This window comes from Ruegeria sp. HKCCSP351 (assembly GCF_017872535.1).
Taxonomy (GTDB): domain Bacteria; phylum Pseudomonadota; class Alphaproteobacteria; order Rhodobacterales; family Rhodobacteraceae; genus Ruegeria.
The window spans coordinates 341,118-512,026 of record NZ_JAEDOV010000003.1; the positions used below are offsets into that span (position 1 = coordinate 341,118).

Genomic DNA, 170,909 nt, shown 5'->3' on the forward strand with positions numbered 1-170,909 from the left:
TGCGGTAGTCGAGAAAGATCGAGTTCTGCAAGCGACCGTCTTCACCGTAGATATATTCCTCGTTCAGGGCCCAGCCGATACCTTGCGCTGCACCGCCCTGATACTGGCCTTCGACATAGGTCGGATGGATCGCCTTGCCCGCGTCCTGAATGACCGTGTAGCGGGTCACACTGGTCTTACCGGTTTCCGGGTCAACTTCGGCATCCACGATGTGGGTGCCAAAGGACACGCCAGCACCTTCGGGGGTTGCCTCGAAATGGCCCGAGATCGGACCACCGGTGCGGCCCATATCGGCGGTGATATCGGCCAGCGGCATCGGATCGAAATCGCCTGCATTCGGGCCTGAGGGCACCGCACTGCCGTCTTCCCATTTCACCGCATCAACCGGTATGCCCCATTTGGCCGCGGCCCGTTCGCACAGTTTCTCGACCGCGTGTCTCGCAGCCTTGATTGTCGCCAGCCCTGACGCATAGGTCACGCGAGAGCCATGGCTTACGTCATTGTAGCCCAGTGTAGCCGTATCGGCGATGGTCACCCGGATGTTTTCATACGGGATGCCCAGAACCTCGGCCGCCATCAGGGCCATCGACGCGCGCGAGCCACCGATATCAGGCGTTCCGACCATCACCTGAGCCGAACCATCCTCGGATAAGGCAAGCGAAACGCTGGTCTCGCCACCATGGTTAAACCAGAAGCCACAGGAAATACCGCGCCCCTGCCCCGGCTTCAGCGGAGCTGAATAATGAGGATGCGCCTTGGCTGCCTCCAGCGTTTCGACAAGACCGATGCGCTCGTAGGTCGGTCCATAGCTGGCTTTCGTGCCCTCATGCGCGGCGTTCTTCAGGCGCACCTCAACGGGGTCGAGACCCAGCTTGTTGCACAACTCGTCAATCACCGACTCGACTGCAAAGGCGCCCATTGGTGCACCCGGCGCGCGATACGCTGCCTGCTTTGGGCGGTTGGACATAACGTCATAGCCGATCTGCTTGACGTTGGTCAGGTTGTACGGCGCAAAGGCACACATGGCTGTCATGTCGCCCGGCGCACCGGGAAAGGCCCCGCCCTGCAAGCGGAAAACACCCTGGGCCGCCGAGATCGTGCCGTCTTTCTTCATGCCGATCTTGACGTCCATCGAGGCAGACGAAGTCGGACCAGTGGCCCGGAACACCTCGGACCGGGTCATCACAAGCTTGACCGGGCGATTGGCCTTACGGCTGAGCGCTAGTGCGACGGGTTCGATGAAAACGGTTGTCTTACCGCCAAACCCTCCGCCAATCTCAGACGCAGTGACGCGCAACTGCGAGGTTTCAATTCCCAGAAGCGCGGCACAGGTTTTCTGCGCAATCCAATGCCCTTGTGTCGTGCACCACAACTCACCCTTGCCGTCATTACCCAATATGGCCAGACAGGCGTGTGGTTCGATATAACCCTGATGCGTCGCTTCGGTGACGAAACTGTCTTCGATGACCAGATCCGCTTCGGCAAATCCGGCCTCGACATCGCCGTGACCACTTTCATGATAGCGGACAACGTTCGGGTGCATTCCTTCCGGCACGGAATAATCCGCTGCCCCTTCGCGGATCACAGGCGCATCCGGTGCCATCGCCTTATCCACATCGGTGACGTGGGGCAGAACTTCGTACTCGACCTCGATCAGCTTGAGCGCGTCACGCGCCGCCAATGCCGAAGTCGCAGCGACCGCTGCAACCGCGTGCCCGTCATATAGCGCTTTCTCACCGGCCATAACGTTTTCCAGAACGTTGTAGAATTCACCTTCCAGACCGGGCTTAAACGGCACTTCAGCAAAGTCGGCGCGCGTCACAACAGCTTTGACATCCTTGTGCGCCTCGGCTTTCGACGTGTCGATTTTCACGATCCGCGCATGAGCATGAGGTGAGCGCACGATCGCGCCATGCAGCATTCCTGGGGCGTAGGCATCCGCTCCGAATTTGGCGCGACCTGTCACCTTGTCCAGACCGTCGGGACGGTTGGGGCGGGTGCCGACAAAAATGAAGTCTGATTTCCGATCGTCTAGAGCCATTACGACGCCTCCCGCATCTCAGCCGCCGTATCCATCACGGCGCGAATGATCTTGTCATATCCAGTACAGCGGCAGAGGTTGCCTGCCAGCCAATACCGCGTCTCTTCCTCGGTCGGGTTCGGGTTTTTCTCCAGCAGAGACTTGGCCGCCACCAGAATGCCCGGCGTGCAGATGCCGCATTGCAGGGCAGCGTATTCGATCATCTTTTTTTGCAGCGGATGCAGAATATCACCGTCGGCAATGCCTTCGACAGTTTCGATCTGCTTACCTTCGGCCTCGACACCCAGCATCAGACATGAACAGACCAGACGGCCATCAACGGTGACCGAGCACGCGCCGCAATCGCCGGTGCCACAGCCCTCTTTCGCGCCTGTCAGGTTCAGCTTGTCGCGCAGACAATCCAGCAGGGTTTCACGCGGGTCACACAGGTATTCGACCGCATCGCCATTCACGGTGGTGGTTACGTGGAGCTTTTTCATGCGTTTTCTCCCTTCGCGCGGGCATAGGCAATTTTCGCGGCGCGCTTTGCCAGAACGCCTGCGACCTCGGTACGGAACGCGATCGTGCCGCGCTTGTCGTCAATCGGGTTACAGGCGGCAGAGGCGGCGGCGGCCAGCGCATCCATGGACGCATCATCCAGCGTGCTGCCGATAATGGCCTTGGCACAGTCTTCGACCAGCAGAACGGTCGGGGCCACTGCGCCCAGCGATACGCGGGCCTCGGTGATGGTGTCGCCGTCAAGACGCAGGTTCACACCAACGCCAACCACCGCGATGTCCATTTCGGTGCGGGGAATAAACCGCAGATAGGCATCGCCGCCGTTTTCACCACGCGCAGGGATATTGAGCGCCGAGATCAGTTCACCTTTGGCCAGCGAGGTTTTGCCGGGGCCGGTCGGAATATCCTCGACCGCGACTTCGCGAGTGCCGTCCCGGCCGGTCACGGTGACGGTCACACCAGCTGCGACCATGGCGGGCACGGAATCAGCCGCAGGTGAGCCGTTACACAGGTTACCAGTCGGTGTTGCACGCCCCTGCACCTGTGTTGATCCGATCAGGTCCATCGCCTCGACCACACCGGGCCAGTCACGACCCAACTCGGGATGCTCGCTCATTTCGGCACCGGTTGCGGCAATTCCCAACGTCCAGCTTCCATCAGCGTTGCGGGTGATGTCGCGTACACCGTTGATTTTCTTGATGTCGATCAGCGTATCAGGCGTCACCAACTCCGAGCGCAGCTGCACCAATACGTCGGTGCCGCCCGCCAGAAAGCGCGTGATGCCCGTCGCATTTGCGGCCAGAGCCGAAGCCTCGGCAAAGCTGGCGGGGCTGTGATAATCCATAATGCTACCTCGCACCTGTTGGTCAGGGATATCTGGGTTCGGGGCGACGTTAATTCACCACCCACCTGACGTCCATGGGCCGAGCGACCAAATTTCACCGTCCAAAGGTCGCTTTCTGACCATGCTTACAGATCGAGCTCGATCACACCATCCGGCTCCGCAGCGCGGCTTTGGCACAGAATCATGGCCCCTTGGCGCTGCTTTTTGGACAGCACGAAATCCCGATGCTCGACCTCGCCCGAAAGGACGCCACATTTGCACACACCACAGATACCATCGGCGCATTTCACATCCACGTGAAAACCCGCTTCGTTCAGAACCTGCGCGGCATCCTTGTCTGAGGGCACCAGCAGCGTCTTCCCTGAATGCGCGAGTTTCAGGGTAAATGGATGATTTTCGTATTCCGGGGTTTCCGGGACCGAGAAATATTCAAGATGTCGCGCCTCTTCGGGGAAACCCTGATGTTCTGCGGCCTGCATGACCCCATCCATGTACCGATCAGGCCCACACGTATAGACGTGCCATCCCTGTTGATACCCCGACAGGATTGCATCCAGATCAGCACGCGTGCCTTCATCCGAGAAATGGTGATGTACGCGATCCGCCCAGGGCATGGCGGCCAGATCATCCAGATACCCCGCCCCGCCCCGTGTGCTGGCCGAATAGTGCAACTCGAAATCCATGCCCAATGCGTGCAGGCGATGAGCAAATGCGATCATCGGAGTGATACCGATACCACCCCCCATCAAAAAGGTTTTGGACGCCTCTTCATCCAGTTCGAAATGGTTGATCGGTTTCGAGATGAAAACCTTGCGCCCTTCGCTGAAAATTCGGTGCAGCAAGGCCGAGCCACCCCGCCCTGCATCCTCGCGCAGAACACCGATCTGATAGGTTCCCCGTTCCGACGGGTCGCCGGACATGGAGTATTGGCGCAGGAACTCTGGCGCGACAAGCACATCCAGATGCGCACCTGCGGACCATTCAGGAAGCGGCGCACCGTCAAGGGAGGAAAACTCATACTTTGTGACATCCGAGGTCATCTTGTCGACCTTGGTCACAGCGACCCGCATCACCGGCGCGTCACCTGCGACCTGATAGCGATGAATGATCGACATATCCCCCGCAGCTTTACGCGCCTTGTACTCTTCGGCTGTCACCAAAGCCTCATAGGCGGCAATTCCTGCCTCGCGATCCATTGCAAACGGATAGGGCCAGGGGTGCGGGGCCAGATAGGCGGGGTAGACCGCCAATGTCTGATCCTCGTATCTAAGGTCCAGTTCCTTTTGCAGATCGCGCCGGTTCAAAGGGTGTGTAGTTGGCCGATACGCCCCGTCGGGCTGCAACTCGATATCCCACCACCATTTCTTGGTGTCGTTCAAACCACCATTGCCAACCGCATCATCCAGCTTGGCCAATACCGGTGCCGCCGAGGGGATGTTCATCGCAGCCCAGCGAAATGGGCGCTCCTTGAAGATACCCTCTAGGTTCCAGGGGCAGGTCTTCATGCACCGCCCGCACATCGCGCCGCCCGGAGTGGTCACGCGATAGGTCGCGCATTTCTGGCTGTCGGATTTCCAGATTTCATAGCCGTTGAACATCAGCTTTGGCCCAGCCGTGATCGCGCCCGATGGGCATTCGCGCGCGCATTTGTTGCAAGATTCGCAAAAGCTTTGCAGACCGAAATCAATGGGCCTGTCATGCGTGATCGGCATATCCGTGGTCACCACGCCTGATTTCAGGCGCGGTCCCAGATAAGGGTTCAGGATCACTTCGCCGATCCGGCTGACCTCGCCCAGACCGGACAGCAACAAAAGCGGAGGTTGCAGAACCTCGCCATCCATCACCGTGTGCGCCTTGGCCTTGTAGCCCAGATTGCGGATCTGCTGTGCAATCACGCCACCCAGCAAAGAAAACCTTAGATAGGCGCGCATCGATTGGGCGACGCTGATCCAGTCATCACCGCTGGCACCCTCCATCGTCTCATATCCCTGATCGATGATCATGCTGACGGCCTGATCATGCGGTGGTACGATTTCTTCGCCTGTCGCGTCATGGGAATACCAGGCCCATTCTGGGCACCGGCTGAGACCCACCGCATCGACCCCAAGAAAATAGGTCGCAGCCTTGATGTTTGCTGCGTTGCGTTGCGCGTCAGATGGCTTGGTCGCGTCAGCACTTTCACCGTCCTGCAACAGTACAAACGCACCCAAAGCACGGCGTTGGGCAAAGCTGGGTGCGGCCTTGCGCACGTAGTACCCGCCTTTCGCGGCGTCCTGCAATGGCTTCCCCATGTCGCCGAACTGGGCGCGGGCGAACATGTCGGCGCGCTTGGGAACGCGGGCAACGTTCTCTTCGTCGATATAGGTTGTCGGGGTGTCGACCCGTTTGAGCTTTTCGAAGGGATGGGCCCCGTCCACATAGCGCCGTTTGGCATAGGCGTCACGGTTGAGGGCGTTCTTGGCAAACCCCGTTCCCAACCACCATGCTGGCCCCTGCGTCTGAAACCAAGGCTGATCGGCCATAGGCTTCAGCGGTTTTTCATGGGCGATCGGCATGTCAGTCGTCACAGCGGCCAAACCAAAGCGCTTGCCCAGCCAGGGCACGACGACCGCTCCATCTTCGACCGAAGCCAACCCGGCGGCCACCGCCAGCTTGCCCAAATCAACGTCGGTCGACATCATGCTGTGCGCCCGCGCGTCAAAGCCCAAAAGGCGGATGTAATTGGCGATGACCACCGCGTTCTCGGTCGCCAGCAGACAGGCACGATGATCCTGCGAGCCGACAATCCAATCAGCGCCGGGTTCGAACGGGTCGGGATTGCGGTTGTGTTCGTAAAGAAAGACAATGCTGTGCCGATGGCTGTCGATCGGCTTGGGCGCGGCCTCCATACTGTCTTTCAGATCAGCCATGATGACGTCGATCCCGGATGCCAGCGTTTTGGTCTGACGTGTGCGCAACGCGTGGGCAAGCCGGTCGATATCGGGATTGCGGCGGGCCTCGGGCAACAGGGCGTCAGATGGCAGCGGTCCGCACCCCAGCATCGACGCATCGTTGAAATAGCCGAACGCTTTAATGTGGTTGGCCCGGTCCTGCGGATTCGATGGAACCTCAGATGCAACCGGGTTCACCATTCCGTCGCGGATGGCGTCCATCATCGCCTGAAACTCACGCATCGCATTGACGATGCTGTCAGGGTGTTCCGGTCGGTGGAAACTCAGCTCGGCCATAGGGGGCACAAGTGACAGATCCGGCATGTCTTCTTGTCGGGCCAAACGCTCCAGCGGGTAGCCGCCCATATGAACGGGCCGGTTTCTGTCCGAGAAAAAGCGGATTCCCATCGCATATCTCCTGTTGATGTCCGTCCCGTACCCCGCCATGGACAGCAAATCCACTCATGGCTAATCATAAATAGTATGAGCAAATTCGATTTCATTGACCTCGACGGCAAGGTTCTACGCACTTTTTTGACGATACTCGAGGAAAGCTCGGTCTCGAAAGCCGCAGATCGGCTGGGGGTTACGCAATCGGCCATCAGCCACACGCTGGCCAAGCTCCGGCTGGTGCTGGGCGATCCGTTGTTTGTCCGGTCCGGTCAGGGCCTGACCCCGACCGAGCGCGCCTTGTCCCTGAAGGAGCCCGCGCAAAAGGTGCTGGACGGAATGCGGGCGCTGACCGACGGCCGACCGTTCGACCCATTGTCGGAACAGATCAACATCCGCATCGCCACCAATGACATGCCACGCGAGCTGATCTTTCCACAGCTGCTGCGTGACACCCGCGCCGAAGGCGTGCGCCTGCGGTTGGAATTCATCCCATCGGGTGTACCCGACCCCGAATTGTTGCGCAGCGACCGGTGCCACTTGATGCTGACCCCGCTACCGCCCGATGGACCAGATATTTTCCAGAAGAGACTGATCGAAAGCCCGCTGATGGTGTTCTACGACGCCACGCAACGCACGCCCCCGGACAGTTGGGAAGACTATTGCCACAGCGACCATGTCGAGGTGCGATTTGCCGATGGCCGAAACGCGCGCGCCGTCATGCGTGGCGTCGATCAAAGCCAGATCAGGCCAGCGGTGGTGACCCTGCCGCATTTCAACGCGATCCCGGCCTTTGTGCAGGGCAGCGACCTGATCTCGACAGATACGGCACTGATGAAACAGGGGCCGTTGGCCGTGCTTGATTGCGCACCGTTACCTTTCGCCTGCCCGCCTGTGTCCATCTATATGGTCTGGCATCAAAGATCGACCAATGACCCCGCCCACCGCTGGTTACGCGGCCGGTTAGAAGCCATCGCAGCGTCCCTTCAGACCTGAGATAGCCGTCAGCTACGCATGACCGGGGCCAGGTTTGGCTACGGGGCGCGGTCACGAGTATTCAACAAAACTGATTGGTCAAACCGCAATTCATTCGCCATCCTGAAACCAAATCAAAACGGAGACGTCAGATGGAGAAAGTAGCACTTATAACAGCAGGCGGCAGCGGCATGGGCGCGGATTCCGCTCGGCGGCTGGCCGCCGACGGTTTCAAGGTCGGGATACTGTCATCCTCGGGCAAGGGCGAAGCGTTGGCGCATGAGTTGGGAGGCGTCGGTGTAACCGGCTCGAACCAGTCTACGGTGGATCTGCAAAAGCTTGTTGATGCGGCCATGGCCCATTGGGGGCGCATTGACGTCCTGGTCAATTCCGCCGGCCACGGCCCCCGTGCCCCGATCCTTGAATTGACGGACGAGGATTGGCACACCGGCATGGACGTCTACTTTATGAACGTGGTCCGCCCCACGCGGCTTGTGACACCGATCATGCAGGCGCAGGGCGGTGGATCGATCATCAATATCTCGACCTTCGCCGCGTTCGAACCTGACCCGGTTTTCCCGACCTCAGGCGTGTTTCGCGCCGGGCTGGCCGCCTTCACCAAACTGTTCTCGGACAAATACGCTGCCGAAAACATCCGCATCAACAACATCCTGCCCGGTTTCATCGACAGCCTGCCCGAAAAAGAAGAATTCCGCGCACGCATTCCCATAGGGCGCTATGGGCGCAGTTATGACGAGGTCGCTTCGGTCGTGGCCCTGCTGGCATCCGAAGGCGGTGGCTACATCACCGGGCAGAATATCCGGGTTGATGGTGGCATCACCCGCTCGGTCTGAATTTCAGAACCGCGCCTTTATCAGATGCGTCAGCGCCGCGCCGGATTCAAAAAAGGCGCGGCGCATGCGCGTCCAGCTTTCGCGATGCTCATGCACCGCAGGAACGGGCAAAAGCGAAGGCTCAGCTGCAATAAGACTTTCGGCCATCATTCGACCGAACACCGTGCCAGGGCCGATACCACGGCCGGAATACCCGTGCGCGGCCAAGGCATTGGGGCCTATCTGCGTGATTTTCGGGATATGGTCCGAGGTCATGGCAATCCGACCGTGCCAACCCTGTTCAAACGGCTGATCGGCAAGCTGAGGATAAAGCTCAGCCAGTTTGCGTCGGACCCATCCGGTATGCGCGCTGCGGCCTGCATTCCCCAGATCGCCCATGCCGCCAATGATCATCCGCCCCGCTTGATCCAGCCGGAAGGACGTCATGATCAGCCCTGTATCCCAACACCCTTCTGCCTGCGGCAGGATGCTGGCGCGCAGATTATGCGACAGCGGGGTTGTTGCGTATTGAAAGTAATAAACGGGAACATAGGCGGGTGCAGTATCCGGCAATCCAAGGTGATAGGCGTTGGTTGCCTGAATGACGGACTTGGCCCTTACAGTCCCGCCCGGTGTGGTCAACACCCATTGCCCACCTTCGTGCCGAAGGGTCTGCACTGGACTTTGTTCATGGATCTGCGCCCCGGCCTGAGACGCGGCACGCGCCAATCCCATGACATAAGCCAAGGGTTGTATGGTTCCTGCGCGAGGGTCGAACAACGCCCCATGGAAAGCATCGCTACCGGTCCGGTCACGGGCCTGATCCACCGACAGCAGCGCTACCGGCGCGCCGGACCCGCTTAGCTGCGCGTGGCGCGTTTGCAGGTTCTTCAGCCCCGCGGCGGAATGCGCGCAATGCAGGGTTCCGTTGCGAATGGGCTCACATGCGATGCCGTGTTCTTCGATCAGGGAAAAAACGTCTGACGGTGCTTTACCCAACAAATCAATCAGCCGATCGCCTGCCTCTGCACCGATATGCGCGCGAATGTCATCCGGTGGCAGCCACAGCCCGGCATTGACCAGACCGACATTGCGCCCCGACCCGCCAAACCCGATCTTCTGCGCTTCAAGCAAACAGACCGAAGCGCCGGTACGGGCTGCCGTCAAGGCAGCTGAACACCCGGTATATCCGCCACCTATGATGGCCAGATCAACCGTTGTATCGCTGCTCAGCGGCAGAGCTGTGACTGCTTCGGTACATGTAGTCCGCCACAGGGTTTGTTCGGGATCGTTCACGTCAGACCTCTGAGTCTTTTCGGCGGATCATCATACCGCTGCACGTCCTTTGCAAGTGGGCAACTGCGGTCGGGTCAGCAACGAAAAAACCCCGCAAGCACGGGCCTGCGAGGTCCAAAAGAAGCGAATAGTCCGTCAGGGATGATGACATCAGGCAAGAGGCCGCCCGGATACCTTCAGACGTCGAGCGACCGTGCAATCAGCTCTTTCATAACCTCGTTGGTGCCGCCGTAAATCATCTGCACGCGCGCGTCTGCGTAGAGGCGGGCAATTGGATATTCCATCATAAAACCGTAGCCGCCGAACAGCTGCAGGCATTCGTGCATGATTTCGTTCTGCACCTCCGAGCCCCAGTATTTGGCCATCGAGGCGGTTGCCGCGTCCAGTTCGCCTGCCTCCAGCTTACCGATACAGTCATTGACGAAACTGCGCAGAACCTCGGCCTTGGTCTTGCATTCTGCAAGCTTGAAACGCGTGTTCTGGAAATCCATTACCCGCTGACCGAACGCTTTGCGCTCCTGCACGTACTTTACCGTTTCGGCAATGGCAAAATCGATCGAACCCAACGCCATGATCGCGATATTCAGCCGTTCCCATGGCAGTTGCTTCATCAGCTGATAAAACCCCTGACCTTCCTCAGCCCCCAGCAGGTTCGTCATCGGAACTTTGACATCTTCGAAAAACAGTTCGGCCGTGTCGTTGCCCTTCATCCCCAGTTTCTTGAGGTTGCGCCCCCTGCGAAACCCCTCGGCCCCCTCGGTTTCGACCACGATCAATGACACACCCCGCGCGCCCTCGGACTTGTCAGTCTTGGCGGCCACGATGATCAGATCAGCCGTCTGGCCATTCGTGATGAAAATTTTCGAGCCATTCAGCCGGTAGGAGTTTCCGTCTTTCTCGGCTGTTGTGCGCACAGCCTGAACATCCGAGCCGGTGCTGGGTTCCGTCATGGCAAGTGCGCCGACCATTTCGCCCGAAGCCAGTTTGGGCAGCCATTTCCGTTTCTGATCTTCGCTGCCATAGGCGGTAAGATAATGGGTCACGATCGACTGAATACCATAGCCCCAGCCAGCGTCGCCCCGTGCGCCCTGTTCGTACGCGGTGATGGCGTCAAAGCCCATACCGCCGCCGACACCGCCATATTCTTCGGGGATTGCACCAGCCATCAGGCCGGTTTCACCCGCTTTGCGCCAGAAGTCGCGATCAACGGCCCCGTTTTCAACCCAGGTTTCGATATTCGGTGACAGTTCGTCATCCATGAACCGGCCAGCCATATCTGCAAACATGCGGTGTTCGTCGGTGACCCATGCTGCGGTCGAAGTGAAAAGTGACATCAAAGGCTCTCCAAACTGTCTTTCGCAAAAGCCTAGCGGTCCGCCCGATTCCCGCCAATCCATGTGACGCGGCGTTCCGACTTCGAACAACGCAACGTTTCTATGCTAGGTAACTTAAGAGAACCTGTTTGTTTCTTAGGAAATTAAGTCAGCGCCAATGCCAGCAATTGCTGTGCCGCATCCCTGGCGTCTTCCGCAGGATCACAATTCTTGAGCAAAACCGCAGACACGATTGCCCCTTCCTGCAACAACACGATCTGGCTGGCGAGTTTCTGAGGATCACGCGCACCAGCCTGTTCGGCGACGGACGTGAAATGCTCCAGCAACAGCTGTTTATGTTCGGCTGCCTGCACATGGATCGGATGATCTGTTTCCTGATATTCAGCCCCGGCCTTGATGAACATGCAGCCTCGGAACCCATCTTCCTCGAACCATTCCTTCAAGGCATCAAAGCTAGCGATGAGTTGCCCGGCCGGTGTTTCTGCCATCTCTTCGATGCGCCGATAGAACCACTCGCGAAAATTCTCATCCCGCAGACGCAGAGCGGCTACAATCAGGTCTTCTTTAGTGCGGAAATGTTTGTACATCGACGTTTTCGAAACGCCCGTTTCCGCCACCAGCTTGTCCATGCCGGTCGCGTGAAACCCGTCGCGGTAAAAAACCTTCAGGGCTTTGCTGACAAGTTCATCCCGTTTGTTTGGACGCATGATTCGGCTCCATGGTGTACCGTTCTGTACATATTGCCCCGAAACATGAAGTACAACCGGCCTCACACAAAGCATTGTTTTCATTAGAACTCACGACTCGCCCTGAACCGCGCGAAAAATTTTCTGCTTTCCCCCTTGCAAAAGTTAACAGATCGGTACACTTTATTGCAAAGTTAACCGATCAGTACACCAGAGGATTTGACCGATGAAACGTCGCGCCAGCATTTTCCCCCCTCAGTACGTTCCATTTCTTCTGACACTGGCCATTCTTGCCGCTTCTCTGACCTGAAAGCCCCCTGCACCATGTCTCGACCCCCTCTTCCCCCGTTCACGTTGGAAACTGCCACGCAAAAAGTGCGCATGGCAGAGAATGCCTGGAACAGCCGCGATCCCGACCGCGTCACCCCCGCATACACAGATGACAGTCAGTGGCGGAACCGGGCGGAATTTCTGTCAGGGCATGACGAAATTCACGCCTTCCTAAGCCGTAAATGGCACAAGGAACTGGAGTATCGGCTGATCAAGGAACTCTGGGCCTTTACCGGTAATCGCATCGCTGTGCGTTACGCTTACGAGTGGCACGACGATAGCGGTCAGTGGTTCCGGTCATATGGCAACGAGAATTGGGAATTTGCCGAAGACGGACGCATGTCGCATCGGCATGCCTCGCTGAACGATCACCCCATAGCCGAAAGCGACCGCTTGTTTCATTGGCCATTGGGTGAACGCCCCGATGACCATCTCGGGCTTTCTGATCTGGGTCTTTGAAAGGACTTACCGTGCCGCGTGCGTTTTCCGAACTGACCTTCACCCCCACCGTCCGTGCCCATCAGGAGCGGATGGGATCGGCAAAAACCTATGCCAAATTCATTGAAGGTGGCCCGCAACAGGGCCATCTGATCGGCGAGCCGGAAAATCAGTTCATACAGGCGCGTGACGGGTTTTATCAATCCTCGGTGTCTGAAACAGGCTGGCCATATGTACAGTATCGCGGCGGGCCGATTGGGTTTCTGAAAGTACTGGGGCCGCAAACCATCGGATATGCCGATTTTTCGGGCAACAAACAGTATATCTCGCGCGGGAATCTGGACGGCAACGATCGGGTCGCGATGATCCTGATGGATTATGCCAATCAACGCCGTTTGAAGATCCTGGGGCGTGTCGAGTTCACGGAAGGTCAAGCAGCGGCAGCCAGCTTGTATCCAGAAGGTTCCGAGGCCCCTGCAGAACGGGCTGCAATCATACGTGTTGAGGCGCTTGACTGGAACTGCCCGCGCCACATCACATCGCGTTTCACCGAAGCCGAACTGCGCCCGCATCTGAACAGTCTGGGCCAGCAAATGGCGCAGTTGCAGGCCGAAAATGAAAGGCTGAAACAAGAGCTATCAAAGCTCTCGTGACGCGCAAGACACCGCAAATATTGTTAAGTAAAAACAGGGAATAAGCCAATGGTTCGTTCGGTCTTTCAGCTTTCTGCGGCCTGCCTTGCCGGAGCAGCACTGATCCTTATGATCATGATGTTCGGTTTTTTTGCCTCACCCAGCGCCGTCCGAACGTCACCACCTTCTGTGTTCAGCACCATCCTGTTCAACCATTTGCAGCAATAGCAATGCCGCGCGTTCAACCGCGACTGGCCTGAACCATCGCTTCGATACCGGCTGCACAAAAATCGATCAGGCGTTCCACCTCTGACACTCCGCCGCCGTGCGACAGGGCCCCGACCCGCCAGCCACTGTTGAGATGCGCCAGCATTGCCGAAACTGAATAGACCTGGCCGCTGGCCAGCAGCGCAGGGTCAACATCCGGATAAAGCGCAGCGATTTCGTCGATAAAAAGCCGGGCGGTCGGGTCGAAACACTCAGCCGCGATATCGCGCCAGCGGGGATCGACCGAGACATGCGCCACAAGGCGCCCATACGCCATCCATCCCGAACCGCCTGTTTCTGCCAGTTCCACGTAAGGCCGGATAAAACTGTCCAGAATGCTGCGCAATGTCAGCGGGCCCGCTTTTCTTGCCTTGGCCAGCGCATCGGTTCTGATTTGTGCCAGCTTGCCCGCACGACGTTCGATCGCTCGAAAAAACAGCTCCTCCTTGCTGCCGCCGTGGTGATGAACAAGGCCAACCTGAACGCCTGCAAGCGCAGCGATATCGCGGATTGACGCGCCTTCGAATCCGCGTTCGGCAAAGACGGATTCGGCCGCATTCATGATCCGCGCTTTGGTTTCCAAAGACCGCTTGGACGGTGCCCTTTGTCTTGGTTTTTCTACGTTTTTCAGCGTCATGAAATTCATCTTGCCTTATTTTGGACGATCGTTCAATTTAAACCTCACGAACTTTGGGAGGGTTCATGACAGAAACGCGCGACGCATTCGCCCTGATCGGGGCGGGGCCAATGGGTTTGGCCGCGGCCAAGGTGCTGAAAGAACAAGGGATCGCATTTCAGGGGTTTGAATTGCATTCGGATGTGGGCGGTCTGTGGGACATCGATGCCCCAAGATCAACCATGTACGAGTCGGCGCACCTGATCTCGTCCAAGCGCATGACCGAATTTGCGGATTTCCCCATGGATGACGCGGTTGCCGAGTACCCCTCGCACCGGGCGATGCGTGACTATTTCCGCGCATTTGCAGATCGTTTTGAGTTGCGTGATAATTTCAAGTTCAACGCGGAAGTCACTCAGATCACTCCGCTGGGCAATCCGGGTGACGGTTGGCGCGTGAGCTGGCGGGATGAGGATGGCGACCATCAGGCCGAGTATGCCGGCGTACTCATTGCGAACGGCACCCTGTCGGAACCGAATGTACCCAGCTTTCCGGGTACGTTTGACGGCGAGTTGATCCATGCCTCGCAATATCGGTACCCAAGCCAATTCGACGGCAAGCGTGTGCTGGTCGTGGGCGCAGGCAATTCCGGCTGCGACATCGCAGTCGACGCCATCCATCACGCGAAACGCTGCGATCTGTCGATGCGGCGCGGGTATTATTTTGTCCCGAAATATGTCTTTGGCAAACCCGCTGACACAATGGGCGGAAAGATCCGTCTGCCGATGTGGCTGAAGCGTAAGGTCGACAGCCTGATCCTTGGCTGGTTTGTCGGTGATCCGCAGAAATACGGCTTTCCCAAACCGGATTACAAGCTGTACGAAAGTCACCCCGTGGTGAATTCACTGGTTCTGTATCACGCAGGTCATGGCGATCTGAGCATTCGCCCGGATATCGACCGGCTGGAAGGCCACACCGTTCATTTCAAGGATGGCTCCTGCGACGACTATGACATGATCCTCGCCGCGACCGGATACAAACTGCACTACCCGTTTATCGACAAGGACCTGCTGAACTGGCGCGGCGATGCCCCGCATCTGTATCTGAACACGATACATCCCGAACGGGACGATCTGTTCGTGCTGGGCATGGTCGAGGCCACGGGCCTGGGCTGGCAAGGCAGGCACGAGCAGGCCGAGATGGTGGCGCGCTACATCAAGGGGCTTCGACACGGCTGCCCCGTGGCAGCCGATCTGCACGAAGAAAAGCAAAAAGACTATACGCGCGCCACCGGAGGTATGAACTATATCGACCTGCCCCGCATGGCCTATTACGTGGACAAGAATACCTACAGAAAGGCTGTCACCGGCTGGATCGACCGGCTGCGGAAGGCCGCCGCATGATTGGTATTGACCAGATCACACTGAATTTCAGTCCGGCGTCTCTGACGCTGTTGAATGCTATTCTGGCAATCGTGATGTTCTCGATTGCCATCGACCTGACGCCTCGGGATTTTGACCGGTTAAGGCGCGCACCCAAACCTGTGATTGTCGGATTGTTTTCACAACTCGTCGTCCTGCCAGCACTGACCTTTGTGATGGTGTGGATTGCAGCACCGCAACCATCAATTGCGCTTGGCCTGATCCTTGTGGCGGCTTGCCCAGGGGGCAATATCTCGAACTTCATTACCCACCGCGCGGGCGGAAATGCAGCGCTTTCGGTGTCGATGACAGCCTTCGCCACCATCTGTGCGATCTTTATGACACCTTTCAATATTGCGCTTTGGGGCGGGCTTTACCAACCAACCCGCGCAATCCTGCAACAGACCCAGATCGACCCAATGCAGATCGCGATCCTGGTCGGTCTGATGCTGATCCTGCCGTTGGTTCTGGGAATTACGCTGAATCAACGCCTCCCCGCCTTGACGGCACGTTTACGCGCACCGCTGCAACTTCTGTCGATGGGTATCTTTGCTGGGTTTATCGTACTTGCTCTGGCTGCCAACTGGGGGTTTTTCCTTGGGTTTGCCGGGGCTGTTGCCGGGCTTGTGATCCTTCACAACGCCCTGGCGCTGGGGGGCGGTTGGGTTGTGGCCACTCTGACCCGGCTGTCCCCCTTTGATCGCCGCGCCATCACCATTGAGACAGGAATTCAGAACTCCGGACTTGGGCTCGTCCTGATCTTTGCATTCTTCAACGGTCTGGGCGGCATGGCCGTGGTCGCTGCATTCTGGGGAGTATGGCACGCTATCTCGGGCCTGGCTTTGGCGTCGGTCATGGCGCGAACCGAGGCTGCGCGATGACCCGCATCCTGATAACCGGCGCTGCCGGGATGGTCGGGCAAGCGCTGTTACCCGAACTTGTGGGGCACAAGGTCTTTGCAACCGATTTGAAACGCCCGGATAACCTGCCGGAAGACGTCTCATTTTTGACCATGGATGTTACAACCGACGCTCCTGCACGTGTGATTGGCAATGTGAAACCGGATGTGATCGTGCATCTGGCTTCTGTCGTGACGCCGCCACCGAAGATGGGGCGCGCGACAGCCTATGCTGTCGATGTCGAAGGCACGCGCAATGTGGTGAATGCCGCTATCGCAAACGGGGTGCGCAGATTGGTCGTTACGTCTTCCGGTGCCGCTTATGGATATCATGCAGACAGTCCTGTGCCGTTGCGCGAAGACGACCCATTGCGCGGCAACCCCGAGTTTCCCTATTCAGATCACAAGCGTCAGGTCGAAGAGATTTTGGCCGAAGCCCGCAGTACCGCCCCGGATCTTGAGCAGGTTGTTCTGCGCGTTGGAACGGTTCTGGGGGCTGGAACCGAAAACCAGATCACCGCCCTGTTTCGCAAACCCCGTTTGCTGGCGGTGTCCGGCAGCGAAAGCCCGTTTGTCTTTATCTGGACCCAGGATCTGGCACGCATCCTTCAGCGCGCAGCAACCGACGGGCCAGCCGGGATATACAACGTCGCCGGTGACGGAACGATGGGCGTGACCGACTTGGCCTACGCTATGGGAAAACCGGTTCTGCGTCTGCCCGCATGGGTGCTGAAAGCGGCCCTAGCCCTGGCGCGCCCACTGGGTTTATCTCGCTATGGGCCGGAACAGGTACGGTTCCTTCAATATCGGCCAGTTCTGGATAATTCCGCCCTGAAATCTGAATTCGGCTATGTGCCCGAAAAATCCAGCGCCGAGGTTTTTGCGCTCTGGCAACGGCAGGCCGGGTTATGAAGACCGCGGTCATCTCTGGCGGTGCGGGCGGTTTGGGACAAGCTTTGAGCCGTGCACTGCAAGCCCATGGGTGGCGGGTGGTGCTGTTGGACCTTGATGTGTCCGGTCTGCAAACAGAACCGAACCAACTGCCAATTGCTTGTGATCTGACTGACCCCGAACAGCTTGCCAACGCGGCTCAAAGGGCGATCACGTCAAGCGACAGTATTGATCTGGTCATCTACAACGCCGGGATTACTCAAATTCGGGGGTTTGATCAGGCTGACGCGGCCAGTCACCGTGCATTGTTCGAAGTCAACTATTTCGCAGCCGTTGAAATGGCCCGCGTATTCTTGCAGCCTCTCCGCGCGTCAAAGGGAACGCATCTGGCTATCTCGTCGGTGGCTGGTTTCGCTCCGCTCTGCCATCGCACGGCTTATGCTGCCTCGAAACACGCGCTTGAGGGTTTTTTCAAATCGCTTCGATCCGAAGAAAAGCCACATGGCGTTCAGGTTCAGATTGCAGCGCCGTCTTTTGTGGCCACCAACCCCGGCAACGCAATGGAGCAACCCGATGGAACCGCGCGCCCCGGATCGGCCAAGGACGGAATGGACGAAATGAGCCCCGAGAGTGCCGCCATGGCGATCCTGCGCGGACTGGACAAATCGCAGCCCATGATCCCGGTCGGTCGCGTTGCACACATATCGTGGTGGCTCAACCGACTGTCACCACGCCTGTATCAGCGCTTAATGGAGCGTAACATGCGCGGGCCGGGATCGTAGAATTTTGCCGCGACCCCCTTGACCTTCCTGTCACTGGAACCCCCATCTGGAGGGCAGAAAACCACTTGGGATGAGTCGCATGGCGCAAGAAGCACTGACGGAACTGAAAATCACCGGCATGGGATGCGCATCCTGTGTGGGCCGTGTCGAGGCTGCACTGCGTGATGTGTCTGGTGTTGATGCGGCCTCGGTCAATTTCGCGACCAAAACAGCGCAGGTGGCATTTGACGGGCCGGTCTCGGCACTGACAGCGGCGCTGGATGCAGCTGGCTATCCGGCTGAAACAAGTCATGCAGATCTGAGCATCGAGGGCATGAACTGCGCATCCTGCGTTGGCAAGATCGAGCGCGCGTTGGCATCCACCGCTGGTGTGATCGAAGCACAGGTCAATCTGGCAACTCGAACGGCCACGGTAACTTATGCTATAGCGGCAACTACACCCGAGGCGCTGGCTCAGGTTGTTACCGAAATTGGATACCCCGCGCGTATCCAAGGCGTTGCGGAACCAGAAAGCCGGGAAAACGATGAAATTCAGCGGCTGGTCCGTTCCACAATACTGGCAGCGGCACTAGCCCTGCCCGTATTCATTCTTGAGATGGGCGGGCACATGATCCCCGTCTTCCACCATTGGATACAGGCGACCATTGGAACGCAGACGAGCCATCTGATTCAGTTTGCCCTGACCTCGGCTTTGCTGATCGGACCGGGCCGAGTGTTTTACCGCAAAGGTATCCCGTCGCTGTTGCAGGGCACGCCGGACATGAACGCGTTGGTAGCGCTTGGGACCGGCGCGGCTTATCTGTACTCGGTCACGGCCACATTCGCGCCCGGCCTGCTGCCGCAAGGTACAGCCAATGTCTATTTCGAAGCGGCCGCGGTGATCGTGGTTCTGATCCTTCTCGGCCGGCTGATGGAGGCGCGTGCCAAAGGCAAAACAGGGGCTGCGATCCGAAAACTGGTGGGTCTGCAACCAAAAACCGCGCGGGTCGAACTGGACGGACAGATACAGGACCGGCCAATCGCCGAAATCGTTGTCGGAGATATCCTGCACATCCGCCCCGGCGAGCGTGTGCCGGTAGATGCCGAAGTGCTTGAAGGCACCTCTTACGTCGATGAAAGCATGATCACGGGCGAACCAGTGCCTGTTGGCAAGTCGGCAGGCGCGCCTGTTGTCGGTGGTACTGTCAATGGCACCGGCGCATTACGGGTAAGCGCCACCCGCGTCGGCGGCGACACGGCTCTGGCACAGATCATTCGTATGGTGCAGCAGGCGCAGGGCGCGAAGCTGCCGATCCAGGGCCTGGTGGATCGGATCACCTATCGCTTTGTTCCTGCGGTCATCGCTGTTGCGGTGATCACTGTCGCGCTCTGGCTGATCTTCGGCCCCAGCCCGGCCCTTCCCCTGGCGCTTGTCGCGGGTGTTTCAGTTCTGATCATCGCCTGCCCCTGCGCCATGGGGCTGGCGACCCCAACTTCGATCATGGTGGGTACCGGACGTGCGGCAGAACTGGGGGTGTTGTTCCGCAAGGGTGATGCGTTGCAACAGCTTCAGCAGGCGCGCGTCATCGCGTTGGACAAGACCGGAACCCTGACGCTGGGACGCCCCGAACTGGACAGCGTGACAACGGCGAAGGGGTTTGACCGGGAGGAGGTTCTGCGACTGGCCGCAGCCCTTGAGGCGCGGTCGGAACACCCGATCGCATCCGCCATCACCCGCGCGGGGCCCGCGACACTGCCAGAGGCATCGGATGTCCGTTCGCTTACCGGGCTTGGCCTGCAAGGGTTGGTCGAAGGCCGCGACGTGTTGATCGGGTCGCACCGACTGATGCAGCAGCGTGGGATCACCCTTGGAGCCCTGGCGGATGAGGCCGAAGCCCGTGCCGCCCAAGGGGCAACCCCTCTGTTCGTCGCTCTGGATGGGCAGACGGCGGCCACGTTGTCCGTTTCCGACCCGATCAAGCCCGGCACAGTGGAGGGGCTGCAACGGTTGCACCAGATGGGTTTGACCGTGGCCATGATCACCGGTGACAACGCGCGCACGGCGCAGGCTCTGGCCGACCGGCTGGGGATTGATCATGTCACTGCCGAGGTACTTCCCGATGGCAAGGTAGACGCAATCACGGCCTTGCGGGACCGGTTCGGAGTGCTGGCCTTTGTCGGTGACGGGATCAACGACGCCCCCGCTCTGGCGGCGGCTGATATCGGCATCGCCATCGGAACCGGCACGGATGTAGCCATCGAAACAGCCGACGTTGTCCTCATGTCTGGTGATCTGCGTGGCGTCGCAAATGCGACCGAGATCAGTCGCCGGACAATGAAGAATATTCGCCAGAATTTGGGCTGGGCCTTTGGATACAATGTCCTTCTGATACCGGTGGCTGCCGGTGCGCTGTACCCGTTTGGCGGCTATCTGCTGTCCCCTGCACTGGCAGCTGGCGCAATGGCACTGTCGAGCGTTTTTGTGGTCTCAAACGCGCTGCGCCTGCGCCGTATTCGCGCCAGCGTGCCGGAAACATCAGGCAAGGCCACCAAAGAGGTGCACGCATGAACATCGGAGATGTTTCCGCCCGCACCGGCCTGCCCGCCAAGACGATCCGGTATTATGAGGACATCAACCTGATCAAACCGATGCGCGACGACAATGGCTATCGCCGGTTTCGCGACCAGGACGTACATAAGCTGAATTTTCTGGGCCGCGCCCGGGCGCTTGGGTTCACCATCGAGGATTGCCGGACCCTGCTGGCGCTCTACGAAGATGAAACCCGTGCCAGTGCCGACGTGAAACAAGTTGCACGCGACCATCTTGTTCAGATCGAAACCAAGATTGCAGACCTGAACGCCATGCGCGATACGCTAAGCCACCTGATCGACGCCTGCGCCGGGGACGACCGGCCCGATTGCCCAATCCTGCGGGATCTGGGTGGGAAAGGCTGACTTGGGGTTGCCCTTTGGGCGCAGCTTTGCTTTGTCTTCGCCAGAGATTTTGGTCAGGCCTGTTTCGCGGAAGCCGACCGAACAGCGGAGAGGATCACAAAATGGCAAAAGTCGCGTTCCTTGGCCTTGGTGTCATGGGCTATCCCATGGCCGGACATCTGCAAGCCGCAGGCCATGACGTCACCGTTTACAACCGTACGACCACCAAGGCCGAGGCCTGGGTCGCGCAGCATGGCGGCGCGATGGCAGCCACTCCGAAAGACGCCGTAAAGGATGCTGAGTTTGTCATGGCCTGCGTCGGCAATGACGACGACTTGCGCATGGTTTGCACCGGTGAGGATGGCGCGTTTCAGGGAATGTCCAACGGGGCCATTTTTGTTGACCACACGACGGTTTCAGCAAAGGTCACACGCGAGCTTTACGCTGCTGGCCTATCTCAGGGTATCGCTTTTGTGGACGCCCCGGTTTCGGGCGGTCAGGCAGGCGCTGAAAACGGCGTTCTCTCAATTATGTGTGGCGGCGACCAGACAGCTTATGATGCGGCTGAGCCGGTTATGAACGTCTATTCCAAAATCTGCCGTCGCCTCGGAGCCAGCGGCGCGGGCCAGATGACCAAGATGTGCAACCAGATCGCGATTGCCGGTCTGGTTCAGGGTCTCAGTGAAGCATTGCACTTTGCCGAAAAAGCGGGCTTAGACGGAAAGGCTGTTGTTGAGGTGATCAGCCAGGGTGCGGCAGGCAGCTGGCAGATGGCAAACCGGTATGAAACCATGCTGAATGATCAATTCGAACATGGCTTTGCTGTCGACTGGATGCGCAAGGATCTGGGGATTTGTCTGGATACCGCCAATGAGACCGGTGCGTCTCTGCCGGTGACCGCTCTGGTCGATCAGTTCTACAAGGACGTGCAGAAACTGGGCGGCGGGCGATGGGATACCTCATCGCTGTTCAAACGTTTGCGTGCCTTGGATTGAGGGGTCAGGGGGCTGTCTGCCCCCTCTTGTCCCTTTGGGCCAATTCACCCCCGAGGATATTTTCGGCCAGATGAAGAGGGTCCCGGATGAGCGGGACGGAGAAAGACATGAGCGACTTGGTGAACTTCTGGGCGGACGCGCTGCGCCAAAACTGGGGGCTGGACGCACGGTTGACCCGGCTGGATGGCGAATATGATCTGAACTTTCTGGCGCAGGCCACAAATGGCCAAGACTATGTGCTGAAAGTCATGCGCGCGGGGTGCGAAGCGGGTCTGGTAGATCTTCAGATCGAAGCGCTTGCGCATATCGCCTCGGAAGCACCGGGGTTGCCGTTTCCCAAGGTATTCCCGTCGTTGAACGGCGCGACGCTGCCGGAAATTTCCGATTCCGATGGGAAGTTACGGCTGGTGTGGTTGCTGGAACGCCTGCCTGGACGCTGTTATGCAAAAGCGAACCCGAAATCCGAAGAACTGATCCTGAAATTGGGTCGTGTTCTGGGCGCAACGGATCGCGCGCTGGAGGGGTTTCAACATGAAGCTTTGCACCGCCCCGATTTCAAATGGGACCTGACGCAAGCGGGTTGGATCAGTGACAAGCTGGGTGCCATCAGCGATCCCACACGTCAGGCGTTGCTTCGGGATATCTGCAACGGGTTCGTGGCGATCGCGGATAGGCTGGGGCGCCTGCCGCAACAGGCCATTCACAACGACGCCAATGACTATAACATCCTGGTTGAAGGCGAATTGGGTGAGCGGAAGCAGGTTTCCGGCCTGATTGATCTGGGTGACATGTGTGCAGCACCGCGCGTCTGCGATCTTGCAATCGCCGGAGCCTATGTCGTTTTGGATCATGCCAGACCCGAGCGGGCATTAACTGCTCTCGTGCGGGGATACCATGCCGCAAACCGGCTGCAAGCCGAGGAGATCGACCTGATCTGGCCTCTGCTGCGGATGCGACTGGCAGTATCTGTCCTCAACTCAACCCTGATGGCGGTCGAAAACCCGGACGACCCATATGTGACAATCTCGCAGGCACCGGCGTGGCGGTTTCTTGAGAATGCATCCGTCAATGGCGGACTGATGTCTGCGCGTCTTCGGGCTGCGTGCGGGCTGCCGGTCGTGGACGGCGCAGAACGCATCCATGCGTATCTGCAAGAACATCGCGGACGGTTTTCCCAGATGTTCGATCAGGACCTAAACGATACTCCGATGGGTTCATTGTCAGTCGAGAATTGCGTGTGGCCTCAGAACCCTTTCCACATGCCATTGGCCGAGGCCGCACGTGTTGGCGAAGAATACGGTGAGGGGCTGTGGCTGGGCTATTACAACGAACCTCGCCTGATCTATGCCGAACCGGGGTTTCGCAAAGGGCCTTGGAAAGCCTCAGATCGGCGAACAGTGCATCTGGCGGTGGATGTGTTTGCACCCGCCGGGACGGTGCTGCACGCGCCAATGAGCGGGCGGGTCGAGGTGATCGAGAACCGAGATCGACACCTCGATTACGGCGGGGTGATTATCCTGCACCATGAAACTCCCGAGGGCGAACCGTTCTATACACTCTACGGTCATCTGGACCCGGAATGCTGTGACCGGTTGAAACCCGGTGATCCGGTGGCACAGGGGGCGGCGTTCGCCCGGTTGGGCGACGCCAGCCAGAATGGCGGATGGGCCCCGCATGTGCATTTCCAGCTGGCGCTGACAACCAATGGCATGGAGGCGGATTGGCCCGGTGTCGGCGACCCGGATGAGATGGAGCTATGGCACGCGGTCTGCCCGAACCCGGCGGCCTTACTGAACCTGCCGGATGACAAGGTGCTTTACCAACCCACCGACAAGCAGGCGATCCTGCAAGGCCGCCGCGATCACTTTGGCGGCAACCTGTCACTGACTTATGATGACCCTGTCATGCTGGTACGCGGGTGGAAACATCACCTGATTGACGAATGGGGCCGCCCCTATCTGGACGCCTATAACAACGTCCCGCACGTAGGTCATGCGCATCCGCGTATTCAGGCCGTGGCAGCGGACCAGTTGAAGCGGATGAACTCGAATACACGGTACCTGCATCCGGCACAGACAGCTTTTGCCGACAAGATCCTGTCTAAACTGCCCGATCACTTCGAGGTCTGTTTCTTCGTCAATTCCGGAACTGAAGCCAACGAACTGGCCCTGCGGCTTGCCCGCGCCCATACCGGGGCCAAAGGGATCGTGACGCCAGACCATGGCTATCACGGCAATACGAATGCGGCTGTGGCGATCTCGGCCTACAAGTTCAACAAACCGGGCGGCATCGGGAAAGCCGACTGGGTTGAACTGGTTGAGGTTGCTGATGACTATCGCGGGTCATTCAAGCGTGACGATGCGGATCGGGCGCAGAAATTTGCTGATCTTGTGGACCCGGCCATTGCGGCTTTGCAGGACCGGGGTCAGGGTCTGGCCGGGTTCATCGCCGAAACTTTCCCGTCTGTCGGTGGACAGATTATTCCGCCCAAGGGCTACCTGCCTGCGGTTTATGAAAAAATCCGCGCCGCCGGGGGTGTCTGCATTGCAGATGAGGTACAGACCGGTCTGGGTCGCCTGGGTGAATATTACTTTGGCTTTGAGCATCAAGGCGCGCTTCCCGATATCGTGGTGATGGGTAAACCCATTGGTAACGGGCACCCTCTGGGCGTTTTGGTTACGACGCGGGCGATTGCCGACAGCTTTAACAACGGGATCGAGTTCTTCTCGACCTTTGGCGGATCGACTCTGTCTTGCCGGATCGGCAAGGAAGTATTGGACATCGTCGATGACGAAGGCCTGCAGGACAATGCCCGCCTGATGGGTGAGCGCCTGATGGCGGGGCTGCGCCGGATCGAAGGCGACTTTGGTTGCGTTGGCGACGTGCGGGGTATGGGACTGTTTCTGGGTGTTGAGCTGATCAATCCTGACGGAAGCGAAGGCAGCGAAATTTGCAGCTATGTCAAAAACCGGATGCGCGATCACCGTATTCTGATCGGCAGCGAGGGACCAAAGGACAACATTCTGAAAATCCGCCCCCCGCTGACGATTGAGGCCGAGGATGTGGACATGATCCTGTGGGCCCTAAGGGACGTGCTGTCCGAGATCGGTGACTTCACCCCTGCCCCGGTTTGCGATCACGACCATCACCACGCGGGATGTGGGTGCTGCTGAAGGATAAACCCCGGTGCATTGCCGGGGTTTGACCGACCCGCAAGCACAGTCAATGCAAAACGGCAGAGAGGGTATCGTGGCCTGTTGTCGGAACCCCATTTCCCGTTGTCATACGCCGGAGCGTCAGGCCCAGTTCCTCCGACAAGGATGCCAGAGCAGGCGCAAAATCCGGGCGCACGATCAGTGACGCCATCATCATCGCGTCTTCGCGTGCCCCTTCGGATGCGGCGGCAACCATTTGGGCAAAACAATTCTCATCCGCGCCCAGACATGCACAACCCATACCGTGCCTGATTAACGGGCGTCGACAGTGCGTTGCGCAAAGAGAACACAGACGATCCAGCGTCAGCATGGCGGCACGCCCATAATCTGATCCCAGCGCTATGCAAAAATCGCTCGCAACTTCAGCGCGACCACTTTCGCCCTGGCTCCACATCCGCAGATACATCACCGCACCCGCTTCGACTGGATCAAGGTCCGCCAGACGGCCGACCGCGGCACCGCCGCGCATTGAATGCGCGCTCATTTCGTCAGGATCAGTTTACCTGCTCGGGTGATGCGCAGGGTATACAATTGGTCGCCCAACTCGATATGGGCCAGGTGGCCACCCTTGGTCAAATCCTCGGCCTTGTGCGCAGGCAGCATCGAGACAGCATAACCTTGGGTTGGGGTCGGGTTCTGTACGTTCATCGGGGCGTCTCCAGAGCGAGTGGGTATGGTGCCATACCTGTTGCGTTTCGTTTTATCTGGCTGACCCGAGAGGGCTGGCTTCCTGTTTCTGACATTAAATCTGATTATTTTAGTAAGGAATGTCAAGCGCTGTTTCAAATCAGGCGTCATTGAGCCGATTGCGCCCCTGAAAACGACGAGATAAGACTTGAGACAGGTATTGAAAGGCAAGCAAAACGTGACCGCAGCAGTTGTTTTTGATCTGGATGGAACGTTGGTCGACAGCGTCGGGGACCTGGCAGCAGCGGCCAATAAAACGCTGAATGGCGTCGGTCACGATCCTGTACCCGTTGATGTGATCAGAGGGTTTGTTGGCAATGGCCTTCCCAAACTGGTCGAGCGTTTGATGCGACACTGTGATTTGCCCATGGACCGCCACACGGAACTGACGCAACAGACACTGAAACACTACAATGCGGCGGTCAGTGCAACGACAATGCCTTATCCCGGGGTTCTGGAGGCCCTGGAAACACTGAAACAGATGGGGTGCGTTCTTGGTATCTGCACCAACAAACCCGAAGCACCCGCACGTCACGTGCTGGAGGCGCTCAACCTATCCCGGTTCTTCGACGTTGTTTTCGGCGGTGATACATTGCCAATTCGCAAACCGGATCCGGGCCACCTGCTGGAAAGCTTCAAAGCACTTGGGACCTCGGACACACGCTTGTATGTCGGCGACAGCGAGGTCGACGCAGAAACAGCTGTAAACGCCAAGATACCGTTTCTGCTGTTCACGGAAGGGTACCGCAAAACCCCGGTGGCCAATATACCGCACACCGTTGCTTACAGTGCGTCTGAAACACTGCCGACACTCGTGGCCAAATTGATCCAAAACTAAGTACGTTCACACGATGTCAGTTTTCAAACGAGTGATTTGGGCCTTCGCGACCCCCTAAAAGTTAAGAGGGGCCGGCCGAGGGGGTGTGACCAGCCCCTCATCGGGGAAAGTATATACCGTGTTTGTGTGTGGTAAGTACGGTAGGTCATGTTTACCCCTGATCGGCAGTTTGCGAAATTGGGGGATTCCCGTAGTTCGGCGAAAATAACTTAAAAACTGGGAAAAACAGCAAATCAGGCCACCCAATTTACCTGTGATAATTTGCTTATAAGATAGCCTGACGGTTCGAACATTCGGTTCGCTGGTTGAATGGGTATAGGGTAACCCATGGAAAAACAGGACAGAAATCAGAGAGCGGCGCGTCTGCAAATCCTGCAGGGCATTCTGCCTGTTGACCGCGCGCGCCTTCCGGCGGAAATGCTGGCTGGTCTGAGTTTTGCCTGCCTCGCGATCCCTGAAGTCATGGGTTACACCAAAATCGCCGGCACTCCGGTCATGTCCGGGCTGTATACGATCCTGATTCCCATGGCTCTGTTTGCGCTGTTCGGATCGTCCCGACACCTTGTTGTCGGCGCCGATTCGGCAACAGCGGCAATCACCGCCTCGGGGCTGGCGGGCTTGGCGGTGTCTGGAACTTCCGAGTATCTGGCACTGGCGTCCTTGCTGGCGCTTATGGCTGGCATGCTTTTGATTGCTGCGCGTGTCATCGGGCTGGGGTTTCTTGCCGATTTTCTGTCCAGAACGGTTTTGGTCGGCTTTCTGACCGGCGTGGGCATTCAGGTTGCAACGGGTCAAATCCCTGGATTGTTGGGGATCGAATCCGCTGGGCACGGAACACTTGCCAGGTTAAAGGACCTCTATCTCAACATATCCAACGTCAACTGGCCGACCGTGATCGTCTCATCAGCCGTGTTGGGCACCGTCTTAGGTTGCGCAAGGTTGTCACACAAGATTCCTGGGCCATTGGTCGCCATAGTCGGGGTAGTCCTGTGCAGTTGGGCCTTTTCATTCGACACTTCCGGAATTTCAGTATTGGGAGAGATTTCCGGCGGCTTGCCCTCGTTCTCGATCCCGGACGTGCAGTGGAACTGGGTCCTGTTCAAACAACTGCTACCCACGGCCCTGTCCATCTTCGTAGTTATTCTGGCACAAAGCGCCGCCACATCACGGGCATACGCCTCAAAATATAACGAGACGTTCAATGAGAATACCGATCTGATCGGACTGGGTCTTGCGAATTTCGGAGCGGCCTTCACGGGGACATTCGTGGTCAATGGCAGCCCAACAAAGACCGAGATGGTCGCCAGCGCCGGAGGGCGCAGCCAGGTGGCCCAACTAACAACAGTGGCAATAGTCCTGTTGGTTATCCTGTTCCTGACCAAGCCTTTAGCCTTTCTGCCCACAGCAGCATTGTCGGCCATCGTTTTCCTGATCGGTCTCAAGCTGATCGACCTGCATGGAATGACAACAATTTACAGGCAGGCCCGGTCTGAATTCTGGGTTGCCACGGCAACCGCCACCGTGGTCGTTCTGGTTGGGGTCGAGCAAGGCGTCGTTTTTGCCATGGTCTTGTCTTTGGTCGACCACACGCGCCGGGGATACCACCCAAAGAATTCGGTCGTATTGCGCACCGGGTCCGGTGGCTGGCGTTCAAAGGGGTTGGAAGCACCAAACCAGTTCGAGCCCGGTCTGGTAATCTATCGGTTTTCCCACGGTATGTACTACGCGAACATGCAAATATTTACAGAAGAAGTCACAACAATCGTTCAGAACGCAGACGGAAAACTGACATGGTTCTGCATCGACGCCTCGGCAATTGATGTTGTCGATTTCACAGCCGGGTTCACTTTGCGCAATATAATCAGCTTCCTACGAACCAAGGAGATACGGCTGGTTTTCACGCTGGTCGAGCCAGATGTGAAAGCCGAGCTGGATCGCTACGGTGTCACCGAACTGGTTGGCGAAACTGCGTTCTATGAAAACGGCAAGGCTCTGCTGGATGCATATCACACGCGCCCAAGTCCCATGTGACATAGTCACCGGTAGTTTCGCGCCTTGGACATCTTCCCGATCCCCGGATTGAAAGAGTTGGTTGGATCACAGCATTTGTAATGCGCTGCCAAATCGGGTTTGGCTTTGTACAGGTGGCCCACATTGTGTTCGGCAGGATATTCCGCACCGCGCTGGTCAAAAAGGGTCAGCATTGCCGCCTTCAGCGCCTTCGGGTCAGCCCCTTTTTTGACGATATAGTCCTGATGCATGACATGGCACATGAAGTGCCCGTAATAGAGTTTATGAACCAGTTGGTCTTCGATCTCGGGTGGCAACCGTTCAAGCCAGTCCTGATCATTGCGGCGCAGCGCCACGTCGAGCGCGATAATATCTTCTACATCGCTTGCATGGATCGCCATGTAGCGCACGGCTGCGCCTGCCGCCGCGAAACGGTGAAGCCCCGCGATCTTGGTCTCGCGTCTGTCGCATTCAAAGAAATCCGCATCTCGGTCTTTGCAAAAGTCGGGCAACCATTCAGCGGCCTCGGCGATACCCTCTTCCTTCATCTTCAGGGTCAAATGGTGTTCATACCTGTCGCGGAATGCGACCATCCTTCTGGGAAGAACGCGCGGCCAGAATGCCACGGCCATCTGCATGAAACGATCGGTGAAATTTTGCAGGAACGGAATACGACGCAATCGCGCATCAACCGCGCCCTTGATTGCAAAGAACATCGGCAGGCGATCAGTGCCAAATTTGTCGATCATTACGACGGTGTCCTTGCCGTAGCGCGCCGTGATGTCAAACACCTCGCGCTGCATGTATTCGGCCGAGACAGGAAGCGATTTGAACTCGGACAGGACATACCGACGCAAGACGGTCAGATCATCAGGGCTGTTTGTCCCGATGTAGAACACCCTTTCATCTTTGTTCTTCGGGAAAGTATCAAGCCGAACGGCGAAAACGGCCAGCTTCCCCGCCGAGCCGGCAGATTCGAAAAGCCTTGCTTTGTCCGCGTTGAACCGCGCGGGTGTTTCCGCATCCACATCCCGCACAATCTGCGCGTAATCGCTGGACGAAGCGCGTTTGTTTGTGGCACCCGGATCGCGTTCGAATTTACCTGCATCGAGGTTGGCAAGTATCTCTTCAGGCGTTTCGCCCAGATCGATGCCGAGGTGGTTGACCAGTTCCAAATCGCCATGTTCGGTGATCTGAGCATAGACGGATAGTTCCGTGTAAACTGGTCCGCGCTCGACCAAAGACCCGCCGGAATTGTTGCACACCCCACCCACGATCGACGCGCCGATACAGGATGACCCGATCACCGAATGCGGTTCTCGCCCCAGCGGGGCCAGCAGTTTCTCAAGCGCGAACAGCGTGGCCCCCGGAAAGCTGATGATTTGTTCTCCGCCATTAAGCGGCACCAACGCGTCCATCCGGCGCGTATTAATCAGAACCACGTCACGGTCATAAGTGCCGGACGGCGTAGACCCTTCGGTCAATCCGGTATTTGCGGCCTGCATAATGACGATCTTGTCGGCCGCCACGCAGGCTTGCAGGACCTTCCATTGCTCCAGTAGTGTCCCAGGCTGAATGACGCACAGCGCCTCACCCTCGCCCGAGCGGAAACCACGCCGAAACCGCTCGGTTGCACGTTCGCCGGTCAGGACATGTCGCGACCCGACGATGGCACGGAAGTGTTTGATCAGATCCTCATTGGTCATGTTGCGGCCTTAAGGAAGTTAAGTGTTGCGAAAGCGAATATTCTTGCGGCTGAGCTGGTCAACACTGGTTGCGCCCATCAGCTTCATGTCGCGCTCGATCTCGGCGCGCATCAGCCCAAGGGCCCGTTCGACCCCAGCCTGCCCCGCGGCAGCCAGAGGATACAAGTAGTGCCGACCAATACCCACTGCCTTGGCCCCGATCGACAGCGCCTTGAGCACATGGGTGCCACGCTGAATGCCACTGTCCATCATCACGTCCAGCTTGTCGCCAACGGCATCGACAATCTCGGCAAGTTGATCGAACGGCGTGCGCGATCCGTCCAGTTGGCGGCCACCGTGATTCGACAGGATGATGCCGGTGCAACCGACCTCAGCCGCGCGTTTGGCATCTTCGACGGTCATGATCCCCTTCAGACAGAACTGACCATCCCAGTCGCGCACCATCTGCGCCACGTCATCCCAGTTCATCGACGGATCGAGCATATCAGTGAAATACCCGCCGATCGAACTGGGCCCACCGCCCATATCCACATGTTCCTCCAGCTGAGGCAGCCGGAACTTTTCATGGGTGACATAGTTGATTCCCCACATCGGCTTGATCGCAAACTGTATCATGCCGCCCAGCGTCAACCGGAAAGGGATCGAGAACCCCGTGCGCAGATCACGCTCGCGGTTGCCGCCGGTGATGCTGTCGACGGTCAGCATCATGACCTCGACACCCGCCTCTTTGGCGCGCTGCATCATGGCGGCGTTCAACCCGCGATCCTTGTGAAAGTAGAATTGATAGACCTGCGGGTTATTGTGTTTCCGGCGCAGCTCCTCCAGCGACACGGTCCCCAGAGAGGATACGCCGAACATGGTGCCGTATTTCTCTGCCGCTGCCGCGACGGCGCGCTCACCCTGATGGTGGAACAGGCGCTGCAGCGCGGTGGGCGAGCAATAGACCGGCATGTCCAACTTTTGCCCCATGACGGTGACGGACATGTCCACGTTCTTCACCCCACGCAGCACCGATGGCAACAAGTCACAGCGGTCAAACGCGCTGGTATTTTGCCGGTACGTCACCTCATCATCCGCGCCACCGTCAATGTAGTTGAAGATCGGCCCCGGCAGCCGCTGCTTAGCCAGCCGCCGGAAATCATGGAAGTTGTGACATTGGCTCAGACGCATGACCAAAACCCCTTAATAAGCGACTGACGGCAGCCAGGTGGCCAGTGTCGGCCAGAGGAAAACCAGCGCGAGTCCGGTCAATTGCAGCAGGACAAAGGGAATGATGCCCTTGTAGATATGCGTCAGTTTAATCTCGGGTGGGCAAACACCTTTAAGATAGAACAAGGCAAAGCCAACGGGCGGCGTCAGGAAGCTGGTTTGCAGCGTCACAGCAACAAGGATCACGAACCACACCAGCGCCGGTTCGTCCAGCACTCCAAAGCCGGGAATGTCGACGCCCAGACCGTTCACGATGGGACGCATCAGCGGCAGTACAATCAGTGTGATCTCGATCCAGTCCAGTACGAAGCCCAGCAGGAAGACGATGAACAGGATGAACAGGATGGTGCCGTTCGCACCAAATCCGGTGGACTGCACCACATGTTCGATCAACTCGTCGCCACCCAGCTCGCGCAGGACATAGGAAAACACAGTCGCGCCGAGGAAGATCGCAAAGATATACGCAGTGGTGTTGAAGGTCGAAACAAGCACGTTCCAAAGCTTGGCGAAGGTCAGCTTGCGATAACCAAGCGCCAGCAGCGTCGCACCCAGCGCGCCAATGCCGGACGCTTCGGTCGGCGTGGTCAGACCGGCGAAGATCGAACCCAAAACGGCAAGGATCAGCATCAGCGTCGGAATGACGGCGATCATAACGTCTTTGACTGCGGCCCAGTCGGGGGCTTTTGCGCCTTCGGGCACGGGGGCTGCGTCGCGTTTCACCAGTGCAAGGACGAAGATATAGGCCAGGTAAAGCATGCCGATGATCACACCGGGAAAGACAGCCGCCATGAACAAATCGCCCACAGAAAGAGCCATCTGGTCGGCCATGATCACCAGCATGATCGACGGCGGGATCAGGATGCCCAGCGTCCCTGACGCCGACACGACACCCGCCGCCAACGTCGGCTGGTATTTCTGCTGCATCATCGACGGCAGCGACAGCACGCCCAGCAGAACAACAGAGGCACCAATGATGCCGGTCGAGGCCGCCAGAATGATCCCGATCAGGGTCACGGTGATGGCCAGACCTCCGCGCACCGTCCCGAACAGGCGCTGCATCGAGGACATCAAACGCTCGGCCACACCGGATTCGTCCAGCATCAGCCCCATGAAGATGAACATCGGCAGGGCAACCAGAACCGCGTTGGACATGGTCGCGTAGACCCGGTTCACCACCGCGCCCAAGGTCAGGTAATCAAGCCCGGTAAATGTACTCTCCAACCCTGTCCAAAGCATCAGATCGTTGTCGAACAGATAGGCCAGACCGCAATAAGCTACGCCGACACCGGCCAGAACCCAGGCCACCGGGTAACCGGTGAACAAAAGCGCGATGAAGGTAAGGAACATCGCGATGACCAGCTTTTCCTCGGTCGTCTCGACCAGGAAGGTCAGGCCAACGCAGACGGCGGCGAATACCGCCAGCACCAGAAGAATACGGCGCAGCGGAGCGCCTTCACGTTCCGAGGCCGGCCCGTGGATCAGCGCGTGCCCGTCGTGGATCAACCGTGCCAACGCGGCCAGCGCCAACAGTACAAAGCTGATCGGAATGATAGCCTTGAAGGCCCAACGCGCAGGCAGGCCAGTTGGGCTGTCTGAACGTTCGCTGACGCGGAAGCTTTCGTAGAAATAGTCATACCCCTGATCGACCATCAGATAGATGAACGGGGTCAGCAGGGTCAGGATGCCGATGACTTCAATTATCCGCTGCGCGCGGCGCGAAAGCTGCATATGCAGGACGTCCACACGCACATGGCTGTCGGTGATCAAGGCATACGAGATGCCGATCATCGTGACGATTCCATAGAAATGCCACTGGATCTCATCCAGCTTGGGATAGTTCTGGCTGAACAGGTAACGCAGCGAGACCTGTGCAAAGATCGCGCCCATCAGCAGGACATTGGCCCACATGACCACATGACCCACCGCCTTGACCCCGGCGTCGATCGCAACGGCGACTTTCTGGCGGTCGGATTCGGGGTGTTCCAGGATGCCTTGATAGGCTTCGACCGGATCGTTGAGGTTGTTTTGGGTGGTCATGGTCATTCCTCGCTCAGCAACCCGGAATATGGGCAGTGAAAGGTTAGAAAGTCCGAAGATCGAAAAGCAGGGGCCGGAGCGGCGGATCGGGCCGCCCCGGTAAAGTCAGTGAGGGAGGGATTACTGACGTGGGAGGAAGGCGTTTGTCTTCCAGAGGTTATAGCCGTCACGGAACTCGTTCATGTCGGCCAAAACCTGTGCAAAAAAGGCATCATTGGCGGCCTCTTCTGCGGCAACCTCTTCCCAGGTCGCGCGGAAGGTATCCAGCATCTCAGGCGACCACTGCTTGATGGAAACACCGTTGTTCTCAATGTTGTCGATCAGGGCCGCGTGCTGGATGGCTTCGCCTTCGGCAAAGCTGTCCGCCATCGAAGCCTTGCAGGCGTTTTCGATGATCGCTTTGTGCTGGTCACTGGTCTCTGCCCAGACGTCCTTGTTGATCAGCAGTTCAAACACGGTCGCCTGCTGATGCCAGCCGGGGAAGTAATTGAACTTGACCAGCTTGTGGAAGCCCAGACGCGCGTCGATGGCAGGCATCGAAAACTCGGTCGCGTCAATCGCGCCTTTTTCCAAAGCGGGGAAGATCTCACCTCCTGGCAGCAGCGAGGTCGCCACACCCAGTTTCTGCATAACCTTGCCGCCCAGACCAAAGAAACGCATCTTCAACCCGTTCAGGTCTTCGGGCGAATTGATCTCGGTCGCGAACCAGCCCGAAGTTTCCGGCGCAATGATGGCGCAAGGCAGAACTTTTACGTTGTAGCCAGCCTGATCGTACATCTCCTGATACAGGGTCATGCCGTTGCCATAATAAAGCCATGCCATGTATTCGCCCGCCTCGGGGCCAAAAGGAACGGCCGAAAACAGCGGTGCGGCGGGGATTTTACCTGCCCAGTATCCAGCCGTGGTGTAGCCCGAGTTGATCTTCCCGGTGGATACGGCATCCAGAATTTCGAAGGGCGGCACCAGTTTTCCCGGCTCGTACACCTTCATCTTCAGCGTGCCGCCCGACATCAACTCCAGTTGATCAGCCACGCGAGGGATCGGCGAACCCAGGCCCGGCAGTTCGGTCGAAAAGGCAATCGGTGTTTTCAACAGCAGCTTGTCCGCCGCGACCGCGGGTGCCGCCAGCAGGCTGGCGGCCACAGCCAGGCTTGTCAGGGTCTTCTTCATGAAATCTCCTCCAGGGTTGGTCGGGTTTTCTCCGATCAGTGGCGCAGGCTCTTCCAGCGCCGCTCCGGTGGTAAACTAACTTTACCAATCAAAACCAGTCAATAACTTTATTTACCATTGGTGCCATCCGAAACTGGAAGCTCGCCTTCGACGAGCCCTGCAAAATCCCGATTCGACTGCCTACAAAACCAACAGATTTTCCAAAAATCATTCAGAAACAGACACGTAATTCACGTTCGGGAAGAACAGCCGCGCGCTTGAAATCTGAACGGATATGGTTATCTTTATTTACCAGTTATTCTGGTTATTTCAGCGTCACACGGGGCAGCATCTCATGAACACCACTGCGATTTTTGAACCGGTTGGACACGAATCGCTGGCTGATGCGGTGGTTTCACAGGTCGAGGACCTGATCGCTTCGGGCATCCTGAAACAGGGTCGGAAACTGCCCTCCGAGCGTGATCTGGCCGAGATGTTGCGCGTGTCGCGCCCGAAGCTGCGCGAGGCCCTTCAGGTGCTGGAAGAACGCGGTCTGGTCACAACGCAACACGGTGAGGGGACATTCGTCGCGGCCCTGACCGGACAAGCCATGATGCCCGCGCTTCTTGCTTTGTACGAACGCCATGAACCGGCTTTTTTCGACTATCTGGAGTATCGCCGCGAGCAGGAAGGGTTTGCGGCCCGCCTTGCCGCACGTCGCGCAACCAAGGCAGACAAGGAAAGGATTTCAGAAATCCTTGATGAAAACGAGCGCGCTTGGAAGGCGAATGATGCCAAGGCTTCGCAAGAAGCAGACTTTGCGTTGCATTCAGCGATTGTGGATGCCAGTCAGAATGCAACGTTGATTCATATCATGGCGTCGATTTACGAACTCACCCGCAAAGGCGTTTTCTACAATCGCGACTTCCTGCGAACAATTGATGGGACCGGCGAGAAGTTGTTGCAACAGCATCTCGAACTGGGACGCGCGGTAATCGAAGGCGACGAAACACGCGCCGAAAAAGCAGCGACGGGTCACATCGATTTTGTCGAAGAATCGTTCAGATTGGGGATCGAACAAAGACGGCGCGAAGCCATGGCCGAAAAGCGTCGAATAATGTCGCGGTAAGCACGGTGTCGTCCTGTTAGTTCAACGGAGGCCTGACACGACCGGTTTGTCAGCAACCGGACTCAGGTCACCACGCGGCCTACCGAAAACCTGATGTCAGATATCTTGACCGGGCGGTTCCAAAAGACCGCCGGGTTCTAACAAAGCCCTTTCTGACAGCCATGGGTTAAGTTCTAACGCTTCGGCAAGGGCAGCGCGCGCGTCGTCAAGGCGCTTCAAACCCAACAATGACAAGGCACGCCCGCTCAGCGCACCTATATGGTTCGGCGACAACTCGATCGTGACATTCAGATCCTGCAAGGCAGCAGCGAAGTCTTGTCTGAGATAGTTCACAAACGCGCGCTGATTGTAGCCTTCGGCGTAGTTCGGGCAGTAATCGACTAGTTGGTCAAGCTCGTCCAACGCGCCCAGTAAATCCCAGGCCTCTCGCCGCGCCATTCCCCGGTCCAGCAAGCCTTGCGCACGCGCATCTGGTGCGTCGGTCCAAAGCTCCCACATCTGGTTGGAAATGGCGCGCGCATCACTTTGCGATTCTGCCTTCTGAACCTGATTGATTAGCGCATCCACACTTTCCGAATGATCCGGGGCGGCCGGGCAGGACTGAGCGTGCGCCGTGCAGGACAAGGCAACAACAGCAAGAGCAGCGAGGAAAGCGTGTGTCATGCACCAAGGATGGCTCGTATTCCTGATCCGTCAAGCCTGATGCTCGAACCCACCTAAACTGCCGGTTTCCTTAACCGCCTCCATCGCCACAAAGGTCGAAGTGCTGGCGACATGCGGCAAGGATGAAATCTTTTCAGCCAGAACACGGCGATACTCCGACATCGTGGCCGTGCGAACCTTCAACAAATAGTCGAAGTTCGAGGCAATCATATGGGCTTGCTCGACCTCGGCAGTTTTTCGGACTGCCGCGTTGAACTCGGCCAGTGCCTTTTCGCGGGTATCGGCTAGGCGCACCTCGACAAAGGCAACGTGGTCCAGCCCCAATCTGATCGGATCCAGCATCGCCCGGTATCCTTTGATCACTCCGCTTGCTTCAAGCCGTTTCAGGCGCGCCTGTGTCGGTGATTTAGATAAACCGATATCGCGCGCAAGATCGGCGACCGAAATGCGCCCATCCTCGGCCAGAATTCTCAGAATCGACCGGTCAAACCGGTCCAGGTCAGGAAAGTTCATTTGCGCTGCTCTCTGGCGAAATTTCAGGTGTTCCGCCTTCAATTATCGTAAACTCAGGCGATTGTCCTGACTTTTCGTAGGTATATTGGCACAAAGACCGGAGGACCCATGTCTCATACCCTGCGTACATTAATCGACACCTCAACCTATGCTGACCAGTCGGCGATCCTTGAAACCCTGATCTCTCAGGCCAGCCTGAGCGTTACGGACCGCAGCGCCATCAGCGCAGCTGCCGCGCAGCTTGTGCGCGACATCCGCTCCAGTACGTCTCCGGGGTTGATGGAGGTATTTCTTGCCGAATACGGCCTGTCCACCGACGAAGGCGTCGCCCTGATGTGCCTGGCCGAAGCGCTGTTGCGCGTGCCGGATGCAGACACGATTGACGCGTTGATTGAAGACAAGATCGCCCCTTCGGATTGGGGTAAGCATCTTGGGCACTCGTCTTCATCCTTGGTGAACGCCTCAACATGGGCGCTGATGCTGACGGGCAAGGTTCTGGACGAAGGCAAGACCTCGCCCGTTGGTGCCCTGCGCGGGGCCATCAAGCGATTGGGTGAACCCGTGATCCGTACCGCTGTGTCGCGGGCGATGAAGGAAATGGGGCGGCAATTCGTGTTGGGTGAATCCATTCACGCCGCGATGGAACGCGCGCGCGGGATGGAAAGCAAGGGGTATACCTACTCCTACGACATGCTGGGAGAAGCAGCCCGGACCGAAGGGGATGCCGCGCGATATCACCTGTCGTATTCACGCGCCATTTCGGCCATCGCTGAGGCCTGTACCCATGATGATATCCGCGCCAACCCCGGCATTTCGGTCAAGTTGTCTGCCCTGCACCCCCGCTATGAACTGGCACAAGAAAAGCGGGTGATGGATGAACTGGTTCCGCGCCTGCGGGCGCTGGCCCTTTTGGCTAAGGCCGCCGGCATGGGGTTGAACGTCGACGCCGAAGAGGCGGATCGCCTGTCTTTGTCATTGCAGGTGATTGACGCGGTGATGTCCGATCCGGCTCTGGCTGGCTGGGATGGGTTCGGCATCGTGGTTCAGGCTTATGGGCCACGCGCTTCGCTGGTTCTGGACACGCTCTATGACATGGCTGAACGCCACGATCGCAAGCTGATGGTGCGTCTGGTCAAAGGCGCATATTGGGATACCGAGATCAAACGCGCGCAGGTCGAAGGCGTGGATGGCTTTCCCGTCTTCACGCACAAGGCGGTCACCGATGTGTCCTATATCGCCAATGCGCGCAAGTTGCTGGGCATGACAAACCGGATCTATCCGCAATTCGCCACCCACAACGCCCATACAGTCAGCGCCATATTGCACATGGCCGAAGGTCAGCCTTTTGAATTCCAGCGCCTGCATGGTATGGGTGAGACATTGCATCAGCTTGTGATGAACAGGCAGAAAACGCGTTGTCGCATCTACGCACCGGTTGGTGCGCATCGTGACCTGCTGGCCTACCTTGTGCGGCGTCTGCTGGAAAACGGGGCAAACTCATCATTCGTCAACCAGATTGTCGACGAAAACGTCCCGCCGGAAGTGGTTGCCTCGGATCCGTTTGTTACGGTGCTGACACCGCCGCCCCCACTGCCCACCGGGCCCGAACTGTTCAAGCCGGAACGCCCCAATTCCAAAGGTTTCGATCTACACCACACCCCGACGCTGGACAAGATTGATGCAGCGCGGGATCAGTTCCGTGCGTATCACTGGTATGCACAGCCGTTGCTGGCTGACGCTGCCAAACCCCAGGCGGATGAGCAGATAATCAACCCGGCGAATCCTGCCGACAAGCCGGGCGCGGTCGCCTCGGCAAGTGAAGCAGATGTGGAACTGTCGCTGGCTTCGGCAAAGCCGTGGCAGGCCCCGGCAGTCGAACGTGCCCGCATCCTGAACTCTGCCGCCGATCTTTATGAAACGCATTACGGCGAGTTATTCGCCCTGCTGGCGCGCGAGGCTGGCAAGTCGCTGCCTGACGCCGTGGCGGAACTGCGTGAGGCGGTGGATTTCCTGCGTTACTACGCCGCCAACATACCTGATGCCGAGCCCGCTGGAGTATTCACCTGCATCAGCCCGTGGAACTTCCCGCTGGCGATCTTCTCAGGGCAAATATCGGCAGCTTTGGCAACCGGGAACGCCGTTTTGGCCAAGCCTGCGCCGCAGACACCCCTGATCGCGCACCGCGCCATTCAATTGCTGCATGAGGCTGGTGTGCCGCGCCACGCGCTGCAATTGCTGCCGGGTGGTCCGACCGTGGGCGCGGCGCTGACATCGGATGCGCGCGTCTCGGGCGTGGCCTTCACCGGCTCGACAACGACCGCTCTCAGAATCCGGTCGGCAATGGCTGGGTCCATGCGCCCCGGCACGCCGCTGATTGCGGAAACTGGTGGCCTGAACGCCATGATCGTTGACAGCACCGCACTTCCCGAACAGGCCGTGCAATCGATCATTGAAAGCGCTTTTCAGTCCGCAGGCCAGCGGTGTTCCGCACTGCGATGCCTGTACCTTCAAGAGGATATCGCAAATGACGTCCTGACCATGCTCAAAGGGGCAATGGATGCCCTGCGCATCGGTGATCCGTGGCTGATCTCTACCGATTGCGGCCCGGTGATCGACGCGCAGGCCCGGCAGGTAATCGCTGATCACGTCGCCACGGCACGGGCCGAAGGGCGTGTTCTGAAAGAGCTGCCGCTACCGCCCGAAGGTATCTTTGTTGCCCCCACGTTGATCGAAATCTCGGGCATTGCCGCGCTGGAGCGCGAAATATTTGGCCCCGTATTGCACGTGGCAAGGTTCAAAGCGCAGGAGATCGACAAGGTCATCGCGGATATCAACGCAACCGGATACGGGCTGACCTTTGGCCTGCAAACCCGGATCGACGACCGGGTGCAGCATGTGACTGAAGCTATCCATGCCGGAAACATCTATGTAAACCGCAATCAGATTGGTGCCATCGTTGGCTCCCAACCTTTTGGCGGTGAAGGGCTGTCAGGCACCGGCCCGAAGGCGGGCGGCCCGAATTACATGGCCAGGTTCTGTGCACCTGATCGGCAAACCACGACAGAAACCTGGGAGCATTTGGCAGACCTACCTGCCCCTCAAGGCCAGCCTGCCCCAATCCAAACCCGTTCTCTGCCCGGCCCAACCGGAGAATCGAACCGGCTGAGCGAATATCCCCGCCCACCACTTCTGTGCATGGGGCCGGGGGAAACGGCGGCGCGCGCGCAGGCTGAAGCCGTACAGGCACTGGGTGGCACGGCCATTCAGGCAGCCGGAATGCTTGACCTTCACCGGTTGGAGAACCTGACCGGTATCTCTGGTGTTCTTTGGTGGGGCGATGCTGAAACCGCGCAGCAGATCGAACTGCATCTGGCCCGTCGGGACGGCCCCATTCTTCCCCTGATTCCGGGCAGACCCGACCGCGCGCGTGTGCTGGGTGAGCGCCATGTGTGTGTCGATACGACCGCAGCTGGCGGAAACGCTGCGTTGTTGGGAGGTGCGGCATAAGCTTGCCTTGACGCTGGGCGCGTAAAAGCCCAGCGTCACCTCATGTTTCCGATACGTGACCATAACCCCTCGGGGCGCACGCCTTATGTTGTCTACGTCTTATTGGCGGCCAACATCCTGATCTTCCTCAGCTATGTGGGGATCATGAATGATGCGCCACTTATCAACCGGCTGTTCTTCGACTACGCCATCATCCCGGCGCGGGTCAGCGATGGGGTTGGTCTGGAAACCTTTGTGACATCCATGTTCCTGCATGGAGGTTGGATGCATCTGGCCGGGAACATGCTGTTCTTATGGATATTCGGCGACAATCTGGAAGACGAAATGGGCCATCTGCCCTTTTTGCTGTTCTACCTGGTCGCAGGTATCGGCGCAGGTCTGATCCATGTGGTTACAGGGCCGGACTCTCAGGTGCCTACCGTCGGCGCCTCGGGCGCGATTGCGGGTGTCATGGGGGGATACCTACTGCTGTTTCCCAAGGCGCGTGTGGATATTCTGCTGATCCTGGTTGTCTATTTCAGGGTCTTTACCATCCCCGCCTTCATCATGCTGGGCGTATGGCTGGCGATTCAGTTCTTTGGCAGCGTCACCAGCAACCCGGACGAAGGCGGTATCGCCTACTGGGCCCATACCGGCGGGTTTGCCGTGGGGTTGATCCTATGCGTACCATTGTGGCTGCGGCGCGGTGGAGTGCAATTCTGGAACCGCACGCACGGGCACCCGCCCCACCCAGAGACAAAGTACAAGCTGTCGCAGTCTCGTATACCGCGCGTTCCGCGTCGATAAAGCTGGGCTAAGGGGCGATCAGCCCCGGATGACTTTGGAGAATTGATCAAAGATCGGTTCATTCGAACAGATCACTTCACCATCTTCCAGCGCGTTGCCTTCAGGGTTCAGGGCCTGCACGAAACCGCCCGCCTCTTTCACGATGATGATACCGGCGGCGATATCCCAGGCGTTCAGGCGACGCTCCCAGAAACCTTCGTACCGGCCCGCAGCCACATATGCCATGTCAAGCGCCGCAGCACCCCAACGGCGCACACCGGCGCAGGCGGGCATCAGACGCGCCAGATCCTGCAGGGTTGCAGGCAGGTCAGAACGACCCCCAAAGGGCAGACCGGTTGCAAAGATCGATTCAATCATGCGGTGACGCCCCGACACACGAATTCGGGTGTCGTTCATCCATGCACCCTCGCCTTTTTCAGCAAAGAACATCTCGTCCTTGGCAGCATCATAGATCACGCCGGCAACGATCTTGCCCTTATGTTCCAGTGCAATCGAAATTGCCCAATGCGGCAGGCCATGCAGAAAATTGGTGGTACCGTCCAGCGGATCTACGATCCAGCGGCGGGTCGGGTCTTCTCCGTCGATGGAACCGCCCTCTTCGGCCAGCCAGCCATAGGTCGGGCGTGCGCCCAGCAATTCGTCCTTCAGGATGGCCTCGGCCGCGATATCGGCCTTGGAAACAAAATCGCCCGCACCCTTCATCGACACCTGCAGATTCTCGACTTCACGAAAGTCCTTGACCAAAGAACGCCCCGCCTTACGCGCGGCCTTGATCATGATGTTGAGATTTGCACTGCCAACCATTGTAATAGGGCTCCTGTCCGGTCAAGCCGCGCGTATACTGCCGCAAGGCTTCCTTGCCAAGAGGAATGATCGCATAACAGACCCGCAGAAAACGCCTCTACCGGGATTGCAGCTTGCGCGCCTCTTCGCGGGCCAGTTTCACCAGTTCCTGAACATAGGGCTTGTCCAGATCTTCTGATCGGACCGCTGCATAAAGGCGACGCGTGATCCCCTCTTTGGTCAGGGGCCGGGTCACATAGTCCGAGTTGTATTTGACCTCGCGCACGACCCAATCCGGCAAAACCGAGATGCCCCGGTTTGATGCCACCAGAAGCAGGATGACAGCTGTCAATTCCACCTGCCTGATCGAGGCGGGTTCGACGCGTGCAGGGATCAACAATTGGCTGAACACATCCAGACGTGTGCGCTCCACCGGGTAGGTTATCAGGGTCTGACCTCGGAAATCCTCAGCCTCGATATAGGCTTTTTCCGCCAGTGGATGGGCTGATGCAGCGACAAAGACGGGATTGTAGTCAAACAGCTCCACAAACTCGACACCCGGCAGATCTTCAGGATCGGATGAGACCACCAGATCAACCTCTTCCTTCTGCAAGGCAGGCAGGGCATCAAAGGCCAGACCGGGTCGGATATCGACATCCACGTCGCCCCAGGATTTCCTGAAGGATTCAAGAACCGGAAACAGCCATTCGAAACACGCGTGGCATTCGATGGCGATATGCATTCGCCCGGTGCGCCCATCCCGCAGCGACGAAAACTCATTTTGTGCCGCCTCGACCTGCGGCAGGATCTGCTCGGCCAACCGCAGCAGGCGCAAACCGGCGGCTGACAGCTTCATCGGCTTTGAACGTCGCAGAAACAGCTCGACCCCGGCCTGATCCTCCAACCCTTTGATCTGATGACTCAATGCGGATTGAGTGATGTTCAACTGGTCGGCAGCGCGTGCCAACCCACCGCATTCATGGATCGCCTTGATGGTACGCAGGTGCCGGAATTCAATGTGCATCTCAAGTAACGTTCATGTTGTTGTTGAATAATATGAGTTTGTCTCACAATGTCCGTCATGGCACAAGATAGTCAGTTGATCCAGTGAGGCAGCCATGTCCAAACCCGAAATTTCATTCGAGTTCTTTCCGCCCAAAACTCTGGAGGCTTCATTCCGCCTTTGGGATACGGTTCAGACATTGGCGCCACTGGAGCCCCGTTTTGTATCCGTCACCTACGGTGCAGGCGGTACGACCCGGGAACTGACGCGCGACGCGGTCGCAACCCTGCATAAATTCTCTGGCCTGAACGTCGCTGCGCATCTGACCTGTGTTGACGCTTCGCGGCAGGAAACGCTGGAAATCGCCGACACATTCGCACGTGCGGGCGTGCAGGACATCGTGGCCCTGCGGGGCGACCCGCCGAAAGGGCATGATCGGTTCGTACCGCACCCCGAAGGCTTTAACAGTTCGATTGAGTTGATTGAGGCGCTGGCTGAAACCGAAATGTTCAGCATCCGTGTCGGTGCCTATCCTGACAAGCACCCTGAAGCCGCGGACATGTCAGCAGACGTGGATTGGCTGAAGGCCAAACTTGACGCGGGCGCTGACGAAGCGCTGACGCAATTCTTTTTCGAGGCCGAAACCTTCTTCCGTTTCCGCGATGCCTGCGCCAAGGCGGGTATCGACAAACCGATCGTTCCGGGCATTCTGCCTATTGAAAACTGGGCAGGTGCGCGCAAGTTCGCCAGAAGTTGCGGCACGCATATTCCCGATTGGGTCGAACACGCCTTTGAAAAGGCCGTGCGCGACGGGCGTGAGGATCTGCTGGCAACTGCGATCTGCACCGAGTTGTGCTCGGACCTGATCGAAGGTGGTGTGGACAAGCTGCATTTCTATACCCTCAACCGCCCGGAATTGACGCGCGATGTGTGCTTTGCCCTTGGGATTACGCCACAGGTCGATCTGCAAAAAGTCGCCTGACAACTGAAAAATCCAATGATTCGCCAGGGTTACAAATTTTCCCGGGCGTTTTCCTTTTCTTATGCGTGACCTGTTTCACAGTCGTATCCGTGAATTCACGCCTTTGCGGAACAATGGAATCTTCGCATCGCGATTGTTGTCAGCTTCCCTCTCAATCAACCGTGAAATTTGACAAAACCATGCCCTCGGCAACACTAGGGGTGTGTAGTTTTTAATGAGTGTTTTGAGTATGGAACCTGTCGATAAGGTCAGGGCACGCATGGATGCCCTGGCAGATCTGGGCCTGAACCCGTCTGCCAATTCCAGTGAAATACGAGAGGCGTGGCGTCACATCGCCTTTCACACGCATCCTGATCACAAGGAAGGCGACAGTTCCGGGTTTTCACGCGCCAAGGCAGCCTATGATTTTCTGCGCAAAGAAGGGCTGGCGACAAAGGGCGGTGCCACAGCTGGCCCGCCACAACCACGTCGGGCACGGTTGAAGAAACGAATCATCGAGCTTCCGCAAGAGGATGTTGCCGCATGCGAGGCGATGCTGAATCCCGGGCAGGCGCTGTCGCATATGAACGCTCAGACTGGTATTCAACCCAAATGCGGCAGCGGTGTTGCTGACCATGTCCCCGACGCGGTCGGATGCTATGGGCGGCACCTGACTTACTTTGTCACGACACCGGTCAATCAGGGCGCAAATCGTGTGGCTTTGCCAACGACCGTTCTGACCAGTGCGCGGCACACCACAGCGGAAATCCTGAGCTTTCAATCCAGCGACACGGGCGCCGGGGAAGTTGTCATTCCCGATACGATCCGCGAACGCAAGTTTCCAGGTGCCAAGAGCGTCAGGATCCGGTTTGACGCGGATCAGGCGATACGGGATCAATTCTGGCTTGCAGGCTGAACGAAAAAGCCCGGCTGGTTAAGCCGGGCTTTGTGCATTTGCGGCCAGGTCAGTTTTTCACCGGACCTTCCGAGGTAAATTTCGGGATCACGCTGGTCGAGGCGTCAGACGGCTCGATACCCGGCCAGTTGCCTTCAGCAAGGTTGATGTTGCCCGGAATGTCTTCTTCGAAGAACCCGACGACCACATCCGTGATATTGAGGTACAGCTTATCGTCAACGATCCGCCACAAGTTCGGGTTTGCCGGAACCTTGCCACCGCGCGACACGCCATAGGCGCAGTGCCCATCATATTGTGGGGCATAATAGGCCGGGTTTTCCAGAAACTTGTCGCGGTTTTCCTCGGACGAGAATGCCCATGTTGCACCATTGTATTCGGCAGTGATGCTGGCATTGCCACGCACGCCTTCTTGCTGTGGTTGACCTACGGGGACCTGATCCAGGCTGCGATAGGCGACAACATCATACCCCGAGACGGCAAACCCCGTGCCGTCAATATATTGCGGCCCGGCAAATGCCGGAACGGCCAGGGCCATGGCCGCAGCAAAGGTCAAAGCAAAGCGTTTCATGTAGTTTATCCTTTTCGTACCAGCGGTATTGGTGACGCCGTGATGGCAGGTCTGGCAAAACAATATGCGATTCCCATTCTGTTCGTAGCCCTCCTCGCGCCGCTGTGACCCCTCTCGAGCAAACGTGAGAGTTTGGTCGCGGAATATTACAAATTTAGCCGGAAAAGCTGGGTTGGACTCGGCGGATTGCAACACTACCTGTAAGACTGCACCGAACGCGGCCCGGACAAAGGCATGAAAGGCAAGAAATGAGCGACCAATCTTCGTATACCCCACCTGCAGTCTGGACATGGGACAGTGAAAGTGGCGGACAGTTCGCCAACATTAACCGACCTATTGCCGGCGCAACCCATGAAAAGGACTTGCCGGTTGGGCGCCACCCTTTGCAGTTGTATTCCCTTGCCACGCCCAACGGTGTCAAAGTCACCGTAATGCTGGAAGAGTTGCTGGCATTGGGTCACGAAGGCGCTGAATACAACGCCTGGCTGATCAACATCGGCGATGGCGACCAGTTCGGTTCAGGGTTTGTCGAAGCCAACCCAAACTCGAAAATCCCAGCCCTTTGGGATCACTCTGGCTACAAGCCGGTTCGGGTGTTTGAAAGTGCCTCGATCCTGTTTCATCTGGCTGAGAAGTTCGGAGAGTTTCTGCCTGCGTCCGGGCCGGAACGGACCGAAGTCATGAACTGGCTATTCTGGCAAATGGGCAGCGCCCCTTATCTTGGTGGCGGGTTTGGCCATTTCTACGCTTACGCGCCTGAAAAGTGGGAATACCCGATCAACCGCTTTGCGATGGAGGCAAAACGCCAGTTGGACGTTCTGGACAGGGAACTGGCGAACAAGACCTATATCGCGGGCGAGGAATACACGATTGCCGACATGGCGATCTGGCCGTGGTACGGTCAACTGGTTCTGGGCCGACTGTACAGCGCGGCAGAGTTCCTTGACGCAGAATCCTACAAGAACGTGGTGCGCTGGGCCAAGGCGATAGACGCGCGGCCTGCGGTTCAGCGTGGCCGTATGGTCAACCGCGCCTTTGGCGAGCCGCACACGCAGCTTCACGAGCGTCACGACGCCAGCGATTTCGAAACACGTACGCAGGACAAGCTGGAAGCTGCTGCGGAATAGCAGCGTCCCATCCTAGTGGCACGCGGCGCAATATGCGCCGCGTGTTTGCGTTTTGGTCGTTACTTCAGAATTGGCGGTTTCGCGGGATTGCTGCCCGGAACCTCGCGCACCTGATCTGCAACCTGCGGTTCGGGCAGGTCAAAGCGAAGCCCGGTCTTCGCCAGCAGCGCGGCAGCGACGTCATCTGTGGCAAAGAACCCGACATCCATCGCCCCCGCCTCGATCCCGGAAAACGTCAGCGCCTCCGAAGCTGCTTTGGCCAGGGCCGGCTCGGCCCCTTCGATTGCACCGACAAACCCCAGCAAATGACCCTGAGCGCCCGCCTCGGATTTCGTGGCGACCAGATAGGCTGCACTGGCAAGCCCGCCAGCAGTTGCCAGCTTTGCATCAAGGGCGGTCAACAGGCTGTCCGGCAAACCGGCGGGAGGCATGAACTCGGCCAGCTTTTCCTCGACCTCTTCCGGGCCATGCTGCAACGTTTCGGCCAGCCAGCCCAAGGCCTCGGCAGGCACCAGCATGGATGATGGCGCAGTTTCCAGGTTCAGGCCCAGCCCGATACCCTGACCCGCCAGCATCCCCGACAATACGCGCCCCGACAGCGCAACATAAGGCACGGGCCGCCCGGCAAACCGCGCCAATCGTTCCTCGCGGTCGAAAGCCAACACAAAGCGCCCATCGGCCACATCGAACACTTCGGGCGAGATGTTTTCGCCCACCGCTTCCTCGGTCAGCATCAAAAACAGCTCACTATCTGCAAGCCGTTCAAAAAACCGCAGACGGGCAGCGTCGTTCTGCGGATCTGCCAGCATCGCGGCATGCGCCGTGTCCAACGCTGTGGTTTCAGTCATTCAGCACCTCTTGGACCCGCGCGCGCAGAACCGGCAGCAGTTCTGCCTCGAACCACGGGTTTTTCTTTACCCATGCCGTATTCCGCCAGGACGGATGAGGCAAGGCAAACACCCGCGGCGCATGGTCCTGCCAGTTCCGAACGGTATCTGTCACCGACCCGCGCACTCCCAGATGATATTTATGCGCATGACCACCGACCAACACCGTCAACGGCACCTGCCCCAGTTCCTGCATCACCCTGTCATGCCAGGTATTGCCGCATATCGCGGGCGGAGGAAGGTCCGCACCGCGGGCATCATAACCAGGGAAACAGAATGCCATGGGCACAATCGACACAAGGTCACGATCATAAAAAACAGGTTCATCGACCCCAAGCCAGTGGCGCAGCCTGTCGCCTGACGGGTCTGTAAAGGGCCGTCCTGACTCGTGCACGCGCGCACCCGGTGCCTGCCCCGCGACCAGGATGGGTGTTCCGCGCCGAAACCAGACCACCGGGCGGGGTTCATGGGCAGTTTTGGTTTGCGCAAAGGACGCGGCGCACAGGCGACACGCGCGGATTTCGCCATCTAAATCTTTCATCTGGTTGCGAAACCTCCCAAAGCTGTTTTGCAAAGATCAGGCCTGAAACCACATAATATAGGTGCAGCAGATTACCAGAAGTGCAGCGGAATTGCCGACAACCGATCAGTTGTTTGCGGGTTCGGCAGCAACGCATTGAACATTTGTTTCATAATTCGACATAATGTAGCCAACATGGATCGGTAAAAACCATCCTTTCTAACCGCCAAAAACGCGGCAACACAACGGAAACGAGCAGCAGGCTGCGAATGCTGGAATTCGACAATGTCAGCAAATCCTTCTGGACCGGGACGCGCCGTAAGGTGATCCTGGACAGGGTCTCATTCCGTGTCGAACTGGGCACGTCGCTGGGCGTTCTGGCCCCGAATGGTACTGGCAAAACCACACTGATCAACATGATGGCCGGGCTGGAAAAGCCCGACGAGGGTGTAATCCGCCGCGAATGCCGGGTCTCGTTTCCAATGGGATTCACCGGGGGTGTGACCGGCAAGTTGTCAGCGCTTGAGAACGCGCGATACATCGCCAAGATTTACGGCATGGACCCGGACTATGTTGAGGCGTATTGCAAATGGCTCTGCGGCTTGGGTGAATATTTCGAACAGCCGCTGTCCACCTATTCGTCGGGGATGCGGTCGCGATTCACGTTTTCTTTGATGCTTGCGCTGGATTTCGACATGTATCTTGTCGATGAAGGGATGCCAGCATCTACAGATGTTGAATTCAACGAAAAGGCAGGGGCGATCCTGAAGGAAAGGTTGCGCACTACGACATTGGTGATCGTGTCGCACAGCCCGACTGTATTGGAAAAATTCGCGCAGCAGGCCGCCGTTCTGCTGGACGGGCAATTGTACATGTTTGACTCCTTGGAAGAGGCAAAGCAGCTATATGACTACGAAACCCAAGGTTAGAAAGTACAACTGGCGCAGCAATCGCCCGGTGGACGATTCGGCCGAGGCGCGTGCGGATGCAATCTCGCGCATACGAGGCGCGACGCAAGGCCAGGCACCGGCGGCCGAGGCCAAGCCAGGCACGCAAATTGACGACATCAAGCGCGAAGGTCTGACAGGTCGCCAGTTGCGCATTGCGCGAAAACTGGCGCAGAAACACGGACTGGCAGCAACATCGGACTATGATGCGGTGCGCTTGCTGCGCAAGAAAGGCATTGATCCGTTTCAGCGCACGAACCTTCTTGATCTTGCCGCGGCAAAGCCCTCGGCACAGGGCGACAGCTCGAAGGTCAAAGACAAGATCAGCATTCAGTTGCCGCAATCCATAGGCGCAAGCACGCCAAACCTTCCGGGACCCGAGCTCAGCCCGGCTGAGCGGCGCAACCTTGAAATCGGTCAGATTCAGAAGGACATCGCGCGTCGACGCAGGCGTAAGCTGTTTGGCCTTTTCGCGCGTCTGGCCGCCTTTGTGTTCCTACCGACCTTTGTTGTGGGGTTCTATTTCTATCGCATCGCCACCCCGATGTATGCCAGCGATTCCGAGTTTCTGATCCTGCAAGCCGATGGCGGGCCGGGTTCCATCGGCGGGCTGCTTGCCGGGACGCAATTCGCCACCACACAGGATTCAATCTCGGTTCAGTCTTTCCTGGAATCGAAAGAGGCTTTGTTGCTGCTGGATCGGGACGCAGGGTTTTCTGATGTCTTCAAGCAGGAATCGATTGATCCGATTCAAAGGCTATCACCCGACGCCACGCTGGAAGACGCATACAAGCTGTTCAAACGCATGATCACCATCGGGTATGACCCAACCGAAGGGGTCATTCGGATGGAAGTTGTTGCACCAGATGCACAGACATCGACCGAGTTCTCGGAGCGTTTGATCTCTTACGCCGAAGCCCGGGTGAATGCCCTGTCCGGCAAGAAGCGCGAAGACCAGATGCGCGACGCATTGGAAAGCTTTGAAGCGGCGCAGGAGGCGCGGCGGCAGGCGCAGGAGGAATTGATCGAACTTCAGCTTCAAGGGGCAGTGCTGGACCCCGAGAATGTCATTGCCAGCCTGCGCGCACGCATCAACGAGATCGAGATATTGGTGCAGGACAAAGAGCTTGAACTTGCCGCCCTGCAAGACAACCTGCGCCCGAACAAAGCCAAGGTCGACGGCGTCAAGGCTGACATTGCCCGGCTTGAAAAGGTGCTGGAACAACTGAATGCCGAGATGCAGGATGCTTCCGATGGCGAAAATTCGCTGGCGCGGTTGAGTGTGCGCATCCAGATCGCTCAGGCGGATCTGGCGGCGCGGGACATGATGCTGCAAACGGCAATGCAGCAAATGGAATCGACCCGATCCGAAGCCAACCGACAGGTGCGTTACCTGACCGTCTCGGTGAACCCGATACCCAGTCAGGAACCCAGCTATCCGCGCAAGTTCGAAAATACGATTTTGGCATTCCTGTTGTTTGCTGGTATCTACCTCATGATCTCGCTTACCGCGTCGGTCCTTCGTGAACAGGTATCCTCATAAGACTCATGAAACATGTAAAAATCTCCGACCTGACAGTCGGCAACGACCTTCCGCTGACTATCATTGCGGGCCCCTGCCAGCTTGAAACGGCAGACCACGCACAAATGATTGCGGGCAAGATGAAAGAGGCCTGCGATGCAGCCGGTGCGCAATATGTCTTCAAGGCGTCTTATGACAAGGCAAACCGGACCTCACTGTCCGGCAAGCGCGGCATGGGCATTGATGCCGGGTTGCAGGTTCTGGATAGCATCCGCAAGACAATGGGCATTCCGGTCCTGACCGATGTTCATACCGAAGCGCAGTGCGCCATAGCTGCCGAGGCGGTAGACGTCCTGCAAATCCCGGCGTTCTTGTGCCGCCAGACGGATATGCTGCTGGCTGCGGGCAATACCGGCGCAGTGGTCAATGTGAAAAAGGGTCAGTTTCTTGCGCCGTGGGAGATGCCCAATATCGTGTCCAAGATCGAAAGCACGGGGAATCATAATATCCTGCTGACCGAACGTGGCACTTCGTTCGGCTATAACACACTGGTGGCTGATATGCGGTCCCTGCCGCAAATGGCCCAGACCGGGTATCCAGTAGTGATGGATGCGACCCATTCCGTGCAGCAACCGGGCGGAAAAGGTGGCTCCTCGGGCGGGCAACGCGAATTTGCTCCGGTCATGGCGCGCGCCGCCGTGTCGCTGGGTATTGGCGCGGTGTTCATTGAAACACACCAGGATCCGGACAATGCTCCTTCGGACGGGCCCAACATGATTCCGTTGTATCAGATGCCCCAACTCATTGACACTTTGATGCGCTTTGATGCGCTGGCCAAAGCTGATCCTATTCAGATTTAACGACTGAGACTTGTTATGACCAAACCAATTCCCGAGGTAACACCAAACACCTGGAGCTTTCTGCGTGACGCGATGATCAAACCCACCGGGTTTCGCGAATATGACGCCCGCTGGAAATATCCGGAAGAGATCAACCTGCCGGGCATGACGGCGCTTGGCCTTGGACTGGGTACTCAAATGCGCAGGCGCGGGATCGAGCCCGTGATCGCCGTGGGAAACGATTATCGTGACTATTCACTGGCGATCAAAAACGCCCTGATCCTGGGACTGATGCAGGCCGGTATCCGCGTGAATGACATTGGCCCTGCGCTTAGCCCGATGGCCTATTTCGCACAGTTTCATCTGGATGTACCGGCCGTGGCGATGGTTACGGCCAGCCACAATCCAAACGGCTGGACCGGTGTAAAAATGGGCTTTGACCGTCCTTTGACACACGGCCCCGATGAGATGTCTGAATTGCGCGACATCGTTCTGAACGGCGAAGGTCAGACGCATGAGGGTGGATCCTGGGAATTCGTCGAGGGCGTGAAAGAAGCGTACATCGACGACCTCGTCGGCGATTTCAAAGTGTCCCGCCCGCTAAAGGTTGTCTGCGCAACCGGAAACGGCACCGCTTCGGCCTTTGCGCCCGAAATCTTCGAACGGATGGGGGTTGAGGTCGTCCCCAGCCATAACCGGCTGGATTACACCTTCCCAAACTACAACCCGAACCCCGAAGCGATGGAAATGCTGCATGACATGGCGGCAACGGTAAAATCCAGCGGTGCCGATCTGGCACTTGGGTTTGATGGTGACGGTGATCGCTGCGGCGTCGTCGATGATGAAGGCGAAGAGATCTTTGCCGACAAGGTGGGTGTGATCATGGCCCGCGATCTGGCCAAGCTGCACCCCGGATCAACCTTTGTCGCTGATGTGAAATCCACCGGCCTGTTTGCCAGCGATCCCGAGTTGCAGGCCCTTGGCGTCAAAGCAGATTACTGGAAAACTGGCCACAGCCACATGAAACGGCGCGTCAAGGAAATCGGTGCGCTGGCTGGGTTCGAAAAGTCAGGTCACTACTTTTTAGCCGAACCGGTGGGGCGCGGTTATGACTGCGGAATGCGCGTCGCGGTCGAGATCTGCAAACTGATGGACCGCAACCCGGATCAAAGCATGTCCGACCTGCGCAAGGCGCTGCCCAAGACCTGGTCGACGCCCACGATGTCACCTTATGCAGCAGATACCGAAAAATACGATATCCTGCAGCGTCTGGTCGACAAGCTGGTTGCCAAAAGCGAGGCTAATGAGACTTTCGCTGGTCGTACGATCAAGGAGGTCGTTACGGTGAACGGCGCACGTGTCATTCTGGACAATGGCAGCTGGGGGCTGGTGCGGGCTTCATCCAACACACCCAATCTGGTGGTCGTGTGTGAAAGCAGCGAAAGCGAAGCTGAGATGCGTGCGATCTTTGCCGATATTGATGCGGTGATCCGAACCGAACCCGGTGTTGGAGATTACGATCAAACCATCTGAAGAAAACTGCTTGGGGCATATCTGATTGTCCCAAGCGCAACACTTGCTCAGTTTCCGCCAAACAGTTTGAGCAGCCCTTTCTTCGCCTCTTCTTCCAGCTTGTTCTTGAGCGCATCTTCGATCTGATCGCTGTCCGTGATGGTGGTATCCAGCTCGTTTCCAACCTTCTCGAAAACTTTCTGTTTTGCGTCGTTTTCCAGCTCTTTGACCTTCACATCTGCCGCTGCTTCGATGACCTTGGTCAGGTCCGGCTTGATTGATGGGTTGCTCCACGGGCCAACGATGCGCACAGGCACCGAGATGCCCTGCCCCGAATTGGCACGCAAAGCTACGGGTGTGAACAGATAATCGATATTGCGCGCACCCAGACCCACGACCCCCTGACCATCGGCGCGGAAATTCTTAAGCGACATAAGCAGATCGTTATTCGTCAATACACCCTGATCGATGGTGAAGTTGGCCGACAGGCTGTTGAACACCGTTGTTCCGCCAGATCCGGTCCCCTGCCCCATAAGTCGATCCAGATCGAAACCGGATATTACCCCCGTCCCGACATCCAGATTTCCCTTACCGCTGAGAGACCGCATGATCTGATCCTCAGACCGACCGACACCCAGAAACTCAATGGTTCCCGCCGCGGTTCCCGACAGGCGTTCGACACCGGCCAGTGTCGACAACGCCTGTTTCAGATCAATCTCACTTGCCGTCACCTTGCCGCCCACGGACAGGCCATTGCGATTGTTGGCAACCACCTGTCCGTTCAACTGACCCGAAAACAACGTCGCCGGATGCATCGCAAGAACCGCCCGCGCGCGATCCAGTGTCAGTGTCAGGTCACTTTTCCCAAACGTCATGCCGGGAACGGCGATTGAGTTGGCCGTCAGGCGAATATTGCCATTTGCCAAAGCCAGAGCGGATGCGTCGATTGGGTCTTTTGACCAGCCTTCTTGCACTGGTGAGGCAGGTTGAGACGCGCCACCCGGCCCGGAGCTGGTTTCGGCTATCTTCGACAGGTCCAGATCGCCCGCATCCAGGCGTGCGACGATCTGAGGAGGATCAGAAATGGTGATATCCGCCTCTCCGACAAACCGGTTGCCATCCAACTGCGCTGTCATGTTCCGCAGGGAAATCCGACCGTCCCGCGTATAGGTCATTCGCGCAGAGATATCGGCAACGTTACCCAATCCCGACGGCACAACCACACCAGCCTGACCGAAGGCCGCCAGCATCTTTTCCGTATCTCGGGTGATGATCTTTGTGGTCCCGTCCATTTCTCCGGCCAGATTGACTTGGCCGTCAAATCCGATCTTGCCGCCCGGCGCAGCCAGAGCCAATTCAAGCGCGGTTACGGATCCCGCGGCAAAAGCTGGCAAGTCCGGGATCTTCAGATCGACCTGAACAGCACCTCCGGGTACAGGCATTGATGCCTCCATTACCATCGGTGCAGTGACCTGCGGCCAACTGGCCGACAAGGTTACATCCGGAAAATCCATCTGCGTGGCACCATCTTCCACATAAATCAACCGCGCGTTCGTAAGCTGCAACTCTTCCAAAGTTACGACCGACGATGCGCCGCCCGGAACCGTCCCCGCAGACGGTGTGGCAGTGGCGGTGGTCACAGGCGCGCTCAGCTCCCAGTTTCCGCGCCCTTGCGAACGCTCCAGCCGCAGCACCGGGTTTTCCGCGAAAACGCGTTTGATCCGCAGATCCCCATTCAAAAGCGCAGCAGCATCCACGCCCACGGCAAGGCTATCAGCGCTCAGCATCGGCTCTGGCCCGGCCCAACTGGCGTTCCCAAAACGCACCGGCCCGGTTTCCATCCCAAGCACCGGCCAGAACGACAGGCGCACATCGCCGCTCAATGTCAGTTCGCGCCCGGTCTGGGCTTTGACCTGCTCGGCCAAAATCGCGCCAAGCTTGTCTCCGGGCATCAGCAATAGCGCGCCGATCACCAGCCCAAACACCGCCACGACAATAAACAGGATGCGTATCAGCCATTTCATGGTCTGCTCTCCGCCTTTTGGCTTGTCTTTGCCGCGATCATTAAAATCACACGTCACATTTGCAAGGGGAAGCTTTCCCCACTATACGCCGCGCCATGACAACGAACCCGCCAAACCTCCGCCCTGACCTGGCTCCGGCTGCCCGGATCACCGAGACACCCCGTTCGAACCAGCCGACGATCGGCATGGTTTCGCTGGGCTGTCCAAAAGCTTTGGTCGACAGCGAACGCATTCTGACCCGGCTTCGTGCTGAAGGATACGGCATTTCTCCGGATTATGCGGGGGCCGATGCCGTTATTGTGAACACTTGCGGGTTCCTCGACAGCGCCAAGGCAGAATCGCTGGATGCGATCGGAGAGGCGCTGGTTGAAAACGGCAAGGTTATCGTCACCGGCTGCCTGGGGGCCGAACCGGATTACATCCGTGAACACCACCCCCGCATCATGGCGGTCACCGGTCCGCATCAGTACGAGCAGGTTCTGGATGCGGTTCACGTCGCCGTTCCCCCTGACCCTGACCCGTTCGTCGATCTGCTGCCCGCCAGCAGTGTGCGACTGACCCCCCGCCACTACAGCTATCTGAAGATTTCCGAGGGCTGTAACCACAAATGCAAGTTCTGCATCATCCCCGATATGCGAGGAAAACTGGCCAGCCGTCCGGCCCATGCGGTTCTGCGCGAGGCGGAAAAGCTGGTCGATAGCGGCGTGCGCGAACTGTTGGTAATCTCACAGGACACGTCTGCCTATGGGCTGGACCGGAAATACGATGTGAACCCGTGGAAAGACCGCCATGTGCGCAGCCACATCACCGATCTGGCCCGTGAACTGGGTCAGTTGGATGCTTGGGTGCGGCTGCACTATGTCTATCCCTATCCTCATGTGCGCGAGTTGATCTCCCTGATGGCGGATGCCGGGTCCAACATACTGCCGTATCTGGATATCCCGTTCCAGCACGCCCACCCGGATGTTCTGAAACGGATGGCCCGCCCCGCCGCAGCGGCCAAAACTCTGGACGAGATTCAGGCCTGGCGCGCAATCTGCCCCGATATCACCCTGCGCTCGACCTTTATCGTTGGCTATCCGGGTGAATCCGAGGCCGAATTCCAAACCCTGCTGGACTGGATGGACGAGGCGCAACTGGATCGTGTCGGCTGTTTCCAATACGAAAACGTGGACGGTGCGCGCTCAAACGACCTGCCCGATCACGTCCCGGCCGAAATCAAGCAAGAGCGGTGGGATCGCTTCATGGAAAAGGCCCAGGCCATTTCAGAAGCCAAGTTGCAGGCGAAGGTCGGACAAACGCTTCAAGTAATCGTCGACGAAGTGGATGACGAAGCCGCCACCTGCCGCACCAAGTCGGACGCACCCGAGATCGACGGCAACCTGTTCATTGACGAAGGTTTCGAAGGCCTCAAACCCGGTGATATCGTCACGGTCGAAGTGGACGAGGCGGGGGAATACGATCTGTGGGGGAAACCCGTTTAACGCCAATAGCCTGCCCCACAAAGTTCTCGGGTGAATAGCTACGGGTAATGCGCAGGTAGAAAAAAACCGCCATGAATGGCGGCGGTATTTCCTGAAAAGGTGCAGGCGGTCCGAAACCAGACCGCCTGCGATAAGCTTACTGAGAAACCGGGTTGCAGACGGTTTGACCTGCTTCGGTTGTTGCCAGTTCATAGCCTGCCGAGCAGCTGGCCGAACCATACTTGTCATAGTCAGGCTGTACGTAAACAGGTGTTGGTTCTTCCTGCTGCGCACAAGCAGTCAGGACCAGGGCAAATGCGCCAACGGCTGCAAGTTTCAGTTTCATGTCCGTCAATCCTCTATTACTTTTCTGATATTGCCCAGCTTTTCGGGGCCGCCACCAGAATACGGGTTGAACGGCAATCTGGCAACAGCATCAATCACATCATTGTGAGACAGAGCGATTCCATGCCAGTTGGAAACCCAAATAACGATCCTCACGGCATTATTGCTACCTTTTTGTCTGCATCGTCTTAAACTGTTTAACGTTTCAGCCAAAGACGGAGAAGCCACATGCCTGACACGCCAGTTATCGCCCAGAAAACTCCTTTTCCAGTCGAGGTTGTCGAAGGCAAAACCTATTTCTGGTGCGCATGTGGAAAGTCGAACCGGCAACCCTTTTGCGATGGATCACATAAGGGCAGCGGGCTCGACCCTGTGAAATACACAGCTGAAACCAACAAGAAGGTCTTCTTTTGCGGCTGCAAACATAGTGCAAACCCGCCGTTGTGTGATGGAACCCACAAAGACCTTAAATCAGACCTTTAATCTGTTCAGCGTCTCTGAATTTGCGCAAAAATCCGGGGCCACATCCGCCGGACTCTGTCGCTGAGCCAGCCAGTTGGCGCATTGCGTATCACAGCCTGAGGCCCGGCAGCGCGTGACCAATTCGGCGTATCCTTCGGGCGACAGCCGCCCTTCGGCCATGGCTTCGCTCAGTGAAATTCCCATGCTTCGGGAAACAGAACGCGTCAACCAAAAGTGCTTTTCGACCTCGCCCAAGATGTCCCGAGGCATCACGCGTCCTCCGCTTGCAACGACTTGAGAGCTGTGAATCGCTCGCGATTCGGGCACGTGCATGGGGCTTGATCAATCTGTTCGCGTTGCTCCAACCATTCCGGGCAGTTTCTGGCCCACGCACAGCCACGGCATTGCTGCACGATCTCGGCCCAATCCTCATGTTTGAGGTGACCATCCCGATAGGCTGCGGCCAGGTCGGTTCCTGTGACCTCGCCCATCCGCAGTACGAGGCGAAGATGGGCCATGATTTCACCGAGTCGTGGCATGGCGAACCTGACAGTTAAGGCATTAGTTTGTGCAACAATTCCTGGTTACGGCAATATTCCGGTGTCCGCCCGGCGGTCGCCATTTTCTTGAGCAGGTCCTGACAATGATCCGGGTTCGGACAGTCAGTACATCGCAGAACTGCCTCGGAAATCTGGTCGACAGATACTTTGCCACCAATGGCTGCTTCCTCAAGATCGATGTCCAGCATTCTGGCCATATCGTCCACCAATCCGGCATGAAGCCGCAAGGACTCTCGGGTGGGCATACTGTATCCTTTCCCTTTCGCGCTTTGCGAAATCGTAGCGCATCCGGGGCGTCAGACTTTGACACAGGTCAAGATTGGATGCCGATGTGATCCAGATAGGCCCGAGTTGCATCCTGAACACGGCGAAAGCGGTCCCCGCCCAGCTTTTTGCCTCCGTACCAGCGGGTGACGATGATCACGTGCTTGTCCAGCCCTGCACGTTCGATCATCCGCAGGATTACCATACCAGCGCCGCTCTCCCCATCATCAGCCTTCAGCGCGCCGGTCGGCAAAGAGGCGGCCCAGGTGTTATGTGTGGCCTTGGCATAGGATTTATCGGACTTCAGTTGGTCCAAAACCGCGTCAACGTCCGCGCGTGACGCCACAGGCGCGCCAGATACCGCATATTTCGACCCGCGATCCGTCAAAATCACGCCAAGGCGCACAAGATCGGTCATTGCGTCAGTCCCAGTTGCATCGCGGTTTCAAGCACGATGTGAACGCGCTGCGCGTTTGGCGGGTGGGTGCCCAGAAACCTGTCGCCGGGATCCGGAATCCGATCAAAGAACTTTGCCCCGATCAGCGGGTTGTAGCCCGCATTATGCGTAATGATCGTGCCCATCTCGTCAGCTTCAAGCTCAAAAGCCTTTACATAAGCCTGAACACCAACTTGCGCACCCACTTTCTGAGCCTCTTCTATATCGGCGGCGTCGCCCCCGCGCAGCTTCTCGGCCTTTCCGAACTCGGTGGCGCTTGCGCTGGCATTTTCGCTTTGCCGTGCGATGTGCCCCAGCACGTGATGGGCCGCCTCATGCCCCATGACAAAAGCCAGTTCATCTGCGTTTTGCGCGGAACGGATCATCGCAAGGGTAAAAATGATGGTGGGTTGCCGCTGGTCGTCCAACGTCTGAAACGCATTGGCTGGCGCACGTGGGTTCAGATCAACGAGAATCCGGAAATCGCATCTCTGAGGTCTTGATTGCTTCAAGCACTGGCTACGGGCCTCGGCCCCGATGTTCTGACTGACTTCGCGAAAGGTCTGGGCAACATCCTCAGAACCCGGCCCTTCACCTAGCCAATCCGCAGCAGGTTGCACGCGCAATCCACCTTCCGCACAGGCCGCAAGAAGCAGGGGAAGCACCAAAACAAAGCGTCTGCGCATGTTACATCCTTCGGCTCGGTCTGACCGTGATTTCAACATAGTACGTGCCGCTCGGCGTGACCACACAAGGCTTTGAAACGAACGTCTTGCATTGCGCGTCGACGGCTTGCACTCTGTCCTTATGTTTTCGATTGAGCATGAATTCGACTCGACGGTCATAACGCTTGTGGACGAAGGTGAAAAACCTTTGCAGGAAGATGTTGTGATCAACAATTTCGCCGAATGCGTCACGCTGGAACAGTTTGATCCGCGAACCGAACAGGTGCAAAAGATCACCTTGTCGCCGGAACAGGTCCGCGATCTGGCCGCAGCGCTGGACCTGCCCGAGGGAGTTTACCAGATCCGTGAAACGGGATCTTGGGGCGCATAGACAAAAACCTTGCTGCGCGAAGTTTGCCCTTGCTTGAGTGACAGTGTCGAAGGCGCGACGCCAAGACATTTCGCAAGAATTACCTGAACCGCATGGTTGGCTTTACCACTGTCAGGCGGTGCCGTGACAAATACCCTGATCTGCCCGTCTTCCACAACCACCCGGTCGCGTGGAGCCTTGGGAGTTACTTTCAGATGAAACGTTGTCCCGGCGTGCGCCTGCGCGCTGAGATCCGGCAGATCACGTAGTTTGGATTTCGCCATTGTCGCCCCTTCCCTCAATAGTCTTGCATGATGGGCGGTGGAATGAAATTGATCCACGCGATCCGTCGCCGCGCCCTTGAAACCCTCGGCATGCCGACCAAGATACAGAGACGTGATGTAAAGGAAGTTAACATATGTCCATGAAAAACCCCGCTGCTCTGGAGTTTTTGCAGGCGCGCCGGTCCCGACCTGCCAAGACACTGGTTGCCCCGGCCCCGACACCGGACGAGTTGCGCCCCTTGTTGATCGCAGCTGCACGCAGCCCCGATCACGGAAAACTGGAACCCTGGCGATTTATCGTTCTGGAACAAGGGGCCATGGCAAGACTGGCAACCCTGACCGAAACCTGCGGGCAAAGGCTGAAGAAAAGTCCGGAAGATATTGCAAAAGCACGCAGCCAATTTGACATGGGACATCTGGCCGTAGCGGTGATCGAAGTACAAAAACCGTCCGAAAAAATACCTGCAATCGAACAAACCTATTCTGCGGGCGCGGTCTGTCTTGCCTTGCTGAATGCCGCGCTGGCCGCAGGCTGGGGTGCAAACTGGCTATCGGGTTGGCAAACCCATGACCACGACTTCTGCGTCGACGCCTTTGGACTTGCTGACAACGAACGCGTAGCCGGGCTGATACATATCGCCACCGAAGGAACAGCCCCACCCGAGCGCCCGCGGCCCGATGTGGCGGCCATAACGGAATGGATCACAGAATGATCATCCTGAACGCCTTCTTCAGCGCGCTAAGCCAGATCGGAGATCCCAAGTTCCGCGCCGTTCTGCTGCGCGGTGTAGGTTTGACCATCCTGTTGCTGGGTCTTGCCTGTGCGGGTGCGATCAGTTTGATCAACTGGTTGTCGGGCAGTGAAATCTCTCTGCCGTTCGTCGGCGCAGTGCCATGGCTGAACGACGTTCTGAACTATTCAGGTATCGTTCTCGTCCTGATCCTGCCTGTTTTCCTGATGGTGCCGGTGGCGTCAGCCATCACATCGATCTTTCTGGACGAAGTGGCACAAGCGGTCGAGGACAAGCATTTTCCGGCCTTGCCACCTGCACGACGCATCCCTGTGTCAGAGGCCCTGATGGACGGCCTCAGCTTTCTTGGCGTGCTGATTGTCGCAAACCTGCTGGCGCTGATCCTTTATGCGATCTTCACCCCGTTTGCGCCCTTCATCTTCTGGGCCATGAACGGGTTCCTGTTGGGGCGGGAATACTTCACGCTGGCTGCAATGCGCCGGATCGGGCGGGATGGCGCGCGCCAATTGCGCGCCAGGCATTCGACCACGATCTGGGTCGCTGGAACGCTGATGGCCATCCCGCTGTCGATACCGCTGTTGAATCTGGTGATCCCGATCCTTGGCGCGGCGACATTCACCCATATTTTTCATGCTGTGTCAGGCCAAAAGGTCTGACACAGATTAGCGCGGCTCCAGTTGGTTCAACCAGTCGAAGTCCCGCACTGAAATTGCACCAGATATGATGATCCCGGCAATGATAACCCACAAAACCACTGCAATGGCGGTGGTGATCCACATCTTGGCCTTCAGATGATGGACTTCCGGCGCGCCCGCATGGGTGCCCGGAACGATATCGTTCAGGTCACCCTGAGTTTTGATGCGAATGGGCAGAACCACAAGCAACGTCATGAACCAGATGACGGCGAACAGCACCAGTGCAGCGGTAATGGTCACTTCAGGCCCTCCCGGTTTTGCGGATCATACCTGTTCCAGCTCGACCAGGCAGCCGTTGAAGTCTTTAGGATGCAGGAACAGCACCGGTTTGCCATGCGCGCCGATCTTGGGTTCACCCGACCCCAGAACACGGGCACCGGTCGCTTTTAAATGATCACGGGCGGCGATGATGTCTTCGACCTCATAGCATACGTGATGAATACCACCTGCCGGGTTCTTTTCCAGAAACCCGTTGATAGGGCTGTCGTCGCCCAGCGGGTACAAAAGTTCGATCTTGGTGTTGGGCAGTTCGATGAACACAACCGTGACGCCATGATCCGGTTCGTCCTGCGGCGCGCCAACCTTGGCGCCCAGCGCATTGCGGTATTGCTCGGATGCCGCCTCAAGGTCGGGTACGGCGATGGCAACGTGGTTCAGACGTCCAATCATGTCTCACTCCTGATGTCCTGCGTTGCGTGGGTTATGGGGGCTGCTCTGCGAAAGAACAAGTGCGCCAAATCGCGCGTTAACGTCGTGTTAGCCAGAAGTTCCTAGCGTGAAGCATCTGCTGGATAGGAGAGCTGCCATGGACGATTCGGGCCTCATTGCCACCACCGCCGCCACGCCCACCGCAACGCGGCCTTTGCTGGGGCAGACAATTCTGGTTGTTGAAGACAGCCGATATGCCTGCGATGCGATCCGCCTGATGTGCCTGCATAGCGGCGCACGTATCCGACGCGCTGACTGCCTGAAATCGGCACGGCGACACCTGCAGATCTATCGCCCTTCGGTCATTCTGGTCGATATGGGCCTGCCCGACGGGTCCGGAGCTGACCTGATCGCCGAACTGGCCGACGCTTCACCACGGATCAGCGTAATCATGGGCCTGTCGGGCGATGACGCTACCGAAGGTCTGGCGTACGCAGCCGGGGCGGATGGATTTCTGTCCAAGCCGATAAAATCATTGTCTTATTTTCAGAAGTCCATCCTGGAGCGCCTGCCCGAAGATCGACGCCCAAGCGGGCTCCACTCGGTTCGAGATGAAGTCATCCGCCCCGACCCGATGGCCTATCAGGACGACATGGCGCACATCGCCGATGTCCTTACCGGGCCCAACGATCATCGCACATGGGATTATGCCGCCCAGTTCCTGCAAGGGGTCGCACGGGAAGCCGATGACAGACCCTTGGCAGAAGCCGCCCGAAAGCTGGCGCTGTCACGAGCGAACGGTGCACCAATCACGGCGCAGGCAGCGCAGGTCGCCGGCATGGTGCAGAACCGTTTGGAACAAAGAAAGGCGATTTGACGTGATTGCAGCCTACTTCATCACCGCGACGCTTCTGTGCATCTGGGCCTATCGCCAAACACGGCAGACTGCGCGCTCTATTCGGGTCAACCGGGGCGATCTGAACAACCCGCTGGACTGACCCGCGAGTATTCGCTGGCATCAAAATGAAACCGCCCGCTTGATGCGGGCGGCTCTCGTTCAGTCCTGCGGAATAAGGCGCAAGCCCAGTTCCATCAGCTGATCTGACGTCGGGTCCGACGGCGCATGCATCATCAGGTCTTCGGCCCGCTGGTTCATCGGGAACATCATGACCTCGCGGATATTGGCCTCATCCGCCAGCAACATCACGATCCGGTCGATTCCAGCAGCGCATCCACCGTGTGGCGGCGCACCGTAGTGGAAGGCATTGAACAGGGCCCCAAAGCGGGATTTCACTTCGTCCTCGCCATAGCCCGCCAGTTCAAAGGCTTTCAACATGATCTCCGGCTTGTGGTTCCGGATCGCGCCCGAGACCAGCTCATACCCGTTGCAGGCTAGATCGTATTGATAACCACGTACGTCCAGCGGATTGCCCTGCAGCGCGTCCATGCCGCCTTGCGGCATCGAAAACGGGTTGTGCTCAAAGTCGATCGCGCCGGTTTCTTCGTCTTGTTCGTAGATCGGGAAATCAACGATCCAGGCAAAGGCAAAGCGGTCTTTCTCGGTCAGACCAAGCTCATCCCCGATCACGTCGCGCGCCTTGCCTGCAACCTTTTCAAAAGCCTTCGGCTTGCCGCCCAGGAAAAACGCCGCATCGCCGACACCCAGACCCAATTGCTGGCGGATTGCCTCGGTGCGCTCGGGACCGATGTTCTTGGCCAGCGGACCTGCGGCTTCCATCCCTTCACCCTGATCGCGCCAGAAGATGTAGCCCATCCCCGGCAGACCCTCTTTCTGGGCAAAGGTGTTCATGCGGTCACAGAATTTGCGGCTGCCGCCGGTTGGTGCGGGGATGGCGCGGATTTCGGTGCCGTCCTGCTCCAACAGCTTTGCAAAAATCGCAAAGCCAGACCCGCGGAAATGATCAGAGACCACTTGCATTTTGATAGGGTTCCGCAGGTCGGGCTTGTCCGTGCCGTACCACAGCGCCGAATCCTTGTAGGAAATCTGGGGCCACTCCTGATCGACCTTGAGGCCACCGCCGAACTCTTCGAACACGCCGGTCAGAACGGGTTGGATCGTGTCGAACACGTCCTGCTGCTCGACAAAGGACATCTCGAGGTCAAGCTGGTAGAAATCGGTCGGCGAGCGGTCGGCGCGCGGGTCTTCGTCACGAAAGCAGGGCGCAATCTGGAAATACTTGTCGAAACCCGACACCATGATCAGCTGCTTGAACTGCTGCGGGGCTTGCGGCAACGCGTAGAACTTGCCCGGATGCAGACGCGACGGCACCAGAAAGTCGCGCGCGCCTTCGGGCGAGGATGCGGTGATGATCGGCGTCTGATACTCGCGGAACCCCTGATCCCACATACGCTTGCGCATGGAGGCCACAACGTCCGACCGCAGGGTCATGTTTTGCTGCATCGCCTCGCGTCGCAGGTCGAGGTAACGATAACGCAGGCGGGTTTCCTCGGGGTATTCCTGATCACCGAACACCATCAGCGGCAGTTCCTCGGCGGCCCCCAGAACTTCCAGTTCGCGCACGTAAACCTCAATCTCGCCGGTGGGCAGTTTCGGGTTCACCAGTTCGGCGGCACGCGCCTTGACGGTTCCGTCGATGCGGATGCACCATTCCGAGCGCACTTTCTCAAGCTCGGCAAAAGCCGCGCTGTCGCCGTCGCACAGAACTTGTGTCACACCGAAATGGTCGCGCAGGTCGATGAACAGGACGCCCCCGTGGTCTCGGACCCGATGCACCCAACCGGACAGGCGAACGGTTTCCCCGACATTAGCGGCGGTCAGTGCGGCGCAGGTGTGGCTGCGATAGGCGTGCATGGATCATATCCCTTCGGGCGCAGAATTCGTCGCGCCGATACACCCTGTCAGGCCCGGAAAGTCAAGGCGGGTCGCCCTGTCAAAACGGCCTTTGCACGTTGCCTGAGTAGAAATAGACACCCAGCCCGACCGCAAAGATGATATTGCCCGCAATCGCGTGCAGCAGCACCGCGTAGAAGAACGAACCGCGCTGCCTGTAGGCCCAAGTAAACAGCAGCCCGCCCGCAAATGTCATGAGGGCGACAATCCAGCTCCAATACATCAGATGCGCGAACGAGAAGATGGCAGCGTTCAGCACATATGCCGCGCGCCCTTCTGGCAGGATCGCGTGATAGCGACGGAAGAACAGTGGGCGGAACAGAAGTTCCTGTGGCAGTGCAGACAAAACAGGATAACCGATCCAGATAAACGCCAGCATCTCAGGGCGGTGTACTGGCAGAAAAAACGCGGCGTCGGGGCGTGTCACCTGAATCAGCCCGAAGCAAAACACGGACATGAAAGCGGTAAACAGCACAACTTCGCGAAGTGACCAGTTGGCCCAATCGTACCGCAGCTCGGCCCATTGAAAGCCCGGTGTCCAATGCAGCAGCATGATCCCCAACCCGGTCAAGGCAAACAGTGCCGGAAGCATCCAGTTCGGTGGAAACAAAACCGCGATGATCAGCGGCAGAACAATATAGAACAGGCCGAACTCAACCCTTAACCGCGGCAATGCAACCGGTGGTCCGACCATCGCGCTGTCTTTGGTCACGTGTCTATCAGCTCCACCCGGATCAGCCCACGCAATGAATTGCCCATGTAGGCAGTTTGTGCATTTTTCAGGTCGCTCAGGGTCAGCACGGCCTCGGACACCGTTCCTTTATCCAGTAGTTCTTCGCGCAATATGCCCGGCAACAGACCGCTGGACAGCACAGGTGTCAGAATACGGCCGTCCTGCTTTTCGATGAAAAGGTTGCTGATGGTGCCCTCACACAGCTCATCAAGCTCATTCAGGAACAACACCTCGTCTATGCCATCCGGCAGCCCGGCACGGGCATCGTCATATAGGGCGCGGCGGCTTGTCTTGTGACGCAGCCAAAGATCATTGGATGCCAGCCGCTGTTCGGACAGGGCGATGCGCCAGACCGGGGGATTGTTGGCCAGAACCCCGGTCGTCAATTCGAACGCACCCGATGCGTCCAGTGTCAGACGGCATCGCAAAGGTGTGTCGCCCAACGCGCCATCCAGCGCGGCGGTCGCTGCATCCGGGTTAAAGGTAAGGCCAAAGGCCGCAGCGGTTCGGGCCATGCGCGCAAGGTGACGGTCTTTTCGGACAAAGCCCCGACCTGGCCGAAAGGCCAGCGTTTCGATCAGGCGGAAATCAGGCTCAGCTGGCGGGCGAAGCGGGCTTTCCATAGCGCCTCCTCATATTCTGCCGGGGCGGTGCTGTCCCAGACAAGGCCCCCGCCCACGTTCAGCGTGGCCTGATCGGCTTCCAGCATCAGCGTACGGATGGCCACGTTGAACTCGGACCGGCCATCAGGCGCGGCCCAGCCGATGGTGCCACAATAGATGTCGCGCGGCCAGGGTTCCAGCCCGGCCAGAATTTCCATGGCGCGAATTTTGGGGGCGCCCGTGATCGAACCGCAAGGAAACAGAGCCGTCAGTATGTCGCTGAGCCCTGCGCATTTGAGCAACTGGGCGCGGACAAGCGAAACCATCTGGTGCACAGTCGCATAGGTTTCGACCTTGAACAGTTCCGGGACATGAACTGAACCGGGCAGCGCGACACGGCTGATATCGTTGCGCAGAAGATCGACGATCATCAGGTTTTCCGCCCGGTTCTTTTCGTCCGTGGTCAGAAACGCCCGGCGCCGCATATCCTCATCCGGGTCTTCGCTGCGCGGCTGTGTACCCTTCATCGGTCGTGTTTCGATCTTTCCATCCGCGTCTGTGCGGAAGAACAACTCTGGCGAGCGGCTGAGCAAATCCGGCAACCCGACCTGCTGCACCAGCGCGCCATGCCCAACAGGCTGCCCCGCTGCCAGCGCCGCATAAAGGGCTTCACTGCTGCCCGAGACGGTCAGATCAATCGGAAAGGTCAGGTTCGCCTGATAGATATCGCCTGCACCGATGGCATCATGCACCACTTGAAAGGCTTCGCCATAGCGCGCCTCGTCCCAGCGCGGCTGAAACGCGCGCACCTCGCCTGCGGGCGTCGGTAAAGAAACCCGATCCGGCGCGCCGTAAACTCCAAAGCACAGCAAGGGCAGCCGACGCGATTCCGGCAAAAGTTTGATCAGCCGGGATTCAAGCACATATCCCAGTTCATAACTGGCATAGCCAGCCAGCCAGGCTCCGCCCGCGCGCGCCTCATCCAGCGCCGCCAGAGCCTGGGGCACGTCCTCCGCCGTATCCGCGCGGATAATCCGAGACGGGCGCTGAAACCGGGTTCCGCGACCGGCTGGTCCCTGATCAAAACGAATACGCAACTGCATCCTCTTTTGCCGTGAAGGGCGATATAGAGAATACTCTGGCAGGGGAAAGGGGGGAAAGCGGCAATTTCGCTTCTGTTTCCGATACCCCTTGAACCTTTCTGCGTGGTCCCTATAACGCACGACAATTTGGGCGCTTGGGCGGCGCCCGCGACTCGTGCAAAATCGAAGGGGCTAGGCCATGCCGAAGAGAACCGACATCAAGTCGATCATGATCATCGGGGCTGGTCCCATTGTTATCGGTCAGGCCTGCGAGTTCGATTATTCCGGCGCTCAGGCCTGCAAGGCCCTGCGCGAAGAAGGTTACCGGGTTATTCTGGTCAACTCGAACCCGGCGACGATCATGACAGACCCCGGACTTGCCGATGCCACCTATATCGAGCCGATCACGCCCGAGGTCGTCGCCAAGATCATCGAAAAGGAACGCCCGGACGCCCTGCTGCCCACAATGGGCGGGCAAACCGGTCTGAACACCTCGCTCGCGCTGGAAGAGATGGGAGTGTTGGACAAGTTCGGTGTCGAGATGATCGGTGCCAAACGCGACGCCATCGAGATGGCCGAGGACCGAAAATTGTTCCGCGAGGCGATGGACCGGCTAGGGCTGGAAAACCCCAAAGCTACCATCGTGACCGCCCCCAAGAAGGCCGACGGCTCTGCCGATCTGGACGCAGGTGTGCAGATCGCTCTGGACGAGTTGGAGGAAATCGGCCTGCCCGCCATCATCCGCCCGGCCTTTACCTTGGGTGGTACAGGCGGCGGTGTGGCCTATAACCGCGAGGATTATATCCATTTCTGCCGCTCGGGCATAGATGCCTCGCCCGTCAACCAGATCCTCGTCGATGAAAGCCTGCTGGGCTGGAAAGAATACGAGATGGAAGTGGTGCGCGACACTGCCGACAACGCCATCATCGTCTGTTCCATCGAAAACGTGGACCCGATGGGCGTGCACACGGGTGACTCGATCACGGTGGCCCCTGCCCTGACGCTGACCGACAAGGAATACCAGATCATGCGCAACGGCTCGATCGCCGTGCTGCGCGAGATCGGGGTGGAAACCGGTGGCTCGAACGTGCAATGGGCGATCAACCCCGATGATGGCCGCATGGTTGTGATCGAAATGAACCCGCGCGTGTCGCGTTCATCGGCGCTGGCCTCGAAAGCGACGGGTTTCCCGATTGCCAAAATTGCCGCGAAACTGGCCGTTGGTTACACGCTGGACGAGTTGGACAACGACATCACCAAGGTCACGCCTGCGTCGTTCGAACCTACCATCGACTATGTCGTCACCAAGATCCCGAAATTCGCGTTTGAGAAGTTCCCCGGCTCTGAACCCTATCTGACCACTGCAATGAAGTCGGTGGGTGAGGCGATGTCCATCGGCCGCACCATCCACGAATCCATGCAGAAGGCGCTGGCCTCGATGGAATCCGGCCTGACCGGGTTTGATGAGATCGAAGTTCCGGGGTTGAGCATCGGCCTGTGGGATGAGGTCGAAAGCAGCGACGACAAAGCGCATGTCATCAAAGCGATCAGCAAGCAGACCCCTGACCGCCTGCGCACCATCGCCCAAGCCATGCGTCATGGCCTGAGCGACGACGAAATCTTTGGCGTCACCAAGTTTGACCCCTGGTTCCTGGCCCGCATTCGCGAGATCATCGAAGCCGAACGCACCGTGCGCAAGGACGGTCTGCCAGTGACCGAAGAAGGCATCCGCAAGCTCAAGATGCTGGGCTTCACCGATGCGCGTCTGGGCAACCTGTCAGGCCGCAGCGAAGATAACGTGCGCCGCGCCCGCCACAATCTGGGCGTCACCGCGGTCTTCAAACGCATCGATACCTGCGCCGCCGAGTTCGAAGCGCAAACCCCCTATATGTACTCGACTTACGAAGCCCCGATGATGGGCGATGTCGAATGCGAGGCACGCCCAAGCGACCGCAAGAAGGTCGTTATTCTTGGTGGTGGTCCGAACCGGATCGGTCAGGGGATCGAGTTCGATTATTGCTGCTGCCACGCCTGCTATGCGCTGACCGAGGCCGGGTACGAGACCATCATGGTCAATTGCAACCCCGAGACGGTCTCGACCGACTATGACACCTCGGACCGTCTGTATTTTGAGCCGCTGACCTTTGAACACGTCATGGAAATCCTGACGAAGGAACAGGAAAACGGCACGCTGCACGGCGTGATCGTTCAGTTCGGTGGTCAAACACCGTTGAAGCTGGCCAACGCGCTTGAGGCCGAGGGTATTCCGATTCTGGGTACCACACCGGACGCAATTGACCTGGCCGAAGACCGCGAACGGTTCCAGGCGCTGGTCAATGAACTGGGCCTGAAACAGCCCAGAAACGGTATTGCCTCGACCGATGAAAAGGCGCTGGAGATTGCCGAAGAGATCGGTTTCCCGCTGGTCATCCGCCCCTCTTACGTTCTGGGCGGTCGTGCGATGGAAATCGTGCGCGATATGGATCAGCTGCGACGCTATATCAACGAGGCCGTTGTGGTCTCGGGCGACAGCCCCGTACTTCTGGACAGCTATCTGGCGGGCGCGGTCGAGCTGGACGTAGATGCGCTGTGTGACGGCACCGACGTTCACGTCGCGGGCATCATGCAGCACATCGAAGAAGCGGGCGTTCACTCGGGCGATTCCGCCTGTTCGCTGCCGCCCTATTCGCTGTCGAAAGAGATCATCGGGCAGATCAAGGAACAGGCATTCAAACTGGCCAAGGCGCTGAATGTCGTTGGCCTGATGAATGTGCAATTCGCGATCAAGGATGATGAGATCTATCTGATCGAAGTGAACCCGCGCGCCTCGCGCACCGTGCCGTTTGTTGCCAAGGCCACTGACAGTGCGATTGCGTCGATTGCGGCGCGCGTCATGGCGGGCGAGAAACTGGCCGATTTCCCGATGCGCCCGCCCTATCAGGAAGGCAAGGACACCAAGATCGCCGACCAGATGACGCTAGCCGATCCGGACATGCCGTGGTTCTCGGTGAAAGAGGCTGTCATGCCATTCGCCCGTTTCCCCGGCGTCGACACCATCCTTGGCCCGGAAATGCGCTCGACCGGCGAGGTGATGGGCTGGGACCGTGACTTCCCGCGCGCGTTCCTCAAGGCGCAGATGGGCGCGGGCATGGTGCTGCCGTCCTCTGGCCGTGCGTTCATTTCGATCAAGGATGCCGACAAGGGCAAAGCCATGCTGGAAGCGGCGCAGGTTCTGGTTGATCAGGGCTTCACGCTTGTGGCCACGCGCGGCACCCAAAGCTGGCTGGACGAACAGGGTGTTGCCTGTGACGTGGTGAACAAGGTGTACGAAGGCCGCCCGGATGTGGTGGACATGCTGAAAGACGGTCAGGTGCAGCTGGTGATGAACACCACCGAAGGTGCGCAGGCGGTTGAGGACAGCAAGGCCATCCGCTCGATCGCGCTGTACGACAAGATCCCGTATTTCACCACCGCAGCTGGGGCCAATGCCGCAGCACTGGCGATCAAGGCACAAGCTGAGGGCGACGTTGAGGTGAAATCGCTACAGGGGTAAAGACCCCTGAACCAAACGGAAAAGCCTCAGAGGAAACTCTGGGGCTTTTCTTTAGTTCCAATATTTTACGCAGGATTTTCTACCGTCTTTCTTCGTTCGTCACGGGCGAAGAACAGCAGATAGAACACCGGTGCCGCGACCATTGTCAGCACGGTGGCAAATGCCAGACCGCCCATGATCGTCACTGCCATCGAGACGAAGAACGCATCCGTCAGCAGCGGCGCCATGCCCAGAATGGTCGTGACAGCCGCCAGCATGACGGGCCGCAAACGCGACACGGATGCTTCGATGATTGACTCGCGCAGGGGCTTTCCTGTGGCGCGGACCAGATCGATTTCCTCAACCAGAACAATGCCGTTCTTGATCAGCATACCCGACAGGCTGAGCAGGCCCAGAAGTGCCGTGAAGGTGAAGGGCAACCCTGTTCCCAGCAGGCCGATTACCACGCCGTTCACGGACATCGGCACCAGCAGCCAGATGATGATCGGCTGGCGGATCGCGTTGAACAACAGGACCGAAATCAACACCATGATCAGCAGGCTCAATGGCAATTGTCTGCCCAGGCTTGCCTGCGCTTTGCGCGAGTTTTCGAACTCTCCACCCCATTCCATCTTGTAGCCGGGTGGCAGGTCGATGGCCTCGATGGCGTCGCGCACTTCGGCGTGGACCTGTGCCGCTGTCAGGTCGGGCGGGATGTCGGCGCCGACGGTGATGGTCAGAACCCGATCACGACGGTGAACCAGCGTATTGAGCGTTTTGTACTCGAATCCATCCACCATTTGTTCAATTGGTACAAACTTTTCCGACTGGTCCGAGTACACGACCTGATCGACGATCGAGTAATCTCCGTCCGCGGGTCGGCGCAGGATGATCGGGATCAGGCGGTCGCGCTCGCGGAACACACCACCCGTAATGCCGTCGGTCGAGAATTGCAGGGTGGCGGCGATGTCTTCGCGTGTGACACCGGCTGTCTGCGCCCGTTCGGTGGCATAGATCGGTTGCAGCGCCAGTTCCTGTTCGCGCCAATCGTGGTGAACCAGCAGCGCGTTCGGGGATGCGGCTGCCATGCGCTGCACTGCCTCATCAGCAAGCTGGCGCAGCACGACCGGATCGCTGCCCGAGAACCGGGCCTGAATCGGATCACCACCGCCGGGGCCAAAAACCAGGCGCTTAGTGCCGAACTCACCTTCGGGGAATTGGACGGACCCAAACGCCTCAAGGTCCGCTTGCAGCGCCGGGATGTCGTCCAGGCTTGCTGTGCGGATGACCATATGCCCATAGCTGGGGTTCGGCTTTTCGGCTGAATACGTCAGCATGAAACGAGTAGCCCCCTGGCCGACAAAGGTCGCGACCGAGACCACGTCGTCGCGGGCTGCCAACCACTCTTCGAACACCGCCATGTCTTCGGCGGTTCGTGCAATCGGTGTGCCCTGCGGCAGTTTGTAGTGCACAAAGAACAAAGGCGTGTTGGAGTTGGGGAAGAACTGCTGTTTCATCAGCCCAAACCCGGCATAACACACCACGGTTACGCCGACGAGACCAGCAACAACCAGCCAGCGGAAGCGCAGCGCAAAGCGCAGGATCGCACCATAGGTGCGGAACAGGAGGCCGCCGTATGCGTCGATCTCGCCTGCTTTGCCCTGTTTGAAGAAGTAATGCCCCAAAAGCGGCGTGACGGTGATCGCCAAAACCCAGCTGAGCAACAGTGAAATGCCGATCACGGCGAACAGAGAGAACAGGAATTCTCCGGTTGCGTCAGGGCTGAGGCCAATGCCCGCGAAGGCCATGATGCCAATCACGGTCGCCCCCAGCAGCGGGATCTGGGTTTTTGACGCCACATCCTCGGCCGCATCGCGCGAGGACTGGCCGCGCAGCATGGATATCTGCATCCCTTCGGCCACGACGATGGCGTTGTCCACCAGCATCCCCATGGCGATGATCAGGGCACCCAATGAGATTCGTTCCATCTCGATTGAGAAGAGCGACATGAACAGAAGCGTGCCGACCACGGTCAGCAGCAGGGTCGAGCCGACGACAATGGCCGCGCGCCAGCCCATGAAGATGCCCAGCACGGCGACCACGATGGCCACCGACATGGCAAGGTTCACGAGAAAGTCGTTCGAGGCCTGCTCGACCACCACATGTTGCTGATAGACCGGCAGGATTTCGACACCGAAGGGAATGCTTGTGTTCAACTCCGCGAATTTGGCGTCAGCGCGTTTGCCGACTTCGACAATGTTTTCGGTGGCCAGACCCGCGATGCCCAAGGTGAAGGCCTCGGTCCCGTTGTAGCGGATAATGATGTCGGGGTCGTTCTGACGGGCACGATAGACATCGGACATGTCAAAGAGGTTGATCACCTGCCCTTGCGAACCGACAGACAGGCCCGCAATGGCCGACACACTGTCCGACCCTTCGGCCGTCAGAATGGTGGTGCGGTCGTTATCAGAGCGCAAGGACCCTGAGGAATTGACCGAATCCGCATTGGCGATGGCCTGGTTGATCGCTTGCAGCGGGACATTCTGGTTCACGGAAATCGCCAGATCGGGTTCGACGAAGATCGCCTCGTCCGGCAGGCCCTGAACCTCGACATCCGCAACGCCGTCAACGGTCAGCAGTTCCCGCCGCAGGAAGGTTGCCAGTTCGTGCTTTTCGGCGTCCGAGAACCCTTGGGCGGTCACCGCATAGAACAGGCCGAACACGTCGCCGAACCCGTCATTCACAAACGGTTGGCCGACGCCCGATGGCAGGCCACGCGCGGCGTCGCGCACCTTGGCCCTGAGCCGGGTCCAGATGGCTGGCAGTTCGGTGCCGTCATATGTCGACTTGATCTCGACCTCGATCAGGGACCGTCCGGGTTGATTGACCGACGTGATGACATCCACCTCGCCCATCTGCTGTATGGCGGATTCCAGCGGTTCCGATACTTCCAGCGCCACCTGCTCGGCGGTGGCACCGGGGTATTGCGTGGCGATGACCGCGTTTTTGATTGTAAAGGCCGGGTCTTCCAGACGGCCAAGCGATATGAACCCCCAGATGCCCCCAACAAGGGCAATGAGGATGACCAGCCATGTGTAAAGCGGCCGGTCGATTGAGGCGCGGGCGATGTTCATCTGTCAGCCCCTCAGTTCGCGAAACCGGCAAACCGGCGCACCGTCTGACCATCCGTCAGCACAGCGCCCCCGGCCACAACGACCTCATCCCCGTCAGACAGGCCCGTCAGCACCCGGACATCGCCGGTTTGCGTGGGCTCGATGGTCACCGGGACGCGACGCACGGTGCCCTCATCCGCCCCGACCGGGGAAAACACCATGACGTTCAGCGCGCCGTTTGCGTCGGCGACAACAGCGGTCGCCGGTACGATGATGCCTGTGCGGTTGTCCTGCACCTGAACGTTGACGGTAACGGAAGAACCGGGAAGGATCAGCAACCCCTCGGGCGGGGTCAGGCCGAACTGGATGCGGAAGGTTTGACCGACGCTGGAGGTTTCAGCGTCGAATTCCCGGATTTCCAGCGGGAAGACTTCGTCACTGGCAGGGAATTTGGCAGTGATTGTTCTTTGATCATTCTGGCCGGAGCGTTGAAACAGGATCTCGGGCACGTCGACCACGATGCGAAGTTCGGACATGTCGTGAATGCGGACGATGGGCGTGCCTGCCGAGACGGTGGTAAACGCCTCGACCGAGCGGCTTGAGACCAGCGCGTCAAAGGGCGCGGTCAGCGTGGCGTGTTCCAGTTCATATTCCGCGTCGCGCAGGGCAATCGCGGCCAGTTGCGCCTCGGTCTCGGCATCGTCCACGGCCACCTGGCTGGCGGTTGTACCGCGCAGGCGCGACAGGCGCGCAACGGTGCGGTCGGCCTGTTCCTTTTGCAGCCGAGCCCGATCAAGGCGCAGCTCGAACGGTTCCTGATCCAGACGGGCAATCAGGCCATCCTTGGGAATCACGAAGCCTTCGTTGATGGGCATTTCGACAATCTGCCCCGCAACCTGAAAGGCCAGATCAACGGTCTGGCGCGCGGCGACGCGGCCGAAAAACTGCCGCGTGAAACCGGGCGCGGTTTCACGCACCTGGATGAGTTTCACCGGTTTCGGGGTCTCTTGAGCGGCAATCGGGGTTGCCAGAATGGCCAGTGCAAGGCCCAGAGAGGTCAGGAGTTTCATTTCTTCAATCCCTCGGGAATTCCCGTTTTCAATACGTTGTCGCGGATTTTGCGTGCCAGTCGCGCGAATTCGGCAGTTTCTTGTTCGTTGAGGCCCGAGGCCCGGTGAAACAGGTCTCCGGCGGCGGCGACCAGCATGTTGCGGGCTTCTTCGCCCTGCTTTGTCAGCACCAGCAACCAGGCGCGGCGGTCTTCGGGGTCACGCCGCCGCATCAGATAGCCCGCTTTTTCGAGGGCATCCGCAGTGGCGGTGATCGTTGATGGGACGCTTAACATATCAGAGGCCAGAACGCCCATGCGCTTGGGCTGATCCAGCTTGATCAGCATGTGGCATTCCGGGTGGCTCAGGTCTGTTTCGATACAGTCAAAGGTCTCTTCCAGTTTCCAGTACAGGGCATAGACGCCCATGATCGCCTGAATCTCGGGGCTGAGGCGGCCCAGTCTGGCACTGATATCGTCGGGCATTGAGGGTCTCCGCGCGGGTTACGGGGCGATATACTTCAATTTATGAACTATTCAAGATATGAAACTGTACCCGGAACGGATTCCCTTGGGTCAACATATCTTGATCAAATCACGCCATGACTGCATTTTGGGCGAATCCGAAACATTCAGGGCCCGCCATGTATACCCCCGCCATCACCGGTACCGGTGTCTTCACGCCGGAAAACGTCATCACCAACGCCGAGCTTGTCGAAGCGTTCAACGCCTATGCCGACAAGCAGAACGCGAAGAATGCCGAGGCCATCGCAGCCGGGCAGATGGAGGCGATGCAGCATTCCTCGGAAGAGTTCATCGTCAAGGCGTCGGGCATTCATAACCGCTATGTGATGGACAAGGCCGGGGTGCTGAACCCCGACGTGATGCACCCGACGCTGCGCCAGCGCAGCGATGACGAGCCCGGGATCATGACCGAGATGGCAGTGGATGCCTGCAGGAAGGCGCTGGCGCAGGCGGGGCGTACGGCGGCGGATGTCGATCTGGTGATCTGCGCGGCCTCGAACCATGAACGCGCCTATCCGGCGATTGCAATCGAGATTCAGCAGGAACTGGGCATCGACGGGTTTGGCTTTGACATGAATGTCGCCTGTTCTTCGGCCACGTTCGGCATTCAGGCGGCGGCGGATATGGTGCGGTCTGGGTCGGTGCGCGCAGCGTTGGTGGTGAACCCTGAAATCTGCTCGGGCCACCTGGAATGGCGCGACCGGGATTGTCACTTTATCTTTGGCGATGTGGCAACGGCAACGCTGATCGAGCGGATCGAAGACGCAAAAGGCCCGCATTTCGAAATCCTGTCGACACGTTGCGCCACCGCCTTTTCCAACAATATCCGCAACAATAACGGGTTCCTGCGCCGGTCGCGCCCCGATGGTGTGATTGACCGCCGCGACATGCAGTTCATGCAGAACGGCCGGAAGGTATTCAAGGAAGTGTTGCCGATGGTCAGCAAGCATATCAGCGACCATATGGAGGCCGAAGGGGTCAGCAATACCGACCTCAAACGCCTGTGGCTGCATCAGGCCAACAAGACGATGAACGATTTCATCGGCAAGAAGGTTCTGGGCCGCGAACCCGAGGCGGGCGAGCAACCCAATATCCTTCAGGATTATGCGAACACCTCATCCGCAGGGTCGATCATTGCGTTTTCGAAATACTCTGACGATCTGCAAGAGGGCGATCTGGGCCTGATCTGTTCTTTTGGGGCCGGGTATTCGGTTGGATCGGTGATCGTGAAGCGTCACGCCTGATCGGCATTCCGCAAAGCGCGGACGGCCTAGAAATCGGCAGCCAACTGAAAAACCTGAAACGCGGCCCCTTCCCCACCATCAATCCGGCTGAGATAGGCGGGGGTTTCACCCTTTGCCAGTTGGGATTGCAGCCCGCGCCCCTGAGATGCCCAATCCCAGAATTCAGTACGGGGCGCAGCGGTGCAAAGCAGCACATAGCTTACACCCAGCGCAGCAAGACGCGGACCGGCCTGGTACGCATCCATACGCAAAACCGCAATCTGCGCCTGAATTCCGGCCCGGTTGCGGTGATAATTGCCCGCCAGAACCGAATGATTGGTATAGCGCAGCACCTCTGCCGCAAAATCGAAATCGACCAGAACCATGCCGGCTGGCAGGTTTTTCAGGGCCGCGTAAGCCTGGGGCGCCTTGCAGGCGGCGCCGTCGTTTTGCGAATCCTGCGCGACCTCGGCGACGGGTGCCGCAAGGGAGGGGCGCGCAAATCGTCCCAGCTGTTTTTCCACGCTGATGCCGATCTTTGGCGAGACGCAGACAACAAAGCCTACCATAGCCAGGCCGGAAAGCGTGCGACCATGGGTTCTGTAACTGATGTAAAGGGCGCGCAGCATCTGAGCCTGAACAGCCACAAGGGACACGCCCAGAAACGTCATCATCCGGGACTGGTACAGAAACATGGAAAACCCGGTCACAATCAGCGCCAGAAACAGAAGATAGTCCATTTTGTCTTGTGACTGACGGACAAAGAACAACGCTGCAACCGCTGTGATGACGGACATGGCGATCAGGGCCGCAGCCTCGCCCAAATGCAGTTCCAGCACAACGGTGATATTCTGCGCTTCGGCAACCTGGCTGAGCCAGAAGTCACGCATGTCCTGAGGCAGGTCCGCAATCGGGTTTTCAAGGCAGTAGGGCGCAAATGCGTAAGCGCAGCCAAGTGTTACAGCGCCAATCGCTAGACACGCGCCGAAGCGCCCCCAATGGGACCAACCCGACCCGACCCAGGCTGCTGCACACAGGCACAGGGCCGCGATCCCGGCCGGCAGGGCCACACTGATCGTCAGGGCATCGCAGCTTGGAAACAGAAAGCCCTGACGTCCCGTTGTTGCAACGCTGGCCAGCAACAGGGTCAGCGCCAGCCCGGCTCCAAACACCATGGTGCGGCGGCGGGCGGCTGTGCCGGTCACGATCCAGTCAATCGCAAGGAACACCGCGATAATCGCGACCTGCACGATTGATTCGGTTCCGATGGACACCGAAAGGGCCAGACAGACACCCAGCCACCCCGCAGCAGAGGGTTTGGCCTTGCGCAGGACAAAGAACATGAGGGCCGCTGCAAACAGCAGAATCTGAACATTGTGGTGGTCAAACGAGAAATAGTCGAACTTCCGATAGTGTTCGAGCGTCAGCGCACCGACGACCAATGCCGAAATCGCGCCATTTCGCCCGCCCAACGCTGCGCCAGTGACGGCAAAGGTCCACAAGGTCAGCCCCGCCAGCAGCACTGGCCAGATAAACGCGGTCACTTGCAAGGCGCTGTCGGGTGGCACGACCATCGCGGACAACGCGTAGATCCCGGCGATCGGCGCGTCGACAAGCCGGGACCAGTGCATCAGCGTGCCGTCACCGGGCCCCAGCCGATGCTGATAGGCGTCAAACCAGCCCTGCCCCGCCAGCAGGTCCTGTACCATGACCCAGCGCATCGCGTCATCAGGGCCTTCCTGATAAGCGCCAAACAGCACCGTGGCCAGAAAAAGCGCATAGACGAACAGGAACGACCGCCAAACCATACGGTCTGCGAGAACGCTGTAATTTCCCTGCATTTTCTGCATGGTTTACTGCCCTTGACGATCTTGCCTGCGCCGCGGCTTATCGGAAAGACGTGACTGAATTGAGGCACAGGGTCCGGTTGGTGATCATGCCGCAAAACGCACGATATCTGCTGCAATCCGGGCTGGCGGAATTTGGCCGGTAACGGTCCGCAATCAGGCCTAGCTGACGCTTTCTTCTTCCAGGTGCAGTTTCATTTCAATCAGGACCTGCTGAAGCAAACTGGTTTCTTTCAGCAGCCTTTTGGCTTCGTTCACCGTGATGATGCCATCTTCGATTGCGGCCTGATATTCCGTCATCAGCATTGCAAACCGCTGGCTGAGCGCGATGACATCCGAATTCACACCGCCTGTGCGTGATTCCTCGGTGTTGCGTTCGCTGTAGGACAGGGTGATGTTTTTCAGATCCGCCAGCGCGGATGTCACATGCGGATAAGTTGCTGCGTTTTCAAGCCGGGCCACCGCATCCACAGGCATAAACCTGTCCGCGTGTTCTGCGTTGTCCGAGTAATACCGGCCCAGAGTCGCCTTGGATTTTCCTGTAATTTCACAAGCAGCTTCTATTCCGACATCTTTGACCAGCGCTTCTGTGTGTTTCTTCAGATAGGCCCCGATATCTGCCATTGATTTACCTTTGTTACCTGCAAACGCCTGCCCGATGTCCAAACCGGGGAAAGCGTCGGGAAATTTCCCATAACTAAGTCATAATTGAAATGTCATACATTGACTATCCCTCAGATAAGCGGGGGATTTTGTGAGTGAGTGGCGGCAGTTCAAGCCGGTAAAGAGTGATTGCAGGGCGGTATTGTTGGGCCTTGCTTTGTTTTGGCCACATGTTGGCCGACGGCGTCGCTGTTGCAGACGCGGGGGTTCCATCCCCTACGAGCCCAGCTCGGCCTCTGCACACGCAATGGCGACGTCGCTTCTTACATCCCTTTGCTCTCTTGTTCCTTTTCGTCAGGCGTTTTAGACCCACGCTATGGCAAAGCTGTATTTCAACTATTCCACCATGAACGCGGGCAAGTCGACCGTGTTGCTACAGGCCTCGCACAACTATCGCGAGCGCGGAATGCAGACCTACCTGATGACCGCCGCCATTGACGGGCGGGCGGGTGCGGGGCGGATTGCATCGCGCATCGGCATATCGGAGCAGGCTGACACTTTCACACCCGAAGATGATGTCTTCGCCATGATCCGGTCCCGGCTGGACAAGGGTATGGTGGCCTGCGTTTTCATCGACGAAGCACAGTTCCTGTCCGAGGCGCAGGTCTGGCAACTGGCCCGTGCGGTGGACGATCTGGATGTGCCGGTGCTGGCCTATGGTCTGCGCGTGGATTTTCAGGGCAAGCTGTTCCCCGGTTCCGCCACCCTGCTGGCCCTTGCCGACGAAATGCGCGAAGTGCGCACGATCTGTGAATGCGGCCGCAAGGCCACGATGGTGATTCGTCGCGACGAGACCGGCAAGGCCATCACTGAAGGGGCGCAGGTGCAGATCGGTGGCAACGAGACCTATGTCTCGCTCTGCCGCAAACACTGGCGTGAGGCGGTGGGCGACTAGACCGGGTTGGGCAGCGCCCTGCCCGCGACAAAGGCCGCCACGTTATCCAGCGCCATGTGCCCCATGCTGCTGCGCACCTCTTCGGTGGCAGTGCCCAGATGGGGCAGCAGGGTGACGTTTTCCATTTCGCACAGGGATTGCGGCACTTTGGGTTCGAATTCGTAGACGTCCAGCCCCGCCCCCGCGATCTGACCTGTTTGCAGCGCCGTGATCAGCGCGACCTCGTCCACCACCTCGCCACGGGCGATGTTGACCAGAATAGCCGAGGGGTTCATCGCCTCAAGAATCTGCGCATTGATCAGGTGGCGGGTTTCTGCACCGCCGGGAACCGCAAGCACAAGGAAATCGACCGAAGCGGCGAGTGTTTCAAGGTCAGGTATAAATTCCGCCGGGAAATCCAGATCTTTTGCATTGCGGGACTGATAGGCCACCTGCATGGCAAACCCGAAATGACAGCGGCGCGCGATGGCCTGTCCGATGCGGCCCATGCCGACAATGCCCACGCGCTTGCCGGTCACATGATGGCCCAGCATCTGCGTCGGGTGCCAGCCCTGCCACTGACCCGATCGCACCAGCCGCTCCCCCTCACCGGCCCGCCGGGCTGTGGTCAGCAGCAGGGTCATGGCGATATCGGCTGTGGCATCGGTGACCGCGCCGGGCGTGTTGGTTACGTCAACCCCGGCCGCGCGTGCGGCATCCACGTCGATATGGTTGAAGCCAACACCGAAATTGGCCAGCAGCTTGCAGCGCGGCTGACCGACCTCGGCAAAGATCCGAGCCGAGAACTGATCGCCCAATGTCGGCACAACAACGTCGTATCCGGCCAGAGCGGCCAGCATCTCCTGCCGCGCCATGGGCAGGGTGTTTTCCCGGATGGTTACATCGAAATCGGCGCGGGCGCGCGATTCGACTGCCGGTGTCATCGGACGCGTGATCAGCAGTTTCATCAGTGCATCCGCCCGCCGGTTGGTACCTTGCCGTCGGGGCCGATCAAAACGATCTCGCCGTTGTCATCGGGCAGGCCCAGCACCAGAACCTCGGACATGAACTTGCCGATCTGGCGCGGAGGGAAGTTGACGACAGCCATGACCTGTTTGCCGACCAGAGTGGCCGGATCGTAATGCGCGGTGATTTGGGCCGAGGTCTTGCGCTCGCCTATTTCGTCGCCAAAGTCGATCCACATCTTGATCGCGGGTTTGCGGGCCTCGGGATAGGGTTCGGCGCGGATCACCTCGCCCACGCGAATATCGACCTTGAGAAAGTCGTCGAACGAAATTTCACTCACGCGAGAGCTCCTTGGATCGGTTGGTTGCGGCCTTGACGGCACGGTGCAGCAGGTCGGGAAAGCCGGTTTCCTGATGCATCAGCACCTCAAGTGCGGCCTGTGTGGTACCGTTCGGAGAGGTCACGTTGATGCGCAGCTGCGCCGGGTCTTCGTCGGACGCCATGGCCAGCGCCCCGGCACCGGCCACTGTGGACTTGGCCAGTTTCATCGCAAGCTCGGCAGGCAAGCCATGCGCCGCGCCCGCAGCGGCCAGGGTTTCGATCAGATGGAACACGTAGGCCGGGCCGGACCCGCTGAGCCCGGTGACGGCGTCCATCTGTGCCTCATCCTCAAGGCGAACAGTCTGGCCCACTGCCGCCAGCAGGTTTTCGGCCTGCTCCATGTCGGTCTCGGAGGTGTGTGCGTTGCCGATCAGTGCCGTGATGCCCTGACGGATGGCGGCGGGCGTGTTGGGCATGGCGCGAATGATCGGGGTGTCACGGCCCAGAACGGATTCGAAGGCCGCAATCGAGGTGCCAGCTGCAACCGAAATAAACAGGCTGGACCCACCGCCCAGCGCCTGAATGGCAGGCAGGGCTTCGCCCATCATCTGCGGTTTGACCGCAACCAGCACCACGGCGGGAGATTCGGGCAACGGTGCGTTGATATTGACGCCCTGCGCCTTCAGCCAATCTGACGGAAAGGGATCGATGACCCAAACGGAAGCTGGCGGAAGGCCGTGTTCCAGCCATCCCGCCAGCATTGCGGACCCCATCTTTCCGCACCCCAGAAGCACAAGCCCCTGTTCGGCCACGCGCGTCATGTCCATTTGCCCCTCCCGCTTTACATATCGGTTCGGGGCAAAGGTTTACGCGCGGCCGTAGGCCTCTGCAATGGCCACTTGCATGGCTTCTTCTGGCCCTCTGTTGCCCCAGGTCACCAATTGGATCGCGGGGTAGTACCGCTCGGCGCTCATGACGGCGGCATTGATCATCGTGTCGATCTGGTCAGCGCTGGCCGTTTGCCCGCCTGCAAGGACCAGACCATAGCGATAGACCATCAGCTTCTGGTTTGCCCAATAGGTAAACGCGCCTGCCCAGCACTGGTCGTTCATCTTGTTGAGCAGCTCATAGAGCTGCATTTCACGCTCGGCCGGTGGTTCCATTTCGAAGCTGCACACCATGCGTAGCGTTTCGTCATAGTTGGACCAGGCCAGCGTGATCGAATAGGTGCGCCACTGCCCTTCAACGGCCATGGCAATCTGATCGTCCCCAATGCGATCAAAATCCCAGTCGTGATGTTCGGCCAGATGCTCAACAATGTCGATCGGATGAATGTCTTCTTCGAGATACTGCTCGGAAAGGGCCATAATGCCACCTCACTAATCTCTAGCATTTCGGGGCTGGCAGCGCCCCAGCGCTAGTTGCCTGCTCTACAAACCGGGCTTCCCCCATAGGCCTGTACTAAATATGGTGCGATGTGGCGTAAGTTCTGGCAACCCTAATTATTGGGGATAACAGCAATAAGTTGTGGACAGAAGGCAACTGCGATCAAAATATTGGCGCCAGAGTCAGCTTTGTCTTGAATAAATTTTGCGACACGTCAGAATACACAGCACCGCACAATCCGGGCTGGATTGCGCGGCGGAATGCTTTGTCCGAAAATTGTGAAAAAAGGGAACGCCGGGGCGTTATTTGTCCAGTTTCGCCTCGAGCGCGGTGATACGGGCTTCGAGTGCCGCATTTTCCTCGCGTGCCTTCTGGGCCATGGCGCGCACGGCGTCAAATTCTTCGCGGGTGACGAAATCGCGGTCGGCCAGCCAGCGGTCGATCATCGACTTCATCGCGTTTTCAGCCTCTTCCCGCGCGCCCTGCGCCACGCCCATGGCGTTGGTCATCAGTTGGGACACGTCATCCAGGATTTTGTTGCGGGTCTGCATATCTGTTCTCCGATCTCGCGGTTTACCTGTATATGGGCAAAGAATGGCGCGGGCTCAAGGTTGACTTGACCTGCAAACCCCGGGCAATGAGACGCACATGCAGGCTGTTCTGAATTTCCCCGATCTGTCGCCCGAACTGTTCTCGATCCCGCTGTTCGGGATGGAGTTCGCGCTAAGGTGGTATGCGCTGGCCTATATCGCGGGCATCCTGATCGCGTGGCGGCTGGCTGTTGTGGCGTTGCGCCGCCCAGCGCTCTGGCCTGCGGATGGCCCGCCGATGAAGCCCGAGCAGCTGGAGGATCTGGTCACCTGGATCATTCTGGGTGTGATTCTGGGTGGGCGGCTGGGCTTTGTGCTGTTCTATCAACCGGCTTATTACCTGTCGCACCCGCTGGAGATCGTGAAGGTCTGGCAAGGCGGCATGGCCTTTCATGGCGGATTGCTGGGCGTGATCCTTGCGTCGTACCTGTTTGCACGACGGCACCGGATACCTGCCCTGTCGCTGGGGGATCTGGTTGCCTACACCGTTCCGCCCGGATTGCTGCTGGGGCGACTGGCCAATTTCGTCAACGCCGAGCTGTGGGGCCGCCCGAGCGAGCTGCCCTGGGCTGTCATCTTCCCTGGATATGCTGCGCAGGATTGCCCCGGCGTGGTCGCAGGCATGTGCGCCCGGCACCCGTCGCAGCTGTATGAGGCCGCGCTGGAGGGTGTGTTGCTAGGGGCGGTACTGCTGTGGCTGGTCTATCGGCGCGGCGGTTTTCGCACACCGGGCCTAGTCATGGGGACGTTCCTTGCGGGCTACGGCGCGTCGCGCTTTATCGTCGAGTTCTTTCGCCAGCCGGATGCGCAGTTCGTATCGCCCGGCAATCCGCTGGGGCTGGCCTGGCATGTGGGCGGGTACGGGCTGACCATGGGGCAGTTCCTGTCGCTGCCGATGATCGCGCTTGGTCTGTGGTTTGCCCTGCGTGCGCGGCGGCGGGCGGCATGAGCCTGACCGATCATCTGGTCGCCCGCATCCGGCAGGATGGACCGATGAGCGTGGCAGATTTCATGGGAGAATGCCTGCTGCATCCGACGCTGGGCTATTACACGACCCGTGATCCGCTGGGGGTTGCAGGGGATTTCACCACAGCGCCGGAAATCAGCCAGATGTTCGGGGAGCTGGTCGGGCTATGCCTTGCGCAGAGCTGGATGGATCAGGGTCGGCCCGCACCGTTCACCCTATGCGAGCTGGGGCCGGGGCGTGGTACCCTGATGGCCGATATTCTGCGCGCCACACGGTCAGTACCCGGATTTCACGAGGCAGCGCAGGTTGTACTGGTTGAAGCATCGCCTGTATTGAAACAGGTGCAGGCGGCAACGCTGAAGGATTACGACGCGGTCTGGATTGCAACGATCGCCGACCTGCCCGACCAGCCGCTGTTGCTGGTGGCCAACGAGTTCTTTGATGCCCTGCCCATCCGCCAGTTTCAGCGTGACGGTACGGGCTGGCGCGAGCGTCTGGTGGGTGAGCGTGACGGTGGGTTGACGTTCGGACTGGGCGCAATCGGGCCGCAGGTGGCGTTGAATGACAGGCTGTCGGACACCAAGGACGGTGATCTGGTCGAACTGTGTGCTGCTGCAATTCCGATTCTAACCGTGATCGCAGGACGGATCGCCAGCCATGGCGGTGCGGCGCTGATTGTGGATTATGGTGACTGGCATTCGCTGGGCGATACCTTGCAGGCCCTGCAAAACCACGAACATTCCGATCCTCTGGTATCGCCCGGTCAGGCCGATTTGACCGCGCATGTGGATTTTGAGCCTTTGGCCGTTGCGACCCGCGCCTGTGGGTGCAGGCATACGCGCCTGACACCGCAGGGCCTCTTCCTTGAACGGCTGGGGATCACCGCCCGCGCGCAAGCCCTGTCCAAGGCGCTGAGCGGTTCCGAGCTGGATGCGCTGATTGCCGCGCATCGGCGGTTGACGCATCCTGATGAAATGGGAAATCTGTTCAAGGTGATGGGCCTTTTCCCGGCCTATGCCGCCCCACCACCAGGATTGGAACCATGACGCTGGAAATTCTGACCTCGGACCTGCTGTCGCCATTTCGCCATGGGTTCTTTACCCGTCGCGGCGGCGCGTCTTCAGGAATTTTCAGCGGGTTGAACTGTGGTCAGGGGTCCTCGGATCAAACCGAGATTGTCGCGCTGAATCGGCGGCGGGTGGCCGACGCGATGGAGGTGGACCCCGAGGCAATGGTCGCGGTACATCAGGTTCATTCGCCAACGGTTCTGACAGTCAAAGCCCCGGTTGAAGATGAAAAGCCCAAAGCGGATGCCATTGTCACAGCAACACCCGGTCTGGCCCTGACGATCCTGACGGCCGATTGCCAGCCGGTTCTGTTCGCCGATCCCGATGCGCATGTGATCGGTGCCGCCCATGCCGGGTGGCGCGGCGCGCTGGACGGTGTTCTGGAGGCAACGCTGGACGCGATGGAGGCGCTGGGGGCCGACCGCAGCAATATCTGCGCCGTGATCGGACCCAGTATTTCGCAGCGCGCGTACGAGGTGGGGCCAGAGTTTCTGGACGCGTTCCTTGCGGATTCGCCGGACAACAGCCGCTTTTTTGCCAATGGTGAAAGTGACCGCCTGCAATTTGATCTGCCCGCCTTCGGGCTGCACCGGCTGCGGCAGGCGGGAATCGGACAGGCCGAGTGGACCCGGCACTGCACCTATTCCGACCCCGACAGGTTCTATTCCTATCGCCGGTCAACACACGCGAACGAGGTCGATTACGGGCGGCTGATTTCCGTCATAAGATTGTGATCTTCGTCCAGATTTAGGTGCCCTGCCACTTTTCCGCCACATTTTTTGTGTTGATTGGGCATCAGAATCGTAACGAGTTTTTGCCAGTCATCAGATCGTTATCTGACGTTCGAAAATCGGGCGCTGGCGTGTTGAGTGGGAGGTCCATCTGACTTCATCTTTCTGTCCGCAAATCTTCCCGGATAAGCCTTATCCCTGCCGCAAACGCGCGTCACAAAAGGTTTACAGAGGACATGGGGAGGAAATCCCCGTTCAGAGCAGGACCAGAAAATGAAAACCAAATCACGCTTTCTGAAAGCCATGGTCGCCGCCACTCGGGACCAGGACCTGGAAATGCCGTGGAAACGGGTAACAAGCAATTCTGTCAGGGTCGCCAGCCGCATCGCGGCACGACGCTGAGACAGAAAACCCAGAGACCAAGCTGCCGGTCTTATTTGGGTCAACGCGTATCAGGTTTGCTCCGGCCTGATGTATCGCGCGCCACGAGCGAGGGGTTCGTGGCTTTTTCGGAGTTGTGTGTGCGGGCAATTTCGCCCGTGAAGTACGAGTTTGTCTGGGGGGTCAATGTGTTGACCATTGGAAAGCGAGATTTAGTCGCAATGCGGGACCGTACCGGTCGCCGCCCGAGGGTCACCCATTTGTTTCAAGGCAAAGAACCAGTTCGCCGGGCGGGTCTGTACGGGGGTACGCCGCGCCTGACCGAACATTTTGAGGGGACGGAATATTAATGACTATTCCAAATTCACTGGCCCGCGCGGCCAGAAATGCAATCGAAACGTCTGTTATGCTGCGGGACGCACCGCGGCCGGTTTCCAAGCCAAAAGCCCAGCTGCGCCGCTATGAGGTCAGCAGCCTGTTGAGGAACGGAGATGTGGTTCAGACCCGCCACATTGCGCCCGCCTTGCCAATGTTTGAAGACGCGTTTTGCGCCTTCACACGTGGATCTTTGGTAGAAACGGAGCATGGACCGATGGCAATCGAGGATCTGATGCCGGGGGATACGGTCCTGACGCAGGATGGCGCATCGGAAACCGTGTTGTGGAAGGGATCTGTCACTCTGATCCCCGGACGCGTGGATTCGCGGGGCCGGACGCGGCCGCTGACGCGGATCATGGCGGATACGTTCGGGATGCAAAAGCCAATGTCGGGTGTCATTGCCGGCCCGGCGGCGCGAATCGTGGGAACACCCGCGCATTTGCGGCACCTGCATGGGGGGCAGCCGATTCTTACACCCGTGTCCGAATTTCAGGACGGGATGGGTGTCATTGAAACAATGCCGCCGACCCCCGTTGAACTGTTTCACATTTGTTTAAAACGCCATTCCGTTATTCGCGTAGATGGATTACAGTTCGAAACATATCATCCAGGTGTGAATGCGGTTCGCATGATCAGCCACTCGCTTCGGTCGATCTATCTGAACCTGTTCGCGCATATCGAGTCGCTGAACGATTTCGGCCCGCTGCTGATGCCGCGCGCCGGAGATGGTGAGATTGACGCGATGACGGCCTGAGCATGATTGTGATTACTGCATTATGGGGGGCATCATGCAGCTGGTAATAAGTTGGGTTCTATCCCTTGCGGTGGCAGCACTGTTGCCACCAATCACCGCGCAACCAAAACGTGTTGGCGTTACGCCGTCCGGTTCATACGTTCTTCCAGAACGTCGAACGGCACGCCTGGCTCGTCTTTTGCGCCGCGAATAACGAGCGATGTCTTGACGCTGGCCACGTTTGGCGTGGTCAGCAACTCGCCCGTCAGAAACTGCTGAAAGCTGCTCAGGTCAGGTGCGACGCATTTCAGGATGAAGTCCACTTCGCCGTTCAGCATGTGGCATTCGCGGACCAATGGCCATTCGCGGCAGCGGCCTTCGAATGCGCGCAGTTCGACCTCGGCCTGGCTGTCCAGACCGACCATGGCAAATACCTGGACCTCGAACCCCAACTCGCGTGAGTTGACCTCGGCGTGATAGCCGGTGATGAAGCCGGATTCTTCGAGTGTGCGCACCCGGCGCAGACAGGGCGGGGCCGAGATTCCGACCCGTTTTGCCAGCTCGACATTGGTCATACGACCGTCCGCCTGCAGTTCCGCCAGAATCTTGCGATCGATATCATCCAGCCGAGTCGTGACCATCAAATGCTCCTGATTTTTTCGGTTCTTATATCAGCACCCCACACGCGCGCAATAATGTTTCGCAGATGCGCAATTTTCTTTGTTTCCTTTTCGCCTTCTCCCGGTGAACCCGGGGCGCCCCTGCCCGAGAGGGCCTGAACAGTAAGGGGCTTTAAGCCGGGCCGGTCGGTCGCTATATCGGGGCGACGGGCCGCGGGCCCAATTCAGGCAATTCGAGCGGGGGCACCATGGCCGACACACGACACACCAAGGTTCTGATCATCGGGTCGGGGCCCGCAGGATACACCGCAGGCGTATATGCAAGCCGCGCCATGCTGGAACCCATTCTGGTACAGGGCATCGAACCCGGTGGTCAGCTGACAACGACGACCGAGGTCGAAAACTGGCCCGGCGACACCGAGGTGCAGGGCCCGGACCTGATGGTGCGGATGCAGGACCATGCGAAGGCCATGGGATGTGAGGTGATCGGCGACATCATCAGCGATCTGGACCTCAGCAAGCGCCCTTTCACCGCCAAGGGCGACAGCGGCACCACATACACGGCGGACGCCGTCATTCTGGCCACCGGCGCGCGTGCGAAATGGCTGGGTCTGCCGTCGGAAGAGAAGTTCAAGGGCTTTGGCGTCTCGGCCTGCGCCACCTGTGACGGGTTCTTCTATCGCGGGCAGGAAATCGTGGTGATTGGCGGCGGCAACACAGCCGTGGAAGAGGCCCTGTTCCTGACCAATTTCGCCAGCAAGGTGACCCTGATCCACCGCCGCGATGAGTTGCGGGCGGAAAAAATCCTTCAGGATCGCCTGTTGAAGAATGAAAAGATCGTACCGCTGTGGTTCCACCAGTTGGAAGAAGTGATCGGCACCGATGCGCCTTTGGGCGTTGAAGGTGTTCGGGTCAAACATGTCAAAACCGGCGAGATCACCGAGATCCCGTGCAAGGGCGTCTTTGTCGCCATCGGCCACGCCCCTGCGAACGAGTTGGTCAAGGACACGCTGGAAACCCATATGGGTGGTTATGTCGTCACCAAACCGGGCAGCACCGAAACATCGATTCCCGGCGTGTTCGCAGCAGGCGATCTGACCGACCATGTCTATCGTCAGGCGGTAACAAGCGCCGGAATGGGCTGTATGGCAGCACTGGATGCCGAACGGTTCCTGGCCGAACAGGACTGATACATGCTTGAATTCTCTGGCCCTGTCTGGAGAATTCTGTTTGCGTCGCAGGCAGCGACCCCATTGCTGCCTGCCCGTGCGCCCGAGGGGCGCTTTCACCATTCCGGACAGTTCGGGCTTTATGCCTCGCTCAGCGCCGAAGGCGCTTCGGTCGCCATCCGTCGCTACGTCTCGAGGGATGATCCCGACCGGGTGGTTCAAAGGTTTCTGGTGGAAAACACGCGGTTGGCGGACTACCGCGGGCAGACGGCAGCCTCGGTGATCTGGCAGGATATTCGCGCGACGGGGGCCCCTTCCCCGACATGGTCTTTTTCAGATAAAGCGCGGGCACTGGGGGCGGACGGCTTGATCTACAGCTCGCGCTCGCGCCCTGACCTCAGCCATCTGGTGCTGTTTTGTGCGGACAAGATATCAATTCAATCCCAACACCCCGCCACCCACTGGCAGGCCTAGATTTGCACCCGAAGCCTTGACCTGACCGCGAACGTCCTCGCAAAGTCCAACCACGGCGAACAGCGATACAGGTGGTATTCTTGAAGAGCGCTTTGTGGCGTGGCGGTTGGGCAACCCGGCTTCGGATCGGCAGCGGGTTGGTTCTGTTTGCTTTCGCTTTCTTCCATTTTATCAACATCGGGATGGGCCTGTTTCACACCGATTATCTGCACGGGATGCAGGACGGTCGAACAGCGGTGACGCGGCACATCCTTTTGAGCGTGCTGCTTTATGCAGCGCTGTTCACACATGCCGGTCTGGCGCTGGCCTCGATCGCACAGCGCCGGACCCTGCGCATGCCGTTCAGCACGGCGTTGCAGGTGGTTCTGGGTCTGCTGATACCATTGCAGCTGATCTCGCATGTCATCCAGACGCGGGTCGCGCACGAGATCTATGACGTCAATGACGAGATGGGGTACATCATCATCCTGATGTGGCCCAGCACCGTGATTTGGATGCAAAGCGCACTGTTGCTGATCGTCTGGGTGCATGGCTGTATCGGACTGCATATGTGGCTACGGCTGACAAAATGGTGGCCCAGCGCCGTACCCTATCTGATCGGTGTCGCCGTCTTCATCCCCATGTTCGCTTTGGCCGGTCTGCTGACCGAGGGTCGCCGCATCTGGTTGGATTTCGCGGATGAGTTTTTGCGGGAACAATATATCGAGCATTACAACTGGCCCTCGCCCGAGGCGTTTCAGACCATGTTCACCGTCAAGGATAATGCCCTTCTGGCGTTCTGGCTTGCCCTGGCGGCCACGGGTCTTGTGTATATCGGGCGCAAGCTGTGGCGGCGCAGGCATGCGGTGCGGGTGAGTTACAGCAGCGGGCCCGAGGTGGATGCCGAAAAGGGCATGACCCTGCTTGAGATTTCGCAGGCACACGGTGTGCCCCATGCGGCCTTGTGCGGCGGGAAGGGCCGTTGCACCACCTGCCGCGTCATCGTTGAAGCGGGCTCCAGCGCCCTGCCCCCGCCCGGCGATGTCGAGGCCCGCAGTCTGGCCGCTGTTGGCGCCTCACCGCAGACACGGCTGGCCTGCCAAATCCGCCCGACGGAACCGACCACCGTTTTCCGCGTTTTTCAACCGGATGGCGGGCGCATTCGCGGACATGCCAGTCAGGGGCAGGAACGAAAACTGGCCGTACTGTTTCTGGACATGCGCGGATTTACCGCCCGCACGACGGGTCAGCTGCCCTATGATATCGTGTTCCTGCTGAACCGGTTCTTCGACGCCGTCGTGCCTGCCATCACCAAGGACGGAGGTGTCGTGGACAAATACATGGGAGACGGGTTGCTGGCGGTTTTCGAAAAACCCGATGCAGCCGCATCCGCCCGCGCCGGGTTGAAGGCTGCGATAGATATCAGCCATGCCCTCGACCGGTTCAACGAGCAGCTTGAGGCCGAAGGCAGCCCTGGCATTCGCATCGGAATGGGCCTGCACCTTGGGGATCTGGTGCTGGGAGAGATTGGCGCGCAGGGACATGCCGCGAGAACGATCATTGGCGACGCCGTCAATGTAGCCAGCCGACTGGAAAGCGAAACCAAGGCGTTGGGGGTCGAACTGCTGGTCTCACAAGAGGTGTTGAAGGCCGCGGGCATGGACCTGCCGTCGGAGGGTATACGGTTGTTCCAGTTGCGCGGCGTTGCCGATCCGATTCCTGCCCTGCCAGTCACCCGTGCGTCCGGGCTTGCGCCGCACACGCAAAAACAGGAACAGTCATACCTTGCATGATCGGATTATCTACGCCCAGGGGAACCAGATCATCATTTTGATTTCAGAGTTGGAAATTCCTTCCAATCCGCGAGAAATCAGCGCATATCGTCCTTTGTTTCATTGACGCCAGTGGACTTCGCGCGACAGTCGGTGCAAATGCCCCGAAAACGCCCTTGAATCACTGGCAACACAACACTGCGATAAGAGTATTCAGATGACGATGTTAAGCAATCTGGCCCCCATTCCCGAACTTTATGTGTCGTATGACTCGGCCCAGAAACTGAAGGTCGAAGCCGCCGACCTGACCAGTTGGGATCTGAGCCCGCGCCAGATCTGCGATCTGGAGCTGCTAATGAATGGCGGTTTCAACCCGCTCAAAGGTTTCCTGAGCGAGGCCGATTACGACAATGTCGTCGAAAACATGCGTCTGGCTGATGGCACGCTATGGCCGATGCCCATCACGCTGGACGTCAGCGAAGACTTTGCGGACAAGATCGAACTGGGTCAGGATATCGCGCTGCGCGATCAGGAAGGCGTGATCCTGGGCACCATGACGGTGACCGACCGCTGGACCCCGAACAAGGCGCGCGAGGCCGAGAAGGTTTTTGGTGCTGATGACGATGCCCACCCGGCTGTGAACTATCTGCACAATGTGGCGGGCAAGGTCTATCTGGGTGGCCCCGTCGTGGGCATCCAGCAGCCTGTTCACTATGACTTCCGCGGTCGCCGCGACACGCCGAACGAGCTGCGCGCCTATTTCCGCAAGCTGGGCTGGCGCCGGATCGTGGCCTTCCAGACCCGCAACCCCCTGCACCGTGCGCATCAGGAACTGACTTTCCGCGCCGCCAAGGAAGCGCAAGCCAACCTGCTGATCCACCCGGTCGTCGGCATGACCAAGCCGGGCGACGTGGACCACTTTACCCGCGTGCGCTGCTATGAGGCGGTGCTGGACAAGTATCCCGCGTCCACCACCTCGATGAGCCTGCTGAATCTGGCGATGCGCATGGCTGGCCCACGCGAGGCGGTCTGGCACGGGCTGATCCGTGCCAACCATGGCTGCACCCATTTCATCGTGGGCCGCGATCACGCGGGCCCGGGCAAGAACTCGGCCGGTGAAGATTTCTATGGCCCCTATGACGCGCAGGACCTGTTCCGCCAGTTCCAGGACGAGATCGGCGTCGAGATGGTCGATTTCAAGCACATGGTCTATGTGCAGGAGCGCGCGCAATACGAGCCGAATGACGAGATTCTGGATAAGGACAATGTCACGATCCTGAACATCTCGGGCACCGAGCTGCGCCGCCGTCTGGCCGAGGGTCTGGAAATCCCCGAATGGTTCAGTTTTCCCGAAGTGGTGGCAGAGTTGCGCAAGACCAAGCCGCCACGCAGCCAGCAGGGTTTTACCGTGTTCTTTACCGGCTTCTCGGGCTCGGGCAAATCCACCATCGCCAACGCGCTTATGGTCAAGCTGATGGAGATGGGGGGCCGTCCGGTCACGTTGCTGGATGGCGATATCGTGCGGAAAAACCTGTCCTCCGAACTGGGTTTCTCGAAAGAGCATCGCGACCTGAACATCCGCCGGATCGGCTATGTCGCATCCGAGATCACCAAGAACGGTGGCATCGCCATCTGCGCCCCTATCGCACCCTATGCCACCACGCGCCGCGCGGTGCGCGAAGAGATCGAGCAGTTTGGTGCTTTCTGCGAAGTGCATGTTGCGACCACCATCGAAGAGTGTGAGCGGCGCGACCGCAAGGGTCTGTACAAGCTGGCCCGCGAAGGCAAGATCAAGGAATTCACCGGCATCTCGGACCCGTATGACGTGCCTCAGAACCCTGAATTGCGTGTCGAGACCGAGAATGTCGAGGTTGACAACTGCGCCCATCAGGTGCTGCTGAAGCTGGAAAGCATGGGCCTGATCGCAGCAAGCTGAACCAGATGAATGAATGCAGCGGCCTCCGGTTTACGGGGGCCGTTTTTGTTTTGACGGGCTGAGGTGTTGGGGGAAGTCGCCGGGTGTGAGCCGGTTCGTTTATTGCGCGGTCTCTGGCAGGTCGACCTGCCCGCGCATCAGGATATGCCCCTGACCGGCCACCTTGATTCCCGTCATCGCGTCGCTGGGGCCAACGCGCGTGACAACAGCCTGACCTGGGCGGCCCATATCGTGACCCTGTTCCGCAACGAAACTGTCCTTGGTCATCAGCCCGTATTTCCACAGATAGGCTGCCATGGCCCCGGTGGCAGACCCGGTAAACGGATCCTCGGGCGGGCTGGGCGGAGCCATTAGCAGGCGCGAGAAGGTATCGCCCGCGTCGGTGGCCCCTTTGAGCGTCACGAGGAAAGGCTCGGCCATGTCTGAGCCGGAATACCCTGCCGTCGCAGCCACTTTGCGCAGCGCGTCCTCGGACAGGCGGGCCGCGCGCAACGCGTCATGATCGCGCAGAACAGTAATACAGAAGGGTAAGCCGGTTGAAACCATCCGGGGCGGCGAGATGATGGCTTCTTGCGGCAAGCTGATTGCCTTTGCCACCAGATCGGCAGGCACATGCGCACCAAATTGCGGTGCGACCTGCGTCATTTCGATCTGTTCGCCCTGCAATCCGATCGAAACCAGACCCGCGCCGGTTTCCAGCGTCAGATTATCACCGGAGATCATGCCGCGCGACCGCATCGCCGCTACGGTGGCAATCGTCGGGTGCCCGGCAAAGGGAATTTCACGGCTGGCCAGAAAATAACGGACGCGGATGTCGGCCACGTCGGACGGGCCGGTGAATGTGCATTCGACCAGAGAGGTTTCGCGCACATAGGCCATGCAGACCTCGGCCGAGAGACCCGCGCCGCCATGGACCACGGCACAACCGTTGCCGCCAAATGCACGATTGGTGAAGGCGTCTACCCAGTCGAATTCAAACCAGCTCATGCAGTCGGCTCCGTTACAGGTTAATAGCGGCAGTTTCGCCGATGCGCGTGTGCTGCGGGGAACGTTTCAACCCAGCCGGGCAAAGGGGCCGTTCAGTGAACGGCCACAGGTGACAGGTCGTGCTGACGGGCCAGAACGAAGGCCAGCTTGCGGTCGGCCACAAGCGCCAGTTGCTGCCCATCGGAATCGTGCACGGCATAAAGGTGATCCAGATCACCTGCCTGATCGCGCAGATCACGCGGCAGATCGGCAACGTCCACTGTTTTCACATAGACGATACGATCGCCTTCGGTGTTGATTTCAATCGGTGTGTTCATTGCTCTTACCCCTTCCGTATGTTGATTGTCTGAACCACGGTTTCCGGCATAGCGCGGGTCAGATCTACGTGCAGCAGACCGTTTTCCATGATCGCCTCGCCCACCTCGACCCCGTCGGCCAGCACGAACATGCGCTGAAACTGACGCGCCGCGATGCCACGGTGCAGGAAGATGCGCCCCTCGCTGTCGTCGCGCTGACGGCCCCGGATCACCAGTTGGCGATCCTCGATTGTGATGGACAGATCCTCTTCGGCAAACCCGGCCACCGCAAGGGTGATGCGGTAGGAAAAGTCCGAGGTCTGTTCGATGTTATAGGGCGGGTACCCTTCATTACCGGCCTTTGCAGACCGTTCCAGAAGGCGTTCCAGCTGCTCGAACCCCAAAAGATGCGGGTATGAGCCAAGAGTAAGTTTCGACACGTATTTTCGTCCTTTATTGTCAAAGCGACGTGGTGCGCGGTCCCGTTCCGGCAACCGCTTGTTATAGAATATGGGAAGAAACCAGGATGTCCACAAGGTCTGGCGCGATAACGTCTGACACACTATCTTGTTGGGCAAGCACCACAACAAGCCCGAGTCGCCAATGAACGCGCCCACCGACCTTTCGATGAAAACCGATGAAGTTCTGCGGGTTGAATTGGAGGTTTTCCGCCGCCAGCACCGCGACCTTGATGAGGCGATCGAGGCGCTGCACGAAAAAGGAACGGCTGATCAGTTGACCCTTAGGCGCCTGAAAAAGGAAAAACTGCGCCTGAAAGACTTCATCCGCCTGATCGAAGACCGCCTGACCCCCGATATCATTGCCTGAACGCCCTGTACCGCATTGCCACAAAAGCGGATTTGGCTATAGTGCGCGCTCTTTCTGAGCGCGGGGACATAAGCGGATGAGCGATGTGACAGTGGGGATCATCATGGGCAGCCAGTCGGACTGGCCCACGATGAAGGAAGCCGCAGATATTCTGGATGAACTGGGCATCGCTTATGAGGCGCGTATCGTTTCGGCCCATCGCACCCCGGACCGGTTGTGGGACTATGGCAAGACCGCCGTGTCGCGCGGGTTGCAGGTGATCATCGCGGGTGCAGGCGGGGCGGCACATCTGCCGGGGATGATGGCCTCGAAAACGCGGGTTCCGGTGATTGGCGTGCCTGTGCAGACGCGGGCCCTGTCGGGGGTGGATTCGCTGTATTCCATTGTGCAGATGCCCAAGGGCTTTCCCGTGGCGACCATGGCAATCGGGTCCGCTGGTGGGGCCAATGCGGGCCTGATGGCCGCGGGCATTCTGGCCTTGCAGGATGAGGCCCTGGCCGCGCGGCTGGATGCCTGGCGCGAGGCCTTGTCCGCCTCGATCCCCGAGGAACCGCAGGGATGAGCCGGATCGGGTTTATCGGTACCGGGCATATCGCCGCGCCGATTGCGCGGCTGATGGCCGCCAAAGGGCATGAGATCAGCGTGACAGAACGCAACGCCGAGGTCTCGGCCGCCCTGAAGGCCGAACTGGGCGTGACTATCGCGCCGCCGCAGGCGGTGATTGACGCCTCGGACATCGTGTTTCTGTGTCTGCGCCCGCATATCGCGGCCGAGGTTCTGGCCCCCCTGACCTTTCGCGCCGATCAGCAGGTCGTGTCAGTTATGGCGGCCGTTTCCGCCGAGGATCTGGCCAAGCTTTGCGCCCCAGCCTCGGATTTCGTGCAGACCATCCCGCTGGGGTTCTTGCAGTCCGGTGGCTGCCCGATGGCGGCGTTCGGCAAAGACCGCTTGCTGGCCGAGCTGTTTGAGCCGGAAAACCCCGTGGTCAAGGTTGCGGATGAGGCGGCGCTGAACGCGCATTTTGCCATTTGTGCCATGGTTCCCGGCATTCTGGATCTGATGGCCACCGGGGCCGAATGGCTGGGTGACGTAACCGGCGATGCGGACGGGGCCGAGTTCTATACCACGCAGTTGATGGCGGGTTTTCTCGCCGCGATGGAGAAAGGCACAGCCGGGCGGTTGGCACAGGAGCGCGACGCTTTGGCGACGGAAGGTACTTTGAGCCTGCAGATGACGGGCACCCTGATCGAACAAGGCGCGCATGAGGCGCTGAGAGCGGCGCTTGGCGCAATTGGAAAACGTTTGGAGAATTGACGATGGCGGACATGCTCGCCCAAGGTGCGGTGATCGGGATTCTGGGTGGCGGGCAGCTGGGCCGGATGCTGTCGGTGGCGGCCTCTCGGCTGGGGTTTGTCAGCCACATCTACGAGCCGGGCGCAAACCCGCCTGCCGGGCAGGTTGCGGATCGGGTTACGACAGCGGCCTACGACGATATCGACGCCTTGACGGCCTTCGCCGATACGGTGGACGTCATCACCTATGAGTTCGAGAACATCCCGACCGAGGCGCTGGATATTCTGGAAGCCCATCGCCCCATTCGTCCCGGGCGTGAGGCACTGAGGGTCAGTCAGGACCGCCTGACCGAGAAGGCGTTTTTGCAGGGACTTGGCCTGAAAACGGCCCCGTTTGCGGATATCACCGATCTGGACAGCCTGACTGCGGCCATCGAACAAATCGGCACGCCTGCGATCCTGAAGACCCGCCGCTTTGGGTATGACGGCAAAGGGCAGGCCAGATTGCGCAACCCCGGGGATGCCGAGGCCGCGCTGGCCGATATGGCTGGTGCGCCTGCCCTTCTGGAGGGGTTCGTTGATTTTTCGCACGAGGTTTCGATCATTGCTGCGCGCGGGCTGGACGGTCAGGTGGCCTGTTTCGACCCGGGTGAGAATGTGCATCGCGATGGCATCCTGCACACCACCACCATCCCTGCCCGACTGTCCCCCGCCCAGCGCACCGATGCCATCCTGCTGGCGGCCAATATCCTGAACGCTCTGGAATATGTTGGTGTCATGGGGGTTGAGCTGTTCGTGACACCCGGCGGACTGATCGTGAACGAGATCGCGCCGCGCGTGCATAACTCGGGCCACTGGACACAGAATGGCTGCGCCGTGGATCAGTTCGAACAGCACATCCGCGCGGTGGCGGGTTGGCCGTTGGGCGACGGGCAGCGCCACTCGGATGTGGTGATGGAGAACCTGATCGGCGACGATATGGACCGCGTGCCCGAGCTGGCGCGCGAACGGGACATCGCGCTGCATCTTTACGGCAAGGCCGAGGTCAAGGCCGGTCGCAAGATGGGACATTTCAACCGGATCAAGCGGTAGAATATCGCGCTACGGCGCGATGCCTTCGGCGAGAGTATTTGGAAAAAGGTGAAGCTGGCCTGGTTTTAACCCACAAAGCGGGTTGCGATATCCCCAGACATATAGCTGACGCGCCCGCCCGCCAATGTCGCGGCGACCCGGTGAGTAGTTGCATCAAGGATTACCAGATCGGCGCGTTTGCCCGCGGCAAGCGTGCCCCGGTCCGGCAAGTCCAGCACCCGCGCGGGGCCGGACGAGATCAGCTCCCAGGCACCGGCCAGATCCAGCAGCCCGGTTTTGGCCAGCATCAGCGCCGCGCGGCGTGGACTGGGATAATGGTAATCCGAGGCCAGGGCATCACAGAGCCCCATGGCGATCAGCTCTACCGCGCTGGCGTTGCCCTTATGCGAGCCACCGCGGACCACATTGGGCGAACCGAGAATGACGTAATCCCCGGCAGCGCGCGCCGCCTCGGCGGCTTCAAGCGTTTCGGGGAACTCGGCAATGCGCACCCCTTGGCGACGCCACCAAGCGCGCGCCTCGGCAGTTGCGTCATCGTGGCTGCCCAGATGCACGCCCATGTCCGCAAGGTCCGAACAGAGCGCTTCTAGCGCCGCCGGAACCTCAGCCTTGCGGGCGTGCATGTCGAGCAGCATCGCAAAATGCGCCTCCGGGTTGCGCCCGGCCTTCAATGCCTGCCCGGTCAGGCGCGGTGGTTTCTTGCCCTGTGCCAAACGATCATGCGGCAGGTGATCATTGAAGACCACGTATGGCACCTGCCAATCGGCGATGCGACGGGCCAGCCCGTCGTAATCCGCGAGCATATTGGTCTCGAACCGCAATTGCGGGATCAGATCGGTGACCGTGCTGCCCTTGACCGCTGCGATGGCCGCAAACACCTGCGCGGCAAAGTCCGGGCCGCGCACGCCGCCTTCCCAGCTGTAAAACTGCGCCAGAACGGCTGTGGTGATGCCGTTGGCGGCCAGTTCGGCCTCGACAGACAGAATGCCCTCATTCATCTGCTTCATCGCGCCGCGACGTGGGGCGATATGGCGTTCGAACCCATCGCCGTGCAAGTCGACAATGCCAGGAAGAACAAGATACCCGGTCAGGTCAATCCGCCGCCCGGTCTCGTCTTTCTGAATGACCCCATTTGCAATGGAAAGCTCCGCGCGTGACAGCCCTTCACCCGGCAACAGAACCTCTGCTCCGGTCAATGTCAGTTCCAATGCGGTCATTCTGATGGCTCCGCCCCCGGTTCTGAGCAGTTTTGCCCGATACAGATCTCGTCTATTACGTCCATCACACCGTCCAGCCAAGTGATCTGCGGATCAAACCGGCCAAACTCAATGAAGTGCAGCACCTGCGCCATGACCTGCGGGTTGTTCATCATGAAGGTGTGTGTCACCGGCAAGACAAGATGATCGGCCATGCCTTCGACCTTGGTGGATTCGACCGACACCTTGCCATCGTCAGGGCCGTCGATCAGAGATGAAAACACGAGGTTCAGGGACTGATCACCTGCGATGACACCCAGTTCGAAATCCACAGGCGGCAGGCGGCTGGGAATTCCATCCGGGCCCGTGCCCAGTTGCAGTCCGGCCGGGCCGTTCAGGTATCCGAACACCTCCCACGCGCTGAGTTCATCGACCAGCTGGCTACCCTGATTGGGCGGCCCCAGCATGACGACACGGCCCATGTTTTCAGGGCTGTGGTCCTGCAACCAGTATCGCAACAGGATGCCACCCATGGAATGCGCAACTACATTGACGGTGTCACTGCCGCAGGCTGCAAATGCTTGCGGGATGGTTTGTTCGGCCAGTTCGGGGATACCGATTTCGGTCGATGGGTAACCGGGGCGCACGACGGAATAGCCATTCGCTTTGAACAGTTGCTCCATCACGCTGAATGACGCCTCGGTCCGGGCCAGACCGTGCAGCAGGACAACGCATTTCGCGTTGGCCACGGCGGGAAAAAGGCAACAAAGCAGGGCGATCAGAATTCTCATACCCGCCAAATAAAGCCTGTGCGCCGGCGTTAAAAGCCCTTCCCACGTTGACGTCGCAGGACAGCCAGCGCGATACCGCCCAAAACCAGTGCCGCACCAACAAGCAGCCGCACACCCGCGCTTTCCCCCAACAGCACCACGCCGCCCGCAATCGCGATCACCGGCACGCTGAGCTGAACGACTGCCGCCGTCGAAGGTGCCAGCCGGGGCAGGACGCGATACCACAAGGCGTATCCCAGACCAGATGTTACGCCACCCGAAAGGACCGCGAGGAGATAGCCCATTCCGGTCATGTGCCACTCTGCCCCTGTGGCCATCAGGGCCAGCGCGGTTACCGGCAGCGCGACGATGAAATTCGCTGCCGTGCCTTGCAATGCGTCAGGCTCGGACCGCCCGGCCAGTGAATAGGCTGCCCAGCCGATCCCGGCTGCAATCATCAAAACGGTTCCGGTCGGATCGGCCCGCACTGTTCCTGTGGGCCACAGGACACAGGCCAGACCACCCAGTGCAATCGCTGCCCCGGCCAACTGTCGCCGGGTGGGTTTGGCTCCGGTAAGGGCGGTGGCGGCGAACATGGTGATCTGCACAACGGCAAACAGGATAAGCGCGCCCAGCCCCGCATCCAACGTCAGATAGGCAATGGAAAACCCGATCATATACAGGGAAAGCGACCCGGCCCCGATAAACCGCCTGCGGTTGCGCAGGGGCAAATGTCCTCTGCGCAGCAGCACCAGTGCGGCCAGAACCAGCGCCCCCGCCAGAACCCGGATAATGGCAAACCCCGCGGGATCACTGGACCCGCTGTCGATAGCCAGCCGGTTCAGAATGGAGTTCGCCGCAAAGGCGCACATGGTCAGGGCGGTCAGAAGGAACAGTCGCATTTCAACCACATACCGACTTGGCGGCGGGTTGGACACTCACAATTCGGGCACACGCGGCCCAGCCTTCACCTTTTCCAAAATACTCCCGCCGGAGGCATGGCCGTATTGCGGCCATCAGGAACGAAACGAGGCCGCCAAAAGGCGACCCCGTCCATGAGCACTTTGGTTTCCCCTCTCGACAGCTTGACCTTGCAGCCAAACGCCTGTCAGGGGTCGTCAGAATTCGCTTAGGCGAATTTGACGTGCTTACATCATGCCGCCCATGCCGCCCATGTCGGGCATGCCGCCACCAGCAGGCGCATCTTTTTGCGGCTTGTCTGCAACCATCGCTTCGGTGGTGACCAGCAGGCCGGCAACAGATGCCGCGTCTTCCAGAGCAGTACGGACAACTTTGGCCGGGTCGATCACGCCGAACGAGAACATGTCGCCATATTCTTCGGTCTGAGCGTTGAAACCAAAGGACGGATCCGAAGATTCGCGCACTTTGCCTGCAACAACCGCACCGTCAACGCCTGCGTTTTCAGCGATCTGGCGCAGCGGCGCTTCGATGGCTTTACGCACGATGTTGATGCCTGCGTCCTGATCAGCGTTTGCGCCTTTCAGCGATTCCAGTGCTTTACCGGCCTGAACCAGAGCAACACCACCGCCTACCACGACGCCTTCCTGAACGGCTGCGCGTGTTGCGTTCAGAGCATCGTCCACACGGTCCTTACGCTCTTTCACTTCAACTTCGGTCATGCCGCCGACGCGGATAACAGCGACACCGCCTGCCAGTTTGGCAACGCGTTCCTGCAGTTTTTCACGGTCGTAATCCGACGAGGTTTCTTCGATCTGGGTGCGGATCTGAGCAACACGTGCTTCGATCTCGGCTTTCTCGCCAGCACCGTCGACGATGGTGGTTTCGTCTTTGGTGATTTCGATCTTCTTGGCGGTGCCCAGCATGTCCATGGTGACATTCTCAAGCTTCATGCCCAGATCTTCGCTGATCACCTGACCACCGGTCAGGATTGCGATGTCTTGCAGCATGGCTTTGCGGCGATCGCCGAAGCCCGGTGCCTTGACAGCAGCAATTTTCAGGCCGCCGCGCAGTTTGTTGACAACCAGAGTTGCCAGCGCTTCGCCTTCAACGTCTTCTGCAATGATCAGCAGCGGCTTTTGCGACTGGATCACCTGCTCGAGCAGCGGAACCATCGGCTGCAGCGAGGACAGTTTCTTTTCGTGCAGCAGGATCATGCAGTCGTCGAGCTCGGCCACCATCTTGTCTGCATTGGTGACGAAGTAAGGCGACAGGTAGCCGCGGTCGAACTGCATACCTTCAACAACATCGGTCTCGGTTTCCAGACCTTTGTTTTCTTCGACGGTGATGACGCCTTCGTTGCCAACCTTCTGCATCGCGTCTGCGATCTGCTGGCCGATTTCAGCTTCACCATTGGCCGAGATGGTGCCAACCTGAGCAACTTCCGCCGAGTCCTTGACTTCACGAGAAGCAGCACGGATGCCTTCGACGACTTTAGCTGTTGCCAGGTCGATGCCGCGCTTCAGGTCCATCGGGTTCAGGCCCGCTGCAACCTGCTTCAGGCCTTCTTTTACGATGGCCTGCGCCAGAACGGTCGCGGTGGTGGTGCCGTCACCGGCTTCGTCATTGGTGCGGCTGGCGACTTCTTTCACCATCTGCGCGCCCATGTTTTCGAACTTGTCTTCCAGTTCGATTTCCTTGGCAACCGAAACACCGTCTTTGGTGATGCGCGGTGCGCCGAAGGATTTGTCCAGCACCACGTTGCGGCCTTTGGGGCCCAGGGTCACTTTGACAGCATCCGCCAGAATGTTGACGCCTTTCAGCATCTTGTTGCGGGCATCGGTGTCGAACTTGACGTCCTTTGCAGCCATGTCGTTTCTCCTTGAGAAAATGTGTTGAGTGGAAGATCAGAGAAAGCGCGGGCTTACTCGATGATCCCCATGATGTCGCTTTCTTTCATCATCAGCAGCTCTTCGCCGTCGACCTGGACCTCGGTGCCCGACCATTTGCCGAACAGGATCTTGTCGCCAGCCTTGACCGCCATTGCGATCAGCTCGCCGCTGTCCTTGCGCGCGCCTTCGCCGGTTGCGACGACTTGGCCTTCGCTGGGCTTTTCTTTTGCGCTGTCAGGAATGATCAGTCCGCCTGCGGTTTTTTCATCGCTTTCGGTACGGCGAACCAGCACACGGTCATGAAGCGGTTTCAATGCCATCTTTGCAGCTCCTTGGGCTCAAAGTTTTGTTTATCCTCCCCTCGCCGTTTGACGAGGCGTTAGCACTCGGTGTGTGTGAGTGATAACGACGCATAGCTAGGGAGTCTAAAACGCCGAGTCAACAAGGTGTTTGGGATTTTTTTGAGAACGGCCTAGTCGGCCTGTTCCCAGCTGTAGGCCCAGTGTTTCAAGCCTTCTGTTCCGTCAGACGTAAGAGCGTAGACACCTTTTTCAACCTTCTCGAACCACCCATAGTGATTTTCCCGCATCAATCGGGTGGCAACCGGGACACCCACCGATCTGGCAACTTCGGCCCCTTTGGCCGGGCCGTGTTCGGCCAGAAAAGCCGCGCATTTCAGCGCATCCTGACGGTAGGCCGTCACGATCCCATGGCGTGTCGCGCCCCCGGAATTGGGGTCGCCCTCCAGCCGATCGAATTCGCGCAGCAGCCGCGCTGACCTGGCCTTGTCCTTGCGCGGCGCATAGGGGCCCGGATCGCATTGCACCTCGACCGTGCCATCGGCGCGTACGGTGATCAGACCCAGACCAAGCCTGCGGCACAGCGCCAGATTGTCCCTGAGCGCCCGCCGGGCCGTGCGCCCGGTGGGTTTACTGACCCCGATATAGACCTGATCCGTGAGTTTCAGGCGGGTAATCGCCTGATGGAACAGGGACAGCGTGAACCTGAGCTTGAGTTCGACAATCACAGGCGGTTCATCTTCGCGCCTGGCGACGATATCGGCTGCGCCCACTTCTCCTTTGACGGTGTATCCCTGACGCTCCAAAAGCGCCTTGATCGGGGGATAGAGGTCCTGCTCGCGGTTCATGGGCCTATGCTACGCAGATTGTTGAGGAATACCAGACGGGTTGCTTGAACATGGGCCGCAGGCATGGCTATGTCTGGGACACCTTGATGACACAACACCGGATGGGTTCATGCGCCTGCTGACATTTCTTGCTTTTCTACTGGCCCCGATCACGGCTGCGGCTGCGTGCGATGGGCAGGACCTGCGCCCGCAGCTGTCGGATGACGCGCGGGCCGAGTTGCAGCGCGCGGTGGCGGACATCCCCTTTCCGGAAGGCAACCACTGGATTGCGCGCAAGGATGATACGGTTCTGCACATCATTGGCACCCTGCACACGTATGACGAACGCATGGAGAAGGTGGTTGAACGCCTGTCTCCGGACCTGAGCAAGGCTGACGCGTTCTATTTCGAAGTCACCCAGACTGACATGGACGCATTCGAAAAAAACCTGGCCAATAATCTCAGCGCTGTAATGATCACATCCGGGCCGACCCTGATCGACCTGATGGGAGATGAAGACTGGGCCGCATTCTCGACCGCGTTGAACCAGCGCGGCATTCCCGGCTGGATGGCGGCCAAAATGCGACCGTGGTTCTTGAGCATGATGCTGAGCATCCCGCCCTGCATGATGGAAGATCCGAACGGGACCTACGGCATGGACGCCCGCCTGAACGATCTGGCCGCAGAAAACGGCATTCCGCAACACTCGCTGGAACGTATCGACGACCTGATCGCCATGTTCGACAGTCACCCGCTGGAACAGCAGGTCGAGTCACTGGTGCGCCTGTCCGGGGCGATGATGGGAAGCAACGATCAACTGGCCACCATGGCCAACGGCTATCTGGAAGAAAAGCACGCCGAGATCATACAATTCGCCCGCCTGCAGGGGTTCGAGGATTCCGGGCTGAGCCGGGACGTCTTCGATGAGGAATGGAACGGGTTTGAGCAGCAGATGCTGGTCCAGCGGAATGCCTTGTGGATGGAGCATATTCTGGCCATCACGGATCAGACGGCGGTGATCGCGGTCGGCGCAGGTCATCTGAGTGACGATCACGGTTTGCTGAACCAGCTGGAGCAGGCCGGATACTCGCTGACACGCGCCGCATTCTAGCCCGGTTCAGCGGTTTTCAGACCAAGCGTCGCAGACGGGCTGCTGTGGCGTGACAAGGGCGTTTGTCCGCCCTATAAGGCGCGCAAATTTCCATTCCGCAGGACGCTGACATGACAACGCTCGTATTTGGTCACAAATCCCCCGACACCGATTCCACAGGCTCGCCGATCCTGTGGTCGTGGTACCTCAACGAAATCAAAGGCGTGCAGGCCGAGCCCGTGCTGTTGGGCGAGCCCAACACCGAAGCGGTGTTTATGCTGGACAACTGGGATCTGCCCAAGCCACGTATCCTGAACGATCTGGCCGCGGACACTCCGGTGGTCATCGTCGACACCAACAACCCCGCCGAACTGCCCGCCAATGTCAATGACGCGGACATTCGCGCCATCATCGACCACCACAAGCTGGTCGGTGGTCTGGAAACCAAAGGCCCGATCGACATCACCGTGCGCCCGCTGGCCTGCACGGCCACCATTATGGTCGACCTGATAGGCGACGATGCCGCCAAGATGCCCGACGCCATCAAAGGCGCGGCACTGACCTGCATCCTGTCGGACACACTGGAATTCCGCTCGCCCACCACAACGCCCCATGACCGCGAGGTCGCTGAGCGGCTGGCGGCCGAGCTGGAGCTGGATATCTCGGCTTACGCGGCAGACATGTTTGCGGCGAAATCGGATGTCTCGTCCTTCTCGGATGCCGAACTGATCCGCATGGACAGTAAGGAATACGAGGTCGATGGCACCAAATTCCGCGTCTCGGTTCTGGAAACCACTGCGCCGGGCGTCATTCTGGACCGCAAGGCAAGTCTGGCCGGTTCGATGGTGGATGTCGCCAAGGAAGACGGTGTCGATCAGGTGCTGCTGTTCGTCGTCGATATCCTGAACGAGGAAGCCACCCTGCTTGTGCCCAACGATCTGGTCAAAACCGTTGCCGAGAAAAGCTTTGGCGCATCCGTCGATGGCGACGCTGTGGTTCTGCCGGGCATCATGAGCCGTAAAAAGCAGATCATTCCGAACCTGAAGGTCTGAAGAAACACGCGGGGTCTGTCGTTCTGAAAAAAAACGGGCCTCGAGTTCCTGGTCTTCAAACTGCGCCTTCGGCATTGCGCTTAAGCAGACCTATACCCGACAGACGAAATACAGGCTGGCCACCGATCGATTGGTGGCCAATCCCTTGCCAATCGGTCATAAGGCTCGTGCAGTTTCAGCTTGAGGCCACATATGACCCAGATCGTTCACGCGCTGTCCGAAATCTCTGCCCGCTACAAAGCGTTGTTTGTCGATCTGTGGGGGTGCGTTCACAACGGGATCACGGCCTATCCCGAAGCTGTCGCAGCCCTTCAAGCCTATCGCGCGGACGGGGGGCTTGTCGTGCTAGTCACGAACTCGCCCAAACCCCGCGCGGGTGTGGCCGAGCAACTGATGCAGTTCAATGTTCCCGCAGATGCCTATGACACCATTGCCACCAGCGGCGATTCCGCGCGGTCGGCGATGTTCCGTGGCGCTGTCGGGCACAAGGTTTACTTCATGGGAGAATGGCAGCGCGATGCAGGCTTTTTCGAGCCACTGAAACTGCTGCACCACCCGATCCATATCGAACGCGTCCCGCTGAGAGAGGCCGAGGGGATCGTCTGCTGTGGTCCCTTTGATCCGATGGCTGACCCGGACGTGAACCGCCCCGATTTCCTCTATGCCAAGCAGATGGGCATGAAGCTGCTATGCGCAAACCCCGATATTGTTGTCGATCGCGGCGAGGTGCGCGAATGGTGTGCCGGCGCTTTGGCCAAGCTCTATACCGAGATGGGCGGCGAGAGCCTGTATTTCGGCAAGCCGCACCCGCCGATCTACGATCTGGCGCGCCGCAGGTTGCAGGAACTGGGACATGATATCCCGGACAGCGACATTCTGGTGATCGGCGACGGCCCCCATACGGACATTCTGGGGGGCATGGGTGAAGGCATTGATTCCCTGTTCATTTCGGGCGGGCTGGCGGCGGCTGAGACAAAAACGTCGCACCATCCGGATTACGAAACCCTAACGGCTTATATCGAAAGGGAAAAGATCAACCCGACCTACACAATCGGTCGATTGAGATAGCAAGAAAAGACTTGATTTTCTGCAACTGCGAAGTAATAAAGTTGCCAACCTAGGCCGGATAGTGGTTTTTTCTTTCTCGGTCGATTTCGAGTGAGGGCAACATGTTGGACAATCTTCCACGCGGAACGATCTGTATCGAAGACATCGAAATGGGCATGTCCCGCCACCTGCGTAAAGTGGTGACGGACGAAGATATCGAGATGTTCGCGCAGGTCTCGACAGACCGGAATCCGGTGCATCTGGATGATGATTATGCCCGCGATACAATCTTCGAAGGGCGCATCGCACACGGAATGCTGACAGCTGGGCTGATCTCGGCCGTAATTGGCGAACAACTGCCGGGCCATGGCACGGTCTATATGGGGCAGTCACTGAAGTTCCTGGCCCCCGTGCGCCCCGGTGACATGGTTTATGCCGAGGTCAAAGTCATCGACATCGACTTTTCCAAGCGCCGCGTCAAACTGGATTGTCATTGCTCTGTCGAGGGTAAGAAGGTTCTGATCGGCGAAGCCATGGTACTAGCCCCGTCGCGCAAGTTCGACTGATCGGCGAACACATCCATGCAAAAGGCGCCCGACCGGCGCCTTTTTTGTTTGGACGCTATTTTTTTGCCTGTGATTTTCAGGACGGGCGGGCGCGTTTTCGCCCTTTCAACGCACCGGATTCCAGAATGATCTCTGACACCACGTGTTCGCGCCTGTAAGCCATCACATGAACACCGGACACCCCCGCGATATCGCGGATCTGCTGGATCAGTTCGATACAGATCTTCTTGCCCTCGTCAGCTGGCTTTTCGGCCTTCTCCATTCGCTCGATGACCTGATCGGGGATGTGAATGCCGGGAACATTGCTGCGCATCCAGCGTGCCGCACGCGCTGACGCGATGGGGCCAACACCCGCGATGATGAACACTTTCTTGTCCAGTCCCGCATCCCGCACCCGCGCCATGAATTTCTCGAACAGCGGAAAGTCGTAGATGTAATTGGTCTGAATATACTCGGCCCCGGCCTCAACCTTCTTTGCCAGACGGTCAGGTCGCCAGTCATAAGGCGGTATGCAGGGGTTTTCGGCAGCACCAAGGAACAGTTGCGGCGGGCGCGTGATCTTACGACCAGAAAGGAACATTCCCTGATCGCGCATCGTACGGATCGTCCGCAACAGAGTCAGGGAATCGAAATCGAATACCGGTTTTGCCCCTGGCTGATCCCCGACGCCGACGCCGTCGCCGGTCAGGCACAGCACGTTACTGACGCCCAACGCCGCGGCCCCAAGAACATCGCCCTGAATGGCAATCCGGTTCCGGTCGCGGCAGGAAATCTGATAGACCGGAGAATAGCCCGCGCGCGTCAGCAAGGCACAAATCCCAATCGAGGACATATGGCAGTTCGCGCCCGAAGCATCGGTTGCATTGATCGCGTCAGCCACTTCGCCAAGCGGTTGGGCCGCCTGAAAAACATCCTCTGGGTCGGCACTGTCGGGTGGGTTCAACTCGGCAGTCACTGCGAAACGGCCTGAACGGAGTACCTTTTCCAACCGGCTGTGCGACACATATCCTTGAGGAACCGGAACATAGCCAATCGGCTCCACCTCGTTGCGATGGGTATCACTCATTTCTTCAGTTCCCGGTTGATCGCGTTGGGTGGTTCGGCGGCCAGTGGTGCCGCAGAGGGTTCATTCTCGCGCGCTTCGGGGAATGCCTCGGCCAGCGCCAATCGGGCAGCATCCCGGGTCTCGCGCTCGTGTGCAGCAATTTCGCGACTGACCCGCAACCAGGATGACGAGCCTTTCAACGTGTGCTCCACCGGTGGCAGAACTTCTTTTATCTTGTCGGCTCCGTCCCGCATACGGCTGGCTCCGTTCCAGGCCAGGGCCCAGACACATTTCATATCCGGCTTCACCTCACAGAACTCGCCGGGACGTACGCCGCCACATGGGCCATTGCGCAATTGCTTTGGGCAGTTCATCGGGCAGGACATTCCGGTGGATGACAACACGCATTGCCCGCACATCTTGCAATCGAACAACAGAGTTTTGACGCCCTTCTCAACCAGTGCAATGGGGCGTTCGACGCGGTTATATCCGATCTTTGCAAATAGCGGGTCCATCGCGACCATGCCGCGTTCGACACATTTATAGATCCACTCGAAAGTGCGGGCATGACGAATCGCGAACAGTCGCATTCGGTACATGGGTCTGCCTCCTGTGCTGGGTTCGTTCGAACCTGGCCGGGCTTTGATCCGGCTCGCTGTAAATCCAGAGAACCGGATTTTCAGTCTAAACCCGGAATTTTTTTTGAATCAAGCGGTTGGAGACGCCTGGTCTGAAATACTTGGATTGGCCTCGTCCATTTCCCGGCCAACTGAAATGTTCAGAGCTCAATCACAGGATCGCATTCTTTGAATTCAAACTGCCGCTTGAACAAATTGACTCGCGCCGCTACGCAATCGTCTATGCACATCATCCGGGATATCCAGTTCGTCCAGCCAGAAGATCGCGGCGCCAGCGTGGCAATCGGGAATTTCGACGGCGTTCATTTGGGGCATCAGTCGGTCATTGAACTGGCCCGAAAGGCTGCGCCGGAGGCGCCGCTGGGTGTGTTGACCTTCGAGCCGCATCCGCGGGAGTATTTTGCGCCGGACACGCCTCCGTTCCGCCTGATGCGGGGTAATGCGCGGGCGCACCGGCTGGAAAAGCTGGGCGTAGAGAAGCTGTATGAACTGCCGTTCAACGCGGCGCTGGCCGGTCTTTCGCCAATGGAGTTTGCGCGCAACGTGATCTGTGACGGGCTGGGCCTGTCGCATGTCGTCGTGGGTGCCGATTTCTGCTTTGGCAAGGGCCGCAGTGGCACAGCGCAGGATCTGGTGAAGTTCGGGCGGGACATGGGGTTCGACGTGACGATTGCGCCTTTGATGGAACGGTCGGAAAACGTGGTGTCCTCAACCGCCATTCGCACCGCGCTGAGCGACGGCCGACCACGGGACGCAGCCGCGATGCTGGGACACTGGCACCGGATCGAAGGCGAAGTGATCGGGGGCGAACAGCGCGGGCGCGAGTTGGGCTTTCCCACCGCGAACATGTCCATCGAAGGGCTGCACCCGCCAAAGTTCGGTGTCTACGCCGTATTGGTGGATGTGTTGGATGGGCCGCATAAAGGCAGCTATCACGGTGCGGCCTCGATCGGGGTGCGTCCGATGTTTAACGGTCAGGTGCCCAATATCGAGACCTTCCTGTTCGACTTTTCGGGCGATCTGTACGGGGCGACCCTATCGGTGGGTCTGATCGACTTTCTGCGCCCCGAGATGACATTTGACGGGCTGGAGAGTCTGATCACGCAGATGGATGCCGACTGCGAACAGGCCCGCGGTGTTCTGACCGCCCTATGAGTGTTGATCCGATTGAACGCACGGGCCTGCCTGCCCGGTTTTGGGAACGCAAGCCCCTGCGCCAAATGAACCAGCGCGAGTGGGAGGCGTTGTGTGATGGCTGCGGCAAATGCTGCCTAAACAAGCTGGAAGATGAAGACACGGGCGAGGTTGCCCTGACCTGCGTCGCGTGCCGCTTGTTGGATGATGAAAGCTGCCGCTGCGTACAATACGACATCCGGCATCAATTCGTGCCGGAATGCATCGTCATGACCCCCGACAATATCGACGAACATGCCTATTGGTTGCCACAAACCTGCGCGTATCGGTTGTTGTGGGAAGGCAAACCGCTTTACGACTGGCACCCGTTGATATCTGGTACAGCGGACAGTGTGCACGCTGCCGGGGTCTCGGTTCAGGGACGCACGGTGTCCGAGTTCGAAACGCCCATGGAAGAGTGGGAAGATTACATAATCGAGGAGCCAAGCTGATGCATTTCGCGTCTGACAATTCCGGGCCGGTTCATCCGCAGGTCATGGCCAGGCTGGCCCAGGTCAATCAGGGCTATCAGATGGCCTATGGCGCGGATACGCTGATGAACGAGGTGCGCGACCGTATCCGCAGCATATTCGAGGCTCCGGGTGCTGCGGTCTATCTGGTGGCGACGGGGACAGCAGCGAATTCGCTGGCCCTTGCAACATTGTCAAAGCCCTGGGAAACGGTCTTCTGTTCCCCTGTCGCACATATCCACGAGGATGAATGCAACGCGCCGGAATTTTACAGCGGCGCCAAGCTGACCCTGGTTCCGGGCGGAGACAAGATGACCCCTGAGGCGCTGCGCGGGTCAATTCTGGGCGAAGAAACACGCGGCGTACATGGGCCGCAGCGCGGTCCCGTGTCGATCACACAAGTAACCGAGCGCGGATCGGTTTATTCGCTGGCAGAGTTGCAGGCCCTGTGCGGGGTCGCCAAGACGTACGGCCTGCCCGTGCATCTGGACGGTGCGCGCTTTACCAACGCGTTGGTTGCGCTGAACTGTTCCCCGGCGGATATGACGTGGAAAGCAGGTGTGGATGCTGTCAGTTTTGGCGGCACCAAGAATGGTCTGATGGGTGTCGAGGCGGTGGTGTTCTTTGACGAAAGCAAAGCCTGGGAGTTTGAGCTGCGGCGCAAACGCGGGGCGCATCTGTTTTCCAAGCACCGCTATCTGTCCGCTCAGATGGCCGCCTATCTGGAAGACGACCTGTGGCTGAAGATGGCACGTCAGGCCAATGACAACTGCGCCCGCTTGGCCGAGGGTTTGCGCGCCAAGGGGGCCGCATTTTTGCACGAACCGCAGGCCAATATGATCTTTGCCTCATTCCCACGCGCGAAGCACAAGCAACTGCACGAGGCCGGCGCGGTTTATCACCTTTGGGGGGCAGAGCTGGACGGCGAGGATGAAAACGAAAACCTCGCGTGCAGGCTGGTTTGCGACTGGTCCATCGGAGCGGCGGAGGTCGATCAGTTTCTCAATCTGCTTTAACGCCTATCGGGGCGTTGGCCTGCCAGAACGCCCGCAGCAAAGCGCCGGTTTCATCAGGGTGTGAAATCGGCAGCATGTGCCCTGCGCCGTTGATGCGTTCATGGCGCGCATCAGACAGGCGCCGTTGCAGCCCTGCGCAAATCGCGTGGATCACCGGCGGCGTCTCAGACCCGCTCAGCAGCAGGGTCGGCATCGATGCACGCCGGAGCCGATCCGGGTCAAGCAAACCTGCCTGATCGTCATAGAGCACAGGCTGCACAGCCGGAACCGCGTCGATCCCACGCACCATATTTGCCCGCGTGCGTTCGGGCAGATCAGGCCATTTGGGGCTGATCTTCGTGCTCCACGCCCTGTTGAACAGGCGCGCGGCCAAAACCTTGTCACCAGACCCGAAGGCCGCGTTGACCGGCTCGGAGTCCCGTTCGTGCTGTTCGAACAACAGCGGCGCATCCTGTTTTGCAACTGCAAAAAACACGGGTTCGATCAGGATCAGGCTGCGCACGCGGTCGGGATGTTCGATCGCCAGCCTGAGCGCGATCATCGCCCCAAAGGAATGCCCGATTACATCCATGGGTTCCGTCAATTCAGCCAGGGCCGGTTTGGTCACTGCGTCAAAGAAATCACCCTGCCCGTCCCAATCCGGGCTGCGCCCATGCGACAGCATATCCGGGGCAATAAAGGACGCACAGCCATCCAGCGCACTGGCCAAACCGGACCAGGCACCGGAATGTGCGATCGTGCAATGGAGGGCGAGCAGTTTCCGCTCCCCCTCGCCCAAGTGCCTGACGAAAACCGATTGCATCGCGGCCCTGACCGTCACCCGTTCATCTCGGCTAGATGCCGGTCCAGATCATCCAGCCTGTCCTGACCCCAGAACCGCTGGTCGTCGGGCGTGATATAGAACGGTGCGCCGAAGACACCCCGGTCCACGGCTTCCTCGAGGTTGGCGGCATAGGTTTCTGCCCCAACCAGCAAGCCGCTGTCTGCCAGACCGGGTTCAAACCCGGCTTGCGTCAGACATTCGCGGATAACTTCGTCCTGTGCGATATCCTTTTCCTCGGCCCAGCAGGCGCGAAGGAAGGAATGACACAGCTTGCCCACATCGCCCGAGCCGTCCTTGATCGCGGCAATAACCGCATAAGATGACGGGGCCATGTTGGTCGGCCAGTGCGCGGGTTTCAGATTGAACTCCATCCCCAGATTCTTCGATTGGCGCAGCAACTCCTGTGCGCGGTATTCGATACGAGAGATATGCCGGTCTTTCGGAGGGGTTCCCCCGGTGCGCGCGAACAGGGCGATAATGTCCAGCGGTTTATAGTTGATCGTGGCGCCGTGTTTCGCCGCGATTTCTTCCAGCCGCATCCCTGCCAGATAGGAATAGGGCGAGAGTGTCGCAAAAAAGTAGTCAATCTGGGTCATGTGCACTTTCTCCGCTGCGTTACCTTTGCGGGACGGTAAGGCCATGCTAAGCGGTGTCAACATCACGATTCTGTCACATTGCCATTGCTGCCCGGGGACCTCAGCCGATGCCGACACTTCACGAACCCAAGCTTATCGCTGGGAACGCCAACCTTCCGCTTGCCCAAGCCATCGCACGCCGCATGAGCCTGTACCGAGGCGTTGATCAGGGTCTGGTCGATGCGCGTGTTGAGCGGTTCAACGACGGTGAGATCTTCGTCGAAGTGTTCGAGAATGTGCGCGGCGAGGATATGTTCATTATCCAGCCAACCTCGAACCCGGCCAATGACAACCTGATGGAGCTGCTGATCATCGCAGATGCCCTGCGCCGGTCTTCCGCGCAGCGGATCACTGCCGTGATCCCGTATTTCGGGTACGCCCGTCAGGACCGTCGCACCAAGGCCCGCACGCCCATCAGCGCCAAGCTGGTCGCCAACATGCTGACCGGGGCCGGGATCGAACGGATCCTGACCATGGACCTGCACGCGGCCCAGATTCAGGGCTTTTTCGATATGCCCGTGGACAACCTTTATGCCTCGCCCATCTTTGCGCTGGACGTGAAGCATCAGTTCAAGGGAAATCTGGATGAAATCATGGTCGTTTCACCCGACGTGGGCGGCGTGGCCCGCGCGCGTGAACTGGCCAAGCGGATCAACGCCCCTCTGTCGATCGTGGATAAACGCCGTGAGAAAGCCGGCGAAGTGGCCGAGATGACCGTGATCGGGGATGTGAAGGACAAGATCTGTCTGATCGTGGACGACATGTGCGACACCGCCGGAACGCTGTGCAAGGCGGCGCAGGTGCTGCTGGATAATGGTGCGAAAGAGGTTCATTCCTACATCACGCATGGCGTCATGAGCGGCCCTGCGGTGGAACGGGTGACAAATTCGGTTATGAAGTCGCTGGTGCTGACCGACACCATCCAGCCGACCAAAGAGATTTTGGGCGCCAAGAACATCCGCATTGTTCCGACCGCGCCTATCTTTACGCAGGCGATCCTGAACATCTGGAACGGAACCAGCGTGTCATCCCTGTTCGAAGACAAGACGCTGACACCGATCTACGAATCCATGTACCAGATGGATTGAGTTTGGACGGGGCGACAGGATGTGTCGTCCCTTTCTTTTTGCACCACCGATTGCGCACAAGCCTGACCCATGTGCGCAATCAGCGATACAAGTGGACCGATCTCCATGACTGGCAACAAACGCATTGTTCTTTCCAGCGACCACGCGGCAATCGAGCTGCGTCAGGCTGTGGCCAACCACATCACGCAGCAAGGCTGGGACGTGGTCGATATCGGCCCGACGACCCCTGAAAGCACCCATTACCCCAAACACGGCAAGGCCGCGGCACTGGCCGTGGCTTCGGGGGATTGCGGATTGGGCATTATCCTCTGCGGCACGGGTCAGGGCATCATGATGGCCGCAAACAAGGTGCCCGGCATTCGCTGCGGCGTCTGTTCGGATGCGTTTTCTGCACGAATGATCCGCCAGCACAACAATGCCAACATGCTGTCGATTGGCGCGCGCGTTGTCGGCGAAGGTCAGGCGCTGGATATTGTGGATGCGTTTCTGGGTGCCGAATTCGAAGGTGGCCGCCACGCCACACGGGTCGATATGATCGAAGCGCAGGACGACTGAGTCCTGCGCCTGTCCTGTAAGCCCCGGATCAGGAAATGTTCCAGTCGTCCGGGTGTGCCACCTCTCCAAACGCAGTCCAGCTGATCCGGATGCGGGCAATCCGCGTGTCGGACCATGTCCGAAACACCGCTTCAAACCCTTCCGAGGTGATGTTTTCTGCCTGAACCTCGGCGCGCAGGGCTGATGATGTGTCGACATCCCAAAGGGAAATCCCGATCTGGACCATGGGCGGGCTAAGAAACGTGTCCTTGAATTGGATGGGTTTCCGACGTTCTCGGGGGCCTTCACCAGTCCACATGTCCCCGCCTTCGGCAAATTCCGAAAACAGAACACTTTCACCCTGATCGATGCCAATGGGATGGGTCAGAAATTTTTTCATGTTTTCATCATTATACTTGAATTTCCGCAACTTACCCCGGCTTTTTGGCAAAAGCACGACAAAAAAACGGCCCCGCGATCGCGAGGCCGTTCCAGTTTTTCAGTGTTAAGCCAATTACAGGCTCATATGCGTCCCAAGCGCTTCCATGTCGGCCAGCAGCTTGGCGGCTTCGTCGACGATCGACATATCGTCGCCGCCTTTTGCCGCTTCGTGCGAGGCGCGCGCCTCGGCAATCAGCTCGTCCATATGCGAACGGGTGATTTCCGAAACCGGAACCGCCTTTTCGGCCAGAACCGACAGGCTGTCGCCGTTGATCTGGGCAAACCCGCCGGTGACCAGGTATTCGCTGGACCCTTCGGGTGCCTCAACCTTCAGCAGACCGGGGCGCAGCGTTGTGATGGTGGGGGCATGATCGGGCATCGCCGTCATGTCCCCGTCCGCGCCGGGAATCTGGACCGCGGTGACCTCGAGCGAAGCAAGGCTCCGCTCGGGGCTGACGAGGTCGAAATGCATCGTGTTTGCCATCAGGGATACTCCTTAGGCGGCTGCTGCTGCCATTTTTTCGGCTTTGGCGATCACTTCGTCGATGCCGCCAACCATCAGGAAGGCTGCTTCGGGCAGGTGATCGTATTCGCCAGCCACAACGGCCTTGAACGACGAGATGGTGACATCCAGAGGAACCTGAACCCCCGGCGAGCCGGTGAAGACCTCGGCCACGTCGAACGGCTGCGACAGGAAGCGTTCGATCTTACGGGCACGGGCCACGGTCAGCTTGTCCTCTTCCGACAGTTCGTCCATGCCGAGGATGGCGATGATGTCCTGCAGCGACTTGTAGCGCTGGAGGATCTGCTGAACGTCGGTCGCAACCTTGTAGTGCTCTTCGCCGACGATGGCCGGGTCGAGCAGGCGCGAGGTCGAGTCGAGCGGGTCAACCGCCGGGTAGATACCCTTTTCCGAGATCGCACGGTTAAGAACGGTGGTCGCATCCAAGTGAGCAAACGAGGTTGCCGGCGCGGGGTCGGTCAAGTCGTCCGCAGGCACGTAGATCGCCTGCACCGAAGTGATCGATCCGGCCTTTGTCGAGGTGATGCGTTCCTGCAGGGCACCCATGTCGGTAGCCAGTGTAGGCTGGTAGCCCACGGCGGACGGAATACGACCCAGCAGAGCCGACACCTCGGAACCCGCCTGTGTAAAGCGGAAGATGTTGTCGACGAAGAACAGAACGTCGGTACCGGACTGGTCGCGGAACTGCTCGGCCAGGGTCAGACCGGTCAGAGCAACACGCGCACGCGCACCCGGAGGCTCGTTCATCTGGCCGTAAACCAGGGCCACCTGGCTTTCCGACAGGTTGTCCGGCTTGATCACGTTCGATTCGATCATCTCGTGATACAGGTCGTTGCCTTCACGGGTCCGTTCACCAACACCCGCAAACACCGAGAAGCCCGAGTGCACTTTTGCGATGTTGTTGATCAGTTCCATGATCAGAACGGTTTTACCAACGCCGGCGCCGCCGAACAGGCCGATCTTACCGCCTTTGGCGTAAGGGGCCAGCAGGTCAACCACCTTGATGCCGGTGACCAGAACTTCGGACTCGGTCGACTGTTCGGCAAAGGTCGGTGCGGGCTGGTGGATCGCGCGCGCTTCGGTTGCCTCAACCGGACCTTTTTCGTCGATCGGCTCGCCGACCACGTTCAGGATGCGGCCCAGAGTGGCATTGCCAACCGGAACCGAGATCGGTGCACCGGTGTCGGTGACCACTTCACCACGGACCAGACCTTCGGTCGCGTCCATCGCGATGGTGCGGACAGTGTTTTCACCCAGATGCTGAGCAACTTCCAACACCAGGCGCTTGCCGTTGTTGGTGGTTTCCAGCGCGTTCAGAATTTCAGGCAGCTGATCTTCGAAGTGCACGTCGACGACGGCCCCGATGATCTGTGTGACTTTGCCTTTTGCATTCGCCATGTTTCGTCTCCGGTTTGTCTCTACAGCGCCTCGGCGCCGGAAATAATTTCAATCAGCTCGTTGGTGATCACGGCCTGACGCGAGCGGTTGAACTGGATCGTCAGCTTGTCGATCATCTCACCCGCGTTGCGTGTCGCGTTGTCCATTGCGGACATCCGCGCGCCCTGTTCAGACGCTCCGTTTTCGAGCAGAGCCGAGAAGATCGCGGTCGCAACCCCCTTGGGCAGCAGGTCGGCCAGAATGGCTTCTTCGCTGGGCTCGTAGTCGAAGATGGCACCGCTGTCGTCACCTTCCGATTCCTCGAACGAGGCGGGGATGACCTGCTGTGCCGTCGGGATCTGGGTCACAACGTTTACGAACTTCGCGTAGAAGATCGTAGCAACGTCGAACTCGCCCCCGTCGAAGCGGGACAGGATGTCCTTTGCGATGTCCTGCGCGTTGGAATAACCCAGACGCTTGACCTCGCTCAGGTCCACATGCCCAACGAACAGATCGCCAAAATCACGCTTGAGCGCGTCGCGGCCTTTCTTGCCGACGGTCAGGATCTTGACCGTCTTGCCCTTGCCGCGCAGCTCTTCCGCCTTTTGGCGGGCCAGCTTGGCGATGTTCGAGTTGAAGCCGCCACACAGGCCGCGTTCAGCTGTCATAACGACCAGCAGATGGACATCATCGCTGCCCGTACCCCGGAGCAGCTTGGGGGCGCTGTCGCTGCCCCCTACCGACGCCGCCAGCCCCGCCATTACGGCATTGAACCGCTCGGCATAAGGGCGTGAGGCTTCGGCAGATTCCTGGGCGCGGCGCAGTTTTGCGGCCGCGACCATCTGCATGGCCTTGGTGATCTTGCGGGTCGATTTGACCGACTCGATCCTGTTTTTAAGGTCCTTCAGACTAGGCATCGGAACCTCCTATCAAGCGAAGGTCGCGGCGTATTCGTCGATCGCTGCTTTGAGTTTGTCGGACGCGTCACCTTTAATCTTCGGATCTTCGTCGGTGATCCATTTCAGCAGGTCAGCGTGCTTGCCGCGCAGATGCGCCAGCAGGCCAGCCTCGTAGCGGCCAACATCCGACACGTCGATCTTGTCGAGGTAACCGTTGGTGCCCGCGAAGATGACGCAGACGATTTCCGCGTTGGTCAGCGGCGAATACTGCGGCTGCTTCATCAGCTCGGTCAGGCGCGCACCGCGGTTCAGCAGCTGCTGGGTTGCGGCGTCGAGGTCGGACCCAAACTGCGCAAAGGCCGCCATTTCGCGATACTGAGCCAGTTCCAGCTTGACCGGACCGGCAACCGATTTCATCGCGTCGGTCTGAGCCGACGAGCCCACACGCGAAACCGACAGACCGGTGTTCACGGCAGGACGGATGCCCTGATAGAACAGTTCGGTTTCCAAGAAGATCTGACCGTCGGTGATCGAGATCACGTTGGTCGGAATAAAGGCCGAAACGTCACCACCCTGGGTTTCGATAACCGGCAGAGCGGTCAGCGAACCTGCGCCGAAGTCTTCGTTCAGCTTCGCCGAACGTTCCAGCAGACGGGAGTGGAGGTAGAAAACGTCACCCGGATAGGCTTCGCGGCCCGGCGGGCGGCGCAGCAGCAGCGACATCTGACGATAGGACACGGCCTGTTTCGACAGGTCATCATAGATGATCAGCGCGTGACGGCCATTGTCACGGAAATATTCCGCCATCGCGGTTGCGGCATAGGGTGCCAGGAACTGCATCGGTGCCGGGTCGGACGCGGTTGCGGCGACAACGATCGAATATTCAATCGCACCGGATTCTTCCAGTTTCTTCACCAGCTGGGCAACGGTCGAACGCTTCTGACCGATCGCAACGTAAACGCAGTACAGTTTCTTCGACTCGTCGTCGCCTGCGGCTTCGTTATAGACTTTCTGGTTCAGGATGGTGTCCAGAGCAACGGCGGTTTTACCGGTCTGACGGTCACCAATAATCAGCTCGCGCTGGCCACGGCCAATCGGGATCATCGCGTCAACCGATTTCAGGCCGGTTGCCATCGGTTCGTGCACCGATTTACGCGGGATGATGCCAGGCGCTTTGACGTCTGCAACGCCGCGCTTGGTGGCATTGATCGGACCTTTGCCGTCCAGCGGGTTGCCCAGACCGTCAACAACACGGCCCAGCAGTTCATCACCGATCGGAACGTCCACGATCGAGTTGGTGCGCTTGACGGTGTCACCTTCTTTAATGTCACGGTCAGAACCGAAGATAACGACACCGACGTTGTCGCTTTCTAGGTTCAGCGCCATACCCATGATGCCGCCGGGAAATTCGACCATCTCACCGGCTTGAACGTTGTCCAGGCCATATACACGGGCAATCCCGTCACCGACGCTCAGCACGCGACCGATCTCGGCCACTTCGGCTTCCTGACCAAAATTCTTGATCTGGTCCTTCAGGATTGCAGAAATCTCTGCAGCTTGGATTCCCATTTATCCGACCTCTTTCATTGCATTCTGTAGGGAGTTCAGCTTCGAACGGATCGAACTGTCGATCATTTTCGAGCCCACTTTGACGACAAGACCGCCGATGAGGCTTTCATCAACGGTCGCATTGATAGTTACGGTCTTGCCCACACGCTCGGACAGCGTCTTGGACAGTTTTTCCAGTTGTGTCTTGGTCAGCGCCTTGGCCGAGGCGACATCGGCGGTCACTTCGCCACGCTCGTCTGCCAGCATATCACGCAGCACCTGCACCAGTTGCGGCACAACAAACAGGCGGCGTTTCTGCGCCATCAGAGCCAGCGTGTTGCGCAGGATGGCGTTCAGCCCCATCTTGTCAGCAACAGCGGCAATTGCTCCTTCTTGCTCGGCCCGCGAAATCAAAGGCGATGCGATCAGGTCACGCAGGTCGGCACTGTCGCCCAGTGCTGCTGCCAGATCATTGATGCCGGATTCCAGACCCGCAAGGTCATTATTCTCTTTTGCGATCTCGAAGATCGCGGTGGCATAGCGCTCGGCGATGCCTGTGGAAATCGAAGCTGGTTCGGACACGTCCACCCTTCCGATATTTGAGGCCCCGATTTTGGGTAGCGGCCGCTACCTTGGGGCGTGAGGAAACCCCGGCCAGACGGTCGGGGATCAAAATCACCGGGGATGTAGCAGAGGTGAACCAACCAAGCAATACGCTATAGCGGTAACAGATTTATCCACAAAATGTTAATTTTCATACACTTACATCAAGTGCGACCGTTTGGACCGGTCGCGGCAGTTGAAAAATGTTACGAATATGCAGGTTTTTGCGATTCCTGTGACTTTTTTCTCGCGAATTTGTCACTTTGGGATGCACGCGGTTGTCATGCAGGCTTTAGCAGACCGTCCAGCGCCTTGATCGGCTTCCTGATGGCATCTTTGGTGACATTACCCCGAGGCGGGTGAATGTTCTTTGTGACCTCGACCATCAACACCCCGCCCGCCATCACAGTTGGAATGCGCTGCCCGGTTTTTTCGATCAGACTGCCCGATTTCAACCAAAAGCGCCGGAAGGATGGCGGCATGTAAAGAGCCGAGCAATGCGCCTCGGGCAGGAAGTAGTGTGATCTGAGCTGATTTTCCAGCTGAGTGGCGGAATAGGGACGACCAAAGCCAAATGGCGTTTTGTCCGTACGTGACCACAGACCCGCCCGGTTCGGAACAACGAACACGGCCCTGCCACCGGGGCCCAAAACACGCCAGCACTCCTCCAGCAGCTGGTTTGGCCGCTCGGACGTTTCCAGCCCGTGCATCACCACCAGCTTGTCCACGTGACCGGTTTCAATGGGCCACCGGGTCTCTTCCGTCAGGACCGAGACATTGGGCATCCCCGCAGGCCAGGGCATCACACCCTGCGGGCCGGGCATCAGCCCAATGACCCGGCGCGCATCGGCCAGATAAGGGCGCAACAGCGGCACGGCAAAGCCAAAACCGGCAACGGTCTGACCTTTGGCTTCGGGCCAAAGCTGTATCAGTCGCCCGCGAATAGCCGCTTGCGCCGCGCGCCCAAGGGTGCTGCGGTAGTAGAAGTTCCTCAGATCCTGCACATCAAGATGCATTGCGGACATCCGGTCAATCGGCTTAGCTGGGCGCAGTCTAGCAATGAAAGGGCAAAAGGCCATGCCTCTTGAAATCGTTACAATCCCGTGCCTCAGCGACAATTACGCCTTTCTGGCCCATGACAGCGGCAATGGCCAGACTGCGCTGATTGACGCGCCCGAAGCCGCGCCGATTCTTGCAGCGCTGGAAGATCGGGGATGGACGTTGTCACATGTGCTGCTGACCCATCACCACTGGGATCACGTTGAAGGGCTGGCCGAAATTCTGACCCAGCACCCCGCAAGGGTCATCGGTGCGGCCGCCGACGCGCACCGCCTGCCCCCACTGGACCAGCAGGTTGCCGAAGGCGACAGCTTTGAGGTCGGTGGCGAACCGGTCGAGGTGCTGGACGTTTCGGGGCACACGGTTGGTCATGTCGCGTTTTATCTTCCGCAAAGCGCGGTCGTCTTTACCGCTGACAGCCTGATGGCGTTGGGTTGTGGGCGTCTGTTCGAAGGCAGCCCGGCGCAGATGTGGGCGTCGCTGAGCAAACTGGCCGCTTTGCCGGATGACACTCTGGTCTGTTCGGGGCATGAATATACACAATCCAACGCGAAATTTGCCATTACCGTCGATCCCGAGAACACCGCGTTGAAACAGCGAATTGCCGATATCGACCGCGCCCGTGCCGCTGGCGAAGCCACTGTTCCGTCGATTTTGGCGCTTGAAAAAGCGACCAACCCGTTTCTGAGGGCCACGGATCCGGCGATTCAGGCCCATCTTGGTATGGTAAACGCCGATCCTGCGGCGGTTTTCGCCGAAATCCGGGGTAGAAAAGACAAGTTCTGATGCTTATTTGCCCCTCTTCACGGCCACGGTCACAACAAATGTGACTGTCAAGTGAAAGAAAACCCTTGAAGCCGGGCCACGATCAACCAAACTCTAATAGTATGAGGACATGGTTGGGATGGGGTTCCGGCCGAAAGCCCGCCCCCTTCTGACCCAAGACAGAGGAGCACCCGCGTGCCTTCATTCTCGAGCACACTGGAACAAGCCATCCACGCGGCCCTTGCGGCTGCGAATGAACGGCGACACGAATTTGCAACGCTGGAGCATTTGCTGCTGGCGCTTCTGGAAGAACCCGATGCGGTGCGCGTCATGAAAGCGTGCAGCGTTGATCTGGACGAGTTGCGCAGCACTCTGGTTGAGTTCATCGACGAGGACCTATCGAATCTGGTCACGGATATTGACGGGTCCGAAGCCGTACCAACGGCAGCGTTCCAGCGCGTTATTCAACGCGCCGCGATCCATGTACAAAGCTCGGGACGGACCGAAGTGACCGGCGCCAATGTGCTGGTCGCGATATTCGCTGAACGCGAAAGCAATGCCGCCTATTTCCTGCAAGAACAGGACATGACCCGGTACGACGCGGTCAATTTCATCGCCCATGGCGTGGCCAAAGACCCTGCGTATGGCGAAAGCCGGTCGGTGTCCGGAGCGGATCAGGTGGAAGAAGAAGCTCAGTCAGGTTCCGGCGACACGGAGCAAAAGGAAAGTGCGCTTGGGAAATACTGCATTGACCTGAACGCGAAATCGCGTGCGGGTGATGTCGATCCGCTGATCGGGCGGGCGGATGAGGTGGAACGCTGCATCCAGGTGCTGTGCCGCCGCCGCAAGAACAACCCGCTGCTGGTGGGCGATCCTGGCGTGGGCAAAACCGCCATCGCCGAAGGTCTGGCGCACAAGATTGTCGCCGGAGAGGCGCCGGATGTCTTGGCAAACACCACCATCTACTCGCTGGACATGGGTGCGCTGCTGGCCGGGACCCGTTATCGCGGCGATTTCGAGGAACGCCTGAAAGCGGTTGTAACCGAGCTGGAAGAGCACCCCGACGCGGTGCTTTTCATCGACGAAATTCACACCGTGATCGGTGCTGGTGCAACCTCAGGCGGGGCAATGGATGCCTCGAACCTGCTGAAGCCTGCGTTGCAGGGCGGCAAGCTGCGCACCATGGGCTCGACCACCTACAAAGAGTTTCGCCAGCATTTCGAGAAGGACCGCGCCCTGTCGCGCCGGTTCCAGAAGATCGATGTGAACGAGCCTTCGGTTGAAGACAGCGTCAAGATCCTGCGCGGTCTGAAGCCCTATTTCGAAAAACATCACGACATCAAGTACACCGCTGATGCGATCAAAACCGCGGTCGAGCTGTCGGCACGTTACATCAACGACCGCAAGCTGCCCGACAAGGCCATCGACGTGATTGATGAGGCTGGCGCGGCGCAGCATCTGTTGGCGGAAAGCAAACGGCGCAAAACCATCGGCGTCAAAGAGATTGAGGCCGTGGTTGCCAAGATCGCCCGCATCCCGCCCAAGAACGTCACCAAGGACGATGCCGAGGTGCTGAAAGACCTCGAAGCCTCGCTGAAACGGGTGGTGTTTGGTCAGAATCTGGCGATCGAGGCGCTGGCCAGCGCGATCAAACTGGCCCGCGCCGGCCTGCGAGAGCCCGAAAAGCCCATCGGCAACTATCTGTTTGCCGGCCCGACCGGCGTGGGCAAGACCGAGGTGGCGAAACAGCTGGCGGATACGCTGGGCGTTGAACTGCTGCGTTTCGACATGTCGGAGTACATGGAGAAACACGCGGTCAGCCGTCTGATCGGCGCACCTCCGGGCTATGTCGGGTTCGATCAGGGCGGCCTGCTGACCGACGGTGTCGACCAGCATCCACATTGTGTGTTGCTGCTGGACGAGATTGAAAAAGCGCACCCGGACGTGTTCAACATCCTGTTGCAGGTGATGGACCATGGGGAACTGACCGACCACAACGGCCGTACGGTAAACTTCCGCAACGTGGTACTGATCATGACCTCGAACGCGGGGGCGCAAGAGCAGGCCAAGGCCGCGATCGGGTTCGGTCGTGACCGTCGCGAGGGCGAAGACACTGCCGCGATTGAACGCATGTTCACGCCGGAATTCCGCAACCGTCTGGATGCCGTCATCTCGTTCGCACCGCTGCCGAAAGAGGTCATTTTGCAGGTGGTCGAGAAATTCGTCCTGCAACTGGAAGCGCAGTTGCTGGATCGTGGTGTGACAATCGATCTGACACCCAAAGCCGCCGAATGGCTGGCGGATAAAGGGTATGACGACAAGATGGGTGCGCGCCCGCTGGGCCGTGTCATTCAGGAACACATCAAAAAACCGCTGGCCGAAGAACTGCTGTTTGGCAAGCTGGCAAAAGGTGGTGTGGTCCGTGTCTCGGTGAAGAAGGGTGATCTGGATCTTGAGATCCTTGGCCCGGATCAACCGCGTATTTCGGGTGACAAGCCCCCGCTTCTGACGGCGGATTGATTGCCTGACGCATCAAACAGAAAACCCGCCAAAAAAGGCGGGTTTTTTGTTTTGCCCAGCACAGACAAGGACTCACCCGCCTACCCCAGGGTCGCAATGGCGTCTCGGTTAGGCTGCGCGTGAAACGTCTGGCGGACATGCGCAGCCATGATTTTCTTACGGCACGGGTCACTGTGGCCCGTATCGCCAATAACCGGTTGCGGATCGGCGGCTTGTTTTCGTGGCTACCAAGGGCCAGTGGCCTTACCTTTCGGTCAGTTTCAACTCGATCCGGCGGTTTTGCGCGTGTGCCTCGGGCGTGTCAGCCGGATTGACGGGCTGGAATTCTCCAAACCCGTTAGCCGCAAGGCGGTTGGGTGGAATGCCCAGCGCGTCAACCATAAAGCGCACGACCGACAGCGCGCGACCCTGGCTGAGCTCCCAGTTGTCGCGATACCGGCCCGACCCGGCCAGAGGAACGTTGTCGGTGTGGCCGTCGACCCGGATCACCCAGTTCAGACCGGGCGGGATTTCAGCGGCAACACTGCGTAGGATGTTAGCCACCTTGGCGACCTCCTGCTGCCCTTCTGCGGACAGTACGGCGGACCCGGTCGGGAACAGAACCTCGGACGAAAATACAAACCGGTCACCTTCGATGCGCACCCCCTCCTGACCGCCCAGAACGTCCCGCAGGCGACCGAAGAATTCCGAGCGATAGCGTTGCAGGTCCTCGGCCTGTGCCGCCAATTCCTGGTTCTGCCCGGCCAGTGCCTCGGCCTCGGCCTCAAGACGCAGGCGTTCCGCTTCTTCCAGCAGACGGCGCCTGCGTTCTTCGGATGCGGCACGGGCCAGCGCTGCGTTCAGGTCCTGCCCTAACGTCTGAATCTGCACCTCGGCGGCAGCGTTGCGTTCTTCGAAATCGTCAAGCAAAGCCTGCAAGGAGCCAAGTTGCCCGCGCAGGGCGGCGATCTGCTGGTTCAGCAGAGCGGCTTCTCGCTGCGCCTCGGCAGAGATTTCTTTTTCATCCGAAAGCGTCGCATTGGCGAGGTCCAGCAAGGCCTGCCGCTGCTCGGCCAGAGAGCGTTGTGCGTCGGCATCCGCCTGCGCCTGCGTCTGCGCCTGCAAAGCGGCTTCAAGCTGGGCCCGCAGTTCATCCGGGTTCACGTCACCAAACTGACGCTCCAACGCGGCACGCGCCGCCTGTGCTGCGGCCAATAGGGTGAGTGTGTCTTCGGCCTCTTTGCGTTGCGCTTCCAGCGCAAGTGTCATGGCCGTCAGCTCGGCATCGGCATCCTGAAGGCGGTTACGCAGTGCCTCGGCGGCGGCAGCTTCGGCCAGACGGGCGGCCTCTTCATCGCTGAGCTGCTGTTCAAGGGTGGTGATCTGGGCGTCCCGGTCGGCGCTGCCTTGCTCCAGATCCGCCACCAGCGCTTCCAGTGCTTCCCGGCGGGCAGCGGCCAGACGGGCGGCTTCGGTCTGTGCGTCGATTTCCTCGCGGCTTTGGGCAAGCGCCAGGTTCAGCGCCTCTTGCTCGGTCAACAGTTGCGCGCGCTGCGTTTCAAGCGCTGCAATATCGCCCAGTGCCCGTTCCTGTTCGGCCAGCAGGGCGGCAACTTGCGCTTCGAAGTTGGTGATCCGGGTCTGTGCCTGATCCAATGCGGCAGCCTGACGGTCGCGCTCGGTGGTCAGTGACGCGATCAGTGACTGGGCTTGCGCGAGATCGTCTTCAGCCCGCGACAGGGTGGTGTTCAACGCCCCAAGCCGCGCCTGCAACCGGCTGTTTTCGCGTTCTTCCAGCCCCAGCGCGCCCGCCAAAGCCGCGATTTCGTCGGCCAATGTGGTCAGTTCGTCTTCCTGACCCGAGATGGTTTCGCGCAGCACAAACTGGATCACCATGAAGATGGTCAGCACAAAGGTCAGCACCATCAACAGCCCCGTCATCGCGTCGACGAAACCGGGCCAGACCGAGCCCTGGAACCGTTGACCGGTGCGGCGGGACAGCGCCATGGGTTATTCTCCTTCCGGCGTGGTACGCACCGCACCGCGCGGCAGGGTCAGCGCCTTGACCAGCAGTTCTATATCCTTTCGGAACTCGTTCATGCTTTCCTGACGGCCCGCCGAAATCTCTTCAAGAATGCGCAGCAGCTGCACATCCATCGAGCGCAGGCGCATCCGGCTTTCGGCGTCGATGCCTTCACCCGCGCCGTGATCGCGCATGTGATCCAGCAGGGCTTCCTGACCCAGAGCGACGCGTTCCAAAGCCGAGGTGACGCCTTCGGTATTGGCCTGACGGTTGTTCATCTCACCGATCACATCGACCAGCAAACCCAACTTGGCGGAAACCTCGGCGCGCTCGCTTTCCTGCGCTGAAAACAGATCCTGCAACGCATCCATCTGTTCGGACATGGCGTCCAGCACCGGCGTGAGCACGGCAATTTCGGCACCGCCTTCTTCTCCACCCGCGAAACCTACACGGGTGATCGAAGACAGCCATTCTTCAAGCTCGCGATAGAAACGGTTCTGCCCGTGCCCTGCGAAAACTTCGAGCAGACCGACGATCAGCGACCCGGCCAGACCCAGCAGAGACGATCCGAACGCAACGCCCATCCCCTGCAACTGCGCTTCCAGCCCGGTCATCAGGCGGTTGAACACGGCCAGCCCTTCTTCGCCCTCTTGCGGATTAAGGCTGCGGATCGTATCGACGATGGCAGGTACGGTTGTCGCCAAACCGAAGAATGTGCCCAAAAGACCCAGATAGATCAGCACGTTGGTGATATAGCGGGTGATCTCCCGCTCTTCCTCGACCCGTTCGGCTACGGAATCCAGAATCGAGCGGGTTGAAGTGGAGCTGATCTGCGACCGCGCGCCCCGTTCGCGTAGCAATGAGGCCAAAGGAGCCAGCAATTGCGGCGTGCGGGCGTCTTCGCGAACAACACCGCCGACGAAGGCCTCGATCCAGCGTACGGATCCGATCAGTTGCGTCACCTGATAGAAACAGGCAAGAACGCCGATCAGAAAAACCATCAGGATGAAGCCGTTCAGGTACGGGTTGGCGAAGAACACCGGTAACACATAGGGCAGCGCCAGAAACACACCCAGCCCGGACAGGCCGATCGCCATCAACATCAACAGAATCTGCCGTGTTGGATGCGAGAAATGGGGTCTCGCGCCCTGATGTGCCTGCGCCATGCGCGTGGTTCCCGGTATTTGCCTGCTCTGCGTCGAAACTAGCGAAATTCCACTGGTGACGCCAAGAGTTTATGCGGTAATACTGCGCACCCGTTGCGCCAACCACTCAAGATCGGCGTCGCGCAGGCCGATCTCGGCCAGATGTTCGGCGGTATTGTACAGGTATTCGTCATTCGGGCCGCGCCCGCCAACCGCATGGGCGATGATCCGGGCCTGATCCTCCAACGGCATCCCGCCGCAATACTGCACATGGTCGGCATCGATCACATAGGTCACGGCGTTGACAATGTCGCCATTTTCCAGATGCACATCCAGCATACGTTCGACATAGGCCGACGAGATCAGCTCGCGCTCGCGCAGTTCGTGCAGAGTGCGGTCTTCGTGACCGGTTTCAACCGCAAGGGCCAAACCGGTGCAACTGGCGTTCGCCTGCTCGTCCAGCGCCAGCACCAGCCCCGGCTCTTCCTCGGTCCCCCGGTGGTGGATCGAGCTCATGCAGAAGGACCGGGCATAGCCATGCAGTGTCGCGCGTTCGCTGCGCGCGACCGGAAAGCCCGGATTCCACAGCAGCGATCCATAACCGAAAACCCACATCGTCATTGCACTGGTCCTTGCCCGTTTGGGCCTATAAACATCAATTCCAAGGCAGGAAAAAGGGCCAAAGCTCATGCGCCGTGTCATACGAGTGATCATTTTTATCGGCATCCTTTGGAGCGCCTATTGGTATGTCGCCGGATATGGTCTGCGCGCGGCAATCACTGGCTGGTTTGATCAACAACAGGCGCGCGGCTGGCTGGCTGATTTCTCGGACGTGGCAACGGCAGGGTATCCGACCCATCACGTGACCCGACTGAACAACCCGGCCCTTGCAGATCCGGTGAATGGCACAGCCTGGCGCGCGGACTGGATCGAATTCGAAAGCCCCGCGATCTGGCCAGGCCGGCAGGTGCTGCGGTTCGCCGAAACGCCGCAACGACTGTCTTACTACGATCAAACTTCAACGATTGTCGCCGATGAATTGATTGCGGAACTACAGTTGCAACCCGGCGTTTCGCTTGTGCTTGAAAAACTGGCGCTGACGGCAGGGGCGTGGTCGGTGACCGAGAACACCACTGCACTGGCCGCCGGGGACACCCTGAGCCTGATCATGGCGCAAACATCCCTGCCCGAAGCCTATGCCATTACCGCCCGCGCGGATGGGTTCACACCCGGTGACCGGTTGCGGGCCCTTATGAATTCGGCCGCGTCGCTGCCGCAGTCCTTCGAAACGCTGGAACTGGACATGGTCACCACGTTCAGCAAAGTCTGGGACAGGTCGGCGCTGGAGGACAGCAGACCGCAGCCCGTGGCCATCGACCTGCGACTGGCCGAGATCAAATGGGGTGGATTGCGTTTGTTTGCGGCTGGGAAACTGGATGTAGACGCGCAGGGTGTTCCCAGTGGTGAGATCGCCGTCAAAGCCGAGAACTGGCGTGATATGATCGACATGGCAAACGCGGCAGGCGCCCTGCCCGATCAGGCGGTTGATCCTGTCACCCGTGCACTGAACTTTCTGGCAGGGCTAGGCGGCAACCCCAACGCACTGGACCTTCGGCTAAACTTCCGGGACGGTTTTGTCGCTCTGGGGCCGGTGCCGCTGGGCCCTGCCCCGCGGCTGATCTTGCGTTAACGGCAATACGTTCCGCTGCGGTAGCGCGCCGTATCAAGATGGAAATGATCCCGATGGTAGCTGTCCGAGTTCGGCCCCAATACAGTGCCGAACGGGCCACACGCGCCGCGCCAGATCTTCTGCAATTGCTTCTTTGACGGGTTCTTGCGCCATCCTGCGAGGACGGTCACCACCTCACCATCGGCCATTTTGAAGGCTGAAATATCGATAGCCCGTCCTTTGCCGTGCTCGGAAATCCGCGCGCCTTTGCGGTTGTTGCGGGTTCGGCAGGCATAATGAGCCGCCACCTGCAACTCGACCACGGGGCCGCGGCGTTTGAAGGTGGGTTTGACTGTCTTGTCGACCCATTTGTTCAGCGCAACGGCGGTGCCGCAATCCATTGTCGCCGGACGGCTGAGTGCCACACCAGAAACAGAGGTGATCTGCACTGCATCTTTTACGCCACAGGCTGAATTCTCGCTGACGACCCTGCCGACGGGCTTGCCCTGAATTGCGATATCTCCGCAAACGGACCCTTTGCGCAGCTTGCGTTTTTTGAAAAGCACCTGCTGTTCAAGAGATTCAGGTCTCATGTTAGGCATCAGCGAGGTGTCGGGCCCCAGCAGCGGCAAATCCGAAGGTCGCGCCAGTGCAGCAGTGACCTGCGGTGAAACCGGACGTGAGATGGGGCGCAGATCGGTTATGGCCGCGACGGACACCGGGGCAACAGCGGACACAACCTGAAAGTTGTGCTGGTCCAGAATCGGACGTGCGGGTGGAACCAGAGATCGTTCCAGAGGTGCTGCCTGCGTCGCCACGGCACACAACGCCATGATCCCGATCAGAAATTGCCCCCGGTAAACCCTCATGAACCTGCCTTTCCCCGCCCGAAATCCGGAGCGTCCGTGTCCTGCCCCGCATCGATGATGCCGCGACGAATAGCACGGGTATGGGTGAAGTAGTCAAACAAATGTTCCCCGTCCCCGGTGCGGATGGCACGTTGCAGCGCAAACAGCTCTTCCGTGAACCGGCCCAGGATTTCCAGTGTCGCGTCTTTATTGGACAGGAACACATCACGCCACATGGTCGGGTCCGATGCCGCGATGCGGGTGAAATCCCGAAAACCCGCGGCCGAGTATTTGATCACTTCACTATCGGTCACCCGGCGCAGATCGTCGGCCACACCAACCATCGTATAGGCGATCAGGTGCGGCGCATGAGAGGTCACGGCCAGAACCAGATCGTGATGATCCGCGTCCATCTCATCGACATAGGACCCCATACCTTCCCACAGCGCCCGAAGGCGGGCGATTGCATCCGGGTCAGTCCCTTCGACAGGCACCAGCAGGCACCAGCGATTATCGAACAATTTGGCAAAACCCGATTCCGGACCGGAATGCTCTGTCCCAGCCAAAGGATGCGCGGGAATGAAATGCACACCTTCGGGGACATGCGGCTGAACTGCCTGAATGACATGCTGCTTGACCGACCCCACATCCGACAGGGTCGCGCCGGGCTTGAGCACGGGTGCGATGTCTTCTGCGACGGCCCCCATTGCCCCCACGGGCACGCAAAGAACGACAAGATCCGCACCTTCGACCGCTTCGCGTGCCGTGTCACAGACGCGGTCGCACAGCCCGATTCTGCGCGCCGTGTCACGTGTCGCTTCGGACCGGGCATAGCCGGTCACTTCCCCGGCCAGGCCCCCACGCTTGATCGCCCAGAACATGGAGGAGGCAATCAGGCCAAGCCCGATCAGCGCAACCCGGTCGTAAATCTGGCTCATGCTGCACCCTCTTTGAATGCTGTAATCGCCGCAACGACGCGGCGGCAGGCTTCCTCATCGCCCACGGTGATCCGCAGGGCATTCGGCAGGTTGTAGCCTGCAACCCGGCGGACAATCAAACCCTGCGTCTTCAGATAGTCGTCACAGGCCTCGGCCTCGGTCCTGTCGGCAAAACGCGCGAGGATGAAATTGGTGCAGGACGGGTCCGAGGGTACGCCGATCTTGTCCAGCTCCTCGGCCAGCCACACCCGAAGGCGCGCATTTTCGGATTGGCAGAACGTCAGGAATTCGATGTCGCTGATCGCTGCTTCGGCCGCGGCCAGGGCTGTCAAAGACAGGTTAAAGGGCTGACGCATCCGGTTCAGTACATCGATAATCGATTGGTGGGCATATCCCCAGCCGACCCGCATCCCGCCCAGCCCGTACACTTTCGAGAATGTGCGGGTCATGATCACGTTCTCATACGCATCCACCAAAGACGCGCCACCATCGAAATCGTCAACGAACTCGGCATAGGCACCGTCCAGAACCATCAGGCAGGTATCAGGCAGACCCTGCGCCAGACGGTCCAGTTCGTCGTTCGAGATCATGGTCGAGGTCGGGTTACCGGGGTTGGTGACAAACACGATCCGCGTCTGGCTGGTTACGGCGGCCAGAATGGCATCCACATCGACTTTGCGGTCGCGCTCGGCCACCATGACCGGTGCGGCACCTGCCATGCGGGCGATGATCGGGTACATGGAGAACCCGTGCTCGGTATAGATCACCTCATCCCCCGGCCCCGCATAGGCCTGAGCGATGAATTGCAGCACCTCGTCGCTGCCGACACCGCAGATGATCTGCGCAGGGTCCAGCCCGTGACGTGCGCCGACAGCCGCGCGCAAACTGGCGTGGTCAGTGTTTGGGTACCGATGCAAATTTGCCGCGCTGTCGCGCACCGCCTCAATCGCCTTGGGGCTGGGGCCGAACGGATTCTCGTTCGAGCTCAGCTTGATCACATGCTCAACACCCGCCACATGCGACTGGCCGCCCTGATAAAGCGCGATGTCCATAATGCCGGGTTGCGGGGTGATCTTGGTCATGAGAGGCTCCGTTGATTGGGCCCCTCATACCTGTCTCAACGGATTGAGAAAAGCGGCAATTCCATCATGCGGCCTTGAAGCGCGCAGTCGCCGGGTCGGCGTTGTAATAAGGCACGAATTCCTCGGTGCGGCGCGACAGGTCATTGACACTGTCGATGATGAACTGGACCGTTTCCTCGCTCATCAGGTACGAGAAATTCAGGCGTACCCAACCGGGTTTTTTCATCTCTTCGCCCGCAGACAAGGCCGCGTGCAATGCCTCGGACGCGGGGCGATCAATCCCCAGAAGGCGGTGGGCATAAGGCCCTGCGCAGGCACAGCCGCCACGTGCCTGAATGCCGTAAACGTCGCTGAGCAGCCGGGTAAACAGCTGCTGATGCACAGGCTGTCCCGCGTTGTCGCGCACGAGGAAAGAGAAGATCGGCAGGCGATGCGGGTGATTGACCCCAAGCAATGTCAGGTTCGGATTATCCTTCCACCCGTCCAGCGCCATCTGGTTGTACTGCGCCTCGCGCCTTGCGATTTCTTCCGTGCCGACGACATCTTTGACGATAAAGGCCAGCGCCGCGCGGATGTCGCCAATCACGTTGGGCGTTCCCGCCTCTTCCCGCGCAGACAGGTCCGCGCTGTAGTCATGCCGCCACGGTGATACGAAACTGACGGTGCCACCACCCGGCCAGCTGGGGCAGTTCCGTTTGGCCGCGGCCCGGTTTACGATCAGAACACCCGACGCCCCCGGACCGCCCGGGAACTTGTGCGGGGAAACGACGATCGCATCCTTGCGCGCGTCCGCCGGCCCCATATCCATCGGCAGGTAAGGCCCGCCCCCGGCGTAATCCCAAATCGCCACAGCGCCGTGCGCCTTGAGCAACCGAGTCACCGGATCAGGGTCCGTGACAATTCCGGTTACATTGGACGCCGCCGAAAAGGAACCGATCAGAAGATCGGCGCCTGCATGGGTCAAGAGCGCGCTTTCCAGCGCCCCCAGGTCAACACCGCCACCTTCGGCCTCGGGGATTTCAACCACAAGTGCCTTGCTTTCCCGCCAAGGCAGGATGTTCGAGTGATGCTCGTACGGACCAATCAAGACAACCGGTTGGTCCGCCTCTGCCACCCCGAGCAGGCTGACCAACCGGTTGAGCCCCGCAGTGGCGCCGGACCCGGTGAAGATCACCGCATCCTCTTCCTGGGCACCAACAATGCGGGCTATTTCCGCCCGCGCCTCGCGGCGCAGATGTGTCATGTAAGATCCGCAGTAAGAGGCCTCGGTGTGGCTGTTCGCATAAAACGGCAACACATGTTGCGCCACAAAGTCTTCGACCTGCCGCAAGGCGCGACCCGAAGCGACGTAATCCGCATAGACAAGCGGCACGTCCCCATGCAGACCCGGGATCAGAACATTTTCTCCGATCAGCCCGTCGCGCAGGTTTGAATTGTGAGCGGTGGAACAGAGTTCCGCACGAAACTTGGACAGGGACATTGCATTGGCTCCTAACTGTCCAACTAATGTGATTTATTAATCGCGTGAAAACTTCACCTATTATTGCGTATATTTTTAAAAATTTGTGTCATATGATAAAACATGGCACAAAAATTAGATCAAATTGACACTCGCCTTTTGAAAGAGCTGCAAAAGGACGCCACCCTGTCTCAACGGGAATTGGCGGATCGTGTGGGGCTTTCGCAGAACGCCTGCTGGCGCCGCCTGAAGACTTTGAACGAAGATGGCGTCCTGATCGGCTCAACCGCCCGCATCGCACGCGAGAAATTGGGGCTGAGCCTTGTGGTCTTTGTCATGCTGCGCACGCGGCATCATTCGGCCGAGTGGCTACAGGCCTTTCGCAGCCACGTTCTGACGATCCCCGAGGTCGTGGATTTTCATCGTATCGGCGGTGACTACGATTATCAGCTGAAAGTCGTCACACAGGATATGGCGTCTTACGACAAGGTGTATCAACGGCTGATCGAAAAGGTCGAGTTGGATAGCGTCACGTCTTATTTCGCGATGGAAGCAATCGCCGAAGGTCGGCCCTTGCCGATATGATTACGCCGTAAACAGCGGGCGTTTTTGTTTGAAAAAGGGCACCATGATATCGCGGAACGCGACCAGTTTTGCCGAAGGCCAAACATCCGGGTGCGCCACGATCCAGATATCTGCGTAGGGTTGCGGTGAAAGGACCGGAACCTGCACCAAGCCCCGAAGTGAGCGGCCCAGAAACACCGGCATACGCACAACGCCCAACCCTGATTGTGCGGCACCCGCCATCGCAACCATGTCATCAAAACGCATATGTATGCGCGAGTTCGGATAGATATTGTCGACGCCGTCCGGCAGGTTCGGCTGCTTCTCGTAAAGCAACCAATCCACGGGCGCGTTCGGATCTTGCCGCATTCGCGCGGCCCATTCAGGCGTGGCAAAACAAGCGCTGTGTTGTTGCGTCAGGCGCAGACCTTTCAACGTATCGCCGGGGTTACGGCTGATCCGGATCGCAATGTCGGCTTCGCGCCGATTAAGATCCAGAATCTCGTTTGCTGCACGCACCTTCAAAGACACAGCAGGGTGCATTTGAGCAAAATCACCCAGCGCCGGGGCCAGCACATGGGCAATTAAGAGTTGCGGCGCAGTTAAGGTCAGTTGCCCTTCCAACCGGGCATCCCGCCCTGACAAACCACGCAGCATTGCATGTTCTGCGCTTTCCATCCGGGCAGCATATGCAGCGACAAGATGCGCTGCTTCTGTCGGCCGATACCCGTCGGTTAGCCTTTCGAACAGCATTTCGCCTGTCGCCGCCTCGGCGCGCGCTATACGGCGCGCTACAGTTGTGTAGTTGACGCCAAGCTCTTGTGCCGCGGCGGACAGGGTACGCCTGCGGACCACGGCGAGTACGGCCCGGTAATCATCCCAATGAATATCCATACATGCAAATTCGCACACCAATGATGCAAATACACGCGTTTTCGCAAAGCAGATCACACCCTAGCTTTTGCCCACACATCAAGGAGTAAAACCATGATCTATGCCTACGCAAAACTCACCGTAAAGAATCCCGACGCTCTGGCCGCTTATCGCGAGCAGGCCGGGCCTGCACTGGCCCGCCATGGCGGAAAGGTCGAACACGCGACTGCTGAAACAACCGTGCTGGACGGCACACCGGACTTGCCTGACGTTGCAGCCCTGCTTTCCTTTCCCAACCGGGACGCGGCACTGGGATGGATCAACGACCTGGAACTAAAAGACATTCACGAGCTGCGTCGCAGCGCAGGCGCGTCAGATATCGTGCTGCTGGGCTGAAAATGAAAAGAGCCGCACCCAAAGGTGCGGCTCTGAATTCCAGGGCGGAAAGCGAAGATCAGTTCTTCGCGTAGAATTCGACGACCAGGTTCGGTTCCATCATGACCGGGTACGGCACATCGCTCAGGCCCGGTGCGCGAACGAAGGTTGCGGTCATTTTCGAGTGGTCGGCGTCGATGTAGTCAGGAACATCACGCTCGGCCAGGGCAACAGCTTCCAGAACAACAGCCAGCTGCTTGGACTTGTCACGCACTTCGATGACGTCGCCTTCTTTGACACGGTAGCTGGGGATGTTGACCCGCTTGCCGTTCACTTTGACGTGGCCGTGGTTCACGAACTGACGCGCAGCGAAGACGGTCGGTACAAACTTGGCACGATAGACGACGGCGTCCAGACGGCGCTCCAGCAGGCCGATCAGGTTTTCACCGGTGTCGCCTTTGACACGCTCGGCTTCGGCATAGATGCGGCGGAACTGCTTTTCGGTCAGGTCGCCGTAGTAGCCTTTCAGCTTCTGCTTGGCACGCAGCTGCAGACCGAAGTCCGACAGTTTGCCTTTGCGGCGCTGGCCGTGCTGGCCGGGGCCGTATTCACGACGGTTGACCGGGGATTTCGGACGACCCCAGATGTTTTCGCCCATCCGGCGGTCGATTTTGTACTTGGCAGACGTGCGTTTGGTCACGGCTGATCTCCTTCTTTAGGTCGATGCCCAAGCGGGCAACTATGAAGGGCGTTGTCCTCTTGAGGTTTCCCTCATGACAGGCTTCCCCTTGCGGGGGCCACCAACACCAATGAAGCCGCGCTTATATCCGCAAAGCCGGCAGAGTCAACACGGCATTCAACGCAGTTTCGAATATCTGCAAAGATATGTTCGCCGCAGGCAGCACAGGCCCCTGCGCGCATTGCGACGGTTGCCGTCACACCGCTTTCATCAAGAAAAATGCAGGTCGCGTTCAGGCTGGAAATGCAACGACGTTCCCGCCGCCTTCAGCACCCGCCTTGTGCACCATCACAACCTCGGTCACGTCGACGATCCAGAATTCTTCATCCCGTGGCGGGCAAGCGCCATCGAAAACGATGGTCGGCGCTGCATCATTGGTGTCGGCAACAAGGTTGGCTGAAAACCGCTGCGACCCATTGGTAAGTGTCAAAGCTCCGGTCACGTAGCCGGAAATTTCCCGGACAATCGGAAAGCGGTTCTGCAAACGGGTTGCAGCACCCCGCGCATATCCAATCTGTTCGACGCTGCTCTCGGCCTCTGCGCTCAGCACTATTGCCTGTCCGCGCCATGACCAAGCCGCACCGACTGCCAGACACGCCAGAGGCGCGTCCTCGAGTCCGTCAATTTCAGTTTGATCCCATGAAATGGCTACCTGACCGTTAACTCCGGCTCTCATCTGCCCACTCGCACTATTTAACATCCCGATATTCAATCATTGCTTATCAACACAAAATCCGGCGGAAAAGAGACGGGAATGCAGCATTCACAAGAATGTTGCAGAAGTGAATCAAAAATACGTGTTCGAGCTGAAATCAATACCCGCCTACGAGCAATCCCGGTGCCGTGTTCGTTGTTGGTCGTCCGAACAACAACCGGCTGCGATTGATCATGATTCGAATTTGAAACCACCACCCAGAAGGGCGATAGCCACACTTGCGTGGCCAGGCTCTCAATCTGTCGGGTCAAATTGATGAGTGCTGACTTTCGTGCAGAGCCTCATATCTACCCGCATTTGGAATGACCGCAGCTGCGGCAGGTCATGCAGCCTTCGATCATGACCATGTCATACTGACCGCAGGACGGGCAGGCTTTGCCGCGTGGCGCGTCCAGGTTCACCACCTGCGCCTGGGGGTCGGATTTCAGCCCCATCCCCTCGCCTTCCAGAAAGCCGATGGCGACCATGTGCTGTTCGATCACGCCCCCGATCGCGGCCAGGATCGATGGGATATACTTGCCTTTCACCCACGCCCCGCCGCGCGGGTCGAAAACGGCTTTCAGCTCTTCGACCACAAAGGACACGTCTCCGCCCCGGCGGAACACGGCCGAGATCATCCGCGTCAGCGCCAGTGTCCAGGCGTAATGCTCCATGTTCTTGGAGTTGATGAACACTTCGAACGGGCGGCGGCGGCCCGAGATGATGATGTCGTTGATGGTCAGATAAATCGCGTGCTCGCTATCGGGCCATTTCAACTTGTAAGTCGACCCCTCCAGCGATTGCGGGCGATCCAGCGGTTCGGACATGTAAATGACGTCGCCGCCTTCAATTTCATGAGGCGCATTCGCGCTTTCCCCCGGCGCCTTATCGTCGCTTTCCGAAACGGTCAGAACCGAGCCGGTCACATCGTTGGGGCGATAGGTCGTGCACCCTTTGCAGCCCTGATCCCAGGCCTGCATGTAGACGTCCTTGAAGGCGTCAAAGCTGATATCCTCGGGGCAGTTGATGGTCTTGGAGATCGAGCTGTCGATCCATTTCTGCGCTGCCGCCTGCATCTTGACGTGATCCGACGGTGTCAGAGTCTGGGCATTGACGAAATAGTCCGGCAGCGCTGCGTCACCGAACTTGTCTCGCCACATCTGAACGGCGTAATCCACGACCTCTTCTTCGGTGCGCGAGCCGTCTTTTTGCAGAACCTTGCGGGTGTAGGCATAGGCAAAGACCGGTTCAATCCCCGACGACACGTTCCCGGCATAAAGCGAAATCGTGCCCGTGGGTGCGATCGAGGTCAGCAGAGCGTTGCGGATACCATGTTCGCGGATCGCATCGCGGACGTCGTCATCCATTTGCTGCATCGTGCCGCTGGCCAGGTATTTCTCGGCGTCGAACAGGGGGAACGCGCCTTTCTCCTTAGCCAGATCGACCGAGGCCAGATATGCGGCGCGGGCGATTGCGTGCAACCAGCGTTCCGTCTGACGCGCCGCCTCGTCGGACCCATAGCGCAGGCCCAGCATCAGCAGCGCATCCGCAAGACCCGTCACGCCCAGCCCGATGCGGCGCTTGTCCTGCGCTTCCGCCTCTTGCTCGGCCAACGGGAATTTCGAGGCGTCCACGACGTTATCCATCATGCGCACGGCTGTCGCGACCAGTTCCTGCAACGCCGGTTCATCCAGGTGCGCGGCATCCCCAAACGGTTCGGCCACCAGCCGCGCCAGATTGATCGAGCCCAGCAGGCACGCCCCGTAAGGTGGCAGAGGTTGCTCGCCACAGGGGTTCGTCGCGGCGATGGTTTCAACATAGCTCAGGTTGTTGGCCTGATTGATGCGGTCGATGAAGATCACGCCCGGTTCGGCATAATCATACGTGGCCTGCATGATCTTGTTCCACAGATCACGCGCCTGCACGGTGTGATAGATCTTGCCGTCAAACTGCAACTCCCACGGGCCGTCGGCCTTGACCGCCTCCATGAAGGGATCGGTCACCAGCACCGACATGTTGAACATGCGCAGGCGGGCCGGGTCGGACTTGGCGGTGATGAACTGTTCGATATCGGGGTGATCGCAGCGCATGGTGGCCATCATCGCCCCCCGGCGCGAACCCGCGGACATGATCGTGCGGCACATTGCGTCCCACACATCCATAAAGCTGAGCGGGCCCGAGGCATCCGCCGCCACGCCTTTTACATCCGCGCCGCGCGGGCGGATGGTCGAAAAATCATAGCCGATCCCGCCCCCCTGCTGCATGGTCAGTGCGGCCTCTTTCAGCATGTCAAAGATACCGCCCATGCTGTCGGGGATGGTGCCCATAACGAAGCAGTTGAACAGCGTCACCTGCCGCGCGGTACCTGCGCCAGCTGTGATGCGCCCGGCGGGCAGATATTTGAAATCTTCCAGTGCCTCGTAGAACCTGTCTTCCCAATGATCCGGGTTGTCCTCGACCCGCGCGAGGTCACGGGCGATGCGTCGCCAGCTGTCTTCAACCGTTTGATCGATGGGCGTGCCATCCGCCTGTTTGAAGCGGTATTTCATGTCCCAGATCTGCTCGGCGATGGGGGCGGCAAAGCGGCTCATATCGAAACTCTATCTATAGTGTGAGTTAGTAAGAAATCCTCTATATATGATATTCAGGGCTTCATTCCAGCAAAAAAACTGCTGTATTCCAATTGACCATAGACCACACAATAGGCAAATTGATTGGTAATTTCTTGAGGGCTCTCGTAGCTCTCAAGAAACGGTGGAGATGGAGGGACTCGAACCCTCGGGGCGTTGGATAGGAAGCCGCACCCCGCACCATGCCATCCCCTGCATTGGCTCCTCGACCCCGTCGGGGAGCCAATCTTTACAATTTATCGAAATCATCATTTTGAGTTATCGACTCAGTATACCGCATACCGCTCTGTGATTCCCTGTGCTGAAAGAGGTATCCAGACTAACACCCACTACACCTTGATGAAAGCCAATCCTGAGCTACAATGTATAGATAGCAAAGGGACGACTCTGTGGGAAAGCTGTGGATAAGTACGTGAACCTCATCAAACTTTCGGTTGGTTCGGAAAGCGTGGACTCTCTGATCGCTTGGCAGGACAGCCGAATGCCGCTTTATGAGGACGGATATCCGCGCCACGTAACCCGCATGTGGCCCAAACGTGATGCCGAGATTCTGAATGGCGGATCAATCTATTGGGTCATCAAGGGTGTCGTACAGTGCCGTCAGCGCATTCTGCGCCTGGATGAGGTGATCGGCGAGGACGGTATCCGCCGCTGCGCCATCGTGCTCGACCCAAAGGTACATCGGACACAGAACGCCTTGAAACGCCCGTTTCAGGGTTGGCGGTATCTGAAACCCGAAGATACACCAGCCGACCTGCCGAAAGGGCGCGCGCAGGACGACGCCCTGCCCGATGATCTGAACCGTGCCCTTGCGGATATCGGTGTGTTGTAATTACTGCAACCGATCCAGCAATTCCGTCAGAACCGCCTTGTCCGCCGCGTCGACCTCTGCAACCCGGCTGCGCCACAACGTGGCTTGCGATTGCAGGATCAAGCCGTCCGACAGGACCTTGAGGTGGTTCGCCCGCAGGGTTTCACCGGACGAAGTGATATCGGCAATTGCCTCGGCTGTTTCGTTCATGACCGTACCTTCGGTCGCCCCCTGGCTGTCGACCAGAGTGTAATCGGCCACGCCTGCGTCGGTCAGGAACTCACGCACCAGTCGGTGATATTTGGTGGCGATCCGCAGCCGGTGGCCGTGAGTGTTGCGAAATGCTGCTGCCGCCGCGTCGAGATCGTCCAGCGTGTCCACATCGACCCAGCAGGCGGGTGTGGCGATGATCAGATCGGCTTTGCCAAAGCCCAGCTGCGCGATCTCCTCGACCTGCTGTTCCCAGCGCGGAAGTTTTTCTTGCACCAGATCGATGCCGGTGACGCCCAGATGAATACGGCCCGACGCAAGTTCGCGCGGAATTTCACCCGCCGACAAAAGGATCAGTGAGACGCCTTCGATCCCGTCGACCCGACCCGCATATTCCCGGTCCGAGCCGTTGCGGGACAGCATGATGCCATGTTTTTCGAACCATGAGACGGTCTTTTCCATCAACCGGCCCTTCGAGGGCACGCCCAGTTTCACACTCATAGCGCGGCCTCCTCGATTTCAAGCATCAGGTCCGGGCGGATCACGCCGCCGATCGCGGGGATTTCGGCCCCATCCCCCAAACGGCGCGTCAGCGCATCATAGCGCCCACCGGTGGCGACGGGCGGCAGGTCGGGACGGCCTTCGGCGTAGAACCCAAAGACAAACCCGTCATAATATTCCATCGATGTCCGGCCATAAGACGCTTCGAAATCCAGCCGGGCGACATCGACACCACGCGCTTGCAGGGCGGCGATCCGCGCCTCTAACCGGTCCAGCGCCGGGGTGATCTGCGGCAGATCCACTGCCACATCCCGCAGCTGTTCCAGCGCGAAGGGCATGGTTTCACGCACGTTCAGCAGCGTTTCCAGCCCGGCCAACTCATTATCAGAGATCGGTGGCGCAGCGCGATCTTCGCGCAGGGCTTTGATCCTGTCGGCAATCTCGGGCGCGCGACGTTTGCCGATCATCGGAACATCAACCGCCATCGGGTCGTCCGCGTCCAAAAGCGCGTCGCGGCCTTCGGGCCCCGGTTTACGCCCTGCAAACCGGTCCAGCAGCGCACGGAACCGGCGCGGCCGCCACAGGTGCCGCATCAGCGCGGCCTTGCGGCGGTCTGTGGTCCGAAGCCCTTCGACAGCCGCGGTCAGGATACCGATATCCCCGGTGGCTGCGCGCAGGGGCAGCCCGCGCAGTTGCAGCGCCATCAGCGAAAACACTTCGGCATCGGCACCAGCGGGATCATCGCGGTCAAACACCTCGTACCCCACCTGAATATACTCGTTCGACCGGTCCGGGTCGTGTTCCTGACGGCGGAACACCTCACCGGAATAGGTATAGCGCGCAGGCTCGGCCCCGTCCCGCATGTGCATCTGAACAACAGGCAGGGTGAAGTCCGGGCGCAGCATTTGCTCGCCCCGCAGCGCGTCCGAGGTCACGTAGGCACGGGCGCGGATATCCTCACCATAGAGATCCAGCAACATCTCAGCGGGTTGCAACAGGGGCGTATCCACAACCTGCGCGCCCGCAGCCTCGAACCGGACACGCATCATCGCGGCACGGGCCTGTATCTGGGAACGGTTGGGCATGGGTCAGTCCTGACTGTCCAGAATTTCACGCACTTTCGCGACCAGATCAGAGCGCGATACTTCGAACTGGCTGGGGCGTTCTTTCCATTCCTCCAGCGTGGCGCTTTCGGCGATCTTGGCCCCAAGGATCAGGTCCTTGATCTGCACGATGCCTTTTGCCTTCTCGTCCCCGCCTTCGATCACCGCAACCGGAGAGTTGCGCTTGTCCGCGTATTTCAACTGGTTGCCAAAGTTCTTGGGATTGCCCAGATAAACCTCGGCCCGGATGCCCGCGTTGCGCAGCTCGGCTACCATCGCCTGATAATCGGCCATCCTGTCGCGATCCATGACGGTGACGACCACGGGGCCTTTGGCCTGGGCGCTGATCCGGCCCTTTTCGCGCAGCGCGGCCAGCAACCGATCGACACCGATGGACACACCGGTCGCGGGTACTTCCTGCCCGGTGAACCGCTTGACCAGATCGTCATAGCGCCCACCGCCCGCAACCGAGCCGAATTGCCGCTTGCGACCCTTTTCGTCGAAGATTTCGAACGTCAGCTCGGCCTCGTAGACCGGACCGGTGTAATAGCCGAGGCCACGTACGACGGAGGGGTCAATGACAATGCGGTCAGGGCCGTAGCCGCCAGCGGAGAGAAGTTCAGCGATCTGTTCCAGTTCAGTAATCCCATCTGCCCCGATCTTGCTGTCACCAACAGCAATGCGAAGGTTGGCCAATGTACCAGCGGTATCGACGGCCTTGGAGGTCAGGAAGGCGATCACCGGGTCTGCCTGATCATCGCTGAGACCAACGCCGTCGATAAACGCGCCCGACGCGTCCAGACGACCCTTGGTCAGCAACTCGCGTACACCCTGTTCACCCACCTTATCGAACTTGTCGATCGTGCGAAGGACATTGTCTCGTGCGGCTTGGTCATCGCCAAGCCCCATCGCCTCCAAAACACCGTTCAGAACCTTCCGGTTATTCACCCGGATCAGGTAGTCGCCGCGCGGGATGCCAACCTCTTCCAGCGTGTCAGCCAGCATTGCACAGATCTCGGCATCAGCAGCCATCGAGGCGGTTCCGACCGTATCCGCATCGCACTGATAGAACTGCCGAAAGCGCCCCGGCCCCGGCTTTTCGTTGCGCCAGACCGGACCCATTGCATAGCGGCGGTAAGGCGTCGGCAGGTCGTTGCGGTGCTGGGCGTAGACACGGGCCAGTGGCGCGGTCAGGTCATAGCGCAGGGCCATCCAGTCGCCATTTCCGCCCTCGTCAAACTCCTGCCACGCAAAGACGCCTTCGTTCGGGCGGTCCACGTCGGGCAGGAACTTGCCCAGCGCCTCGACGGTTTCCACCGCGCTGCTTTCCAGCGCGTCAAAACCGTACCGATGATAGACACCCGCAATCGTCCTCAGCATCTCGGTGCGCTGCGTGACTTCCTCGCCGAAATAGTCACGGAACCCTTTCGGCGTTTCGGCCTTGGGGCGGGGCTGTTTCTTGGGCTTGGCCATGTGGGGCGTCCTTGGGAGTGTACCTGTTCCGCGCGCGGTCTATCCCATGGCCCGCATCTGGGCAAGGCGCGCTTTCTCTGGCCAAGGCGTCACAGGGTCGCTATGTGCAGCCTGAAAGACAGGAGCATTCCATGCAGCATCTGGAAGAACAGATTGCCCATCTGACCCGCACGGTTGACGATTTGAACGCGGTTGTCACCCGGCAACAGGCCGAGATTGACCGGCTGACCCGCCGTGTCGAGATGCTGCTGCACCGCGAGGCCGAGCGCGCGCAGGAAGGGTCAGGCGGCGTTGTCCTTGGTGACGAACGCCCGCCACATTACTGAAAGCTTACAGCCCCAGCGTTGATTTCACTGCATTGTCGACGACGCCACCCAGCAGGGCGTTTTCATCCCCGGCGCAGCCCTCTTTCAGAGCCGCCACAAATGTTTCGCGCAGCGTGGCTTTTTCCTCGTCCGAACTGGCGTGAGCTTCGAGGTCGACCTGACGGTTATAAAGGGACAACGCCGTCATCTTGCCGACCACGTCCACAATGTATTCTTCATTCCCGTCAGCCTCTTCGATGACCGACGCGCAGGTGTGGTACATAAGCGGCAGCGCCGCTTGCACCATCTGTTCGGCTTCCTCGTCCGCAAGGACAAAACCGGGCCCTGTAAGCAGCGCGGCGGTTGTGATCACTTTCATCGCGTTCAAACGCATCATTCCGCCCCCGCTTATTTCGAGTTCGCGCCGATCAGCGCACCCGCAATTGCCCCTGCGGCGGCACCCTTGCCGTCGCCGATCAAGGCCCCGACCCCGGCCCCGATCACAGCACCTTTGATCGTGTTCTCTTTCTTCTTGTCGTCCGCAAGCGTGGCTGTCGCCGAAACCAAAGCCAGCGATGCCGCCGCCCCCAATGCAAATGTTCTGAAATTGAGACCTGCAATCGTCATATCAACGCCCTCCCGTGGCATGAGTAGAAGACATATTTGCAAGGTCAGCCTAGCGATGCGCTAACTGTCTGGCAACAAAGCGATGTCAGATCTCTTCGACAGTCATCACGCCTTCCAGCGATTTGATCGCGCCCTTGATCTGCGGGTTGATCGGAAACACGCGCCCCAAGTCGATTTCGACGTCGCCGGGCAGGCCGGGGTCCAGCAACAGCAGCTGGATCGGGCCGCGGGCCGCACCCTTGGCAGCGGTTGCGGCTTCTTCTAGAACCGTTGCAATCGTCGACACTGCCCGCGCTTCGTCGACAAAGATGCGCAGTCCCGTCGCCCCGGCTTCGGCCACCACAGAATCCGCTGGCCCAATCGAACGTCCCAGCAGCTTGAGCTGATCAGACTCCATCGTCGCCTCAACGGTCAGAACCACCTGAGCGCCGGTTTCCAGAAACTCGCGGCATTTCTCCAGCGTGTCGGAAAACAGCGTGACCTCATAAGCGCCGGTCGGGTCCGAAAGCTGGGCAAAGGCGAACCGGTTGCCCTTGGCCGATTTCCGTTCCTGCCGCCCGGCAACCACTCCGGCCATCTTGGCGATCAACGGGCCCGAGCGCGCCTTTTCCGTCACCTCATCCAGCGTGAGCACCTGTTTGCGTTTCAGCGCGGGCATATAGTCGTCCAGCGGATGACCAGAGAGGTAGAAGCCAATGGCCTTGAACTCTTCGCTCAGACGTTCAGCCGGCAACCAGTCGGGGGTCGGTGACAGGCGCGGTTCGGGCAGGTCATCCCCGGCCTCGCCAAACAGCGACACCTGGTTCGAATTCTTCTGTTCTTGGATAGCGGCCGAATACTGCACCAGCGCATCTAGGCTTTCAAACACGCGGCGGCGGTTCCGGTCCAGCTCATCAAAGGCCCCGGCGCGGGCCAGCATCTCAAGCGGGCGTTTGCCCACTTTCTTCAGATCAACGCGGCGGGCGAAATCGAAGAGGTTGAAAAACGGCTTGTCCGCGCGTCCCGCAACGATCAGGTTCATTGCCTCGACACCGACATTCTTGAGTGCGCCCAGCGCATAGACCAGATGCCCGTTATCAACATCGAACGTGGACTGAGAGCGGTTCACACACGGTGGGATATACGGCAGTTCCAGCCCTTTTCGGACCTCTTCGAAATAGATCGCCAGCTTGTCGGTCAGATGAATATCGCAATTCATGACACCCGCCATAAACTCGACCGGATGGTTCGCCTTCAACCAACCGGTTTGATAGCTGACCACCGCATAGGCGGCGGCGTGGGATTTGTTGAAGCCGTAATTGGCAAATTTCTCGAGAAGGTCGAAGACTTCGCTGGCTTTCTTGGCATCCACCCCGTTTTCTGCCGCGCCTTTTTCGAACTTGGGGCGTTCGGCATCCATCGCCTCTTTGATCTTTTTACCCATCGCGCGGCGCAGCAGGTCTGCACCGCCCAGGCTGTACCCGGCCATAACCTGCGCGATCTGCATCACCTGTTCCTGATAGACGATAATGCCTTGAGTTTCCTCAAGAATGTGGTCGATCAGCGGATGAACGGATGTGATCTCGCGTAGCCCGTTCTTGACCTCGCAATAGGTCGGGATGTTTTCCATCGGGCCGGGGCGGTAGAGCGCCACAAGGGCCACGATATCCTCGATGCAGGTGGGTTTCATGCGCTTGAGCGCGTCCATCATGCCCGAGCTTTCCACCTGGAACACCGCGACCGTCTTGGCCGCTGAATAGAGCTTATAAGTCGCCTCGTCATCCAGCGGGATGGCGTTGATCTGGTTCTCGGCCCCCTCGGCAGGTTCGTAAAGCTCAGTGCCATCGGCGGCGATATGCAGCTTCCGTCCGGACTTGAAGATCAAGTCCATCGCGTTCTGGATCACGGTCAGGGTTTTCAGACCCAGAAAGTCGAACTTTACCAGCCCGGCCTGTTCCACCCATTTCATGTTGAATTGGGTCGCAGGCATGTCGGATCGCGGGTCCTGATAGATCGGCACCAGCGCGTCCAGTGGCCGGTCGCCAATCACAACCCCAGCCGCGTGGGTCGAGGCGTTGCGCAGCAGCCCTTCGACCTGCTGGCCATATGTCAGCAGACGATCCACCACCTCTTCGTTGCGCGCTTCTTCCCGCAGGCGCGGCTCGTCCTTCAGGGCTTTTTCGATGGAAACCGGTTTGACGCCTTCCACGGGGATCATCTTGGACAGACGATCCACCTGTCCGTAAGGCATTTGCAGCACCCGCCCGATATCGCGTACGGCGGCCTTGGACAGCAAGGCACCAAAAGTGATGATCTGCCCCACCTTGTCGCGCCCGTATTTCTGCTGCACGTAACGGATCACCTCTTCGCGGCGATCCATGCAGAAGTCGATATCGAAGTCGGGCATCGAAACCCGTTCGGGATTCAGGAACCGTTCAAACAGCAGGCTATAACGCAGCGGGTCGAGGTCGGTGATTGTCAGCGCATAAGCCACCAGCGAGCCCGCACCCGACCCCCGCCCCGGCCCAACCGGAATATCGTGATCCTTAGCCCATTGGATAAAGTCGGCAACGATCAGAAAGTAGCCGGGGAACCCCATGCCTTCGATGATACCAAGCTCAAAATCCAAACGTTCCTGATATTCCTCGGCCTTCACCGCATGAGGGATCACAGCCAGACGTTTCTGTAAACCTTCGTTGGCGATGCGGCGCAGTTCAGCGACCTCGTCATCGGCGAATTTCGGCAGGATCGGATCACGTCGATAGGCCATGAAAGCGCAGCGTCTGGCAATCTCGACGGTGTTCTCGATGGCCTCGGGCAAATCGGCGAACAGCGTCGCCATCTCTTGCTGCGACTTGAAATAGTGCTGCGCGGTCAGGCGGCGGCGGCCTTCCTGCTGGTCGACATAGGCCCCTTCGGCAATACAGATCAGCGCATCATGGGCCTCGTACATATCCGAGGTTGGAAAATAGACGTCATTGGTGGCAACCAGTGGCAGGTTCTTGGCATAGGCCATTTCGATATGGCCGCGCTCGGTCTGGCGTTCGGCCTCGGGTTGGCCGTCTTCGCCCGGATGACGCTGGAGTTCGATATACAGACGATCCGGAAAGATCGCGGCCAGCCGATCCACCAGCGTCTCGGCCGCCGGACGTTGCCCCTGTTGCAACAGGCGGCCCACCGGCCCATCGGGCCCTCCGGACAGGCAGATCAGCCCGTCGGAGCGATCCGCAAGCTCGTCCAGCGTGACCTGCGGCAACTGCCCGCCCTTGTCCACGTAAAGGCACGTGCTCAGCTTCATCAGGTTCTCGTACCCCGCCTCGGACTGTGCCAGCAGAACAAGCGGCGCGGGCGTTTTCGGCTTTTCCCCCGGTTGCGAATGCACATAAGTCAGATCAACCTGACATCCCATGATCGGCTGGACACCGGCCTGACTGGCTGTCACCGAAAATTCCAGCGCCGAAAACATGGAATTCGTGTCAGTCACTGCAACGGCAGGCATCCCCATCTTCTCGCACAGGGCGGGCAGTTTTTTCAGCCGCACAGCGCCTTCCAGAAGGGAATATTCGGTGTGAACACGTAGGTGAATGAATCGGGGGGTACTGCTCATGAATGGCAGGCTACCCTAGCCGCGAGGCATGCAAAAGCCGGAACCTGCGCCGTTGTTTGGCAAAATAATCACTTTCGATTATTCGGATTTTCCAGAAGGTGCTTCGGAAAGCAACATCTTCACTGACAAAAAAACGCTTTAGTTTCAAGTAACTGATATTTACACAGGGTGCGTAATTCCACGCCGATTGGCTGTAATGATGCATCATACAGGCAGTTTTTCTTGCCAGATCACGCATGCTGTTTCTAACATCCATTGGCAAGCTATCCGCCCGCCACTCTTTCTACGTCGCATCGAAGGAGGGCACCACCAGGGCGCAACCGGGTAAGGCGACGGGTTTCTCGAATGGACATCACGTTTCTTCTGAACGGAGAGACAGTGGAGCTGACGGACATCGATCCGACAGCCACTCTGCTGGATTGGCTGCGTGAAGATCGTGGCCTGACCGGCACCAAGGAAGGCTGCAACGAAGGCGATTGCGGTGCCTGTACTGTCATGGTGACGGATGCGGGTGGTGCAAAGGCCCTGAACTCGTGCATCCTGTTCCTGCCGCAGTTGCATGGCAAGGCGATTCGAACCGTCGAAGGCGCCAGCGGCCCCGATGGTGAGGTCCATCCGGTTCAGCAGGCCATGGTTGACCTGCACGGTTCGCAATGCGGCTTTTGCACGCCCGGTTTTGTCATGTCGATGGTGGCCGGTCACACCAACGGCGCGACGGATCACGACACACAGCTTGCCGGTAATCTGTGCCGCTGCACGGGTTACGCTCCCATTATTCGCGCAGCCGAAGCGGCCGAGAAACAGCCCGTGCCTGTTTGGGTCAAGGACAAGCCTGTCGCGACGCCCGCCACCTCACCCATGCTGCCGGGTTCGTCCGACGCGCTGGCTGCTGTGTATGCCGAGAACCCGAATGCCACTTTGGTTGCGGGCGCAACAGATGTTGGGCTTTGGGTGACCAAGCAACTGCGCGATCTTGATCCGGTGATCTTCCTGAACCGCTGTGACGATCTTAAAGAGATCACGATCACCGACGAAGAAATTCGTTTCGGTGCCATGGTCGATATGAACCGTATGGGCGACGCCTTGGCGGACATTCACCCATCCTATGCCGAAATGATCCGGCGCTATGCCAGTGTTCAGGTCCGTCACGCGGCCACTGTGGGCGGCAACATCGCCAATGGCTCGCCAATCGGAGACAACCCGCCCGCGCTGATCGCATTGGGTGCGACGCTGCACCTGCGCAAAGGTGATGAGCGCCGGTCGGTGCTGCTGGAAGACTTCTTCATCGATTACGGAAAACAGGACCGCGCACCGGGTGAGTTTGTCGAAGCCGTCAGCTTCCTGCGTCAGGCGGACCGGCTGAAATGCTACAAGCTGAGCAAACGGTTCGATCAGGATATCTCGGCCGTGTGCGGATGTTTCAACGTTACCATTTCGGACGGACAGGTGGCGGATGCGCGCATCGCGTTTGGCGGTATGGCCGGCATTCCGAAACGGGCAACCCATGTCGAGGCCGCGTTGATCGGCAAGCCGTGGGTGCGCGAGACGATTGACGCCGCGCTGCCCGCTTTTGCCAACGATTATTCACCGCTTACGGATATGCGCGCCTCGGCCACGTACAGGCTTGAGACCGCCAAAGCGATGCTGGAACGGTACTTCCTTGAGGATCAGGGCCAAGTGACCAACGTGCTGGAGGTATCGGCATGAGCGTAACCAAACCCCTTCCCCATGACGCGGCTCCGCTGCACGTATCCGGTTCCGCCCGATATGTGGACGACATCCCGACGCCAAAAGGCACATTGCATCTGGCCTTTGGCCTGAGCCCGATCGCCAAGGGTACGATTACCGCGATGGACCTGTCTGCCGTGAAAGCGGCAGCCGGGGTCGTCAAGGTTATGACGGCACAGGACCTGCCCTTTGCCAACGATGTTTCGCCCTCGATCCATGACGAGCCTTTGCTGTCCGACGGGACGGTTCACTATATCGGTCAGCCTGTTTTCCTTGTGGTTGCCACCAGCCATCTGGCCGCCCGCAAGGCGGTTCGGCTGGGCAAGATCGACTATGCCGAGGAAACACCGATCCTGACGGTGGAAGAGGCTCTGGCCGCAAACAGCCGATTTGAAGACGGGCCCCGCATCTATGCCAAGGGCGATGCGGACGCCGCGATTGAAAGCGCCACCCACGTCATCGACGGAACGTTCGAGATCGGCGGTCAGGAGCATTTCTATCTGGAAGGTCAGGCTGCGCTTGCCGTGCCGAATGAAGGCGGCGACATGCTGGTCCACAGCTCGACCCAGCACCCGACCGAGATACAGCACAAGGTGGCGGACGCTCTGGGCCTGCCCATGCATGCGATCCGCGTCGAAACCCGGCGCATGGGTGGCGGATTCGGTGGCAAGGAAAGCCAGGGGAACGCGCTGGCCGTTGCCTGCGCGGTGGCGGCACGGGCAACCGGCAAAGCCTGCAAGATGCGCTATGACCGCGATGATGACATGATCATCACCGGCAAACGCCACGCCTTCCGAATTTCCTATCGCGCGGGGTTTGACGAACAGGGCCACATTCAGGGCGTGTCCTTTCTGCAATACGCGATCTGCGGCTGGGCGCAGGACTTGTCCCTGCCCGTCGCCGACCGTGCGATGCTGCATTCTGACAATGCCTACCTGCTGCCCAATGCCCGGATTGAAAGCCATCGGTTGAAGACCAACACGCAGTCAGCCACCGCCTATCGCGGGTTTGGTGGCCCGCAGGGGATGGTTGCCATCGAACGGGTGATGGACCACGCCGCGCATGAACTTGGGTTGGACCCGGTGGAATTGCGCCGCCGCAACTATTACGAGCCCGCGCACAAGGTTGCCGAAGTCCAACCCCACGAGAAACCGCTGGGTCATCCCGACCCGCACGAAGACCTGACCAGCCGTGGCGCGGTGGAAACAGGGGCCGCCCCGGTCCGCCCCCTGCCCGCTGGCGGCAACACGACACCCTACGGCATGGAGGTCAGCGACTTCGAACTGCATGGCATGACCGAAGCGCTGATGAAGTCCAGCGACTATGCCGCGCGCAAGGCAGCCATCGCGAAATGGAACGCCGAAAACAGCGTGATCAAGAAGGGCATCGCCTTTTCTCCGGTCAAGTTCGGAATTTCCTTCACGCTGACCCATCTGAACCAGGCCGGTGCGCTGGTGCATGTGTATCAGGATGGTTCGGTGCACCTGAATCATGGTGGCACCGAGATGGGTCAGGGGCTGTTCCAGAAGGTCGCACAAGTGGCCGCGTCGCGTTTTGGCATCCCGCTTGAGATGGTCAAGATCACCGCCACGGATACAGCCAAAGTGCCGAATACGTCAGCCACGGCGGCGTCTTCGGGCAGCGATCTGAACGGCATGGCAGTGAAAGCGGCCTGCGATACGATCCGCGACCGGATGGCCGATAATCTGGCTGAACGGCATCAGGCCGACCCTTCTGCGGTCACTTTCACGGATGGCCACGTTTCGGTTGGTGAAGAACGGTACACGTTCGCCGAAGCTGCCGCACTGGCCTATCAGGGTCGCATAAGCCTGTCGGCCACCGGCTTTTATAAAACGCCCAAGATCGAATGGGACCGGATCGCGGGGCGCGGTCGCCCGTTTTACTATTTCGCCTATGGTGCTTCGGTCACCGAGGTGGCTGTGGACACATTGACGGGCGAGAACCGCATTCTGCGCACAGATATCCTGCATGACGCGGGCGCTTCGCTGAACCCGGCGCTGGATGTCGGACAGGTCGAAGGCGGTTACGTGCAAGGTGCGGGCTGGCTGACGACCGAGGAACTGGTCTGGGACGGGAAAGGCAACCTGCGCACGCATGCGCCCTCAACCTACAAGATCCCGGCCTGTTCCGACCGGCCCGACATATTCAACGTCGCACTTTGGGATGGCGAGAACCGAGAGGACACCATCTATCGCTCGAAAGCCGTGGGGGAACCCCCGTTCATGCTGGGAATATCAGCCTGGCTGGCGCTTTCGAATGCTGTGGCGGCCTGCGGGGATACTTATCCCGCACTCAACGCGCCCGCCACCGCCGAAGAGGTATGGCGCGGCGTCCAGAGGATGAAGGGAGGCATCTGATGGGATTTGACCTTGAGGCTTTGAGGGAGGCGGTCAAAACCCACGGCAAAGTGGTCCGGGTGGTCATCGCCGGGATCAAAGGGTCGTCTCCACGTGAAGTTGGTGCCGCCATGCTGGTCTGGGACGGCGGGCAAAGCGGCACAATTGGCGGCGGAACACTGGAATACCAGGCGGCACATGCCGCGCGGTTGCAAACCACGCCAACCCGCCTGACGCATCATGCGCTTGGACCCGAGTTGGGGCAATGCTGCGGCGGTGCCGTGTCGCTGCTGAGCGAAGTCTACGACGCAAAAACCGTCAATGATCTGGACGATGCGGTCATCGCGCGCCCGACCAAGGATGGCGCGATGCCCCTGTCGGTCAAGCGAATGCTGGCCACGGCGCGCGGACAGGGGATTGCGCCTGAACCGCAGCTGATCGACGGCTGGATGGTTGAACCCGTTCACAAGCCCACGCGCAATCTGTGGATCTGGGGCGCGGGCCATGTCGGCCGGGCACTAGTGGATGTGCTGTCCCCGCTTCCCGATCTTGCGATCACCTGGGTGGACACCAGCCGTCAGCGCTTTCCGGCCGCTGTGCCAGCGGGCGTGACAATTGTTCCGGCGGCAAAACCGGCCGAACTGGTCCGCCACGCCCCATGTGCTGCCGAACATCTTGTGCTGACATACTCGCATAGTCTTGACTTTGAACTGTGTAACAGACTGCTTTTGCACGATTTTAACTTTGCTGGGCTGATCGGCTCGGCTACGAAATGGGCGCGATTCCGGTCGCGGTTGGCCGCCCTTGGACATCCGCCTGAACGGATCAGCCGGATCACCTGCCCGATCGGTGACCCGTCGATGGGGAAGCATCCACATATGATCGCCGTGGGCGTCGCTGCACAATTGCTGCGCCCGGCCCTGCAAAACGAGTTGAAGAAGGACCTGAGCGCGTGACCATTCCACTTTTGAGCTTGCAAGGGCTGACCAAAGCCTACCCCGGTGTTGTGGCCAATGATCAGGTGTCTTTTGACATCGGTGAAGGCGAGGTGCACGCGCTGCTAGGTGAAAACGGCGCGGGGAAATCCACGCTGGTAAAAATGATCTATGGGCTTGTGAAGCCGGACAGCGGCACCATGAAGCTGCGCGGCAATCCGTTTGCGCCGCCCGAACCGCGCGCGGCCCGTGCAGATGGGATCGCGATGGTGTTCCAGCATTTTTCGCTGTTTGACGCGCTGAACGTGGCTGAGAATATCGCGCTAGGGATGGAGAATCCGCCCCCGATGGGGGATCTGGCATCGCGCATTCGCGAAGTGTCGGAAACCTATGGCCTGCCGCTGGACCCGTTCCGCACGGTTGGCGACCTGTCCGCAGGCGAACGCCAGCGGGTCGAGATCATCCGTTGCCTGTTGCAGGACCCCAAGCTGCTGATCATGGACGAACCGACCTCGGTTCTGACCCCGCAAGAGGTTGATATCCTGTTTGAGACGCTGAACAAGCTTCGCTCCGAGGGAACCTCGATCCTGTATATCTCGCATAAACTGGAGGAAATCCGAACGCTGTGCGACCATGCCACGATCCTGCGGCTGGGCAAGAACGTGGGCGAATGTGTCCCCGCAGAAACCTCGGCGCGTGACATGGCCGAGATGATGGTCGGGTCAACCTTGCAGACCCCCGAACGCTCGGGCCGGGAACTGGGCGAGGTCGCGCTGGATGTCAGCGGGCTGTCAGTCCCCTCGCCGTCGGAATTCGGCACCGCATTGCGCAATGTGCACATGACGGTCCGCAAGGGCGAGGTTCTGGGCATCGGCGGTGTTGCTGGAAACGGGCAGGATGAGTTGCTCGGCGTGTTGTCCGGGGAAATCCCGACATCGGCGGATGCAATCAAGTTCAAGGGTCAGGCAATCGGCAAGCTCGGCCCGACGGCGCGCCGTAAGCTGGGCGTTCTGACCGCGCCCGAGGAACGGCTCGGCCACGCGGCGGCACCCGACATGAGCCTGACCGAAAACGCTTTGCTGACCGGATCGGTGCGGGAAGGGCTTGAGAAAAACGGCTTCTTGAAATGGACCGAAACCCGGAGTTTTGCCGAAAAGATCATCGAAGCCTTTGACGTTCGTACGCCCGGGCCCGAAAACGCAGCGCGGTCCTTGTCCGGCGGCAATCTGCAAAAATTCGTGATTGGACGCGAAGTGCTGCAAAACCCTGATGTGTTGGTAGTAAACCAGCCAACCTGGGGGGTGGATGCCGCGGCAGCCGCGTCGATCCGGCAAGCCATACTTGATCTTGCGGCGAAAGGCACGGCGGTGGTCTGCATCTCGCAGGATCTGGATGAGCTGATGGAAATCTCGGACAGTTTTGCGGCCTTGAACGAAGGTCGACTGAGCGCGCCGCGCCCAACCACCGGCCTGACTGTGGATGAGATTGGCCTGATGATGGGCGGCGCCCATGGCATGGAGGTGGCACATGTGTGATCTGCTAGGCCGCCTTCGGCGAGAGTATTTGCGAAAAGATGAAACATCTGGGGGGATGAGCAGATGATAGTGTTGGAGAAACGGCCACAGCCGTCCAGGGCCTGGTCTTACGCGACCCCCCTTGTGGCGGTGCTGGCGACAATGGTGTTTGGCGGGTTGCTGTTTGCCATCTTGGGAAAAAACCCGGTCCAAGCCATCGGCACCATCTTCTGGGAGCCGTTGTTTGGCGAGTTCGCGTTTTATTACCGCCCTCAATTGCTGGTCAAAGGCGCGCCCCTAGTGCTGATCGCAATCGGATTGTCGCTGGGTTTTCGGGCCGGTATCTGGAATATCGGGGCCGAAGGGCAATACATCATGGGCGCTATTTTTGGCGCGGGCGCAGGTCTGGCCTTCTATCCGCTTGACGCTTTGTACATCTTCCCGATCATGGTGGTTGCAGGCGCATTTGGCGGGTGGCTGTGGGCAACGATCCCGGCCTTGCTGAAGGTGCGTTTCGGCACCAACGAAATCCTTGTGTCGCTAATGCTGGTCTACGTGGCCGAGCAGATGCTGGCCTCGGTCTCGCTGGGTCTTCTCAAGAACCCCGAAGGGTTCGGCTTTCCCGGATCGCGCAACCTGCAATCCTATGAAAGCGCGCATAATGCCGAGCTGATTGCCGGTTCCGGGATGCATTGGGGTGTTGTCGCGGCATTCATCGCGGTGATCTTTGCCTATGTATTGCTGAACCGTCACATGCTGGGCTTCCATATCCGTCTGACGGGTGAGGCCCCCCGCGCCGCAAAGTTTGCAGGTGTGAACCCGGCGCGCCTGATCCTGTTCTGCCTTGGGATATCGGGCGCCTTGGCCGGGCTGGCCGGGATGTTCGAGGTGTCCGGCCCGTCCGGTCAGATCAGCATCGATTTCAATGTGGGCTATGGCTTTACCGCGATCATCGTCGCCTTTCTGGGCCGCCTGCATCCGGTGGGTATCCTGTTGGCCGGGGGCCTGATGGCGCTGACCTATATTGGCGGCGAAATCGCACAATCGCAGCTGGGGCTGCCTGCCGCAGCCATTCAGGTGTTTCAGGGAATGCTGCTGTTTTTCCTGCTGGCCTTCGATCTTCTGACAAACTTCCGCATCCGTGCGGCGCGTAGCGAGGTGGCGTGATCATGGACCTTGGTCAAATCAATCCCGTTCTTCTGGTTGCCTCGCTTATGGTGGCGGCAACCCCCCTTCTGCTGGCCGCGATCGGAGAGCTTGTCGTGGAAAAGGCAGGCGTTCTGAACCTTGGTGTCGAGGGCATGATGATCGTTGGCGCGATCAGCGGTTTTGCGATCTCGGTCGAAACCGGCTCGCCCTGGCTGGGCTTTGTTGCTGCCGCCATTGGCGGGGCCGTGCTGTCGCTGCTGTTCGTCCTGCTGACACAGTTTGCGTTGGCCAACCAGGTTGCCAGCGGCCTTGCGCTGACCCTGTTTGGACTGGGGTTCAGCGCCTTGATGGGGCAAAGCTATGTGGGCGTGAAACCCCCCAGCATGGGCGATATCCACATCCCTTTGATCAGCGATATTCCGGTCATCGGCCCTATCCTGTTTCGGCACGACCCCATCCTTTATCTGGGCATTGCGCTGACCGCTGTGGTCTGGGCCGTCCTGAAGTACACCCGCGTCGGGTTGATCCTGCGGGCGGTTGGTGAAAACCATGATGCCGCCCATGCGCTTGGCTACAAGGTCATCAAGATCCGCATCATGGCGATCCTGTTCGGCGGGGCCTGCGCCGGCCTGGGTGGGGCTTACATCAGCCTGATCCGTGTGCCGCAGTGGACCGAGGGCATGACCGCGGGTGTGGGCTGGATCGCGCTGGCACTGGTGGTGTTTGCCAGCTGGAAACCATGGCGGGTCCTGCTGGGTGCATATTTGTTCGGCGGCATTACCGTCTTGCAGCTTAATTTGCAGGCAGCGGGCGTTGCCATTCCCGTCGAGTATCTGGCAATGTCACCCTATCTCATCACGATCCTTGTGCTTGTGATCCTTTCGGCCGACAAGAGCAGCGCACCTGCCTCACTGGGCCGGACCTTCCATGCCTCACACTAGGGGCCAACTGAACCAACTTGGGGAGTAACTACATGAAATTCAAATCACTTCTGACAACTGCCGCGATAGCGCTTGGTCTTGCGACCGGCGCAGTGGCGCAAGACAAGACCAAGGTCGGTTTTGTCTATGTCGGCCCTGTCGGCGACGGTGGCTGGACCTATGAACACAACAAAGGCCGTCTGGCAATCGAAGAAGAGTTCGGCGACAAGGTCGAGACTGTATTCGTTGAATCGGTGCCGGAAGGCCCGGACGCCGAACGCGTGATGACCCAGATGGCGCTGGAAGGCGCGGATCTGATCTTTACCACCTCATTTGGCTATATGGATCCAACCATCAATGTGGCCAAGAAATTCCCGAACGTGAAGTTCGAGCACGCGACCGGCTACAAGATGGCCGACAACGTCTCGGTCTATTCGGCGCGTTTCTACGAAGGTCGTGCGGTTCAGGGGCATATCGCGGGTAGAATGACCGAATCGAACATCATCGGCTATATCGGGTCTTATCCGATCCCCGAGGTGATCCGCGGTATCAACTCGGCCTATATCCACGCCAAGAAGGCAAACCCGGATGTCCAGTTCAAGATCGTCTGGGCCTATACCTGGTTCGACCCGGCAAAAGAGGCTGACGCCGCCTCGGTTCTGATCGAACAGGGCGCCGACGTGATCCTGCAGCACACTGACTCGACCGCTCCGCAGGCCGCTGCACAAGAGGCGGGTAACGTGATCACCTTCGGTCAGGCTTCGGATATGAGCGAATACGCCCCCAAACCGCGTGTTTCCTCGATCATCGACAACTGGGGACCCTATTACATTGCGCGCACGCGAGCTGTGATGGACGGCACCTGGACCTCGTCCAACACCTGGGACGGTATCGGGCCGGGCATGGTAGAAATCGGTGAGATTTCGGACGCGGTTCCGGCGGACATCAAGGAAGAGGCACTGGCCCTGAAAGCGGCGCTGGCCGATGGCAGCTATCATGCCTTTACCGGACCGCTGAAGAAGCAGGACGGCAGCGACTGGCTGGCCGAGGGCGAAGTGGCCGACGACGGTACGCTGGCTGGCATGAACTTCTATGTTGAAGGGCTGGAAGGCGATATCCCGCAGTAAACGACGCGGGTAGAAATGCATCAAGGCCCGCAGGTTTGCGGGCCTTTTTTCGTGGCGTTTTCGCTTTGGTCACATTACCGGATGACCGGGATGCTACGGCCGCGAAGACCTACGGAACCTTTAAGCCCTATCCTGTGTTCGCCATCCAATCAGGCTAAGGCACGCAAACACGATCGCGGCAACGCAGACGATCGAAGGCCCTGCCGGAGTGTCGAAAACATACGCAGCCCTTAACCCCGTGATGGCTGAAAGCGCGCCTATTCCCGCCGCGATCAAGGCCATCGTTTCTGGTGACCGCGCAAGGTTACGCGCCGCTGCCGCCGGAATGATCAGCATTGCGGCGATCAGCAATACACCCACAACCTTGATCGCCACCGCCACGGTCACGGCAAGAGACAGGGTCAGGATCAGTTGCTCTCGCCTTGGATCGAAGCCGCTGGCATAGGCCAGTTCTTCGTTCAATGTCGCGGTCAGAAGTTGCGACCAACGCCAGACAATCAGCGCCACGACAAGCGCCGCACCGCCCCAGATCACGACCAGATCAGAACGGGAGACCGCCAGAATATCCCCAAACAGATACGCCATAAGGTCAATCCGGACACCGGACAGGAATGAAACTGCAACCAGCCCAAAGGCCAACGCAGAATGCGCCAGGACCCCCAGCAGCGTGTCCATCGCATAGCCGCGACCGGCCAAAAGCGAAACGGTCAGCGCCATGACCAAAGCGACAGCCAGGGCGCCCGTGAAGATCGACATCTGAAACGTCAGGGACAGGGCCACGCCCAAAATCGCGGCATGTGCGGTTGCGTCGCCAAAATACGCCATGCGACGCCATACGACAAAACACCCAAGGGGGGCCGCGGCAAACGCCACGCCAATACCGGCGAGCGTTGCCCGCATCATGAAATCATCCAGCATTATTCCGCCGCTTCCTGTGTACTCGCATCATGGTCATGATCATGATGGTGATCATGTTCATGACGATAAAGGGCAAGCGCACCGCCAGTTCCGGTTCCGAACAAGGCCCGATATTCGGGCGCCGAGGCGACCACAGCCGGCGATCCTTCGCAACAGACATGCCCATTGAGGCATATCACCCGGTCCGACGCGCTCATGACCACGTGCAGTTCGTGGCTGATCATCAGAATGGCGCTTCCGGTCTCGCGCCGGACAGCCTCGATCTGCTGGTAAAAGCTGGCCGACCCCCGTTGGTCCAACCCCTGTGTCGCTTCGTCCAGCAACAGAATATCCGGGCGGTTGATCAAAGCCCGAGCCAGCAGCACCCGCTGGAACTGTCCACCGGACAGTTGCGACATCTGGCGTTTCAACAAATCCGGCACACCCGCCGATTCAAGCGCCTCGACACATTGCCTGCGCGACACAGGATCGGTCAGACGCATGAACCGTTCGACAGAAATCGGCAATGTCGGATCGACATGCAACTTCTGCGGCACATAGCCGATTTTCAATCCGGGCTTCAGTGACACTTGACCGGCACAAGGCCGTGTCGCACCGATAATGGCGCGCAGCAGGCTGGTCTTTCCTGATCCGTTCGGGCCAACGATGGTTACGATTTCACCCGGCTCAATGACCATGTCCACATGATGCAGTACGGTATGCGCGCCATAGCGGACGCTGAGTTTCTCGACAGTGATCAGCGCCATCTTTATGCCTTTTCGGTGCAGTCGGGGCAGAGACCTTCAGCCTCTACAACCGTTCGCTCGATCTCGAAACCCGCCGCGCGCGCGGCAGCACCAAGAACACCTTTGGACGGGGCAGATTGCGCCTCGGCTACGGCGTCGCATTTTCGGCAGATCATGAAAGCAGGTGAATGTGCAGCGCCGGGATGAGAGCAGGCGACAAATGCGTTCAGCCGCTCGATCTTGTGGACAAATCCGTTTTGTACAAGAAACTCCAGCGCCCGATAAGCGACCGGAGGCTGCGACCCGAACCCTTCGTCGCGCAACCGATCAAGGATTGCATAGGCTCCAAGGGCGCGATGTTCCTGCAATAACATCTCAAGAACCTTGCGCCGAACCGGCGTCAGCCGCAGCCCTTCCGCTTTGCACCGGACTTCGGCGGATGTCAGAGCCGTTGCGACGCAGCTCTGGTGGTCATGTTCCTGAAACCCGACCGGGGCCGCGTCTTTGCCAATAACTGGGTGCGCATCACTTGTCATGTTATTTCATATCATGTATTGCCGCTTGGAATGTTATAAAATCACACAGAGGGCCCGATGTCCAGAACGCTTCTTCTTCCATTATCTATCACAGTTGCACTGCTGGGTGGACCGGCCCGCGCAGATGCGCCAAACGTTGCCGCGGACATTGCCCCGGTTCATTCGCTGGTGGCCCGTGTCATGGAGGGTGTGGGAACACCTGCCCTGATCGTCGCACCGGGTGCCTCGCCGCATGAATACAATCTGCGCCCGTCCGAGGCAGCCGCGTTGCAAAACGCCGATCTGGTGTTCTGGGTAGGAGAAGACCTGACACCCTGGCTGGAAAGTGCGATAGAAACTCTTGCCCAAGGTGCGACCGCCACAGCCCTATTGGACGCAAAGGGTACGGGGCTTCTTGAGTTCCGGGAAGACGCATTGTTTGAAGCGCATGATCACGCGGACGATGCGGGTCACGAAGACCATGACGACCATGGCGATCACGAAGGCCATGATGATCATGACTCTCATGACCCACATGCCTGGCTGTCGCCAACGAATGCCAAAGCCTGGCTGACCCTGATCGCGGATCAACTGTCGTCAGCGGATCCCAACAACGCCGCTGCGTATGTGGCAAATGCCGAAGCGGCGCGCGAAGAAATGACCGTGCTTTCCGCAGAAGTGGAAGAGTTGCTTGAACCGGTTCGCGGCGGCAGCTTCATCGTGTTTCATGATGCATACCAGTATTTTGAGGTCGCGTTCGGTTTCCCTGCATCCGGCGCGATTTCCCTGAGCGACGCGTCCGACCCAAGCCCCGCGCGAATTGCCGCCATTCAAGGTCGCATTCACGCAGAAGGCATCAATTGCGTATTGTCCGAACCACAGTTCAATCCGGGCATCGTCGAAACCGTGCTGGATGGAACATCGGCGCAATCCGGTGTGATCGATCCGCTGGGCTCGGCTCTGGAACCCGGGCCGTCTTTGTACCCGCAAGTCATTCGCAACATGGCGCAAACCCTGGCGGAGTGTTTGAAAACCCGTTGAGCCGGGATTGGGATCGGGACGCGGGAACCTGCCGGGGTGCACCCAAAAGGGCCAAGTCCCGATCTGCGCATCAGGTTTGGTACACTTGAGAAGTGCATCAGACCATGGTCTGTAGCGCGTCAAGCAATTGTCGTTCATAGTCGATTGCGAAATGAGACCCAAAATTACTGACCTGACAATTGGCAACTGGTCTTTGTCGCGCGTTTTTCTCGCGGCGAGCGTTGCGGTCATGGGGACTGCAACGGTGTTTGTTGGTCACTGGGTATCGAACCGGATCGAAAACGCGGTTGTACAAAATTCCGCCAACTCTGCGGCATTGTACATGGAAAGCATTTTGTCCCCACTCAGCCAGGAGCTGGCGCATGGAGATCGACTGTCCGAACAGGCCAGCCGGGCGCTGGACGAGATCTTCATGACCCAGCCGATGCGCGAACGCATTGCCTCGTACAAGTTCTGGAAACAGGAGGGCGAGATTGCCTACGCATCGGATCCCGCCATCATCGGTCGCCGGTTCGAGCCGACAGATGACCTGAAACGTGCGTGGAACGGAGAAATCTCGGGCTCATTTGAAGAGCTGGACGACGAAGAAAGCGCGGCAGAGGCTGCGCTTGGCATTCCATTGCTGGAAGTCTACAGCCCCATTCGCGAAATCTGGTCGGGGAAAATCATCGCTGTCGCCGAGTTTTATGAAAAGGCCGATCAGCTGGAACTGGACATGGCCAGAGCCCGAAGAACAAGCTGGTTGATCGTTGGCTCGGCCTTTGCAGCAAGCACGGTTGTTCTGTTTTCCATTGTCGCAATCGGCGACAACACTATTCGAAGGCAAGGACGCCTTCTGAACGACCGTCTTGCCGAAAGTGAAAAGATGGCCGCGCAGAATGCCATGCTGCGGTCGCGCGTCATTGATGCATCGGAAAGATATGCCGCGCAAACAGACAGGTTCCTCAGGAAACTCGGCGCGGAACTGCACGACGGCCCCGCCCAATACCTGTCACTTGCCGCCCTTCGACTGGAGGCCGCATTCGGCGACAGGCCGGAGATGCCCACCGAGGCCGAAGAAATTCAACAGTCGTTGCAGAAGTCTTTGGCAGAAATTCGCGCTCTTTCTCGGGGATTGTTCGCGCCGGACATCGAAAACCTGGCGCTCGTTGATGTCGTGAAAAGAGCTGTCGAGGACCATTCCGAACACAGCCCTTTTCGCCCCGGTATTTCCTTTCAGGGCAATCCGTCGCCAAATTTGTCAATCTCGGGCAAGTTGTGCGTTTTCCGGTTCCTGCAAGAAACGCTTTCCAATGCCGCAAGATATGCGCCCGCGTCCCAGTGCACTGCCACCTGCGACGTACAAGATGATCGCATTACCGTTCAGGTCAGCGACGACGGCCCCGGGTTCGCCCCCTCCGGCGAGACGGTTCTGCGTGAGGACGGGGGCCAGGGCCTTGTCGGCTTGCGTGACCGGGTCGAAAGCATTGGCGGTCGGTTCGAGGTGAGGTCAACCCCAGGCAAGGGCACCACTGTTGCTATGACGTTGCTTCCCAGAAAGATGAGTGCATCATGACAACTTCAGTCGTTATCGCAGATGATCACCCGATTTTCAGGGACGGTTTGCACCGCACTTTGGAGGAGGCCGACGGCTTCAAGGTTCTTGCCGCCGGATCAAACGCGGATGAGGCCGTTTCCCTTGTCCGAACCCATCAACCTGACATCGTCATCCTCGATCTGTCGATGCCCGGTGGCGGCATAAGCGCGACCCGCAGAATTGCTGAAATGGCGAACCCGCCTTTCATCGCGATATTGACGGTCTCTGAAAACAGCAGTGACGTCGCAGACGCTTTGGAGGCGGGTGCCATTGGCTATATCGTCAAGGGCGTGACAGCACGCGAATTGACAGCTTCGCTGCGCAGTATCGCCTCGGGCGAAGGGTTCGTCTCGCCGGGTCTTGCTTCGCGTATGCTGCTTCAGATCAATCGCAGAAACGGGTCGCAGCAAGAAGCTGACGCCATAGATGATCTTACCCATCGCGAAGAGGAGATTCTTCGGCGCGTCGCCAAAGGGCTAAGCAATCGGGAAATAGCCGATGAGTTGGGAATACAAGAGAAAACCGTTAAGCATTACATGACGGCGATCCTGTCCAAGCTTCATGCGCGAAACCGGGTAGAGGCCGCTCTTATCGCGCATGAGGCCTGGAACAAGAACGACCAAGGGTCAGGCGCTCAATGACCGGGGCGGTCTCTCAAGAAAAGAAACCGCCCCGCACATTCGTCAAAGTTCGTTGCTCAGTTGGCGACCGACTGAAGCCTTTGGCGGTCCGCTGCAGTTGCGTTTCTTTCAACAACGGTCCGGTTGAACGGGTCTTTCAACTCGTATCGTCCGCCCTCGATCTCTTCCTTCCAGCCGTTCGTGTAGCTGACTTCGATATTGTTGCCCTGAATCTCGATTTTTGCAGGACGACTTCCGGCGCCACCGCTCTGCCCTTGCGAACGCACGCTATCGATTGAGATGCCGTTTGCCATCGACCGAAGGCGCGAAACGTCGGCACCGGTTGCAGGTCGTTCCTCGACGGTTCGGTTCTGCGCATTCTTTCTTTCGTATCGACCGTTTTCGATCTCTTCCTTGGTACCGTCGGCATAGCGTACTTCAATGCCGCTCGCGCTTGTTTCGACCTTTGTTATTCCGGCTGAACCAGATGGTCGCCCTCCAGACTGAGAGCGGTCCGTCTTACCGCTGCCGCTGCCCCGGCCTGAGCGTGACGAGCCGTCGTCATCATCGTCATCATCGTCGTCATCATCGCTGTCGCGACCACCTTTGCCCGATCCGGAACTGTCATCCCGGTCATCATCACGATCACCGCCACTGCCTGACCCGGAGTTGCCGTCACGATCATCATCACCGCCGTCACCATCACTCCCCTTCCCACTTTTTGCAAACGCGTAAGCGGGTTCCAAACGCAGATGGCCCTCTGCGTCGAAGGTCGGCACATAAGGTGTCATCACAATCAGCGAGGCAAGCGCTGCAGTGCTTAGAAGCTGACCGGTTCTTTTCTGGATCTTCATTTTCGTCTCCAATCCTGTTCGAGGCGTTTTCCTGTATTGGGGTCAGAATATCCCGGGCCTTGCTGCGCTACATCGGGCTTAGGTCTGATGATTTTCCGGCCGAATGTCCGGGTTGAAGAAGAACTCTGAAATTCTTTCAGACAAACGGGACAAATAATCCTGAACCTGGCTTGTCCTGCGATGCGCCCTTCGTCGCAGTGTGGGCAAGCTTGTCTGGCCCGTGACGCGTCGCGCATCCTTGCGAATAGCGTTGCAGGCGAGCGAAATACTTCAAATAGGTTCGAAGGTGACGACCAACACCGTCACAACAGTTCCCATAGCTGTCGTGCGGTCTGGTCAAAGGCCGCGGGATTGGAAAAGGCAGAAATCGTCAATGTGGCGCACCATGCCTCATCACCAATTGGGACCAGCAACCCCTGATCCAGTTCCGAAGAAATAGCTGTCTCGGGCATCCAGGCAAAACCGCTGCCCGTCATCAGTCGCCGTTTGATCGTTTCCACCAGACTATCGACATAGATGGTCTCGGTATTCTGGGGTTTCCGATCAACAGTATTTTCGACGACCATGCCCAAAAACGATGATCGGTCATAGGACAGATAAGGGATAGGCGGACCGTCCTGTCTGCCGAGATCCCATCCCAAGGCGCGCACCGGTTCAACGGCCGCCACGGGCACCAGCCGGTCCTTCAACAGGTCCTTACGCTCGAATGCAGCTTCATTGATCATGGGTGACACTGAGTGGTGATTGTAGCACAGCAGGATATCCACCACGCCTTCGACCAAAAGGTCACAACAGGTGCTTAAGGAATCAGACAGGACGCGAGTGCGCAAATCTGGGATCTGCTTCTGCAACTCTTCTATTCGGGTTGCCAAAAAATTAACCGCAATGGTGTGAAGCACCGAAAATCGGATGAACCGGCTATCGCCCCGGTCCGCATCCCGCAAGGACTGGCGTGTTTCTGACAGTTGTGAGATCGCTGTCAGGGCAACGGGTAAAAACTGCTTACCCGCTTCCGTCAGCTGTACAGGATACGTGGCCCGATTGACCAGAGGCAACCCGACCCAGCTCTCCAACGCTTTGATTCTGCGACTAAATGCGGATTGCGTAATGTTTCGCTCATCAGAAGCGCGCGTGAAGTTCAGGGTCCGGGCAAGGCATTCAAAGTCACGTAACCAATTCAGATCCAACGGGTGTTCCTGCGTGTTAATGAACGTATTCTCCAAGCATAATTCAAATTATGCAGAATACGAATAGTTTGATGAAATGTTCGAATTGGCTCTGAGAAAAGCTCTTGATCTAGACTTCTGAACAGGGTCCGGCGGCAGGACTTATTGTCAGCCTTCCGTCCGAAGTTGCGGCCAAAGAAAAGTTGGCACGACCCTATTGCGCGATGGGAAAGTGGAACGACAGAGAATACGACACCAAAAACACGGCGCATATCAACAGAGGAGAAGACCATGAGAACCAAGTTGAACACAATAAGCCTGGTGGCTGCGGCTGGCATCTTCGCGATGCCCGCTTTCGCGGCTGAAGAGGTAAAAATCGGTGTCCCGTCATGGACCGGCGCCCAAGCCATTGCTCATCTGCTGGGCGCGGTCGTGGAAATGCGCATCGGTGGCAAAGTGGAATATGTGCCTGGCAACAACGCCACGATCTTTCAGGCGATGGATCAGGGCAAGGGCGATATCGACGTACATCCCGACGTATGGCTGCCCAATCAGGAAAGCTTTACCAAAAAATACGTCGACGAGGCGGGTACTGTGACTCTGTCTTCAAATCCCTATGAAGGCAATCAGGGGTTCTGCGTCAGCAAGGATTTTGGTGAAGCCAACAACATCACCGACATCGCCGACCTGGGTCGCCCGGATGTGGCTGCCCTGATGGACAGTGACGGCAATGGCAAAGGTGAGATGTGGATTGGCGCACCGGGTTGGGCCTCGGCCAATGTAAATGAGGTCAAGACAAGGGATTATGGCCTGCTTGATTTCATCGAACCGATCCGTGCCGAGGAAAGCGTGAAGACCGCGCGGATCAAGGACAGCATCGCCAAGGGTGAAGGGTACGCCTTTTACTGCTACAAGCCGCACGCGGTTTGGTACATGTTCGACGTGCAGATGTTGACCGAGCCGACATTCGATCCTGCAAAATACGTGATGATCCAGCCTTCCGACGATCCGGATTGGTACAACAAATCCACGGTCGCGACAAAGGACGCTCTCAAGAACGTGCAGATCGCATGGTCCAATTCCCTGCCAGAACGTTCGCCAGCTATTGCCGACTTCTTTGCTAATTTCGCGTTGACAGCGGATGATGTCAGCGGGTTTGCCTATGAAATCAGCGGCAAGGGCCGTGATCCGGCAGAAGTTGCCCGCGAATGGGTCGAAGCAAACCCGGATCGCGTCGACGCGTGGCTGGGCCTCTGATCTCACGCAGGAAACAGGGTGGCGGCAGGTGGTGGCGCCACCCAAGTGCAGACCTCTGGGGGACCCATGAGCGAAGATACCGTTATTGAAATCTCGAATGTCTGGAAGATATTCGGGAGCAGGCCGGAAGTTGCGCTGCAAGCGATCCGCGACCGCGGGCTGAACAAGGCGCAAGTGCTGGCAGAATACAATTGCGTCGTCGGCGTCGCTGATGTCAGCCTGTCGGTCAATCGGGGCGAGATTTTTTGCATCATGGGCCTGTCCGGCAGTGGGAAATCCACTTTGGTTCGCCACTTCAACCGGCTGCTGGAACCGACCGCTGGCAAGATCGAAATCGAAGGTACCGATGTCATGGCTTTAGGGCCAAAGGAGCTTCAGCAGTTTCGCAACAGCAAGATAGGCATGGTATTTCAGAACTTTGCGCTGATGCCGCACAGGTCAGTGCTGGATAACGTGGCAATGCCGTTGGAAATTCGCCAAGTCAGCAAGAATGAACGCATGCGCCAGGCCGCGGCCATTCTCGACATCGTTGAGCTTGGCGCTTGGGGATCGAAATTCGCGCACGAGCTGTCAGGTGGTATGCAGCAACGTGTAGGCTTGGCTCGGGCACTGGCAGCCAACCCGGATGTGCTTTTGATGGATGAACCTTTTTCGGCACTCGATCCTTTGATCCGGCGACAATTGCAGGATGAATTCATCCGGCTCAGCAAGATCCTTAAGAAGACCACCATTTTCATCACCCACGATCTGGATGAAGCTGTTCGCATTGGCAATCGGATCGCGATCATGCGCGACGGCAAGGTGGTACAGATCGGAACGGCCGAAGACATCGTCATGAACCCTGCAGATGACTATGTGGCCGATTTTGTCGCCGGTATTTCACGGCTTAAAGTGGTGCGGGCCCATGCGGTTATGCGACCGATACCTGAACACGTCGCGGTTGACGGGCCTCTGCCGGCTGACGCCCCACGGGTGAATGAGAGCGAAAATCTCAGCACCCTGATCAATTTGGCAATCGACAACAGCAGCGCAATCCTGGTCGAGGACGGCGGCGTGGATGTTGGCGTCATAACCCGTGCCGACCTGCTGCGCACCGTGATCGAAGGGACCGAAGTGTCATGAGCACCTCAGATGTGAATCCGCTGGAAGACACCGAAAGCGAAGCGGCCCTGGCCTATGCCGAAGAGCGGCGCGAAAACATTCGGACATTCGTTCGCACCAGCCCGGACTACTACATACGAAATTTCGACAAGATCGGGGCGTCATCCCGTTTTACGCCAACCTTCAACTTCATGGCCGGGTTATTTGGCCCGGTCTGGTTCGGTGCGCGGGGCCTGTGGACATGGGCGTTACCGTTTTTGATCCTCGAAACGATAGCCTACGTGCAGATTGCCCGAGGGTTGTTCGGTGACCTGGCCGCCGATGCAATGGAACGTATCGCTTCGATTGAAGGAACGCTTGAACTGCGGCGTCAACAGCTGGCCGCAGCCATCGAAAACAACTCAGACAAGATTGATGTCTATCAACGTACTGTAGACTCGCTTGAGGAAAACATTGGCGGCATCCGGGCCGAAGCCGAAGCAATGGCCGCTGAAGGGCCTTACATCGTTCTGACCGGTCTGGCCATTCTGATTATCGTCAAGCTTATCCAGTCGCAGGTGGCGAATTGGGCGCTTGAGGCGCGCTTCTCGGAATGGTTGTCAGACCGTTCCATTCGGTCCGCCATGCCAGTGTCTCAGATCGTATTCAGTGCGATCTTCATGGTTTTGATCGTCGCGGCGGCGATGATGCACTACAGTTTCCCGGGCCGATTTTCGATCCTCAGCCAATTTCCGACAGATCCAAACATCCGGCTGACCAGTATCACATGGGTCGAAAACTTCATCGCCTGGTGCGTGCGCAACAGTGTGGCCTTCTTTGACGGGCTGACCTTCGGCATACGAACGCTGCTGGACGCGCTTGAAGTTATTCTGGTGCAAACACCATGGATCGTGATCGCAAGCCTGATCATTCTGCTGACCTGGCTGACTGCGGGTATCAGCACGGCGATCTATTCCGGGGCGTTTCTGGCCTATATGGGCCTTTTGGGCTTCTGGGAAGGCGCCATGACCACACTGGCATTACTTGGGACGGCGGCCTGTCTGTCGATCGTCATCGGGATTCCACTGGGCATGTTCGCTGCGCGTCGCCCAAGGTTCTATGCTTTTATCCAGCCTATCATGGATTTCATGCAAACCATGCCAGCCTTTGTTTTCATGGTGCCGGTAATCGCGTTCTTCGGTGTCGGCAAACCCGCAGCCGTCGTGGTCACCATGATCTTTGGTGGCACACCCGTGGTGCGCCTGACTGTGCTGGGCTTGCGTGGCGTACCCGAAAGCGTTCGAGAAGCAGCGATCAGTTTCGGCGCCAATAAGTGGTATTTGCTGACCAAGGTAGACCTGCCACTGGCAAGCCCATCGATCCGGGCCGGGATCAACCAGACTATCATGCTGTCGCTGGCGATGGTTGTCGTCGCCTCGCTGATCGGAGCCAAAGGGCTGGGTGAGGACGTTTTGGAAGCGTTGCAATACGCAAACGTCGGCCAGGGTATCCTTGCCGGGTTCTCAATCCTGTTCTGCGCCATGATCCTGGATCGGATTGTGCAGGGCGGTCGGAAATGACACCCATTGTATTTGTTCATGGATTTTTGGGCGGCAGTCGGCAGTGGCAGGGGCAGGTTGAGGCAATGGCAGGCCACAAGATCATCACGCTTGACTTGCCGGGTTTTGGCGAAAATGCACAGCTCGAAGCTCTCGGCAGCATTTCAGATTTTGCTGAATGGGCCCTGAATGAGCTGAAGACGTGTAGCATTGAGAAATTTCACCTGGTTGGCCACTCGATGGGCGGGATGGTTGTACAGGAAATGATAGCTCGCGCACCCGAGCGGATTGACCACTTGGTGCTTTATGGCACAGGGTCCGTAGGTGTTTTGCCAGGGCGGTTCGAAACGATTGACACCACAAAGCGACGGGCTTGCATTGACGGCCCGCAAGCGACCGGTCGGCGAATTGCAGCAACCTGGTTCCTTGAGCGGGAAAAAGCTGAAGCTTACGAAGAATGTGCTTCAATCGCCGAGTTGAGCAGCCTGCAAGCCATACTTACAGGTTTGGATGCCATGCATTGCTGGAGCGGTACCGAACTCCTGCCCGTTATCACAACCAAGACGCTGGTTATCTGGGGGGATCGTGATCGTACCTACCCCTGGAGCCAAACAGAAAAGTTATGGCAGTCTATTCCAAACGCAAATCTTGCGGTGATACCAGAATCTGCTCATGCGACGCATCTGGAAAAAGCCGAGCTATTCAACAAGGTACTGAGTGATTTTCTTGTTTGAGCTGCCCCCAATGTCTGGACCTATCCCGCGCTGAGCAAGTTACTCTCGTTTCCCGTTGTTACATTCCCCGGCAGATGATGCGCATTTCGCTCTACATTATTTGCTGCGAACTGCCAAAGAAACGCCAACCCAGCTACCAAAACAATCAGTGCCTCAATGACATAATTGAAGCCGCGTTCAGCTTTCGGCAGTAAACTCGCCGCCCAAGGGCTACAACCGAAAGACTGAAGTGTGATCATCGGCAGCTTTTGGGCCCATCGGGACTTCTTGCGTGGACTTGTGTAAATAGTTTGTGCTGGATTGCTACACATCGACTTCGCCACATCTGCTTCCAGAGTACTTCCGGCGGTATTGGCGCAAATAGAAACACCGCCCTGAGGCGGTTCGTAACAATCTGATATTGTGTGTTATATTTGGTTGCGGTGAGAGGATTTGATCCTCTGCGGTTGAGGTTATGATGCTGACGAGGTTAAGAGGTTAAGCAAAAGATCCGGGGGATCACTTGTGGTCTGAACGGGCAGTGTTGGGGTTTTCTGACGCTGGTTGCGGGAGCAGGATTTGAACCTGCGACCTTCAGGTTATGAGCCTGACGAGC

At 58.7% G+C, this 170,909-nt stretch carries 166 protein-coding genes (1 of these 166 only partly in view); 77 read left to right on the forward strand and 89 right to left on the reverse strand.

Annotated elements, in window-relative coordinates; genetic code table 11:
* From I9182_RS08765 to I9182_RS08780, 4 genes are all read right to left on the reverse strand, one after another.
* Nucleotides 1-2,041: the 5' portion of a xanthine dehydrogenase family protein molybdopterin-binding subunit gene (locus I9182_RS08765; RefSeq protein WP_209597981.1), read on the reverse strand. 215 nt of this gene lie to the left of the window's left edge; 2,041 of the gene's 2,256 nt are visible here — the first part of the coding sequence; its start codon is at nucleotides 2,039-2,041; the stop codon falls past the left edge of the window.
* Nucleotides 2,041-2,520, reverse strand: a complete 480-nt coding sequence (locus I9182_RS08770) for a (2Fe-2S)-binding protein (protein WP_209597982.1) — start codon at nucleotides 2,518-2,520, stop codon at nucleotides 2,041-2,043. Before I9182_RS08770 ends, I9182_RS08765 begins: the two co-directional genes overlap by 1 nt.
* Complete coding sequence (locus I9182_RS08775) at nucleotides 2,517-3,383, reverse strand: xanthine dehydrogenase family protein subunit M (RefSeq protein WP_209597983.1); 867 nt, start codon at nucleotides 3,381-3,383, stop codon at nucleotides 2,517-2,519. Before I9182_RS08775 ends, I9182_RS08770 begins: the two co-directional genes overlap by 4 nt.
* Before the next feature lie 125 nt (nucleotides 3,384-3,508).
* Nucleotides 3,509-6,721: a reductive dehalogenase domain-containing protein gene (locus I9182_RS08780; RefSeq protein ID WP_209597984.1), complete on the reverse strand. Its 3,213-nt coding sequence runs from the start codon at nucleotides 6,719-6,721 to the stop codon at nucleotides 3,509-3,511.
* Nucleotides 6,722-6,796: 75 nt separating this feature from the next.
* On the opposite strand from I9182_RS08780, the gene I9182_RS08785 reads away from it, so the two are divergent.
* Nucleotides 6,797-7,699, forward strand: a complete 903-nt coding sequence (locus I9182_RS08785; RefSeq protein ID WP_209597985.1) for a LysR family transcriptional regulator — start codon at nucleotides 6,797-6,799, stop codon at nucleotides 7,697-7,699.
* 131 nt (nucleotides 7,700-7,830) lie between these two features.
* Nucleotides 7,831-8,532, forward strand: a complete 702-nt coding sequence (locus tag I9182_RS08790; RefSeq protein ID WP_209597986.1) for an SDR family oxidoreductase — start codon at nucleotides 7,831-7,833, stop codon at nucleotides 8,530-8,532.
* A 3-nt stretch (nucleotides 8,533-8,535) separates the two neighbouring features.
* On the opposite strand, the gene I9182_RS08795 is transcribed toward I9182_RS08790, so the two are convergent.
* The 3 genes from I9182_RS08795 to I9182_RS08805 all read right to left on the reverse strand — a co-directional run bounded on the left by I9182_RS08795 (nucleotide 8,536) and on the right by I9182_RS08805 (nucleotide 11,848).
* Complete coding sequence (locus I9182_RS08795) at nucleotides 8,536-9,807, reverse strand: FAD-binding oxidoreductase (RefSeq protein WP_209597987.1); 1,272 nt, start codon at nucleotides 9,805-9,807, stop codon at nucleotides 8,536-8,538.
* A gap of 176 nt (nucleotides 9,808-9,983) precedes the next feature.
* Nucleotides 9,984-11,141 (reverse strand): acyl-CoA dehydrogenase family protein, encoded by a 1,158-nt coding sequence (locus I9182_RS08800; protein WP_209504700.1) that lies wholly within the window; start codon nucleotides 11,139-11,141, stop codon nucleotides 9,984-9,986.
* Between the two features lie 143 nt (nucleotides 11,142-11,284).
* Nucleotides 11,285-11,848 carry a TetR family transcriptional regulator gene (locus tag I9182_RS08805; protein ID WP_209504701.1) on the reverse strand — a complete coding sequence of 188 codons (564 nt, stop codon included), beginning with the start codon at nucleotides 11,846-11,848 and terminating at the stop codon, nucleotides 11,285-11,287.
* A gap of 303 nt (nucleotides 11,849-12,151) precedes the next feature.
* Between I9182_RS08805 and I9182_RS08810 the strand changes: the two genes are divergently transcribed.
* Genes I9182_RS08810 through I9182_RS08820 form a run of 3 tightly spaced genes read left to right on the forward strand, consistent with a single transcriptional unit; the run spans nucleotide 12,152 to nucleotide 13,455 of the window.
* A complete protein-coding gene (locus I9182_RS08810; RefSeq protein ID WP_209597988.1) occupies nucleotides 12,152-12,616 on the forward strand; it encodes a nuclear transport factor 2 family protein in 465 nt (154 codons plus the stop codon).
* 11 nt (nucleotides 12,617-12,627) lie between these two features.
* Complete coding sequence (locus tag I9182_RS08815) at nucleotides 12,628-13,248, forward strand: pyridoxamine 5'-phosphate oxidase family protein (RefSeq protein ID WP_209597989.1); 621 nt, start codon at nucleotides 12,628-12,630, stop codon at nucleotides 13,246-13,248.
* Between the two features lie 48 nt (nucleotides 13,249-13,296).
* A complete protein-coding gene (locus I9182_RS08820) occupies nucleotides 13,297-13,455 on the forward strand; it encodes a hypothetical protein (protein ID WP_209597990.1) in 159 nt (52 codons plus the stop codon).
* A gap of 13 nt (nucleotides 13,456-13,468) precedes the next feature.
* Here I9182_RS08820 and I9182_RS08825 read toward each other — a convergent pair whose 3' ends face one another.
* Complete coding sequence (locus I9182_RS08825; RefSeq protein ID WP_209597991.1) at nucleotides 13,469-14,131, reverse strand: TetR/AcrR family transcriptional regulator; 663 nt, start codon at nucleotides 14,129-14,131, stop codon at nucleotides 13,469-13,471.
* Nucleotides 14,132-14,196: 65 nt separating this feature from the next.
* Here I9182_RS08825 and I9182_RS08830 point away from each other — a divergent pair, with 65 nt between their 5' ends.
* From I9182_RS08830 to I9182_RS08865, 8 genes are all read left to right on the forward strand, one after another.
* Nucleotides 14,197-15,513: an NAD(P)-binding domain-containing protein gene (locus tag I9182_RS08830; RefSeq protein ID WP_209597992.1), complete on the forward strand. Its 1,317-nt coding sequence runs from the start codon at nucleotides 14,197-14,199 to the stop codon at nucleotides 15,511-15,513.
* On the forward strand, nucleotides 15,510-16,412 hold the full coding sequence (locus tag I9182_RS08835) for a bile acid:sodium symporter family protein (protein WP_209504705.1): 903 nt from the start codon (nucleotides 15,510-15,512) through the stop codon (nucleotides 16,410-16,412). The genes I9182_RS08830 and I9182_RS08835 overlap by 4 nt, the downstream gene beginning before the upstream one ends.
* The gene (locus tag I9182_RS08840) at nucleotides 16,349-17,341 is read left to right on the forward strand and encodes an SDR family oxidoreductase (RefSeq protein ID WP_245222552.1); all 993 of its coding nucleotides are present in this window, start codon (nucleotides 16,349-16,351) and stop codon (nucleotides 17,339-17,341) included. The genes I9182_RS08835 and I9182_RS08840 overlap by 64 nt, the downstream gene beginning before the upstream one ends.
* Nucleotides 17,338-18,102, forward strand: a complete 765-nt coding sequence (locus tag I9182_RS08845) for an SDR family NAD(P)-dependent oxidoreductase (RefSeq protein ID WP_209597993.1) — start codon at nucleotides 17,338-17,340, stop codon at nucleotides 18,100-18,102. Before I9182_RS08840 ends, I9182_RS08845 begins: the two co-directional genes overlap by 4 nt.
* A gap of 79 nt (nucleotides 18,103-18,181) precedes the next feature.
* A complete protein-coding gene (locus tag I9182_RS08850) occupies nucleotides 18,182-20,650 on the forward strand; it encodes a heavy metal translocating P-type ATPase (RefSeq protein ID WP_209597994.1) in 2,469 nt (822 codons plus the stop codon).
* Complete coding sequence (gene cueR / locus I9182_RS08855) at nucleotides 20,647-21,036, forward strand: Cu(I)-responsive transcriptional regulator (protein ID WP_209504709.1); 390 nt, start codon at nucleotides 20,647-20,649, stop codon at nucleotides 21,034-21,036. Before I9182_RS08850 ends, cueR begins: the two co-directional genes overlap by 4 nt.
* 59 nt (nucleotides 21,037-21,095) lie before the next feature.
* Complete coding sequence (locus I9182_RS08860) at nucleotides 21,096-22,010, forward strand: NAD(P)-dependent oxidoreductase (protein ID WP_280922668.1); 915 nt, start codon at nucleotides 21,096-21,098, stop codon at nucleotides 22,008-22,010.
* Between the two features lie 107 nt (nucleotides 22,011-22,117).
* A complete protein-coding gene (locus tag I9182_RS08865; protein ID WP_209597996.1) occupies nucleotides 22,118-25,183 on the forward strand; it encodes an aminotransferase class III-fold pyridoxal phosphate-dependent enzyme in 3,066 nt (1,021 codons plus the stop codon).
* 49 nt (nucleotides 25,184-25,232) lie between these two features.
* On the opposite strand, the gene I9182_RS08870 is transcribed toward I9182_RS08865, so the two are convergent.
* The gene (locus I9182_RS08870; RefSeq protein WP_209597997.1) at nucleotides 25,233-25,709 is read right to left on the reverse strand and encodes a hypothetical protein; all 477 of its coding nucleotides are present in this window, start codon (nucleotides 25,707-25,709) and stop codon (nucleotides 25,233-25,235) included.
* Nucleotides 25,706-25,873 (reverse strand): hemin uptake protein HemP, encoded by a 168-nt coding sequence (locus I9182_RS08875; RefSeq protein WP_209504713.1) that lies wholly within the window; start codon nucleotides 25,871-25,873, stop codon nucleotides 25,706-25,708. Before I9182_RS08875 ends, I9182_RS08870 begins: the two co-directional genes overlap by 4 nt.
* 217 nt (nucleotides 25,874-26,090) lie before the next feature.
* Here I9182_RS08875 and gph point away from each other — a divergent pair, with 217 nt between their 5' ends.
* Nucleotides 26,091-26,750: a phosphoglycolate phosphatase gene (gph, locus tag I9182_RS08880; RefSeq protein WP_209504933.1), complete on the forward strand. Its 660-nt coding sequence runs from the start codon at nucleotides 26,091-26,093 to the stop codon at nucleotides 26,748-26,750.
* A 327-nt stretch (nucleotides 26,751-27,077) separates the two neighbouring features.
* Nucleotides 27,078-28,781, forward strand: a complete 1,704-nt coding sequence (locus tag I9182_RS08885; protein ID WP_209597998.1) for a SulP family inorganic anion transporter — start codon at nucleotides 27,078-27,080, stop codon at nucleotides 28,779-28,781.
* A gap of 5 nt (nucleotides 28,782-28,786) precedes the next feature.
* On the opposite strand, the gene dld is transcribed toward I9182_RS08885, so the two are convergent.
* The 4 genes from dld to I9182_RS08905 form a co-directional block, all read right to left on the reverse strand.
* Nucleotides 28,787-30,466: a D-lactate dehydrogenase gene (dld, locus tag I9182_RS08890; RefSeq protein ID WP_209504715.1), complete on the reverse strand. Its 1,680-nt coding sequence runs from the start codon at nucleotides 30,464-30,466 to the stop codon at nucleotides 28,787-28,789.
* Nucleotides 30,467-30,484: 18 nt separating this feature from the next.
* On the reverse strand, nucleotides 30,485-31,636 hold the full coding sequence (locus tag I9182_RS08895) for an alpha-hydroxy acid oxidase (protein ID WP_209504716.1): 1,152 nt from the start codon (nucleotides 31,634-31,636) through the stop codon (nucleotides 30,485-30,487).
* A gap of 12 nt (nucleotides 31,637-31,648) precedes the next feature.
* Nucleotides 31,649-33,712 carry a TRAP transporter large permease subunit gene (locus I9182_RS08900; protein ID WP_209597999.1) on the reverse strand — a complete coding sequence of 688 codons (2,064 nt, stop codon included), beginning with the start codon at nucleotides 33,710-33,712 and terminating at the stop codon, nucleotides 31,649-31,651.
* A 120-nt stretch (nucleotides 33,713-33,832) separates the two neighbouring features.
* Nucleotides 33,833-34,882 (reverse strand): TRAP transporter substrate-binding protein, encoded by a 1,050-nt coding sequence (locus tag I9182_RS08905; protein WP_209504718.1) that lies wholly within the window; start codon nucleotides 34,880-34,882, stop codon nucleotides 33,833-33,835.
* 334 nt (nucleotides 34,883-35,216) lie between these two features.
* Between I9182_RS08905 and I9182_RS08910 the strand changes: the two genes are divergently transcribed.
* Nucleotides 35,217-35,990 carry a FadR/GntR family transcriptional regulator gene (locus tag I9182_RS08910; RefSeq protein ID WP_209504719.1) on the forward strand — a complete coding sequence of 258 codons (774 nt, stop codon included), beginning with the start codon at nucleotides 35,217-35,219 and terminating at the stop codon, nucleotides 35,988-35,990.
* Nucleotides 35,991-36,086: 96 nt separating this feature from the next.
* On the opposite strand, the gene I9182_RS08915 is transcribed toward I9182_RS08910, so the two are convergent.
* Together I9182_RS08915 and I9182_RS08920 are read right to left on the reverse strand one after the other, a co-directional pair.
* The gene (locus I9182_RS08915) at nucleotides 36,087-36,653 is read right to left on the reverse strand and encodes a hypothetical protein (RefSeq protein ID WP_209504720.1); all 567 of its coding nucleotides are present in this window, start codon (nucleotides 36,651-36,653) and stop codon (nucleotides 36,087-36,089) included.
* 30 nt (nucleotides 36,654-36,683) lie between these two features.
* Nucleotides 36,684-37,166, reverse strand: coding sequence for an Lrp/AsnC ligand binding domain-containing protein (locus I9182_RS08920; RefSeq protein WP_209598000.1), 483 nt, complete (start codon nucleotides 37,164-37,166; stop codon nucleotides 36,684-36,686).
* 108 nt (nucleotides 37,167-37,274) lie between these two features.
* On the opposite strand from I9182_RS08920, the gene putA reads away from it, so the two are divergent.
* Together putA and I9182_RS08930 are read left to right on the forward strand one after the other, a co-directional pair.
* A complete protein-coding gene (putA, locus tag I9182_RS08925; protein WP_209598001.1) occupies nucleotides 37,275-40,673 on the forward strand; it encodes a bifunctional proline dehydrogenase/L-glutamate gamma-semialdehyde dehydrogenase PutA in 3,399 nt (1,132 codons plus the stop codon).
* A 42-nt stretch (nucleotides 40,674-40,715) separates the two neighbouring features.
* On the forward strand, nucleotides 40,716-41,459 hold the full coding sequence (locus tag I9182_RS08930) for a rhomboid family intramembrane serine protease (RefSeq protein ID WP_209504723.1): 744 nt from the start codon (nucleotides 40,716-40,718) through the stop codon (nucleotides 41,457-41,459).
* Nucleotides 41,460-41,477: 18 nt separating this feature from the next.
* Here the strand turns inward: I9182_RS08930 and I9182_RS08935 are convergent, their stop codons facing one another.
* Both I9182_RS08935 and I9182_RS08940 read right to left on the reverse strand, forming a co-directional pair.
* On the reverse strand, nucleotides 41,478-42,263 hold the full coding sequence (locus I9182_RS08935) for an inositol monophosphatase family protein (protein WP_209598002.1): 786 nt from the start codon (nucleotides 42,261-42,263) through the stop codon (nucleotides 41,478-41,480).
* A 97-nt stretch (nucleotides 42,264-42,360) separates the two neighbouring features.
* Complete coding sequence (locus I9182_RS08940) at nucleotides 42,361-43,266, reverse strand: LysR family transcriptional regulator (protein WP_209504725.1); 906 nt, start codon at nucleotides 43,264-43,266, stop codon at nucleotides 42,361-42,363.
* Nucleotides 43,267-43,360: 94 nt separating this feature from the next.
* On the opposite strand from I9182_RS08940, the gene metF reads away from it, so the two are divergent.
* Complete coding sequence (gene metF, locus I9182_RS08945; protein ID WP_209598003.1) at nucleotides 43,361-44,227, forward strand: methylenetetrahydrofolate reductase [NAD(P)H]; 867 nt, start codon at nucleotides 43,361-43,363, stop codon at nucleotides 44,225-44,227.
* Between the two features lie 214 nt (nucleotides 44,228-44,441).
* Nucleotides 44,442-45,122, forward strand: coding sequence for a J domain-containing protein (locus tag I9182_RS08950; protein ID WP_245222553.1), 681 nt, complete (start codon nucleotides 44,442-44,444; stop codon nucleotides 45,120-45,122).
* Nucleotides 45,123-45,171: 49 nt separating this feature from the next.
* On the opposite strand, the gene I9182_RS08955 is transcribed toward I9182_RS08950, so the two are convergent.
* Nucleotides 45,172-45,690 (reverse strand): YHS domain-containing (seleno)protein, encoded by a 519-nt coding sequence (locus I9182_RS08955; RefSeq protein WP_209504728.1) that lies wholly within the window; start codon nucleotides 45,688-45,690, stop codon nucleotides 45,172-45,174.
* A 248-nt stretch (nucleotides 45,691-45,938) separates the two neighbouring features.
* Here I9182_RS08955 and yghU point away from each other — a divergent pair, with 248 nt between their 5' ends.
* Complete coding sequence (gene yghU / locus I9182_RS08960; RefSeq protein WP_209598004.1) at nucleotides 45,939-46,817, forward strand: glutathione-dependent disulfide-bond oxidoreductase; 879 nt, start codon at nucleotides 45,939-45,941, stop codon at nucleotides 46,815-46,817.
* Nucleotides 46,818-46,876: 59 nt separating this feature from the next.
* On the opposite strand, the gene I9182_RS08965 is transcribed toward yghU, so the two are convergent.
* Together I9182_RS08965 and I9182_RS08970 are read right to left on the reverse strand one after the other, a co-directional pair.
* Nucleotides 46,877-47,665: an SseB family protein gene (locus tag I9182_RS08965; RefSeq protein WP_209598005.1), complete on the reverse strand. Its 789-nt coding sequence runs from the start codon at nucleotides 47,663-47,665 to the stop codon at nucleotides 46,877-46,879.
* Complete coding sequence (locus I9182_RS08970; protein ID WP_209598006.1) at nucleotides 47,658-48,245, reverse strand: uracil-DNA glycosylase family protein; 588 nt, start codon at nucleotides 48,243-48,245, stop codon at nucleotides 47,658-47,660. Before I9182_RS08970 ends, I9182_RS08965 begins: the two co-directional genes overlap by 8 nt.
* 248 nt (nucleotides 48,246-48,493) lie before the next feature.
* Here I9182_RS08970 and I9182_RS08975 point away from each other — a divergent pair, with 248 nt between their 5' ends.
* The 4 genes from I9182_RS08975 to I9182_RS08990 are packed head-to-tail and all read left to right on the forward strand — an operon-like array spanning nucleotide 48,494 to nucleotide 53,065.
* The gene (locus tag I9182_RS08975) at nucleotides 48,494-49,153 is read left to right on the forward strand and encodes an ATP-binding cassette domain-containing protein (protein ID WP_209504732.1); all 660 of its coding nucleotides are present in this window, start codon (nucleotides 48,494-48,496) and stop codon (nucleotides 49,151-49,153) included.
* Nucleotides 49,131-50,714, forward strand: coding sequence for a capsule biosynthesis protein (locus I9182_RS08980; protein ID WP_209598007.1), 1,584 nt, complete (start codon nucleotides 49,131-49,133; stop codon nucleotides 50,712-50,714). Before I9182_RS08975 ends, I9182_RS08980 begins: the two co-directional genes overlap by 23 nt.
* A 5-nt stretch (nucleotides 50,715-50,719) precedes the next feature.
* Entirely contained in the window at nucleotides 50,720-51,553 is an 834-nt protein-coding gene (kdsA, locus tag I9182_RS08985) for a 3-deoxy-8-phosphooctulonate synthase (RefSeq protein WP_209504734.1), read from the forward strand.
* Between the two features lie 15 nt (nucleotides 51,554-51,568).
* Nucleotides 51,569-53,065, forward strand: coding sequence for a phosphomannomutase/phosphoglucomutase (locus I9182_RS08990; RefSeq protein ID WP_209598008.1), 1,497 nt, complete (start codon nucleotides 51,569-51,571; stop codon nucleotides 53,063-53,065).
* Between the two features lie 47 nt (nucleotides 53,066-53,112).
* On the opposite strand, the gene I9182_RS08995 is transcribed toward I9182_RS08990, so the two are convergent.
* Nucleotides 53,113-55,068 (reverse strand): AsmA family protein, encoded by a 1,956-nt coding sequence (locus I9182_RS08995; RefSeq protein WP_209598009.1) that lies wholly within the window; start codon nucleotides 55,066-55,068, stop codon nucleotides 53,113-53,115.
* A 95-nt stretch (nucleotides 55,069-55,163) separates the two neighbouring features.
* On the opposite strand from I9182_RS08995, the gene rimO reads away from it, so the two are divergent.
* Nucleotides 55,164-56,552, forward strand: coding sequence for a 30S ribosomal protein S12 methylthiotransferase RimO (gene rimO / locus I9182_RS09000; RefSeq protein WP_209598010.1), 1,389 nt, complete (start codon nucleotides 55,164-55,166; stop codon nucleotides 56,550-56,552).
* 136 nt (nucleotides 56,553-56,688) lie between these two features.
* Here rimO and I9182_RS09005 read toward each other — a convergent pair whose 3' ends face one another.
* Nucleotides 56,689-56,877, reverse strand: a complete 189-nt coding sequence (locus tag I9182_RS09005; protein WP_209504738.1) for a hypothetical protein — start codon at nucleotides 56,875-56,877, stop codon at nucleotides 56,689-56,691.
* Between the two features lie 5 nt (nucleotides 56,878-56,882).
* Nucleotides 56,883-57,206, reverse strand: coding sequence for a hypothetical protein (locus tag I9182_RS09010; RefSeq protein WP_209598098.1), 324 nt, complete (start codon nucleotides 57,204-57,206; stop codon nucleotides 56,883-56,885).
* Here I9182_RS09010 and I9182_RS09015 point away from each other — a divergent pair.
* Nucleotides 57,105-57,359 carry a CDGSH iron-sulfur domain-containing protein gene (locus I9182_RS09015; RefSeq protein ID WP_209598011.1) on the forward strand — a complete coding sequence of 85 codons (255 nt, stop codon included), beginning with the start codon at nucleotides 57,105-57,107 and terminating at the stop codon, nucleotides 57,357-57,359. The two genes, I9182_RS09010 and I9182_RS09015, sit on opposite strands and share 102 nt — an antisense overlap.
* Here I9182_RS09015 and I9182_RS09020 read toward each other — a convergent pair.
* The 5 genes from I9182_RS09020 to I9182_RS09040 all read right to left on the reverse strand — a co-directional run bounded on the left by I9182_RS09020 (nucleotide 57,348) and on the right by I9182_RS09040 (nucleotide 59,284).
* The gene (locus I9182_RS09020) at nucleotides 57,348-57,608 is read right to left on the reverse strand and encodes a DUF6455 family protein (RefSeq protein WP_209504740.1); all 261 of its coding nucleotides are present in this window, start codon (nucleotides 57,606-57,608) and stop codon (nucleotides 57,348-57,350) included. The genes I9182_RS09015 and I9182_RS09020 overlap by 12 nt on opposite strands.
* A complete protein-coding gene (locus I9182_RS09025; protein ID WP_209598012.1) occupies nucleotides 57,608-57,877 on the reverse strand; it encodes a DUF6455 family protein in 270 nt (89 codons plus the stop codon). Before I9182_RS09025 ends, I9182_RS09020 begins: the two co-directional genes overlap by 1 nt.
* 14 nt (nucleotides 57,878-57,891) lie before the next feature.
* Entirely contained in the window at nucleotides 57,892-58,143 is a 252-nt protein-coding gene (locus tag I9182_RS09030; protein ID WP_209504742.1) for a DUF6455 family protein, read from the reverse strand.
* 68 nt (nucleotides 58,144-58,211) lie between these two features.
* Nucleotides 58,212-58,580: a YigZ family protein gene (locus I9182_RS09035; protein ID WP_209598013.1), complete on the reverse strand. Its 369-nt coding sequence runs from the start codon at nucleotides 58,578-58,580 to the stop codon at nucleotides 58,212-58,214.
* On the reverse strand, nucleotides 58,577-59,284 hold the full coding sequence (locus tag I9182_RS09040) for a M48 family metallopeptidase (RefSeq protein ID WP_209504744.1): 708 nt from the start codon (nucleotides 59,282-59,284) through the stop codon (nucleotides 58,577-58,579). The genes I9182_RS09035 and I9182_RS09040 overlap by 4 nt, the downstream gene beginning before the upstream one ends.
* 121 nt (nucleotides 59,285-59,405) lie before the next feature.
* Here I9182_RS09040 and I9182_RS09045 point away from each other — a divergent pair, with 121 nt between their 5' ends.
* Nucleotides 59,406-59,654 (forward strand): hypothetical protein, encoded by a 249-nt coding sequence (locus I9182_RS09045; protein ID WP_209598014.1) that lies wholly within the window; start codon nucleotides 59,406-59,408, stop codon nucleotides 59,652-59,654.
* Here the strand turns inward: I9182_RS09045 and I9182_RS09050 are convergent.
* Nucleotides 59,618-59,917, reverse strand: coding sequence for a DUF167 domain-containing protein (locus tag I9182_RS09050; RefSeq protein WP_209598015.1), 300 nt, complete (start codon nucleotides 59,915-59,917; stop codon nucleotides 59,618-59,620). The two genes, I9182_RS09045 and I9182_RS09050, sit on opposite strands and share 37 nt — an antisense overlap.
* A gap of 134 nt (nucleotides 59,918-60,051) precedes the next feature.
* Between I9182_RS09050 and I9182_RS09055 the strand changes: the two genes are divergently transcribed.
* A complete protein-coding gene (locus I9182_RS09055; protein WP_209504747.1) occupies nucleotides 60,052-60,630 on the forward strand; it encodes a nitroreductase family protein in 579 nt (192 codons plus the stop codon).
* Nucleotides 60,627-61,325, forward strand: coding sequence for an EI24 domain-containing protein (locus I9182_RS09060; RefSeq protein ID WP_209504748.1), 699 nt, complete (start codon nucleotides 60,627-60,629; stop codon nucleotides 61,323-61,325). The genes I9182_RS09055 and I9182_RS09060 overlap by 4 nt, the downstream gene beginning before the upstream one ends.
* Nucleotides 61,326-61,331: 6 nt before the next feature.
* On the opposite strand, the gene I9182_RS09065 is transcribed toward I9182_RS09060, so the two are convergent.
* A complete protein-coding gene (locus tag I9182_RS09065) occupies nucleotides 61,332-61,604 on the reverse strand; it encodes a DUF1467 family protein (protein WP_209504749.1) in 273 nt (90 codons plus the stop codon).
* 24 nt (nucleotides 61,605-61,628) lie between these two features.
* Entirely contained in the window at nucleotides 61,629-62,033 is a 405-nt protein-coding gene (gene mce / locus I9182_RS09070; RefSeq protein WP_170346086.1) for a methylmalonyl-CoA epimerase, read from the reverse strand.
* A 136-nt stretch (nucleotides 62,034-62,169) separates the two neighbouring features.
* On the opposite strand from mce, the gene I9182_RS09075 reads away from it, so the two are divergent.
* The gene (locus tag I9182_RS09075) at nucleotides 62,170-62,889 is read left to right on the forward strand and encodes a response regulator (protein ID WP_209504750.1); all 720 of its coding nucleotides are present in this window, start codon (nucleotides 62,170-62,172) and stop codon (nucleotides 62,887-62,889) included.
* Nucleotides 62,890-63,069: 180 nt separating this feature from the next.
* On the opposite strand, the gene aspS is transcribed toward I9182_RS09075, so the two are convergent.
* From aspS to I9182_RS09095, 4 genes are all read right to left on the reverse strand, one after another.
* Complete coding sequence (gene aspS / locus I9182_RS09080; RefSeq protein ID WP_209504751.1) at nucleotides 63,070-64,845, reverse strand: aspartate--tRNA ligase; 1,776 nt, start codon at nucleotides 64,843-64,845, stop codon at nucleotides 63,070-63,072.
* A gap of 79 nt (nucleotides 64,846-64,924) precedes the next feature.
* The gene (locus tag I9182_RS09085; RefSeq protein WP_348540390.1) at nucleotides 64,925-65,596 is read right to left on the reverse strand and encodes a CPBP family intramembrane glutamic endopeptidase; all 672 of its coding nucleotides are present in this window, start codon (nucleotides 65,594-65,596) and stop codon (nucleotides 64,925-64,927) included.
* A complete protein-coding gene (locus I9182_RS09090) occupies nucleotides 65,593-66,240 on the reverse strand; it encodes an aminotransferase class IV family protein (protein ID WP_209598016.1) in 648 nt (215 codons plus the stop codon). The genes I9182_RS09085 and I9182_RS09090 overlap by 4 nt, the downstream gene beginning before the upstream one ends.
* Nucleotides 66,195-67,322, reverse strand: coding sequence for an aminodeoxychorismate synthase component I (locus tag I9182_RS09095; protein ID WP_209598017.1), 1,128 nt, complete (start codon nucleotides 67,320-67,322; stop codon nucleotides 66,195-66,197). The genes I9182_RS09090 and I9182_RS09095 overlap by 46 nt, the downstream gene beginning before the upstream one ends.
* Before the next feature lie 178 nt (nucleotides 67,323-67,500).
* On the opposite strand from I9182_RS09095, the gene carB reads away from it, so the two are divergent.
* Nucleotides 67,501-70,854 (forward strand): carbamoyl-phosphate synthase large subunit, encoded by a 3,354-nt coding sequence (gene carB, locus I9182_RS09100; RefSeq protein ID WP_209598018.1) that lies wholly within the window; start codon nucleotides 67,501-67,503, stop codon nucleotides 70,852-70,854.
* Nucleotides 70,855-70,919: 65 nt separating this feature from the next.
* Here carB and I9182_RS09105 read toward each other — a convergent pair whose 3' ends face one another.
* Genes I9182_RS09105 through I9182_RS09115 form a run of 3 tightly spaced genes read right to left on the reverse strand, consistent with a single transcriptional unit; the run spans nucleotide 70,920 to nucleotide 75,480 of the window.
* Nucleotides 70,920-73,967, reverse strand: a complete 3,048-nt coding sequence (locus I9182_RS09105; protein ID WP_209598019.1) for an efflux RND transporter permease subunit — start codon at nucleotides 73,965-73,967, stop codon at nucleotides 70,920-70,922.
* An 11-nt stretch (nucleotides 73,968-73,978) separates the two neighbouring features.
* Complete coding sequence (locus tag I9182_RS09110) at nucleotides 73,979-75,016, reverse strand: efflux RND transporter periplasmic adaptor subunit (RefSeq protein ID WP_209598020.1); 1,038 nt, start codon at nucleotides 75,014-75,016, stop codon at nucleotides 73,979-73,981.
* Nucleotides 75,013-75,480 (reverse strand): MarR family transcriptional regulator, encoded by a 468-nt coding sequence (locus I9182_RS09115; RefSeq protein WP_209598021.1) that lies wholly within the window; start codon nucleotides 75,478-75,480, stop codon nucleotides 75,013-75,015. Before I9182_RS09115 ends, I9182_RS09110 begins: the two co-directional genes overlap by 4 nt.
* Before the next feature lie 158 nt (nucleotides 75,481-75,638).
* Between I9182_RS09115 and I9182_RS09120 the strand changes: the two genes are divergently transcribed.
* Nucleotides 75,639-76,763 (forward strand): beta-ketoacyl-ACP synthase III, encoded by a 1,125-nt coding sequence (locus tag I9182_RS09120; RefSeq protein WP_209598022.1) that lies wholly within the window; start codon nucleotides 75,639-75,641, stop codon nucleotides 76,761-76,763.
* Nucleotides 76,764-76,789: 26 nt separating this feature from the next.
* Here the strand turns inward: I9182_RS09120 and I9182_RS09125 are convergent, their stop codons facing one another.
* Both I9182_RS09125 and I9182_RS09130 read right to left on the reverse strand, forming a co-directional pair.
* Nucleotides 76,790-78,592 (reverse strand): hypothetical protein, encoded by a 1,803-nt coding sequence (locus I9182_RS09125; protein WP_209598023.1) that lies wholly within the window; start codon nucleotides 78,590-78,592, stop codon nucleotides 76,790-76,792.
* A 159-nt stretch (nucleotides 78,593-78,751) separates the two neighbouring features.
* Nucleotides 78,752-79,213 (reverse strand): hypothetical protein, encoded by a 462-nt coding sequence (locus I9182_RS09130; protein ID WP_209504760.1) that lies wholly within the window; start codon nucleotides 79,211-79,213, stop codon nucleotides 78,752-78,754.
* Nucleotides 79,214-79,568: 355 nt separating this feature from the next.
* On the opposite strand from I9182_RS09130, the gene I9182_RS09135 reads away from it, so the two are divergent.
* Nucleotides 79,569-80,147 carry a thymidine kinase gene (locus I9182_RS09135; protein WP_209598024.1) on the forward strand — a complete coding sequence of 193 codons (579 nt, stop codon included), beginning with the start codon at nucleotides 79,569-79,571 and terminating at the stop codon, nucleotides 80,145-80,147.
* On the opposite strand, the gene I9182_RS09140 is transcribed toward I9182_RS09135, so the two are convergent.
* The 5 genes from I9182_RS09140 to I9182_RS09160 form a co-directional block, all read right to left on the reverse strand.
* Complete coding sequence (locus I9182_RS09140; RefSeq protein ID WP_209598025.1) at nucleotides 80,144-81,094, reverse strand: D-glycerate dehydrogenase; 951 nt, start codon at nucleotides 81,092-81,094, stop codon at nucleotides 80,144-80,146. The two genes, I9182_RS09135 and I9182_RS09140, sit on opposite strands and share 4 nt — an antisense overlap.
* Complete coding sequence (locus tag I9182_RS09145; protein WP_209504763.1) at nucleotides 81,094-81,432, reverse strand: tRNA-binding protein; 339 nt, start codon at nucleotides 81,430-81,432, stop codon at nucleotides 81,094-81,096. The genes I9182_RS09140 and I9182_RS09145 overlap by 1 nt, the downstream gene beginning before the upstream one ends.
* Nucleotides 81,425-82,240 (reverse strand): pyrroline-5-carboxylate reductase, encoded by an 816-nt coding sequence (proC, locus tag I9182_RS09150; protein ID WP_209598026.1) that lies wholly within the window; start codon nucleotides 82,238-82,240, stop codon nucleotides 81,425-81,427. Before proC ends, I9182_RS09145 begins: the two co-directional genes overlap by 8 nt.
* A gap of 39 nt (nucleotides 82,241-82,279) precedes the next feature.
* Nucleotides 82,280-82,780: a YbjN domain-containing protein gene (locus I9182_RS09155; RefSeq protein ID WP_209598027.1), complete on the reverse strand. Its 501-nt coding sequence runs from the start codon at nucleotides 82,778-82,780 to the stop codon at nucleotides 82,280-82,282.
* A gap of 321 nt (nucleotides 82,781-83,101) precedes the next feature.
* Complete coding sequence (locus tag I9182_RS09160; protein ID WP_209598028.1) at nucleotides 83,102-83,350, reverse strand: accessory factor UbiK family protein; 249 nt, start codon at nucleotides 83,348-83,350, stop codon at nucleotides 83,102-83,104.
* A gap of 97 nt (nucleotides 83,351-83,447) precedes the next feature.
* Here I9182_RS09160 and lgt point away from each other — a divergent pair, with 97 nt between their 5' ends.
* From lgt to I9182_RS09180, 5 genes are all read left to right on the forward strand, one after another.
* Nucleotides 83,448-84,338 carry a prolipoprotein diacylglyceryl transferase gene (gene lgt / locus I9182_RS09165; protein ID WP_209598029.1) on the forward strand — a complete coding sequence of 297 codons (891 nt, stop codon included), beginning with the start codon at nucleotides 83,448-83,450 and terminating at the stop codon, nucleotides 84,336-84,338.
* Complete coding sequence (locus I9182_RS09170; protein WP_209598030.1) at nucleotides 84,335-85,402, forward strand: SAM-dependent methyltransferase; 1,068 nt, start codon at nucleotides 84,335-84,337, stop codon at nucleotides 85,400-85,402. The genes lgt and I9182_RS09170 overlap by 4 nt, the downstream gene beginning before the upstream one ends.
* Complete coding sequence (pgeF, locus tag I9182_RS09175) at nucleotides 85,399-86,157, forward strand: peptidoglycan editing factor PgeF (protein WP_209598031.1); 759 nt, start codon at nucleotides 85,399-85,401, stop codon at nucleotides 86,155-86,157. Before I9182_RS09170 ends, pgeF begins: the two co-directional genes overlap by 4 nt.
* A 270-nt stretch (nucleotides 86,158-86,427) precedes the next feature.
* Nucleotides 86,428-86,556, forward strand: coding sequence for a hypothetical protein (locus I9182_RS20530; protein WP_280922374.1), 129 nt, complete (start codon nucleotides 86,428-86,430; stop codon nucleotides 86,554-86,556).
* A 328-nt stretch (nucleotides 86,557-86,884) separates the two neighbouring features.
* On the forward strand, nucleotides 86,885-87,667 hold the full coding sequence (locus tag I9182_RS09180; RefSeq protein ID WP_209504769.1) for a Hint domain-containing protein: 783 nt from the start codon (nucleotides 86,885-86,887) through the stop codon (nucleotides 87,665-87,667).
* A gap of 119 nt (nucleotides 87,668-87,786) precedes the next feature.
* On the opposite strand, the gene I9182_RS09185 is transcribed toward I9182_RS09180, so the two are convergent.
* On the reverse strand, nucleotides 87,787-88,287 hold the full coding sequence (locus tag I9182_RS09185) for an Lrp/AsnC family transcriptional regulator (protein WP_209504770.1): 501 nt from the start codon (nucleotides 88,285-88,287) through the stop codon (nucleotides 87,787-87,789).
* A gap of 227 nt (nucleotides 88,288-88,514) precedes the next feature.
* On the opposite strand from I9182_RS09185, the gene trxB reads away from it, so the two are divergent.
* From trxB to I9182_RS09205, 4 genes are all read left to right on the forward strand, one after another.
* A complete protein-coding gene (trxB, locus tag I9182_RS09190) occupies nucleotides 88,515-89,456 on the forward strand; it encodes a thioredoxin-disulfide reductase (RefSeq protein ID WP_209598032.1) in 942 nt (313 codons plus the stop codon).
* Between the two features lie 3 nt (nucleotides 89,457-89,459).
* Complete coding sequence (locus I9182_RS09195) at nucleotides 89,460-89,909, forward strand: RES family NAD+ phosphorylase (protein WP_209598033.1); 450 nt, start codon at nucleotides 89,460-89,462, stop codon at nucleotides 89,907-89,909.
* A gap of 80 nt (nucleotides 89,910-89,989) precedes the next feature.
* Complete coding sequence (locus I9182_RS09200) at nucleotides 89,990-91,681, forward strand: adenylate/guanylate cyclase domain-containing protein (protein WP_209598034.1); 1,692 nt, start codon at nucleotides 89,990-89,992, stop codon at nucleotides 91,679-91,681.
* Between the two features lie 196 nt (nucleotides 91,682-91,877).
* The gene (locus tag I9182_RS09205) at nucleotides 91,878-93,596 is read left to right on the forward strand and encodes a bifunctional sulfate adenylyltransferase/adenylylsulfate kinase (protein WP_209598035.1); all 1,719 of its coding nucleotides are present in this window, start codon (nucleotides 91,878-91,880) and stop codon (nucleotides 93,594-93,596) included.
* A gap of 99 nt (nucleotides 93,597-93,695) precedes the next feature.
* Here I9182_RS09205 and I9182_RS09210 read toward each other — a convergent pair whose 3' ends face one another.
* The 3 genes from I9182_RS09210 to I9182_RS09220 all read right to left on the reverse strand — a co-directional run bounded on the left by I9182_RS09210 (nucleotide 93,696) and on the right by I9182_RS09220 (nucleotide 95,319).
* Nucleotides 93,696-94,583, reverse strand: a complete 888-nt coding sequence (locus I9182_RS09210) for a PhzF family phenazine biosynthesis protein (RefSeq protein ID WP_209598036.1) — start codon at nucleotides 94,581-94,583, stop codon at nucleotides 93,696-93,698.
* Between the two features lie 92 nt (nucleotides 94,584-94,675).
* Complete coding sequence (locus I9182_RS09215; protein ID WP_209504776.1) at nucleotides 94,676-94,900, reverse strand: DUF1150 family protein; 225 nt, start codon at nucleotides 94,898-94,900, stop codon at nucleotides 94,676-94,678.
* A gap of 5 nt (nucleotides 94,901-94,905) precedes the next feature.
* The gene (locus I9182_RS09220; protein WP_209598037.1) at nucleotides 94,906-95,319 is read right to left on the reverse strand and encodes an Hsp20 family protein; all 414 of its coding nucleotides are present in this window, start codon (nucleotides 95,317-95,319) and stop codon (nucleotides 94,906-94,908) included.
* Between the two features lie 163 nt (nucleotides 95,320-95,482).
* Here I9182_RS09220 and I9182_RS09225 point away from each other — a divergent pair, with 163 nt between their 5' ends.
* From I9182_RS09225 to I9182_RS09240, 4 genes are all read left to right on the forward strand, one after another.
* Nucleotides 95,483-95,707 (forward strand): DUF465 domain-containing protein, encoded by a 225-nt coding sequence (locus I9182_RS09225; protein ID WP_209504778.1) that lies wholly within the window; start codon nucleotides 95,483-95,485, stop codon nucleotides 95,705-95,707.
* A gap of 76 nt (nucleotides 95,708-95,783) precedes the next feature.
* Nucleotides 95,784-96,269 carry a 5-(carboxyamino)imidazole ribonucleotide mutase gene (purE, locus tag I9182_RS09230; protein WP_209504779.1) on the forward strand — a complete coding sequence of 162 codons (486 nt, stop codon included), beginning with the start codon at nucleotides 95,784-95,786 and terminating at the stop codon, nucleotides 96,267-96,269.
* Nucleotides 96,266-97,021, forward strand: a complete 756-nt coding sequence (locus I9182_RS09235; protein WP_209598038.1) for an NAD(P)-binding domain-containing protein — start codon at nucleotides 96,266-96,268, stop codon at nucleotides 97,019-97,021. Before purE ends, I9182_RS09235 begins: the two co-directional genes overlap by 4 nt.
* 2 nt (nucleotides 97,022-97,023) lie before the next feature.
* Nucleotides 97,024-98,091, forward strand: a complete 1,068-nt coding sequence (locus I9182_RS09240; RefSeq protein ID WP_209598039.1) for a 5-(carboxyamino)imidazole ribonucleotide synthase — start codon at nucleotides 97,024-97,026, stop codon at nucleotides 98,089-98,091.
* Between the two features lie 65 nt (nucleotides 98,092-98,156).
* Here I9182_RS09240 and I9182_RS09245 read toward each other — a convergent pair whose 3' ends face one another.
* The 6 genes from I9182_RS09245 to I9182_RS09270 all read right to left on the reverse strand — a co-directional run bounded on the left by I9182_RS09245 (nucleotide 98,157) and on the right by I9182_RS09270 (nucleotide 104,014).
* Nucleotides 98,157-99,308 carry an alpha-D-ribose 1-methylphosphonate 5-triphosphate diphosphatase gene (locus tag I9182_RS09245; RefSeq protein ID WP_209598040.1) on the reverse strand — a complete coding sequence of 384 codons (1,152 nt, stop codon included), beginning with the start codon at nucleotides 99,306-99,308 and terminating at the stop codon, nucleotides 98,157-98,159.
* Entirely contained in the window at nucleotides 99,305-100,078 is a 774-nt protein-coding gene (locus I9182_RS09250; protein ID WP_209598041.1) for an alpha/beta fold hydrolase, read from the reverse strand. Before I9182_RS09250 ends, I9182_RS09245 begins: the two co-directional genes overlap by 4 nt.
* A gap of 29 nt (nucleotides 100,079-100,107) precedes the next feature.
* Entirely contained in the window at nucleotides 100,108-100,959 is an 852-nt protein-coding gene (locus I9182_RS09255) for a DMT family transporter (RefSeq protein WP_209598042.1), read from the reverse strand.
* A gap of 246 nt (nucleotides 100,960-101,205) precedes the next feature.
* On the reverse strand, nucleotides 101,206-102,846 hold the full coding sequence (groL, locus tag I9182_RS09260; RefSeq protein WP_209504785.1) for a chaperonin GroEL: 1,641 nt from the start codon (nucleotides 102,844-102,846) through the stop codon (nucleotides 101,206-101,208).
* Between the two features lie 53 nt (nucleotides 102,847-102,899).
* Entirely contained in the window at nucleotides 102,900-103,187 is a 288-nt protein-coding gene (gene groES, locus I9182_RS09265; RefSeq protein ID WP_209504786.1) for a co-chaperone GroES, read from the reverse strand.
* Between the two features lie 152 nt (nucleotides 103,188-103,339).
* Entirely contained in the window at nucleotides 103,340-104,014 is a 675-nt protein-coding gene (locus I9182_RS09270; RefSeq protein ID WP_209598043.1) for a DUF2161 family putative PD-(D/E)XK-type phosphodiesterase, read from the reverse strand.
* 109 nt (nucleotides 104,015-104,123) lie between these two features.
* Between I9182_RS09270 and I9182_RS09275 the strand changes: the two genes are divergently transcribed.
* The 4 genes from I9182_RS09275 to I9182_RS09290 all read left to right on the forward strand — a co-directional run bounded on the left by I9182_RS09275 (nucleotide 104,124) and on the right by I9182_RS09290 (nucleotide 107,748).
* The gene (locus I9182_RS09275) at nucleotides 104,124-105,104 is read left to right on the forward strand and encodes a TraB/GumN family protein (protein ID WP_209598044.1); all 981 of its coding nucleotides are present in this window, start codon (nucleotides 104,124-104,126) and stop codon (nucleotides 105,102-105,104) included.
* 110 nt (nucleotides 105,105-105,214) lie between these two features.
* A complete protein-coding gene (locus tag I9182_RS09280) occupies nucleotides 105,215-106,135 on the forward strand; it encodes a manganese-dependent inorganic pyrophosphatase (protein WP_209598045.1) in 921 nt (306 codons plus the stop codon).
* Between the two features lie 192 nt (nucleotides 106,136-106,327).
* Nucleotides 106,328-107,203, forward strand: coding sequence for a TIGR01459 family HAD-type hydrolase (locus I9182_RS09285; RefSeq protein WP_209598046.1), 876 nt, complete (start codon nucleotides 106,328-106,330; stop codon nucleotides 107,201-107,203).
* A gap of 101 nt (nucleotides 107,204-107,304) precedes the next feature.
* Nucleotides 107,305-107,748, forward strand: coding sequence for a MaoC family dehydratase (locus I9182_RS09290; protein ID WP_209504791.1), 444 nt, complete (start codon nucleotides 107,305-107,307; stop codon nucleotides 107,746-107,748).
* 76 nt (nucleotides 107,749-107,824) lie between these two features.
* Here the strand turns inward: I9182_RS09290 and I9182_RS09295 are convergent, their stop codons facing one another.
* Together I9182_RS09295 and I9182_RS09300 are read right to left on the reverse strand one after the other, a co-directional pair.
* The gene (locus tag I9182_RS09295; RefSeq protein WP_209598047.1) at nucleotides 107,825-108,814 is read right to left on the reverse strand and encodes a methylenetetrahydrofolate reductase; all 990 of its coding nucleotides are present in this window, start codon (nucleotides 108,812-108,814) and stop codon (nucleotides 107,825-107,827) included.
* A complete protein-coding gene (locus I9182_RS09300; protein WP_209598048.1) occupies nucleotides 108,811-109,392 on the reverse strand; it encodes a methylenetetrahydrofolate reductase C-terminal domain-containing protein in 582 nt (193 codons plus the stop codon). The genes I9182_RS09295 and I9182_RS09300 overlap by 4 nt, the downstream gene beginning before the upstream one ends.
* 261 nt (nucleotides 109,393-109,653) lie before the next feature.
* Between I9182_RS09300 and I9182_RS09305 the strand changes: the two genes are divergently transcribed.
* Genes I9182_RS09305 through I9182_RS09315 form a run of 3 tightly spaced genes read left to right on the forward strand, consistent with a single transcriptional unit; the run spans nucleotide 109,654 to nucleotide 112,090 of the window.
* Nucleotides 109,654-110,586, forward strand: coding sequence for a bifunctional riboflavin kinase/FAD synthetase (locus tag I9182_RS09305; protein WP_209504794.1), 933 nt, complete (start codon nucleotides 109,654-109,656; stop codon nucleotides 110,584-110,586).
* Nucleotides 110,583-111,056, forward strand: a complete 474-nt coding sequence (locus tag I9182_RS09310; protein ID WP_209504795.1) for a YcgN family cysteine cluster protein — start codon at nucleotides 110,583-110,585, stop codon at nucleotides 111,054-111,056. Before I9182_RS09305 ends, I9182_RS09310 begins: the two co-directional genes overlap by 4 nt.
* Nucleotides 111,056-112,090, forward strand: a complete 1,035-nt coding sequence (locus I9182_RS09315) for a beta-eliminating lyase-related protein (protein WP_209598049.1) — start codon at nucleotides 111,056-111,058, stop codon at nucleotides 112,088-112,090. Before I9182_RS09310 ends, I9182_RS09315 begins: the two co-directional genes overlap by 1 nt.
* Here the strand turns inward: I9182_RS09315 and I9182_RS09320 are convergent.
* Together I9182_RS09320 and I9182_RS09325 are read right to left on the reverse strand one after the other, a co-directional pair.
* A complete protein-coding gene (locus I9182_RS09320; RefSeq protein WP_348540391.1) occupies nucleotides 112,077-112,910 on the reverse strand; it encodes an alpha/beta hydrolase in 834 nt (277 codons plus the stop codon). The two genes, I9182_RS09315 and I9182_RS09320, sit on opposite strands and share 14 nt — an antisense overlap.
* Nucleotides 112,907-113,509: a 2-hydroxychromene-2-carboxylate isomerase gene (locus tag I9182_RS09325; protein ID WP_209598050.1), complete on the reverse strand. Its 603-nt coding sequence runs from the start codon at nucleotides 113,507-113,509 to the stop codon at nucleotides 112,907-112,909. The genes I9182_RS09320 and I9182_RS09325 overlap by 4 nt, the downstream gene beginning before the upstream one ends.
* A 107-nt stretch (nucleotides 113,510-113,616) precedes the next feature.
* Here I9182_RS09325 and I9182_RS09330 point away from each other — a divergent pair, with 107 nt between their 5' ends.
* Both I9182_RS09330 and rpiB read left to right on the forward strand, forming a co-directional pair.
* Nucleotides 113,617-114,636 (forward strand): ribose-phosphate pyrophosphokinase, encoded by a 1,020-nt coding sequence (locus I9182_RS09330; protein ID WP_209504798.1) that lies wholly within the window; start codon nucleotides 113,617-113,619, stop codon nucleotides 114,634-114,636.
* 105 nt (nucleotides 114,637-114,741) lie between these two features.
* Entirely contained in the window at nucleotides 114,742-115,191 is a 450-nt protein-coding gene (gene rpiB, locus I9182_RS09335; RefSeq protein WP_209504799.1) for a ribose 5-phosphate isomerase B, read from the forward strand.
* A 28-nt stretch (nucleotides 115,192-115,219) separates the two neighbouring features.
* On the opposite strand, the gene I9182_RS09340 is transcribed toward rpiB, so the two are convergent.
* The 7 genes from I9182_RS09340 to I9182_RS09370 form a co-directional block, all read right to left on the reverse strand.
* Nucleotides 115,220-115,570, reverse strand: a complete 351-nt coding sequence (locus I9182_RS09340) for an H-type lectin domain-containing protein (RefSeq protein WP_209504800.1) — start codon at nucleotides 115,568-115,570, stop codon at nucleotides 115,220-115,222.
* A 114-nt stretch (nucleotides 115,571-115,684) separates the two neighbouring features.
* Nucleotides 115,685-116,095 carry a F0F1 ATP synthase subunit epsilon gene (locus tag I9182_RS09345; RefSeq protein ID WP_209504801.1) on the reverse strand — a complete coding sequence of 137 codons (411 nt, stop codon included), beginning with the start codon at nucleotides 116,093-116,095 and terminating at the stop codon, nucleotides 115,685-115,687.
* 12 nt (nucleotides 116,096-116,107) lie between these two features.
* Nucleotides 116,108-117,532, reverse strand: coding sequence for a F0F1 ATP synthase subunit beta (atpD, locus tag I9182_RS09350; RefSeq protein WP_209504802.1), 1,425 nt, complete (start codon nucleotides 117,530-117,532; stop codon nucleotides 116,108-116,110).
* A gap of 20 nt (nucleotides 117,533-117,552) precedes the next feature.
* The gene (locus tag I9182_RS09355; RefSeq protein WP_209504803.1) at nucleotides 117,553-118,428 is read right to left on the reverse strand and encodes a F0F1 ATP synthase subunit gamma; all 876 of its coding nucleotides are present in this window, start codon (nucleotides 118,426-118,428) and stop codon (nucleotides 117,553-117,555) included.
* 12 nt (nucleotides 118,429-118,440) lie between these two features.
* Nucleotides 118,441-119,979 carry a F0F1 ATP synthase subunit alpha gene (gene atpA, locus I9182_RS09360; RefSeq protein WP_209504804.1) on the reverse strand — a complete coding sequence of 513 codons (1,539 nt, stop codon included), beginning with the start codon at nucleotides 119,977-119,979 and terminating at the stop codon, nucleotides 118,441-118,443.
* On the reverse strand, nucleotides 119,980-120,540 hold the full coding sequence (locus I9182_RS09365) for a F0F1 ATP synthase subunit delta (RefSeq protein ID WP_209598051.1): 561 nt from the start codon (nucleotides 120,538-120,540) through the stop codon (nucleotides 119,980-119,982). It abuts the gene before it with no gap.
* Between the two features lie 302 nt (nucleotides 120,541-120,842).
* Nucleotides 120,843-121,577 (reverse strand): class I SAM-dependent methyltransferase, encoded by a 735-nt coding sequence (locus tag I9182_RS09370; RefSeq protein ID WP_209598097.1) that lies wholly within the window; start codon nucleotides 121,575-121,577, stop codon nucleotides 120,843-120,845.
* Nucleotides 121,578-121,638: 61 nt separating this feature from the next.
* Between I9182_RS09370 and gloB the strand changes: the two genes are divergently transcribed.
* Nucleotides 121,639-122,406, forward strand: coding sequence for a hydroxyacylglutathione hydrolase (gloB, locus tag I9182_RS09375; RefSeq protein WP_209598052.1), 768 nt, complete (start codon nucleotides 121,639-121,641; stop codon nucleotides 122,404-122,406).
* A 174-nt stretch (nucleotides 122,407-122,580) separates the two neighbouring features.
* Nucleotides 122,581-124,905, forward strand: a complete 2,325-nt coding sequence (gene clpA, locus I9182_RS09380; protein ID WP_209598053.1) for an ATP-dependent Clp protease ATP-binding subunit ClpA — start codon at nucleotides 122,581-122,583, stop codon at nucleotides 124,903-124,905.
* Nucleotides 124,906-125,148: 243 nt separating this feature from the next.
* Here clpA and I9182_RS09385 read toward each other — a convergent pair whose 3' ends face one another.
* The 3 genes from I9182_RS09385 to I9182_RS09395 all read right to left on the reverse strand — a co-directional run bounded on the left by I9182_RS09385 (nucleotide 125,149) and on the right by I9182_RS09395 (nucleotide 128,673).
* Nucleotides 125,149-126,891 carry a peptidoglycan -binding protein gene (locus I9182_RS09385; protein ID WP_209598054.1) on the reverse strand — a complete coding sequence of 581 codons (1,743 nt, stop codon included), beginning with the start codon at nucleotides 126,889-126,891 and terminating at the stop codon, nucleotides 125,149-125,151.
* A gap of 3 nt (nucleotides 126,892-126,894) precedes the next feature.
* Nucleotides 126,895-128,073: a biopolymer transporter ExbB gene (locus I9182_RS09390; RefSeq protein ID WP_209504810.1), complete on the reverse strand. Its 1,179-nt coding sequence runs from the start codon at nucleotides 128,071-128,073 to the stop codon at nucleotides 126,895-126,897.
* Nucleotides 128,074-128,142: 69 nt separating this feature from the next.
* A complete protein-coding gene (locus tag I9182_RS09395) occupies nucleotides 128,143-128,673 on the reverse strand; it encodes a gamma-glutamylcyclotransferase (RefSeq protein WP_209504811.1) in 531 nt (176 codons plus the stop codon).
* Nucleotides 128,674-128,758: 85 nt separating this feature from the next.
* On the opposite strand from I9182_RS09395, the gene I9182_RS09400 reads away from it, so the two are divergent.
* The gene (locus I9182_RS09400; protein WP_348540392.1) at nucleotides 128,759-129,742 is read left to right on the forward strand and encodes a DUF2125 domain-containing protein; all 984 of its coding nucleotides are present in this window, start codon (nucleotides 128,759-128,761) and stop codon (nucleotides 129,740-129,742) included.
* Here I9182_RS09400 and I9182_RS09405 read toward each other — a convergent pair.
* From I9182_RS09405 to I9182_RS09420, 4 genes are all read right to left on the reverse strand, one after another.
* Nucleotides 129,739-130,590 carry an extensin family protein gene (locus tag I9182_RS09405; RefSeq protein ID WP_209598056.1) on the reverse strand — a complete coding sequence of 284 codons (852 nt, stop codon included), beginning with the start codon at nucleotides 130,588-130,590 and terminating at the stop codon, nucleotides 129,739-129,741. The two genes, I9182_RS09400 and I9182_RS09405, sit on opposite strands and share 4 nt — an antisense overlap.
* The gene (locus I9182_RS09410) at nucleotides 130,587-131,507 is read right to left on the reverse strand and encodes a prephenate/arogenate dehydrogenase family protein (RefSeq protein WP_209598057.1); all 921 of its coding nucleotides are present in this window, start codon (nucleotides 131,505-131,507) and stop codon (nucleotides 130,587-130,589) included. Before I9182_RS09410 ends, I9182_RS09405 begins: the two co-directional genes overlap by 4 nt.
* Nucleotides 131,504-132,589 (reverse strand): histidinol-phosphate transaminase, encoded by a 1,086-nt coding sequence (gene hisC / locus I9182_RS09415; protein ID WP_209598058.1) that lies wholly within the window; start codon nucleotides 132,587-132,589, stop codon nucleotides 131,504-131,506. The genes I9182_RS09410 and hisC overlap by 4 nt, the downstream gene beginning before the upstream one ends.
* Before the next feature lie 64 nt (nucleotides 132,590-132,653).
* Nucleotides 132,654-134,069: an aminotransferase class V-fold PLP-dependent enzyme gene (locus I9182_RS09420; protein ID WP_209598059.1), complete on the reverse strand. Its 1,416-nt coding sequence runs from the start codon at nucleotides 134,067-134,069 to the stop codon at nucleotides 132,654-132,656.
* Nucleotides 134,070-134,171: 102 nt separating this feature from the next.
* Between I9182_RS09420 and I9182_RS09425 the strand changes: the two genes are divergently transcribed.
* Nucleotides 134,172-134,633: an Lrp/AsnC family transcriptional regulator gene (locus I9182_RS09425; RefSeq protein WP_209598060.1), complete on the forward strand. Its 462-nt coding sequence runs from the start codon at nucleotides 134,172-134,174 to the stop codon at nucleotides 134,631-134,633.
* Here the strand turns inward: I9182_RS09425 and I9182_RS09430 are convergent, their stop codons facing one another.
* A complete protein-coding gene (locus I9182_RS09430) occupies nucleotides 134,634-135,506 on the reverse strand; it encodes a LysR family transcriptional regulator (protein WP_209598061.1) in 873 nt (290 codons plus the stop codon). It abuts the gene before it with no gap.
* A 93-nt stretch (nucleotides 135,507-135,599) separates the two neighbouring features.
* On the opposite strand from I9182_RS09430, the gene I9182_RS09435 reads away from it, so the two are divergent.
* Nucleotides 135,600-135,881: a DUF1330 domain-containing protein gene (locus tag I9182_RS09435; protein ID WP_209598062.1), complete on the forward strand. Its 282-nt coding sequence runs from the start codon at nucleotides 135,600-135,602 to the stop codon at nucleotides 135,879-135,881.
* A 58-nt stretch (nucleotides 135,882-135,939) separates the two neighbouring features.
* On the opposite strand, the gene rpsD is transcribed toward I9182_RS09435, so the two are convergent.
* The 3 genes from rpsD to I9182_RS09450 form a co-directional block, all read right to left on the reverse strand.
* Nucleotides 135,940-136,560, reverse strand: a complete 621-nt coding sequence (gene rpsD, locus I9182_RS09440) for a 30S ribosomal protein S4 (protein ID WP_170374584.1) — start codon at nucleotides 136,558-136,560, stop codon at nucleotides 135,940-135,942.
* Nucleotides 136,561-136,831: 271 nt separating this feature from the next.
* Nucleotides 136,832-137,275 carry a hypothetical protein gene (locus tag I9182_RS09445; protein WP_209504820.1) on the reverse strand — a complete coding sequence of 148 codons (444 nt, stop codon included), beginning with the start codon at nucleotides 137,273-137,275 and terminating at the stop codon, nucleotides 136,832-136,834.
* 326 nt (nucleotides 137,276-137,601) lie between these two features.
* A complete protein-coding gene (locus I9182_RS09450) occupies nucleotides 137,602-139,884 on the reverse strand; it encodes an adenosylcobalamin-dependent ribonucleoside-diphosphate reductase (RefSeq protein WP_209598063.1) in 2,283 nt (760 codons plus the stop codon).
* Between the two features lie 439 nt (nucleotides 139,885-140,323).
* Here I9182_RS09450 and I9182_RS09455 point away from each other — a divergent pair, with 439 nt between their 5' ends.
* Nucleotides 140,324-140,755, forward strand: coding sequence for a DUF1489 domain-containing protein (locus I9182_RS09455; protein WP_209598064.1), 432 nt, complete (start codon nucleotides 140,324-140,326; stop codon nucleotides 140,753-140,755).
* Here I9182_RS09455 and hisG read toward each other — a convergent pair whose 3' ends face one another.
* The 3 genes from hisG to hisS are packed head-to-tail and all read right to left on the reverse strand — an operon-like array spanning nucleotide 140,756 to nucleotide 144,021.
* Nucleotides 140,756-141,445 (reverse strand): ATP phosphoribosyltransferase, encoded by a 690-nt coding sequence (hisG, locus tag I9182_RS09460; protein ID WP_209504823.1) that lies wholly within the window; start codon nucleotides 141,443-141,445, stop codon nucleotides 140,756-140,758.
* A complete protein-coding gene (locus tag I9182_RS09465; RefSeq protein WP_209598065.1) occupies nucleotides 141,442-142,530 on the reverse strand; it encodes an ATP phosphoribosyltransferase regulatory subunit in 1,089 nt (362 codons plus the stop codon). Before I9182_RS09465 ends, hisG begins: the two co-directional genes overlap by 4 nt.
* Nucleotides 142,531-142,533: 3 nt before the next feature.
* Nucleotides 142,534-144,021, reverse strand: a complete 1,488-nt coding sequence (hisS, locus tag I9182_RS09470; RefSeq protein WP_209598066.1) for a histidine--tRNA ligase — start codon at nucleotides 144,019-144,021, stop codon at nucleotides 142,534-142,536.
* Nucleotides 144,022-144,152: 131 nt separating this feature from the next.
* Between hisS and I9182_RS09475 the strand changes: the two genes are divergently transcribed.
* Nucleotides 144,153-144,347 (forward strand): SlyX family protein, encoded by a 195-nt coding sequence (locus I9182_RS09475; protein ID WP_209598067.1) that lies wholly within the window; start codon nucleotides 144,153-144,155, stop codon nucleotides 144,345-144,347.
* A 4-nt stretch (nucleotides 144,348-144,351) separates the two neighbouring features.
* Here I9182_RS09475 and I9182_RS09480 read toward each other — a convergent pair whose 3' ends face one another.
* The 3 genes from I9182_RS09480 to dnaE all read right to left on the reverse strand — a co-directional run bounded on the left by I9182_RS09480 (nucleotide 144,352) and on the right by dnaE (nucleotide 148,539).
* Nucleotides 144,352-144,723: a hypothetical protein gene (locus I9182_RS09480; protein WP_209598068.1), complete on the reverse strand. Its 372-nt coding sequence runs from the start codon at nucleotides 144,721-144,723 to the stop codon at nucleotides 144,352-144,354.
* 11 nt (nucleotides 144,724-144,734) lie between these two features.
* Complete coding sequence (locus tag I9182_RS09485; protein WP_209598069.1) at nucleotides 144,735-144,953, reverse strand: hypothetical protein; 219 nt, start codon at nucleotides 144,951-144,953, stop codon at nucleotides 144,735-144,737.
* Nucleotides 144,954-145,038: 85 nt separating this feature from the next.
* Complete coding sequence (dnaE, locus tag I9182_RS09490; RefSeq protein ID WP_209598070.1) at nucleotides 145,039-148,539, reverse strand: DNA polymerase III subunit alpha; 3,501 nt, start codon at nucleotides 148,537-148,539, stop codon at nucleotides 145,039-145,041.
* 345 nt (nucleotides 148,540-148,884) lie between these two features.
* Here dnaE and xdhA point away from each other — a divergent pair, with 345 nt between their 5' ends.
* The 7 genes from xdhA to I9182_RS09525 all read left to right on the forward strand — a co-directional run bounded on the left by xdhA (nucleotide 148,885) and on the right by I9182_RS09525 (nucleotide 158,269).
* A complete protein-coding gene (xdhA, locus tag I9182_RS09495; protein ID WP_209598071.1) occupies nucleotides 148,885-150,246 on the forward strand; it encodes a xanthine dehydrogenase small subunit in 1,362 nt (453 codons plus the stop codon).
* A complete protein-coding gene (gene xdhB, locus I9182_RS09500) occupies nucleotides 150,243-152,645 on the forward strand; it encodes a xanthine dehydrogenase molybdopterin binding subunit (protein ID WP_209598072.1) in 2,403 nt (800 codons plus the stop codon). Before xdhA ends, xdhB begins: the two co-directional genes overlap by 4 nt.
* Nucleotides 152,645-153,580: a xanthine dehydrogenase accessory protein XdhC gene (xdhC, locus tag I9182_RS09505; RefSeq protein WP_209598073.1), complete on the forward strand. Its 936-nt coding sequence runs from the start codon at nucleotides 152,645-152,647 to the stop codon at nucleotides 153,578-153,580. The genes xdhB and xdhC overlap by 1 nt, the downstream gene beginning before the upstream one ends.
* Entirely contained in the window at nucleotides 153,577-155,094 is a 1,518-nt protein-coding gene (locus I9182_RS09510) for an ABC transporter ATP-binding protein (protein ID WP_209504833.1), read from the forward strand. Before xdhC ends, I9182_RS09510 begins: the two co-directional genes overlap by 4 nt.
* Nucleotides 155,095-155,157: 63 nt before the next feature.
* Nucleotides 155,158-156,240 (forward strand): ABC transporter permease, encoded by a 1,083-nt coding sequence (locus I9182_RS09515; protein WP_209598074.1) that lies wholly within the window; start codon nucleotides 155,158-155,160, stop codon nucleotides 156,238-156,240.
* A 2-nt stretch (nucleotides 156,241-156,242) separates the two neighbouring features.
* Nucleotides 156,243-157,163 (forward strand): ABC transporter permease, encoded by a 921-nt coding sequence (locus I9182_RS09520; protein ID WP_209598075.1) that lies wholly within the window; start codon nucleotides 156,243-156,245, stop codon nucleotides 157,161-157,163.
* A 32-nt stretch (nucleotides 157,164-157,195) separates the two neighbouring features.
* The gene (locus I9182_RS09525; protein ID WP_209598076.1) at nucleotides 157,196-158,269 is read left to right on the forward strand and encodes a BMP family ABC transporter substrate-binding protein; all 1,074 of its coding nucleotides are present in this window, start codon (nucleotides 157,196-157,198) and stop codon (nucleotides 158,267-158,269) included.
* 120 nt (nucleotides 158,270-158,389) lie between these two features.
* On the opposite strand, the gene I9182_RS09530 is transcribed toward I9182_RS09525, so the two are convergent.
* The 3 genes from I9182_RS09530 to I9182_RS09540 are packed head-to-tail and all read right to left on the reverse strand — an operon-like array spanning nucleotide 158,390 to nucleotide 160,448.
* Complete coding sequence (locus I9182_RS09530; RefSeq protein ID WP_209598077.1) at nucleotides 158,390-159,187, reverse strand: metal ABC transporter permease; 798 nt, start codon at nucleotides 159,185-159,187, stop codon at nucleotides 158,390-158,392.
* Complete coding sequence (locus tag I9182_RS09535; RefSeq protein WP_209598078.1) at nucleotides 159,187-159,933, reverse strand: metal ABC transporter ATP-binding protein; 747 nt, start codon at nucleotides 159,931-159,933, stop codon at nucleotides 159,187-159,189. The genes I9182_RS09530 and I9182_RS09535 overlap by 1 nt, the downstream gene beginning before the upstream one ends.
* Before the next feature lie 2 nt (nucleotides 159,934-159,935).
* The gene (locus I9182_RS09540) at nucleotides 159,936-160,448 is read right to left on the reverse strand and encodes a transcriptional repressor (RefSeq protein WP_209598079.1); all 513 of its coding nucleotides are present in this window, start codon (nucleotides 160,446-160,448) and stop codon (nucleotides 159,936-159,938) included.
* Between the two features lie 57 nt (nucleotides 160,449-160,505).
* On the opposite strand from I9182_RS09540, the gene I9182_RS09545 reads away from it, so the two are divergent.
* From I9182_RS09545 to I9182_RS09555, 3 genes are all read left to right on the forward strand, one after another.
* Nucleotides 160,506-161,468 (forward strand): zinc ABC transporter substrate-binding protein, encoded by a 963-nt coding sequence (locus tag I9182_RS09545; protein ID WP_209598080.1) that lies wholly within the window; start codon nucleotides 160,506-160,508, stop codon nucleotides 161,466-161,468.
* Nucleotides 161,469-161,697: 229 nt separating this feature from the next.
* Nucleotides 161,698-163,023, forward strand: coding sequence for a sensor histidine kinase (locus tag I9182_RS09550; protein ID WP_209598081.1), 1,326 nt, complete (start codon nucleotides 161,698-161,700; stop codon nucleotides 163,021-163,023).
* On the forward strand, nucleotides 163,020-163,685 hold the full coding sequence (locus I9182_RS09555) for a response regulator transcription factor (protein ID WP_209598082.1): 666 nt from the start codon (nucleotides 163,020-163,022) through the stop codon (nucleotides 163,683-163,685). Before I9182_RS09550 ends, I9182_RS09555 begins: the two co-directional genes overlap by 4 nt.
* Nucleotides 163,686-163,741: 56 nt before the next feature.
* Here I9182_RS09555 and I9182_RS20420 read toward each other — a convergent pair whose 3' ends face one another.
* Together I9182_RS20420 and I9182_RS09565 are read right to left on the reverse strand one after the other, a co-directional pair.
* Complete coding sequence (locus tag I9182_RS20420; RefSeq protein ID WP_245222554.1) at nucleotides 163,742-164,518, reverse strand: hypothetical protein; 777 nt, start codon at nucleotides 164,516-164,518, stop codon at nucleotides 163,742-163,744.
* A 302-nt stretch (nucleotides 164,519-164,820) separates the two neighbouring features.
* Nucleotides 164,821-165,705, reverse strand: a complete 885-nt coding sequence (locus I9182_RS09565; protein ID WP_209598083.1) for a LysR family transcriptional regulator — start codon at nucleotides 165,703-165,705, stop codon at nucleotides 164,821-164,823.
* Nucleotides 165,706-165,975: 270 nt separating this feature from the next.
* On the opposite strand from I9182_RS09565, the gene I9182_RS09570 reads away from it, so the two are divergent.
* The 4 genes from I9182_RS09570 (at nucleotide 165,976) to I9182_RS09585 (ending at nucleotide 170,314) form a co-directional block, all read left to right on the forward strand.
* Complete coding sequence (locus tag I9182_RS09570) at nucleotides 165,976-166,941, forward strand: glycine betaine ABC transporter substrate-binding protein (protein ID WP_209504844.1); 966 nt, start codon at nucleotides 165,976-165,978, stop codon at nucleotides 166,939-166,941.
* Between the two features lie 66 nt (nucleotides 166,942-167,007).
* Nucleotides 167,008-168,063 carry a glycine betaine/L-proline ABC transporter ATP-binding protein gene (locus I9182_RS09575; protein WP_209598084.1) on the forward strand — a complete coding sequence of 352 codons (1,056 nt, stop codon included), beginning with the start codon at nucleotides 167,008-167,010 and terminating at the stop codon, nucleotides 168,061-168,063.
* Nucleotides 168,060-169,601: an ABC transporter permease subunit gene (locus I9182_RS09580; RefSeq protein WP_209504846.1), complete on the forward strand. Its 1,542-nt coding sequence runs from the start codon at nucleotides 168,060-168,062 to the stop codon at nucleotides 169,599-169,601. Before I9182_RS09575 ends, I9182_RS09580 begins: the two co-directional genes overlap by 4 nt.
* Nucleotides 169,598-170,314: an alpha/beta hydrolase gene (locus tag I9182_RS09585; protein ID WP_209598085.1), complete on the forward strand. Its 717-nt coding sequence runs from the start codon at nucleotides 169,598-169,600 to the stop codon at nucleotides 170,312-170,314. The genes I9182_RS09580 and I9182_RS09585 overlap by 4 nt, the downstream gene beginning before the upstream one ends.
* Nucleotides 170,315-170,909: the final 595 nt, after the last annotated feature.

Excerpts from the sequence above, each read along its gene's own strand:
- I9182_RS09465 (WP_209598065.1), bottom strand. The coding sequence starts at position 142,530 with ATGCCCAACCGTTCCCAGATACAGGCCCGTGCCGCGATGATGCGTGTC.
- I9182_RS08770 (WP_209597982.1), bottom strand. The coding sequence starts at position 2,520 with ATGAAAAAGCTCCACGTAACCACCACCGTGAATGGCGATGCGGTCGAA.
- I9182_RS09140 (WP_209598025.1), bottom strand. The coding sequence starts at position 81,094 with ATGAAACTGCTGATCACGCGTCCGATGACACCGGCAGTCGAATCGCGC.
- kdsA (WP_209504734.1), top strand. The coding sequence starts at position 50,720 with ATGAAACATGTAAAAATCTCCGACCTGACAGTCGGCAACGACCTTCCG.
- I9182_RS08830 (WP_209597992.1), top strand. The coding sequence starts at position 14,197 with ATGACAGAAACGCGCGACGCATTCGCCCTGATCGGGGCGGGGCCAATG.
- I9182_RS08920 (WP_209598000.1), bottom strand. The coding sequence starts at position 37,166 with ATGAACTTTCCTGACCTGGACCGGTTTGACCGGTCGATTCTGAGAATT.
- I9182_RS08870 (WP_209597997.1), bottom strand. The coding sequence starts at position 25,709 with ATGAGCGCGCATTCAATGCGCGGCGGTGCCGCGGTCGGCCGTCTGGCG.
- I9182_RS09095 (WP_209598017.1), bottom strand. The coding sequence starts at position 67,322 with ATGCAGTTGCGTATTCGTTTTGATCAGGGACCAGCCGGTCGCGGAACC.
- I9182_RS09155 (WP_209598027.1), bottom strand. The coding sequence starts at position 82,780 with ATGGCCCTTTCCGAGCAGTATCTCGAAGAAGACATTCATCCGATCGAC.
- I9182_RS08990 (WP_209598008.1), top strand. The coding sequence starts at position 51,569 with ATGACCAAACCAATTCCCGAGGTAACACCAAACACCTGGAGCTTTCTG.
- I9182_RS08865 (WP_209597996.1), top strand. The coding sequence starts at position 22,118 with ATGAGCGACTTGGTGAACTTCTGGGCGGACGCGCTGCGCCAAAACTGG.
- I9182_RS09050 (WP_209598015.1), bottom strand. The coding sequence starts at position 59,917 with ATGGCGAAATCCAAACTACGTGATCTGCCGGATCTCAGCGCGCAGGCG.
- I9182_RS09290 (WP_209504791.1), top strand. The coding sequence starts at position 107,305 with ATGTTGGACAATCTTCCACGCGGAACGATCTGTATCGAAGACATCGAA.
- I9182_RS09345 (WP_209504801.1), bottom strand. The coding sequence starts at position 116,095 with ATGGCAAACACGATGCATTTCGACCTCGTCAGCCCCGAGCGGAGCCTT.
- I9182_RS09275 (WP_209598044.1), top strand. The coding sequence starts at position 104,124 with ATGCGCCTGCTGACATTTCTTGCTTTTCTACTGGCCCCGATCACGGCT.
- lgt (WP_209598029.1), top strand. The coding sequence starts at position 83,448 with ATGCAGGCTGTTCTGAATTTCCCCGATCTGTCGCCCGAACTGTTCTCG.
- yghU (WP_209598004.1), top strand. The coding sequence starts at position 45,939 with ATGAGCGACCAATCTTCGTATACCCCACCTGCAGTCTGGACATGGGAC.
- I9182_RS09535 (WP_209598078.1), bottom strand. The coding sequence starts at position 159,933 with ATGGCGCTGATCACTGTCGAGAAACTCAGCGTCCGCTATGGCGCGCAT.
- I9182_RS09205 (WP_209598035.1), top strand. The coding sequence starts at position 91,878 with ATGACGATGTTAAGCAATCTGGCCCCCATTCCCGAACTTTATGTGTCG.
- I9182_RS09170 (WP_209598030.1), top strand. The coding sequence starts at position 84,335 with ATGAGCCTGACCGATCATCTGGTCGCCCGCATCCGGCAGGATGGACCG.
- xdhC (WP_209598073.1), top strand. The coding sequence starts at position 152,645 with ATGGGATTTGACCTTGAGGCTTTGAGGGAGGCGGTCAAAACCCACGGC.
- I9182_RS09390 (WP_209504810.1), bottom strand. The coding sequence starts at position 128,073 with ATGGCGCAGGCACATCAGGGCGCGAGACCCCATTTCTCGCATCCAACA.
- I9182_RS09035 (WP_209598013.1), bottom strand. The coding sequence starts at position 58,580 with ATGACCGATCTTGTGCGCCTTGGCGTGATTTTGACGGATCGCGGGTCG.
- I9182_RS08820 (WP_209597990.1), top strand. The coding sequence starts at position 13,297 with ATGGTTCGTTCGGTCTTTCAGCTTTCTGCGGCCTGCCTTGCCGGAGCA.
- I9182_RS09355 (WP_209504803.1), bottom strand. The coding sequence starts at position 118,428 with ATGCCTAGTCTGAAGGACCTTAAAAACAGGATCGAGTCGGTCAAATCG.
- I9182_RS09005 (WP_209504738.1), bottom strand. The coding sequence starts at position 56,877 with ATGAAACTGAAACTTGCAGCCGTTGGCGCATTTGCCCTGGTCCTGACT.
- I9182_RS09530 (WP_209598077.1), bottom strand. The coding sequence starts at position 159,187 with ATGCTGGATGATTTCATGATGCGGGCAACGCTCGCCGGTATTGGCGTG.
- I9182_RS09475 (WP_209598067.1), top strand. The coding sequence starts at position 144,153 with ATGCAGCATCTGGAAGAACAGATTGCCCATCTGACCCGCACGGTTGAC.
- I9182_RS09370 (WP_209598097.1), bottom strand. The coding sequence starts at position 121,577 with ATGCATCTTGATGTGCAGGATCTGAGGAACTTCTACTACCGCAGCACC.
- I9182_RS09395 (WP_209504811.1), bottom strand. The coding sequence starts at position 128,673 with ATGACGATGTGGGTTTTCGGTTATGGATCGCTGCTGTGGAATCCGGGC.
- I9182_RS09570 (WP_209504844.1), top strand. The coding sequence starts at position 165,976 with ATGAGAACCAAGTTGAACACAATAAGCCTGGTGGCTGCGGCTGGCATC.
- I9182_RS09425 (WP_209598060.1), top strand. The coding sequence starts at position 134,172 with ATGGCACAAAAATTAGATCAAATTGACACTCGCCTTTTGAAAGAGCTG.
- hisG (WP_209504823.1), bottom strand. The coding sequence starts at position 141,445 with ATGAGTGTGAAACTGGGCGTGCCCTCGAAGGGCCGGTTGATGGAAAAG.
- rimO (WP_209598010.1), top strand. The coding sequence starts at position 55,164 with ATGACAACGAACCCGCCAAACCTCCGCCCTGACCTGGCTCCGGCTGCC.
- I9182_RS08845 (WP_209597993.1), top strand. The coding sequence starts at position 17,338 with ATGAAGACCGCGGTCATCTCTGGCGGTGCGGGCGGTTTGGGACAAGCT.
- I9182_RS09130 (WP_209504760.1), bottom strand. The coding sequence starts at position 79,213 with ATGGCAGATATCGGGGCCTATCTGAAGAAACACACAGAAGCGCTGGTC.
- I9182_RS09435 (WP_209598062.1), top strand. The coding sequence starts at position 135,600 with ATGATCTATGCCTACGCAAAACTCACCGTAAAGAATCCCGACGCTCTG.
- I9182_RS09295 (WP_209598047.1), bottom strand. The coding sequence starts at position 108,814 with ATGAGTGATACCCATCGCAACGAGGTGGAGCCGATTGGCTATGTTCCG.
- I9182_RS20530 (WP_280922374.1), top strand. The coding sequence starts at position 86,428 with ATGAAAACCAAATCACGCTTTCTGAAAGCCATGGTCGCCGCCACTCGG.
- I9182_RS08840 (WP_245222552.1), top strand. The coding sequence starts at position 16,349 with ATGGCACGCTATCTCGGGCCTGGCTTTGGCGTCGGTCATGGCGCGAAC.
- I9182_RS09555 (WP_209598082.1), top strand. The coding sequence starts at position 163,020 with ATGACAACTTCAGTCGTTATCGCAGATGATCACCCGATTTTCAGGGAC.
- I9182_RS09515 (WP_209598074.1), top strand. The coding sequence starts at position 155,158 with ATGATAGTGTTGGAGAAACGGCCACAGCCGTCCAGGGCCTGGTCTTAC.
- pgeF (WP_209598031.1), top strand. The coding sequence starts at position 85,399 with ATGACGCTGGAAATTCTGACCTCGGACCTGCTGTCGCCATTTCGCCAT.
- I9182_RS08775 (WP_209597983.1), bottom strand. The coding sequence starts at position 3,383 with ATGGATTATCACAGCCCCGCCAGCTTTGCCGAGGCTTCGGCTCTGGCC.
- purE (WP_209504779.1), top strand. The coding sequence starts at position 95,784 with ATGAGCGATGTGACAGTGGGGATCATCATGGGCAGCCAGTCGGACTGG.
- I9182_RS09485 (WP_209598069.1), bottom strand. The coding sequence starts at position 144,953 with ATGACGATTGCAGGTCTCAATTTCAGAACATTTGCATTGGGGGCGGCG.
- I9182_RS09020 (WP_209504740.1), bottom strand. The coding sequence starts at position 57,608 with ATGCCTCGGGACATCTTGGGCGAGGTCGAAAAGCACTTTTGGTTGACG.
- I9182_RS20420 (WP_245222554.1), bottom strand. The coding sequence starts at position 164,518 with ATGAAGATCCAGAAAAGAACCGGTCAGCTTCTAAGCACTGCAGCGCTT.
- I9182_RS09315 (WP_209598049.1), top strand. The coding sequence starts at position 111,056 with ATGCATTTCGCGTCTGACAATTCCGGGCCGGTTCATCCGCAGGTCATG.
- I9182_RS09450 (WP_209598063.1), bottom strand. The coding sequence starts at position 139,884 with ATGAGCCGCTTTGCCGCCCCCATCGCCGAGCAGATCTGGGACATGAAA.
- I9182_RS08975 (WP_209504732.1), top strand. The coding sequence starts at position 48,494 with ATGCTGGAATTCGACAATGTCAGCAAATCCTTCTGGACCGGGACGCGC.
- dnaE (WP_209598070.1), bottom strand. The coding sequence starts at position 148,539 with ATGAGCAGTACCCCCCGATTCATTCACCTACGTGTTCACACCGAATAT.
- I9182_RS09385 (WP_209598054.1), bottom strand. The coding sequence starts at position 126,891 with ATGGCGCTGTCCCGCCGCACCGGTCAACGGTTCCAGGGCTCGGTCTGG.
- I9182_RS09185 (WP_209504770.1), bottom strand. The coding sequence starts at position 88,287 with ATGGTCACGACTCGGCTGGATGATATCGATCGCAAGATTCTGGCGGAA.
- I9182_RS08955 (WP_209504728.1), bottom strand. The coding sequence starts at position 45,690 with ATGAAACGCTTTGCTTTGACCTTTGCTGCGGCCATGGCCCTGGCCGTT.
- I9182_RS09480 (WP_209598068.1), bottom strand. The coding sequence starts at position 144,723 with ATGATGCGTTTGAACGCGATGAAAGTGATCACAACCGCCGCGCTGCTT.
- I9182_RS08780 (WP_209597984.1), bottom strand. The coding sequence starts at position 6,721 with ATGGGAATCCGCTTTTTCTCGGACAGAAACCGGCCCGTTCATATGGGC.
- I9182_RS09090 (WP_209598016.1), bottom strand. The coding sequence starts at position 66,240 with ATGGAAAGCCCGCTTCGCCCGCCAGCTGAGCCTGATTTCCGCCTGATC.
- I9182_RS09115 (WP_209598021.1), bottom strand. The coding sequence starts at position 75,480 with ATGCCCGACGATATCAGTGCCAGACTGGGCCGCCTCAGCCCCGAGATT.
- I9182_RS09180 (WP_209504769.1), top strand. The coding sequence starts at position 86,885 with ATGACTATTCCAAATTCACTGGCCCGCGCGGCCAGAAATGCAATCGAA.
- I9182_RS09135 (WP_209598024.1), top strand. The coding sequence starts at position 79,569 with ATGGCAAAGCTGTATTTCAACTATTCCACCATGAACGCGGGCAAGTCG.
- I9182_RS08900 (WP_209597999.1), bottom strand. The coding sequence starts at position 33,712 with ATGACCACCCAAAACAACCTCAACGATCCGGTCGAAGCCTATCAAGGC.
- I9182_RS09545 (WP_209598080.1), top strand. The coding sequence starts at position 160,506 with ATGTCCAGAACGCTTCTTCTTCCATTATCTATCACAGTTGCACTGCTG.
- I9182_RS09055 (WP_209504747.1), top strand. The coding sequence starts at position 60,052 with ATGTCCATGAAAAACCCCGCTGCTCTGGAGTTTTTGCAGGCGCGCCGG.
- gloB (WP_209598052.1), top strand. The coding sequence starts at position 121,639 with ATGCCTCTTGAAATCGTTACAATCCCGTGCCTCAGCGACAATTACGCC.
- I9182_RS09580 (WP_209504846.1), top strand. The coding sequence starts at position 168,060 with ATGAGCACCTCAGATGTGAATCCGCTGGAAGACACCGAAAGCGAAGCG.
- I9182_RS09110 (WP_209598020.1), bottom strand. The coding sequence starts at position 75,016 with ATGAAACTCCTGACCTCTCTGGGCCTTGCACTGGCCATTCTGGCAACC.
- aspS (WP_209504751.1), bottom strand. The coding sequence starts at position 64,845 with ATGCACGCCTATCGCAGCCACACCTGCGCCGCACTGACCGCCGCTAAT.
- I9182_RS09280 (WP_209598045.1), top strand. The coding sequence starts at position 105,215 with ATGACAACGCTCGTATTTGGTCACAAATCCCCCGACACCGATTCCACA.
- xdhB (WP_209598072.1), top strand. The coding sequence starts at position 150,243 with ATGAGCGTAACCAAACCCCTTCCCCATGACGCGGCTCCGCTGCACGTA.
- I9182_RS09125 (WP_209598023.1), bottom strand. The coding sequence starts at position 78,592 with ATGCAGAAAATGCAGGGAAATTACAGCGTTCTCGCAGACCGTATGGTT.
- cueR (WP_209504709.1), top strand. The coding sequence starts at position 20,647 with ATGAACATCGGAGATGTTTCCGCCCGCACCGGCCTGCCCGCCAAGACG.
- I9182_RS09210 (WP_209598036.1), bottom strand. The coding sequence starts at position 94,583 with ATGAGCTGGTTTGAATTCGACTGGGTAGACGCCTTCACCAATCGTGCA.
- I9182_RS08950 (WP_245222553.1), top strand. The coding sequence starts at position 44,442 with ATGAGTGTTTTGAGTATGGAACCTGTCGATAAGGTCAGGGCACGCATG.
- I9182_RS09025 (WP_209598012.1), bottom strand. The coding sequence starts at position 57,877 with ATGCCACGACTCGGTGAAATCATGGCCCATCTTCGCCTCGTACTGCGG.
- I9182_RS08875 (WP_209504713.1), bottom strand. The coding sequence starts at position 25,873 with ATGAACGTACAGAACCCGACCCCAACCCAAGGTTATGCTGTCTCGATG.
- I9182_RS08915 (WP_209504720.1), bottom strand. The coding sequence starts at position 36,653 with ATGACACACGCTTTCCTCGCTGCTCTTGCTGTTGTTGCCTTGTCCTGC.
- I9182_RS09540 (WP_209598079.1), bottom strand. The coding sequence starts at position 160,448 with ATGACAAGTGATGCGCACCCAGTTATTGGCAAAGACGCGGCCCCGGTC.
- I9182_RS09040 (WP_209504744.1), bottom strand. The coding sequence starts at position 59,284 with ATGCGCAGACGCTTTGTTTTGGTGCTTCCCCTGCTTCTTGCGGCCTGT.
- xdhA (WP_209598071.1), top strand. The coding sequence starts at position 148,885 with ATGGACATCACGTTTCTTCTGAACGGAGAGACAGTGGAGCTGACGGAC.
- I9182_RS09310 (WP_209504795.1), top strand. The coding sequence starts at position 110,583 with ATGAGTGTTGATCCGATTGAACGCACGGGCCTGCCTGCCCGGTTTTGG.
- I9182_RS09420 (WP_209598059.1), bottom strand. The coding sequence starts at position 134,069 with ATGTCCCTGTCCAAGTTTCGTGCGGAACTCTGTTCCACCGCTCACAAT.
- I9182_RS09270 (WP_209598043.1), bottom strand. The coding sequence starts at position 104,014 with ATGAACCGCGAGCAGGACCTCTATCCCCCGATCAAGGCGCTTTTGGAG.
- groES (WP_209504786.1), bottom strand. The coding sequence starts at position 103,187 with ATGGCATTGAAACCGCTTCATGACCGTGTGCTGGTTCGCCGTACCGAA.
- I9182_RS09525 (WP_209598076.1), top strand. The coding sequence starts at position 157,196 with ATGAAATTCAAATCACTTCTGACAACTGCCGCGATAGCGCTTGGTCTT.
- I9182_RS08805 (WP_209504701.1), bottom strand. The coding sequence starts at position 11,848 with ATGCGTCCAAACAAACGGGATGAACTTGTCAGCAAAGCCCTGAAGGTT.
- hisS (WP_209598066.1), bottom strand. The coding sequence starts at position 144,021 with ATGGCCAAGCCCAAGAAACAGCCCCGCCCCAAGGCCGAAACGCCGAAA.
- I9182_RS08965 (WP_209598005.1), bottom strand. The coding sequence starts at position 47,665 with ATGACTGAAACCACAGCGTTGGACACGGCGCATGCCGCGATGCTGGCA.
- dld (WP_209504715.1), bottom strand. The coding sequence starts at position 30,466 with ATGACCAATGAGGATCTGATCAAACACTTCCGTGCCATCGTCGGGTCG.
- I9182_RS09445 (WP_209504820.1), bottom strand. The coding sequence starts at position 137,275 with ATGAGAGCCGGAGTTAACGGTCAGGTAGCCATTTCATGGGATCAAACT.
- I9182_RS09550 (WP_209598081.1), top strand. The coding sequence starts at position 161,698 with ATGGGGACTGCAACGGTGTTTGTTGGTCACTGGGTATCGAACCGGATC.
- proC (WP_209598026.1), bottom strand. The coding sequence starts at position 82,240 with ATGGACATGACGCGCGTGGCCGAACAGGGGCTTGTGCTTCTGGGGTGC.
- I9182_RS08785 (WP_209597985.1), top strand. The coding sequence starts at position 6,797 with ATGAGCAAATTCGATTTCATTGACCTCGACGGCAAGGTTCTACGCACT.
- I9182_RS09340 (WP_209504800.1), bottom strand. The coding sequence starts at position 115,570 with ATGAAAAAATTTCTGACCCATCCCATTGGCATCGATCAGGGTGAAAGT.
- I9182_RS09240 (WP_209598039.1), top strand. The coding sequence starts at position 97,024 with ATGGCGGACATGCTCGCCCAAGGTGCGGTGATCGGGATTCTGGGTGGC.
- I9182_RS09225 (WP_209504778.1), top strand. The coding sequence starts at position 95,483 with ATGAACGCGCCCACCGACCTTTCGATGAAAACCGATGAAGTTCTGCGG.
- I9182_RS09195 (WP_209598033.1), top strand. The coding sequence starts at position 89,460 with ATGCTTGAATTCTCTGGCCCTGTCTGGAGAATTCTGTTTGCGTCGCAG.
- I9182_RS08835 (WP_209504705.1), top strand. The coding sequence starts at position 15,510 with ATGATTGGTATTGACCAGATCACACTGAATTTCAGTCCGGCGTCTCTG.
- I9182_RS09060 (WP_209504748.1), top strand. The coding sequence starts at position 60,627 with ATGATCATCCTGAACGCCTTCTTCAGCGCGCTAAGCCAGATCGGAGAT.
- I9182_RS08970 (WP_209598006.1), bottom strand. The coding sequence starts at position 48,245 with ATGAAAGATTTAGATGGCGAAATCCGCGCGTGTCGCCTGTGCGCCGCG.
- atpD (WP_209504802.1), bottom strand. The coding sequence starts at position 117,532 with ATGGCGAATGCAAAAGGCAAAGTCACACAGATCATCGGGGCCGTCGTC.
- I9182_RS09235 (WP_209598038.1), top strand. The coding sequence starts at position 96,266 with ATGAGCCGGATCGGGTTTATCGGTACCGGGCATATCGCCGCGCCGATT.
- I9182_RS08995 (WP_209598009.1), bottom strand. The coding sequence starts at position 55,068 with ATGAAATGGCTGATACGCATCCTGTTTATTGTCGTGGCGGTGTTTGGG.
- I9182_RS09250 (WP_209598041.1), bottom strand. The coding sequence starts at position 100,078 with ATGAGAATTCTGATCGCCCTGCTTTGTTGCCTTTTTCCCGCCGTGGCC.
- I9182_RS09285 (WP_209598046.1), top strand. The coding sequence starts at position 106,328 with ATGACCCAGATCGTTCACGCGCTGTCCGAAATCTCTGCCCGCTACAAA.
- carB (WP_209598018.1), top strand. The coding sequence starts at position 67,501 with ATGCCGAAGAGAACCGACATCAAGTCGATCATGATCATCGGGGCTGGT.
- I9182_RS09075 (WP_209504750.1), top strand. The coding sequence starts at position 62,170 with ATGGACGATTCGGGCCTCATTGCCACCACCGCCGCCACGCCCACCGCA.
- I9182_RS08825 (WP_209597991.1), bottom strand. The coding sequence starts at position 14,131 with ATGACGCTGAAAAACGTAGAAAAACCAAGACAAAGGGCACCGTCCAAG.
- I9182_RS08895 (WP_209504716.1), bottom strand. The coding sequence starts at position 31,636 with ATGCGTCTGAGCCAATGTCACAACTTCCATGATTTCCGGCGGCTGGCT.
- I9182_RS09575 (WP_209598084.1), top strand. The coding sequence starts at position 167,008 with ATGAGCGAAGATACCGTTATTGAAATCTCGAATGTCTGGAAGATATTC.
- atpA (WP_209504804.1), bottom strand. The coding sequence starts at position 119,979 with ATGGGAATCCAAGCTGCAGAGATTTCTGCAATCCTGAAGGACCAGATC.
- I9182_RS09105 (WP_209598019.1), bottom strand. The coding sequence starts at position 73,967 with ATGAACATCGCCCGCGCCTCAATCGACCGGCCGCTTTACACATGGCTG.
- I9182_RS08810 (WP_209597988.1), top strand. The coding sequence starts at position 12,152 with ATGTCTCGACCCCCTCTTCCCCCGTTCACGTTGGAAACTGCCACGCAA.
- I9182_RS08790 (WP_209597986.1), top strand. The coding sequence starts at position 7,831 with ATGGAGAAAGTAGCACTTATAACAGCAGGCGGCAGCGGCATGGGCGCG.
- I9182_RS09430 (WP_209598061.1), bottom strand. The coding sequence starts at position 135,506 with ATGGATATTCATTGGGATGATTACCGGGCCGTACTCGCCGTGGTCCGC.
- I9182_RS08930 (WP_209504723.1), top strand. The coding sequence starts at position 40,716 with ATGTTTCCGATACGTGACCATAACCCCTCGGGGCGCACGCCTTATGTT.
- I9182_RS09160 (WP_209598028.1), bottom strand. The coding sequence starts at position 83,350 with ATGCAGACCCGCAACAAAATCCTGGATGACGTGTCCCAACTGATGACC.
- I9182_RS09405 (WP_209598056.1), bottom strand. The coding sequence starts at position 130,590 with ATGAGGGTTTACCGGGGGCAATTTCTGATCGGGATCATGGCGTTGTGT.
- mce (WP_170346086.1), bottom strand. The coding sequence starts at position 62,033 with ATGATTGGACGTCTGAACCACGTTGCCATCGCCGTACCCGACCTTGAG.
- I9182_RS09330 (WP_209504798.1), top strand. The coding sequence starts at position 113,617 with ATGCCGACACTTCACGAACCCAAGCTTATCGCTGGGAACGCCAACCTT.
- I9182_RS09015 (WP_209598011.1), top strand. The coding sequence starts at position 57,105 with ATGCCTGACACGCCAGTTATCGCCCAGAAAACTCCTTTTCCAGTCGAG.
- I9182_RS09120 (WP_209598022.1), top strand. The coding sequence starts at position 75,639 with ATGTATACCCCCGCCATCACCGGTACCGGTGTCTTCACGCCGGAAAAC.
- I9182_RS09325 (WP_209598050.1), bottom strand. The coding sequence starts at position 113,509 with ATGACCCAGATTGACTACTTTTTTGCGACACTCTCGCCCTATTCCTAT.
- I9182_RS09305 (WP_209504794.1), top strand. The coding sequence starts at position 109,654 with ATGCACATCATCCGGGATATCCAGTTCGTCCAGCCAGAAGATCGCGGC.
- I9182_RS09585 (WP_209598085.1), top strand. The coding sequence starts at position 169,598 with ATGACACCCATTGTATTTGTTCATGGATTTTTGGGCGGCAGTCGGCAG.
- I9182_RS09245 (WP_209598040.1), bottom strand. The coding sequence starts at position 99,308 with ATGACCGCATTGGAACTGACATTGACCGGAGCAGAGGTTCTGTTGCCG.
- rpiB (WP_209504799.1), top strand. The coding sequence starts at position 114,742 with ATGACTGGCAACAAACGCATTGTTCTTTCCAGCGACCACGCGGCAATC.
- I9182_RS08935 (WP_209598002.1), bottom strand. The coding sequence starts at position 42,263 with ATGGTTGGCAGTGCAAATCTCAACATCATGATCAAGGCCGCGCGTAAG.
- I9182_RS09030 (WP_209504742.1), bottom strand. The coding sequence starts at position 58,143 with ATGCCCACCCGAGAGTCCTTGCGGCTTCATGCCGGATTGGTGGACGAT.
- metF (WP_209598003.1), top strand. The coding sequence starts at position 43,361 with ATGTCCAAACCCGAAATTTCATTCGAGTTCTTTCCGCCCAAAACTCTG.
- I9182_RS09520 (WP_209598075.1), top strand. The coding sequence starts at position 156,243 with ATGGACCTTGGTCAAATCAATCCCGTTCTTCTGGTTGCCTCGCTTATG.
- I9182_RS09410 (WP_209598057.1), bottom strand. The coding sequence starts at position 131,507 with ATGAGCCAGATTTACGACCGGGTTGCGCTGATCGGGCTTGGCCTGATT.
- putA (WP_209598001.1), top strand. The coding sequence starts at position 37,275 with ATGTCTCATACCCTGCGTACATTAATCGACACCTCAACCTATGCTGAC.
- hisC (WP_209598058.1), bottom strand. The coding sequence starts at position 132,589 with ATGACCAAGATCACCCCGCAACCCGGCATTATGGACATCGCGCTTTAT.
- I9182_RS08800 (WP_209504700.1), bottom strand. The coding sequence starts at position 11,141 with ATGTCACTTTTCACTTCGACCGCAGCATGGGTCACCGACGAACACCGC.
- I9182_RS08905 (WP_209504718.1), bottom strand. The coding sequence starts at position 34,882 with ATGAAGAAGACCCTGACAAGCCTGGCTGTGGCCGCCAGCCTGCTGGCG.
- I9182_RS08940 (WP_209504725.1), bottom strand. The coding sequence starts at position 43,266 with ATGCACATTGAATTCCGGCACCTGCGTACCATCAAGGCGATCCATGAA.
- I9182_RS08885 (WP_209597998.1), top strand. The coding sequence starts at position 27,078 with ATGGAAAAACAGGACAGAAATCAGAGAGCGGCGCGTCTGCAAATCCTG.
- trxB (WP_209598032.1), top strand. The coding sequence starts at position 88,515 with ATGGCCGACACACGACACACCAAGGTTCTGATCATCGGGTCGGGGCCC.
- I9182_RS08850 (WP_209597994.1), top strand. The coding sequence starts at position 18,182 with ATGGCGCAAGAAGCACTGACGGAACTGAAAATCACCGGCATGGGATGC.
- I9182_RS09045 (WP_209598014.1), top strand. The coding sequence starts at position 59,406 with ATGTTTTCGATTGAGCATGAATTCGACTCGACGGTCATAACGCTTGTG.
- I9182_RS08910 (WP_209504719.1), top strand. The coding sequence starts at position 35,217 with ATGAACACCACTGCGATTTTTGAACCGGTTGGACACGAATCGCTGGCT.
- I9182_RS09255 (WP_209598042.1), bottom strand. The coding sequence starts at position 100,959 with ATGCGACTGTTCCTTCTGACCGCCCTGACCATGTGCGCCTTTGCGGCG.
- groL (WP_209504785.1), bottom strand. The coding sequence starts at position 102,846 with ATGGCTGCAAAGGACGTCAAGTTCGACACCGATGCCCGCAACAAGATG.
- I9182_RS09300 (WP_209598048.1), bottom strand. The coding sequence starts at position 109,392 with ATGTACCGAATGCGACTGTTCGCGATTCGTCATGCCCGCACTTTCGAG.
- I9182_RS08980 (WP_209598007.1), top strand. The coding sequence starts at position 49,131 with ATGACTACGAAACCCAAGGTTAGAAAGTACAACTGGCGCAGCAATCGC.
- I9182_RS09215 (WP_209504776.1), bottom strand. The coding sequence starts at position 94,900 with ATGAACACACCGATTGAAATCAACACCGAAGGCGATCGTATCGTCTAT.